Source organism: Chlorobiota bacterium (assembly GCA_016710285.1).
In the GTDB taxonomy this organism is placed as follows: Bacteria; Bacteroidota; Ignavibacteria; order OLB7; family OLB7; genus OLB7.
Genome location: JADJXR010000001.1, coordinates 2482501 through 2713186, shown reverse-complemented (window position 1 = coordinate 2713186; position 230686 = coordinate 2482501). Strand labels below are relative to the sequence as shown.

Below are 230686 nucleotides of genomic sequence, written 5' to 3'. Positions count from 1 at the left end.
GAAGCTCAGAACTTGGAACCCTCACCCGATTCCTTTGTGCTGCCGATTTCGACGATGATTCCTTTGTTGATCTTGCCCTCAGAATTGAAAAACTCAACGATTCTGCCTACAACGCCAATGGGCAATACTCCATTGCATCCCTTGTGATTTTCTGGGGGAACTCCACCCATCGCTACACCGAACAAGACACCTCACACTTAACCTGTTATTCTGATACGTGGCTTGGCATCTGTAGAGCATTATTCATTGACATCAACAACGACAATCATAAAGACCTTTTGATCTCCACCTGTGGTGGTTATGGATTCACTAACGGCAAAGTTGTCCGTCAGCCTGTTCATTTAGTGTACTTTGGCCAGCAAGGAAAACGTTGGGGAAAAGCTGGCCAATCTACTGCAGCAGATATGCTCTGGTGGACGACACCGGCCTATGAACAGACAATGGATCAAGATTGTGATGGCAGAATAGATTTGGTATCCATCCAGCAACAGAAGAGCATTCGGATACAGTATGGTGGCGAACAAGGTTTGCAAGACACAACAGCCGTTGAGACTATTGATTTATCGAATAGTGGAACACACTACGCACTCTTCCAAGACGTGACCGGTGACAACGTCCCCGATCTCATCGTTCGCGGTGGCGATTTCGAGCAAGGACGCATTCGCATCTTTGCCGGCGCACCAGGGCAACGGCTCACGGAACTCTACGGCAACGGCAACGACAGTGCCGACCGCGCTAACCACCGATTCCCACTTCGCCCCTGGGCGCAAATCCTTAGCCCCAACGCGCTCCATGAAGGATGGTTCGATTGGGATAACGAACTCTTCGATCTCGGTGATCTTAATGAAGACGGAACCAGTGAAATCGTCGCCTTCAGCAAACCCTTCATCCTCTTCTACACTACCGGCAACACCCTCGATTCCCTTATTGATATCATGCTCCAAACAAGCAATAGTCCCTGGAAAGCTACCCTCTGCCGCGTCGGTGATGTTGACGGCAGTGGCAAACCCTCAATCGCTCTTACCTTCGATGGCAGAGTACGATTCCTGAAAGCTCCACCCAAGGATGACATCCCTACCTACGGCGGCCGCATCCGCTCGCTTCCGCATCCTATTAATTTTCGCTGTGCATTGTCCTCTGGTGTGGATACTGAGGGGGGCGGGGAACAGGGGGCGGGGAGTGGGGAAATGAACCTTAGCCAACAACAGCCTTTCCCGAACTCCCACCATTCTTATCATCGCTAAGAAGATTCCTCTAAACAGAGCAGGGGAAGCGCGTTGTGTGCGATTCCCCTGCTGCTTGGTTTTGCTTGCAGTGTTGCTGGGATTTACTGCGTGATCTTGAAGGAGTTGAAGTAGTCCTGCGTTGCAGCACTTTCCACGTTGGCTTTGCTGGTGCTGATGTAGGCAACCTGGTACAGCGCTGGCTTGGAAAGGATGAAATCGAACCGTGCATAGCCTTGCTGGCCGCCCATGTTTACGTTAAAAAAGCAACGGCGCGCTGGCTTCCCGTTGAAGTCGTAATCCTCTTGCTTATCCAGCTTTGCTTCCCCGCTTTTCATTGCTCCATCGCGAATATCATCAAGCATCTTGGCGGTGGTTTTGGCCTCGAATGCGGCATCGGGATATGCGCCATACATCACCATCGCCGCGGTGTTGCCGTCGGAAGAGCTTGAGACCACTTGCACCATGTTGATGTTTCCGACCTCGGTTGCCACCGGTTGCTCGGAGCGTTGCGGCGCGCTAAGGTCCGCCGGGAACGCCACGCTAAACTTCTCCATCTGGGAAGTATACTCATGCCCTTTTGCTTTTTCAGCGGTGGCCTCTTTTTTCGGTTCTGTTTTGCCAGCGTCGGCTTTGTCCTTGCCGCCGCAAGCAGCAATCGCAACGGCAAGCAACGTGGCAAGCGCAAGGCGATTCAGGAAGTTGGGTTTCATCATGGGAAGTCCTCCAAATAAACGGTTGTTGATGTGTGCTTGATGGAGTTTGCTCCATCGGTGTGTGCGTGTGCTGGGCAATCTACTGAAAACAGCGATTCAGCAAGCATATTCATGCAAGTTTCTGCCCCGGCATTGGCTTCCTTGCAAAACCAACAAGGCCGGTGGAAGCGTTCCACTGGCCTTGCTGGTTTGAACATGGCTTTGCAGCCCTTTTTCCCGTGCCCTTACAACCGGCGTGCGGCGCGGAAGGCTTTGGTGTACAGGACCGGTTCATAGATATTGGTCCCGCTTTTCTTCACAAACTTGTCCAGCAGCGAGGACCCTTTGTAATCCCCCATTGTTGGCCCGTTGATTGATTTGCGGCTACTGATGAACCGGCGTTTGCCACCGTTATCAACCCCCATGTACATCCCCACATGGTCAATTTGTGAGCCGTCGGTGGCGGAGGTGTCGGCATCGAAGAAGACAAGGTCCCCAACGTTCAACGGTGCGTAGTTCGTCACCATGCCCCCGCTGTTGGCGATAATCATTGTCCCCACCGCCGAATCACAAATCTGGAACGACTTGCGCGGAAGCGTTGTGAACGAGGCCGTTGGGTCCAAGGACATCGGGATGGTGTCGGCAACGTTGGCCGCGCCGGTTCCGTGGTGGCGGTATCCCCACACCATCCGCATGAAGCCGGAGCAATCAAGGGAATTGATCTGGCCACTTTCGGCGGGATCGTTGGTGGAACCATAGGCCCAATCAAGGCCTAAGTAGTCGTTGAAATCGGAACCTTCTTGGCGCGTGCCGTCGTTCTGCAGCGGGCCGTAGTCGGCATCGCCAGCAATTTTTTGACTTCCTTGATAGATTGCTGCGGCCATCAACATACTCCATCGCAATGGCCAGCACGTCGCTGGTTCCGTTGGTGTTGGCGGCGATTGCATCGTTCAGCCACGCCGTATCCACCGTTCCGTTGAACGTTGCCGGAAGGGTCCGAACCCACGTTGTGTGGGTGATGGTTGCGGTGTAGGTGGTCCCTTGAACGATGTTCGTTTCCGTGAAGGTGCGGCTTGGCCCGGCAAGGGTGACGGTGTGGCTGCCGTTGGTGAAGGTGGCAATCAACTTCGCCCCATCGTACACCTCGGTGCGGGTTGGATTGCTCTTGGATTGGTAGCTGTACTGGTTGGCATATTTCGCAAATGGAGCGGCTGGGCTTTGGCTTGCCAACGGATTGCTGGTGTCGCTGCAACCAATAATAGAAAGCGCCATTAGTGCGGTCCCGCTCATGGCGCTTTTGATAGTACGTGCGATGCTGTGACGCATGGTCAATTCTCTCCTTTGCTTTCTTGTGTGATGGCTGTGTGGTTTCGGCTTGCGTTGCCCGGGGGGAATACCGTTCGGGGGCAGCCTTGCTGTTTGGGGATCGGGAACCTGATGCTCTCTCTGGGTTCTCTCTCTGGGTTCTCTCTCTTTTTCCGAACTCTCTCTTTCGGCTCTCTCTCTGCGTGGTGCTTTTGGGTCCCGAATCCCCGGCGAACGATGTTGAGGTCATCGCCGCCGGGTGTTTCTTGGTGCCTGCTTGGTGATGCAGGCTTAGCGGTTGCTCTCTCTAAGGACTATGCTCTCTCTCTCCTCTCTCCGTTGTGTGGTGCTTAACGCATTCGATTGGCGAAGAGTTAGCAGAGGCATTGATTCGGAGAAAGCATTGTTGTTCGACTGCCGGTTATGGCTTGATTTTGATGTTCGGATTCACCTTTACGGTGTTCGTTGGCTTGCAGCTTAGGGAGTAGTTCACGTGGTTCGACTCCATCTGGTTCGGGGCAATGATTTTCACGCCAACCCAGCCCGACATCGTTGGGTGGTCGTTGGTTGCGCTGAAGTAGTAGTAGTATGGCTTCGACCCCGCTTTGTCGAACTTAATGGAGGTGTAGCTGGATGCCGGTGGGTTCGGGTTCTTGTCGGTGATCCAAGCGAACTTCACGGTGCAGGGGCCATCAACGGTAATCATTGCTGAGTAGCTTACGCTCTGGGGGCAGTCCCCGTTGTTGCTGGACCCGAGGTAGGGCGCAACCTCAACTTCCGTCACCTTGAAGATTTTAATCGGGGTCTGCGTCTCAATGGACCCGCCCCGCTGGGCCAGTGCCGGGATTGCGGTTGCGGCCACCATTGCCACGGCGATGATTGCGATTTTGACCAGGTTGCTCAGTTGGTTGTTCATTGCTGTTTTCCTTTCTGTTGTTGGTTGTGTAGTGGTTGTGGTTTTGTGTGATGTTGGGCGGTTATCGCCCATGATGGTTTCGGATATTATTGGCCATGCTTCTCCGTTCCTCCATCCCGTTCCTTGCTTCGGCCAGGCGCGTTCCGCAGTGGGTGCAGTAGAAGGCCACCGCCTGCTCCACCGGCGTGCCGCAGCTGCCGCAGGTGGGTTTCAGTTGCGTCCCGCAGCAGGCGCAGTACGCGTCCCCTTCGCTCCCGAAGGAGCCACATTTGGGGCATTGTCGAAGTTCGTGATGGCCTCGCGGCATTGTTGGTCGAATGATTGAAACGGATTGCATGATTCCCCTTCTCTCTCTTGGATTCTCTGTTCGTTGTGGTGGCGTTGTTTGTTGTTCTTGCATTCAAGATATCGGAAGCGATTATCGAAAACGGCGGGAACGATTATCAGTTCAGGAAGAGTGGGTTTCCGGTGATTTTTTTTTGGATGTGGGTGGGTGTGATACCGGCAACGGTGAAGCCTACCAACCCGCCACCGCAGTAGCCCCCTCCCCGCCTCCCCTAATTCTGGGGGAGGGGCTGGCATACCCAATGATGGTAGTCGCAGGTCTTTAGCCTGCGCATTCACCATAACCCATTTCCCCCCAGCATTGGGGGGACGCTTCGCCGCTTGCGGCGGAGCAGGGGGCGCGGCGGTATCAGCCTCACCCCCCGGTTCCTACAAAACCTCACCCCTCAACCCCCTCTCCGTGACTTCCTCCCCGAACACCGCTTTAATCATTAACGGAGAGGGGGAGCAAGAAAAAGTCATGACCCCTCCGTAAAAACCCTCCCCTGCCCAGCGGGGGAGGGTTGGGTGGGGGTTCACTCCCACAAAAAAGCTGGGAAGCCTTACTGCACAAGGCTTCCCAGCGGATTGGTGAGGCACAACTTAATGGCGTGGTGTTGGGAAAAGTCTCTCTATTCTCTCTCTCTCTCCGTCGCGCTTCTCCCGTTCTCTTTGTGCTGCCGGCAGGGTGTGGTGCTGCCGCTGCTTTGGTGGTGGTTTGCGTTCAGCAAGGCCAGCGTTCTCTCTCTGTTGCTGGCCTCTTTTCCTTCCTCTCTCTTCCCTTTCGTCTTCTTGCGGCTGTGGTGAAGCCGACTTTGTGGCGGTGGTTCTTTGTGCTATTTCTTTCCGTGCGGCTTCTCTCTGTGCCGTTTCTCTCTCTGTCTGTCTCTCTGTCTGTCTCTCTCTGCTGTTTCTGGCAGCGGCATCTCTCTCCGTGTGCCGCTGCGTGCTCTCTCTCTTTCTTTCACCGGTGCCGAAGCTCCGGGGTCCTTCCGTTTGGTGTGGCTGCGGCCCGTTGGTGTGGGGGCCGTTTGTTCGTGTTGGTGGTTGTGGTTGCCCGTTGTCATCAGGCATGGAATCAAGATAGCGGAAGCGGTTATCGGTTCGCGGGGAAACGATTATCGGTTTGCGGAAAACTGCTTGTCGGAAAGATTTTTTTTGGGGGTGAAGCCCACTTGGCGGCTGGAAAACAACAGCGGACAGCAACGCTGCTGTCCGCTGGTTCGGGAATCACCCCTCTTTATCTAATCAGGTTACGGAACAATCACCACCGTGACTTTGAAGGTGTTGTTCCCCTCGTCCGTTTCGGCGCAGGAGTTCGCGTCGTCCAGCATCAGGGTGATGACGTGGGTCCCCTCGGAAAGCTGGACTTTCGAGTGGGTAACGGCTTTCGTCTGCCCGGCGTTCAGCGATTGGCCGGTTACGCCGCTTATCCCAACACCGTTGTCGGCAAGCCGATTGTTGAACAAGCCGGTTCCCGCATTGCCGTTGTTGGTCATGGTATAGACCATATTCATCGAGTACTTTTTTGTGCTGGCCACAAAATTCAGGTCGCTGGTTTTCAGCGTGATCGTCCCGCCGTAGTTCACCCCGAACGTTTGGGTTGCGCCAACAATCCGGAAATCCCCGGTTGCGGTGATGTCACGCGTTGGCTTCGGGCGCTGCGTGCCGTTCGATAGCGGGATTTGCACTGGCTGGGCAATCGCTGCGGCAGCGATCATTGCCGTCAGCACTGCCGGAATCATGCAAAAGCGAAGGATTGCGTTGATTGTCGTTTTCATCGGTCTGTTCCTTTGTTGTGTTGGTGTGTTGTTTTCGGCCCGGACCAACTTCGGTTCCGAACCATGCTAACCAAGATAGCCGCCGCACTTATCGGTTCATGGAAAACCGATTGCAGCAAACGCCAAAAGCGATTTCCGAGAAATTGATTTGTAGATTGTTGAAGAAAATAGAGATGGACAGCAGAGCCAATTCCCAACATCCGTTTCCCAACGACTGACATCCGATTCCCGACGTATGGACCGCGCACTTATCAACTTCCTGAACCACGGCCTGCTCCCTTTCACCGGAAGGAAAGCTGAACTTGAACAAGTGCTCCGATTCTGGCGCCAGACCTTCGATGCCCACGGGCTGCGAACAATGATGCTTGTGGGGGAAGCCGGCGTGGGGAAAAGCCGTTTGGCCGAAGAAGCCGCCTCGCAGATTTCCCTTGCCGGCGGCGTGGTGATGCAGGCCCGGTTCTATCCCGACGCAGCAACCCCGCTCCCGGCGTTGCTGGCGCGTGCGGTTTCCCGCAACCAAGCGGCCCAGCAACTGCTGAAATCCGATCCCGAAGAAACGTTATCGGGAGTGGTCTCGGCAATCATTCGCATCTGCGGGCTTCGGCCAACGCTGCTGGTGCTGGAGGATGCCCACGTCCTTCATGGCGATGGCGTAAGCGAACTTGCCCCGCTGCTGGAACGCCTTGCCGATGAACCCCTCTCCATCCTTCTCACCGCACGCCCCGTCACCCTTGCCGCGCGTGGCTTGATTGAGCGATTTCTTGTTGACGAACTTCACCTTACCGGAATCAGCGAATCCGACATCGCAGCGATGTGCACGGAAATTTTCGGCAGCAACTCGCTGGACCAATCGGCAATCCGAACCCTTGCCGAAAAAACATTGGGGAACGCAATGGCGGTCCGGTCCGCCTTGCGTGGTGCGGTCCGCCCGGCCCAATCGGCGGGGGGGCGCGCCGCTGCCAGCGTTGCCATTGATACCCGCGCCTTTGCCGACCAACTGGAACGGAACGTCCGGCTCCTGTCCGAGGGGATGGTTGCCCACTTAACGGAATCAGAAAAAGCCACCGCAGCAACAGTGGCTGTGTTGGGCGAGGTGTTCGCCCGCGAAACCGCCGCGAAGCTGCTGCCAACGTTTGATGCAGCAATCAACCCGCTGATCTTCAAAGGGATTCTTTCTACCCCAAACGCCTCCCCCTCTTCCCTTGCCGAACACCGCGCCGTCGGGACCCCGCTGGCATTCACCCACAACTTGATCCACCGGCACTTTGTGGAGAACCACCCCCACGACCCCACGATGATCGTGCGGCTGCTTGCCGAGAAAAGTACCCTGTACTCCATCCTCCCGTTGGAAATTTTGGGGAAGCATCTTGATTCCGTCACCGCCGATGCCGCCACCTGTTTGGAGGCAATCCAGTCCATCCTCACCATTGCCTTTGTTGTGGATGGCACCCCGATGTGGCGTTCCTCGCTGGTGATGTGGGAGATTGCCTCGCGGCTGGCAGCGCAGATCCGCCTGGGGCTGCAGGAGCTTGCCCAGCGCGAGCTTGAGGCAACGCTGATCCGCTACCGGCTGCAACTGCTGCGGCGCGAACAAGCCCCGGAGTTCACCACGCTGGTGGAGCGGATGTTGGAATTAACCGCCGAACCGATTGATGAAACGTGGGGTGAGTATCGCCTTGCCGTGCTGATCTTTCAGCGAAGAATGCTGCGCCGGAAACACCCCGAACGGCTGGCCGAGCAATGGAAAGAAGTTGAGCAAGTGGTGGAACGCTTCCCCGCGCTTCGATACCACATGCGCTACGCCGGAAACCTGATTGATCTGGGCCGTGCCGCAAGCACCCTGCGGGACCCCCAACTGATGCGGATGGTGGAACGGAAACTGCACGAACTCCAGAACGATCCCGCCACCCCAGAGGGCTTTGCCCACAGCGCGTTCGTTGGCGTCTCCCCCAATTTGTTCTGGCTGTACCAAACCGAGGCGGAGCTGCAACGGCGGCTGGATTCCATCCCCGAACTTGAAGAAAAAACACTCCCAAACCGGAAGACCGATCTGCGAATTCAGAAGATTGGCCTCTATCACGAAATCGGGCGCGTGGATGAGATACTTGCCGACGCGGACCGCTACCTTCCCCTGTTCCGCGAGCTTGGATTGCGGCCGGAGGTGATGAGCTGCCAGCTTGTGACGCTGAACGCCAACGCAATGCTTGGTGGCGACCTTGCCACCCTTGCCACGCAAGCCGAAGAAGTCTGCGCCAATTCTCCCCAGCCACTGAAAGCCCCGGGGCGCCAGCTTGCGGGATCCATCCTGATACGGACCGCGCTGCTCCGCGCCGAACACCAAGCGGCCCAGCAGCTGCGCGAACAGTTCGGGGTCAGCAACGACAGCCTTACCGTAACCCTTACCTACCTGCTGGATAACGATCCCATCAACGAAATTGAAGGAACCGCCACCAACCTGCGCGAGCCAATCGAGCTGCTTGCGCGATTGCAGCAGCAGGTGGCCGCCACCCCTGCCAACCTAGAAGCAATTCAGGAGCTTGCCGAAGCAATCGTGCGCCACCCGATACTGGCCATTGATGACTTGGTGGCAACCCATGTTCTGTTCCGGTTGATTGGCACCATGCCGCAGGAGTTCAAAGCCCTTCCCGACCGGCTGCGCCGCGCTCTTCACGACGGGCTGAAGCGTGCGGTGGACCACCTTGAGCGGCTGCGGCTTCCCGCCATGATTGCCCCGATGCTGAAGGAGTTCGGCCACGCGTTTAGCAAAGGGGAGCTTACCGCCCACCGGGCGCGGCTTGCCGCGCTGCAACGCGAGCGCGAGGCCGAGCAACTGGCCAGCAACGAGGCAGCCGAAACGCGGGTGAAAGTGATGATGTTTGGGACCATCACGGTGCAACGCCCGGGCGAAGAACCGGAGCGTATCCGTGGCGCGCAGCTTGCCACACTGCTGGGGCTGATGGCCGCAAACCAGATGCTTGCCCGCCCCCTTTCCCACCGTGAGTTTGTGGCGCTGGCAATCGGCAACGAGCGCGACCCCGACAAGGTGCGGAAGTCGCTGAACTTTGCGGTGTTCCGGCTGCGCGAGGTTGTTGGAAGCGAAGCCGTTGACACCACCGGAGAGATTCCCGAGCTGAACCGCGACGCGGTATGGATTGACATCGTGGAGGCCAACCAGCACCTGAAAGAAGCGACCCGAGCCTTGAAAGAAGGGGCGTTGCTGCGGGCGGTTCCGGCCATTGCCGCCGCGCTCCGCATTGGCAGCGGCCAGGTCCCTTTCCCCACACTCTATGATGAGTTCTTCGAGTCGGCACGGGAAGATTACGAGAACACCGTGCGGGAGACCTTAATCCGCGTGGCAACCTTGCTGGCAAAGGAAGGGGACCTGCCGAACGCCGAAGAATTATTGGAGCAAGCCTTTGGCGCGATGCCCGACGACGAAGAGATCGCCGAACTCTACCGCGACGTGCTTCTACGCCAGGGAAAACGAACCGAGGCCACGCGAGTAGAGATGAAATTAGCCGAGCAAGAAGAAGCGTAACCACGCGCCCTTCAACAACCTTTGGGAACGTTGCTCAGCACCTCCATTTCGGGGCGGCTGCGGCCATTTTTTTACTGCTAACAAAACACCAGTTGCCTGTGTTAGCAGAGTAGATGCGGGGGAACCAGCGAGCGGGGAGATGAACTTCAGCCAACAACAACCCATGCCAAGCAACTCTCTCCCGACCCCGATTTTTCCCTTGCTTGTTGGCAGCGCTCACCTTACGTTGCCCGCAACAACACTCGCTACTTCCCGCTTCGGTAGTGAGATTCCTTTCATCTATACAACTCAACATGGAGGACGATGACCATGAACCTGACTGCACAACCCACTCGCCAACGCCGTAGCCGCGCTCCGGCACCAGCAGCACGCATCCTACCGACCCCGGCCCTGCTATTGCTCTGCTTGCTGGCAGCTGCGCAAACAACGCATTCCCAAGACCGCGTGGACCCACTCCACCCAGCCGTTGCACGAATGCAAGAATGGGGCTTTATGACGGGGCTGCTACCAACGTGCATTGACCCAAGCCGAGGCGAAGAGTTCGGGCACAGGATCGTTCCTGCTCCCGACATCAATCACGACGGCATCCAGGATTTCTTCCTTGAACGCTATCGCTGCGAACGCCCCTTCGTCAACTATGCGCGGCCACAAGAACTGTTGCTGTACTATGGCAAGAAACGCCAACTCCCCAAACCCGAAGATGGGCAGCGCATTGGACCGAAAGAGCTTGACACCGAAACCCATATCACTGGCATCGGTGATTTTGATGCTGACGGATACCTTGATCTGGCATGCCGATTCCGTTTGCTGTATGATACGGCTGAAGGGAATGTTATCAGTGACTATCTGATTGGTTATGTCGCCATCTATTGGGGTAATGCTACAGGGCTGTACAGCAATGACGACACCTCACACTTAGATTGTGCATATCCACGGTGGATCATACCAAACAACACTGGATTCGGGGAGGATGTTAATCACGATGGTGTAGCGGATGTTTCGATCTATCTTGGAGCAGGCTTTGAAGCCGGGAAAGTGAAGCGATTACCGCACATTCTCACCTACTTTGGCCAAGCAGGGGAACGTTGGGGAAGGAAGGGGAAAGGCCGACAAGCTGATTGGAGTTGGTTCGCTCCACCAGATAACAACGACCACCTCTGGCGGTTCGACCATGATTGTGATGGCTACAAGGATTGGGTCTTTGTCAGCAACCACTTGCAGACCATCGCTATTGCCTATGGCTCCAACGATGCCCACGTCGTTGATACCAACAACATCCAAGCCATCTCCCTCCGACCCGTCGCCGATGGCTGGACCCTCTCGGCCACCTTCAGCGACCTGACCGGAGATGCCATCCCAGAACTCCAAGTCCTCGCTGGTAGCGAATCCAATCATCATGTCCTCATCTATGCCGGCAAGCCAGGGCAACGCCTCATTGAACAGTTCGGCCCCGGCAAAGACTCCCTTGACAAAGCCAACGGACGATTCCCCCTCAGACCCTGGGCACGCATTGCCATGCCTCACACCCTGAATTCCGCATGGAATAATGTCGCCAACCCTGCACACCTCCTCGGCGATCTTAATAAAGATGGTGCTGATGAGGTTGCGGTCTTCTGTAGCCCGTTCCTATCCATCTACACCTCGGGTCGCTCGCTCGATTCCCTCATTGATCTGGTCTATCAATACAACACCGGATTCGACAACATCACCCGGCTTGGTGATATTGATGGCTCAGGGACACCAACGTACGCTGTCACTCACAGCGGGAGAGTCCACTTCCTGAAAGCACCACCAAAGGATGACATCCCCACCTACGGAGGGAGGCTTCGCTTGCTCCCGCATCCCGTTGGCTTCCGATGCCAGCACGCCTCTTCGGTGCCTGTGGAGCGGCAGCAAGAACCAGCGAGCGGGGAGATGAATTTGAGTCGTTGGGAATCACCGAAGGATGGTTTTTTCTTTGCCCCAATCAACCCGCGCCAGGCTTCCGCAGGGCGGCCATGACGGGTGGGCTTGCCGAACCGTTTGCTTGCTTGCCGATAATGGCTGGCAGGATATGATGCCACAGAATTGACACGGGGTGTTTCTCCTCCAATTCATCATCAGATAGTGCTGCGGTGAGCACCACCACCAGGTCGTATTTCGGCACCACCGCAATCATTTGCCCACCCCAACCAAGTGCCGAGTGCACCGTGATGGTATCGCAAATGCCAACGGATAATTTTTGCTTTGTGAGCCACCATTGGTATCCATAGCCGGTTAGCAACAGGCTTTGATCGAAAAAAACAGATGGAGTGGTGGCACGCCGAACCCACTCGCGGGGAATAATTTCTTGATTATTCCATTGGCCATCGCGAGCGATTAACAGCCCGAACCTTGCCATTTCCCTTGATGTAAGAAATAAGCCATTGGCCATATTTGTTAGGGAGGGAACTTCTTGGCAAAAAGCACTGTCAATGCCAATGGGGTTGAAAATATGCTGATTGATGTATTGGCCGAATTTCTTTCCGCAGGAAGTGGTAAAAATGGAGGATAGGAGTATTGAGCAGCCACTATTGTACGTGAACCACATCCCTGGGGTGTCAACCATTGTTTTGCTTAAAACATATGATGGCATATCGGGGCTCATAAGCACGTTATAGAAATCATCCGTGATTTCCCCTTCGCGCAGATTATTTTCCACCCAATCTATGCCGGCGGTCATTGTCAATAAATCGTGGATGGTAATCCTGCTTTTTAGAGGCTCGGATTGAATAAGTGCAGAATATTGCGGTAATACTTTCTCAATTGGAGTATCCACTGGCGGAACGTCTCCGTTTTGTTCGGCAATCCCCCACGCCATTCCTAAAATGCTTTTTGTGACGGAGTACAGGGGAAGCAGCATTGAGGTGTCCGCATCGTGGAAATACCGCTCCGTAATCAGGTAGCCATCCTTTACGATCAGCAGGCTTTTGATATAGCCATATTCTTCGTTGCTTATTGCATTCACCAAGTTGTCCAGCATTGCACTGTCCATGCCACGCGCCGTTGGCGATGCCGATTCCCATTCTTTATCGGGCCAATATTGTTCGTTGGATGTTTGGCAGGATACAAAGGAGAGGGTGGATAATAGAACAAGCAATACCACCATTGGAGTATTGCTTGCACACGATGAGCATTTTCTGATAGGCATTATTCTTTTTTATTTTCCTGCGAAACCAGTCCCCAGTTATAGCTCAATTTCTGGATATTGGCATCGGGTATTTCTGCTATTTTTTTTGCTTCGGCGGCGTTTGGCCAGTATTTGGCAACGTACTTCGCCACCGATCCTTCCGCCTTCTTAAAATCATCAGGGTAGAAACTGATGAAAATTTCTGAGAGATAGAGCGTGTCGCCGCTGAAACGGTTTTCGGCGGGGTTGCTAAGATATGCCGCACGCCCTTCGGCGTACAAGCGGTCCATGTTTTCGGCGGTCCACGCTTCCCGCATCACTTTCGGGCAGCTGATGGAGGCGCAATTTATGGCAAAATGGATACGCTCATCCCCTAATTTCCGAACATAATCATCCTCGATTTGCTGCAACGTCATCGTCTTTCCTTCAATCTTGGCGACCTCTAATTCCCACGGGCTGGTTAGCGGGCTAACCGCGCCCACCAAGCCGGCGGCAAGGTCGGTAATGCTGGCAAGTTTTTTCCCATCCTTCTCCAGATTATCGCAGATCAGTTGGAAGGTGAGCGCGTTGTAGGCGTTAATCCAAAACGCTAATTGCTCCGGCTTCCCAAGCTGCGATGGCTTTGCCCCGTTCAGCATCCCCACAAATCGCCAGAACGCGCTGTCGGACCGCACCCCTTCGTAGTTGACGTAGCCGTCGTTGTCCACGTGCTGCTTCAGGACCGAATCCCAGGGTTGGTAGCTGAATGGCTCCTGGCTTGGTGGACGGATATATGATTCGCCGCCGCAGCCAACAAGTAGCAGGGCCGAGAGTAACGCGGTGCTGTTGAGAAATTGCATGATGAACGCCGCCTCCATTTCCAATGGTTTGTGGTTATTGCCCAACCCATACGCACCCAATTGCCGAATGGATTGTGGGCCGCATTTCAACGCGCCAAATCGAGGGAAGAGTTGGGCGAAACAACCAAACGCAATGGCAGCCGCCACCGCAGCAAGCCCCGACCTCCGTCGGGGTAGCCGAAGGTCTTTAGCCTTCGGCGTCATCTTCGGCCTTCGGCCTCTGGGCAGGCTAAAGACCTGCCTCTACCCAACCTCACCCCCCAACCCCCTCTCCGTGACTTCGTCCCCGAGCAACGCCAGAGCAGCTGACGGAGAGAGGGAGCAAGAGAAGGTAGCCGAAGGTCTTTAGCCTTCGGCACCATCTTCCCTCCCCTGCCCAGCGGGGGAGGGTTGGGTGGGGGTGAGATGGGAAGCGATTGTGCCTACCAATCCGCCACCGCAGCAGCCCCCTCCCCGCCTCCACCAATTCTGGGGGAGGGGGCCGACAGAGAATGACTTGGGATTCAGTGAGAAAACGATCAACAGCACCAACCCATTTCCCCCCAGCATTGGGGGGACGCGTAGCTCGTCAGGGCGAAGCAGGGGGGCGCGACGGCAAGGCCATGCCGCCTTGTCCCTACCCAACCTCACCCCCCAACCCCCTCTCCGTGACTTCGTCCCCGAGCAACGCCAGAGCAGCTGACGGAGAGGGGGAGCCAGAGAAAGAAGGCGAAGCCTTCGCCGCGAAAGCCCTCCCCTGCCCAGCGGGGGAGGGTTGGGTGGGGGTGATATGGGAAGCGATTGTGCCTACCAATCCGCCACCGCAGCAGCCCCCTCCCCGCCTCCCCCAATTCTGGGGGAGGCGCCGGCATACCCAATGACGGTAGGCGCAGGTCTTTAGCCTGCGCATTCACCATAAACCATTTCCCCCCAGCATTGGGGGGACGCGTAGCCCGTCAGGGCGAAGCAGGGGGGCGCGACGGCATCAGCGTAAAGCCGCCGTTTCCCCCCCGCTACCACAACCCCAGCAATTTCCACCACAGCACTCCGATTGTGCCCCAAATAATCAGCGCGGGGGCCGTGGCCGCAAACCCCAGCTGCCACCACTTCCGCTGGGTGACGTAGCCGGCCCCGAAGTAGATGGGGGCGGGGGTTGTGCCGTAATGGGTCAGCCCCGCGCTTAGGTTGCTTGCCGCCGCCAGCAGCAACACCGCAATCCACGGCGGCGCGCCGGCCGCCATCACCACAACGATGAACGGGATATACATGGCGGTGGCGTGGGCGGTGATGCTGGCAAATGCATAATGGGCGTAGAAGTAAATGGCCACCAACAGCAGCAACGCGGCCCACGGTTCCCAACCTCCCGTAAGGGTGGCGGTGGCTTCGGCAAATTTGCGGGTGATTCCGCTTTCGCTTAGGGCCTCGGCCATTCGCACCAGCCCTCCGTACCAGATGAAGACATCCCACGCTTCCCGCTCGGCCATCAGTTCCTCCCACTCCAACACCCGCGCCAGCAGCAGCACGGCAATGCCAAGCAGAGCCACGGCGGAATAATGGATGCTGTGGAATTCTTTGGTCATCCAAAGGGTTCCAATCAGCAGGAACACCGCAAGCATGATCCATTCCGAGCGGCCCATCTTCCCCATTTTTTTCAGCTCGCCATCGGCAAAGGTTGCTGCGTCGGGCGTTTCCTTCACTTGGGGCGGGTTGATGCGATACAGCAGGAACGGAACCACCAGCAACGCAACAATCCCCGGAACAATGGCGGCAAGAAGCCATTGGGCATATCCAAGCTCAAGCCCGGTTTCCCCTTTGGCGAATTTGGCAATCAGCGCGTTGCTTGCTTGGCCGGTCAGGAACATGGCGCAGATGATGACATCGCACTGATACAGCAGCGGCATCAGGAACGCACCAAGCCGGCCAGCGGTGGGGCCCGGGTGGGAGTCGTAGGCGTGGCAGACGCTGCGGGCGATTGGGAAGATGATACCGCCGGAGCGCGCCGTGTTGGAAGGGATCACCGAAGCAAGAAGCATATCGGTGGCGATCAACGAGTAGCCAAGCCCAATCGAGCGGCGGCCAAGCGCGCGGATGAACAGCAACGCGATCCGCCGCCCCAACCCCGTTTTCACCATCCCCGAGGAGATGAAGAAGGCGGCAAGCACCAGCCAGACAATCGGGTCCGCGTAGCCTTTCAGCGCGCTGGCAACGCGTGCGGCTTCATCCTTCCCTGGCATCACCCCGGCAATGATTGTTGCCACCACCCCAATCAGCACGATTGCACCGCTTGAGATTGGGCGGACGATTGAACCAACAATCGTGGCCGCAAAAATTGCCAGCAGATTCCACGATTGCTGACTGATCCCTTCCGGCGCGGGAATCAGCGCAATGCCAACGCCGCACGCCACAACAATCCCCCAACGGAGAAGGCGGTGGCCCGGCTGAAGAGCGTTCGATGAAGAAGGATCGGCAAAGGTAGAGTCGTCGTCCAGAGCGTGCATGAGAGAGGGAGTTGGGAAAGAATCTGACGGTTCGGAAGCGGAGGCAATATAGGGGAGTTTTTTGGGGGGATGGTGATAAGGTAGCGGCAGGTCTTTAGCCTGCCGTGTGACCTGAAATCAAGGTAGCGGCAGGTCTTTAGCCTGCCGTGTGACTAAAATCAAGGTAGCGGCAGGTCTTTAGCCTGCCGTGTGTGCATGAGGCGCCGAAGGCTAAAGACCTTCGGCTACCCCGACGAAGGTCGGGGCGGCTACCCTTGTTATTTCTTCAGCGAACAAACGTTGGTGGGACCAGTGCGGTGTAGTCGGTGGCTTGTTTGCTTAGGCGGGTGAAGATTCCGGCAGGCTGGCCGGCAATCAGATAAACACCGTAGTTCGGCACCGCGCCATCAATCAGTTCCGGTTGGAAGTAGCGTTGCGCAATCCAGCGAGCCGGAACCGATTGGCGCAACGATTGTTCCCACACGGCATCGCTAACATGGGGGCCAAGCACCACCTCATCCCCTTCGCAGCCGTAATCCGATTTCAGCACCCAATCGTTCCGGCGGGGCATTCCCAGCGGCATATCATCCAGCCGCCGCGTCTCCGGCAGATACTCCACAATCGCCCGCTGCGTGGCGGGGGTGAACCGCTCGATATGATCGTAGAAAAACGCCATTGCCAGCTTGTTCTGCGTCAGCACCGATCCGAACGGATTCACCACGGCAATGCTCCCCTCGGCATCGGCTTCCAGCAGCGGAATCAGTTGCGATGCCAGCGGGTCGGGGTCGGTGAACTCTGGCTCGTCTAACCAAATCGGGAGCCGCTCGCCCCACCAATCGGTCTTGTAATGGCGGATCATGGTGTGGATTGGAACATCGAACATGGTAATGCTTCCGTCGGCCAACCGGTGCAGGTTGTAGGGGGACCCCAGCACCACGCGATGCCCACGCCGCTGGAACCATTCCTGATAGAGCGCGATCATCGAAAGGTCTTCGGGAAGGTCCGTGGGGTACAGGATTCCGATGGTTGGCTTCCCCCCGCCAGCAACAGCAACCGACGCACCGGAAGCCAGCACCATCTCCACAAACCGTTCTTCGAACTCCGCGTTCGGGTTCTGGAGTTCGTGGTGGGATGGATGGAGCAGCTGGTTGATCAGCACGGTTTCGGCTTCGCCGCTTGGGGTGTCGCTGTTCATTTCGCAGAAGGTGACCCTGCCATCCTGCAGCACGAAGCAATCCACCCGCGCAATGCCGTGCCAGCGTCCGCCGGAAGCCAGCCACATCCCGCGCTGGAATGGCGTAAGGTGGAAATAGCTGTCAAGGAACTGCGGCTCGTTCCAGATAATCTGCGCCAGCTCATCGTGCATTCTTCCCACCGCCTGAGCCATTTGGCATATCCGCCCAAACAGATCGGAATCCAGCACCACCGGCTCCAGCCGGAACCGCTCCGCGCCATACAGCCACGGGTCGCTGATGATGTTGGTGGCCACCAGTTGTTGGGCGAATTCGGAGTAGCTAAGCATGATGGTCGGGAATCGGTTGCTGGACGAATGGCGGGCGTTGCAGCCACGCCCCTGCGCTTCCAATTTACTTTCCCCCGCCATTTTCCCGAGCCTATTCTGCAAGGCTCACTCCGCCGGTTCCTACCCAACCTCACCCCCCAACCCCCTCTCCGTGACTTCTTTCCCGAGCAACGCATCGGCAACCGACGGAGAGGGGGAGCAAGAGAAAGGTAGCCGCCCCGACCTCCGTCGGGGAGGGTAGCCGAAGGTCTTTAGCCTTCGGCGTCTATCTCACTGGGCAGGCTAAAGACCTGCCGCTACCCCGATAAAGATCGGACCCGCTACCGCAGGCGTGGCGTGCCCATATTGGTTTCGGCACTTTGGCTTAGGGTGGATTCGGCTCCATCATCATCGAACAGCACGCGGATTGCGTACTGGTGGCGGCCACCCATTTCGGTTTCGGTGTCAACAAACGTGCGCTGGTCGCCCGGGACCGCTTTGTACTGCTTCAACGGTTGACCCCCAACCGAGCGGTAGATGATGAACCGCATCTTCACCCCCGCCGCCGGTTTTGGATACTCCCACGTTACCGTTGCGGTGTGGGCGGTGGTGTCCCCTTTCACGCTCACTTTCGTTACCGGCGGGCGAACTCCATCATCGTAGGGCCGGGCGGTGAAGGAGACCGCTTCGGGCGAACGGAATCCGGTGCTGTCCTGGGCCACCACGGTGTATTCATACACCACTCGCTTCTTCACGTCACGGTCGGCGTAGGTGCTGTCGGCGCGGGCCATTGTTTTGCCGATCTGCTTCCAAGTGGTGTCGCGGCTGTCGGCAAGGCGGCGATACAGGAAATGGGATTTCACGTCGCGGCTGCTGCTGGGGGTCCACGATAGATAGACAGCGGTGTCGGTGACAAGGACATCGGTGAACATCGGCGCGACCGGGGGAAGAAGGTCGGGGCGTTCCAGCCGGAGTTGTTCGGAGAACTCGGAGTTGTTGTAGTTCCGGTCCACCGCCACCACTTTGTAGAACACCTCCGTCGTCAGCGTCCGCACCACAATCGTATCCACAAACGCCGTTGCCGCAATTGGCTCCTTTGTGATCTGGATAAACTCATACCCCTTGATGGTGGAGTTGGTCCGGTACACCCGGTATCCCAGCAGGTCCTTCTCCTTCCCTTTTGCCCAACTCAGTTTCACAACGCCGTTGGTGTCAATCGTTCCTTTCACTCCAATCGGTTTTGCGGGGGGGATCGAGTCAACCCGGTAGCCGTAGGTCGCCACCGATGATGAGAAATTCCCGGCGGTGTCCCAGGCCTGCACCATGTAGAAATTGGTGGTGTCGCCGCGTGGTGATTTGTCAACGAAGGCATTCACATTGGCGGGGAGCATTCCGTTATGGATTGGCTTGTACTGGCCATCGTAGGAATCGCTGCGAACCACCATGAAGCCCTTGAAGTCGCTTGGAATTTCCCCGGCCCGCCACGTCACCGTAATCTCCCCCGGTCCCGATTCCTGCGCCCCCAACACCACCGGCGGGGTCGGGACTTCATGGTCGCGGATCATAATGGACACATCTTTGGAAGGCCCGCTCCGTTCGCCAAATGGAGTTAGCCCGCGAACCCGGTAGCGGTACAGCTTGTACATCGGGATGCTGTCGCCAAATGCCACCTTCCCGCGCATCTCCTCGGGGATGCTGTCCTGCGCCCCTTCGTTCTGGAACCCCACAATCGGCTCGGTGCTGACCTCCCGAAACTCGTTGCTTCCTGGCTCGGCCCGCTCAACAATAAACGCGGAGTAAGGAGGGGCATCGGGGGTTGTGGCATCCCACGTAATCAGCACCCGGCCCTGTTTGTCGTGGGCGGTAGCGTTGGTTGGCGCGGGCTGCGGCGGCTCATCAATTGCCGCTGCCATCATGTAGCCGGAGGAGACGGTGTAGGTGCTGTCGAAAAACGCCTTCGTCACGCGGTACAGGTATCGCTGCCCGGGCTTCACGTTCCGGTCCACAATCCGCAGGGCCAGCCCTTCGGCGGCGATTGGGTCAACATCGGCGGCCAAGTGCGCAAAGCTCCACCGGTTGGTAAGCTCGTCGGCGCGGTTCCGAAGCGCGGAGACGGTCCCCTGCTGCGAAGGCTGGAACGATTCGCCGTAGAGCGCGTGCGCAGCCACCGCCCGCATGGTGATGGTGGCCGCCTCCCGCTTCTCCCACTCGGCCAACGGCCACGGGAAGATCGGTTCTGGGGTGAGCGGGGTGAAGCCTTTCAGGGAATCAATTCTTAGGCTGTCGTCAAGCTCGGCACGCTCAACGTAGAAACCATCCTTGTTGGCAATCACCCACCCGCCAGGCTTGGTAATCCCCCAGCGAAGGACGATGGAGTCCTTGTAGCTGCGTGTGGTCAGCACGATTGCCGCAGCGCGTGGGTTGGCGCTGTCTTCTTTCATTTTTCGGATTGACTGCACAATCGAGTCCACCCCCGGGGGCACCTCCATCGCTTTTTCATTGATGATCGGTTCGGACGGTTTTGTTGGCGGTTTGCTGGGCGGTTTCGGCGGGGTTCCCCGCTGCGCTTGTGCCGAAGCCGCCGCCAACAACGCCAGCAGTAGCGTGGCAATCAACAGCCGTGTGTGCCGTGGAAATCTCAGGATAGTGTGCATGTGCGTGCCTGCAGCCAGCAGAAAAGTTGTTCGGAATAGGAAAGGGTTTCCCCCACACCAATCAATCTACTGGCGCGATGCCAAGATTGGGGGGAAAGAATGCCAAAGTTGGATTTCCCCAAAAAAAATCTCCCCCAAAAAACACGTGGAGGGGGCGGGAGAATGCTCCGCGGGCGCAGCTCCGCATCCAGCAATGGAATCGGAACTGCGCCCGGGAATATGGCGGCTGCTGTCGGCTAGAGTCCGCCTGCGCGGCTGTAGGTGTAGGTTGTGTTGTTGTACTGCCACATCATCGAGCGCGGGTTGCGCGTCACCGACTCGAAGGTCTCGCCGCGTGACTCGAAGAAGTTCATTTGATACCACCCCTGCGGCAGCGAATAGAAGCGGCTAAGGGCCGAGCGGTCGTACTCAAGCTGACCAAGATGGAGGTACCAGTAAGGCTTCAAGAAGTCATCCCAGTACTCCGTTTTTATCAGCAACTGCTCGCTGCGCCCGCTTGCGGTGCGGAACCATTGATACTCACCCCACACCGCCATGGAGTAGGCTTGGCTTGCGGCGTTCACCATCCGCATGCCCAAGTTCCAGGCGTGTTCTTCGTAGCGGTATTGGACCCACAGCGTCCCTGGCGTGCCGTTCGGGAATCGCTCGGGGCCGCACTCCCAACACCCCCCCTGGCCGTAGGACCAGCGCGAACGTGGGTTCGGGTTCAGCGTGCCGCTTGCCAGCTCCCAATCGGCAATTGGCTCCACCGCGCAGGAGCGGTCAATGTAGGCAAGCCACGCCGGGACCTGGTAGGCCGCGTCCTGAAGGTTCTCGCCGATGTAGCGTGTCATCGGAAGGTTCTGCACGCGGTTCCATTCCACCCTTCTGCCGTTGGTGTAGTAGTAGCCCAAGTGGTAGAAGTACCCGGTGTAGGCCGGCGGCTTTGGAACGTCGTACTGCAGGATGCGGGATTGAATGTTCCGCATGAAGACGTTGTAGTTCCAATCGCCCGGGACGTTCGCTTCCACCGCAACCTCGTTGATGTCGTATCCATCGAACGGCTCGAAGCTGTCGTAATGGAACACCAGGCGGCGGTCGCTTTGGCGGTCCACCCGCTTTGCCCGCACCCCCATCATCTTCCCCTGCAGCGTGGTGTAGGCACTTGTGGCAAAGTCGTTGTACCACAGCATCTTCTCCTGCGCCCCGGTTAGCGGGTTCACACGGATGCCGCCAAGTTTCCGGTTTTCGCGTTCCAACGTTGCCCGTACCATTCGGGTTTGCGCGTCGGTTTCGGCTCCGCCACTCTCCTCCACCACTGCGGTGAACGTTGTGGTGTCAATCTTCTCCAGAAGTTGGCTGGCTTGGCCCGCTTTCCCGGCAAGGTAGCTGGTCTCGCGGAAGACGTCCATCCGGTACAGGGTGCTGGTGCTAAGCCGCGCAACGGAGAAGCTAAGGCCAGCTTTTTGGCGATAGAATGCCGGGTAGTACCGCACATCCTCCACAATGGTATCCCCCCCGGTTCCACCGCGCGGAATAAACCGCACCTTCAGTTTCTGCTGGACCACTCCGTCGCTTTTTTCGGTCAGCAAATATCCCTGGTCCCGCCGCAGCTGGATGAACCCGTTCGTCCCCAAGTTGTACGGCCCGGGATGATCGGTCCGGAAGTACCGCTGGCGCGCCCCAGGCGTGGCATACTCCACGTTGTCCCACGGGATATAATCGGGCTGCGGACCGGTTGTGAAGTAGGTCTCCTCGGTTTGGTCCGCAATCGGGTCCAGCTTGCTTGGGTCGTTCGGGTTCGGGTAGGTTGCCGGTGCCCACGTCCCGCCCAGGGTGCTGCGGTTCGGCGCGTACTCCTCGGCATAGGCAGCAATCGAGAGTTTATACTGCTGGTATCCGTTCAGCATATTCTGCGGACTGATCTGCGAAGCCCGGCTTCCTTGCGACCACGTGATGGAGGTCGGCTCGGTGATGGTTCCGCCGCCTGGCGGGGCGTAGGTCATCACCGGATCCCGATCCAGAATCCGATAGGTGTGGACGATTTTCTCATCGTTCAAATCCTTCAGCTCGAAGGGCGTTCCCAACGGGAAATTGTGGCTTACCTCGGGCGTTACCAGCACGGGGATATTGGTTGCCCCGGCTTTTGGCGAGATGTCCTCGATCATCGGAACCGATTCGGTGAACGGGTCGCCTTTGCGCGGGCGGCATTGGTCGCCAACGGAGAACTCGTAGTGGCAGGTTCCCTTAATCAGCCCAAACAGGATTTCGTACTTCGCCGCCAGGTAGCCTTCAAACCATGTTGGATTTGGCAGGCCCATCCGCAGCAGTGCCGCGCCGCTGAAGGCAATGATTGGGAACTTCCGCTCGGCCCCAAACAGCTTGATCTTGATGCCGATGCTGGCATCTATCCAAGCGTAGGCCTGGCCCTGGGCATACCACCCATCGTTGAAGCCGATTTGGCCACCACCCTCGGAGTTCCCGCACGACATTCCTTTGAACTGCTTCACTTCAACATCGAACCCAACGCCCAGGTCCAGGCTTCCGTAGAAGATCAGGAACTCGCCGCCGATGGGGCCAACCTGGAAGATTGTTCCGAACATGAACCCGCTTGCCGAACGCCCAATCATCGGCTTCGATTTGATCTTCTCCTTCTGCTCTGCCGTCAGTTTATTCAGCACCTCGTCGGGCGGGTCCGGAAGCGGCGGCAAGCTGTCGCCGGCCATGATGTACGATTTGAACTTCATCTTGATGACCGCCAAATTCACATCCAGCGTCATCCGGTTTTTCGGCTCGCCCAACTTCACTTGCCACCACTTCGGCTCAACATGAATCACCGCTGGGATGTGGGCTTTCACCACCTTGAAATCAAGGTCAATCTCGAAGGCTGCATGGAAGATTTTGTTGACGTTGTCGTACAGGATCGAGACGCTGGCTTTCAGCGCGGGGTCCTTCCGTTCGATCACGTCGCAGGCCATGTACAGGCTTCCGTCGAAACGGATCCGCTCCAACCCACCGCTGCTGGTGAAGCTGATCGAGAGTTGGACATCGGCATTCACCGGCTTTGGATCGGGAACGGTCCCGATGGTGACGGAGGCTTTGAACCCGAAGAGCGTCCCTTCGTTCGGCACGTATTCTTCGCCGCTAAGGGTTGCGCCAACTTTGCTGGGAAGCCCGTTTTTGGAGGCATCGCTGTTTTCCGGGGCCTTCATCAGCAAGGTTGGGTCCAGCTGGTTTTTCGGGGCCATGTGGTACCACGCGCCGCCGCCAAATCCGTAGATGCCAATCGCCGGGCCAAGGACGATTCCCGGGTTGAATCGCGCCATTGCGTCAACGTACCAGTAGCGGAAGTCTTCGCCCGGGTTGATTGCGCTTGGCTTGGTGCCAAACTGCACGGTTACGCCAACGTAGATGTTCTTCAGAATCCAGCATTCCACAATGCCGCGGAACCCGTCGCCGAAGGTGGCATCTTTCTTATAGAACTCAATCAACCCTTTGATCTTCACCGCCCCCATATCGGCTTCCACGGCGATCTTCGTCAGGTCAATTCCGTCGAACTCTAACTTCTGGCCCCACTCCTTTGCGTCAAGGTTCAGTTTGGCTTTCACCATCAGCCCCAGCTTGCCGCCGATGCTGGTTTTATCCCCGGCAAGGGCAAGGGTAAGGTCGAACTTCAGCCCGATGCTTGCGTCGTCGGTGGCGAACTCAATGTTCTCGATCGAAAGCGGGAAGCCCCCCATTTTCTTTGGTGGAGAGGTGAAGCTGAACGCCTTGTAGCTGAAACGCTTCTCCCCTTTTGGCGGGTTGGACTGCACCACAAGATTCTCGAACCGCAAGCCCTCCATCTTCAGTTTGTACTCTTCGTAGTCAATGCTGAAGTGGCCTGTCAAGTCGGCTTTTGCGTTGAACTTCCCTTGCCCAGCAACGTTGCCAATGGTGATGTTGCTTCCAGGTTTCAGGTGCAACGCGGCTTTCCAGAAGGTGGCCTTCAGCGGCTTGTTCTCTTCAATCTTCAACTGGAACTGCCATTGCAGCTGGCTTTTGCCGGTGGCGGCGTTTTTGCCTTGCTGAATCAGCGCGGAGTAGTACATGGATTCATCGGCAATCGGCGTTTTGAAGCTGCCGTTCAGATACCCCTTCTTGAAGCTGCTGCTGACGATCTCCACGCCGATCTTATCCAGGGTGAACCCCCATCCGGCCAGCTTGCCGTAGTTCACCACGTTCTCCACCATGAAGTTTGCGCTTAAGCCGGTTTTGTCCACCAGCAGATGCTCCACCGCAAAGCTGATTCCCTTCCCTTCCTGGTCGGTGGCGGACCATTCGGTTGGCAGCGAGATTGCGGCGCGCTTGATGTAGAAGCCGCGCCACAAGTTGCTTCTGTCCTTCGTGTAGCCGTCGGGGAATTTGATTCCTTCGGGGTTCACCACGTCGCTGTGGTCGTAGGCCATTTCCTGGACCTCAAGGCCAAAGCCGTCGTTGCTGGCGATAAAGCATTTATCCAGATTGACCTTTGCCATCCAGTTGTTCCAGTCGCGGATTTGTGCAACGAAGTTCGCCTGGACCTTCTTGGTTTCGTCGGTGTTGGCGGTTCCGTCGGCGTTGCGCGGAACAAGCCACTCACGCGGGAAGATCGCCGAAGCGTCAATCCGAAGCCCGTCGAACTTGCCGCACTTCAGTTTCACGTAGGTCCCCTTGTTGTCGTCGTCCAGCTCGCTCTCCTTTGGTGCGTTCAGTTTCAGCGCCATTCCGCCGCCAAGCTGAAGGGTGAAGTCGCCCGCCACGTAGAGTTTCATGGTGCCGTTGGAGGCCCCGAACGAGCTTGGAGTAAAGACCAAGTCGCGCGCGCCGAAGTCAATGAAATTGGTGCTTTGGCCGTTGGTCAGGTCCGGCGTTTCCAATCGGAAGGCGCAGGCCATGGTCCCTTTTTTGGGGGTGAAGCTCATCCCAATAATTCCCAGCGTGTAGTTCTTCCCTTCCACGTTTGCATCGAAGCCAATCGGCAGGCCAATCGGGTCGCTGCTGACCAGCATGGAGACCAATCGTTTCCCGCTTTGGATCGCTTGGTCAATGGCTTCGGCCTTCCCCTGGTCAAGGTCCATTTTCCGGCCCACGGCGTTCACCAGCGAGGTGATGGTGCTGTTCTGCACGTCCATCACGGCTTTCACCACGCCGTCGTACATGGCGTTGTCGCTGTTGACTTTTATGCCGCTGAACTCCACCTTGATTGGACCTTTCAGGGACTTCATCTGGATGGTTCCTTTTCCGCTTAGCCCTGCCCCGTCGCCGCTGGCTTCGGTGACGTTCATGCGGAACAGCCCAACCTTGATGCTGGTCCCAACAAAGCTGGGTGCTTTCGATGGCGTCTTGTCGCTGATGTCTGGGGCTTCGGTTCCGGTTCCGCCGTCGTCGCAGTTGTTTTTGGATGGGGCTTGATACTCGAACGCCGCCAGCTTCCCAACAATCGCATCCTCGGTGCACGTTGCCGAGCGGTCCTGCAGGATTTCCTTCCCATCAATCTTCAGGGTGAACCGCCAGACGTAGGTTGCCCCGAAGTCCTTCAGTTGGAAGGTTTTTTTCGCATCCTTTGTGTTCACGAACGCCAGTTCCAAGCCGGTGGTGTTGGCCGTGTTGGCAACGATGCGAACGTTGGTGGAGTCGTTCCCGGCAAACGATTCGTCGAAGATCGGCGCATCCTTCACCACGGAATCTATCTTCTGGAATTGCTTCAATTTCCAGACCTGCAATCGCCCGCCGGTGATCCCTTCCTTGCGGATTCCTTCCTGCACAATCACGTTGAACACCGGCTTGTCGTTCAGGTCGTGGACCCCGCCCGGTTCCGGCGTTCCGGCTTTTACGATTAGGCAGGTTTCGTCGTCGGCCGATTTTTTGTAGCCGAAGGTCGCCAACGCGGTGGCGGCCTGGCTGCCGCAGGTGTCCTCCGGTTTTGTGAACTGATCGGTGGTCAGTTTCCAGGCGTACTCCATCCCTTCTTCCGGCTTGAACCGGCTGCTGTCCTGGGTCATCCGAAGCTCCCAATCGGTGGCTTTGCCGTTGGCAAGGTTCAGCGGAGCGATAACGTAATCGCCGCTGGTGGTCACCTCAACGCCGTTCATGGTCCGTGTTTCGCCGGCGCGCGATGGCTCAACAAAAAGTTTGTTGTAGATGGCGGTTCCGGTTGCAGCATCGGCGGCACTTTGGCCCGCGCTTTTTTTCCAGATGAAAAGTTCCACCTGGCCCCAATCTTTGGGGTCCACCGCCGGTGAAATCCGCACGGTGAACTTCGGTTGCTTCTCAACATTCTCCCCTTCCTTTGGGGTCAGCGGCACGATGTAGCGGCATCCGCCGTAGATGAACGTTGTGGGGTCGCTTTCCAGAACGCTGTTTGGTCCGCCGCAGGAGCTGCCGTCGGCCAGCGCGTGCTCGCCGTTGTAGGTGATGCGGTAGAACCAGGCGTAGCGTTCCCCTTGCTTCAGTTTTTTGGCTGCCGGAAGCGCGGCGTTGTACTTGCCAACCATTCCCGCCAACAGGCTGAAGGTCTCGGGCGCTTTGCTCCGGTCAATCGGGATGTCGTAGGTGATGACCGTCCGCCCCTCCGGCTTCTGGAAGTCTATCTCCTCCACTTTCTCCCCCTCCTTCATCGCCGCAAAAACAATCTCCCGCTTGCTGACCGCCGCAGTTTTTACCGAGGCGTTCAGGGGTGCGCGGAACTCTTCGGCATCGGTCATCACCGCGCCGTCGGCGGGGTAGGCGTTCTTCATCGTCAGGCAATCGTTTCCGCCGCCGATGAACGCCATTGCTGGCGATGTCGCGTCCCGTTTGCAGGCAACCGAGTCGGGGGTGAAGATCGTCGTCTCGACCTTCCAAACGTACTCCTGCTCGGCCTCGGTGCGGAACTTGAACTTGTCGTCCCCCATCACAATGCGCCACTCGGTGGGCATCTTCTGGGTTTTATCCATCGGCTCGAAGTAGAACGCCAGCTTGGTGGCGCTCATTCCATCGCCCAGATTTTTCTGCACGCCAACGCCGTTGCCATCGCCGGCAAGGTGGTCGTAGATTGGGGTCCCTTTTGCGGCATCCTCAACGCTTTGTCCCGATTTCTTCTTCCAGATTTTCAGGGCCACGCTGGTGAAGTCGTTGGGGTCCACGACGGGCGCGGTGCGGAAGGTGAAGTTCGGCACGCCGCTAACGGTGTCGCCACTTTTTGGCGTTGTTCCGGTCACGGCAAAGCAGCCGCCATAGATGAAGGTTGTTGGGCGCGTCACCAGCTCCGCGTTTGCCCCCCCGCACGATCCGCCATCGGCAAAAATTCCGTTGCCGTCGAACTGCACGCGGATCCGCCAGGCATACCGCGCACCAATCTTCAGCGATTTCCCCTGCTTGGCAAGCTCCTTGTTCAATCGCTCAATCGGCATTGCGTAGCGGTCGCTGATGCTTCCGGCATGGAGCAGGTCGTTGATGCTGGCATCGTAGCGGAGAAGGTCGAATTCGGATTTCATCAGCAGCGTCAGCGAGTCCTCCTGGCCAACCAGCTGGCACAGTTCGTAGATGTGGCCGGCAATGTTGTTGGCTTTGACTTTTTGGGAGAACATGGCGGTAAGCTCATCGCCATCGGCGGCGGTGATTCCGCCAACGGGGGAAATGTTCCGCATGGCCAAGCAGCCGCCGTAGATGAAGCTGGTGGGGGTGCTTTCCACCACGGCATCCTTCGCGCACGACTCTCCCCCTTCGATTGCTTTATCGCCATCGAAATAGAGTTTTAGTTTCCAGGCGTAGCGTTCGCCGGTAATCAGCGGGGTTCCCTTCGGCATCTTCTGGACCACGGTTTTCAGGTAGATAGCCATCAGGTCGTTGAAGGCGTTCGGGTCCCGCTGCGTGGCGAACGGGAAATCGGATTCGTAGGTGAACCGTCCGTCGCCAAAATCCACCTTGCTGGCCTCCTCCCCGGGCTTCAGCTGGCACAGCACCAGCACGCGGCGTTTGACCGAGCCGAACCGAATTTTTTTGGAGAGCTTCACAAGGAACTCGCCGGTGCTGTCGGTGGCAATTTCACCTTCGGCGGGGCTGGTGTTGGTTGCGGCAACGCAGCCGGAGTACAGGAAGCTGGTGGGGACGCTCTGCAGCGTTATCATGCCGCCGCCGCAATCGCTGCCATCAACAAGGAACTGGTCCGCATTGGCCTTCAGGCGGATTCGCCAGCCGTAGCGTTGGCCCGGCTTCAGTGCGTTCCCTTGCTCTGCCAATTGCTGGAACAGGGTGCGGATTCTGATTGCCATCAAACTGGTGGAGGCATCGGGGGAATAGACATCGGCGGTGGCAAGCATCAGGCTGTGATGCTGGCGGCCATCGTTCGGGTCCACCATGTTGGCTTGCTCGTCGGCCTTCAAAGCAAACACTTCCCACTCACGCGAGACGGTGTTGGCAATGCGGAAGGCTTTGCTGACCCGCACTTGCAGTTCGCCATCGCGGTCGTTGATGGTTGCGCCGTCGGCAGGCAGGATATTCTTGATGGTGACGCATCCGCCATAGACGAAGCTGGTGGGGGTGCTTTCCACGGTGGCTTCCTGCTGGCCGCAGTCGCTGCCGTCGGCGAAGATTCCGGCACCGTTGTAGCTAAGCCGTATCCGCCAGCCGTAGCGTTGGCCCACCTTCAACGCCTTCCCCTGTTGCTCCAGCGCGGTGATGATCGCGGGGATTTTGTAGCCGATCAGGCTGGTGGTTGCTTCGGGGGCATACACGTCATCGGTCTGCTTCTGCAAGGTGAAGTATTCGCGGCCATCCTTCAGGACCACGCTGCGTGGGTCCTCGCCGGGGCGCAGTTCGTAAATCTCCCACGTCCGTTGGGTGGTGTTGGCAAGGCGGATTGGCTTGCTGATTTTTGCCAGCAGCTCGCTGGTGTCGGTGGCCATGTCGCCGTTGGCGGGCCAGATGTTCGTTAGGGCAATGCACCCCATGTCCTTGCGGAAGCTGAACAGTGGCGAAGCCGTTGCGGTGCGGTTGCATGGCTGGCCATCCATCCGCACCGATTGGCTGTGCTTCAGCCGTAGCTGCCACACGTAGTCCTGCTTGTCGTTGGCCACAAACTCCACCGGAACCCCTGCATCGTTCACCCGGAAATGGATCACGTCGCCAACGATGTTCAGATACGGAACCCCGTTGCCGTCGGTGTCGCGCATGGCCCCGCCGGCGGTTTTGGCCGAACGGGAAAAGTTGAGGTCCCGCACAAGGTTTGCGGGGGTGGTGTCGGCAGCGGTTTTTCCGCGCCAGATGCGAAGCTCACCCTCGGTAATCTCGGCAGGTTTCACGCTGTTGGACACCCGGACTTTGAACGTTGGGCGGCCTTCCTCAATCGCCGATTGATCTTTTGGGAACTCCGCTGCAAGGTTGAAACAGTTGGCGTTCGGGTCCACCACAAACCGCTGCACGGGGCTGCTGTTGTAAAACTTTCCGGTGGTGTCGTTGCCGTCGTTCGGGTCCACCATCCATTTCACTTGCCAGTAGTATTCCCCTGTTTTGGTCAGCTTTGGCCGGACGGTTTCCTGGCGGTAAATCTCCTTTTGCAGCAATGCTGCCGAGGTGGTTGGCGAAAGGGCATCCACCAGCGGCCCGCCAATCCGCCCGGTGTCGCGGAAGACCGGGTTTTTCATGTCGGGGGTGCGAGCGATTTCCAGCACCCACTTCTCGTTGACGGCCATCTGGTAGAACTTCGCCCCGCCCCCTTTTGGCTCGGCTGTTAGGTCGAACGGAAGGGTCAGCGCGCTTTTATCAATGGGGTTGCTGGTCAAGAACCGAAGCGTCACAGTGTCGGGAAGCACGGTCGCGCCGTTGCTGGGTTCGTTCAGCACTGGCGCGCCCATCCCCACCTGGAACCGCCCGGTAATTTTCCGCTTGGTGTCGCCGGAATCCTTCCCGGTGTTTTTGTTGATCGTGATTTCCGCGCTCCAGGTGTAGCTTTTTTCTGGGGAAAGGAATTGATCTTTTCGGTCGGCTGGTTTCTCATTCTGGTCCGGCCCCACCACCACGTACGATGCCCGGTTTTTCTCGAACATATCCGGCTTGCGGCTTGGGTTGTTGAACGGCCCGTGCTCCCATTCAATCGTCCGGTTTTGGCTTTGCACCTGAACCCCGTTGTTATCCTTCAGCACGAAGGTGGAGGTGAATTTCTTCAGGTCGCTGCAGTACGGGGCGAACTGCGCCACCGCCGGGACAAAGCGGTACGGGATGCGGATGTCATCCTTTGGATAAGCCGCCGTGATGTACGTTGGCTTCTTGCAATCGGGGTCCTCCACCTTCGGCTGGGTGCTGTCGCCGTAGGTGAAGGTGCACACCTCACTTTTGCCATCGTTGCGGAAGTTGGTGGCGGCGGTGGGGTCAATGGCTTGCACCCGCCAGGCGTACTTTTTCCCTTTCTTCAGTTGCGGGTCCGCAGCGCCGTATTGGTAGATCGGCGCGGTAAGCCCTTCTTTCTTGAAGAGCGTGGGGGAGGTGGCTGCCAGCAACGCTTCCTCGGGGTTGCGGTCGTCGGGGATCACCTCGGCCAGGGTCAGGGTGTAGGTGATTCCGCCAGCGGCCCCGGCCGGCGGGGTCCATTGCAGCAGCAGCAGTTGCGGGTCCACCGTCTGCGTGATGCTCATGTTGCAAGGGGGGGCGGTCAGCTTTGGGGCCTCCACCGTGCGGATGGTGAAGCTGGCGCAACCGGCTGCGGGGGAAAGCTCGGATTTGGTGGAGTGGTCCAGTGCCTTCAGGCAGATGGTGTAGGTCCCTTCGTTCAGCTGGCCGGAGCGTGCCACCGCCCCTTTGTCGGAACCGCTGATGGAGACGGCGTTGGCGTTGAAGATCTTCAACTCACTCCCGTTCACGGTCCGGACCCCGCCCGCCGGGACGGTAATGGCCGTAACCGGGTAATCGTCGTTTGTGGTGACCTTTATCCCCCCGATGTTATCCTGCAACGTCCCCGAAAGCCGGACGCTGTAGCTTGTGGCCGGGTCCGTGTTGGTTAGCGTGATGATGATCCGCTCCGGGTGGCGATCCCACTCAGCAAGGGTGGCCGCGTACGGTGGGACCACCGTCACATTCAGAATAATGGGCTTGCTTTGCGCCAACGCCGCTGCCGAAAGCAGAAGGAAGCTCACGAAGCTCTGCAAGAAGTACCGGAAAGTCTGCATGGTGTGCATTCGATGTCTGGAATCGCCGTAATGACTCAGTAATGGTGGGCTTCACCCCGTGGGGGGGGAACTACCCGATACCAAAGTATTCCGGCCAAGCCAAGATTTCCGGCAAATGATGCCAAGATTGGAGAAGGAGGAAAAAAAATGCCAACTTTGCGGCGGCAAGAGGGGGGCGCAGAGCGGCGCAGAGGCAACATAGGGGTAACGCCAGCCAAGAGTATGCGAAGAGTATGAACGGAAAAGAATGGCTGGGCGGCGGTAGGCCACAAAGGAGCGCAGGCGATGGAGGGAAGAACCCGGCGAAACCTTTCAGGGGATAGGCGCGAACAGCACGCGCAAAACCACGCGACAACAGAATCAAGACCGAATAGAAATGGACATTACCGAAGGGCTAAAAAAATTGCAGCAGCTTCACCTTGCCGGCGGCCTGACCGATGAGGAGTACGCGCTGGCAAAACAAGCATTGTTCACCCACGTGGAGACGCGAACGGAAAGCGAGAGCCTGATGATGATGGACATAGATGACGACATCATCACCGACCCGGAAACCCAACGCTGGGGGATGTTCTTGCACCTTTCGATGCTGACTGGGTTTGTTATCCCGTTCGCCGGCTTCATCCTCCCATTTATCATTTGGCAGACCAAGAAAAATGATCTGCCAGGAATCGAGGCCCACGGGCGGAATGCCGCAAACTGGATCATCTCGCAGGTCCTCTACTATGCCGTCTTTGGGATACTCAGTTTCATGCTGATCGGCATCCCGTTCCTTGTGGTCGTCTTTGTTCTCAGCATCATCTTCCCCATCATCGCCGGGGTGAAATCCAGCAATGGCGAAGTCTGGAAGTACCCGCTCAGTATCCGTTTTTTGAAGTAGTGCCCACGCCAAAGAAGCCAGTACAAAAAACAGCAGCGCGGCAACTGCGCAGTACGTCGGTATCCCTAAATCCTTGTACTTGCAGCTGCCGCGTGCTTCGTTGGTCGGGCTGGCAGCGCCTGGCCCTCACGGACTCTCCCTCTCTCTCCCCTTTCCTCTCGCTCCCTCTGGACTCTCTCTCTTTCCAGATTCACACACTCTCTCCACCTCTTTCTCTCTCTCTAAAAAATTCTTTCGGAAGGGAGATACGAGGCCGTGCGGCAATTGGATTTTTTGCAGGGATCAGAACAAACAGAACGCCCGTTTCCTCACCAAGAAGGAAGCGGGCGTTCGGCAATTACTTAGGAAGCAGCTTGGAAGTTGGGACCTACTTTTGGGCAATCCCTTCTTTGCCAACCAACCCTTTTTTCAGGAACCCGATAAACTCCTCCGGCGCGGGGCGGCCGTCAACACCCATGGTGGCCAACACTTTGTCGTCGGGGGTGATAAGCGCGTAGTAGGGGAGCGCGAAAGTTTTGAACCGGCCAATCAACATCTCGCGGTTCCGCTTGCTGGCCGAGTCCTTGCGGTCGGTGTAGAGTTGGACCAGGACGTAGTTGCTCATCAATGTTTTCACATCCTGGCGGGGGAACATATTCTTCTCCATCCAGCGGCAGTTGGTGCAGAAGATGCCGGTGAAATCCACGAAGATCGGTTTGCCGGTCTGGCGCGAGACCTTCACCGCTTGGTCGAAGTCATCCTCAATCCACTTGATGCCCGCAACGTCGTGGGTTTCCCCCCCAGCCGTCGCGCTGCTGCCGGAAGCTGGCAGCGTGTTGGCCATTTCCTCGGTGACGATTGCCAGCAAGGAGGTGTTCCCTTTGCCCGGATATTCCTGCGGCGGAATGAATGCATCAATATCCCCCAGCCGCCCGCCAAACAGGCCGGTGCCGAACCATAATCCAACGGTGAGGAATCCAACGGCAACCACTGCGCGCATTGGGCCAACTTTCTCCACGGGGGAATCGTGCGGAAGCTGGAACCGGCCAAGCAGGTACATGGTGGTGATGATTGCAATCGCCACCCACAACGCCAAGAAGACTTCGCGAGTAAGGATTCCGGAGCTGTAATAGAGGTCCACGTTGGAAAGGAACTTGAAGGCGAAGGCAAGCTCCAGAAAACCCATCACCACTTTCACCGAGTTCAGCCAGCCGCCCGACTTCGGCAGCGATTTCATCAACGCCGGGAACAGGGCAAGCAGGAAGAATGGGATCGAGAAGGCAAAGCTGAACGCCGCCATTCCCATCAGCGGCCACAGCCACTCCCCTTGCGTCACGCCAAACAGCACCGAGCCAACAAACGGGACGGTGCAGGTGAACGAGGTCAGCGTAAACACCAGGCCCATCAGCAGAATCCCGCCGATGCTGTTCCCTTGCTCGTTGGCGGTGCGGTTCAGGCGGTTCAGCACCGAGGTCGGGATTTGAATCTCGAACATTCCAAACAGGCTAAGGGCCAGCGCAAGGAAGATTCCGGCAATCACGATGTTCACCACCGGGTTGGTGGCGATGTCGTTCACGCCGGTGACACCAAAGATCAAGGAGACCAGGAAGCCAAGCCCGGTGAACGTCAGGATGATGCCCAACGCATACACCGTGGCATCGCGCAGGGAGCGGCGGCGGGTGGTTTGGGTTCGTTTGGTGAAGAAGGAGACGGTGATCGGGATCATCGGATAGACGCACGGAGTAAGCAGCGAGCCAAGCCCGGCAAGGAACGCACGGATCAGATACCCCAGCAGCCCTTCTTGCTCATCGGTCTCTTTGGCCGCAACGCTGCTTCCTTCTTGCGGCGTTCCGGTTGTTGCCCCGCTATCCCCGGTTGAAGGAGTTGCTTGCGCCACGGCGGCGGTATCGGTGGTTGCAGGGACCGCAGCGGTGTCGGACTTGGCGGCGGTGTCAACCGCGGCCAGTGGCGGGGTGGTGGCGGTGTCGGCGGTGTTGGTGGTGTCCTCCGCCACCTCCACGGCGAAGCTCAGTTTCACATCCGTTGGGGGGATGCAGCGGGCATCGTTGCAGGTCATGAAATTGACGTTCACCCACCCGTTGGTTTTCCCGGGCTTCGCGGATTTGGCAATCTTCACCGGCACGGTGAACGTCACCCCTTTTTCCCAGAACTCCGTGGTGTCCTCAAAGTTTTCATCATACCCACGAATCGGTTTCCGGTCGGCACGGACCCCACCGTTCAGGGCAAACGCCCCTTTCTCACCAACGGTAAACTCCGTTGGCGAAGCCCCAGCCGTCTTGGTGGAGTACAGATGTTCTTTGGGGACCAGCGTGGCTTGCAGCTTCACGTTCACCACCTCCCCGGGTTTCCCTTTCAGGGTTGGGGTAAGCATTTTCCACGTGATGCTGTTGTTGGTTTGCGCCAACGCAGCCGCCGTGGCAAACGTCAGCAATGCAAAAGCAAGCGAGAGTATGCGGAACCGTTTCATAGGCCTATCTATGTTGGGAAAGGAAGTTGCTTGTTCGGAGACAGAGGACAGTAGATAGAGGAAAATACAGGATACCGATTGCCCAACGCCAGCAATTCATTGCCGCTGCAAAAAAAAGAGACGGGAGAGGAGTGGGAAGGCAAGGGAAGCTGGCGGGATTGCGTCGCCAACAGCGCGTGGGTTTCGCGGAATCGTTTGCTTCAGCCCTCTCCACCGGTTGGTCCCTTATCAGCTTAGCATTGAGTTGAGCAATCTGGCAATGTTTGTTGGAAGTACTCAATCACCATTCGCGCATCGTTGATGGGGTTGTCCGAGGCCTGCTCCCCCCTGGCGATGTTTCGTGGGCCGCCAAGAAGACGGGCAGCGGCGGCACGGATTTCATCCGGCAGTTCGGGATGCAGCTGCACCCAGCGGAGGTTCGCCATTGCGTGCGGCCCGGGGTCCGTTGGCAACGCAGCCGCAACCGTTTGCAGAAACGCGCCAACCCCTCGCCGTGCCGAGACGCGCGCCCGCCCCATGTTCCCAATGCTCATGGCCGCAGCTGCGTCGCTCAGCTCAGTTTCGGCACGCGCCACCGCTGTGGCAAGGGAGTTCATAGTCCTGCAAACGATTGCTGGTTTTTCCGGGATTGTTGGCCGTGCTTGCGCCGCAGGTTAGGTTTGGCTGTTGACAATGCTGTTGACAATGCCGACCTCGTTAGCTTCCGGCGTGGCGTAGTGGTTTCCATTGCCGTTGTTTGCGGCGGCGTGCGGCTCCACCAAGGTTAGCCAGTTGTGGGTGTCGGGGATTTCGCCGTATTGGATTCCGGTGATTGTGTCGTACATCCGCTGGCGGATCGAGTTGGGGCGCTCGTTGATGATGAGTGCTTCCCCCTTGTAGTTCAGCTCCCCCACCGGCGAGATTGTTGCGGCGGTCCCGCTGCCGAACACCTCCTGCAAGGTTCCGGAGCGGCTGGCTTCCACAACTTCATCCATGGTGATTGGGCGTTCTTGGAAATGGAGGTGCCACTCGCGTGCAAGCTCAATCACGGAGCGGCGCGTGATCCCGTCAAGGATAGTTCCATTCAGCGGCGGGGTAATCAGAACATCATCAATCACAAAGAAGATGTTCATGGTCCCGACCTCCTCAACAAACCGATGCTCCTTTGCATCCAGCCAAAGGACTTGGTCGAACCCTTTGGCCTTCGATTCCTCGGCAGCAAGCAACGATGCGGCATAGTTCGCGGCGGTCTTGGCTTCGCCCAGTCCGCCAAGCGAGGAGCGGGAGTAGGTTTCTTCAACGTAGATTCGCGTTGGGGCGGTTCCTTTGGAGTAGTAGCTTCCCACCGGCGAGCAGATCACATACATCAGATAATGGTCCGCAGGGCGAACGCCCAGGACGTTATCGGCAGCGATCAGCGTGGGGCGGATATAGAGTGCGGTTCCCCGTTGTTTCGGGACCCAGTTCCGGTCAAGGTCCACCAGCGTTTCAATGGCTTCGGCAACGTCGCTGGGGTGGAACAGCGGCATCCCCAACCGCTCCGCCGAACGGACAAATCGGTCCATGTGATCCAGCAAACGGAAGATATGAATCGAGCCATCGGGGCGGGCGAATGCTTTCAGGCCTTCGAAGATTGATTGGCCGTAGTGAAGCGTTAAGTTGGCGGGGTCCAGAAGGAACGGGGTGTATGGGGCAATCCGCGGCGTATGCCATCCCGATTCGGGGGAATGATCCATCAGGAACATCTGGTCGGTAAAGTACTTACCGAACCCCAACGCCTGTGCGTCGGGCATGGCCTTTGGCTGAGTTGTGCGATGAACAGTGATTTGCATGATTGCTCCTGGGCAGAAACCTACTGTGAGTTACGGCGGATTGGTCAATAGAGGCGTTGTAAATATAGGCATATAGGGCGTAGTTTCCCCCGGCATTGAACAACTTCGTACGCACCGTTCCCAACCGCCGAAAACGCTAAAAATTTAGCGTTTCTTCGAATCTCAATCCTTTCATCAACAACTTTTTATATGCTCAACACTATCGCCAGAAAACTGTTTGGCACCGGCAGTAGCGACCGCCGATTGCTGAACGCACGCGCCATTATCTGCGATCTTGACGGAACGCTGCTGAACCGCGATGAGATGATCGGCGCGGAGACTTCGGCGATGATTTCCGCCTTGCGTGCGGCGGGAATCGCATTCATTCTTGCCACCCGCCGCCACCACCAAGCCGCCGAACCCTACGCCGATCTGCTCCATCTTGACACCCCCATCATCTCCTTGGATGGGGCGATGATCTCCCTGCCCCATCAGCAATCGCCCATCTTCACCGCCGATTTCGATCAAGAATTTGCCCGCGACATTTTGGAGGAGATTGAGCAAACCGGCGACGCACAGTTCTGCGCCGTCACCCCCAACCACCTATTCGTCTCCGATGTGAATATGCCGCTTCCGGTGCAGCACCACCATTGGAATATTAGTACCGTTCCGGTGCGTTCGGCGGCCCAGGTCCAGGGGGCGATTATCGAGGTGATTGCCACCGGGGGATACCACAACGTCAATGCCATCTACAGCTACGTGGAAGCGAAGATGAAGAAAGGGGAGCTGAAAATCCGATTGTACGAGTCGCGCTCGCGCCACCAATCGTGGTTTCTGGAAGCGCGGCCCAGCAATGCCAGCAAGCAGATTGCTGCCGAACACGTTGCGGCATCGGCGGGGTTTGCCATGAAGCAGGCAATCGCTATCGGCGATTACTACAACGATGTTGAGCTTTGCCGCAAAGCCGGATTCGCGGTGGCCATGCAAAACGCCGTGCCGGAACTGAAACAGCTGGCCGACTACGTCACCAAACGCTCCTGCCTTGATGATGGCATTGATGATTTCCTGAACATCCTGATGGCCGCGCGCGGGCTGCAAAGCGTGATTGGGTCCCAGCCAACGGAACCCCAGCAACGCCAGCGGTCGCGGTGACGTGACGGTGCGGGTCCTTGCCAATTTCCAACAACCGACTTCTCACAACTGCAATGTCTGAACACCAGCGCAAAGCACCATTCCAGCAACGCAAGCCGAACGACCACTCGCAGGAGCAAACCGCGGCACTGCGGTGGAACCCCTGGGTTCGCTACGGGCTGCTTGCCGCCACCACCGTGGCGATTGCCCTGATGTTCCCAGGGTCATCGCTTGTCCAGGACCGCTACGAAGTTGGCTCCATTTGGTACGGCGACACCATCCGCGCACCGTTCGCGTTCCCGTTGTACAAGGATGAGAAGGATTACAAGCGGGATACCAAGCGTGCCGCCGATAGCATCCTTCCGGTGTACGTCCCCACCGGGTTCACGGCGGTGCGGATCGAGGACACCCTGCGGAAAACGGTGGCCGCGATTGCCGCAAGCCCATCGCCACCGGGCTTCCTATCGGAACGTTCCAAAGCCTTCCTTGCGCAGCTTCCCACGGGGAACCCGCAGCTTCCTGCAAGCAACGCAAGGCTTCCCATCCTTACTCGCATTGGCGATGCGTTGGTGGCGGGGGTGAACGCTCCATACAGCGCGGGGGTAATCAGCACCAACAAAGCGGAGGTCCCGCAGGAGCGATTGCTCATCCGCCGCAGCGAAGTCTATGAGGAAGCGTTGCCGATCAATGCCCTGTACGACAGCCTAAGCGCGTTGCAAGTGGTGGAAGCAGGGCTGGCCCGGACGCTAACCCCGGAGGAAGCCGCGTTTGCGGTGGATGTCTTCATTTCCGTCTATCAACCAACATATCAGTACGACCCCAGGCTCACCGAAGAAACGCGCCGCGACGCGGTCACCAGCGTCCCAATGACGCAAGGGATTGTGGCCGAAGGGGAACTTATTGTTGCCACCGGAAGCAAGATCACCGAAGCAACCGCGCTAAAGTTGGGAAGCTATCAACGCTCGCTTCAGCTTCGCGAGGTGGATGAGAAGCCGCTGCGCCAGATTGGCGGGAACCTGCTGTATGTCATCATCCTGATTGGGATGGGCGCGCTGTTCCTGATAAGCTATCGCCCCCGAATCTTCCACGACAATCTTCAGCTTGGCATCATCTGCGCGCTGTTGCTGGTGATTGCGCTGATGGCCTTCGTCACCATGATGATCCGCAGCACGTTGCCGCTGGAGTTCCTGATCCTTCTCCCATTTTTCGCGATCATCATCTCCATTCTGTTCGACTCCCGCACGGCGTTCCGGTGGTTGGTGATTGGGGTGCTGGTGGTGGCGGGGATCCGGGGGAACGATTTCACCATCGCCATTGCTGGGCTTGCGGCCGGGGTGCTGGCAATCTTCACCGTGCGCGACATCAAAAGCCGCACGCAGCTGTTCCGCTCCATCGCCTTCTCGATGCTGGGCTACACGATTGCGATTCTGGCATTGGGCCTTGAGCGTGCCGACAGCCTTGCCGATATGTCGCTGCAGTTGGGCTTTGCGGCAATCAACGCCGTCATCTCACCAGTGCTGACGTTTGGGGTGATTCTGCTGATTGAAAACCTGTTCAACATTGCCACCGATTTGAAGCTGCTGGAGTACGACGACCTTAACCACCCACTGCTTCGGGCACTTGCCGACAAGGCCCCCGGAACCTACCAACACACCCTGACGATTGCACGGCTTGCCGAAAGCGCGTCGGTGGCAATCAACGCCAACCCGTTGCTGGCAAAAGTTGGAAGCTACTTCCACGACATCGGCAAAATTGGCCGCGCGGAATACTTTGTGGAAAACCAGATGCAGATGGGGAACAAGCACGACCGAATCAAGCCGGAGATGTCCGCACGGATGATCCGCGAACACGTGATTGCGGGGATGGAACTTGCACGCCAGTACAAGCTGCCACGGCGCATTGCCGACTTTATCCCGATGCACCACGGGACCACCCTGATCCAATACTTCTACGACAAAGCAAAGGAGACGAACCCCGGCGTTGCTGAGGAAGATTTCCGCTACCCAGGGCCGCTTCCCCACTCGCGCGAGACGGCGATTGTGATGCTGGCCGATGCGGTGGAGGCCACCACGCGTTCGCTGCCGAACCCAACGCCAAAAGCTATCGAGGAGACGATTGACCGGATCATCAAAAAGCGATTTAGCGAGGGCCAGCTTGACCACTGCGAGCTGACGTTAGCGGACCTGAACCGGATAAAAACTGCATTCCTGAAAAACCTGATTGGCATGAGCCACCCTCGGGTTCAGTATAAACCGGAGCAGCCCCAGGCCCCGCCCGCCGAAGAGGTGGCGCAGAAGGCCAAACGCGCCGCACGGCAGGAGCCGGTGATCCCCTACATTGACGACGCGTTCGGGAACTTGGACGGCGAGGAAGAACACCGCACCAGCTAATCTGGAATCGCGACGCACCCCTTGCTTACGTTCGGCTGTATCGCCCCAAATGGGCGGTTTCCCATTACACTTTGCACGAGAAATTCTTCCTGTTTAATCGGGGCTTAGGCTTATACTTCGGCAGCGATTGTATCATTATCAGAGTGAGGAACGCACATACGCATTGTTCACCGCAGTACGATGCCCGGCCATGTTGCGCTGGGCACAAAAATCCTTCCAACGGAAATTCATTCATCAAGACAGGAGGAATGGAATGAAGCATCTGAAGCGTTATCATGTTGCCATTCTGCTGGTGGCAGCAATCCTTGTGGCAACGCCCGCCCACGCGCAGCAAACCGGTCCCGACGAACGTTGGGGAAACTGGTGGTACGGGCTGTTCGGCGGGGCAAATATCAACATGGTGGGGGGCAGTGGGCTTATCGCCCGCGACGGCACCCAAAGCCTGGACAAAGGCTCGGGGTTGGGCTTGGCATTGGGGGGGCTTCTGGAATACAATCCCGGGTCGCTTCTTGGGTTCAATCTTGGGATTGGCTACGATAACCGTGCTGTGGATTTCGACCAAGTTGCGGGAACGGCGCGGCTGCTTCCCGACACCACGCTTCGCCCGTTCACGCAAAGCCTGAGCGCAAGCCCGGCGTATATCTCCATCGAGCCATCGCTGCGGGTGAACATCGTCAACCGTTTCTTCCATGCCATTGTTGGCCCCAGCTTTGGCATCAACGTGGCGAAAGGCTCGGAAGAATCCGTCACCTTCTCCAACCCCGACACAGCGTTCAGCAGCAGCCCGGAGCTTGCGAACATCCGCAGTTTTATCATTGGCGCACAGCTTGGGTTGGGATACGACATCCCGCTGAAAGGCCCGGGAACCGGAACGCAGATTTTGCTGACCCCGTTCGCACAGTTCCGGCTTGGATTGCAGAACCTTCTGGACCCCGCCGACACGGACCCCAGCGAGTTCAAACAGAACACCGTCCGCGCCGGAATCGCCCTGAAGTTCAGCAGCGTTCCGCCGTTGCCAATTGATGAGCTGAAGCCAGGCGAAGCCGACTTTGTGGTGAACGCGCCAAGCGTAATCCCGGGAACCCGCCGCATCAACGAGACGTTCCCGATGCGGAACTACGTCTTCTTCGATGCCGGCTCAACCGACATCCCTGCCCGCTACAAACGCCTTGCCGGTGTTGATGCTGGAAACTTCCGTGAGGAGCAACTGATTAAGCCCGGGGCCGAGACCGGCGGCGGGAACGATCCGTTGGTAACGCGCTCGCGCCGCCAGATGGAGGTTTATTACAACGTGCTGAACGTTTATGGGGACCGGCTGCGCCGCAATCCGTCGGCAACCGTCAAGCTGGTTGGTTCGGCCAACGGTGATGCCAACGCAGGGAAACAGATGGCCGAGAAGGTGAAGAGCTACCTAAACTCCACCTTCGAGATTGCCCCCGAACGGATCACCACCGAAGGGCGTGCAATGCCAACCATTCGCAGCGGAAGCGGGTCCACACAAGGTGAGGATAAGACGCTGGTGGATGCCGAGAACTACCGCGTGGAATTAATCGGCACGCCGGACGAGATGAACAAGCCGGTTTTCATCAACGCTGTTGAGAAAGACCCGGCGCAGGAGGTGATCCTGCGCGTTGCCTCCAGCAGCGACATCGCCATGTGGACCGCCGAAATCACGGACCGCAACGGGGCAACCAAGAAATACCAGGGGACCGGCGATCAGATTCGGATTGATCCGAAGGAGCTGCTGGGTGGGGGAACCGAGGGCCGCTACACCGCGAAGGTGACGATCTCCACAAAGAATGGCGAGACGATCACGCCGCCGGCGAAGGAGTTCCGTTTGGTGGTGGACCCAGACGAGGAAGAGGTGGCAACGCGCTACTCCATCTTGTTCGAGTTCGACCAATCGAAGACGATGGAAACCTACAAGGACTTCCTGGTGAACACGGTTGCGCCCGCGGTTCCCGATGGAGCAACGGTGATTATCCACGGCCACACCGACATCACCGGAACACCGGAGTACAACGACAAGCTGTCGCAAGGCCGCGCCGAGACCGCGCAGAAAATCCTGACCGAGGAGCTTCAGCGGCAAGGGAAGACGGTGACGTTCGACACCTACGGTTTTGGCGAGGACGAGCGGCGCGCGCCGTTCAACAACAACCTTGCCGAGCAGCGTTTCTACAACCGCACCGTGGTGATCGAGATTGTGCCACGCCGGTAATTGGCCACAAGCCCAGCAAACAAACAACAACAAGAGCGGCCCGCCAGATTGGCGGGCCGCTCTGCTATCTATCCCCGCCGAATTGGCGTATTGGAGGCCCGAAAAAAACAGGGTGAGTTGGCAAGAATGTTGCGATGGAGGGTGAGAAGTTTCCGCCCGATCAGTGTCTTTATCAAGAGCAACCATTCGCGTAAGTTCCTGCGAACTTGAAGCCTGTTTCGGAGATTACCATGAACACCAAAACCACCATCGTTCTCCTGCTCCTGCTTGCCGCAACAAGCACACTACTCCACGCCCAATCCAGTGATACCATCCTCCCCAATCCCAACGCCGTTCTCCTTCGCAAAATCTGGATGATTCGCGGCGAGACTACTGGACCCAATGCTGGTGGAATGGTCGGTGATGGAGCCGGAACTCTCGGTGATCTCAACGGAGACTCCCTGACCGACTTCGCTGTCAGATCCGCGAAAAACGGCCAGTGGCACATCTACTTTGGTGCTGATCCCGCCCCCGACACCACCTCACAATGGTCTTGTAAATCCCCAGGTGGACTCGATCAACCCGTCATAGGCGACTTCTGGGGAAATCAACAAACTCATATCGGCTTCCTCCAGTACCGTAAAGGTGATACCAACAACTCTTCCCAAGTCTTCTTTCAGTTGTACTTGTTCGCCGACTCCGGTGCCACGCTGGCAACCCAACCAACGATCATCCTTGACCCAGAAGCGACAATGGAGAAAGGGTTGCTGTTTGTTCCCCATGATATTGAAGCCCATAATCTCGATCACCAAACAGGAGATGAGTTAGTCGTTACCACGCCGGTCACGCTGCGGAACAAGCAGCGGAGCACCAACGCAGAACTCTGGTTCTTCAAGGGAGGTCCCGACTTCCAAGTCAACCAGCCCACCAAGATCATCGTTGACCCAGACGAAAACGATGACAGGGCCTACAGCACCGCCTTCGCCGACTTTGATGGCGACCACTTCCTCGACATGGCCATTGGATGTGGATACCCATCGGGACCAAAACTCAAAATCTGGTACGGACGCGATGGCTCGCCGTGGAACTGGAACTCTACTCCCGATCGTGTTATCCACCTCTCAAACAACATCGGACTCAATACCCCTCTCACCTTCGCCGACTACGACGGCGATTCCTTGCTCGACTTCGCCGGACAAGTCTGGGTCGGACCTCAAGCCGGTGTCTATCTCTATCTCTCACGATCTGACAAAGGATTCCGTAACCGTTCCTTCTCCCTTGACGATGCTGACAAAACCTTCCTCAGCACCACCTACTTCCTGCGCGGTCCACTTGGACCGATGAACGATCCCACCCACACCTTCGATATGTTCTCCGTCATCGGACAAAATCCCGCGTTATTAGCCTTCTCCGGATCACGCAATGGACCTGACCTCACCAACGAGGCTTGGTATTCCGAAGGTGTCGTCGCGAACATCTTCTACCAGCTCCACCCCTTGACCGATTGCAATGGTGACGGATGGAGTGACGTTCTGGTCAACGATCCCAAGTGGTGGGGATTCGATCAAGGCATTGCCGTCATCCTTGCTGGTGGTCCCTACATTCCACACGATGACCCTACCGTGGATGTTCAGCAACTCCCAGCAGAAGGAAAGTTCAACGCTATTTCACTCTGGCCGAACCCTGTGCGTGACCAACTCAACATCGCTTGGCATGGAGGGCTGAGTTTGCCGCCAGCTCGCATTGCCATCCACGATCTTACCGGAAGGCTTGTTGCCAGCGGAGCCACCGACCCTTCGGTTGGGGCAGCCGTCTGGCACGCCGATGCGGTGGCTGATGGGACGTACTTCCTTACGTTGTACGACCGCAATGGGGCAGTTGTGGCCAGCAGGCTGTTTAGCAAGCAAGAATGATTCCGCAGTGATGGCTATTGCCGTGACACCCCATTGCGTACGTTCAGCACGAAAGCATTACTTGGAGATTACCATGAACACCAAATCCACCATCGTTCTCTTTCTCCTGCTTGCCACAACAAGCACACTACTTCACGCCCAATCCTCCGATACCATCCTCCCCAATCCCAACGCCGTCCTCCTTCGCAAAATCTGGATGATTCGCGGCGAGACTACTGGTCCCAATGCTGGTGGAATGGTCGGTGATGGGGCCGGAACACTCGGTGATCTTAACGGAGACTCCCTGACAGACTTCGCTGTCAGATCCGCGAAAAACGGCCAGTGGCGATTCTTCTCCGGTAAGGCTCCTGCGCCTGATACCCTCCCATTCTGGGTCTTCGATCATACCAGTGCTGAACTCGGCAGGCCCATCATCGGTGACTTCTTCGGCAATGGACACCCCCTCGTCGGTATTTCTCAAGACAGTTGTCGGTTTACGACTTCCACCATCTGCTATTATCGCTTGCGATTGTTCCAGCCACAACCCAACGGTACCATTCCCGATACAGCATTGCTGAATCTCCTGACAAACGTTCAGCCATGTGTGGATGTTCAAGTCGGCAACCTTGACAGCGTACCAGGCGATGAATTGGTGTTAGCCTATTACTGCTACACGCCAGAGCTATGGATCTACAAAGGTGGTCCAGACTTTCAGGTAAGAACACCAACGTATCGCTTCAAGGAAGAGGAAGAACTGAGAGTTGGGACAAGGTACAGCGTTCAACTAGCTGATCTTGATGGAGATCGCCGAATGGACATGGTTATTGGTGGCCACTACTCAAGCGGAACCAAACTCAAAATCTGGTACGGACGCGATGGCTCGCCATGGAACTGGAACTCTACTCCCGATCGCGTTATCCATCTCGCAAACAACATCGGACTCAATACCCCTCTCACCTTCGCCGACTACGACGGCGATTCCTTGCTCGATTTCGCCGGACGAGTCTTCGAAATTCAAAACCCAGGTACCTATATCTTCCTCTCCTCCTCCGGCAAATCCTTCCGTAACCGATCCTTCGCTCTCGACGATGCTGACATCTATTTCCGCACCTCACTCTATGGACCGCTCGGCAGCGTTGGATACCTCAATGACCTTCGCCATGAAATGCTTGCGCTCTACGGACCAAAACCCAGACCCCTCTTCTTCTCGGCAACCGACAACGGCATTGACCCCTTCTTCGATGCCTACTTTGCTGGTGGACTCGAAGAAGAAATGGCCTACAAAATCCGAGTACCCCTTCGGGATTGCAACGGTGATGGTTGGGGGGACCTGCTGGTAACCGATTGGAAATGGTGGGGATTCGATCAAGGCATTGCCATGATCCTTGCTGGCGGTCCCTACATCCCCAACGATGATCCCTCTGTGGATGTTGAGCAACTCCCAGTAGAAGGAAAGTCCAACGCTATCTCACTCTGGCCTAACCCTGTGCGCGATCAACTCAACATCGCTTGGCATGGAGGGTTGAGCCTTCCGCCAGCTCGCATTGCCATCCACGATCTTACCGGAAGGCTTGTTGCCAGCGGAACCACCGACCCCTCGGTGGGGGCTGCCGTTTGGCACGCCGATGCGGTGGCTGATGGGACGTACTTCCTTACGTTGTACGACCGCAATGGGGTGGTTGTGGCCACCAAACTCTTCAATAAGCAACGATGATTTTGATGCAGCCATTGAGGATGCATGGCACAATACCAAGCCAGGGTAACGATACGGGTTCAAGAAAGGAACGATGCAGGGAGGCTGTCCATCCTCAGAAATCTTGCACAAGGCCCACCATCAGCGATTGGCGTATCTGCGTTCGTAGCGATTGCTTCACATCGTGCACCACCGTGAAGTTCCACGTTATCCCCAACAGTTTCCAGACCTTCAGCCGTAGCTCGTTCTCCGACCGCACAGTCCACACGTCCAAATCTTGGAACGAACCGAACATTCCAAAGCGGCCCGTGTAGCTTATCGAAGAATCTATCTGCGTGCTCATCTCGTTCACCCACTCAACGCCGGACTGCGCTTTGTACGCTTCCACTTCCGACGTGCGTGCGTCGTTGGTTTGTTGGGTGTGGTGGCGGGCGCGTATTTGTTGAAGTGCGACACCCAGTCGTGTGCTCCATCTACCATCTTTGCCTCCAAGAGAGTAGGTGCAGCCAAGTGCCTGCTGCGACGTTACCGGGTCCCACAGCTTGGCGGTCCGGGTTCGATGGCCACCGGCAACGGCGAACGACTCGGTGAGGGGTGTGCGGAAGTTGGCACTGAAGTAGGGGTCAACCACCCAGCCAAGGGGCAACGTGATGACACCTTCAGCAAAGGCCTCGTTATCGCCAACGCGGAGTGCGTTTTGGGGGATAGTGTCATCGCGGTAGCTGCCGCCAAGCATGGTGGTGAGGTTCCCGCTAACGATACAAGGCTCGATCTTCCATTGATACTGGCTACGGGTGGCAAACCGCGCCGATAGTACCAACTCATCCCCTTGCCCAGCATTCCATGAGGATGCTCCAACAATCGAGCAATTGAGCATTGTTCCCCTTGCCAGCTTCACCGGCGAAGCGGGGGGCTGGGCAAGAAGAGTAACGCTGGCAATTGCTATCCAAAACAGACAACTCTTACCCGTTCTTTTGCAGAATATCGAGATCATTCTCCACGGCAATTTCAACCGTAATCTTGACCATCATCTTGTTTTTGGTTGCCACAGCCCCAGCTTATCGCAATAATATCAGCGGCGCGCCCCACTCTCCGGAATTCGTACTCACCACCACCCGCTATAAGCCGTTTGCAAGATGAGTGCAGTCTGCCTTTATCATATTCTATTAAAAAACCATTATTCTAATTTCATTAAATTCCATCGAGATTTTTCCAATTTTATCAAAAAAAATAATTTTTTATTTTGTTCAGTTTCAACAGGGTGCAGATATAAGATCTTTTCAGTAAATGGCATTTTAATTTCTTGAGAAGAAACAAGTTCACCTCTAAAATTATATTTGTCAAAAATCATTTTATATTTATCGTTATCTATATCCAGATATATAGATAACGCATTATTGTTATATAATACAAAATCAATGAATTTATATGATTTTTTAAAGATTATATGTGTAGAATCATATATATAATTCAATTTATTTGAAAATATTGAAGTAAATAATTTATTTGAAAAATCAATAAATAAAATACTATCGCCATTGCATAAAATGAAATTTCGCTTGAGAGGAAACAAGGTGTCGCGTTTTTTATTTATTATATTTTTATAGTTGCAATGATCTGAAAAAAAATTATTTTGAAAATCTAATTCCATGATTGCATAGATCGAATCTTTTTTTTGGGAGTATCGAGAATTTTGAAAATATTGAGAAATATAATATTTTTGACTTATTGGATTTTTTCTTATTGCACCATAAAGAATTTTATCGATTGGGAATTTGATTACATCAAAATCGTTTTTATTTATTTTAAATAAGTAAAATGACTTTATCGCATCATAACGTGGCGGTGCACCTTCGTGTTTAGTATATCCACCAATTGAATTAGCTAAAATAATAATTGTATCTTTAATTTTAATGATATTTCTATAACTGATTAGCGAAGGATAGTATTTAAGTAAATTACCCCACACATTAATGTCATCAGGATTTGTATTGTCATATAATTTACTTGCTAATATTGAATCCTTAGGGATATCAATCAATAGAAATGATTCATTTGAAATTTTGAAAATAGAATTGATTTCATCATCAATGCCATAAATTATTCCATTACTTGCCATAGTAGGCGATATAATATTGGAAATTATTATAGAGTCTTCAGATATTGGCTGTATTGATTCTATTGAGATTTTTGACGATATCTCATTTATAATTGTTTTAATTGAATCGACAGTGATCATACCAGACTGCAAATCTTCAAACAAAAAATCTAAATTTTTATACGACATTAATAAAACAGGCATTTTTTTCGAAGCCATCGAAGAGTCTATAAATGCTTCAACAACGTTGGTTATACGATTATTGAATAATTTTCTTTTTGCTATTCCTTCACCTTTTAAAGGTGAATAAATAATTAAATTAATTTTAGAATCAGGATAATGATTTGCAATTTGATCTGATAAGTAGTTGATTGAACTTGCGCAACAACCTACACATCCTTTTGTGTGGGTAATAAAGACAAAAAAAGGATTGATGTCTTTATTTACAATAGAATCTGCGATTGGTTTATAGATATTCGCACTTTGGGGAAGTGCTAATGTCGTAGAGCATAAAAGTATGCTAACTATTGCAAATACTTTCTTTGCCATAATCTTATCTGGTTTTTTGTCTAGATTTTGAATTTTCTATGCAAAATGTATTGCCGTGTATAATTAATTATACACGGCAATACCCCTCTGGATACGATCATCTACTGACTTACTGCTGCAAGCCATACCGAGTAAGCATTATATGTTACTGTAGACGGATTCGAATATACGGTTCCTTCTTTTGTTGAAAGATTTGTACAAACGTTTGCATTCACGAACCCTGTCCCAACCTCTTCATTTGATGGGTCGTGTATAAACGCGTTATCCGAATAGGTCTGCCCTGGGCCACATGGAGTAAAGGATTCTGATGTTTGATTGGAATAAGTCTTTCCGGGGATGGTGACTACTCCAGTAGGGAAATATAGTGTTATGCACTTCCCCTCGCTTTCATCTGTACATCGAATTTCGAATGTGGTCGTCGTAGCTGAAGCGTTAGCGATAACCATGGTTATCATCGTTAACAGGCTGAGTAGTAGTTTCATTGTAGGACGTTGGTTAGTTGTTTGTTGTATTGCAGCCATCTCCATTCATTCCCTACGGTTGGGGCTATGGGAACTTCAATGCAGTAGGAATGCACTGCCGTTGCTCATGGATCCAACACAATAAATGTACTGCTGCTGATAGCGTATTCAGCGTTTTTGCGGTTGGGAGAGGAGCCATTACTGGCATTTCTTCGCGCCCGTTATTCTCCCATGTACCGCTTTATCTTCTTATATAATCGGTGCTTCCGTTGCCGCACTGTTACCACCGTTATCTCCAGTTCCTCCGCAATCTCTTCGTTGCTAAACCCTTCCATCGTTAAACGGAGTAATTCTGCTTCATCCGGCCTCAACCTCTCTTTCAGCCTTTCCAAGTCCATGTTTGCAATCAGCCGATCCTCCCAGTTTTCATCCCCACTTCCAGAGTGGATTTCTTCATCAAAATCCTCATTCCCTTTTCTGCGAGTCCCTTTGCGGCTCTCCCGCCGCCGATAGTTACTTGCCTGATGCCGCAGAATGCTCATCAACCAAGCCCCACCTTGCTCTTTTTTCTTCAGTGTATGGTATGTTTTCCAGCCTTTGACTCGAACCATCTGCAAAATTTCTTTGTGATCGTCTTGATCGAGAACATGAATCCGCAACCACTTATTCATAGTGGGATGCGTGCTTTGAAAAAGCTGTTCATATTGTTCGTACATCCCGCGATCATGCGCGTTCTGGTGAGAGGAGAAAGTCATGCAAGCACCGGTATTGGGCCAATAATTCCCGTGGAGTGACGTGGTGCGATTAGGGGAGCCAGAATAGCAGATATTACATTCGCGATCCTCGTCACCTGATAAGACACCGGGGATCAGCGATGTGTGACACCGATAAGCAAAAAAAATTCACAACTTTTCCATACCATCAACTCAATGATGCACATGAGCTTATGAATTATGGATTCCGACCCATTCTCCCCTTCCCAAAAACAACAACGCTGCCGAAGCGGAGGTTTGCACCTTCCATCTTCGGCAGCGTTGTTGTCTGTTTGTCTGGGATCTGTTCGGGAATTATTTCCCTTCTTTTAACGCCCGCCACTGCTTCAGTTGATCGGGGGTAAACAGGGCTTCAAGGTTCTGAACGAACGTTGTCAGCGCCAGCGATAATTCCACTTCTTTGTCGGCCCGCAGTTTCAGCACTGACTTCAACTGATCGGTGTTCACCTTTGCTGCCTTCTTCAGGGCTTTCTCCTCTTCCAGCAACCGGTTGATCTCCGCGCGCATCGGCTCGGTCTCCTTGCGGAATGCTTCGCGGAGCTTTTTGACTTGGTCGCGTTGTGTTTGCGTCAGCCGCAGTTTTTCGATGATGTCATCGGTGTCTTGGGCGTGAAGTGGCTGGCCCAGTAGGACCATCCCGAACAGCATCGGCATCAGCCAGCGTAGAATGTGGAGCTTCATGGCAAACGTCCTGGAAAAAGTCAAACGGTTATTGGCAAATATGGGAAGAAATCCAACGCTCTGGGCTTTCCTCTTCACTCCATTTTTGTTGGCGGGGCTATGACCGGATCACTATGCCTGAGTTTAAGAAGGCAAAATGAAGCCGCAGAGCTTATGCCGTTGCCCCGTTCCCACGGCGATTTCGCCCAGGCACCACCGCCCCCTTCGGTGCTGGTTTCTTTGCTGCTGTTCCCTTTTTGCTGGCGTTCGTGCCGGCCAACGTAACGGCCATCGAGGCGTTTCTGAACACGTGCGGGATTGCCTCCTGCAACGTCTCCACCGGCACAATTTCCAACCCCTCTTTCACGCGGTCGGGAATGTCGGCAAGGTCCTTCAGGTTTCCTGCGGGGATAATCACCGTTTGGATGTTTACCCGGCGCGCGGCCAGCAACTTCTCGGTTAATCCGCCAATCGGAAGAATCCGCCCGCGAAGGGTGATCTCCCCAGTCATGGCAACATCGGACCGAACCGGGCGTTGCGCCGCAGCGGAGATTACCGCCGTTGCCATCGTGATCCCCGCCGAAGGCCCATCCTTGGGGATTGCCCCTTCCGGCACGTGCAGGTGGATCTCCTTCCCTTTGTAGAAATCCTCCGGAACCCCCAACGCCCCTGCGTTCGCACGGATGTAGGTGACGGCGGCGGAGACCGACTCCTTCATCACATCGCCAAGCTGGCCGGTTAGGGTCAGCTTTTCGATTCCTGGAACAAGCGAGACCTCAACGGTAAGCGTGTCGCCCCCGACGCTGGTCCATGCAAGCCCGGTTGCCGCGCCAATCATGTCCTCCTTCTCTCCAACCCGATTGCGGTAGCGGGGGACTTTCAGGTACTTCTCCACCAGCTCGGGGGTGACGGTGATGCTGGGGGATGTGCGCGGTTTTTTCCGGCCCGGTTTTTTCGGGGTGGTTTCCGCTGCTTTCTCGCCGTTGCGTTCCACGATCCCCTTGGCAATCTTCCGGCAAAGGGAAGCGATCTCCCGCTCCAGATTTCGAACCCCGGCCTCGGCGGTGTACTCACGAATCACTTTCATAATGGCCGCATCGGTGAAGACGATTGCTTGATCGGCAAGGCCATGCTCCTGCAGCTGTTTTGGAATGATATGCCGCTTGGCAATCTCCACTTTGTCGTGCTCCAGATAGCCGTTCAGCTCAATGATCTCCATCCGGTCCTGAAGCGGCAGCGGGATGTTGTACAGCACGTTGGCCGTGGTGATAAACAGCACCTGCGAAAGGTCGTAATCCACCTCCAAGTAGTGGTCGTTGAATGAGGTGTTCTGTTCCGGGTCCAGCACCTCCAACATTGCCGAGGATGGGTCGCCACGGAAGTCGGCGCTCATTTTGTCAATCTCATCCAGCAGCATCACCGGGTTCACCACGCCGGCGCGCTTCATGGATTGGACGATCTTCCCCGGCATCGAGCCGATGTACGTACGGCGATGCCCACGGATTTCCGCTTCGTCGCGAACGCCACCCAGCGAGACCCGAACGTACTTCCGCCCGAGGGCGCGGGCGATAGATTTTGCCAGCGAGGTTTTCCCCACCCCGGGCGGCCCGGAAAGGCACAAGATTTGGCCACGCATATCCTTCACCAAATTCAGCACGGCGATATGCTCAAGGATTCGCTCCTTGGGGCGTTCCAGCCCGTAGTGGTCTTCGTCCAGAACGTGGCGGACGTGGCTGATGCTAAGATGATCTTCGGTTTGGTGGGACCACGGCACGGCCGTCAGCCACTCCAGATAGTTGCGATTGACGGCAAACTCTGGCGACATCATCGGGGTGCGGCGCAGTTTGTCCAGCTCCTCCCACGCACGTTCCTCCACTTCCTTCGGCATCTTGGCGGTGCGGATTGCCTCGGCCAACTTTGCAAGCTCGGGCGATCCTTCGCCATCTTCCTCCAACTCCGTCTGCAAGGCGCGGATTTGCTCCTGAATCAGGAATTGGCGTTGCGATTTGTGGATGGTGTCGGAGACCTTCGTGTCAATCTCCTGCTCCAGCTTCAGCACCTCAATCTCTTCGTGAAGCAGCCGAACCAGTTCCAGGTATTGCTCGGCAATGGAATGGATTTCCAGAATCCTCTGTTTGGATTCGACTTTGGTCATGATGTTGGCCGCCACGAAATAGAGTTGGCGGACGGTATCATCAATGTTCTCAAAGCTGATCAGAAGTTCCTGCGGCAGGCCGCGATGCAGGCGGATGTATTCTTGAAAGAGTTCGGAGGATTGGCGAAGCAACGCTTGCATCTTCCGGTCGTCTGGTGCGGTCTGTTTGATGATCTCGACTTCGGCTTCCAGGAACTCCTCCTGTTCCACAAACCGCTGGATGCTTCCCTGGTGTTCGCCTTCCACCAAAATTTTCATCAGCCCGTTTGGCAGGCGCAGCATCTGGACAATTTTGGCGACGGTTCCGTCTAGGAACACGTCCTGTTCCCCGGGTTCATCAACGCCGGAGTTCATCTGGGCAACCAGCATGATGTATTTATCACGGCTAAGCGCTTCGGCAGCGGCACGCAGCGATGACTCGCGCCCAACCAGCACAGGGAAAACCATGCTGGGGAAGACCACAACATCGCGGAGTGGCAATACCGGGAGAACGGTCGGGCTTGACTTCTCCCCTTTCTTGGCGGCTTTTTTCAGTTGTTTTATCATAAGTAAGGCAGCAAAGATAGACCCCTCCCCCTGATATGCAAGGTTACTCTGTATATCGGGGCTGCGGAAAGGGGTGCGAGCGATGATGACGAACAGCCCTAATTTTTCCGGTAACTATTGTTGTGCTGTTGTGTATGTTTCGTTCAACCAATGGGAGCAACAACGACGATACGGAAATCGGAACTGCCGGACGACGATCTGTTCATGCAGGCAAAGGAAGGGGACGTTGAAGCCTTTAATTCCCTGTTCTACCGATATGAACGGAAGGTCTATGTCTATTGCATGAAGGTGCTGATGGATGAAGACCTTGCCCATGATGCGTTCCAGGAAGCGTTCATGCGGCTGTACCAGCACCGCCAAAGCTACGACGGGCGGAACTTCATGGTATGGTTCTTCACCATCGTGCGGAACGTTTGCCTGAACATGAAGCGAAACCGAAAGGTCACTGTCCCGTTCGAGACCTCACAAGCGAACGTGGCCAACGCCGAAGTCCGCGACGTTGTTCTGTACGAACAGGTTGCCGCAGCCCTGAATAAGCTACCACACGATTACCGAGAAGCTATCGTGCTGTACGAGTATGAGGGCTATTCCTACCAGGAGATCGCGGAGATTATCAACGCTTCGATAGCAACCGTCAAGATCCGGATTTTCCGCGCACGCAAGATGCTTCGCACGATACTCTACCCAGTGGTGCACGACTATGAATTTTGAACGACTCATCAATAAATATCTGGATGGAACCATCTCCAGCAAGGAACTGCAGCAGCTTGAACACCTGCTGCAAGCTCCCGAAAATATGACGGCACTGCGTCACACATTGGAGATCCGCTCGCACATCCATGATGACCTTCTTCAGCTGGTTCCGCCATCGCCGTTAAGCGAGCGGACACGGGCGGCGGCGGCTGCGCAATTTGCCAGCTTGCAACGCCCGCAGCCGATCCCCCCAATTATCCACACCGAACCGAAACGCCGCAAGGGAATCCTTCCGTTCCGCGTTGCAGCGGGCGCGTTGGTGGCTGTCTGGCTTACCACCATGCTGGCCCTGACACCAACCATGCTGAGGGATACTCAAGGCGACCGCACGGCAGCGAACCAAACAGTGCAAACCGCGCCGCCATCCACGCCGCTTGCCAATGCTGGGCGCACCGCTCGCGGATCCTTCCGCACAGCAAAGCGGAAGAGCGCAACAGCAAACCAGCAGCTTGCGGCGGCGGTTATCGTGCCCCAGTCGGTTCCATCAACTCCCATCGTAACCGCTCCGGCGGCTACCGACAGTTCCACGCTGCAAGCGGCCGAGCAAGCACCGCCACCATTGGTGGAGATGCCGCCGTCGCTTGTGTCGTCGCTGGGGGTAATCCCTCCACAGGCATTGCACAGCAACGGGAGGGACCAGGATCAGGGGAATGGCCAAATCATCCCGCCAAATGGCATTGATGCGCCGCCCGTTGCACCGCAACATCCAACCCCAGGCAACCGCTTGTTCGCCGTTGGGGTGGCGATTGGTTCCGGCAACGTCAATAAGCTGCCCGCCGCCAACGTGCTGATGCAAAACACCTACTACTTTGCGTTCAGCCTTACGAAGGAAACCCGGGTTGGGGTGGAGATGGGAGCCTCAACATTCTACCAAAAACCGACCGTGGGACAAGGAGGCGATGGGTTTGCGAAAGGAATGGTAGGCGATCCCGGAATGGGGGCAAAAGGTCCAACAGGGCCAGGCATCGCCCCGCCGCCCATTCCCGGCGGGACTTCTACGACGGAGCAGGAGCCAGAGCGGAGCGTCACCTACGGCGCGATCTTCTACGACCGCCGCCTTTCGGTTGCCCGTTCGTTGGACCTTTGTGGGCGCGTCACCGTTGGTGCTGCCGATAACGCTTTGCTTGGCAACCTGCGGGCTTATCTGGCTTACTCCCCTTCCAACAACGTCACGCTGACGGCAGGCATTGGGGGCGCAGGATTGTACAACATCACCAACGCCGGCGGGGAAAACAGTGTGAATTATGGCGTGTACTACGGCATCGAAACCGGCTTCTAACCCACTGAATCCACAACGCTACTGACCATTGGAAGCGCCGTTCTTGCAACCAGTAAGATCGGCGCTTCTCTGATTTTCCCCCGCATATTCACATCTTTAACCTACTCATGGCATTTTCACGTACTTCATCGCTCTTCCTTGCCACAGCCGCATTGTTCTTTCTTGCGGCCTCGGTTGCCCATTCGGGTGGTTCCGGTGTGCTTCCATCGGGGCAAGGGGTTGTGCGGATTTATGGCGGGGCCGGAAGCGCCGAAGGCTACTACACCGCCGAAGGGGACCAGAACCGCTTCGACACGCTGCAAACATCGTTTGTCGCCACCATGTTTGGCTTGTCGGCCGATTACGGAGTGATGGAGGGATTGGAGCTGAACGCCGCGCTCCCAATCGCATACTTCCGCATCCACAGCAACGAACGATTCCCGGACCGGAGCATCTTCTCCCCGGTATGGCTTGGGCTTGGGGGAACCTACCAGATCACCGGCGGCAGCGTTCAGACCTCGGTCAGCACCATGCTGAAAATCCCCCCAGGGTTTCATCAAGGAATCTACGACGACCCCAACCACCCCACCTTCCTCAGCGATGGCTACTTCCAGCTGACCACCGCGGCCAACCTTGGCATTGTGATGGAAGAAACATGGCTGAAAGGGAGCGTGGGCTACAATTGGCGCGATGAAGAGCCGTTAGATGAAATCATCATCAATGCCGAAGTTGGATTCTCGCGGGTGGAAGGGACCGGAATTTTTATGGAGGTCCAAACGGTTCTAAGCACCGGGGACGTTGCCACCCCGGCCCGCCCGTTTTACGCCGGGACAGCCGGAAGCACCGAAGAACAACAACGGCTTGATGGAGGAACCGGAAAGTTCCGCACGATTGACCGCGAAAATTACCTTGCGGTCTCTGCCGGGGCTTTTGTATCTATCACCGATGCCATGTCTGTTGATGGGCGGTACAACGTCCGGTTGCTTGGTGCCAACGCGCTTGCCTTGCAAGGGGCATTCTTGGGGCTGAGCTATCGGTTCTGAACTGCCCCGCGCCCGATGTTTTGCAAACTTCTCTGCCCATGCGAACCGATGCCCGCTATCTGATGTTCCTGTTCCTGCTTGCCGCCATCTGGCTTGGCACAGCAACGCAATCAGCAGCGCAGATTTCTATCTACCCCACGGTATTCTATGCTGGCCTTAACTCACTTACCATCCGCGCCCCGCGTGGGGTGATGAAGGTGGAACGCCGCCAGTCCGGAGTTTGGGGGCCGTTTGTTACCGGGCAGGAGTCGCGCGATTTGCGGATTATCAGCAGCCCAATCTTTACCCGCTGCGCCACCAGTGCCCAGTTTATCACCCAGGTGAAAACCATCAGCCGAACGGTATCGCTCCACTTGCGGGTCACCGATTGCAGCGGGGAAACCGAAGAGTTTGTGATCTCCACCGAGTACGAATGGAGGATCAGCCGCGAAGATTTTGGGAAGGTGAAACCCGGGGAGGTTGCCTGCCATGAGTTCCACGTGATCACCGAGAACCATGCGTTTGTGGTTGACTCCATTGTTAGCCCTTCGCCGCTGTTCACCATCAAGTTTCTGCAGCGGAAGCCGCCGGTGAAGCTGCCGGAAAATTTCACCTATCGCTATCAAGTCTGCTTCCAGTCGAACCGCCCCGGGGGCCACAAGGTGCCGATGCTGGTCTATCTGCGCCGCGACCAACCGTCTGGTGGGTTTAACAATTACATCGTTGCCGACACCGCGTATGTCTCCGTTGTTGGGCCGCCTCCATCGCTCCCCACCCCGCCACGTCCACGCCCTGTTCCCCCACGTCCGCGACCGCGCCCACGGCCACGCCCGCAACCGGTTCCGGTAAAACCGCCCGACACGCCAGCAGTGCGGCTTGCCCTGGCCACGCCGGCACCGCAGCTGCAACAGCCCGCGCCGCTGGCCATTGCCGAACGCCACGACCACATTGCCGCGCCGCAACCAATGGCAGCAACCGCGCCACCGGAAATCATCATTGACCCGGCCGCGCACCGGCTGATTCTTGGCCCCACCGGGCGATCGGTTGAGGAAGGGGAAGGGTTCCTTGCCAACTACGATGGCGCAGGCTGGCTTGCCGGCTATGCCCCCGTTGACCGATTAACGCTGCTTGCCGGGGCATTGTACGTCCCCTCCTTTATCAACTACTCGCTGACCGCATCGGCGGGTGGCCGGTATGAAGTGGTGCGGGCCGGAGCCGTGCGTGCAGCCGTTGGCGTGCAGGGGCATTATTCCGAAAGTGAGATTTCCACGATTGTTGCCGCTTCCCCCTATGTATCGGTAAGCATTGGCGACGACGACAGCCGCGCAACCCTTTCGGGGGCGTACTCATGGCGGCATCACTCCCCCACCTACGAAGCCCCCTTCGACCGTTCCGCGTTTATTGTTGGCGGCGGAATGGACCGCCGCATTGGCCGCCACTGGAAAGCGATTGTGGAAGCATATTGGCTGCAAGACTCCGATTATTTACCGCTGGGATTTGCTCTCCGCTGGTTCAACAATCGTTTCGCAGTTGACCTGGGTTTGAACCTAAACCTCCCAACCGGGAATCATCCAAACGCCACCATTATCCCCGCTCCAGTTATTAGCGGGACGTGGGCCTGGTGAGTAATAATTGGGGAAGCACTGCTTCCCCCCTGCGAACTGAGCAGACTAAAAAAACAGCAGGCCGGAAATTTAAATTTCCGACCTGCTGTTTTTTTAATGCTGTTTTTTTATTGCCGGACCTCAATCCCCCAACGGAGTTCCCTTTGGCGGCTCGGTGGTGTACATCAGGGAAAGCCCAAAGCGCAGTTCGGTTTGGCTCCAGTCAATGCCCGAAACGGGGGAGGTGAAGCCAAGCATGGTGCCCGCTTCCGGGCGGAGCGCAATGCTGTTGGAGAGATTGATATCGAACCCGATGCCCGCAGTCACCCCGGCTTGGAAGCTGCTGGTTTCCTGAAGGTCGCCGCTGCTGTTGTTCCGTTCGGTTGTTCCGTCGCCGTAGCGCGCTCCGGTTGGCGAGGCGACCTCTTCGTGGTGGGTGAATGTTTTCCCCATCAAGAACCCAAGCCGCGCCCCCACAGCAAAAACCAACGGTGTCGAGCGGCTAATCTGGTAGGTGGCCGATGGCTCCACCCGAAGCTCGGAAAGGCTGGTTTCCACCACGTACTTGCTGGTTACTGGCAGCACCATCCCCATTGGGTTCATTGCCGGGCCGATAAGTTCGCTGGCCTCGAAGGTGGTGCTGGCCGATGCGAACCCAACCCGCGCCTGCCAGCTGATATGGGAAACGGCATCCCCTTGAAGAAGGGCTGGGCGCATCGCCACCATCCCCGCCACCATAAATCCATTCCCCGAACCGCCATCGAACAGCACGGTATCCCCTTTGCAATTGTTGATGCCGGGAAGACTTGCAAACGAACCCGAGCTGCTCCCGATTACCACCCCGCCATACCCGCCAAACTGCAGCAAGGGAACCGGAAGTGATTCGCGCGCGCCTTGCGGTTGGGCCACGGCGGCAACCGCGCAAAGAAGCATCAGCGCGAATAACGCCCCGCACCGATTGATGTATGTGATGTAACGTTCGTGCATATCGCTGAAAAAAGTCGGAAGACCTTGTGAAAGTTGCTGTTTATGTGTGTGAGGTCCGTTGGCAACCATGCCACGGCGCAGAATGGCCGGCAGCGCGGGGCGAACATGCAGCTGATGCTGTTTTTTTGCCCCGCAATCCGGTTTTTATTTGACCAGCACCAATGGCTGGCGAAGCACGGTTTGGCCGTAGTGAAGCTCGCAGAAATACAGCCCGGCCGGAAGGCTATTCGCCTGGAACAGGACGGAGTAATCGCCAGCCGGAAGCTGGCTGCTAACCAACGTCCTGATAGGCACGCCGCGAAGATCGGTGACAACAAGCTGGACGCTTCCCGCTTGGTCAAGGCCGAACTCAATGGTGGCGCTGCTGCTGAACGGGTTGGGATAGAGTGCCTTCAGCGAGGCCCCTTCATCCAGCAACACGTAGCGATCTCCATCTATCCGGCAGATGCCGTCGGTAAGGAAGCTGCCATTCTGCCGGTTGACCGTCACCTGGCGGTTTGGCGGCGTTGTCACCGTCACCGAGTCAATGGTGATGATGGTGGAGGAGGTATCGCCAAGCAGTGCCAGGCACTCCAAGCGCGCAATCTCACCAGTGGCTGGGAACGTTCCGCCGCTCAGGTCAATGGCCATTACCCGCTGGTCCCCAACAATGCGGCTGTCGGCGATTGTTGCGGTCATGCCAGGAAGCTGCGAGAAAGAACGCAGCGGAGCCAGCAGCGTGTAGCGATAATGGAGATAGACCCGCATCGTGTTGATTGCCGCAGCCGTTAGGTTGTCCGATCCGGTGATAGAAAGCGGAATCTGAACGTTCTCGTTCACCCTTCCAATCACGTTGTTCTGCGCCCCCACCGTCAACTGCGCAATCACGATATCCTCACCCACCGCTTCCCCAGCAATCGCAAGGCTTAGCTGCTGGCCGCATGGCGCATCCACGGTAATCGTGGCGGTTCCCGTTAGCTTCCCTTTGGCTTGCGGCGCGTAGGTGAACTCAATCTCCAGCTCACCTCCAGCAGGGATTGTTGCCGGGAACTGCGCTGGCTTGGTGATCGTCACCTCCCCTAATCCTCCAAGATCAATCGCCCCCACCGTTCGCCCCACCGTTCCGGTGTTCCGCAGCCGGATTGTTCCGGTCCCCGTGGTTTTGATGTTTACCTGCCCAAAGTCAACCCCGGTCGCGCTTAGCTGGGTTGAGGGCTGGACCCCCTGGCCCACCACGTTCACGGTGGTGGTGCGTCCGCATGGCCCCCACTCGATGTTCAGCTCGCCGTTGAAGATCCCCTGGGCCGATGGAGTAAAGGTCATCGTGAAGGTGCGGCTTGCCCCGGGGTCCAACACAATCGGGTAGTTCTCCTGCATGAAGAACGCCGGGTTCCCCGTGAAGAAGGCGCGGTTGATGGTGTCGGCAACTTGGCCGTTGTTGGTAATCGTCACCTGGGCGGTGGTGTCGCCATCGCACAGATAGACGGTGCCAAAATTGACCGTTGCGGCGGAGGTTGCCAGCGATGGCGAAATCCGCTCGCCGCTAAGGCTTACCGTTGCCCGCAGGTTGCATGGGGCCCCAACCGCAGTTAAGGTTGCGGGGAAGCTCCCATCGGCAGCGGGCGCGAACCGAACGGTGACTGTTTTGGGAATGCCAGGATAGATGATGATCGGCAATGGATCATCCACTCCGTAAGCGGTTGCGCTGCCGAAATCAATGGAGGTGATGGTGTCGGGGACGCTGCCGTCGTTGCTGAAGGTGATGGGAAGCCGGACGGTGTCGTCGCAAGCCAGAACCCGCGGGAACGGAAGCGACGCAACCGACGGGGTCAGCGTTGTGGTGTCCTTCCGTGCACGAAGGTCAATCGCCAACGTTGGCGCATTGACGGCGGTTGTCGTCAGGTCCACCTGGGCCACACGCGCCCCGATTCCTTGCGGAGCAAAGCGGACGGTGAACGAAAGGCTTCCCCCGGGCGGAATCGTCTGCCCGGCCGGCGAGGCCCCCGTGATGGTGTAATCACCGGCGTGGGTTCCGCTGATGCTGGCGGTTTTAATCTCCACCGGTTCATCCCCCACGCTTTTCAGCACGATCACCGAATCAACATAGTCCGGCCCGCTACAGAGGTAGCTGGAGTACTCCATGGACCGGCTAACGCTTAGCGAGGCCCCGGCCCCCTTGAACCCGCGAACGGTGATATCAATGGGAGTAAGGCATGGGCTGCCAACAATCCGCATGGTGCGTTCGGTAAGGCCGTCGCTGCTTGGCGTGAAGCGGACGCAGATGGTGTCGGCTTTGCCGGGCTGGATTGTTACCGGGAACTGCGTTGGATCCATCACCTGGAAGCCCGGGCCATTGAACGTAATTGCGCTCACGGTCAGCGGGCGCATCCCCTCGTTCTGGACAATCACGCAGGTGTCGCGGGTGGCCTCGGTGGATTTCAGCACCCCCAAATCGAGGGTGCTTCCCGGCACCCGCAGCTTTGCGCTGTCGCGGATTGCCGTCACCGGTATCTCCCACACCTTCTTGTTGTTGGCATCGGTGTAGATCGTGAGTTTTCCGGTATAGACCCCCGGCGTGGGGGTTTTCACCACAAGCACAATCTGGTTTTTCAGCCCCGGCAAGTAGTTGAACGGGGTTGGGTTTGGCTTCAGCACCTCGATGCCAAATCCGGTGGCCTTGATGCTATCAATCAGGAACGGGTTGTTCCCAAAATTCTCCACCGAGATTGTGGTGTCGGTCTCGTTCTGGCAGCTGATGATGTAGAGTGAGTCAATGCCAAACTTGGCGCGTGAACGGAGGGCTTCGCCCGCGTTATGGCCGTAGGCATCGTCCCACTCGAACCCGTAGGCAATCACGCTTAGCGGCTCTTCCGCCTCCACCACATGCTGCCGGGGTATCAGTTTGAGGATACCGGAAACATACTTACCATCGCTGCTTGGTTTATTGAAGATGGCGGGATGAATTTTATTTCCATCCAGCAGCACCGAGTCTTTCACTCCAACCGGGACAGTCACCAGGGCATAATGCTCCCACACATGATTTCCGACTGGGCGGTATGGCATGGTTGGGCGGCCTGGTGGGTCGGGGCTAATCCATTGCACAGCGCGGGCGTAGCGGTTCACCGGAAGGAGCTGCGTCATCATCGGCGCGCCGTAGGGGATGTCCATCGTGTCGGGGTCCGGCGGGTTGCCATTTCCGTAGAGTGTGTCGTTCTTGCAGGCCTCACCGCTGTACCCCAATTGGGTGGCGATCACCGGCAGCGACGTTTCGATTTTCATCGGTTCCCGCATCCGTAAATCCACCCATGCGCCACGGTTCAGAACGGTGTCGGTGGTGCTTCCTGGCTTTTGCAGCCGCACGCCGTTGGTGTCAATTGTGGTCCCATCTTTGGTGGCAACAATCCGCACCAGCGATGTGTCCTGGCGTGCAAACGGAGCGGAATAGAACAAGGTTCCCGCTTGGTTATCGCTCAGCTGGGCCTCCATCACCGGTTTGCCGTACCAATTCACTTCCGGGAAGGGGACGGGCTGATCGGGAGGGACCGGAGGATTGGGCGGGGGAAGTTTGGCCGAAGGGGTGTTGGTCCGCCCATAGCCAATCACGCCAATCGGTTTGTTCGATTTAATCGTGGACCCCGTTTGATCGGAAAGATACCCCTCCTGATTCGACTGCGTGCGGAAGCTGATTGCCTGATATTTATTCAGGGTGAAGGTGTAGGGAACGCCCGCCGGGTGGTTGGGCGCGCCAAGATCGGGCCGCCACGTGTCCACCCGTGGGGTGACGGTGACTTGGGTGTTATCCTGCGAAGCAACAATCGTGAAGCCTCCGCGGTCCGCATACTGGCTGTAGCCGGCGTAGGTGCTGACGGTGAAGACGGTGTCGTAGGCCACAACCGGCATCACCGCGTAGGTTTCCAGCCGGTTCAACGTGTCGAACGTTACCTGCACGGTGATCGGTTGGTCGCTGGTGATGACCAGCACCGAGTTGTTGATCGAATTATTGATCAACTGGTTGGTAGGTTGCATAAACGCCGACAGCGGAGGGAGCGGGAAATTCGGCTTAAAAACTTGCCGATCGCCCGCATTCACTGTCAACCCGTTGGGGAAGTAGCTCGTGGTGCCCCAACGTATATTCAGCGTGGTCTTGCGGGAGCACATCACCTCTACGCTGTAGGAGGCGATGTTCTTTTGGGCCTCGGTATGATGAAGAAACGGCGGAAGCACCACCAGATATTCCTTCCCCGTCGGCGTTTGCCCTGCCATATTGCTTGGAAGCACCGCCGCCAGAAGCAAAAGGATGAGAGGGGTAAGAAGATGCTGTCGAGTCATCGTTGGCTGTACGTTGGTATTGCTATCGTTTGGTCGCAAAGATACATGGAGAAGAGGAATCCAGAAGAGGGAGCAATTTGAAGGCAGGTTACAAAGCAGAACCAATAACCCGCCCGAAGGTTACAACCTGCCGAGCGGGTTGGCTTGTTACAAATGTCGTTGAGAGCGAACGATCAGCGCAGGATCATCAGCCGTGCGATTCGTTCCTGGCCGCCGGCACGCACCCGCAAGTAGTAGGTTCCGGTGGCGGCATCTCCAATCGGCAATTCCACTTGTTGCTGGCCCGCCGGAAGGTCCCCATCGAACAGGTGCACAACCTGATTGCCGACCAAGCCTATCAGCGAAACCACAACGCGCCCGTCGTTGGGGACCGTAAGTTCCAGATTGATTGCTTGGCTTGCCGGATTTGGAGCAACGCCGGCAATGCGGAACAACGGCGAAAACTCCAGCAGCCGGTTCCCAAGATTCCCGCAGAAATCAATAATCGTTAGCGAACCATCCGTTGTGCCAACCCCGCCACGAACGCTATCGCCAGTGGCAGGCAGGGTAAGGGTTGCCTTTACGTTGGTAATCTGCAACGGTGTCTGCTCGCTGCTTCCCAGCAGTGCCCGCCCAGTAAGCTCCGCAAGCACCCCTGCTTGCAATAACAAGCCAGAATAGGTAAACATCACAACCCGCTCCCCTCCGCTCACCGAATCCAACCGTGCCGTCAAGGTTCCGGGAAGTGGCGTGGTCAACGATTTCGGGAAGAAGATCCCCGCATCCCAGCGAAGCTCACCCTGCACCGTCACCACTCCATCGGAAGGCACCGAAGCGGAGTAGCGAAGCGGCAACACCCGCCAATCGCCCACCCGCGCCGTGGTGTCTGGTAAACTGAGCGATAACTGAAGCGAAAGGTCACGCCGCCATTCCCCCATCACCATAAAAGTGTCGGCAACGACGCACGGGGAGTCGGCAACGGCAATCGCGCTTGCCACAAAACTTGCCGGAGCGGAGGATAGATATTCGACCCGCACCGCAGCTTCGGCCCCGGCCTCCAATCGAATCGGAAGCGTGGGGCTGGCAATGCGCAAGCCAGGAACCGCAGGGGAGAAGGTGATGGAGCGAACAACCATCGGAACCCCACCGCTGTTGCGCAGCAGCGTGGTTCCCACCGCCAACGAATCCTTCCGCACCCGCCCGATGCTCACATCGTTTGTGGCAGTAAGGGCTTGGGGGAGCACCGAACCACGCAGATACAGGGTCCGCGACAAACCGCACGGCTCGGCACGCAAGTCAATGCTTCCAACAAATTCCCCAACGCCGCCAGGCTGGAACGTGAGGGTTATGGGTTGACTTCTTTCCCCGGGGGCCAACACCAACCGTGCCGGCAACGCCCCCATCGCAAACGCGGCTCCGTTCAGCGTCAATCCAACAATCGTGTCGTGGGTTGCCCCGGTGTTGACGATGCGGAACGTGGTGGTGGCAAGGGCTTGGCATTCGGCGATGGTGCCAAAATCCACCGTGTCGCGGCTGAAGCCGATCCCCGCGCTTTGTTGCTCGCCCCGCAGCGGAATTGTTTTCACCACACCGCACGGCCCCGAATAGATCCGCAGCGTATCCCAATGCACCCCGGGTCCCGTTGGCTGGAACGTCACGGTGATGCTGGCTGATTCCCCCACGGCAATCCCCGGCACACTGATCGCCGACAGCGTAAAATTGCCACCAGAAACCGTTGCTGAATCGAACTGAACTGGCAGCGTCCCGGCACAAAACAACGTCAGCATTCGGGAGCTTGGCGGGTCGCAGCCGCTTAAGGTTCCCAAGTTTAGCCATTGATCCGACACAGCAATCCCCACGGAATCTTTCCGCGCCGATAATGGGATCGCAAGCACCGGGCTGCCGGGGGCGGTGCTGTAAATCCGCGCCGTTGCCGAACGCTCGCCAACCCCGGTTGGAGCGAACTCCATCGGCACAAGCAGCGTGGAATCGGCAAGAATTGTGGCCGGCGCAAAAGGGTTGACCAGCGTAAAATCGCCAGCATACGCCCCCTGAATCTGCACGCTATCCACCCGCAACGTCTCCTGCCCGGTGTTGCGGATGCTGAGCGTGAAAGGCTGCACCGTTGGGGTTGGGCAGACCAACGGCGGAATATCCCCGGCGTACGCCTCGATGCGCGCCCCCCGCAGCCGCTCGCCGCGCAACTCAAGCGTTAGCGGCGCAAGGCAAGGCCCAACATGGAAGGTTCCAACCCCTTTGTACATCCCCGAGCTTCCCGGGGCAAACCGGATCGTCAGCCAAAGCGTATCCCCCGGCTCCACTGTGGCCGGAAGCGCGGGGTCCGCCAGCGTGAACGCGCTGGTGAACTCCGACTTGGTTACGGTAACCGGTCCGGTTCCGGTGTTGACCAGCATCACCTGCTCGGTTTTTGGGATCCCCGCCGCGTCCACTGTCGGGAATGATAGCGAAGCCATGGCAAGCTCGGCCCCCATGCTGTCGCGGTCAATGTGAATCGGGATTTCCAAAGGGCGGCCTGCGCTGGTTTTCGTGGTCAGCGTCAGCGTGCCGTCGTAGGGTCCGTAGTTCGGGAGGGGTATCCGCAGCCGCATCCAACGGTTGGAGAATTTCGTCATAAAGAAGGGGTAGATTCCTGGCGTTATCACCTCCCCCGTGATGCCGCTAAACTCCCCTTTTGTCACCTCCAACTCCCGCCCGCCAATGTTCCGCAGCTGGATGATGGTGTCGAAGTAATCGTTGCAGGTGCGGGCCGTCAGTTCATCGGCCCGAAGCGCGTCGCGGACTAACGTGCCGGCGGGGCTGGAGTAGGCATCGTAATGGCTGTAGCCAAATGCCTGCGCGTTGACCGGGACCGTGGAACTGACTTGGTGAACCCCTGGCTGAATCTTCACAATGGCCGTCACATTCTTCCCATCGCCATGCGGAAGCCCGTAGCCGTCGAAGTCAATCGGATTTCCATCCAGCCGCACGCTGGTGCGCCCAATTTTTGGAGCCGTCACCATCAGGTAGTGGGCAAACGGAACGAACACGGTGTCGGGATCGGGGCCCCCTTTGGGATTCGCCCGCAAGAAATAGCGGGGAAGCAGGTACGGGGTCATCCATTGGTAGTTGGTGCTGAACAGGTCCACCGAGTTCAGCAGCATCATGGAAGGATCGCTGTTGGGCTGGGCGGAGTCGGCAGTGAAATGCGTGGTGAACTGCGCGGCCATAATCGGCAAGCTCCCCTCGATAATCACCGGCTCCTCAAACATAAACGTGTGGGTCTGGCCCGCCCCAAGTGTGGCAATCGGCAGCCCGTTTCGGCGAACCACCGTCCCCGCCTGCGCGGCAACCACTTTGTAGAAGCCACGGGTTTGCCCGGGAAGCGGGCGGGCGTAGAAACGGCGCCCCCAATCCGCTACCGGAAGCATCTGCTCGATCATGGAGTTTTGCGCCCCGCCGATCCCTTCTGGCAGAAACGCCCCAGCGTGGCCGGAGAATACCACCACTGGTTTGTCGCTGGTGATCCGCGAGCCGGTGATGTCGGTTCCTTCCAAATCTTTCGGGGTCACCTGGTAGGCCTCGCCACGGTTGAGCGTTACGGCGTAGGTGAACGATGGTAGATTGCCGTTGGCAGTAACCAGCGAAGGGGTGATACGAACCTCGGTGTTATCCTCCGAAGCAATCACCGCAAACACGCCCCCCAGGTTGGTGGAACTTGGCACCGAGAGCGTGTAATACTCATGGCCGTAATCGTAAATGGGGAAGGCCATGGCGTTATCGGTGACAAAATCGCCATCGCTGGTAACGTTGACGGTGATAAGCCCGTCGCTGGTGATCTGCAACGTTTTCCTTGATTTCACCTCGCCCGGAGGGAGCATGATTCTGGTGCGGGAGATCAGGTAATCCCACACCTCCCCCGGCATCATCGTCCGCGTCTCCGATTGCCCCGTCTCGGTTTGCAGGACCGTCACGGTGCATTGCCCAACCGAAACGATGCTGGCGCGCAAGTAATGGTTGTTGGCGGGGTACATCGCCGGCAGCGTCACAAAAAAACGGCTGCCGCTGGAGGCGGTGTTGGTTTGGCTTGCCGCCGGAATCGCAATGCCAACCAGCAGCAACAGCAGCCCGCAGCAGAATCGTTGAACGAAGCCAACGGCCCCACCAGCCTGCGGTGGTGTGCTGCGTCTTCTTCCCACTGCGTGAAGAACCTCCCCGCCCCCCTCGGTAGGAATGATCGGTGCGGCGGGACCAAACACCCGTAGCCCAGCACTTGCTTGAAGGCCGGAAGAAGATGGATGCAGGGAAAAGCCGTTGGACATGAAGAGTTGACAGTATGGGATAGAGTTCCAAACCGAGGGGCGGAAACCTAACATTTTTTCAGCATCGCAGCACCGCCCAGGAAGAATCTTTTGGAGAGAAGGAAGGGACACCGTTGGCCAAGGGAACAATCCCCCCTTCCGAGGGTTATCGGCTTGGCACATTGGTTGCTGTACAATTGCAAACAATGACTCACGACAGCACCCAAAGGTTACTACAACGTCCCATACACTTCACTTTTTTCGGAGGGGTTGGATATGAACCGATTGCTTTTGTCTGCACTTCTGACGGTTGCTCTTCTCGCTACGAACACTTCGCTGGCCTGGGCGCAGGACACGGAAACAAACGATTGGCACGCTTCGCTGGGGTGTGGCGTGGTCACGCCGGTTGCGCCGCTGAAGTTCAGCGGATTCTACGTCACCGGGTTCTCGTTGAACGGCTCGGTGCTGGGCAAGGTGAACACGTGGCTTTCGGCGGGATTGTTTTTCAGCTACATGGAGTTCCCCCACACCGGCAAAGCCTTGTCGTTTAAGGATCGCTTGGTCCGCTGCGTTGATGGCGGCCAGAAAGCCTTCTTCTCGTTCGGCATGGCCTTGCGCGGCGAACTCTACGAACTGGCCCACTATCGCCTGTACGCCTTGGTTGATGCGGGGCTTACGGAGATGTCGCGCAATAAAGCCACCTACAGCATGAACGGCATGGCCGAAGGAATGGCAATGTATGCCCCGGAAGCATCGGTGACGAATGAGTACGTCGCCGGGGCTGTTGGGGTGGAGTACCGCATCAACCAGGAACTTGGCGTGGCGGTTGAGGCTGGCTACGGGCTTGGCTCGGATGGCGTTATTAGCAACCAGTTCGTGCCGGTGCGGGTCCTGGGAAGAATACGCCTGTAAGCGGCCCAATGGTTGATGAAATCATTGCTGAATAAAGCAAAGCCCAAGTGCCGATCATTCCGGCGCTTGGGCTTCTTGTTGTTGCGTGCTGCGTGGCGATCCCGGCCTCCGCTCTCGCTCCATCTCTACTTTTTCATCTCTCTATTTCATCTTTCTCTTTCGCGATCTCACTCTTCTATCTTACTCCCTATCTCACCCCTCGATCATCACCACTTCCCCCGTTGCCAACGATTCCAACGCGGCGATGGTGGCCAGCGTGGTGCTGTGCAGGCTTTGGAAACCAATCGGCATTGGCCCCCCCGATTTCATTGCCGCAAGCGTTTGCGCAACCTCCTCGTTGTGCCCCTTGTCGCCGTTGTATTTGGCCACTGTGGTTTTCCGCCCGCGTGAGGTTGCAACGGTGGAGAAGTTTTGCATGATCGCCGTCATCCCCGCGCCGAACACCTCGAAGTATTCTTTCGGAACCGATGGATCGCCGTTGGCAAGATAGAGCAACGTCCCGATGGAGCCATCGCTGAAGCGGATGGTGAGCGAGACGTTGTCGGCATTGCGGACCTGGGCGTTGCTGCTTCCGATTGCCGCCGCATAGACGCTAACCGGGCGCGCTCCGCCGGTCATAAACTCCATCGTGTCAATGAAGTGGCATCCCTCGCCAATGATCCTTCCCCCTTGCGCCGGGGCTTGGATCCAATGGTCCGGCTTGATGAACCCAGCGTTCACGCGGTAGATCATCGTTAGCGGCTCGCCACAGTTGGCGAACACCTTCCGCATATCGGCCAGCGGCTTGCTGAAACGGCGGTTGAAGCCCACCATCACCCGATCGTTCCCCGCCTCGGCAAGCTCACGAATCTTCCCAAGCTCCTCCCGATTGATCGCCAGCGGCTTCTCCACAAACACTTGCTTCCCCGCTTGCAAGGCGCGCGCAACGTAATCGCCGTGGGTGTCGTGGCGGGTGGCGATAAAGACCGCGCCAACCTCTGGATTGGCCAGCACCGCGTCAACATCGGTGGTGGCTTGCTGGAACCCGAATTTCTCGGCAACGGAGCGGGCGTTCACCGCGGTGGAGGTGGCCACCGCAAGCATCCGTGCGCCCGCTTTTTGGGTTGGGGGGATCAGGTAGCTTTGGGCAAAATTTCCCGCGCCGATGTACGCCACCCCCAACGCCCCCGCCGCCGGTTTGGCCGGGTGCACCTGCACCGTCCGCACCAGCGATTCCTTCCGCTCGGGGTAGTGCAGGATGATCCCGATATGTGGCTCCGGCGTTTTTCCGGTGATGATGTCGTACGCCTTCCCCGCCTCGGCAATGGGGAAGCGGTGGGTGATCATCGGGTTCACGTTCAGGCTTCCGGAGGCCATCAGGTCCAGAATCGCCTGCAGGTTGCGCCCTTCGGTCCAGCGTGCAAAGGCAACGGGGTAATCGTGCCCTTCTTCTTCGTAGGTGGGGTCGTAGCGCCCCGGGCCGTAGCTGCAGGAGATGGTGATCTCCAACTCCTTCTCAAAAAACCCTGCGCGTGGGATATCCATCCCGACCGCGCCCACCACCACCACACGCCCTTTTTTCCGCGCCGAAGCAATGGCAAGCTCCATCGGCGCGTTGCTGTTGGTTCCGGCGGTGATAATCACCGCATCGGCACCAATACCGCGGGTGAAACTTTCGATTGCCTGGGCCGCGCCGCCACCGCTGTGGGCAACGGCATCGGCACCGAACTGGCGTGCGGCGGCGAACAATCCTTCGTTGATGTCCAGCCCAATCACACGGCATCCGGCAGCCTTCAGCAGCTGCACCGTTAGCTGGCCAAGCAGCCCCAGCCCCACCACCGCGACCGATTCCCCCAGCGAGATTTTCGCCTGCCGAACCCCCTGCAACGCGATTGCCCCCAGCGTGGTGAACGCCGCTTGCTCGAAGCTGACTCCATCGGGGATTTTCACGGCAAGATTTTTCGGGACGGCAATCACTTCGGCATGGGAAGCGTAGCCGGCACCGGCGCAGGCCACACGGTCGCCCGGGGCAAACTCATCGCAGGCCGAAGCCACCACCACGCCAGCGGCGGAGTAGCCCAACGCTTTGTAGCTATCCAAGCGGGTGCGAATTTTCTCCACGGTGTTCATCAGCCCCTCCTTCTTCACCATATCCATCGCCTGCTTCACCAGGTCCGGGCGGGTGCGGGCTTTGGTGAGCATGGAGGCTTGCGCAGTTGCCACCGAGGTACGCTCGGTTCCGGCCGAGATCAGCGAGGCAGCGGTGCGGACCACGATCATCCCCGGTTTCAGTTCCGGGGCCGGAAGCTCTTTCACGTGCAGTTCGCCAGTTTTTTGGTATTGGATTGCTTGAAGCATGGTTGGCAGTAGGTTGTCGGGAATCAGATGGAGTTGTGGTCAATCCAAGGCGTTCCCTGTATTAGCTTGGAGCAGGTTCCCAAGTTTCCTTATGAACTATCAGCAAATTACAAGCAATGGTTGTGAGATAAGGTGCGAAGAACTATCTGCAACTAATTGAAGATGCCAAAACAATGCCGGGCAAGCAACGGAAACGCTGCTTGCCCGGCATTGTTGTTCTTAGGCTTGCGGCTAAAAGCCTCCCTCAATTACTTTGGATCGGACGCTGAGACCGGCACAACCAGTTCCGTGCGAACCTCTGCTGGTGCAGCCACAGCCTGACCGCTGCTTAACGTTACTTCCATAGCGGAAGGAGTGACCATCTTCAGGTCCACCGAAGGGGGTGCGGCTAACGGAACTGATACAGGGGCTGCACTGGCCGACGGCAATGCCGAAGGGTTAGCAACCGGAGCTGACTGCAATAAAGCTCCAGATTTTGCAGCATCGGCCGAGGGCGCACTTTGCATTGCAGGCACCGGAGTATCAGACGCAAGACCAGTTGGAGTCTGTGCTTGTGTAAGCGCAGTTCCTGCGCATAGCAACCCAGCTATAACAAGGTATTGTTTCATTGTTGTTTTCCTCACACTACTCTGTGGTTATGGCTGTACCGGAATCCAGTTGGCTCCGCTAACTGTGCTAACGAACAAAAGTTCTACGGCACGCCCTGGGTTAATGTTGAAAGCACCAGCTGTCGTATTTGTTACGGTGACAACAGCACCAGCATTGTTTACCACCCAGACATGCGCGCCATCAACAATCGGTGGGCCTGTGGGAATAGTAACGTTACCGGCAGTGGTGACAACAAGCGTGGCATCGTCAATTACAGTATTAGAAGCGTATGGGTGTTGATAGGAGAACGCCACTGTACCGTTCGCAACGGTCAACGCGTTCCCCCCCTGGCCTGCGGTTGTTGCAATGCGAACACCGCGTGAGGCACTACTGTTGTTGACGTTGGTAAAGTTACCCGCCCAACCAGTTCCGTTTGTGGCGGCTTGAAGAGCGTCGCTGCCATTTGCGGCGTTGACGTTCTCGAACCGACCACCAACGCCGGTTCCGCCGCTGATGCCCGCTTGGCCTATCACGCCGATACCGTTTTTGGTGTTGAACCCACGCACGCCGTATCCGCTGGAATCGTTGCGGCCAACCACTGCGCCAACGCCGTTTCCGCCACGGTTGCGGCCAACCACAGCTTCGCCGAAGGTGTTGTCGCCAATCACGCCAGCGGCACTGATGCTGCTGGTGATGCCCCACACCGCATTGCCGCCGGCACTGGTTGCAAACACGCCGGGTCCAACGCCCGCTTGCAGCACATCAACCCCGCGCGCGCCGTTGCTGGCGTTGGTGAGTTGCACCGTAATCCCATGTCCAATCCCGTTGGTTGTCACGTTCACGGTGCTGCTGGTGCTGGCTGGGTTGCTGATTTGGAAGAACCCTGCATTCCCGTTTCCGGTGGCTTGCCCAAACACGCCGTAACCGCCGCCGTTGGTTTCGCCACGCACTGCCGCAACAATGTTCGATGTGTTGTTAATCACGGAATAAACACCACGGCCTAACCCTGCTTGGTTTGCGCGGACGGCATCTCCCGTGCTGGCTGCGTTGGTGATTTCAAACTGGCTGGCATCTCCAATCTGGCTGGTTCCATGTACGCCAGTCCCACCACCAGCACTTTGCCCCCATACACCATAACCACCAACAACGTCATTGCGCCCTAGCACCCCAGCATTTCCGGTTGTTAGGCCAACACCCCAAACACCGTGGCTTGCAGTACTGGCTCCATAAACACCAGCTGCAGTGTTCGATGTGCCCGCAACGCCAGGACCATTAGTGTTATCACCACGGATCGCTTCAATTTGCCCAAGAGCAAGCCCGCTACCAGCACCACGCTGTCCATACAGCGCACGTCCTGAACCGCTTGTTGCGTTCACAGCGTTACCTGTTCCATTGGTCGTGGCCGTCACAGCTTGGGCGCTGCTGGCTGCATTGTTAACCACAAAACGCCCAGCATCACCAAGCTCGACCTGGCTAACTTCAAACTTTGCGGATGGGGTCGTGGTTCCAATTCCCACATTCCCCCCCGATAGCACCCGCATCCGTTCGGTTGCGTTAGTACGGAGCACCATATCTTGAGCATCCGTTGTTCCAATGTAGTTCACCGCCGGATTTGTTCCTGTGTTCCCAAGCAATGCCCATCCGAAATCACCTACGTTTGATGAATCAAGAATCGGCATCCACAACGGTGCACCGGGCGTTCCGAAGTTAAACTGGAATTCATTCGAGTCCAGAGCGAAGAAGACTAACCCTTTTGCGGGATTTGCAATTCCGTTGCGTTGAGCATCCGTTAATCGTGGCAGCAACGCGCCACGTTGTGTTGAGCTTAGATCAAGGATTGAAGAGGGGTCTGGTTGCAGAGTCCCCACCCCCATGCGACCTTGCGGGTCAACAACAGGGGCAGACGTTTGCGATTGCGCAACACCAGCGATGGGCATGGCAAACAATCCAGCGAGCAGTACGTGTTTCAGCATAATGACCGTGATATGTGGTTTTGCAGGCGGTTTCAGTGTAAAAAAGTTTTTCCATTAAGGCCTTACTAGTAAGAATATACGTTTTTCTTTACTCACCAAAGGCTATTTGTTTAGTTCCCCACCCTTTTTCCTCCATTGCCGCCGGATGAACTCCACTGCGTCGCGCCAGCGGCCAAAGGCTCCGCGGATGCTGAAGGGAACGTGCTTCTTCACGGCGCGGGTGCTGAAAAAACCCAACGCGCCATAGCTTACCACAATGGTGATCGCCATTCCATGGACCCCAAGCAGTGGGACCAGAATCAGCCCGCTCAGGAAGAATATCCCGGCCGACATCAGGATCACCCGCAGCAGCGCACGGGCTTGGCTAAGGCCGTTCAGCACGTTGATGTTCATGCTGAAAGGGATTGCCAGCCCGGCAAGGCACATCAGCTGGAAAAGGAATGCCGCTTGCTGGTACTTCCCACGGTAGATCAGATCGAACAGCTGCGGCGTTGGACCAATCCACACCGCCACCGCCACCGGCACGGCAAGCAGCGTCATAAAGCCGATCATCTTCTCCACCAGCAGGACCATCTCCCCTTCCCTCCCCTGCGATTTCAGCCGCGCAACGGCGGGATAAACAAACAGCGACCCCGCATCGCGCAAGGCCTCGAACCCGCGGAACAGTTTCTTTGCGGCATCATAGTTGCCCACCACCGAGGAGCTTACGAAGAGCTTCAGCAGAAGATAATCCCCCTGGGTCTGCAAGGCCAGCGTCCCCGCCGAAAGCATCTGGGTTCGGCCAAAACGGATCATCTGGCCAAACAGCTCGCGGTCAATCGTGCGGGCAAACCGGAGATGGCGGGCGTACAGCATCAGCCCCACCAGCGAGGAAGCCCCGGCGGATACCGCGCTAATCAGCATCATATCCTGGGCGGTGTTCATCCAGGCGTTCATCCAGCCATGGAGCACCAGCAGCACCGTGGTCCCAATCCAAGCAGCATCAATCAGGAAGGTGGCGCGGGTATCAATGTGGAGTTGTGAGACTTTCAGGAAGTAGTTCCGCAGAAGGAATCCAAGCGCGACGTAGGGGAACAATTCCAGCGTGGGGATCAGGTCCGGCTCGTTCAGCAACCCGGCCCACCAGGCCCGCCCGAAATAAATGGCAGAGGTGCAGAGGGTGATAAACCCACAATGGAGCAAGGCCGAGACGGTAAGGGCTTGGCGGCGGCGCGATTCGGTCATCCCAAAATTCACCAACGCCTGCAACGCAAACCCGTCGGAAAGCATGTAGATGATGGTTAGCCCCGCTTGCGCCAGCGTTGCCACCCCCCAATTGTGTTCGCCAATCACCTTCTGCGGCAGAATGAAGGCAAGGCCGATCAGCACGTACAAGGCTTTATCGGCGGCAGACCACGCAGCGGTCCCGATATGTTTGGAGAGTTGCAACGCCGCAAAGTTAGCAGAAGGAGCAACGGCAGAAGGGTCGTGAAAAATCTCGGTACAACCGGCAGGAAGGGCTTGTTAGAACTCCTCGTCGAACCTCCGCTCGAAGTAGTCAACAAGGTCGGCAGCGGCGGCGGCTTCGTCGGGGCCGTCGAACTCAAGTTGGAGTTCGGAGCCTTGCTCGGCGGCAAGCGTCATCACCCCGATGATGCTTTTGCCGTTGATTCGGAAGCCATCTTTCACGATGAAGAACTCGCACCGGTACTGCGATGCCTTCTTCACGATGGTGGCCGCCGGGCGCGTATGAATCCCGGCGCGATTGCGGACGGTGACGGTCTTTGCCAGCATAAACACCTGCGATTGATCCCAACGTAGCTTTGATGCAGGCAAGATAGCCGCCACCGGCCATTTCCAACACGCTCCATAAAAAAACGCCCGCCTTTCGGCGGACGTTCTCTCTGTTCAACGCATCCAAGAGGTCCGTTTGCTAACCACCGCCACGCTGCGGTTCGCGATCCTTCCACCGCTTGCCGTAGTTTAGGCGATAGCGCTCGCGTTCCCACCTGGAAGTTTCCAGATGCTGGGGGGGCTGGAGCCTTCCGTTCCCCAGCGGAGCGGCATGTAGGCAAGGCTCACATTTTCTTGAATCATTCGGCTGCTACTCGGTGAGTAACTTGCCGCAATATAGTTATAACTCACAAGCGACGGGAAGTGTCACAGCTGCACGAGATAATTTTTCGATCATCATTCGGTAGTTTTTCCAAAAAAGCAATTTTGGAGCAGTTCATCTTCAACGCAACGTCAATTTCAATGAAACCAACATTCTCTCCGGTCGCCATGTTCGCGCTGCTTGCTTGTGTCGTGGCGGGGGCGTGCCGTTCATCGGAATCCACCATTGCGCCGGTTGGCGGCAAACCGTTCGACGGCGTGCAAGCGGTGCGGACCGAACTCTACTTTGGCATGAGGAAGCGGGACAACGGAGTGGTGGGGTTGCGTGACTGGCGCAAATTTGTGGACAGCCTTATCACCCCGCGCTTCCCCAAAGGCTTGACAACGATTGATGCCAACGGCCAGTACCAAATGGCCGATGGGAAGATCAAAGTGGAGATGGCCAAAGTGGTCCTGCTGATCCACGACGACACCCCCGCGCAAAGCAACGCCATTGACTCCATCCGCAAGGAGTATTGCGCCATGTATGACCAAGAATCGGTGCTGCGCGTAAGCCAGTATGTGTGGGTCTCCTTCTGATTTTGCATCATCCTTCATGCCGATTCTTCCATCAACCTTTCGCCCTCCGTTCCTCCTTTCGGAGGGGCACCTGCAGACCATTCTTCCGACATTGCTTCGCCGCGTTGCGGGGGTGCGCTACCGCCGCCAGCGCATTGCCACGCCCGATGATGACTTCCTTGATTTGGATTGGTCCGAAGTTGGCGCTCGGCGATTGGTGATTGTTCAGCACGGGCTGGAGGGGAACTCATCCCGCCCGTACGTTTTGGGAATGGTCCGCGCCTTCAACGCCGCCGGATGGGACGCGCTGGCGTGGAATTTCCGGGGATGCAGCGGCCAGCTGAACAGCCAGCTCCGATTCTACCACAGCGGGGCAACCGATGATCTTCACACCGTTATCGCCCACGTGGTGGCCGCCGAATCCTACCACCAGATTGGCTTGGTCGGCTTCAGCTTGGGAGGGAATGTGACGTTGAAATATCTGGGAGAACAGGGGAAGAACGCGTTTGCGGAGATTGTTGGGGCGGCCACGTTCTCGGTCCCGTGCGACCTTGCCGGAAGCGCGGCACGGCTGGCCGAGCCCGCCAACCGCATCTACATGAAACGCTTCATTGACTCGCTGCGGCAGAAGGTCCTCCAGAAGATGAAGGCAATGCCCGGAAAGCTGGAAGACCACGGCCTACGCCAGATGCGGACCTTCGCCGAATTCGACGACCGCTACACCGCGCCGCTGCACGGGTTCCGCGATGCCGATGAGTACTGGAGCCGTTGCAGCAGCCGCCAGTTTATCCCGCAGATTCAGCTTCCCACACTGCTTGTCAACGCCGCCAACGATCCCTTCCTCAGCAGCTCCTGCTTCCCAATCCCCGAGGCAACGGCCAGCACCTTCGTCTCCCTAGAGGTCCCTGAATCGGGGGGGCACGTTGGGTTCATGGGGCTGGGGCGCACCTACTGGTCCGAACGCCGCGCAGTGGAGTTTTTGGGGAGCCTTGCCAGTTAGGAGAGGGTCCAATTCCCCCTTTGTAACGCCCTGCTAACTGGCGGTTCGGCGGGGGGCGTTTTGCGTAGCTTTGCCCCACATTGTTCAGCGGCAAGGTTCAAACATCATTAGGAGCAATCATGCTGGATCGGGATCACACACTGCTGGTTGTTGTTGACGTTCAGGAACGAATGATGCCGGTAATCCACCGGGGTGCCGAAATCATTCGCGAGGTGGCACGCTTGGTGAAAGGCTGCCGTGCGTTGGGGCTGCCGATCCTTGTCACCGAGCAATATCCGCAAGGATTGGGCGCAACCGTGCCGGAAGTGCGCGAAGCGTTGGGGGAATGGTATCGCCCCGTGGAGAAGCTCACGTTTTCGGCAGAAGGGAACCTGCGGTTTATGTCCCAGTTAGAAGCGGCGGCGAAATCCAAAGTGCTGGTGTGCGGCGTGGAAACCCATGTTTGCGTCTATCAAACCGCGCGCGACCTTCGGAACTTTGGGCACGATGTTGATGTTGTGGCCGATGCCGTTTCCTCCCGTCGGGAAATCAATCATGCAATCGCGCTGCAACGGCTAACGCGCCACAGCGTTGAGACAACCACGGTTGAGATGGCACTGTTCGATATGTTGGAAAGTGCCGATGCCAAGGAGTTCAAGGCGATCTCCGCGCTTGTGAAACCACTCTGAATAACCCTTTGAACTGATCGTTCTATGGTCTCTCCAAAACTTATTCTCGGGCTTATTATCCTTCTGGCAGTTGGCGGCGCAGCAATGCTTGTGGCCCAGTGGTGGATTGCGGGGGGAATTGTGCTGGCCATTGGAATTGGCCTGTTTTATTTCTGGTGGCGGATGAACCAGCTGCTGCAAGTAACCAACGCACTGCAACGCCAGGACTGGAACGACGCACGCAAACGGCTTGACGCAATCCGCGCCCCCGAAAAACTTAACCCCTACTCCAAAACCTACTACTACTTCTTCCAAGGGATAGTGGAGACGCAAGGGCAAAATTGGAAGGCCGCACGCCAGGGATTTAAGACCGCGCTGGATACCGGCTACTTCCGCTCGGTTGATGAAAAAGCAACCGCGCTGATGTACATGGCCCAGCTGGATATGCGCGGGCGCAACACCGAAGGCGCACGCCGCTACCTTCGCGAAGCCCGCGAGCTTGACCCCAGCGACCCAATCCGCGAACAGATCAACATGATCGTGAAGCAGTCAAGAATTCGGCTGTAATCGGCACGGCCGGCACACACAATTTTTTCACAAACTTCGCTTGCGCACGGGGCATTCCCCGCCGTATGTTTGCGCTCCCCCAATCAATGGGCGATTGGCACAGTTGGTTAGCGCGCTTCGTTCACATCGAAGAGGTCGTAGGTTCAAGTCCTACATCGCCCACGGAAAGCCGCAGATCGTTAAGGTCTGCGGCTTTTTCTTTTGGGGTGGGTTCTCTCAATCGGGTTCATTGCCCCACGGCTACTCCCCTTCAACCACCAACATCCTTACGAACTGCGCCAGCCGCTCGGCTTCGGCGTTGGTGAGGTCGTAGGGGATGTTGCAAAGCTCAACCACTATGCCCGGGCGTATCGGAACGCTGGTGGCGTAGCCCCCGGTTCGCTCTCCTTCCCTTTTTCTTGCTTGGATACCATCCAAAAGTGCGCTGGCTTTCTGCTCCGCTCCCTGCTCCCTCATCTGCTTTTTGGTGACTCTTGTTTTGACGGAGAAATTCGCAGGGTCTTCTTGCCAGCGGAGGAAATGCTCAACTGCCCGGCGGGTGCGCTGCCCATATTCTTTCAGCGAAGCAGGATTGAAATCGTTCCCCCGCTTGGCGTTGAACCGCTTGATGGCGCGTTCCAGATCTGCTGTTCGCAAATCATTTTTCTCCTTGGCCTCCAGAACGTCAAGGACGCTTCGTGCGGCAACGGTAAGCGCGGTGGCGGTGGCGGTTGGCATCAGCCCACGCTGGCTGGCATGATGAAGGAAACCAAGCAAGGCTTCCAGTGAGTAGGTGTTGTTCATAATTCAAAGACGTTATATTGGCTACCGACGGCCAATATAACGTCTTTACTTCCCGACAACACCATGATATTTCCTCGATCTATCCACCAATCTCTTCTTGCCGATCTTGACCTGTACCCTGTGGTTACGCTGGTGGGGGCACGCCAAGTTGGCAAAAGCACCCTTTGCCGCCACATTGCCAACCAGCGCGGGCTGGACTACCGCACCCTTGATGACCGCAACACCCGCCGCCAAGCAACGGAAGACCCCGAAGGATTGCTTGCGGAGATAGGAGAGAGCGGAGCAGTGATTGATGAAATCCAACGAGTCCCCGATCTGCTGCTGGCCGTGAAAGCCGCTGTGGACCGGAATGGCCGCCCGGGCCAATACCTGCTTACTGGCTCCAACCAGCCAAAAATGGGGCGCGAAGTTGGGGATTCGCTTCTGGGACGCACGGCCTACCGAACGCTGCGCCCCCTTACCCTAAGTGAACTCCGATTCGACGAGCAACATCCCGGATGGAGTTTTTTGTTCGGCGATGACGAGGCGAGGGTGATAGCAGAGATTGAACGCCGCGCCGCCGCAAACCAAGCCGACGATTGGCGCGAAGTTGTTGCCGCCGGAGGCTTCCCACGTGCGGTTGCCGCGTTGCAGCAGGAGCGTGCGCGCCTGCTGGGCGATTACATCACCGCCTTCGTCCAGCGTGATATTCGGGAGGTGGTTGCGATTGAGCGAATTGCCCGCTTCGAAAGCTTTTTCCGCGTTGCAGCCATACGGGTTGGCAGGGAGTTGAACGCCAACGGGTGGTCAAGTGAGATTGCAGTGCCGGTGGGGACAATTCGCCGCTGGGTGCAGGCATTGCAGGATTCCTATCTGATTGATTTGATCCCCCCGTACCTTGCCAACATCAGCCACCGAGTGATAAAAGCCCCGAAACTCTACATGGTGGATTCCGGGTTGGCCTTTGCTGCGGCGCGGGAAACCGAGCCAACGGGATTCCATCTGGAGAACCTGATTGTTGCGGATGCAGCCGTCTGGAAGGAGGGCACGCCGAACCGTGCGTGGTACCATTGGCGGCTTGCCAGCGGGCAAGAGGTTGACCTGGTGCTGGAAGAGAAGAACCGGCTGCTCCCGATAGAGATAAAAGCTGCAACCTCCGTCGGGAGCAGCGATGCACGCCACCTGCGGACGTTCTGCGACCGCCATTCCAACGCCGTGCGCGGGATAATTCTCAGCAACGACCCCGCCATCCGCCTTCTTTCGCCGAACGTCATTGCGGCTCCGTGGTGGGGGGTGGTCTGAAAAATTTCAGCGGAGAGTTTCTCTTGCTCAGATCTTCACCAGTTTGAAGCTGATCTCGTACCGGTAAAACGAGACGGATGGAGTGACGGATAGCGCTCTGCGAATTCTTTGGTCATCCTCCAAAGCAATAATCACCCCTTTCACCGCTTGGCCTTCTTCGGCCAGCACCTCGCTCACGTACCCCATATACCGAAGCGTCTGCCCGACCACCGCATCGCTGGCGCGCCCTTTTTTCAGTTCCACAACCAGCAAGGTTTTCTTGTCCTTGCTGACCGCAAGAATATCAAGTGGGCCGGTATCGGTTTGGTACTGCTGGCCTGCGATTTCGCCATCCTCTTGGTAGATATCATATTCCTTCCCAAGCTCAGTCTGCGACCAGTTTTTGATAAGGAAATCTTCAAGATGAGCCTCCATCGCAAAGGCGCTTTTATCTTCCACAAGCTCGCCATTTACAAAACCGATCTGTGGCGCGCTCTCCCCTGCGGTCAGCCGCTCAAGCTCCTCGCGATAACCGATGCGGCTGATATGGACAACTGTACCAACGGACCCAGCGGAATTCTTCAATTGCTCGCTCATATCAGTCCGCGCAATCATCCTATCCATCCAGCGGACGTTGCGGCGATGTGGCAGTGTCTGGCCCGGCGCGTAGTAGTATTCCCCCACCACCTCCCCAACATGATACCGCCCGCTGCCATCGGGGCAAAGAACAATGTCGCCATCTTGAATCCCTTTCGAGACGGTCCAGAGCGCGCCGCACGCTAATCCCGCACTGATCTTTGTCTTATCGGGGCGGGCGGCCAGATAAATAGGAATGAACTCCCGATTGAACGCTCGCCATTCCTCGGGCAGCTTCCCCGAAAGGTCTTGCTCAATCTCGAAATCAGTCCCGATAAACCCTCCCGCCAAGCATTCTTTTGCGAACACACTCTTCTGCCCCAGCATAACGCGGTAGTACTCTTTCATGGCGATTTGGAAATGAATGTTATGGCCACAGAACACACTTCGGTGGTGGAGAATTGCGCACGCGATTGGGGGAAGCCACAACCGGCGGAATGCCAGCTGGCCGTGGTTCTAACTCTCAATCAACTATCCATCAAAAACTCCATCGTCACCGATTGGGCGTTTCCTGAGCGTGGCTTGTAGGTGATCTCCCCGATGCCGTAGTAGCCTTCGGGAAGGCGGAATTCTGGCAGCTGCGCCTTCAGGGTAATCGGGATGTAGGGGATCAGCTGGCCGCCGCCGCCGCTGAATGTTCGCGGCTCGGTTGGATAGACGTGATGCTCCTGCACCTCAATCGGGACCTCCAACGGGTCCTCGTAATCTGCCGCGCCAACAACAATCTCAAGATTGAATGCGGTGCTGTCGGCATCGCGGTTGAAGTTGGGGATAAAGAGCGATTCCGCCGGGCGATTGAACGCCTCGTCGGCCTGGACGTAGCCCTCGCCGTCAACAATGCGCGCAAGGATATCGGTGGATTTCATGTAGCCCTCGGGGGTGAATCGGGGTGTCACCCACAACGCTCCATCCCCTTTCCGCATCGTAAGCGGCATTGCCAGCCGGTCCCCTTCCATCGTTAGGCGGTGGACCCGCCCGTAGCCTTTCACGGTGTATTGGAAGCTCCCTTCAATCGGGGTGGTTCCGGTGTTCATCACCTGTAGCCGCACAAACCGCTTCCCATTTTCGGCAAACACTTCCGGCGTTGCCGAAACCATCAGGCAGCTTGCCGATAGGGTGAACTCAACAGGCTCGCCCGCTCCATCCATCGGGTCGGCTTGGATCACAACCTCAATCACCCCATCCCCCAACGCCGATGCCGCAATGGTGGTTGAGGCCTCGGTCCGCTCGGTCCCTTTTGCTCGCGATAAATACCCGGCGTTGTAACCGTTGTGGTCCATCACCCACCCGGACACCGGAGTGCGGCTCCCTTTCGGAGTGCTGAGGGTGAAGGTCATGGCCATCGCCCCGGCGGGGGGGGCAAAGTAGAATCGCCGCGTCAGCCCCGCCTCGGCCTGTTGTGGGGGCGTGGTGACGGTGAAATCTTTGTCGGGAGAGAAGGTGTAGGGGACGATGATGGTGCTGACCAGCTCGAACTCAACATCTTCATCGGGGGCCTTCGCTTTTGCCGAAGCACGCCGGGCAATCACCCGCCCGGTGTAGATTCCTGGTTCGCGCAGCTTCTCACGGTCGTACTGAACATCCACCTCGGCAACGCCGCTGTTCCGCAGATAGACGGTCTTCTGGATGGTCTTCATCCAGGGAACGTTTGGCTGAAGGGTGAAGGCGCGGAAGAAATCCGTTTCGCGGGTTTGCCAGCGCGGCTCGTCGCGGGTGATGGTGAAGGTCTGCCGCCAATCCGGGCCAGGGGTGAAGGGGGTTCGGAAGAAGGCCACGGGGCCAGATTTATCGGGATAGTTTGGGGAGAAGGTCCGCACCACATACTCCTGAACATCGGCAGCGAACCCGCTTTTGCGCCAGCGGCGAAGCAGCTCCAACGCACGGCGAACATCAATCCCCCCGGCGCCTTGCTCAACCGGCAAAATCCCCGGCAACGGGCGCGCCGATTGCCGAATCGCGCGGCGGATCAGCCCCTGCGTTGGGGTCCAGAGTGAGTCCTCCTGCTTCAGCGCGCTAAGCAGCACGGCAACAACGCCGGCGGTCCAGGGGCTGGCCATGCTGGTTCCGCTTGCGCGGGCATCGTGCTCGAACGTCGGGACCGTGCTGATTGCCGTCCCCGGGGCAACAACGTCCGGCTTATCCACCTCACCCCCGCGCGAACTGAAGTCCCACAGCACATCCCGGTCCAATGCCGCGCCGTAGCTGTCGCGGCCAATCCCACGGGGGAGCATCGCCCCCACAGTGATAATCCGCCGCGAGGATGCGGGGATTCCAACGGTGGATATTCCCGGCCCCTCGTTCCCCGCCGAAGTCACAACGTACAGGTTCGGGTGGTCCGCAAGCAGTTCGTCAATGAATCGCTCAATATCGGCCTCCCCTTCGTACGCGGACCCGATGCCGAAGCTCATGTTCACCACCACTGGGGTGTGAAGATTCTGCAGGCTGTCGGCAAGGCGGGCGGCGTATTGGTAGGCCCGTTTCATGCTTCCGGTGACGGTGTTATCCTTCTCGAAATCGCCGCTGAATTTGCAGGAGATGATTTGCGCGCCCGGGGCAACGCCGTTGAATCCAGATTCGCCACTTACCCCGAACCCTGCGGTGATTCCGGCAACGTGCGTTCCGTGGCCCCCCATGTCGTAATGGAAACTGACGGCGCGGGCGGCGGTGTCAATGGATGCGGCAAAGGTGAGCGGGGCTTTCCGCTCGGGGTCGCGCTGGCGGAAGGTGAACGATTGCTGGCGGTCGCGGTAGTTGCCCACCATCTGTTCGCCGGCAAGGCTGGAGTCGGCATCGGTATCCACCACCACGCGCCAGCCATCGGGGCCGCGGTGCAACGCCACGCCAAACTGCGAAGCCGACTCGCCATCGCCATCGAAATCGCGAACGGAGGCGTTGCGGTAGCGTGCTTCGTCCATCACCCCAACAAACCATTCCCCGCCGCTTGTTCCCGCTCCGTTGATTTGCCCCACCCCCCGCAGCCGCAGCGGAAGCGGAAGGCTATCGGCCACCAACTGGTCTCCCTGCAACGTGGCGGGGACGCAGTGGATCAGGTTTGATTCGGAGAAATCAACGGCATCAATCACCTTTGGCAGGCCGGTGCTGGTTTTCTGCAATCCTGGGATTCCCATATCCACCCCGGTGTCGAAAATCAGCAGCAGGACCCCGCGACCATCGGCCGTTGGGTTGGCAAGCTGGAACGTATCCAACCCAGCCGTGGAAAGGGACATGAAGTTCCACGGGGGAAGGTACGGAGCGGTCCCTTTGGTTTGCGGCGTGCCGGGGGCCGGGCGCGTGCCGGGGGCCGGGCGCGAAGTGCTGCCATCCTGGGCGACCGCCAAACAAGGGGCAAGGATCAGCAGCGCGAGCAGAAGAGAACGGTTCAATGTGAGCGGTAAGCAATTGGATAGTAAGCGGCGCACAATCTACGCCGAGCAATGGATACGGGCAATGGAGTGATTGCGTGGCAATCGCACCGCGAACGGGAACGGGCGCAGCCCAGTATCACTCACTCCCCCGCCTCAACCGGCGCGAAGGTGACCCGTTTCATCTCGAACTTGTGGGCAAGGTCGGGGTGATATGGGATCACCCGAACCGTCAGCCCGCCAAGCCCTGGGCGGGTAAGCGGGGCAAGCCCTTCGTACAGGGCCACGCCGCTTCCCGATTCTTGCAAGGTTAGCAGCGCCCCTTCCCCGTCGGCAATCAGCCCTTCGGGATCAATGTTGCCGTAGTAGGCCTCCACCAGCAAGTCTTTTGGGGAAAGCTGGCCCAGCGCAATGGTTGCCGTCACCCGCAGCGTGTCGCCAATTTTCATGTTCCCCACCAGCTCCGCGCTGCACTGAAGGACGCTTACGCCCCCCCATTGCTCGGCAATCCAGCGTTTCCACACGATAAGCTGCCGCACGGCCTGGCCGTTGTTGGCGTGCAACCGTGCGTAGCGGTCGCTGCAGGGGAAGTAGAATCGGGTTGCGTATTCGGCCACCATCCGGTCGCTGCTGAATTGGGGGGCCATGGTTTTCAGGGCGTGCTTTTGCATCTCCACCCAGCGGTGTGGGATTCCGTCCGGGTCGCGATCGAAGAAGCAGGGGATCACCTGGTTTTCCAGAACCCGATAGAGGTGGCGCGATTCGATCTCATCTTGCGCGTCGGTGCTGTGCAGGCCGCGCACGTCCCCAATCTGGAATCCATTCTTTCCATCGTAGGCCTCGGGGAACCATCCATCCAAGATTGAGACGTTCAGCGTGCCGTTGATTGCGGCCTTCATCCCGCTGGTTCCGCTGGCTTCAAGGGGGCGGCGCGGGTTGTTCAGCCAAACGTCGCACCCCTGCACCAGCCTGCGCCCCAACGCCATGTCATAATCTTCCACAAAGATCACTTTCCCTTCCAACCCATGCTGGTGGGCAATTTGAATCAGCTGGCGGATGAACTCCTTCCCCGCAGCATCTTTTGGGTGGGCCTTGCCGGCAACCACCATCTGCACGGGGCGTTCGGGATTGTTGAACAGCCGCGCCGCACGCTCGGGGTCGCGGAACAGAAGCGTTGCCCGTTTGTAGGTGGCAAACCGCCGGGCAAACCCAATGGTGAGGGCGTTGGGGTCCAGCACCTGGTCCAGATTGCGCCCGGTTGGCGAGCCGGCGTAGAGTTCGGTGATCTGTTCATCCAGCCGCCACCGCAGATATTCAATCATCCCTTGCCGCAGCGTGTTGGTAAGCCGCCACAACTCCTGGTTGGGGATTGCATCCACCGCGGCCCAGGTTGCGGGGTCGGCAATCCGCTGGTGCCAGTCGGTGCCGAAATATCGCCCCAACAGGTCCCGCATTTCGTCGGCAATCCATGTTAGGGTGTGCACGCCGTTGGTGATGCCAACAATGGGGTTCTCATGCCGGGGGACGTTCGGCCAAACCCCTTCCCACATCTGTTGCGAGACTTCGCCGTGGAGCTGGCTTACCCCGTTATGCTGGCTGGTAAGCCGCAACGCCAGCACCGGCATATGGAACGATTCGGAGGCGTTGGCGGGGTCAATTCTTCCCAGTGCCAAAAACTGCTCGCGGGATAAGCCCAGTTGCGGCCAGTAGCCGGAAAAGTATCGCTCGATCTGCTCCACCGAAAAGACATCGTTCCCCGCCGGGACGGGGGTGTGGGTGGTGAAGGCGGAGCCGGCGGCAACAAGCTCGGCAGCTTCGGCAAAGCTCATTCCAAGCTCGGCCATAGTGGTGCGGATTCGCTCCAGCATCAAAAACGCGCTGTGCCCTTCGTTGCTGTGGGTGACGGTTGGCGTAAGGCCCATTGCGCGCAAGGCCCGCATCCCCCCAATTCCCAGCATGATCTCCTGCATGATGCGGGTTTCTTGGTCGCCGCCATATAAGTAGTCGCCGATGTCGCGGTATTCCGGGATGGTGTTCTCGCGGATGTTGGTGTCCAGAAGGTAGATCGGAACCGCGCCAACGGAGAGTTTCCAGATTTGGGCGAACACCGGCCCTTTTGGATACTCCACAGAAATTCTGATGGGGCGGTGTTTTTCGTCGGAAACCAAGCTAACCGGAAGCAAAGTCGTGTCGTTAAGGGTGTAGCTTTCCAACTGGGTGCCGTCGTTGGCAAGGCGTTGCTGGAAATATCCCAGCTGATACATCAGCCCAACGCAGACAAACGGCAGTTTCAGATCGCTGGCAGATTTGGTGTGATCGCCGGAGAGCACGCCCAAGCCGCCGGAGTAAAGCGGGATAGATTCATGCAGCCCGAACTCCGCCGATAAATACGCGATGCACTCCTTCCGTTCCCCTCTTCCTTCCGCTTGATACCAGCCCGGTTGCGACAGATACGCATCCAATTCCGCAAGGGCCGATTGATACCGCTCAAGAAATTGCGCATCGGCAGCAAGCTCCTGCAGCCGTTTGGCCGATAATGAGGAAAGGACCTTCAGCGCGTGATGGTTGGTGGAGTGCCACAGCTGCGGATCAATGGAGCGGAGGAACTCGCGGATTGTTGGGTTCCAAACCCAATAGAGGTTGTGGGCAAGCTCGTACAATCGTGAAAGGGGCGCGGGAAGGGGATGGGTTACGGTGAACGTGAGAATTGGACGCATCTACGTGATTTGATTGCTGTTTGCTGAAAATGGCAATGTTCCGCAGGGCACTGTTCGGCAGAACAACCCTGCATCCTACGGGAAGCAAACCCCTTGCAACACTGCTTGCTGTTCGGATCATCCGGCGGCAGTAATCGCACCATACTTGGTTTTGCGGGGGGGCCGAAGATACGAAGAGCGCGCAGACACACACGCCCGAACGCCGGGCACCGGAACAACGGTCTCTGAATCAATCTATGCCAATATTACCGACACCATGCACAGCACAAAGGCCACAACATCCCCGCTGGGTGGATACTCCTCGATCCCAGCCGCACCAAGCCCAACGCCAAACACCACGCCGAACCACGACAACGAGCAAGAGCGGTTCGAGCGCGAAGCAATGCCGCACCGCAACTACCTGTACCGCGTGGCCCTGCGATTAACCTGGAACAGCGATGAAGCCGAAGATTTGGTGCAAGACACCTTCCTGAAGGCTTGGCGGTTTTTCGACAAATTCCAACCCGGGACCAACTGCCGCGCATGGCTGTTCCGAATCCTGCGGAACAGCTACGCCACCAGCATGGTCCGCACCTGCCGCAATCCACAAGGAAGGCTCCCGGAGTGTTTTGAGGAACGGAGGGCATCGCCGCAGGACAACCCGGAATACCAATGCTGCCAACGCCATTTCGATGATGAAGTCACCCGGGCGTTGGAGTCGCTTCCCCCCGCATTCCGCCGCATGGTTCTTCTGTGCGACGTTGAAGGTTTCCACTACGAAGAGATTGCCCACATGGAGGGCTGCCCCATCGGAACCGTCCGCTCAAGAATCCACCGCGGCAGAAAGATTTTGCGGGAAGCATTGCAGGTCTATGCCGGGCAATATGGATATCACCCTGTGCATTTTAACGGACCTGTCGCGTAGCCACGCGGTGGGTTCGTTGGCGGCGTTCTTCACCGTTCATAGTTTGCGATAGGCCGATTTCTCCCCTACATTGCGGCCAAACCGGGGGCAGCGAAGCCACGGTTTGGCAAGAATTCTTCGAACTACCTATCGCTCCAGATGGACCTTTGGTTTGGTGCCGTCGCGCTTGGGCTTGCGTATGCCTTCCTGGGAATGGGGGTGTTCATCACCATGCGCATCTACAACTTCCCCGACATCACCGCCGACGGCTCGCTGACGGTTGGCGCGGCAATCACCGCCGCGCTGCTGACGCACGGCTGGGACCCGTTTGCGGTGGTGGCGGTGGCAACCGCTGGCGGATTCCTTGCCGGAACCCTAACCGGGCTGATCCACACCAAGCTGAAAGTGAACGGTCTGCTTGCCGGCATTTTGGTGATGACCGCCCTCTACTCCATCAACCTTCGGATTATGGGGCGGGCAACAATGCCGCTGTTGGATATCCCCACCGTCATCACCCCGTTTGCGGCCTTGCTCCCTTCCGATTCCCCCGCCTACCTTCCGCCGATTATCCTTTTCTCCCTTCTTGCCGCCGCTGCCTTGCTCTTCCTCTCCTTCCTGTTCCGCACCGATTTCGGTTTGGCAATGCGTGCCACCGGCGATAACGAAACCATGATTGCCGCGCAAGGCGTAAGCACCGACCGGATGAAGATTGTGGGGATTGGATTATCCAACGCGCTGATTGCCGCCAGCGGCAGCTTGGTGGCCCAGTACCAGAGCTTTGCCGACATCGGGATGGGAATTGGGATTGTGGTGTTTGGGTTGGCAAGCGTTATCATCGGCGAGACGATAGCCGGGGCGTTTCCCAAAGGGCAACGCATGGGGCTGCGGCTGCTTTGCGTTCTGCTGGGGACCATCCTGTTCCGCGAGCTTGTGGCGGTGGTGCTGAAATTGGGCCTTGCGCCAAGCGACCTGAAGATTGCCACGGCGTTCTTTGTGCTGCTGGCAATCATCCTTCCACAAAGCAAATTTTTGACCAGGAGGAAGGGATGATAGAGTTGGTGAACTGCTCCAAAACATTCGGCGCGGGAACCCCGAACTTGGTGCGCGCGCTTGATGCCCTGGACCTTGCTATTCCCCACCAACAATTTCTTGTGGTGATTGGGGCGAACGGGTCGGGGAAATCCACACTGCTGAACGCCATTGCCGGAACCTTTGCGCCCGACAGCGGAAGCATCCGCATCAACGGGATAGCCGTTGAACAGCAGCCGGCACACCAGCGTGCGCAGTTTATTGGGCGGGTGTTCCAAAACCCATTTGCCGGAACCGCGCCAACAATGACCGTTGCCGAGAACCTTCGGCTTGCCGCGCTGCGGGGGCTTCCCAAACGCCCGCTGGTTGGGTTGAACCGCGCATTCCGCAACCAACTGCGGGACCGCGTGGCCGCGCTGGGGATGCAGTTGGAGGACCGGATGGAAACCCCAATCGGCCTGCTTTCCGGTGGGCAACGCCAAGCCTTGACGCTCCTGATGGCCACCTTCCGCCCGCCCAGCATCCTGCTGCTTGATGAACACACCGCCGCGCTGGACCCAGCCAGCGCCGAAAAAGTGATGGAGCTAACCGCACGAATCGTCAGCGAAGGAAGCCTAACCACCCTGATGGTGACTCACGACATGGACCACGCCACCCGCGTTGGCCAGCGGCTGGTGATGATGGAGTGGGGAAGAATTGCCCTGGATATCGCCGGGGCGGAAAAAGCAACCACCACCCCCACAATGCTGCTGGAACAATTCGCCCGCAGGAAATAGACGCACGTTGTTTCCGCCACCGTAAGGGTAGCCGCCCCGACATCTGTCGGGATTGATAAAAGGTCTTTAGCCTTCGGCACCTATTACTTGGCAGGCTAAAGACCTGCCGCTACCTCCACCATAAGGGTAGCCGCCCCGACATCCGTCGGGATTGATAAAAGGTCTTTAGCCTTCGGCACCTATTACTTGGCAGGCTAAAGACCTGCCGCTACCTCCCCCCCTCCAAACCATAAAAATTTTAGGGGTTTGGGGCTTTAACCGCTCGCCTCCATTTTTTTAACCACCCCCCTGTACCTTGTTCCCCATCATTAACGACGGGCGGCCAACGCACCGTCCGAACAGGGAACAACCAGCAACCAATAACCAACACAACGACATGAAGACGACCATGAAACGGACACGATTCCACCACCTGACGATTGCATTATCCGGCCTGTTCATCGCGGGCTTGGGGCTGGCAACCACAACAACAGCACAGCCGGTTGTGAAACGAACAGCCCTGGTGCAGAAAAAGAACATCCGAAAGATCAGCGGATTGCAGAACTACCAGCAGATCATAACCAAAATTGTGAGCCGCACCGGAAGCAGCGGATCCGCGCCCCGCGTGATGGCATCGGCAACCAACAGCAGCGGGAAGATTGAACTGATTACCGGCGGGGTGTTCGACCGCAAAGCCACGGCATCGGGGAACCAACGGCAGGAGAGCGGGTCCTCGGTGATTTGCCAGGCGCGCCCGTTCCGGCTTGACTTCACCACCGTCGGCAGCTTCGACATCTTCCGGGGAATGAACCTTACGAACATCTTCCCGGGGAACATCGTCACGCCGCAAGGGGTCCTGAACGGGACGTTCGTTACGAAGTCTGGGTTGCCGTCGCGCAAGCCAATCACCCTTTCCACCAATCTGCTGCAAACCAACACCAACCTTGCGCCCGTTACCGTTTCGGGACCAATCAACGCCACAACCGTGGACCAGGCGGTGGATGCGTTAATCAACCAGCACCGCGGCGCAACCATTCCAACGCAATCTTCGGCCCAGGCACAGTTCCTTTCTTCATCGCTGGAAACCGCTGCCGAGCTGCAAGTCTCCGCCGGGGCATTGCTTCCGCTGGAGGAATTGGGGATACCAGGAACCGCCGGGATCCAACGCGAGTTCGGCGCAAGCGGATCCACCCAAACCAAAATTGAACGCTACACGGTCTCCTTGTTCGAGCCAATGTACACCGTCACGATTGGGGAATCGGGGCCAACGTTGTTCCAGGACCCGAACGCCGCCGCCAACGTTGATGCAGCGGTCATCAGCTCCGTCACCTACGGGCGCGTTCTGCTCCTTTCCATTGAAGGGATTGGCGGTTCAGCAAAGCTGCAAGCCTTCTTCCGCGACCGGCTGAGCTTGGGCCTAGAGATTGAGGGAAGCTCCGTTGGGGTGAATTCCGAAACGGACGCCAACGCAAGCATCAGCGGCGAATTCCAGATGCTGAGTTTGAAGGCAACGATTATCGGCGGAAATTCACGCGAGGGGAACGCGCTAACAGCCGCCATTTTAACCGGCGACGACGCAAAAGCAAAGCTGCGTGCCTACATCACCGCACGTTCTTCCACGGTCCTAAGCGCGGCAACCGCTGCGGTGCCAATCGCCTACACGATGGAGCACGCAAAGGGGAACCAAGCAATCGGCGTTCGGTTCACCACCGAAGGGGACATCTTGTTCGGCTGCGAGCTTGTGAAAAAATTGCGCATTGAGCTGCTAAGCATGAAGGTGACACACGTGGTGGATAACCCGCTGACCGGAAACAACGAAGACCTGTACGGAACAATGACCGCCCGCGTAACCCAGGGGACGTTGAGCGGCGAACCAACAACCAAAAAACTGTGGGATTACAACAGCAGTGCGCCGCTGCAGCTTGGCCAAGGAAGGTCCGAGACGTACAACAACAAGGTGTTCGAGACGACGATTGCCCCGGACCGCATTGACAACTTCAAAGTGCAGTTCGACGAGGCAGTGCAGGATCATTTCGACGGCGGGGAATCGGCCGCAAACCTTGGCAGAACCTCTGCAAGCTATGAGTTCACCGGCGAAAGCAACAAGTTCACCGCGCAAGACCTTCGCCTGCAGAATGGCTCCGCAACACGCACCATGAAGCTGCAAGAATCGAATGGAGATTCCAAGCTGGAGGTGGTGGTCCGGTTCACGCTGGTGAATTAAGGCCAAAAGCCCATTGGAGAAAGAGAGAGGGCGATGAGAGAAAAAGCGGAGACGCAGTTGCGCCTCCGCTTTTTTTTATCTGGCACTGAGTTTTCTTCCCCGCAATTCTTCTTCACTCACCCCTGATAGAAATTGCACCCCGCGCCAATCCACGTCATGTTCCGGTTGAAATCCACCCCCATCATTTTTCCGCGGCCCATCCGCACAAGGCCCATGATTGGGCGCGGGCGTTCCTCCCCTGGCATCCAGACCAGCATGATTCGGTACTCCGCTTTTGTTCCCCCTTCCGGCGTTGTAATCGCTTCGGCGTAGGTGATGCGCTCCTGCAAAATGTACTTGTCCCGTTGCTCGGCTGGGACCCCGTTCACCTCGGCTTCGGTGGGGCCAACAATCACCCCAGCGCCGGCAAAGGAGTACAGGGGTTTCAGGACAAAGGCATCAAGGTTTTGGGGAAGCTCGGCCATCCTGTCCAGAAAAATTGCTTGCGGAACCAGCGGGTGATTCAGATAGGGAAGGGTGAATTTGCTGATGCGGAAATACCAGTTGGGGTGCCCCGCCCACTCCACATCAATCTCATCGCCCCAACCAAACGGAAGCTCCACCCCCTTCTTCTGAATCTCATCAACGATTGCGCGGTTGAAGATTCGATGAATCGGGACCAAGCGGCCATCCTTCTCATAATGGAGCTTCCCCCCCACCTTCTTCACAAAACGGATGTCGGCAACGTGCAGGCCCAGCAGCTCGCGCATGATCTGGAAATCGCAGCAGGTTTTCTGGTTCCAGGGGTCAAGCTCCAGCAGCACAACATTTTCCGGGTCGTGCTGGGCAACGATTGCGCGGTGAAGCAATCCCAGAACTTCCTGGCGAGTGTGGCCGCCGTTGATGTAGCCCAAATTGTCGGGAAGCCCCCAATGCTCCTGCGTCAGCTCAGCAAACGCAATCTGGAATCCCATCAGCGACGGGAACCCCTGCATCTCGATCAGCCGCGGAACAACCTCCCCGTTCTCCCCTTCGGCCATCGCGAAATCCACCACAAGAAACATCGAGCGATCGGTCTGGTTCGGCACGGCATACTCGGGCTGCAGCGTGGCATCGCTGAGCTTCAGATACTCTGGGTCGTGGGCCAGCATCGCAAGCTCCACCGCCCCTTGCTCGCACGCTTGTTGGATATGGCGCGGAACAAAAAATGGAGTCTCGCTGATGCGGAACCCAATCTCCGCACGGCAACGCTCCGTCAGCCGTTGCTTGAACAGCTCATACTTCCGTGCGGTAAATCGCTCGTTAAATTCCTTCCGAAGCTCAGGGATCATCGCAGGTCCAAATGTTGAATGTTGGCAAGGGATCGGGTGGCAACGCGCAACGCCCCAGCAGAGGAATCACCGCGTTGGAATTTGGTTAGGATTACATCACCCCCATGTTGTAGCCGCCATCCACCGGAATGGTGGCCCCGGTGATGTAGCTGGCACGGGCCGAAGCAAGGAAGGCGATCACGTCGGCAATCTCCTCCGGGCGCGCCATTCGGTTCAGCGGGATGTCCTCATGGTATCGCGCTAAAATTTCCTCGTGGGAGATTCCCAGCTCGCGCGCTTCCTCAATCGCCAGGTCGTACACACGGTTGGTCAGGGCGTAGCCGGCGGCGACGTTGTTCACCAAAATGCCGAACGGCGCAAGCTCGGTGGAAAGGGTTTTGGCCAACCCGACCACCCCGCTTCGCAAGGAGTTGGAGAGCATCAGATGCTCGATTGGCTGCTTCACCGAGATCGAAACCACGTTCACAATCCGCCCGCCGCCGGAGGTCCGCATGTACGGGATTGCGGCGCGGATTAAGCGGACCGCGCTCATCAGCACCAGGTCCGTGGCCTCGCGCCAATCCTTGTCATCAAGGGCCATGAAGCTCCCCCGTTTTGGTCCGCCGCAGTTGGTCACCAGAATATCCACGCTGCCGAAAGCGATGCGCGTGGCATCCATCAGCATCTCGATGTCATCGGCTTTTGTCAGGTCCGCCTGGACCCATTCCACGCGCCGTCCGGTTGCGGCGCTGATCTCCTCGGCGGTTTTCATCAACGCTTCTTTTCCGCGTGCGCAAATCACCACGTTGGCACCTTCGCGGGCAAGGCGTGCGGCGGTTGCTTTGCCCAGCCCGTGGCTGCTTGCGGCAATCACCGCAGTTTTATCGTTAAGCTCAAGGTTCATTCGGATGCAGGTCTATGCTGTTGTTTTTTTGAAGCAGAAGGAAGTGGTGGCAAGATACACAGCCAACCCAAATGGGAAGCCAGGGCCATCACGGTAGCGGCCCTGACTAAGCCGGACCATCACGGTAGCGACCCCGACATCCGTCGGGATTGATAACAGGTCTTTAGCCTGCCCAGGATCGAAGATGACGCCGAAGGCTAAAGACCTTCGGCTACCCCTTTTTATCAATCCCGACGAAGGTCGGGACGGCTACCCTTTTTTATCAACCCCGACGGAGGTCGGGGCAGTTACCCAGTCGTCCAAGGGTAGCGGCAGGTCTTTAGCCTGCCCAGGATCGAAGATGACGCCGAAGGCTAAAGACCTTCGGCTACCCCTTTTATCAACCCCGACGGAGGTCGGGACGGCCACCCCTTTTTTATCAACCCCGACGAAGGTCGGGGCAGTTACCCAGTCGTCCAAGGGTAGCGGCAGGTCTTTAGCCTGCCCAGGATCGAAGATGACGCCGAAGGCTAAAGACCTTCGGCTACCCCTTTTTTACTAATCCCAACTCAGTCGGGGCGGCTACCTTGCCACGGTCACCCGCTGCTCGGCACGCCAGGTGCCGCTGGTGATGCGGATGATATAGATGCCGGCGGGGATTCCGCCAGATTGCCAGCGGTGGCGGTGCTGGCCGGCGGATAATTGCTGGTTGGCCACCACCGCAACGCGCTTCCCGGAAAGATCGAACACCTCAATCTGCGTCTGCCCGCTCCGGCCAAGATTGAACCAGATTTCCGTTGCCTCGCTGAACGGGTTCGGGGTGTTCGGGAAAAGCTTGTAGCCGGCAAGCTCCGCCGGGTCCGGCGCGGCGCTTGCGGTGTCGGAAATCACCCGCGCCACCCAGATCAGCGTGTCGCTGCAATCCCCCGCGTTCGACTGGAACCGGACCCAGGCATCGTACTGCGCAATCTCCGTTGGCGTAAACGTCACCGCCAGCGTGATGCACTCGCGGGGGATCAGCCGCGCAGCTTTCAAACGATCCAAATCGGATTTGGCGACGGTGAAATTATCCACTAGCCAACTCATCACCCCGCTTCCGCTGTCGTCGTTGAAGGTCAGCGTTCCGGTTCCCTTGTTGCAGATTTTCAGCGTCAGCGTAACCGGCTCGTCGGACTGGCGCAGCGTCCCGAAATCAAGCGTGTCAACCTCGATACACGGGGTGGCGCTTAGCCCAGCAAGCGGAAGCGTATCGCTGCCGCAAGGGTAGCCGAACAGCAGGCTGTCGCGGAACAACGTGCTGTCGCGGTCCGGGCGCAGGCAGACTTTCACCTTCAGCAATTCCCCTGGCTTCAGCACCGCTGGGACCGGCGGCGTTACCGAGACGATGCGGAACCCCACGGTGTCGGCAAGCAACCGCACCGACTCCACCGGAAGGTCCTGCTGCAACGGGTTAATGGCCGTCACCTCCGCTTCGATGCAAGCGGTATCGGGGGGGACCTGCCCGATGTCAATCCCTTTCGATGGAGAAAGCGAAAGGCTATCGGGGGCGCAACGGAACGGGACGCGGGTAACGCGCCCGGTGCGGTCGGTGAAAACCAGGGTGGCACGCGCCGGCAACGCGCCGTTGGTTGGTTGCAACCGGACGGTGGCGGCGGGGCTTCGCAAAACTTCGCCCGGCGTGGCCGGGTTCACCAACGTCAGGGTGGTGTTTACCGCTCCGCTCTCCAGGGCAATCGCTTCCAATCCCACTGGGCTTTGGTTTATCGCTTGCGCATTCACCAGCAACCCGCAGCAACCGGATGGCGTTGCGGCAATGCTGAGCGAGTCCCCAGGACCCACCACACGGCGGCGCGGCGCAAGCGGGTACCCGTACGCCAGCGCAACCTCTTCCTCGTACTCCGGAATCGCTTGGTTCGGCCTCCATTCCTCCCTCCCTTTTTTGAACCCATAGACGATCCCGCCAAACCGCGCCGTTGGGCCGTCGCCGCGAACCCAGCATTCCTTCCCGGCATCAACTTTTACCGCGCCCCATGTGATGCCGCTTCCGGCAACGTCGGTCGGCTGGAAGGGGAAGGGTTGCTCGGGGCCGTCGCCAACTTTGTAGAAGATGTTGCTGCGGCGGGCATCGTCGGTGACAACGCTTAGGTAATGCTCCATCCCCGACGGCTCAGCAGGGGTGATAAATGGCGCAAAGGTCCCCCACTGGTTGCGCGGCGTGATCTCCGCCATGAACCCGCCCCACGTCTCGTAGCTGGATGCCGTTTTGCCGTTGGAGAGTTTGGTGGAACTGAGCAATCGGGAGAACCCAGGGACGGTCAGCATCACCTGGACCGGGGCTTGCGGCTTGTAGTATCGGGCTTTTCCGGCCCGGTTGGTGTCCTCGAAAAATCCGCGATTGACCACGCCGAACGTGCGGCTGTTTCCGGCATCATCAATCGTGTAATATCCATCTTTGAAATCGGCGCTGGTCCCGTAGATGCGGACGAAGTTTGCCGCGCGCTGCAATGGGTCCGCAGTGGGGGTGAACAGGAAGTCATCGCCATGCTGCTCGGCGGGGGCAAGCCACTCCACGGCCATGTTTTTCAGGGAGTTGCGGGTGACGCCGCCCAGGGTGTCAATGCCCATTGCGCGGGTGTTTCCGGTCAGCACGCCAATCGGTTTGTTGGCGGTGATGAACGATCCCCCCAAATCGGCACGGACTCCGGTGGCGGTGTCGGCCAGCCCTTGAACCATGAAGGCCTCCCCCGCCATCAGCACCAGATTGCTGGTGTTGACAAACCCCGCAAGCTGCCCGTTCGGGAAGATTTTCAGGCGGGTGCTGTCCTGCTGTGCAATCACCACAATTTGATTTCCCCCCTGGACCCGCCGCCCGGCTGGGCCGTCGTTGCCGCTGGGTGCGTAGTCGGTCAGCAGCTCGCTTTGGCGCGCGGCGGTGTAGTAATCGTTCCCCCACGCCTCCACCGGAAGCGGTGTCCAGGCCTCGGCCCCGAACGGCGTTACCATGTAGCAATAGACGATGACCGGGTCCTGGGCAATCACCTCAATCGTGTTGGCGACCGGCGTTCCCATTTGGGTGATTACCGGGCTGTTGGAAATGGCAAACTGCGTGAACTTCCCCGCGCCAACCATCTGGCTGGTGGTCCCGGCAGCGCCGGTAACGGCCACGGCATTGCTATCGGTGGCGGAGAAGACGTAGATCAGGAACTGCGAGCCTTGCTGCGGCGGATGCTTCGGGTCGGTGACGGTTGCCGTGGTGTCGGGGAAGGCAAGAAGGTAGTGGCGGCCGGCGGTGTATGGATCCAGCGGTGGCGTTTGTGCGGCCACCAATCGCGGCAGCAGGGCCACCAGAAGAAGAATGAACGGGAATATCCAACGAAGCCGGGGAACAGCGTAGCAAGGAGCAAACATCATGCGCGCAATGGTATTGAGAGGGAATCGGCGGGCCGCCAGCAGGCGGCCAAGCGTGACTGCAACGGCGGTTGCAATTATGACTGCAACGGTGGTTGCAACTGTGAGAAACGTTCATGCAGGAGCACCAGCACAACACGGCTGCAAAGTTAGTGGTTACGGCGGAACGGCCATAGCCCCCCATCACCCCGCTTCGGCCCGCATTTTCACCCGCTCGGCTTCGGCGCGGCGGCCCAGGGCGATAAGGGCGTTTTGCAGCAGTGTGCCAGCCTCCTCATCTTCCGGCATGATGTCGTACAGGCGGGTTAGCAATGCTTCCGCGCTGGTGATGTCCCCCTCGCGAAGCAGCCCGCGCGCAACCCGCAAGGTGGTGGAGCGGAGCAGGTCCTCGAAATCTTCGCGGGTGGCCTCAAAAAAATCGTCGTAGAGTGTCGGGAAGGGGACCTCGCCGCGTGAAATCTCCAACGCTCGCATCGCCGCCGGGAACGCCCGTATCCAAGCCGAGGCACGGGCGGCGGAATCGGCCTGGCGCAGGGCCTGCAACGCTTCCAGCAGGTCCACCTGCACGGCATCGAAATTCAGTGTTGGGGTTTCGCCGTCGGTCTGGACGGCTTCGCGGGTGATTGCTTCGCGCAGGCGGAGTATTCCCTGGTTCATCGCTTTGCGGCTGTGCTCAAGGTCATCGCCGCCGCCGCCGGCAATCCGCCAAAACTCTTCGCGCCCAAGCCGCCGCCGCTGCATCTGGTCCGCCACCATCAGCCCAAGCAAAGTTCGGGAGCGCGCGCCGCTGATTGGCTGGGCCGCCCCCCCGGGCCGTGCCACGGTAATGGCCCCCAGCATGGTGATCCGCAACTGCTGCGGGGGAAGGGCTTGCTGTAGTTCAGGGATTGGTGCCAGGGCCTGCTCAACTTCCGCAATCCGTTGGCCCCAGGCGCGCGCCGCCGGTTTTGCCAGCACCGGGCGGTAGCGTTCCAGCAACGGCCGCGCCCACCCGTGAAGGCGTTGCGCCACCATCCATTCCAGCACGGCATCCACCTTTTCTTGCAGCTGCGGTTTCCCTTCCAGCCCCAGGTTTTTCCGCTCGGCATACCACAAAAGCTCAATGGCCGTAAGGTAGTGGAGCACCACTTTCACGGAGTAGATCGGCTCGGTGTTGATTTCCTTCACCGCCTGGCGTGCTTGGTCCCGAAGCTCCGTTTGGTTGTTCATCACGAACGAAGCCAATGCCGTCATGGCATCGCTGGCGAACAGGGGGTCCTGAAAAAACTGATGGGAGGCTGCGGGGAATGGAGCATCGGCCATCAACGCCGTCAGCAGCATCATCGGGAAGGTGCTTGGCCGGCCCGGGAACACACGGTCCAGCAAGGCCGCACCCTCGGCAGCGCGATTGTTGAAGAATGCGGTGATGATTGCCAAGAAGGAGAGCTGGCCGTCCAGACGGATAATGTGGCTTTCGGGAATTTCGGCGAACATCTTCTCCCACTCCTGCATCACCATTGGGAACGGAAGCCCCAGGGCGTTCTGGGCGCAAAGGCTTCGCATCCGCACGTCGAAGTAGTTCATCAGCATCCCCCGATGCTCCATCTCGGCCACGTAGGCGCGTGCGGGTTCGATGATCTGCTCCATAAAACCCCCTTCAAACAGCAGCAGCAGTTTGAACTGGCGGAGCAGGTAATCGTTCAGCCCTTCATCCTCAAGCTGCTGAAGCTGTTGCAACCGCAGCCGGTACTGTTCAGCATTACCGTAGTACTGCATCAGGAAGCGGAGGATGGAATCGTGGATTTGGCGGCGGAGTTGGGGGGTGCATTGCTCGGAGTCCAGAATCTGCTGGGCACGTTCCTCCATTGCCTGGCAGGCCTGATTATCCACCCGCTGCGCAGCCACGCTGGCGGGGTAGCTGAGGAAGGTGACGTACTCCCGCGAGTAAAGGAATTCGGGATTGCTGGCAACAATCGCTTCGACTTCTTCATAAATATCGTTGCGGGGGACGTGATCCCGTTCCCAACAAAGGCGATACAGGAACCGCAACGCCATCAGCCGCTGCCGGCGAAGCAACGGGGTTGCGGCGTTTTCCGTCAGCCGAAGGAAGCCATCAACGGCGGGTTCGGAGGCTTGGGGGCGGTCGCGGCGGAGCAACATCAGCCGGTAGTAGTACAGGTCGGCAAGCAAGGGTATCCATTCTTCCTCCGGCCAATCGGCAATGCAGGAACAGGCCATTGCGGCAACGGCACGGAACGGGATGATGGAGTTCCGCCACTGGGCACTTTGCTCAATATGCCGCGCGGTGTCGAACGCCCGATGCATTGCCTGCTGCAACACGTGGCGGTCCACCGCGCCGGATGCCGGAAGCCGCTCGCCAAGCAAACGATATGGGAGAATGGAGTAGAGCGGAAGGTTGTTGGCAACAACATCAATCAAGGAAGAAAGGTCCGGCGGAAGAAGCTCCGCAAGCTGGCGATGGAGCAAGGTGTGGGCGAAGGCAATCAGCGGGTGGGTGCTTTCGCCGCCGGGAAGCGGGCGCGGCGCGCTGGAGATGGTGGTCAGGATTCCCTTGAACAGCAGCTGGTTCAGCAGGCGTGCGTTTGGGCCAAGCAGTGCCTCGGCAGTTTCGCGTGCGAACACTTCGCCCAGCGATGCCAGCACCTGCACCGTGGCGCGTTCCTCCTCGCGAAGGTGCGCGGTCATCCCCACCGCCAGCATATCCACACTCCGTTCCACCACCGACGCAAACGCAGGGGCAAACACTTTCCACTGGCCGCTTCCCCGCTCCACCGCTCCGGTGCTCAGTGCCCGGCGAAGTGCCGAGCGGACCGCCAGCGCGTTCCCCCGGGTTCCTTCCTGCAAAAGGTCCACCACGTGGGGCAACGGAAGTGCGTTGAACAGGGCCCTCCACAATCCCTTAATCCCCTCCTGGCCGATGCCGTGCAGCTCCAATTCTTCCACAAGGTAGGGGGCCAAGATTCCGGCGGCAGGGATTGGGGTTGGGCGGGTGGTTCCAACCACCGAAAGGGGTTCGTCGGAAAGGGCGGCAAGGATTGCGGCAAAGTCGCGCACCGCATCGCCAGCAAGCAGATGGAGGTCCTCCACCACCAGCACCGTTGGCCGCAACCGGACCACCCGCCGCAACGCAGCAATGCCGCTGGGAAGGTCCTGGGGGGAATGGTCCCGCAGGACCTCGCGCGCGCCGGCGGAACCAAGCAACGCATCGGCAAGAAGATGCCCGGGGTGGATTGCCGATTCGGGGTAGAAACGGATGTGAACCACGGCCCCCCCTTCCCGCATGATCTGGGGCATCAGTTCCTCCATCAACCTGCTTTTTCCGATCCCGGCTTCCCCCACTATCAGCGCGGCACGCACGCCGTGGGATTCGGGCGTTCCGCGCCAAAACTCTATCAGCTTCTGGAACTCCTTCTCCCTTCCCACAAACGGCATCAGCCCGTGGTTCAGGAACCCGGTAAGCTGTTCGGCGTTGGGGATAAGGGATTCGGAAGGGGTCTGTTCAGAGAAGGGCTTCATGGTATCGCCAACAAATGTGCAATCGGCCTTGCGGTGTCACCATCAATCCGTAAAACCGTGACCGTGCGAAGATACAATGAAGAAGGAGCCGTTGGCGAAGGCCACACGAAGATCACAGGAAAGATCAAGCAACTTCCGCGCATTCCCTTCCAGCAACCGATCCCCAATAACCGACTTCCATGCTGAACACCTATCCGCCTTCTTCGCCCGATGGTTCGCGGGTTTGCGAATCGTGCGGGGTGATCTGCTTCTTGAGCGACCACTACTGCCCCTGCTGCGGCAGCCCGCTTGAGCGGATGTGTGGCCATTGCCACGCGGTGATCCGGCACCAGTACGCCAATTTCTGCACAGAGTGCGGGCGCAGTTTGCGGGGTTCGGGGTTGCACGCTACAATGGCAATTCCTCCATCCCCCCCACCACCACAAAACGGGTGAACATTTCTTCGCTGTACCAGCCTTCGCTGCGGGTTCGCTGGATGGCGTTCCGGTGCTCCGGCCTTCCGTACGCGAACGCCTTCATTGCCGCAGCGTTCTCCCAAATCGAAAATGTGGCTTGCCGGATGAAGGGGAGTTCGCCAACGCCAATCGAGGCAATCAGGCCTGGGGTTTCCGCAATCTCCCGATTCACGCGCGGGACCTGGCCCCAGAACGCACGGGAGCGGAGCGGGCGGATTGAGGCGCGGGTCAGCACGGCAATTGGTTCGTCCGGTTCCGGATTGCGGCGAAGGGTGGGAAGGAACGGGTTCCCCCCGTCCCAGTTGCCATGCGTGGCGATTGGCCGCAGCACCAGCGTGGAAAGCCTGCTGGCGGCGCGGCGGTAGCGGCGGATGAACAGGGAGCTGGCAAAAAAATCCTTTGAAGATTCCTGATCCTTCCAAACGGAGAGAAGCGCGTACCGCCCCCAATCGGGGCGCAGGGTGAAGCCCAGCCCGCCGCCGGCCCCCATCATTTTCCAGAACTGCAACCCGGGGACGTTCCGCAGCAGCGGGCGCGCCAGCCCCATCTGCGCAAACGCCCATCCCCGCCGCCACCCAGCAACGTGGAAAACGGTGAGGGTGACAACGGGGGGAGCGGTCATTGCGTTCACGAGGATGCAAGGAAATAGGTGCGCATCGCCCCCTTCCCCTTCACCTCCATCATCCCGCGTTCCAGCAAGGTCATTGAGGAAGAATCGCCTCCCTTTCGCCGAAGCTCCTCGGCAAACTCCTCGCTCACGTGAATCTTCCCTGCCTCCCCGTGGCTCTCCATTCGGCTGGCCGTGTTTACTGCGTCGCCGTAAATATCATAGGCCAGCTTCCCCGTGCCGATTACTCCGCCGGTGATGCTGCCGGTGTGTAGGCCGATTCGTATCTCGAACTCTGTGTTTGGTGGCAGATGCTCCGTGATGCTGGTTGGCAGTGCCACATCTTCCAGCATTTCCATCGCCATCCTGGCAATTCTCTCCGCGTGATCCGCGCATTCAATCGGTGCGCCGCACGCCGCCATGTAGCCGTCGCCGATTGTCTTGATTCGCTCGCAGCCGTGCTTCGCGGCAATGGAATCGAAGTGGGCGAAGACGAAGTTCATGAACTCCAGAACAGCGCTTGCTGGCATCTGCGCGGTCATTGGCGTGAAGCCGACGACATCGGCGAACAGGATGCTGGCGGAGTCGAAGCGGTCCGCGATTTGGCGTTCGCCGGAGATCATCCGATCGGCAATACTTGGCGGGAGGGTTTTGTGGAGAAGCTCCTCGGTGGCTTTTGCACGCGCACGCTCGGCAGCCGTGCGTTTCTCCATCTCCGCAATCTGCCGTTGTTGTTCTACTTGGATGGCTTTCTTCTGGGCCTCCTCGCTCTGGACTTCTTGATAGAGTTCTTGGAATTTCTTGAAGTGAGTGAGGGCTTCTTGGAAGCGGCCTTCTTGTTCGTAGAGTTCGGCTAAAGATTGGTGGGCTGAGTAGAGTTGGTCTTTGGTTCCCAGTTCCTCGTTAAAGGTGATTGCCTGCTGGAGAAGCTCTTCGGCTTTGGTGGGGTTGTACTCGGCGAATGCTTTTCGAGTGTAGAGTGAGCCGATGTTCCCGGTGACATGGGCAGCACCGGAGCGCTCGCCAAGCTCTTCATGCAAGGCAAGCGCACGGCTGTAATACTCCAACGCTTTCGGGTAATCCGAGAGATTCCAGTACACACTCCCGATGTTTCCGGTGGCCATGGCAACACCCGAACGATTGCCAAGCTCTTCATGCAGGGCAATCGCACGGCTGAAATACTCCAACGCTTTCGGGTACTCCGAAAGGGATTCGTACACAACCCCGATGTTTCCGGTGCCACTGGCAACACCGGAACGATCCCCAAGCTCTTCATGCACGGCAAGCGAACGGCTGTAATACTCCAACGCTTTTGCGTACTCCGAGAGGTAGTAGTACACATTCCCGATGTTCCCGGTGGCACTGGCAACACCAGAACGATTCCCAAGCTCTTCACACAGGGCAAGCGAACGGCTGTAATACTCCAACGCTTTCGGGTATTCCGAAAGGGATGCGTACACAACCCCGATGTTCCCGGTGACACGGGCAACACCAGAACGCTCCCCAAGCTCTTCATGCAGGGCAAGCGAGCGGCTGTAATACTCCAACGCTTTCGCGTACTCCGAAAGAGAGTTGTACACATTCCCCATGCCGATGGTGGCACTGGCAACACCGGAACGATTCCCAAGCTCTTCAAACAGGGCAAGCGCACGGCTGTAATACTCCAACGCTTTCGGGTAATCCGAGAGGTTCCAATACACAAGCCCGGTGTTTCCGGTGGCACCAGCAACACCGGAACGATCCTCAAGCTCTTCACACAGGGCAAGCGAACGGCTGTAATACTCCAACGCTTTTGGGTACTCCGAGAGGTTCCGGTACACATTCCCGATGTTGTTGGTAGCACGAGCAACACCGGAACGATCCCCAAGCTCTTCAAACATGGCAAGCGCACGGCTGTAATACTCCAACGCTTTCGGGTAATCCGAAAGGTTCCGGTACACATTCCCGATGCTGTTGAGGGTGCGAGCCGTGCCGGAGCTATCTCCAAGATGTTCCGACAGCTGCAATGACTCCTCCAGTAATGGCAACGCCGTGCTGTACTCACCCTTCTGCAAACAGACCACACCTTGCAGGTGCAACGCTTCTGCCTCAGCCAACTCATCTCCAGCCTCTTTGGCAAGCTCGTAGGCTTCTTCGGCGGCGGCAAGGCTCTCGGCATATTGACTTTGCTGGGCTAACTGTTGCGCAAGTTGGTTCAGCGCATTGGCACGCTCGGCGGGTGTGGTTGCTGCGGCTACGGCGGCGCGGAGGTCTGTCAGGGTTGTTTCTGGATTCATTTCGTTGATGGGTTTAGAAAATAGGTCCGAAGAGTTCCTTTCCCTTTGATGGTTAGTTCGCCACGCTCTTCCAGCATGATGGGGAGTTCGCCCTTGCTGATTGCCGAAGAAAGTGCGGCGGCAAATTCTTCACTCACGTGAATCTTCCCCGCCTCCCCGTGGCTCTCCATTCGGCTCGCGGTGTTTACTGCGTCGCCCCACAGGTCGTATGCGAACTTCTTCTTTCCGATGATTCCCGCCACTACCTCTCCACTGTGCAAGCCAATCCGTACTTGGAGTTGAATCCCATCCCCAAGCCCATCGAACCCTGCAATTACTTCCACCAACTCTATCGCCATTCGCGCCGCTGATTCTGCGTGGTTCTCACGGCTTTCTGGCAGACCCGATACTGCCATGTACGCGTCCCCAATCGTCTTGATCTTCTCCAACCCGTACTTCTCCGCCAACTCATCGAACTGGCTGAACAGCACGTCCAACCCCGCAACCAACTCCCGTGGAGTGATCCCTTGCGAAAGCACCGTGAACCCAACAATGTCGGCAAACAACACCGTCACCGACTCGAACGATTCAGCGATATGTTCCTCGCCGCGAACAACACGCTGGGCAATGGTTGGTGGAAGGATGTTGTGAAGGACCCGTTTGGTGGCTTCAGCATCGGCACGTTCGGCAGCCGTGCGTTTTTCCATCTCCGCAATCTGCCGTTGCTGTTCTACTTGGATGGCTTTCTTCTTTGCTTCCTCACTCTGGACTTCCTCTTTCACTTCGTGGAATTTTTTGAAGTGGGTGAGGGCTTCCTCAAAGCGGGATTCTTGTTCGTAGAGGTTAGCTAAGGATTTGTGGGCTGAATAGAGTTGGTCTTTGGTTCCCAGTTCTTCATTGAGAGCAATTGCTTGCTGGAGAAGCTCTTCGGCTTTGGCGGGGTTGTACTCGGCGAAGTCTTTTTGAGCATAGAGTGAACCAATGTTCCTAGTGATACTGGCAACACCGGAACGCTCGCCAAGTTCTTCACGCATGGCAAGAGCACGGCTGAAATACTCCAACGCTTTCGGGTAATCCGAAAGGTTCTGGTACACAATCCCGATGTTCCCAGTAGTAATAGCAACACCAGAACGATTCCCAAGCTCTTCATGCATGGCAAGCGCACGGCTGTAATACTCCAACGCCTTCGGGTAATCCGAGAGGGACTTGTACACAATCCCGATGTTGTTGGTGGCCATGGCAACACCGGAACGCTCACCAAGCTCTTCATGCATGGCAAGCGCACGGCTGAGATACTCCAATGCTTTTGGGTAATCCGAAAGGTCCCCGTACACAGTCCCGATGTTGCTGGTGACACTGGCAACACCGGAACGATTGCCAAGCTCTTCATGCATGGCAAGAGCACGGCTGTAATACTCCAACACTTTTGGATAATCCGAGAGGTTCAAGTACACATTCCCGATGTTCCCGGTAACACCGGCAACACCAGAACGTTTGCCAAGCTCTTCAAACAGGGCAAGAGCACGGCTGTAATACTCCAACGCCTTCGGGTAATCCGAAAGGGATGCGTACACATTCCCGATGCCCACGGTGACACGAGCAACATCGGAACGATCCTCACGTTCTTCATACAGCTTCAGCGATTGCTCCAGCAATGGCAACGCCGTGGGGTAATTACCCCTCCGCCAATGCACAGAACCTTGCACCCGCAAGGCTTCTGCTTCGGCAGCAGCATCACCTGCTTCTTTGGCTGCGGCATGAGCTTCCTCCGCGGCAGCAAGGCTTTCAGCATATTCTCCTTGCCGCTCCAACTCCCCGGCAAGTTGGTTCAGCGCATTGGCACGCTCGGCGGGTGTGGCGGCTGCGGCTACGGCGGAGCGCAGGTCGGTCAGGGTTGTTTCTGGATTCATGGAATTACTTGATTGAGAAAATAGGTCCGAAGGGTTCCTTTCCCTTTGATGTTTAGTTCGCCACGTTCTTCCAACGTGATGGGGAGTTCGCCGGTATTGATTGCCGAAGAAAGTGCGGCGGCAAACTCCTCACTCACGTGAATCTTCCCAGCCTCCCCGTGGCTTTCCATTCGGCTCGCCGTGTTCACTGTGTCCCCGTAGATGTCGTAGGCCAGTTTGCCTGTGCCGATTACTCCGCCGGTGATGCTGCCGGTGTGCAGGCCGATCCTGATTTCAAACTCTGTGTTTGGCGGTAAGTGCTCGGTGATGCTTTCCGGCAGTGCCACATCTTCCAGCATCTCCATCGCCATTCTTGCGATTCTCTCCGCGTGGTCCGGGCATTCAATTGGTGCGCCACACGCCGCCATGTAGCCGTCGCCGATTGTCTTGATTCGCTCGCAGCCGTGCTTCGCGGCAATGGAATCGAAGTGCGCGAAGACGAAGTTCATGAACTCCAGCACCGCACTTGCTGGCATCTGCGCGGTCATCGGAGTGAAGCCGACGACATCGGCAAACAGGATGCTGGCGGAGTCGAAGCGGTCGGCGATTTGGCGTTCGCCGGAGATCATTCGATCGGCAATGCTTGGCGGGAGAGTTTTGTGGAGAAGCTCCTCAGTGGCCTTGGCCCGCGCACGCTCAGCAGCAGTGCGTTTTTCCATCTCCGCAATCTGCCGTTGTTGTTCTACTTGGATGGCTTTCTTTTTGGCTTCCTCGCTCTGAACTTCCTCTTTCACCTCGTGGAATTTTTTGAAGTGAGTGAGGGCTTCCTCAAAGCGGGATTCTTGTTCGTAGAGAGTGGCTAAGGATTGGTGGGCTACATAGAGTTGGTCTTTGGTTCCCAGTTCTTCATTGAGAGTAATTGCTTGCTGGAGAAGCTCTTCGGCTTTGGCGGGGTTGTACTCGGCGAAGTCTTTTTGGGCATAGAGTGAACCAAGGTTTCCAGTGATAATGGCAACACCGGAACGATCACCAAGCTCTTCATGCAGAGCAAGTGCACAGGTGAAGTGCTCCAACGCTTTCGGGTATTCTGAGAGGGAACCGTACACACCCCCGATGTTCCCAGTGGCACGGGCAACACCGGAACGCTGGCCAAGCTCTTCATGCAAGGCAAGCGCACGGCTGAAATACTCCAATGCGTTCGGGTACTCCGAGAGGGACTTGTACACAATCCCGATGTTGTTGGTGGCCATGGCAACACCGGAACGATTACCAAGCTCTTCATATAAGGCAAGCGCACGACTGAGATACTCCAACGCTTTCGGGTAATCCGAAAGGTACACGTACACATTCCCGATGTTTCCGGTGGTAGCGGCAACACCAGAACGATCACCAAGCTCTTCATGCAACGCAAGAGCGCGGCTGCCATACTCCAACGCTTTCGCGTACTCCGAGAGGCTATCGTACACAATCCCGATGTTCCCAGTGACACGGGCAACACCAGAGCGATCACCAAGCTCTTCATGCACGGCAAGAGCATGGGTGTAATACTCCAACGCTTTTGCGTACTCCGAGAGGCTATTAGACCTCTTTCAAAAGTAGTTTTCAAGGGAGTTCAAAATTATGGATGGCGGCGATGAGGTTGAATCTCACATCAAATCGCTTGCGACGATTTCGATACTTCTCCGCTATGATCTTGAACACCTTTAACCGACCAAACACATGCTCAATCACGATCCGCTTCCGCGAATGCTCACGATTCTCCTCCTTCTCCCAATCCCCTAATGCTACCCCTTCCGCCGCTTGTGCGGCAACCATACGTTGCTCTGGGATCTTCGATAACCCCAGATATCCCAAATCCGCCATCCAACAACTCCCACTCCCCAACAATCGCTTATACCCCCGACCCACACACTGCTTCAATAACGAGAAATCATGCTGGCTTCCAACCCCAAACTCTGTCTTGAGGATCCGACGACTTCCCAACGCCATGGCTACCTGCGTCTTGATTGTGTGGCATCCACGCTTCCCGCTGTAGTACTCCCTTTGCTTTTTTTTGGCCGTTCAATCGGGCTTTCTGTCGCATCGATCACGATCACGGCAAATTCTATGTCCCCGCCTCGCGGCTGCGGACGCTGCGGCAATTGAAACTCTTTGCTCTGGGTGAGTTCATCCTCCACTCGCCGAATGATCCGGCTGCAGGTCGGTTCGCTGATCCCAAAATCCGCTGCAAGGTGATATTGCGCTCGATACTCACGCCAATACAGCAGCGTCAACAACAGCTGATCGGCCAACACCAGTTTCGGTGGGCGACCAAACTCTCGCCGTGCTGCACGAATGACCTTGAGCATTGCCTCGAAGGTTGTCGGCAACACACCCGTTAAGCGTCGAAATTGTTCCGGTGAACGATCACAAATCTCTGCGTAGCGCATCCTTCTTCCTTATATTGGTTGACCCCAAACATAACCCGTAATCTAGACTTTTGAAAGAGGTCTATTGTACACAATCCCGATGTTCCCAGTGGCAATGGCAACACTGGAACGATTGCCAAGCTCTTCATACATGGCAAGCGAACGACTGTAATGCTCCAACGCTTTTGAGTGCTCCGAAAGTCTCCCGTACACATTCCCGATGTGGTTGGTGGCTTCAGCAATCCCCGCACGATTGCCAAGCTCTTCAGAAATGGCAAGCGCACGGCTGAAATGCTCCAACGCTTTCGAGTACTCCGAAAGATGAGCGTACACAATCCCGATGGTCCCAGTGACACGGGCAACATCAGAACGTTCGCCAAGCTCTTCATGCAGGGCAAGCGCACGGCTGAAATGCTCCAACGCTTTTGGGTACTCCGAGAGGCTCCGGTACACAATCCCGATGTTGTTGGTAGCACGAGCAACACCGGAACGGTTCCCAAGCTCTTCAAACAGTTTCAGCGAATTCGCCAACAACGCCAATGCCGTCGGGTATTCACTCCGCCTTTGATGAACGATACCTTGCAACCGCAACGCCTCTGCCTCGGCAGCACCATCACCTGCTTCTTTGGCTGCGGCATGAGCTTCCTCCGCAGCAGCAAGACTCTCGGCATATTGGCTTTGCTGTTCTAATTTCTTGGCAAGCTGGTTCAGCGCACCGGCACGTTCGGCAGGCGTGGTGGCTGCGGCAACGGCGGCACGCAGGTCGGTGAGGGTTGTCTCTGGATTCATGGAATTACTTGATTGAGAAAATAGGTCCGGTGCTGGATGTTGATGGAGGGGGGAAGGGAGCGAGAGGAATCTTCCTTCCTGGTGGGGTGGTTTGCTGCGGGGCGTTGCTTCCAAACAAACGGGGGGCATGACGCGCCATGCCCCCGTTGTGGAGAACTACAAAGGTTGCAGCCGCGCCTTAATCGCGCCGCAAAATGCCCAGCAGCCGAAGCAGCGCGATAAACAGCACCGCACCGCCAATCCCGATAAAAAATCCTGGCCAGGAGAAGCCTTCCATCACTTTGTATTTGAACAGCTCCGCCGCAAGCCACGCCCCCAATGCCGAGCCGATCACCCCAACAATCATGTTGGCAAGGCAGCCCAGTTGGTTGTTCGCTTTGGTGATGATGCTGGCAAGCCAGCCGATGATTGCGCCGACGATGATCGTCCCAAAAAATCCTGTTGGCATGGTAGATATTCTGTTGGTTTTGTCCCTGTGTGGCCCTTGTGTTGGATGCGCAGCCCGGGCGGCGGGCGCCCCTGCGTTGTGCATCGCTTCAAAAACTAACGAAAGATTCCGAGAGATTGGCTTATCGAACAGCATGGTTGTGACGTAGCTTTGCGCCTGGTGCATGAATATCCTTGTTATCAACTGGCAGGACTGGACGAACCCCCTAAGCGGCGGCGCGGAGGTCCATTTGTACGAAACATTCCGCCGCGTGGTGGCGATGGGCCACAGCGTGACCTTGTTCTGCTGCGCCTACCCCAATGCCGCCCCCGAGGAAACGATTGAGGGAATACGCATCATCCGCCGTGGCGGGCGGAACGTCTTCAATTTTGTGGTCCCTTTTCACTACCTGTTCAAGCTCCGCAAGCTCAATTTTGATGTTGTTGTGGATGACGTGAACAAGATTCCGTTCTACACCCCGCTCTACGTCCGCCGCCCGCTGGTGGGGATCAGCCACCATTTTTTTGGGAAATCAATTTTTGCCGAGGCTGGGCCGGTTTTTGGCAGCTACGTCTATTTGGCCGAGAAGCTGGTGGATCTGTTGTACCGGAAGGTTCCGTTCCTTGTGGTGTCGCAATCAACCCTGGATGAGTTTGTGGGGCGCGGGTTCCGCCGCGAACATTTCCGGCTGGCGATGAACGCAATAGACCACCAACGGCTGAAGCCAACCGGCATCCCCAAATCGCCCCACCCAACCATTGGATACTTTGGGCGGCTGAAGAAATACAAATGCGTGGACCACGTGGTGCGGGCCTTCGCGAAGGTCCGCCAGCAGCTACCGAACGCCGAGCTGGTGATTATTGGGCGCGGAGATTTCCAGCCGGAGCTTGAGGCGCTTGCCCAACAGCTTGGCGTTGCCGATGCCACGCGGTTCACGGGGTTTGTCACCGAGCAGGAGAAGCTGCGGCTGCTGCAGGAACTGTGGGTGGTGGTGAACCCATCGCAAAAAGAAGGCTGGGGGATTGTGAACGTGGAGGCCAACGCCTGCGGAACGCCCGCGGTGGCCGCCAACACCCTGGCCTGCGCGACTCGGTCCGCGACGGCATCACGGGGCTGCTCTACCCCTGCCGACATTGACGCAATGGCCGAACGAATTGCAGAGGTGCTGAACAACCCCGAGCTACGCCAGGAACTGCGAACCAACGCGCTGGCGTTTGCGCAATCGCTCACGTGGGAAAAAACAGCCGAAGCCACGATAGAGATGCTGGCGGAAGTGGTGAAGAGATAGGTGGTGGGGGTGAATGGAAGAAGGCGGAGCGTTGATTCGGGCAGATGCTGCCAGCCGACTTGATTTTTTCCTCCATAACCAACAACCAAACGCAGTGATGCACACCGAACAGATTGCCGCAATCAACGCGCTTCCCTCCCAGCTTCGCGACGCGGTTGCTGGGTTGAACGACCAGCAGCTGGACACCCCCTACCGCGACGGAGGCTGGACCGTTCGGCAGGTGGTCCACCACGTGGCCGATTCCCACTTGAACGCCTTCATCCGCACCAAGCTGATGCTGGCCGAGGACCACCCGACGCTGAAACCGTACAACCAAGACGACTGGGCAACCCTACCCGACAACCAGGCCCCGGTTGAGGCCTCGTTGCAGCTGATAGATGGCTTGCACCAGCGGTGGGGAATGCTGATGGAGTCGCTGAGTGATGCGGAGTGGGACCGCACAGCCTTCCACCCAGAAAATGGAGTGATGACCCTGCACGACATCGCCCGAACCTACGGGGCGCATGGGCAAAACCACGTTGCGCAAATCACCGGCCTACGCGAACGAATGGGATGGTGATGGCCGGACCCGCCCACGATCCCGCCGCCAAACGAAGCGGGGATGGAGGAATCGACCTCCATCCCCGCTTTGCTTTGTTGATGGGGGGGGAAAGAGCCTTGTCACCTCACCACCTGAATCATTGCCCGGTCCATTTGCTGGCCGGCTTGGCACAGCAGGAAATATCCCCCTTGCGGAAGTTGGCGCACGTCAAGCGTCGCGCTTTGGGTTCCTGCCGGAAGCTGTTGCTCGGGAAGCTGTTGGACTACGCGGCCCAACGCATCCATCACGGTTAGGGTCACGCTGGCGGGATGGGGAAGCTGAAGGGTGATTGTTGTTTGGTTGGCGGCAACGTTCGGCGCGGCACGCAGCCCCAGCGAACCCGGGGCAAGCAATGACGGCTCAACCCCCAACGCTTGCTCGCGCCACAGGCCGATGTACACCGCTGGCTTGTGTCCCGCCTCGGTAAACGTCCCCCCCACGTACAGGCGATTTTCCTCCACCGCCAGCGCGTAGGCGTTGCTGTTCAGCCCGCTTCCCAGCGCGTTCCATTCGCTTCCGTCCCAGCGGGCGATGTTGTGGACGCTATCGCCGCCGGCAAGGGTGAAGGAGCCGGTAACGAACAGGTGGCGACCCACCACTGCCATTGCGGTGATCTCCGGCGCAAAATGCCCTTCAATCCCCCTACCCATCGGATGCCAGTCGTTGGTTCTGGTGTCCCAGCGGGCAATGTGGTTCATGGGGCGGCCATCCACGGTGTCGAAATCCCCGGCCACGTAGATGTTCGTGCCGTTGACGGCAATGGCGCGAACGGTGGCATCCACCCCGCCAAGCATTGGGTTCCACCGCTGGCCATCCCACCGTGCAACCCGGCGAAGCGTGTCGCCGCCGCTGGTGAGGAATTCTCCGCCAGCAAAGACATCTCCATTTGGGGCAACGGCAATGGCCCGCACCGCGCCGTTCAGCCCTTTCCCCAATGCCGACCACGCGCCGGTGCTTGATTCCCACCGTGCGACGTTCAACGCCGGAAGGGTATCGGCCACCGTGAACTCCCCCCCCAGATAGAGCGTGCCAGCCTGTTCGGCAATCGCCCTGACGTAGCTGATGTCGCCGCCGGCCACGCCGCTTCCGCGGGTAAGCGGGTGCCACGATCCATCCAGAAGGCTAAGCCGTGCAACGTTCACCGCCACCTGTTCGCCAGCGTTCACAAACGCGCCGCCAACAATGGCATCATCCCCAAGCCGTTGGATTGCAAAAATCTGACCGGCAATGGGGCCTCCAAAAAATATCCAGCCTGGGTTGTTCCATTTCACCACGCGCCCCATTGGCTCGCTGCTTCCAATTGCTTTCGGGTTCCAGACGGCGAAAACTTTCTCCTGGCGAACGGCAAGCCCCGTCACAACGTTCCCGATCTGGGCACCAAGCGTGAACCACGCGGTTCCGTCCCAACGGGCAACGTAGTTTGCGGTAAGCCCGCCCGCTTGGATGAACTGCCCGCCAACGTACAGGTTCTCCTTGTCGGCAGCCAGCGCGTTGATATATCCATCGGTTCCCCTCCCCAGCTGGTAGTAGTGGCTGCGCCCGGCAATGAAGTGGTGATATCGGGTGATGTTCGCAACGTTGGTGTATTGGAACGTCTGCCCCCCGGGGAAGGCTCGGGTGATATTTCCGGCAACAAACATCGTCCGGTCCTGGAACGCAACGGCCCGAACCTCGCCATCAATCCATCCTTGATAGACCCCGGTGTTTCCGCTAAGCACCTGATCGGGGTTGCCGGATAGGTCGCCGTCGCGAATGGAAGTATTTGCCCAATCGGAGCCGTCCCACATCGCCAAATTCTTCACAACATCGGGCCCTGCGGTGATGAACTTTCCGCCCACCATCAAGGTGTTGAATGGGGAGACCACAAGGGTGTTCACGTAGCCATCAACGCCGCCGCCAACATCGCTCCAGATGCCGCTCCACCGTGCAAGGCTGTTCACGGCGCGGTTTCCGGCGCGGGTGAAATTGCCGCCGACGTAGAGTTGGTCCTTCAATATTGCCAGCGCGTTCACCGTTCCGCCAACGCCGTTTTGGTTCCCCGTTCCCAGCGATTTCCATTCCCCGTTCATCAGCACAGCAACGTTGTTGGCGGGTGTGGTCCCGGCGGTAGTGAATTGGCCACCAACAAAGATGGTATCGCCACGGTTGACAATTGAGGAGACGTAGGCATTGGCTCCGCCAAACACCCCTTCTTCCAGCGGGAACCAGCGGTTGATGCTCCGTTTCCAAACGGCAATATTGTTTACCGGAACGCCACCAGCGGTGGTGAACTGCCCGCCAACAATCACGCTATCCCCTTTCACCAAAATGCTGAACACCGAACCATCCACCCCTTGCAAGCCTGGCTCCCCTAACTGCTTCCACGTGACCCCGTCCCACTGCGCAATGCGCGAAACCGGAATCCCACTGGCAGCGGTGAACGCCCCGCCGACATACAAAGCATCATGGCCCAGAGCAAGGGAATAGATGTCCCCTTCGGTTCCCGCATTTTGCCCGCTTATTCCAAACACCTCATCCCAATTCACATCATCAGGATTTTGGGCAGCGGCGCGGCTTGCGGCAAGCAGCAGCAAAGAAGCAATCCAGAATCGGAGCAGGCGGTGTGATGCAATCATTGATGTTCTGCGCATTTGTTGAAGTCAGGAGAGAGAGAGATAGAGATGGAAGGAAATCCGTTATCGAAGAATCACCCATGTTCCGCTGCCATGGCGTTCCCCTTGCTGCAGGCGGTAGAAGTAGGTTCCTGCGGGAAGGTCATCGCCGTGGAAGGTGATGGTGTGAACCCCAGGCTGGGCATTCGGTTCGGTGAGGGTCGCCACTTGGCGGCCATCGGAAGCAACGATTGCAACGGTGAGGTCCCCCGGGGTTGATAGCGGAACCGTGAAGCTGATCTGGCCGGTGGAGGGATTGGGATAGCACCCAACGGCAAGCGTGGCAAGGCCTGCGCCGGTGGTGGTGGCCGGTTGCACGGGCGCGCTAAACCCCGTGGTGAAACGGGTCCAGCGGCCAATGTAGTAGGCACTGGTTCCGCCGGTGCGAACAAAGTTTCCGCCAACGTACAAGTCATCCCCAACCGGAAGCAACGCGTTGACCGATGAGGTGAGGTTATCGCCCAGCACCCCCCGGGCAACATCGTACCAACGCTCACCGCTCCATCGCGCAAGGTTATCCATCACCCGCCCATCAACATCATAGAAGGAGCCGCCAAAGAAGATCGAGCCATTCTGGACCGCCACCGCGTTCACCGGGCCGGAAATCCCTTCCCCAAGCTGATCCCACTGCTGCGTGGTTGTTCGCCACACCGCTACGTTCATGCGGGGGCTGCCGCCAGCGGTGTTGAACTGGCCACCAATGTAAAGTTCATCTCCGTTCAGGGCCATTCCGTTCACAGCGCCGTTGGTGCCGCTTCCCAGCGTGCTCCATTGCCCCGTTGCCCCGTTCCACATGGCGACGTTCGCCGCGTTCATCCCCCCGGCTTTGCTGAACGATCCCGCCACATAGACCTCATCCCCCCGAACAGCAATCGCCCGCACCGCTCCGTTGACGTTCCCCCCCAGCGGGGTCCACGCCGCGCCATCCCAAACGAATATCCCGTTGGGGCCCCCCAGATAGAGTTTTTGCTGGCTGGCAGCAATCGCGAACCCGCCCCCTGCGGCAAGGGGTGAGTTTCCGACCGCGGACCAGGTGTTGGTGGCGCGGGACCAGCGGGCAAGGTGGTTCACGGGCTGGCCATCAATCGTGGGGAAGGTTCCGGTGGCATATAGGTCGTTCCCCAAAACGGCCATGCTCCGGACCGTGCCGCTAATCCCTTCATTCAGTTTGAACCACTTTCCGGTGGAGATATTCCAGCGGGCAATTCCTTTTGTTTTGATGCCGCCAGCGGTCGCAAAATTTCCGCCAACGATCAGCTCGCCAGCGGCGGGGTCGTAAGCCAGCGCGAACAGCGGGCTTCCCATTCCGTTGCCAAGAATGGACCACGTGGTGTCGCCATCGAACAGGCAGATATTGCTGGGATAGACGTTCTCCGGAGTGCGTGCCAAACCGACGTTGATCCCGCCATATTTTTCCTGGAGCGGGCCGGCGTAGTTGAACTCGCCACCAATCACTAATCTTCCGCTCGGATCAAGTTTCATCGCGACCACCGAAGCAACCTCAAGGTTCCGAAGGACGGAGCCGGTTGAGGTAAGAACCAATCCGCTGCTGTTGGCGGCAACGGTTGGGCGGCGCATCACATCCCACTGTTGCCCATCCCAGCGGGCAATGTTGTAGCTGCGGTTGCAGGTTCCGTTGCGGCCACCAATGCCACGTTCATCGGGGCAGCCGTTGTTTAGCGTGTCGGTTTTGTCGAACATCCCGCCAACGTACAGGTACTTTCCCGCAGCAAGGATTGCATAAATCCGCACGGATCCAAAGAAGGAGGAAACGGCGTTGCCAACCGGCCTCCAGCGGTCGGCCCCGGCATCGTAGCGGGCAAGCTGTTTCAGGGAGTCGGTATCGTTCATGCTGGTGAAGAAGGCTCCGCCAACATACAGCGCGCCGTCGCGGGGGTCCTTGTAGATGGTGGAGACAAAATCGGGAAGGCCGCCGCCAAGCTCGGTCCATTCGTAGGTGGCAGGGTTCACGCGGGCGATGCGGCGGATCGGTTTTTCGTCGGCAAGGGTGAACCGCCCGCCAACGTACAGGCTGGTTCCGTCGGTCTCCATCGCGAAGACGTAGCCGTTAGCCCCGGTTCCAACCCTTCCCCAGCGTGTTCCATCCCAGCGGGCAATGTTCACCGCAACGATGGACCCCGCCGTCAGAAATCGCCCGCCAACAAACAGCTGGTTGCCAACAAAGCAAAGCGCGCTGACGTAGCTGAACTGATGCCCGCCAATCCCCTCCCCCAGCGTTCCCCACTCCCCTGTCTTCCGGTTGAAGACCGCGATGTTCCGCGCCAAGCGGCGGCCGGCGCGGCTGAACGCCCCTGCCACATAGACCAAATCGCCACGGAGGGCAATGGCATAGACCGATCCATCCACCCCGCCGCCAACTTCCTGCCAGGAGCTTCCGTTCCACATCGCCACGTGGTTCACGTACTTGCCGCCGGCATAAACGAACTTGCCGGCAACAAAGACGTTCGGGCCATCGGTGGCCATTGCCGTAACCGGGCCATCCAGCCCCGGAAGCCCGAAGCGGTCATCCCACACTCCATACGTTGTGGTATCCACTGGCGCAGCGGAAGGGTTGGGAAGGGAGTCGGTGCTTAGGGGAAGAAAGTGAGGTTGCTCGGCAGCGTTTTCCGGCAACACGCCAAGCGCGGCTTCGGTTGGGGAATCGGCCAATGCCCCTTGCGCCACCGCAGAAGCATAGCCCCCAACCACCAAGCAGACGATAAGAACAATGCACCGCACATTCATAAGCAATCCAGGAAAAGGGTTTGCAAGAGTTGAGAGTTAGGAGAGGAAAGGGGTCCAGAAACGGACAGACGGACGGACGCAATAGCATCGGGAACAATGGGGAGAAGACCCCGCGCCTGCGGCAGATGTCGCAGCGCGGAAGCAACGGGGCGCACGGCAGCCACGATCCGCTACGGCAGAATCAGAACCCGAACATTCCGCTGCTCCGCGCCGATGCGATACCGCAGGAAGTACGGCCCGGGCAGGAAGCCCGAGAGCGATACGTGGCTGGTGGCATGGCTTCCCCCCACCCGCTGGCCTTGCACGTTGTACAGCCCCCACTGGGATGGAGTGATGCCAGCAAGTTCCGGCAACTCCTCCCCCTGGCGCATCACCGCCGTTGCGATTGCTGGCGGGGTTGGTGGGATCCACGTCTCCACCGCGCTTGCCCTGCCAGCCCGGTAGAGCGTGACGCTGCTTGGGAACGCCGCGCCCCCCCACAGTGTGTCGAAGCTGTTGGCTTGCGGCGGGAAGGAGATTTGCCCGAACTCATCCCCCGGCAAGTTAGCCGGAAGCGAAGGGAAGCCGAACTTCACCCGAACCTCCAACTGGTTTCCGGCGCGGATGGTGAACAGCTGTGGGCTAAGATCGAACCGATACCGCCCAGCCTTGCTGGTCCGCGACTCCCACGCTCCTCGGGTAATCGGTTTTCGGGTCTGCGTTCCCGGGTTGAACTCCCACAACTGCACAACCATTTGATAGGGGGTCCCGCTTGCACTGGTGTGCAGATCGGCACTGGCTCCGGTGCATTGCCAATCTTCTAAAAACGGCTGGCTTCGGAAGGTCAACACCTCGTTGCTTAACCCTTGCAGGTAGAACGTTGGGAAGGCAAGCGTGCCACCGCTTGGCGCGGTGCTCATTGTGCCAGCGGCATCGAAATAGAGTTGATAGCCCTGCCCGTTGGCGGGATGGAATTTTGCGGAATCGCGTTCGGCAAACCAATGGAGCGTTCCGGTGGCGGCATCGGTCACGGCAACAGCGGAATCGGGGGACATGATGGTTTCGGCAAGGTCATCACGAAGGAATCGGCGGTAAAAACGGAGCGTCTGCCGGAACCGAAGCTCGGCAAGATCATTGCCAGGAAGGTTATGCTGCCCGTTCCACACCATAAGTTTTTTTGGAGAACGGAGGGCGTGGAAGACGGGAAAAAACTCGCTTCCGCTGAAAAGGTCATCCTGCCACGCAAGCTGCATAAACACCGGGACGGTAACGTTGCCAACGCGAGCGTCCAAATCTTGCGCAGCAATCAGCGCGGTTGTTTGGGCGTAGTTGCCGTTGGCGATGGCGTTATAGAGGGTGTCGCGCAGGACTGGCGCAAGCTCAATCAGGTTAAGGGATTTGGCGGTCCACAACGCCCGCGCAAAGAAGTAGTTCACCGTGCCATTTTTGACAAACGACTGCGAGTAGGTTGGCGAAGCCATGATCGGCACGGCACAGCGGATGTTCATATTGGAGATTGCGGCCCCCCAAGCGGTCAGTCCCCCCTGGGAAACACCTTCAATCCCCACACGATCGGGGTTCACATCGCCGCGTGCGCGCAGCCACTCGATGATTGCTTGACAATCCTGAAGCTCGCGCGGGCCGGTGAACCAGCTAAACGAACCTCCGCTCATGGTGGCCGGGTCCGGCCGCCCCTGTCCGCGAACCGTGTAGGCCACCGAGAAGTAACCGCTATCGGCATAGATAGGAGCCGCGCTGTTGGCGTAATCCCGTTTGGAGCCACCGAACCCATGGATCAGCACCAACCCCGGGAACCCACCCTGCGGCGGCGGCCCGGCGGGGCGGATATAGGTAGCAGTAATCTGGACCCCATCGCTCATGGTAAACACCGTATCAACCCGAGTTTGGGAGAAGGTGGAGAGGGGGAGGAGGAAGAGTAGGGAAAGGATGTAGTTCGTTTTTTTCATCAGGTCTGCTAGTTTTTGACCTATATCATGGAAGTCGTACAATTTCGTTTTCAGCATATAGGTCTTTCAAGCTACGCGATTTAACTCGGAACTGGCTTCGGCGTTTAATTTTAGGCGAATTTGAAGCAGATTCCATTTTGATACCAGGATCATACCAGATTTCACCACGGCTCATTAGATTTAGGAATCGTAAGAAATCTGTTCCTATTCCTAAAATTAGAGTGTGGCCATACTGATATTGTCTGTAGGGTTTATCAATAGATTTACAAGGCACATAGCAGGCTTGATGATGTTTGCGGTTCCAATGTTGAAGAAGATTTGAGAAGTGCCAGCAGGCAGCTTCGTTTCCTTGACTATCAATTAAGGCAATCCTTCCATCCGTGCTAACAATTTTGCCCGTTGAAACATCAAAACCAACAAGGCACATCGTAAGGTTTGTCAGGGATTGGTACTGGTTGATTTTATGAATACCTCCAAAATTCATCCTATCTACCCTTCCCAGCTTATCGGGGTATCCATACTGCCGAATAAAATACTCTACTCCTTTTTCTGTGTAAATTCCTCCTGTCGGCTCTGGTGTCATCAGCGTAATAATCTGAGTTTCTATTTTTTCATAATCCTTTACTCCAAACTGCTTAACTTCCCAGCCATGGAAATCTGGTTCAGAAAAGCCGTTAGGAGTTATGCCTAATTCCGCTTCCAGAGTATATCCACCACAATTAGGTGCATTGCATGGCAGTTGATTTCCAAAACGGTCTAGGCGTTTTGATAGTATCCAGCCTTTATTGTGAATACGGGTCATCGCATCAACTAATATTGAACGACTATCTTCGGTAGTATCTATATTGATGATAGATAATAGACCATGTTTTAGCAAGCCATCTAATTGGCGATAATAGTTATTGAGAGTTGATTCTTTGTGAACAACATGACCAAGTACTTTTCCTTGATTAGTAACCGCAAAGAACAGCACTCTTCCTAATTCACGAGAAGTCATCAACGCAGATGGTGCTTCTATGCATTTAGATAAAAAACCAGAAAAACGAACTTCAGGGTATTTAGGATAAAGAATCAGTTGAGCATTTGGAGCAGGAAATATATTGCCATCATTGTTGATCCATGCAAAATCAATTCTTGCTTTAAACGTATCCCTTGAGCGATTACCTGAATTATCAGCGTTGATCTCAGTGATAGGGAATATGTTTAGAACCTCGAAACTCCCTCCTAAGTAAACTTGATTTTTTGAATTGTCATTCGGAGATAGCTCTTTTATAGTGCGGGACATAACATTCCATAAAAGTTGGATGGATTATTTCGTGAAAGAAATTACATCCTCAATGATACCTTGAAAATCGGTTCGTAAAATTTCTCTATCCATGATTTTGCATAACTCCGAAACTTTACACACTCCTCAAATGCCGACTTGATTCGCAATACCATCTCCTCCGACTCCGTATAATCCCACTCTCCGCTATCCGACGACGTACCCCTTTCCAAACATATTCGATAGGATTTAAATCCGGTGAGTACACCGGCAAATTCACTAACTCTATCCCTATCATCTTCGCATGCTCCCGTACCTCTTCCGTCTTGTGCGACGATACATTATCCCACACCACAATCACTCGCTTGTATCCCACATTCGCTTCCCGAATCTCTGTCAATTGCTCCACCATATCCTTGCTCCGCGATGACACTAAGCCCCGCACCGCTCTTCCCACGAATCGCGTAAAACCCAAACGTGTTGCACCGCCACTTCTGATGATAATCCCGCACTCGGCAATCCCCATAACTCCAATACCGTACACGATTACACCGCGTCTGAGGCGACGATTCATCGGCATATCCGATCGCCACATCCGATGCCGCAATCCCTTTATTGGCAAGACCATTCACCACCTTCCGCAGCACTCGCTTCAATTGCAATTCTGCATCCTCCGGACGGCGTTCGTCCAACACATACGGCTTCCGATACCCAAGTCCACAACGCCGAGCAATCCGACGGACTTGACGCAGACTGTACCTCACGCCCCATCGCTCCTGCAAATACTCCTGAAGCTCTCTGGTTGTCCACAATCGCTGCTCCGAACGCAGTTTCCGGCACAACTCCTCGAACTGTTCTGCCGTCAATCGTCCCCGTGCTCCGCCCCCTTCCCCTTGACGCGACCGAAGTGATGCCGTTTTTTTATTCCATTCCGCGATCCACTCACAGCGTCGGGTGCTGGAACACCGGTGATGCTCGAAACACGGCTCACATCCTGCAATTCATGCACAAGCCGAAGGACTAACACCTTGAATGATTCCAGTGCACCCTATATTCCTTAAGAAATTCCGACAACAGTTCCGGTTCCTCAATCTGTTTATTCAGTGCCATGGTTATTCCCCGATAGTAGTTGTTGAATGTACGTGGTATACCTCTCCACATATCCCCCCCAATATCTCTTATCTTCTCTTATAATAAACCCTATTTCTTTTCTCAAAAGTTATGTCCTATACTATACGTATATCTTCTTGCATCCATGCAAGAGAAAAACCTGTTTGATCTGATCAAATGTCATTGCTTTTCAACGCTTTAATTATTTTATTTCCCACGGATTTCATTAAAGGAACAACAACTGAATTTCCGAATTGGCGATATGCTTGATTGTCAGAAACGGGTATAATGAATTTGTCCGGATAACCTTGTAAGCGAGCGCATTCTCTAGGAGTAAGTCGCCGCGGATTTTTTCCAATTTGGGGAATCAAAATTTCAGATCCATCCTTGTAGTATCTAGCACTTAATGTTCTAGTTACTCCATTTAAATCAACTAACCCGAAACCAAAACCGTTCCCTTTTTCTTTATGCTTTTGAGCATAATTCTGCAAGTATTGCCATAATTTATTTGTGAGAGTGTACTTATCATCAACACAATCTTCCAGTATATCCTGAATTTTTAAATTCACATTTGGTAGTGTGGGAAATTTAAAAGTAGAAATTGCTTTCTTATTGCTTTTCTGGAAACCTACAATAACAATGCGCTCGCGATGCTGAGGAACATAATGCTGACCATCGAGTATTTTATATTCTATATTATAGCCTACTTCATCCAAGGCGTTGGATATTACCTTAAACGTGTTTCCTTTATCATGAGAAATAAGATTTTTGACATTCTCAAGCAAGAACGCTGCTGGCTGTTTTTCTGCAATTATCCTTGCAATATCAAAAAACAGAGTTCCTTGTGTTTCATCTTTGAAGCCGTGATGTTTTCCCAAAGCGTTTTTTTTCGAAACGCCAGCAATTGAGAATGGTTGACAAGGAAATCCAGCAACCAAGATATCATGGTCTGGTATCATATTCGTAGAGATTTCTCTAATATCGCCGAATGGTACCTCACCATAATTCATTTCATATGTTTTACGTGCAAAGAAATCCCATTCACTTGAGAAAACGCATTTCCCCCCAAGTTCTTGAAAAGCAAGGCGAAAGCCACCAATACCTGCGAATAGATCAATAAATCGAAATTTGTGATTTTTAGGTGGTGCAAATGGAATGTCCCATTCAATTGGCAAACGTGGTTGAAACAAATGATCTGCTATCAAATTGTTTTCTTCAAGTATGGAAAGCACATACTCTATCGAAGGTTCCTTAAAAAGATAAGAATCACCATTACCCCCGGAATGGAAATAATGCGTGAGATACGCATGGTCAGACAAGGCTGCCTTATCTGAAGCAATGCCTAATTGGCTGCGGAGTGTTGTGTATTTAAGCATCTGTCCAACTGTAAGTACTTAGCATGATGTTTATTGGCTTACAAGTTTATCTGTGAGATAATGCCGATGATAGGCCGCACGAATATACAAAACCCTTATTCTACTGTATCCCCCCCACTCAAGCTCTCATTCGAACATCCAGAAAGCCTCCTGTTCTGCTTTCGTTTCTTATCCCCCTTTTTCTCCCATCCCCCTTCCATCTCCTCCCCCACCACCCTATTTTTGCGCCCTATGAATCAACCGGAGATTAGCCGCCCGCTGCAGATGCTGCTGGAACGGTACGAGGAATTCTTGCTGCTGGAGAAAGGCGCGGCGGAGAACACCCAAGCCGCCTACAAACTTGACTTGCGGCGATACCTTCAACAGCTGACCGCCCTGGGGACCCGAAAACTTGCCGAGGCACGCAGCGAGCATCTGCGCCAGCACATTGCGCAGCTGGCCGAGGCAGGGCTTGCGCCCACATCGGTGGCGCGGGCAATTTCGGCGATTCGGGGGCTGCATAAATTTGCGATGGTGGAAGGGGAGATTACCAACGATGCCTCGGAGATGATCGCACCGCCGAAGCAGCGGCGCGGGCTGCCCGATGTGCTTTCGGTGGCGCAAGTTGAGGCAATCCTGAACGCCCCCGATGTCAGCGAATCGGGCATCCCCTACGGCATTCGCGACCGTGCAATTTTGGAGACGCTGTACGCCACCGGGATGCGGGTCAGCGAGCTTCGCACTTTGACGATTTCGCAGCTGATGTTCGAGCATTCGCTGGTGCGGGTGATTGGCAAAGGGAACAAGGAGCGGCTGGCACCGATAGGCCGCCCCGCACAGCAGTGGATTAACCGCTACCGCGCCGTTGCCCGCACCCCCCTGATGAAACCCGGGCGCAGCACCAACGATGTCCTGTTCCTGAACTCACGCGGGGGGCCGCTTAGCCGGAATGCGATTTGGGTGATGGCAAAAAAATATGCCGCGATGGCACACGTGGAAACGGAGGTCCACCCCCACACGTTCCGGCACTCCTTTGCCACCCATTTGTTGGAAGGAGGGGCCGATTTGCGCGCCGTGCAGGAGATGCTTGGGCACCAGCATATCACCACCACCCAGATTTACACCCATGTTGATCGTGAGTATCTGCGCGAGGTCCACCGGACGTTCCACCCGCGTGGCTGAACGATTCCGAACCCACCCACCGTTAAGGCTCTACCGCTCTCCTGCCCAATCCCCCCCCCCTCTCTGCTCCTCTTTACGTGGCTTCCATCTGTAGCAAGGTCGCTGCAGTTGGCGTGGAGGTCTGTAAAAAATCTCCACCTGGTTGCGGATCAGCATTTGCACACCGTATTTTTGGCGCAAGATTTGGGTCACCAATTACAATTCCAACTGCACCATGGCACGCCACTACGTATCAAACAAGGACGAGAGCGTCCGAATGTTCAAGAGTGATTTCATGGAGTGGTTCTCCCACATCCATCCGGCCACCCCCATTGTTCTCTTTGTTCCAGTTATCGTTTGGATGCTGTATGTGGCATCGGCGGACCGCGGGCTTTCTTGGGGGACGATTCTGGGGCTGTTCTTGGTCGGGATCATTTATTGGACGTTGGTGGAGTATCTGCTTCACCGCTTTGTTTTCCACTACGAACCCAAAAGCGAATGGGGGAAGCGGCTTCACTTCACCATGCACGGCGTTCACCACGATTACCCGAACGACTCCACCCGGTTGGTGATGGCCCCGGCCATTAGCATTCCGTTGGCCTTCTTTTTTTACTTCGCTACCCAAGCCGTAGCGGGAAGCACCCACACCCCAGCGATTATGGCTGGATTGGTCTTCGGTTACGTCTGCTACGACACGCTCCACTACGCCACCCATCACCTCTCCATGAAACGGGGTGTGCTTGCCTATCTAAAAAAGCAGCATCTGCGCCACCACTACGGCGACGACAGCACCGGCTACGGCGTGACCTCGCCGCTGTGGGATATTGTGTTTGGAACAAGAGATCGGCGGTAAGGAAGCGAAGGCTGCGCCCCCGGGAAGCACCTTGCTGCTGGGGGCGGCTTCCACTAACCACTTCTCACCACATCCCGAATTGCTCCATCGTAAGTTTGCGCCTGATTCGTAAGCACTTCATCGTTCACAGTCCGTTTTTGGACGTTTTTCCACAAGGAGCGTAAGAACAGGCATGGCAATCCGCATTGCTATTAACGGTTTTGGCCGCATCGGGCGGCTGGTGTTTCGGCACGCAATGGCAAACAAAGGGGCGTTTGACGTGGTGGGCATTAACGATTTGACCGACGCAGCAACCCTTGCCCATTTGTTGAAATATGACTCGGTCCATGGCCGCTACAACGGTTCCATCCAAGTTGATGGGAACGACCTGATTGTTGACGGCGACCGCATCACCATCAGTGCCGAAAAACAGATCGAGAATCTGAAATGGGGCCAGATTGATGTGGCCATTGAATCCACCGGAAAATTCACCGACCGCGCCGCGCTGCAACAGCACCTTGCCAACGGAGCCAACCGCGTGGTGCTGACCGCCCCGGCAAAAGACACCATGGACGCAACCGTGGTGCTTGGCGTGAACGAGCATCTGCTTACCCCCGATGCCAAAATCCTTTCGAACGCAAGCTGCACCACCAACTGCCTTGCCCCAATGGTGAAAGTCCTGATGGATAACTTCGGTATCCAAAGCGGATTTATGACCACGGTCCACTCCTACACGAACGACCAAAACATCCTGGACCTTCCCCACAAGGACCTGCGCCGCGCCCGCGCCGCTGCGGTTAATATCATCCCCACCAGCACCGGCGCGGCAAAAGCGTTGGGATTGGTGATCCCAGAAGTGAAAGGGAAATTGGACGGCTTTGCCTTCCGCGTCCCAACGCCGGATGGCTCCGTAACGGACTTCACCGCAATCGTTGAGAAGCCAGCAACGAAGCAGGAGATCAACGACGCGTTCAAGGCCGCCGCAGCCGCCGGTCCGCTGGCCGGAATCTTGGAGTACAGTGCGGACCCGCTGGTAAGCAGCGACATTGTTGGCAACACTCACTCCTGCATCTTCGACTCACTCTCCACCATGGTGATCGGCAACATGGTGAAGATCGTCGGCTGGTACGATAACGAGTACGGATACTCCAAACGGATTGTGGACCTGGTCCAGAAAGTGGCCGCCCTGTAACAACAGCCGGTAAAAAAACCTGCAAGAAAAAAGATGCGCCCTGCCGCTGCCGGAACCAACACGGCCAGCAGGCAACCATGAAGCATCCTTCCCCCCTTTCCGCTCATACTGGTTCCCCCAAAAGGGGCGGTATGGGCGGAAGGGGGATTTCAAAACCTGCAAACCAGTTCTTGCCCGGCAGGCAGAACGCCGCTCTTCGGAAACTCTTTCCCACGAACGATTCTCTCTCTCTCTCCTAATTCCTCATGGCCAACTCCATTGACTCCCTGAATCTTTCCGGCAAGCGTGTGCTTGTTCGTGTTGATTTCAACGTGCCGCTGGACGACAGCGGCGCAATCACCGACGACAAACGGATTGTGGAATCGCTCCCAACCATCCGCAAAATCATTGCTGACGGCGGGCGGGCAATCCTGATGTCGCACTTGGGCCGCCCAAAAGGGGAACGGAAGATGAAATACTCCCTTCGCCCCGTTGCCCAGCGGCTTTCTGAACTGCTTGGGAAACCGGTGGAGCTTGCCCCCGATTGCATCGGGCCGGAGTCGGCAGCAATGGCCGAGGGGATGGGCAACGGCGACGTGCTGCTGCTGGAGAACCTCCGTTTCCACAACGAGGAGGAGGCCAACGACGAAGCCTTTGCAAAGCAGCTTGCAGCATTCGGCGATGTGTACATCAACGATGCGTTCGGAACCGCACACCGCGCCCATGCAAGCACCGAAGGGGTTGCGCGGTTCGTGCCGGAAAAAGCCGCCGGCTACTTGCTGATGAAAGAACTCCAATTTTTGGGGGATGCCGTGGCAAACCCGGCCCGGCCATTCACGGCAATCCTGGGCGGGTCCAAAATTTCTGGAAAGATTGATGTGATTGATGCCCTGCTTGCCAAGTGCGACACCATCATTGTTGGCGGCGGGATGATGTTCACCTTCTTCAAAGCCCAGGGGAAGGAGGTTGGCGCATCGTTGGTGGAGGAAGATAAAATTGAGGTGGCGCGGCGCGTGCTGAACGATGCCGCCGCGCGCGGGGTGCAACTGCTTCTGCCAACGGATGTTGTGCTGGCCGACCGGTTCGCCGCCGACGCAGCCACCCAGCAAGCCTCGGTTGATGCAATCCCCGCCGGTTGGATGGGCCTAGATATTGGCCCCGCGACCCAGGCAACATTTGCCGCAGCAATCACTGCATCGAAGACCGTCGTCTGGAACGGCCCGATGGGGGTGTTTGAGATGGAGGCGTTCGCCGCCGGAACCCGCGCCGTTGCCGAAGCACTGGTTGCGGCAACCCAGCACGGGGCAACCACCATCATCGGCGGTGGAGATTCCGCGGCGGCCATTGCGCAATTTGGGCTGGAAGAACAAGTGTCGCACGTCTCCACCGGCGGCGGTGCTTCGCTGGAGTTTCTGGAAGGGAAGGAGCTTCCCGGGGTGGCCGCGTTGGCACAGTGACAGGCCAGCGGCCACGCATCAGCAATTACAAGAACTTCCCTTACCAATGCGTCAAACTGGTTCGATCTTCTACTAACACAACCACCGAATGGCATCGTACGGCAATCCTTATGGCTCGCGGCCTTTTTCGATGTTCCCGCCAGTAATCAAATGGCTGTTGGGAATCAACGTGGTGATCTTCATCATCGGGCTTCTGCCGGCGGGCATCCAGGATGGGTTCCAGCTTGCGGTTGATGATTACTTCACCAGCTACGGCGCGCTGTGGCCGTTAAATCATCCTGCGTTTGGGGCATGGCAGTATTTCACCTACATGTTCCTGCATGGCGGGGTGATGCACCTGTTCTTCAATATGCTGATCCTGTGGATGTTCGGCATGGAGCTTGAGCAAGCCTGGGGGTCGCGGCGGTTCCTGCTGTACTATCTGCTGTGCGGGCTTGGCGCGGGCATTCTCCACTCGGTGGTGACGCTGGCAATGGGCACCGGCGCGCCCACGGTTGGCGCGTCGGGGGCAATCATGGGGGTGATGATCGCCTTCGGGATGATGTTCCCCGACCGCATCATCATGGTGTATTTCTTCTTCCCGATGCGCGCCAAATATGCCGTGTTCATGTTTGCCGGATTGGACCTTGTGCTGGGGATCACCAACAGCAGCGACGGCATTGCCCACTTTGCCCACTTGGGGGGCGCGCTGATTGGGTTGCTTCTGCTGAAAACCAGCGGCATCTATCTCCGTGGCGGGCTGTTCCAACTGGCCGACCGCGGCCGCCCAGCCAGCAGTGCCCCATTCCGCACCCCCGCCGAACGCACCGCGCCAACGCCGTCGCGTGGGAATGTGATTGAAGCAAACTTCCGCGAAGCACCACGGCAAAACCCCACCCCCCCGCCAAGCCACAACCACGACCAGCAAGGCATTGATGCTATCCTGGATAAAATCAGCCGCCACGGCTACCAAAACCTCACCCCCGAAGAAAAAGCCGCATTGCTGGAAGCAAGCAAACGGATGCAGCGAGGGTGAGATGAGATTGAGATACGATTGAGTTAATGCTGAGAGATACCAATGGCGACGGCAGGGCATTCCCCCACCAACCGCCGCCGCCGCAGAACGAGCGACTTCTTTTACAACCGAATGAATATGACAATCCCTGAACTTCCAATCGTTGGCCAAAACGGCGGTGCGAACGGCGACGCTGCGGCGCACCAGCAGCCGATTGCCACCGCTCCATTCCGCCGCCGGCAATCGCGGCGGGTGATGCTGGCTGGCGTGCCGGTTGGTGGCAACGCCCCGATCAGCGTGCAAACGATGACGAAAACAAAAACCGGGGACGCGGCGGCCACCATCGCCCAGATTAAGCGATGCGAGGAAGCCGGCGTTGACATCGTCCGCGTCACCGTCAACGACTGGGACGCGGCCAATGCCATTGGCGAGATTGTCCGCGGCGTGAACGTCCCCATTGTTTCCGACATCCACTTCAACCACGTCTTCGCGCTGAAGGCAATCGAGGCCGGGGTGGCGAAGGTCCGCATCAACCCGGGAAACATTGGCGCACGCGAGCGAATCCACCAGGTGCTGAAGGCCGCGCAAGAGCGGGGCATCCCGATCCGAATCGGCGTGAACAGCGGATCGTTGGAGAACGACATCCTGGAAAAACATGGCTACCCCACCGCCGAAGCGTTGTTCGAAAGCGCGATGCGCCACGCGGGAATCTGCGAGGAGTTCGGGTTCCAGGACGTTATCATCTCGGTAAAATCCACCGATGTTCGGCTGATGATCGAGGCCTACCGCCTGATTGCCGAGCGGACCGACTACCCGCTTCACCTGGGCGTTACCGAGGCCGGAACAACCCGCGTCGGGACCATCAAATCTGCCGTGGGAATCGGGACGCTGCTGGCCGAAGGAATCGGCGACACCATCCGCGTCTCCCTAACCGACGAGCCGGAGAAAGAGGTGGAGACCGGGAAGGAAATCCTTCGCTCACTTGGACTTGCTTCGCGCGCGGTGGAGATTATCGCCTGCCCAACCTGTGGCCGGTTGGAGATTGACCTGTTCAAAGTCACCCGCCAGTTGGAGGAGGCATTGAAAGGGGTGAAGAAGCCGGTGAAGATTGCACTGCTTGGCTGCGTGGTGAACGGCCCCGGCGAGGCATCGGAGGCGGACATCGGGATTGCTGCGGGGAAAGGGGTTGGGATACTCTATCGCAAGGGTGAGGTGGTGCGGCGGATCAAAGAAGAGGATATCGTCAGCACCGTGTTGGAGGAAGTGGAGAAGTTCCAGCCAGAAGGGTAATCGCCACAAGGAATAGTTGGACAACACAACAACCGCCAACGGGAACATTCCATTGGCGGTTTTCTTATGTTCGCTGCGTCCTTCATCTATCCTGCGTGATTCTTCGTACTGCCAAGCAATGATTGATGCCAACTACACCAATCTTCTGGATGCTGGGAACCGTGCCCTTGCCGAAGGGAAATGGGAGGTTGCCGCCGATTGCTTTGCGGCAGCAATCGCCAGCAAGGAAACCACCGAAGCGTTGGAAGGGCTTGCCGCCGCCAGCTACTTTTTGAACGACGAAACCGCCACGCTTGCGGCCCGCGAACGGGCCTACCTTTTGCACCGCGAAGCCAACAACCACCAGGGAATGGCGCGATTGGCCGGAATGCTGGCCAACGATTATGGTGAGTTCCGCGGGGACTTCGCCATTGCCAGCGGATGGCTATCGCGCGGACTGCGGGCGATTGAAGAATGTGGCCCCTGCCGCGAAGCCGGATTCCTGACAACGCTGCAAGCCCACGTGGCCTTGCTAATCCAGAAAAACCCGGCCGAGGCGATGCTCCACGCCGACAGCGCGCTGCGCCACGGGCGCGAATTCAATGCGCCAGATATTGAGATGATGGCGCTGGCACTGCGCGGGCTGGCATTGGTTAGCCAGGGGGACCCGATTGAAGGGATGCGATTGCTGGACGAAGCCACCACCGCTGCAATCGCAGGGGAAACCGAGGACATCAGCGCGATTGGGAACACCTGCTGCTACCTGATTGCCGCCTGCGAACGGGTGCGCGATTACGACCGCGCCGCGCAGTGGTGCATCCGAATTTCGGAGTTCAGCAGCCGCTGGCGGATGGCCTCCCTTTTTGGATCGTGCCGAACCCAGTACGCCAGCATCCTGATGACCCAGGGGAGATGGGAGGAAGCCGAGCAAGAACTGCTGAACGCTGCGGCAATCCTGCGCGAACGCCGCCCCGGGCAGGTGGCCGCCTGCACCGTTCGGCTGGGCGAACTGCGGCGGCGGCAAGGAAGATTTGCCGAGGCCGAAGCACTGTTTGCCGAAACCCACTCGCACCCGCTTGCGATGCTGGGGCGCGCAGCCATCATGCTGGAGAACGCGGACCCCAGCAATGCGCTTGGGCTGGTGGAACGCCACCTTCGCCGCATCCCCGCCAACGACCGGACCGAGCGTGTGCTAGGGTTGGAACTGCTGCTTCGCGTGCAGCTTGCCCTTGCGCTGCAGCAGGAAGCCAAGCAGACGCTGGAAGAGATTCGCGAGATTGCCAACCGCGTGAACACCTCGCCATTGCACGCAGCAATCCACGCGGCCGATGGCGCGTTTGCCGCCGCCAACGGGGACCTTCGCAAAGCACAGTTCCACCTTGAAGACGCGATTGATTTATACGACCGCACCCCCATGCCGTTCGAGGCCGGATGCACCAGGCTTGAGCTTGCTTCGCTGCTGCGCCAGCTTGGCGACGCTGCCCGCGCTGCCGAGGAAGCCAGCATCGCCCAGCAATCCTTCCAACGGCTTGGCGCGGCTTGCCAGGCCAAGCGGGCAGCAGCAATCATGGATGGCTCCACCTCCACCAACTCCACTTTCACCAGCACCACCTCACCTTCGGATGATCTTACGCGCCGCGAGACCGAGATATTGATGCTGATCGCCGCCGGAAAAAGCAATGAAGAGATTGCCACCACGCTGTTCCTCAGCATTCGCACGGTGGAGCGGCACGTCTCGAATATTTATCTGAAGATTGGAGCCACCGGGCGCACCGCCCGCGCCATTGCCACCGCATGGGCCTGGGAGCGGAAGAAGGGATAAGCCCGCTGCGATTCCCGTTGAAATTTCCATCGGCGCAGCCTTCCCTTCCCCCCATTTTTTATCTGGCTACTCCCCCCCCCCCCACACACACCGCCACCACCGCCAAAAATTACGTGTTCCCGAATGCTGCAATTACGTGCTGGCACGGATTCCCCCGCGGCGCTGGCGGGGTAGTTTTGCATCCATGATTTCGGCAAAGAAGCCGGCATCATCAACAGCAACAACAACGTTCATCAGCCAAAGGGATCACAATGTTTGCAACAGCATCAATCTGGAAAAAAGCGGCCGTCATCGCTGCCGCCACCATGCTTCACCTGGGGGCATTGGCCAACGCCAACGCGCAGCAGGAGCCGCCAAAAATCTCCGAACAGATCCAACGCTTGATTAGGATTGGGTCCGGCGAATGGGCCGGGAAAGCAACGCTTACCCTGGGGGAGCAAACGCTGGATTTCCAGCTAACGATGAGCAACAAGGCAACATCAGGCGGGTGGGGATTGCTCTCGACCGTGCGCGGGACCATCCCCGGAATGGGGCCGTACAACGAGACCGATCTGTTCGGCTACGATGCCGGGCGCGACCAACTTCACCTGTTCAGCGTCACCTGTTTTGGCGAAACCCACGACCACAGCGGGCGGTGGACCAGCAGCACCCAGATGGAGTTCCGATACGAAGGAGTGATGGATGGCCAGCCGATGGTGGAGGAGATTACTGCGGAGTTCACCACCCCGCGCGAGCTTCGGATCAGCAGCAGCGTCAGCATTGGGGGGAAGCCGGCATCGCTGTTCAAGGTTGTGCTCAAGAAGAAGGGCTAACCAACGCGCGAAGTATCCAACAAGCAAGCGAACCAACCGATGCAGTTACGCCCGATTCACGATGGATGGAACAACCACAACCGGCATCTCCACAAGGGAGGTGTGCGCCCTTGAAATGGGCGAAGCAGAAGCATGGGCCGACCTTCAGCGGTCGGCCCATGGAGGGGGCCCCGGTGCCCCGAAGATCCATGTTGAGCGCGTTGGCGGAAGCGTTCTGCTGATTGCCCCGGGGACGCGCCTTGCACTGTTCAACAGGGTGATTGGGTTGGGAATTGCCGAACCGGTAACGCCCCGGCTGGTGCAGGAAGTGATTGGTTGCTACCGCCAGCACGGTGCCCAGCAATTTCTGATTCACAGCAACCCGCTGGCCGACCAAATGGGATTGCCGCAACTGCTGGCTGACCAGGGATTTGTTCCGCTTGATGCCTGGGCAAAACTGCTACGCCCACCGGCACCCCTTCCCCCTTTGGCCAGCACCACGCTCACAGTTCGGCAAATCCAACTGAACCGGGCAAGGCTGTTTGGGAGGATCGTGTGCGAAGGGTTCGGAATGTCGGAAGGCATGGCCGATGGTATCTGTTTGGCGGTGGGCCGCGCCGGATGGTTCCACTATCTGGCGTTCGATGATGAAGCCCCTATCGGCGCAGCCGCAATGTTTGTGCGCGACGGGATCGCTTGGTTCGGGATTGCTGCCACACTCCCCAGCTGCCGGGGGCGCGGAGGGCAATCGGCACTGGTTGCCCAGCGAATCAACGATGCGGTGGCGTTGGGCTGCCGCCACCTTGTTGCCGAAACAAGTGGGGAGCTTCATCCCCCCAATCCTTCCTTCCGCAACATGACCCGCGCGGGGTTTCGGCTGGCGTATTTGCGGCGTAATTATCTGCTTGCCGTTCCGCGCTAACCATCGGCCATGCGGAATGCCGCCAGCCGCAACCGCTCGGCCTCGGCACGCTGGTTCTGCTTCAGCAACACGCTCGAGAGGAGGTCCGACAACTCTGGGTCACCAGGCATGGTTTGCATTGCCCGCCGCAGCAGTTCTTCGGCATACTGAAGGTCATCCTCCTCCAACAGAAGCTCCACAACATGAAGCAATGCCGAGCGCAGCCGGTGCTCGAAGTCATCGCGGGCGGCCTCGAAGAACCGTTCGTACTGTGTTGGGAAGGGGACCTCGCCCCGCACAATTTCCAGCGCGGCAATCATCAGGGACCAGGCACGGAACAGGGCCATTTCGCTTGCTGCTGCCAGCGCGTTGTCAATGTGCTGCTGGGCCTGCAGCAGATCCACCTGAACGATGTCGGGGTTCAGCCTCGGGGCTCCGGTTTTGGTGAGAACCGCGTTGCGCCCAATCAGCCCGCGCAGCCGTGAGATTGCCATGCGGGTTAGGCGTTGGGCGTAGTCGTCATCATTCTCCACCCCGGTTGCAACCTCGCAGAACTCCGCATAGGTAAGCGGTCGGCGAAGCATTTGGTTGGCCACCATCAACGCCAGCAGCGTGCGGTTGCGCGCGCCGCGAACCGGCTGGGGTCCGCGGTTTGGCTGCTGCACCGAAATCTCCCCAACCATGCTGATTTGGATAATCGCTTGGCCGCGATTGCCATGCTGCAACTGATACCCCTCTTCCAACTCTTGGATGCGCTGGTCCCATGCCGCAGCGGCAGGTTCGGCCATCAGGTGGCGGTAGCGTGTGGCCATTGGCTTCATAAAAGCAAACAGCCCCCGTTCGTGCATCCACCACATCACTCCAACGATGGTTTGCTCCATTGCTTCTTGGATGGCGGCGATGATTGCTTGGTCGCGCAGTCGGGGAAGGATGCGAACCTCGATTAGCTGAAGCGCGGCATGAACAACCAGCAGCTCGCCAGCGTGCAAAAACGCGGGGGTCAGCACCTGCTGAACAAGCCGCAGCATCTCCGGTTCCGTGGCCGGGTGGCGAAGCAACGCCGCCCGCACAAACAGTTCGAACTCACGATAAGCCCGCACCGGAAGCTGTTCGGGAAGTTCGTCCAGGTTGCCGTGGTGGATTCGTATCAGCACCCCCATTTCCAACGGCTCCGGCGCGCCGTGGCTGTAGCGGCGGAACACTTGCTCGGCCCACTCCACTTGCCCCACCATCAGCCCAACAAACGCAAGCCGGTCGCTTAGCTGGTAGCGGACGCTGGTGGGCATCATGCCGAAATGATCGGCAAACATCTCCTCCACTTGCTCCAAAATCAGTTGGGGGTCCATCCCAAATGCCGCTTGGCTGATAAGGCTGCGGAACCGCCAGCTCAGCTCCGATTTCATCTGCCCCAACCGCCGCGCCCAGGGGGATCGTTTCTCGATTTCGGCGTTCATCTGGTGGTACAATCCGGCGGCATCGTACAGGCGGACAAGGCCGCTGACAATCGTCAGCCAGTTTTCATCGGCAATCTGCTCCAGCTCCTTTGCCAACGCCAGCCGCTGCTGAAGTTGTTCATTGGTGTCGTACAGGGTCAGCAGATAGGGGGCGATTCCAATTAACAGCTGCCGGCGCACGGCCTGGGGGGTGTCGGGAAGTTGGCGCAGTTCCTCCAGCCGTGGCTCCAACTCCCGCAGCAGTGTGTAATCGTTCAGGACCAACATCACCACGCCAAGGATGTTCGTCAGGTTCTGGACGTACTCTGGGGTTGTTTCGATTTCGGGGAATGCCGCTTGCAGCCCTTGCAATTCACCCCAGACTTCTTCTGGGAATTGGCTTGTTCGGTAAATCTCCGTCGTCATCAACATGGAGAGTCCGTGGAAGCGTTGCAAGGCAACCGTGGGGGTGTCGGTTGGCTCGGTTAGCCGCAGGTACTGGCCAATCTCGGCATGGACGCTGTCGTAATCGCTGGCGGCATAATAGACCGAAAGCTGAAGCCCTTGCAGCAGTATCCGCCACTTCCGTTGTTCGGCATCCTCCATGCCATGTTCCCGCGATCTGAACAAGCTGTTTGCGGCGCGAAGCACCGGGGTGGCAAACCTCCAAGCCGTTCCTTCGGCCAAGGGAATTACCATGGATGTCAGCTGCTCCAACGCCTGGGTCACGGTGGCGATGGAAGCCGTGCCGGTCCCATGCTCGGCCAATAATTCCAGCGGAAGGATGGAGTACAAGGGAAGGCGTGCCGCCACAACTGCCGCAAGCCTCGCCCCATCAATGTTCTTGGTTGCCGCAGCGGTTGCCACCAAGTGGCGGTGAAGCAAGGTGTGGGTGAAGGTGTAGATGGCCGTCCCATCGCTGGTGCCTGGAAGCGGTGCCGGGGCCGAGGTCGCGGTAAGAATTCCTTTGTGGAGAAGGATCGGCAGAACTTGCGGCGCGCTTGGCATCAGCGCGGTGGCGGTCTCGCGGGCGAATGCTTCGCCAAGCGTTGCCAGCTGCTTGGCGGCGTGAAGTTCCTCCGGCTCCAGATGCGCGCCCATCCCTTCCGATAGCGTCCCCACGTAGCGTTCCATCTGTGCTGCAAACTGCTCAATCCCGATTGCCGGCCCCCAACGTAACCCCGACGAATCCAGCAGCAGCAACCGCGACTGCAACACCCCCCGCAATGCCGAGCGAACCGCCAGCGGATTCCCCATTGTCACCGCCGCCAACGCCTCAATCACCCCGGGCCCCGGCTTGGAAAGGAAGAGCCGTTCCCACAGCACCGATAGCTCCTCGATGTTCATTCCGCGCAGTTGCAGTTCTTGGGTAAGGTAGGGTTCCAGCAGTCCGCGAGCCTCGAACGCAACGGGGCGTGCAAGCAGGATAATCTTGATAAACTCCCCCGACAACCCATCCAGCAGCTGCCGCAGGTCCTCGATAGATTCGCGGGAGAGGAGGTGGATATCCTCGATCACCAGCAACGTGGGGCGCAGCCGCGCAAGCCGGTGCAGTGCCGCCACGGTCTCCCCCTGCGATTCGGCGATTGGTTCCTTCAGCAACCGGCGGGCGGTGGGGTTGGCGCGGATTGCGCGGGCAATCAAGCTGGCAAAGGAGATGGTTGCGCCCGGGATCAGTTTCAGCCGGATCAGCATCCCTTCGTTGTGGGCCACTTGGGGGCCAAGTTCATCTATCAACCGGCTTTTCCCAACGCCAGCTTCGCCAAGAACAAGGGTGGTTTGCATGGCATAGAGGTCGGGGGTGGAACGCCAGAAGGCAAGCAATTGCTCAATCTGATCGCCACGCCCAGTGAAGGGGAGCGTTCCGTGGTTTAGGAAACTGGAGAGTGCATCCATTGGGAAAACAGGAGGGAACAACGTGAGCAAGAACCGTTGAAGGATCCGACAGGTGTGCAAGGCGCGAACGAGGGGATGCCGGAAAAGATTCGCTTCCGGCAAACAACCCGCATGCCCTGCGGAAAGTTGCTAACAGGGGATGCCTTTCCCCTGTTCGTTTATTTCAGGGAGTTGCCTGTTTTGGGGGACCCGTAGTTTATCCGTAGTGACTTCGGTGGGCAGGCTCCGTATGGTTGCATCAGAAGAAATCAACAAAGCAACCTGGCACAACAACCGAAGCAAGCAATGAACGGAATACTTAGCCCAATCGCCACATCACCAAACGCCCTGCACAACTGGGTTTCGGGGCGGATCGCAGACTTTGTTGTTGGCACAACACCAGCGCAGTTGGCTAGCTACATGGTTGGCAGGGTGTGCGGCACTGGCCTACGCTGCTTGATTGTGGGGATTGCAATCCCTTCGGCAGCATACTGGGGATCTGCGCTGACGGCGGCAATGCTTGTTGGGTTGACGGTTGCCACGCGGCGGCGCGGCGGGGTTTTGGCCCAGGAGCGGGCGGCCTTGCGGGAACGCCCCAGCATCATTTCGGCAATGGGCGCACGCATCCCAAGCCACGCGGTCCGGCAGTGGTTTGCCACCGCAACTGGCCGCCGATTCGGCCGCCAGCTGCAGGGGTGGATTGTGAAAATTGGGATGGTGGCAGCAATCGCCCTTCTAAGTGGAGCAGGCATTGAGATGAAGCACGGCATCATGTTGGCCGCCGCGACAATCGGTGCCTATGTCTCAGCAAAATCATAATCAAGCAGAAAAAAGCAGCGGGAGAGCAAGGGGAGGAATCGGCGAGCGATGAACATTGCAACGATTTTTCCCATAACTTTGCCGACGCAATAACCGAACAGCAACAATCGAACAGCAAAATTGCAAGGCCAGCCCTCAGGTCGGTGATGAACAGGGCCACAGGAGAAACTGAACCAGAAAAACTGAACCAGAAAAACCTGCGGAACGGAACAACGATACGGGAACTTTGGGCCAACATCAATACAACACAACTCTCATACCAACAAACAGGAAGGCAAGACCATGAACAAGAAAGGGCTTCTAACAATCCTTGGCTCGGTGCTGATTATCGGCGCAATCGGGTTTGGGCTGTACAAATCGGGGATGTTTGGCGCGGGCACAACGCCAGCAGCGGGCGACAATCTTTCCGGCAACATGAAAGACGCAAAAGCCACCATGCAGGCCCTGTTCACCAGCCTGCAAAACGAATGCAACGCTTCGGGGGGATGGAAAGCGGAAATGCGTGGCGATAAAATCGCGCTGGTTGATGCCGGGTCGGGAAAAGAAGTGGCGTTTGTCAGCCACGTGAGCGACCAAGAAGTGGACATCAATGGCGTGGTGACGAACGTTGAGGCAATGCCCGCCGACGCAAAGCAAAAAGTGGAGAGCCAAATCTCCGAGTTCAACACCAGCTCCCCGGTCGGGACGATGCGGATGGACGGCAGCAACCTGATGATGATGCACCGCCTGAACCCGCAGATGAATTCGGCAGAGCAAATGGCCAAAACCATCGTGAAGTTTGGCGATGTTGCAAAGGAGCAAGCGCAGAAAGTCTCCGTTGCTTCCTAACCCCGCGATTGATTCTCCGCAAAACAAACGGGCGGCCTACCAAGTTGGTGGGTCGCCCGTTCCATTATTGCTGCTCCATCAGTTGCTCCATCAATCATACTCTATCATGCCGCCCGCTTTTTTTACTCCATGTTTTATTCCACCAACCGATACCCTCCGGTTGCTCTTCCGGTGACATACAGGGACCAGCCTGGCACCACCTCGTAGCGTGTTCCGTACCACGACCGCCCGGCAATCACCAACGTGTCGCGGTTGGCGTGGTAGGAATGGACCGAACGGGTTGCAAGATTTTCGGCGCAATCGGAAATGGCCACGCTATCGGCGGAAAACACCAAACGGAGGCATCCGCCAAGAAGCGCGGTGTCGGCAGGTTCGTTGCTCCAGACCCCTTGCAGCCCCGGGTTCCCCCCCGCAAACCGCATCCCGACGTAGTGGAACAGGGAGTCGCCACGGCGGAACAGATACCAATAACTCAGCGTGGTGTCGGCAGGTGCCCCGGCAGGATGCCAGATTTCCAGGGTCCGCTGGTAGCCATCGGCAACGCCCTGGAATTGGAGATCCGCCACCGTGAGCGAGTCGAACATCCAATCGCTTCCTTGCCGGGTGAAGAGTGAGTCGGTCCGCGTTGCAGAGGTTTGGGAGCGGATATCCAACCGGGTGCGGAGCATGCGGTGGGCGCCAAGCGTGAACTGTTGATCGCTGATCCAGCTTCCCACCGGAATTGCTGGGGCGATTGGGGCAACGGTATCATCGCCGCAACCAGGAAGAAGCATGGGAACGGCAATCAACGCAGCAAGCATTGCCCCAACGATGAACCACCGGGGCGTTTGCTTGCGAACAGGACTTTCGGAATCAATTGTGAGAGGCATCTTCCAAGTAGCTTTTTTCGGCTTTTTCTTTTCGGCTTCTTTAGCTGTTTTCTTCGCTTGAGCCTGCGGCTGCGTTTGGGGTTGCTGCGGCAACCATTGCTTCGGCGCGTTGCAGCTGTTCCGGCTTCCCGATATCTATCCAAAGGCTTCCGCTGCTATCGTATGGGAGCAACCGGTGGCCGTCGGCGGCAAGCCGAAGATAGAGGTCCACGATGGAGAATTTCCCCCGCTCGGTAATCAGCTCAAAAATACGGGGAGCGATGACGTGAATGCCACAAAAACTCATGGCCCGTAGCTGGCCGATGGGTTCCCGGGCGTGGCGCACAACTCCGGTTGCATCGTTTCCATGCCCGCAAAGGCCGTCGTCATCGAACAGGAAGTAGCGGGTTGCCGGGCGGTTATTCACCACCAGCGTGGCCAACGCCCCCCCCTGCTGTTCCTGGTGGAAGCGGTACACGCCCCGCAGGTCGCAATCGCTTAAAACGTCGGCAGTATGCAGGAAGAATGGAGCGTCGCGCCGGAAGAATGGGGCAGCATGAAGAAGCCCGCCTCCGGTTTCCAGCACCCCATCCGATTCGTCCGAGATTGACACATGAACCCCAAAACCATGACGTTCCCGCAGGAACGTTTCAATCTGGCCAGCATGGTGGTGGACGTTCACAACCAGCCGTGTGGCCCCGGCAGCAATCAGCCGCCGCGCAACCCGCTCCAGCATCGGCACGCCGCCAACGGGGATCAAGGCTTTGGGGATGGTGTCGGTAATCGGGCGAAGGCGGGTTCCAAGCCCCGCCGCAAGGATCATGGCATCCAAAGCGGAAAAAGAAATGATGGATGGATAGAACGAAGAATTGAGATGGAGAGAGAGAGAGCAGAAACGGGGAGAATCGCCATTGCCGGCGTTCCTCCCCGGTAGCTTGTGGCTGCGGCCGTTGTGCTACGGCCTTCCGAACACTTGCAGGGCAAATCGGCGGTTCAGCTGTTCCCCTTGAACAGTCCGAATCAGCACCACAATCACGTTGGTCTCAACCCCTGTCCCCCCTGATTTTGGCTTGAACGACCAGGAGGCAACCATCGGCTGTGTCTCCCCCTGCTGCGCCTCGATAGAAATGGCAACGGACATCGCCGGAACAACCCCACCTTTTACCGGAACGGTGCTGACGGAGTTGTTGAGCGTCACCTCGTAAATCCCTGTCCCGGCAGCGTTGACGCGAAGTATCCCAAAATCGCTGAGGATTGCCCCGTCGGCATCCACCAAGCCCCAGGCGATTGGGGCGTTGTCGCGGTAGTATCCGCCAGCGGCTGGCGTGCCAGTTGCGCCGGCACTGCCGCCGGCAACGTAATGTTCGCGGGTGCTGTCCACCCCGCTGCTGATAATCGCGTAGCGGTCGCCGCCGGCAACAAGGCCAACGCCGGTTTTTGCTTCCAAGCTGACAACGGTTAGCACCGGTTCGCTATCCTTTGGGGTGGCGGAGATGGTGGCTGGGGCGCGCAGATCGTTGGCGATTGTGGCTTCCCGGGCAACCCTGGCACTATCGGCAGTTGTTGCAACAGCAGCTTTGTTGGCGGAATCGGCTTGGGTGGCAAAATCGGCGGTGGCGGACTTCGCTGCTTGCTGGGCGTTGACTGCGTTGGCAGCGCGGTTTGCTGTGTCGGCAACGATTGCGCGGATGCTGGAAGCTGCCGAATGGAATTGCAGCCGTGGCGTGATCTCTTGGCCGTTGTTGAAGCCCTCAATCGCCACCCCCAACCAGTAGGGTTTGCCGAAATCCACCGTGGCGGGAATTCCGCCCGGGGTTGCGCCGCCAATCACCACCGTGTAAATCCCGTTGGAGAAATTGACCGATTGCGTTTCGGTGAACAATGCCCCCCCGCCGGACGCTTCCCCGTAAATTTTCAGGGTGATTGCCTTTGTGCCGTTCAAGTAGCCAGCTTGGTCCTTGGCCCGCCCCTGATAGTTGATGGTTCGCGGGGTCTGCGCCTGCGTTGCCACCGTAATCGCCAGCAGCAGAAAAGTGCAGCATCCCAAAAGTCGTTGCGTGTTCATATGGATAATTGGGTTAATCATTTGTCGGTTGTTGTGCGTGCATCGGGGGGATTGCCCCATTCGAATTTCGCGGCGAAACTGCGGCGTTGCGGTGTTTAGTTCTCCGTTTTCTGCACTTGCTGAACTCCCACCTGGACCCCATCAAGCTCCAATCGGATGAAGTATGTTCCGGCACTGACGCGCTCAGGGTCCCAAAGCGCACGCAAGGTTCCGGCGGCGCGGCGGCCGGAAGCCAACTGCTCCACCATGCTGCCGTTCTCATCGTACACAACAAGGCGGATGGTGGCCGCACGCTTCAGCGTCACGGTGACGTTCAGTTGGGAGCGGAACGGAATCGGATAGGCGGCGATTGGCGCGGCAGCACCGCCCACCCCGCCAACGGTGAACTCCTCCCGAACGCCCGCCGTGCCGCCATCAACGCTGATATGCCAGAAGCCGGTCCATGCGGTTTCGTCCGGCGTTACGCCAACGCTGTCGCCGGAGAGTGGCTCGCCGATTGAGGATTGAAGTTGCCCGAACGTTCCCGACTGCTCCCCCCCGCCGTTGTTGACGGTCTCCCCCTGAAGCCCCTGCCCGTGGCAAATAGCCCCACCCGCCACAAACAGGATCACCCCCACAATCCCCCATTGAAGGAAGATTTTCTGCTGAAATAGTCTATGATTCTTGCTGGTCATGCTTGTTTCCCTTTTGGACAGATTGATGAACAGGCATCATGCTATCGCTTATTCTTAGAAGATGCTTAAAACCGCCACATCGGGCAAAAAAACGGCACTCGGCTTTCCTGATTTCAAGAGTCTCCGGCGCGGACTTTATTCATCAGTTCGGTGATTCGGCGGGTGGGGCCGGCTCCGTAGGTGTCCAACGCGGCTTCGTAGCGTTGGAAATAACTGAAGGCCTCGCGGCGTGCACCACGCGCCGCCGCCGAGCGGATCAACGCCTCGTAGGCTCCGTCGTGAAGATCATCAAGCGTCAGCAGGCGTTCGGCCAAGGCAGGGACCGCCACGAAATTTTCCCGATCAAGCTCGATGGCAATCAGCCGCTCAAGAGCCGTTGCCAGCTCGCCGCGCAGGGTCTCGCGCATGGTGTCAATCCATTCGGCGTACATCCCCTCCAGAAAATCTGCCGAAGCGAAATCAATCGCCCGGCGGTAGGCCACGGCTGCCCCAAAGTACACCCCTTCGGCATACAATCGGTTCCCTTTCACGATGCACTCCCGAAACTCGACGGCATCAATCAGCACATCGTCGCCAAGCAGATAAACTCCATCCTGCTGCAAAATTGTGGAAGCCCCACCCAAAAATCGCCGAGCATAGCTAAGGGTGACGTGAAGGTTGTTCACCGCCCGTTCCAGCGACATATCGGGCCAGAGAAGATCGGCCAGGCGGTCGCGGGTAAGCTCGCCGATTGAGCGGGTCCCCCCCATTCGGGCCGTCACCAGGACCGCCACCATCGTCCGGGTTTTGGATTCAATTTTTGCGGAGGTCTCCCCCGCCCCCTCGATTCGCAGCGCCCCGAAGGTTCGCAAAATCGGACCGGCAACCAGCCCGGCTGCTGGCGGGGCCGCCTCGCTTCCCCGCTCCGGCTCTTCCTGCTGCGCGGTGGACCGGGGATCGGGGCCAATCAACTGGCGGAATTTTGCCAACCGGGTTTTTGGAAGCAGCTCGGATAGGCGATCCAACTGGTAATGGGCCAGCCCAGTTGCTTGTTCGGTTTTTGCACGCGCGGCGGCAAGCTCAATGGCATGGTATCCGGCTTCGTTAAACTCCCGCTTCCGTTCCGGCACTTGCTCGGCAGCGCGCAGCACTATCTGCGCCGCCCGGAAGGCATCTCCATCTTCAATCTGCTGGGCCTCCATCTCCATAATCATTCCGCGCAATCGCTCTGGCTCCTTCTGGCCAATCCCTTCGGCCAGCACCCGAAGCGTCAGCAGGCGTTGCCATGAGATGGTGTTGGGGGTGGAGTAATCGCCGCCAACTTGCTCGGCCAAATCGTTCAACGCCTGCACGGCTTGGCTTGCCGCCGGAGCGTTGCCGGCATCAATGTGGGCGCGGACCACCTTCTCGGTCACCTGCAGCTGCTGCAACGGCGAAAGCAACGAAAGCTGAAGTTTCCCCGCCGTGGCCAATGCTCGGCTGGCCATTCCCAGAAGGCTCCAAGCATCCAGAAATTTAATCTGGGCAATGGCGGTTTGCACCACCGATGAACGGGCCGGCGGGGGCGTGGCCGTGAACGCGGTTTCCAGCCGCTCAAGCTCCTCCACCTCCCCGTTTGCAGCGGCAACGTAGGGAAGGTGGAAGTAGTTGGTGCTAAGATTCCGGTAGGCCGGGAACCGGTCCACAAGGGCGCGCAGCTCGGTGGCGTGCTGGCGCACTTTCTGAAGCTGGCCCACCCGCTGCCAGTAGTTGGCCGCGTGCAACAGCAACTCATACTCGGTGAACAAATCCGCCTCGCGACGGAGCCGCAGCCCGGCCTCCACCATCTGCCACGCTTCTTCCATTCGCCGCGCTCCCATCATGGCGTACAGCAGGACCTTCATCAGGGCGTTCAGGGTTTCGGGGCGGACGCGGTCCAGCTCGGCGATGTAGGGTGCGGTCATGGCGGACATTTCCGCGAACTCACCACGAGCAAAGGAGTAGCTGGCCAGCAGCCGAATCGCCTCGGCAGCGCCACGAAGCTCGCGGTCGGTTTGTTGGGACGGGGGGGGAAGCACCGTCAGCAGTTCATCCAAGAATCCTTTGGCGCGGCTGGGGTCCCCGGCCAACATGGCATCGCGCCAAACGACCACGGCAGCATCCAACCGAACAACCCGTTCGGGGGCGGTGGCGGGGGGATTCGATTTCATCCGGTCCAGCATCCCCGCAATCTGGGCGGCAACCTCCTGCAGCGGCTCGCGCGCGCCGGTGACGTACAGCCGCTCGCCGTAGGCCGAAAGCGCGGCCAGATATTCTTCCGCCATCCGCTGTTCGGCCCGGCTGGCCACCTCTGGAATCCGACACGGTTCCAGCACGGCCCGGCAAAGCGCGACGTAGGTTTCGGCATAGATTGGGGAGAGCTTCCGCCCTACCGCCACCAGCCAATGGAACAACCGCCGAAGCTCTTCTTCGCCAAATCCCCCAACGTGCGCCCCCTCCAACGGCAGCACGCCGTACAATTCTCCGGCTCCGGTGGTCAGGATGGAAAGCGTTGCAGTTGCAATGTCCCCCGGGGATGGAAGCCCTGGGGGATTGAGCGCGGCAGCGGCTTTCCAAAGAAGGGTGTGCTGGAAGGCGTAGCAGACGCGCCCCTCAGTTTCCTGCGCGCCGATACGGATGGAGGGGGTGGCCACGGCAATGAATCCCCCCAGAATCAGCCGCTCGAAATCATGGTCATCCCAACCAACGGTGCGTTCGGCAAGCTGGCGCAGCAGTTCGCGGTTGAACTGCTCGCCCAACGAGGCCGCCAGCACCAGCATCGCCCGCTCGTGCGGGGGAAGCGAAGCAAGCCTGCCAGAAAAACCGTGGACGCGATCGCCAATTTGGCGGAGTTCTTCATCGGGGAGGAAAGGGGTCTGCCAGCCCCAAGCGTCGCCGTTGGGGGATTGGGCGATGTGGTCGGCAGCCATCAGCTCCCGAAAAACCTCACGCAAGGCAAGGGGCAATCCTCCGGAAAGATCCGCCAGCTGGCCAAGCATTTCGGCGGGTGGGGCCTGGCCAAACAGCGCGACGGAGGCCTCGGCAATCGCGGCCCCATCAAGGGAGCCAAGCTCTAACTCCATCGGCGGCAGCGACCCCACCAACGCCGAACGGAACGCCCGAAGCGCAGGGTTTTCCACCGGGCGTGTTGTCACCACCAGCAGCAGTGGGATTTCCTCCAACGCCCCCACAAAGCGGATCAATTCGGACGATCCGCTCAGATAGTGAAGATCATCCAGAATCATCACCACGGGATACCGGCGCGAGGCAATCTGCACCGCTTCCACGGCAGCGTCAACGGTGGCGATTGCTCCATCGCGGTAGATGCGGGCAGCAAGGGGGGCAGCAATCGCGGGGCGAAGAACCTCAAGCGCGTTGCTAAGCGGGCCAAGCTCCACGGCCTCCCCTTCGTACCATTTTGCATGAACCACAAGGGCGCGCGCGGCGTGGTCGCGGGCGTGGTGTTTCAGTTCATCCAGCAATCGGCTTTTGCCAACGCCGGCAATTCCTGTCATCCAGATTGCGCGCGGTTCCCCCTCCAGCAACATGGCAAATGCATCCAGCAGGGTGCGCTGCTCGCGCTCGCGCCCCACCAGCGGCATAATGCCCCGGTTGATAAACTCTCGAATTTTAGGCGACATCATCACGCCGGAAAGAAACGAGAAAAAAATGGATTGAGGAAGGGAAGGAATCGTGGGAGAATCGGTCGTTCGGAAAGGTGGCGGCCCGTGGACTGGGCGATCGGAAATGGCGGACCGCCCATTGCCACGATTCCCTTGCTACCCTTGCGATGAAGTTCCTGGAAGATTGTGTGGCCGACGCAAGCAAATGGAGCGGGCATAGGCCATGCCGCAGGATGGGCAGATGGTGTGCAATGGGTTGTCCAAAGGGGCATCGCACAGCGGGCAGGTTGTTAGCAGCGAGGTGCTTCCGCAAAGGTAACAGAGGGGGGAATTGGCATCGTTGACGGCTCCGCAGCCAACACAGCGGGAGAAGCGTTTCATCGTGGTCATCGGTTCGTGGACGGTTAGCATAGTTTGGCAGGAATCGGCTGCAACATCAAAGCATCAGCATTGGGCGATAGTTGGTAACGGGTTGCTGGTTCCATCCGTTAGCAGGATTCCAGCCGGAAGAGGATTTTCTTCCCGAGCCGCCCAACTTCACCCATGCTGGCAGGCTTCGTTCAAGCGCCGATTTTCAGCTTGGATCCAACATCATCCATGTTCCTAAAAGGTTCTTAAATGGGGGGGAGAGATAGAGGAAGCCAACTTGCCCCCTCCGCCCGCCCCTACTCAACCTCACCCTCCAACCCCCTCTCCGTGACTTCCTCCACAAGCAACGCCAGAGCAGCTGACGGAGAGGTAGCCGCCCCGACATCCGTCGGGATTGATAAAAGGTCTTTAGCCTTCGGCGGCATCTGACTCGGCCCCGATAAAGATCGGGGCCGCTACCCCGCCTTCCTCGGGATGGCCGGGGAATGCTTCGGGAGAATTTTTTGAGAAGCCGTGCGTGGCTTGAGGGCACATCTACACCCCTCCCCTCTTCTCCTCATGCCGCCGTTGGAGTGCCATTCCCGTTGCCGTCGTAACCCCCAGCAGCAGGACAGAAAGTTTGGTGGAGAGATCGGGCAGGAACTCAAGGATGCCAAGCACGATGCCAGCCCCAAGCAGTGCCGGGATCAGCACCCAAAACAGCAGCCCGTGACGTTTTCGCCAGCGGCGTTCGGGAAGCGTCTCCCCTTTGCGGGCAAAGCCGAGCATCAGGATAAACCCAAGGACAGGAAGCACCGCAGCGATGCAAAGCAAGATGATGGTAAGAATGGGCACTGGTTCTGTGAGCAAGGTGGTGGTTATGGAGTGTCCGCTTCTGCCGCATCTTCTCTCCCCTCGCTTCGCTGGTATAACTCCGCGATTTTCTGCTTCAGCCGCGCCTTGCCGACCACTCGTTGGGTTTGGGTTCCGGTGGCCAGCAGTTGGTCCCCGTTGGCCACGGCAAACCGGCAAAGGATGGTGCGCCCCTCAACCTGGGCAACGGTTGCGGTGACGGTCACCACGTCGCCAACAATTGCCGGGGCGGAATGCTCCACCGTCACCGCCGCGCCAACGGCATCATCTTCCGGATCGAGGAACGGGAGGATTGCTTGGCGCGAGGCATACTCGGCGTGCTCAATCAAGGCAAAGGTGGCATAGACCCGGTGGATTGTGGAACCAAAGAACGTGGCGGTCATTGCGCCGGTGACACGCACCCGCATGGTAAACTGGTATCCCAAAGGAATTTCACGCATGGCGGCGAATATACGGGGAGAGGGAGATACGGGTGGAAGTGCCAAACAACACCCGCAAACTCCATGCAACATCAGCCCGGATTTCTCCGGGCTGATGCTTCGTTGATCTATCGGGCAATCACCAGTGGCCGAATAATCTTCTGGCTCCCAAGAAGCAGTTGGCAATAATACACCCCAGCCGGCAACTCCGCAACCGAAGCGGAAATTGTGTGCCTGCCTGCGCTACCATAGTGGGGTTGGGCAATCGTGCAGACTTTCTGCCCTATCACGTCATACAATGCAGCCTCCATCAATGTTTCCTGCGGCAATTCTACGCTAACAGTCAGTTGGTTGCAGGCAGGGTTCGGTGAGAGTTGCACCGACGAGGATACCCGATATTCTTCTTCGGCAGAAGCAACCCCTGGCTGCCACTCCAGAATAATCCCGGTCCATGTGGCGGTTAAGGCTTTATTCGGCGATTTAAAATGAACACCAACAAGGCTGGGGAATTGAGCTATTGGTATTGGAATTGTTTCTTGCACCCATTCTTCTCCGCCATTGGTGGTGCGCAGAATTTTTCCACCGGCTCCAACGGCTATCCCATTTTCTTCGTCAAGAAAATCGAAGTCATAGATTCCATAATTCGGCTGTATCCTTTTTCTCAGCTGCTCTTTCCATGTTTTACCACCATCCGTGGTGCCATAGATCACATCTTCCCCCTGAATACTGGTGGCAGAATCAAGCTGAATACCACAAGCCCACCCTTTCAGCTCATTGTAGAAATAAAATCTTCCTGCATCTAAGGTCCCAGGATATACTTGCCAAGTTTGCCCAGAGTCGTAACTAATTACCGTAAGAATTATTTGAGGTGCATTACTGTATTTAGCGATAATTATGCCCGGCTTAGGCGAAGCAACATCACTGATAACTAAATCATCAACAGTATCTGGCATAACAAGTTTTTTCCACGTCAGCCCTTGATCTACTGTTAGGAATATGCTTCGTGGCAATTGAGCTATCACTCCAAATTCTTCCGTAGGCATATCTATTTCAACAAATTTCCTTGTAGAATCTGCCATGTTGATTCTATCCCACGTTTTCCCTGCATCATCCGACCGCATAATTGCTCCGCTGTCGGCAGCAACAATACAAAGGTTTGTGGTTGGATGGGCAATAAAGTGGTACTCCAGTGGTAGATGAGGGTTCGGCGGCCATTGTACAGAATCCCGCAAAACAATCTGCCAACTTTTTCCACCATCGGTTGTGTGGTGAACTATTGAGCGAAAATTATAGTTTGCAAAATCATCTTGTATAGAACCGACAAACATACAATCGTCATTTGATGCACATGATAAATCGGAGTAGTTTCTACCAAATACAGAATCAACAATTTTCCAATCGGTTTGAGCATACGCTGGAAGCACGCAGAGAAAAGCCACCGCTATTAATTGGCCGATAGAGAAGGAAGGGTGTTTCATGGTTTTGTGGTCTAGTTATTGAGATTATGATTGAAAAGACACATTCCAAAGTGTCGGGAATTGGGGCAAGGTGCTCAATTACTCAATATCAGCCTCGATCTTTATCAGGATTGGTCACAGGTTTTTAATCTGTGGATTTTGCAGCGCAATCAAGCGTTTTGGCATTTTGCAATTCACTTCACATGAGCACTGCCGATTACTTACATCGCTTATTTCTGCAAAATCCTATCCATTATTTCATTGATCTTTTCTTCTGTTTCGTCGCCGAACCCTATTTCTTTATGTATAATTTTTCCCTCAGCATCTATGATATATGTGGTCGGGTAAGAATCCACGCCGAATGCGCTGGCGACGCTGTCAGCTTGGAGGGCGAGTGTGTAGGTGTAGTTGTTTTTGTTCATAAAATTAACAGCATTAGCAGCTTTCTTTTCTTTGCTATTCATACCAACAACTACAACTCCATTGTTTTTATACTTCTCATGAATTCTTTGTATTACTGGCATGGATTTTACACAAGGTCCACAGGTGCTATACCAAAAATCTAATAAAACCACTTTGCCCCGTAAACTCTTGCTGGAAACCTCTTCTCCTTGTTCATTAAACAAGTGCCACTCAGGAGCAGGGCTTCCAATTGGTAGTGATTCGTCTTTAGAGGCTGGTCTTGTAATCGCTTGCGCTGCATAGCCATCAGGTTTTTCTAACGTAAATGCATCAGCGGGTAAGGGCTTGTTTATCTCTATTCTAGAAAAAGACAACGTGTCGAGTAATTCAACATCATTAGACCTCTTTCAAAAGTAGCTTTCAAGGGAGTTCGAAATTATGGATGGCGGCGATGAGGTTGAATCTCATATCAAATCGCTTGCGACGATTTCGATATTTCTCCGCTATGATCTTGAACACCTTTAACCGACCAAACACATGCTCAATCACGATCCGCTTCCGCGAGTGCTCACGATTCTCTCCCTTCTCCCAATCTCCTAATTCCACCCCCTTCCGCCGCTTGTGCGGCAACCACACGTTGCTCTGAATCTTCGATAAGCCCAGATATCCCAAATCCGCTATCCAACGATTCCCACTCCCCAACAATCGCCCATACCCACGACCCACACACTGCTTCAATAACGCGAAATCATGCTGGCTACCAACCCCAAACTCTGTCTTGAGTATCCGACGACTCCCCAACGCCATGGCTACCTGCGTCTTGATCGTGTGGCATCCACGCTTGCCGCTGTAGTACTCCCTTTGCTTTTTTTGGGCCGTTCAATCGGGCTTTCTGTCGCATCTATCACGATCACGGCAAATTCTATGTCCCCGCCTCGCGGTTGCGGACGCTTCGGCAATTGAAACTCTTTGCTCTGGCTGAGTTCATCCTCCACTCGCCGAATGATCCGGCTGCAGGTCGGTTCGCTGATCCCAAAATCCGCTGCAAGGTGATATTGCGCTCGATACTCCCGCCAATACAGCAGCGTCAACAACAGCTGATCGGCCAACACCAGTTTCGGTGGGCGACCAAACTCTCGCCGTGCTGCACGAATGACCTTGAGCATTGCCTCGAAGGTTGTCGGCAACACACCCGTTAAGCGTCGAAATTGTTCCGGTGAACGATCACGAATCTCTGCGTATTGCATCCTTCTTCCTTATGTTGGTTGACCCCAAACATAACCCGTAATCTAGACTTTTGAAAGAGGTCTATTATATACTGAATGATTGATTTTCTTGTGTACAAGAAAGCTATTTGGGTCTATACATAGTCGAGTTGTTAATTGGCTAAATAGTTCTGTATCAGGAAAACTGACTTTTATCACTTTACACAAAATGCTTTCCATCTTCTGGTCTTCCTCTAAGGAAACATCATTCGATAGATGAATGATATTCTCCCACATAGCAGTATCGGTTAGCACGTTAAAGATCAACCCCGAAATCACACCTCCCTTAATCATCTTATCTGCTCCTTGCGCAGCATCTACGGTGATAAACCTTTTAGACTTTGGATCTAAAACTTTTACCTCTTCTCCTGTATAACAGTATATGATACCGTTATCCGCTTCAAAGCGAACTTTCCAACCTAATGGATTGTTTGTGCTATCTCGGTATAGCAGCACATTACCACTATGAATAGCTGGCTTGCCGTCTGGGTTGCTTCTATAAGAATGCACGTAATACTTAGCGGTGCGCACGCTTAAACATGAATTGCGTGCATGATACAGCAGATCCTTTGCGCTATCTTTTTCCATAGCAGTATTGGATTGTGGATAAGCGGTATTAGAAGCAAGAAAAATAGCTGTAGCGATGACAGCAATCATCCTCGTTTTTTTATATAGCCAGCAATCTTTTAGCATTGCATTCCTCCGTAAAAAATGTTGTGTGCCAGAGAACTGTTCCTGTTTGCCCTAGGGAGCATTTCAAAGTATCGGAAATTACCGTAAGGTGCTCGGGTTGTCGGTAGTCGAAGGCCTTCACCTTTCGGTCTGATTTTCGCAAACCACTGTGTATTGAGTATATCCCCCCCCCGGTCACTTGCTAAGTGCTTGTTGCAGGGTTGTTATGATTTCTTCGTTGATTGCTACTGCTTGTTGTTGCGGAAGTGGCCACCCCAAACGCATTGTATGTCCGGCGGAATCTATTGAGTGGATCGTAATTGTTGGATTGACTTTTATTAATGCTTCACGTAATAATTTCTGATCTTCAGTTGTCACTACTTCGTCCTTGCCTCCCCATTGTGCCAGCAATGGAATTGCTGCATTGAGGCGAGGAATAGAGCGTTTTGGAGAGAGGCTATCAACAAAAGCCTCACGCCCCTGTAAGACATACTCAACAATTGCAAGCTCGCGACCGCTTAGCGCACGGGAAGCTGCCTGCTGTAAATCCCAGGGAAGTCCCTCCAAAGCAATTCCAACAATATGGGGATCCTCAGCATGAGAATCCTCAGCAGCCGCATTAACCGCAACAACACCTCCCAGAGAAACGCCAAATATTGCGACTTTCAAACGAGGCTGCATCGTACGCTGTAATGCTCTAATTGCATCCACTACGTCTTCGTGTTCTTGTAATCCAAATGTAGGATTATGGCGAGCATTGAGACCAGACCCTCGAAGGGTGACAATGCCAGTAACGATATTCCTTCGAGTAGATGCGAGACCCATTGGGAACATTGTTAAACTGCTGGCACCATACCCAGGGATGAAAAGCATTAATTGTTGTGGATCATATTGCCCCTCCGGTGGATACCACAACCTCAGTTGTAGCGAGTCCCCATTTCGGCCAACGTACTTGAATATGGATTCTCGAAGTCGGCTTTGACCAAAAACAATGGAATCATTGTTCAAGTGTGTGGTGACGGCGATTATTTCTGTTCCATCATCATACTGCTGAATGGAATGGAAACTTATTAATGGTTCTACAGTTGTTGAGCTACAGCCATAAAGGAGTGCACAGGCCATTCCTATAAAAAAGGAGGCTAAATTTTTGCAGTAGCGTAAGGTTGTCATCGTACGGTAAGGATTAGGTTGTAGATAACATCCACAGGGTTATTGAATAACCCGGCGCAAATCAACAATTCAGAAAATGCAAGATGTCTTGGCGTTCCCGTTATACAAGGGGTAGGCTTCCATATGCTGCTTCTACACTCAGTTCTGCCTTGAGAGGCACATTCCCATTAGCTACTAATCATAGAGGAACAAAATTCACACCACTTGCCTTGTACCTCCTACAGCAAAGATACATGGCCGATATAGCGATCGCAATAGAATTTCATGGCCATTTTTCCACCCTAAACTCTGCTGTCAATCGCCGGAAAAAATCGTGTACTTTTGCCGTTGCCGTAATTTCAACAAGCCGTTGCCATGCATCCAAACGTTCATCTTCTTGACCACAGCATTATTGCCCGCGCCATGACGGTGCTGCGCGATAGGCACACTTCGGCGGTGGAGTTCCGCGCCCATGTTCGCACCATTGCTCGCGGGCTTGCATTCCAAGCAACGCAACGCCTTCCGCTGGTTCCGGTAAGCGTGGAAACGCCGCTGGCAACCACCGCCGGTGCGCAGCTGCGCGATTCGGTGATTGCCGCGCCGATCCTTCGCGCAGGGTTGGGGATGTTGGATGGATTCCTGGACGTTGTTCCCGATGCCGTCACCGGATTTATTGGGATGAAACGGGACGAAGAAACCCTTGAGCCATACGAATACTACCGCAACGTCAGCGACATCACCAACGCCCACCTGTTCCTGCTGGACCCGATGCTGGCCACCGGAGGAAGCGCCCGTGCGGCAATGCGCACCCTTCCGATTGAGCGGGCCGGCTCCTGCTCCCTTCTTTCCATTATCGCCGCGCCGGAGGGGATTGAAGCCACCCTCTCAGAATTCCCGAACCTCCAAATTCACGTTGCCGCAGTGGATGAGCGATTGAACGAGATCGGCTACATCGTCCCCGGGCTTGGCGACGCGGGGGACCGGTTGTGCGGCACGCTGTGATTGCCGAAGCGTTGGTCCGCACGCTGGCCGCACGGCTGGCGTTGCCGCCCGGGGAAATGGAGCAACTTTTCCGGGGCATCCCCCTGGATTTCCCGGTCATCTTCCGCCCCACCCTTCCCTTTGGCGTGCACCGGCAAGGGATGGTGGGGATTACCCTGTTCAAGAAGGTCTATCTGATGGAAGGAATGGCAGCCGCCAACCCGCAATCGCTGTTGCTGCTGGTGTTGCACGAAGCGGTTCACGTGCGCCAGCAACGCGCCCAGGTTCTGTTTTACCCTTGCTACGGGCTGGCGTATCTGTGGGGAATGCTCCGGTTCGGCTTCCGGCGCGGCGGCGGAACGATCGGCCAGCGGATGCACAAGGCGTATCGGCAGATCCCAGCCGAGCGCGCAGCCTACGCCACCGAAGGGCGGGCGCGGCTGCGGTTGCGGCGGATTCTGGAAGCCAGCGGGCAATCGTAAATCCCCTATCTCTCTTTCTTTTCCCTTTCTTCTGAGTTTGCCTCCGATTGCGGTGCGCATGCGCCCACCTGAAGATCATGCTGCGGGTGGCAAGGCTGTTTTGCCGCAGAAATTTGGCGTTCATCCGCTCACTTTCGGTGCCAGAATGCACAAAAGTTGTGCAAAAGGAATTCCCTGCTTGGAAAGCCCTTTTGGATTGGCCATATTTGCGGCGCTTTCGGCAGCGATTCCCACGTTCAACGGGAATCGCTTGCTTCTTTTCCCAACTCCTGATTGAATCCTCTTCCGTGTTTGGCGTTTTATCCAACGACATTGCAATAGACTTAGGCACAGCCAATACCCTTATCTGGATGAAGGGGAAAGGCATCGTCCTAAATGAACCTTCCATTGTTGCGTTCGACCGTACCACCAAGAAAATCGTGGCCATTGGCCGCGAGGCACAGGCGATGATCGGCAAGACGCACAAGGATATCAAGACCATCCGTCCGCTGAAGGATGGGGTGATTGCCGACTTTGAAATTGCCGAGGGGATGCTGCGCGCATTCATCCGCAAAATTTCGCCGTCGTGGCAGCCCGCTCGCCGGATTGTGGTTTGCGTTCCATCGGGAATTACCGAGGTGGAGAAGCGCGCCGTCCGCGACAGCGCCGAACACGCCGGCGCGAAAGAGGTCCACCTGATTGCCGAGCCAATGGCCGCAGCAATCGGCATTGGGCTGGACGTTGAGGCCCCGGTTGGAAACATGATTATTGACATCGGCGGCGGCACCACCGAGATTGCGGTGATTGCCCTTAGCGGCATCGTCAACGATGAATCCATCCGCATTGCCGGCGATGAAATGACCAACGCCATCGTCCAGTTCTTCAAGAAAAACCACAACATCTTGATTGGCGAACGCACTGCCGAGGCAATCAAGCATGAGGTTGGGACAGCAATGCCGATGGAGGAAGAAATCCAGATTGAGGTGAAAGGGCGCGACCTTGTGGCCGGCGTTCCCCGGATGACCACCGTCACCAGTGCCGAAATCCGCGAAGCCTTGAGCGAGCCGATTATGGCGATTGTGGATGCCGTCAAACTCTCGCTGGAGCATACCCCGCCGGAGCTTTCTGCCGACATTCTGGACCGCGGGATTATGCTGACCGGCGGCGGCGCGCTGCTTCGCGGCCTTGACGAACGCCTTCGCCGCGAAACATCCCTTCCGGTGTTCGTTGCCGACGACCCTTTAACCGCCGTTGTTCGCGGCACGGGGAAGGTGCTGGAGAATTTGAATCACTACTCGCAAGTGTTAATCAAAAGCCGCCGTTATTGATCTGCAGAGTTTGCCCCCTGCCCCCAAGCAAAGCGTCCGGCCTTCGATTGTTCAAGCTGTTTGATTGCTCCCTGCTTTCTCTTTGGGCATTGCTTGTTTTTCGTCTCATCGTCACGCGCACACACACACAATCACGTCATCGTTGAACAGCACTCATGCGGCGTTTGGCTGACCTACTTCTTCGCTACAAGGAACACGCGCTGACGCTGCTGCTTATCACCATTTCCCTGATCCTGATCTCCGCCAGCAGTAACCAGCAGCTCCGTTCTTTCCGCACCATTTCGGTGGGGATTGTGGCTTCGGTGCAAGAAGCCTTCAGCTGGGTTCCCAACCCCTTTGCGTTGGAAAGCGAAAACCACGCGCTGCGCCAACTGAACAAGGACCTTTCCGCGCAAGCAATGCAGCTTCGCGAGGAAGCGGTGAAGGCCGAGAAGTTCAAGGCGATGCTGGAATTCAAAGAGAAATCCCCCATGAAACTGCTGGCAGCCGAAGTGGTGGGGAAAACCATCATCCAACTTCGCAACACCGCAACGCTGAACGTTGGGACCCGCGACGGGGTGAAAGAAGGAATGCCGGTGATGACCGAGCGGGGATTGGTGGGAAGAATTGTTGGCCTGAACGACCGCTACTCCATCGTCCAATTGCTGGTGAATGTGGACACCCAAGTCCCCGGGCGAATGCTGGGAAGCCGCAACGAAGGGATTGTGACGTGGGAGCCGAACGGGGTGATGGTGATGAAATACGTCCCCACCGCGCTGAAGCAAAAAAAGGGGGACACCGTTGTCACCTCCAGCCAATCCATCTACTTCCCGGAGAACATCTCCATTGGCGTAATCACCGATGTTCAGGAGGAGCAAGGGACGCTGTTCGACCGCATTATCATTGAGCCAGCCGCCAACTTCGCAACGCTGGAGGAAGCGTTTGTGGTGCTCCACAGCCCCGACGAAGCACGGCTGAAATTGGAGCAATCGTTTCTTGAGGGGGAGCAACAGCGGACCGAGGGAGGAAAGGACTGACAACAATGCCCACCACCTACTCAAATCTGATCTGGTACACCATCAGCGGGTTGCTGTTGTTGTTGGTGCAGCTTAATCTGGGCTACATCACCGTGCAGGGGGTTGCCCCCGATCTTCTGGTGATCCTGATTGCCGTGATTGCCCTGCGCGAAGGGCAGTTTATTGGGATCATTGCCGCGTTCATGCTTGGCTTGGCGTTCGATGTCATCAGCAGCAACATCACCGGAACGAACGCGCTGGCAAAGGTGGTGGCGGGGTTTGTGATTGGCCACTTCTACAACGAACAGCTAAGCCTGCAGCAATCCATTGGGACCTTCCGGTTCCTTCTGATTGTTGCGTTCGGCGCAGCCATCCATAACCTCATCTTCGATTTCTTTTACGTTCAGCCAACCGACCTTTCGCTCTGGTCCTTCTTCCTTCGCAGCGGCGTTGCCGGAACCATGTACACCGTTGTGGTGGCAAGCCTTGTGATGCTTGTGGCCGCACGGAAAAAAGCATGGTAGCGGCTCCGCGACGAAGTCGGGGTAGCGGCAGGTCTTTAGCCTGCCAATACTACGGTGGCGGCCACCCTTGCATTCCGTTGTTTTGCTTGTAGCCGAAGGCTAAAGACCTTCGGCTACCCCTTCTATCAATCCCGACGGAGGTCGGGGCGGCTCCCCCTTCTATCAATCCCGACGAAGTCGGGGTAGCGGCAGGTCTTTAGCCTGCCAATACTACGGTGGCGACCACCCTTGCGTTCCGTTGCTTCACACCGAAGGCTAAAGACCTTTTATCAATCCCGACGGAGGTCGGGGGGCTACCTTTGCAGTGGCTGTCCCGACGAAGTCGGGGTAGCGGCAGGTCTTTAGCCTGCCAATACCACGGTGGCGGCCACCCTTGCATTCCGTTGTTTTGCTTGTAGCCGAAAGCTAAAGACCTTTTATCAATCCCGACGGAGGTCGGGACGGCTACCTATCAATCCCGACGAAGTCGGGGTAGCGGCAGGTCTTTAGCCTGCCAATACTACGGTGGCGACCACCCTTGCGTTCCGTTGCTTCACACCGAAGGCTAAAGACCTTTTATCAATCCCGACGGAGGTCGGGGGGCTACCTTTGCAGTGGCTGTCCCGACGAAGTCAGGGTAGCGGCAGGTCTTTAGCCTGCCAATACTACGGTGGCGGCCACCCTTGCATTCCGTTGTTTTGCTTGTAGCCGAAGGCTAAAGACCTTCGGCTACCCCTTCTATCAATCCCGACGGAGGTCGGGACGGCTACCCCTTCTATCAATCCCGACGAAGTCGGGGTAACGGCTCCGATCTTTATCGGAGCCCAGTAACCAAACACCGAAGATCACACCGAAGGCTAAAGACCTTTTATCAATCCCGACGGAGGTCGGGACGGCTACCCTTACGGTAGCCAGCCCGACGAAGTCGGGGTGGCGGCCACCCTTGCATTCCGTTGCTTTGCTTCACGCACCGAAAAAACAACAGGCGCAGAGTTCCGTGTTGAACTCTGCGCCTGTTCTGTTTTGCTTTTGTGGGAAGCACCCTTTCTAACCCTTACTCCACCTCATCAAAAAATGGAGTAAGCCCCACTTGTTTGGCGTAGAACTCGTGCGAGATATCGAGCGTGAGTTTCTCCCCATTCACGTTGGCGGTTGCGGTTCCGGTCGCGCCAATCCACGCGCCCAACACCACTCCATCTTGCTCCAACTTCAGCTCGCCAGTAAGGTTCCCTTTCATCCCGGTAATGGCTATCGGTTTTGGGAAGAGCGAGAGGGTTCCGGTTTGTTTGGCGGAACTGGCAATCGGCGCGGTGAACCGCAGCCGCTGGCCCAGGCTATCGTTCAGCAACGTTGTGGTTGCGGTGGATTGGAACGTCAGGCGGTCCAGCACTCCGCTGAATTTCTGCTGCATCGGCGTGTTCATCGCCACGGTTTGGCCCAGCGGAAGCAGCCCGCGCCACGGCAGCAGCATCCATGCCAAGTATTCGGGATTGCACACCTGCGCGATGCGTCTGCGCGAGAATTCGGCATCGGGAATGCCGGGCGTTTTGGCTTGCTCCTTCACGTCGTCCAGGGCCGGGCTGGTGGTTTTTACGATCTGGCCGTACGGGGTAATCTGGAAGGAGACCATCCGGTTGATCAGCACCGACGGCGCAAAGACTTCGCGGTGCCGAATCACCGACTGCGACGGCATTTGCTGGGTGTTGAAGTAGATATAATCGCCACTCAGCTTGTTGCTGAAATCAATTACCATCGAGTCAACGTTCGTCTCGATCTTCATCAGCTTCTGTTTTTTGTCCAGCAGGACCTGGCGCATCGTCACGTAGTAGCGGACGTTCCGTTCGGTGCTGTCCTGTATCTCCCCTTTGGTGTCGCGCGCCACCATCTTCACCCGCTCGCTGAACTCGTAGGCAAACACCGCATTCCCCCGCAACGGAGGTCCAAAACTGAACTTCTCCGGCTTGGCGTCCGGCTTGGCGGTTCCGGCTTCTTGCGCAGCTGCTGGCTGGGCGAACATCTGGGCGAACATTGCTGCGGCAACCAGCAGAAGCAGCAGCGGAAGGTTGCGGCGGGTCATCGTTGCGGTCGTCATCATACTGGTCAGGGAAAATCGGGAGTCGGTTATATCAGTTAAAGAAAAGCGATTGGTGGGAAAGGGGAACTCCGTTGCGGCTTGCTGGTTCACACGCTGGGGAACCCACGATCAACGAAGTTCCGCTTCCCCATCGGCTTACACCAATTCGCGCTCGGCAAAGAAGAAGCCGATTTCACGCAGGCCGTTTTCCACCGAATCGGAGCCATGCACGGCGTTCTCCCCTTTGCTTGACGCGTGGACTTTGCGGATTGTTCCTTCGGCAGCTTCGGCGGGGTCCGTTGCGCCAATCAGTGCGCGGTAGTCGGCAACGGCGTTCTCCTTCTGAAGGGCGACAACCACCACCGGTCCGCCCGACATGAACTCGACAAGGCTTGCATAAAATGGGCGTTCGCGGTGAACTTCGTAGAAGCGTCCGGCATCGTTGCCCGACATCTGGATCATCTTCAATCCCAGGATGTTGAACCCTGCGTCAGTAATCATGGCGATGATCTGGCCAATCACGTTCTTGCGGACTGCGTCCGGCTTGATAATGCAAAGTGTGCGTTCCACAGTGGTCTGTTCGGTTATCTGGTTTGTGTTGGATATTGTTTGATTTGTTCGGACTGTTGCGGGGCCTACTCCACCGGATAGTTCCGTGTGGTCCAGCCGCGCCACCCTTCGCTCATGGAGCGGACGTTGGTGTAGCCCATCCGCTGCAACGCATCGGCAGCAAGGGCCGAGCGGAAACCGCCGCCGCAGTAAAGCACCATTGGCGTTTCGGCATCGGGGGCGGCCTTCTCGATGTCCCGCTCAATCACCCCTTTTCCAAGATGAATGGCCCCGGCGATATGCCCCGCCTCCCACTCTTTATCCTCACGGGTATCAATCAACAAGAATGCTTCCCCCCGCTGCTGCATCGCCAACGTTTCTTCTGGGGTGATCTCCACCACGCGCTCTTTTGTCTCTTCTACAATTTTCAGGAATCGCTGGGAATGGAGCATCGGCGGCTTGGTTGAATGCGTGATTGAATTGGGCTGATGATTATGCGGAGCAAAAGCGCGTACGATCCGGCTGGTTACGAAACCGGGGCGCTCCGTCGGACGTTGATCTTCCGGAGCGACCCCGAGCTTCTCTGCGCTACTATGCTAACACAGGAATTGGCCGTTTTGTTAGCAGATTTATTTTTTCGAAGAATTTTTCTTCTTCGCGGGGATCGCCTTCTTTGCCGAAGCAACCGCTGGGGCAGCCTTCACTGGGGCGGCCTTTGCTGCGGCATCAATCTTTGATTCCGGCTTGGCTGCGGCTGGCGCGGCGGCGGCGGGCTTCGTTGCAGCGGGTTTGGCTGGTGCAGCGGGTTTGGCCTCGGCTTTGGGGGCCGCTGGTGCGGCGGGCTTGGCGTTGTTCCCTTTTTTGGCTTGCAGCTGCTTCAGCACCGTTGCGCCCATTGTGGCCGGGGAGTCCACCGTGGTGATGCCTGCGGCCTGCATGGCTTCATACTTGGCATCGGCGGTCCCTTTTCCGCCGGAGATGATGGCCCCGGCATGGCCCATCCGGCGGCCCGGAGGCGCGGTGCGTCCGGCGATGAACCCAACCACCGGCTTCTTCACGTGCTTGCCGATATACTCCGCCGCTTCCTCTTCGGCCGATCCGCCAATCTCCCCAATCATGATAATCGCCTCGGTCTCTGGGTCTTCGTTGAAGAGCTTGATGGCATCAAGGAAGGAGGTCCCGTTGACCGGGTCGCCGCCGATGCCGATGCAGGTGGTTTGGCCCAAGCCAACATCGGTTAGCTGCTTGACGGCTTCGTAGGTAAGGGTTCCGGAGCGGGAGACCAGGCCGACGTTTCCTTTCTTGTGGATGAAGCCTGGCATGATCCCAATTTTGCACTCATCGGGGGTGATGATGCCCGGGCAGTTTGGCCCAATCAGCCGTGTGTTGCTCCCTTTCAGGTACGATTTCACCATCACCATATCTTGCACCGGAATGCCTTCGGTGATGCAGATGACAAGGGGAATCCCGGCGTCGGCGGCTTCCTTGATTGCATCGGCAGCAAACGGAGCCGGAACAAAGATCACCGAGGCATTGGCACCGGTGGCGGCAACGGCCTCGCTAACGGTGTTGAACACCGGAACCGCACGGATAAATTCCGCTGGGTGATACTCCGTTCCCCCTTTGCCCGGCGTAACACCGGCAACCACGTTGGTGCCGTACTCCAGCATCTGCGATGCATGGAAGGTCCCCTCGCTTCCGGTGATCCCTTGCACCAGAACTTTCGTGCTTTTGTTGACTAAAACGCTCATGTTGAAAGGTACTGTATGTGTTGTTGCTGAAGTGCTATTTCAGGAAGAACAAACATACGAAAAGGGGATCGGCAGGCTTGCCGCCCAACTGTTCCAAACCGAAAAGCAGGAGGGGAAAACGGGGGAAATCGCAGAGGTTTACCGATCGTTAAAGGGCCATCGGCGCGGGGAAATGGATGGAGCTTTTAGCGTGACAGGCACGCACCCGCACGGCGCGGAAAAGCCCTTGCGTGGCAGTTCTTTCTAATCCAACTCCATCCCCTGGTACATCGCCTCGATCTGCTGGGCGTAGGCCTTCTCCACCTCCTTCCGCTTGACTTTCAGCGTTGGGGTCAGCAGGTGGTTCTCCACGGTGAACGGCTCGGCAAGAAGATCAAAACGGCGCACCCGCTCGAATGCCGACAGGTCCCGCTGCAGCCGCTTGATGTCGGCCTCCACCGCCAGCACCGCCGCGTCGTAATCAAGCACCTGCTTGCGGACGGCCATGTCGTGGATATCTCCAACGTTGATCCCTTGCGATTGCAGCACCTCCTTCAACACGTCGAAGTCGGGAACGATCAGTGCGGTTAGGTAGGGGCGGTCGTCGCCAATCAGCATGATCTGGTCAATCAAGGGGCTGTGGAGCAGCGTGGACTCAATCGGCCCCGGCGCAATGTTCTTGCCGCCACTGCTTACCAGAAGGTGCTTTTTGCGGTCGGTGATTTTCAGGTAGCCCTCGGCATCCATCACCCCAATGTCGCCGGTGTGCAGCCAGCCTTGCGGGTCAATCGCTTCGGCGGTGGCTTCGGGGTTGTTGTAGTAGCCTTGCATCACGTGGGGACCGCGGGTTAAGATTTCGCCATCGCTGGCAATCATCACCTCAACATTCGGCAGCGGCTTCCCGACGGTTCCCAGCCGTGGCCGGGTGTACGGGTTGGCACTGATCACCGGGGAGGCTTCCGTCATCCCGTAGCCCTCGACAACCGGAAGCCCTGCGGCAAAAAAGAACTCACCCACGCTGTGGGGAAGCGCGGCCCCGCCGCTGACAAAGAACCGAATCCTTCCCCCCATCTTCTCCCGAATTTTTGCAAACACCAGTTTATCGGCCAGCGCGTACTTGCCGGCCAGCACCACTCCCGGCTTCTTCCCCGCTTGCTCCAATCGGAACTTCTCAATCCCCACGCCCAACGCCCATTGGAACACCTTGCGGTTTTTCTCCGGTCCTTCGGCCACCTGCTTTTCCACCCCGGCTTTAATCCGCTCGAACAGGCGCGGCACGCTGGTCATCAAGGTTGGGCGGGCTTCGGTAAGGTTGGTGCGGACCGTGTCAATCGAGTCGGCAAAGGCGATGGTGGCCCCGCACGCCATGCAGGTGTAGTAGCCGCCAAGCCGCTCGTAGGAATGGCAAAGGGGCAAGTAACTCAGCACCACGTCCGATTCGGTAATGGCCGGGAATGCCGCCGCTGCCCCCTGGATATTCGCCACCAAATTCCCGTGCGACAGCACCACCCCTTTCGGGTGGCCGGTGGTTCCGCTGGTGTAGATCAGCGTCAGCATATCGGAGGGTTCAATCTCCGCAATCAGATTGTTCAGCTGGCCCGGCAACGCGGCGGAAAGCCGTTGGCCATCCTCAAGCATTTGTTGGAAGGAGATGATCTTCCGCCCGGCGGCCTCCGGCTGGCGTGCGGCAAGCTCCGGCTGCATCACAATGATGTGGTGGAGCGTTGGGATGTTCGCCACCACTTTCAGCAGCTTGTTCAGTTGCAGCTGGTTGCTGCAAACCACCGCTTTCACCCGCGCATCGTTGAAGATATACTCCACTTGGGCGGGGGTAAGGATTGGGAAGATGGGGACATCGGCAATGCCGCTGCAGGCGCAGGCCAGATCCGTGACAACCCACTCAAGCCGATTTTCCGACATCAGCCCGATATGGTCCCCACGGGAAACCCCCAGCGAGCGGAGCGCCAGCGCAAACGCTTCCACTTGTTGGTGAAGCTGCGGGTAGGTGATGTCGGCATACTTGCCGGCAACCTTCCGTTGGAACGCTGGCTTGGTGCTGGTGCCGAAGTGTGCAACCACCCCGGCAAACATCCCAGCAATGGTGTTGAAGCTCGTCAGCAGAGGCATGGCATCCTCCCCACCCGAAAAAATAGTTGATGGATTTGTTGCGCTACTCGCCGTCGCTGCGAGAGTTGGAGACCTTCAGATGCCTGGCCCGGCCAATCACGGCAAACTGTGTTCGGTCAATCATCGCGCCGATCTCAGCCGCGGTCTTTTTCCCGTAGAATTTCTTCACCACCGCATCTTCTTCCTTCACCCAGGGGCGTGGCTGCACGCGCGGGGTGGTTAGCTCTAACTTCTCCAGCCGCATCCGCACCGCCGGAAGGGTCCGTTCCAGCAGTTCGCCCAGCTCGCGGGCGGTGGTGGTGGGATAGAGTTGGCGAAGTTGCTCATCTTCCTGCGGGGTCCATGGGCGGTTGTTGGGGCGGGGGTGATAGCCGAATTCGCGCGCAACCCTCAGCACCTGCGAGTGCGCAACCTTTAGCTGGATGGACATATTCAGCATGCTGATCTCCCCCAAATTCTTTTTGATCCATCTCCGTTCCTGCGCGGTCATTTTTCGGTGGGCTTTGCTGAGGCCAATTCTGCCGGCTTTGATCTCCACCGCGTCAATCGTGCGGTCAAGTTCGGCGGCAAGTTCGGCGGAGGTGGCGGTTCCGTAGTGCTTCCGCAGCCACTCAATCTCCTGCTTGGTCCACGGGCGCGATGTGGCGTTGGTGAGTTTCAGGGTAATCAGCCGCTGGCGCACCGACATTTCGGACCGCCCTAATTTTTCGGCGATATATCCGGCCGTTCGCTTGGCGTAGTTGTGCTTCACGAAGACATCTTCGCGGTAGGTCCAGCGTTTCCCGGGCCCGTTCACTTTCAGCCGAAGCGCGCGTTGTTGGATGCTGGCACGGGGCCGCCCCAGAAGCTCCATCAAGTAGGTGGAGCCTTTGGTGGGATACCATTTTTTCAGTTGCGCATCTTCTTCTGCGGTCCACTCGCGGCGTTGGCGGGGTGGAACCGGTTTGCGCGAACGGGAGCTTTCCCACGTGTTCGGTTTCAGCGTCCGTGGTTGGGCGTTGTTGGAGGATCGTTGGCGTTGCACTTGCGTTTGTGTGATTGCTAAAAAATGGATTCTGCGGGGAATGTTCGTTGCGCAGGATGGGGATCCCAAAGTGGGAAGCCTGGCTACGGCATCCGCACCACCTTAACTTTCTGAACCATTGGGATGTTGGAGAGTTCGGCGAGCGTTTCTGCTGGAAGGTCGCCATCAATTCGGATGACGGTAAGGGCATCGTCGGACCCATCGCGGCGGCCAAGCGAGACATCGCTGATGTTGATGCTCCGTTCGGCAAAGGTTCCACCAATCGCCGCAAGCACGCCGGGGCGGTCGGCACCGCGCAGCATCACCATCACCCCGGAAGGGACGATATCTAACCAAAGGCCATCCACCATCACCAACCGAACATCGTTGCGCCCAAACAGCGTCACCGCAGCATGGTGTGGCGGCTGGCCGTTCAGCCCCTCAACCGTCCCGGAAATCAACATCTGGTAGCGTGGATGCTCCCCTTCCCCCACCGCCTGAAGGGTGATTCCGGCATCAGCCGCAAGCCGTGCCGCATTGATCTCATTCACCACCCCGCTCAGGCGTTGGCGCAATATTCCCGCCAGCAGGGCAGCCTCCAACCCTTGCATAATCTGGGTGGCATCGGTTCCGTGAACGGTCAGGTTGAAGGTGTGCGAATCGGGACCCCCAAGCTGGGAGAGCAATTCGCCAAGCAGCCGTGCGGCGTGCATCATCGGGCGGGCCGCGCTCATCAGGCTGTCCTCCATTCCATTGGCGTTCACCACGCCGCGCGCGCCGCGCCCTTCAAAGAACTCCGCCATCTGCACGGCGATGTCCACCGCAACCCGCTCTTGTGCTTCGTGGGTGCTGGCGGCAACGTGCGGGGTGGCCACCACGTTGGAGTGGTCAATCAGTGCCGAGGGGAAGGCCACCGGCTCGCTGCTGAAAACATCCAACGCCGCGCCGGCAATCTGGCCGGTGTTCAACGCACCAAGCAGTGCGGCTTCGTCAACGATACCGCCGCGAGCGCAGTTGATGATGAACGATCCGTGCGGCATTCGGGCAAGCTCGGCTTCGCCAATAAGCCCGCGTGTGGAGGCCGTCAGGGGGATGTGGATGGTGATGATCTGGCACGATTCCACCATCTCCTGGAAAGTGGTTGGCTCAAGCCCCAACGCCCGGACAGCATCGGGGGAAAGGACGGGATCGTAGCCCACAACGTGCGCCTGGAACGAAGCGATCCGGGCGGCAACTTCGCGCCCAATCCGCCCCAATCCCAACACCCCAACCCGCTTGCCAAACAGCTCGGTTCCCACAAATGTTTTCCGGTCCCACTCCCCACGGCGCAGGCTTGCGTTGGCCGCGGGGACCTTCCGCAGCAGCGACATCAGCATGGCAAGGGTGTGTTCGGCGGCGGAGATGGTGTTCCCCCCCGGAGTGTTCATCACAACGATTCCACGCTCGGTTGCGGCAACCACATCAATGTTGTCAACGCCGGCACCGGCGCGGCCAATGGCCAGCATTCTGGGCATTGCTTCAATCATCCCGCGGTCCACCGTCACGGCACTGCGGACGATCATTCCTTCGTAGTTGGGGAGCATCTCCAGCAACTCCTCGCGGGGGATTCCAACGGCCCGAACCGTTTGGATTCCGTGGGCATTCAGCACCGCATCGCACTTGCGGCTGACGTTATCGGCAATAAGCACTTGCATCCGTTACGCCCCCTCCTGCCGTTTCCGTGCCGCTTGGTTAAAGACCCCTTGCGCCGCAGCCAGTCCAGCCCCTTCTGGATGTTGATGCCCGATATCACTTAAGGCGCTTTCCATGGCGAACAGGATGCTGAGCATATCGGCTTCGTCGTAGTATCCCAGATGCGAGACGCGGAAGATTTTCCCTTTCAAACTCTCCTGCCCTGCGGCCACCGTCACGTTGTATCGCTCCTTCAGCAGCTTCATAAACGCTCCTCCATTTTCTGGCAGTGTGATGGAGGTGACGGCGTTCGAAGAAGGGGAGGCGAACAGCCGCAGCCCCACCGCTATTGCCCCGGCGCGCAACGCCGAAGCCAAGCGGTCGTGGCGTGCCCAGACGTTTTCCACCCCTTCGTTGCGGATCATCTGAAGGGCTTCGTCCAATCCCAGCATCAGCGTGATTGCTGGGGTCCAGGGGGTGTCGTCGGCCTTCAACGCGGTGCGGGCTTGGGCAAGGTTGAAGTAAAATTTGGGAAGGGTTGAGGTGCGGTTGAACTCCCAAGCGCGCTGGCTTAGGGCGATGAACGCAAGCCCCGGAGGAATCATCAGTCCTTTTTGCGAGCCGGTGACGACAACATCCAACCCCCAATCGTCGAAACGCATTTCGTGGGCACCAACGGCGGTGATGCCATCCACCATCACCAGCCCTTCATACCCCTGCTGGCGAAGCTGGGCCGCGATTGCGCGAACATCGGTGAACACGCCGGTGGAGGTCTCGCTGTGGGTTAGGCAAACGGCCCGCGTTGCCGGATGCTGAGCCACCATTTGTAGAACCTGTTCGGCGGTTGCGGCGGTTCCCCACGGGACGGCAAGCTGGTGGGCGGTTACGCCGTAGGCGCGGGCAATCTCACCCCAGCGTTCGCCAAACTTTCCTCCATTGATAAACAGCAGTTCCTCCCCCGCCGACAAGGTGTTGACGATTGCGGCTTCCATTGCGCCGGTTCCGCTACTGGTCAGGGTCAGCACCGGCTGGGTTGTGCAGAACAGATATTGCAGGTTATCGCTGACGCGGCGGAGGACGTTGCGGAATTCATCGGTGCGATGGTGGATAATCGGCTGCGCCATCCGTAGCATCACGTGCTCCGGCACAGGTGTGGGGCCTGGCGTGAAAAGTCGGGTTTTCATGGAACTCTCCTGGTGGTTGATTACTTGCGCCGCAAGCAATGATTGGCTTCCCTTTCCCCTCGGTTGTTCTTTACTTTTTCATCCTTCCCCTTTTCCTTTCAGCCATGCTTCCAACGTGGCAAGCAGCGCGGGAAGGTTATGTTTGGTTTGGCTGGAGAAGGGGAGGACATCCACGCAGAAGCGGTAATCGGCAAGAAGCGTTTTCACTTCCTGGCGGCGAAGCTCGGCCTGCGTTGCGGAGATTTTGTCGTGTTTGGTTAGCACCACCACAAAGTGGCGGCCAATGGATTCAAGATACTGGAACAGTTCGCGATCCAGTGCGGTTGGTTCGTGGCGAATATCCACCAGCGAAGCGATCAGCCGAAGCTGCTGGCGATTGCGGACGTAGGTGTCAATCAGCTTTCCCCATTCTTCGCGCTCGGTTTTGGCAACTTTGGCGTACCCATATCCCGGAAGGTCCACGAAATGGAACCGGCTGTTGACGCGGAAGAAATTGATCTGCCGAGTTTTTCCCGGGGTGGCACTGACTTTTGCCAGCTTATTCCGCCCGGCTATCGTGTTCAGCAGCGATGACTTCCCGACGTTCGAGCGCCCGGCAAAAGCAACTTCGGCAAAACTGGTGTTGGGGAATTGGCTGGGGGAAGCGGCACCGATAATAAACTCGGATGTAGTGATACGAAGCATTCGGTACGTCCGTAAGCAAACGCTGCCGCGCCATAGCGACACGGCAGCATGAGAATGATTTCAAAGGGAGATGGGAGGGGAGACAAAGCCAAGCCGTGGCCAAGTGCTGGCTATTCGTCGTCGTCGTTGTCCCATCCGCCGCGCCGGCTTTCGGAGCGGTCGTAGCGGTCACCACCGCGCCCGCCACGGTCGCGGTCACGATCGCGATCACGGCCACGATCGCCACCGCGGCCACCGTAATCGCCGCCACCGCCGTAACCACCACCACGATTACCGTCACGATTACCATCGCTTCTTCCTTCACCACCACGATACCCGCCGCCGCCGTAGCGGGGCCGTTCCTCGCGTGGGCGTGCCTCGTTGACGGTTAGGGAGCGGCCACGCCACTCCTTGCCATTCATTTCTTGGATTGCACGCTGGCCATCTTCGTTCTGCTCCATTTCAACAAATCCGAACCCACGCGAACGCCCGGTTTCGCGATCCATAACAATGCTTGCCGACACTACCGTGCCGTACGGCTCGAACGCTTCGCGCAGTTCCTGGTCGGTGACCGCAAAAGCGAGGTTTCCAACATAGATGTTCATTACTGCCACGGGAATATGAAGGTTGATTGAGGAGAGGGTTGCTGGGCTGACTGGTAACACAGTAGTCTGGTAACGGCGAAGCACTTGAACCGGCAGCACACGAACGGACCACCAATGATTAGGAAACCCTGCAAACGACCAAGCCTTCCATACTATCGGGTAGGAAGGCTTGGCGGCAAAAATTGGAATGTTTTACAACTTGGCCAAGCATTTTTTTTGCTAAGCCATAATTCCCAGTGCGGTTATTCTTTTGTTGGCTCCCCTTCGGCTGGAGCTTCGCCGGTTTCGGCGGCCGGAGCTTCGGTAGCAGGGGTTTCAACCGTTGGAGCTTCGGCAGCGGATTGTTCCATTTCAGGAGCTGCTTCGGCGGTTGCTTCGGTCTCCGCAGCGGCTTCGGCAACTGGCGCGGCGGCTTGGGCTTGCTTGGCTTCAAGCTCGGCCTGTTTTGCGCGGCTGCGGGCAACCCGTTCGGCGCGGGAGAGCATCCGTTTTGCACGGCTGCGGACGGCGTTGTCGTCGCGCTCGGTGTTGTAATCCACCAGCTCAAGGATTGCCACCCGTGCACCGTCGCCGATACGCTGGCCCAGCTTTACCACGCGGGTATAACCGCCCGGACGCTCGGCAACTTTTTGGGCAATCTCGCTGAAGAGTTCTTTCAGCACCGCAGCGTCGTTGATGTCGCGGGCAACCACGCGGCGGGCATGGATGTTGGTGGCGCTGCCAGCCTTCTCGGCCAAATATGCGTTCTTGGCGCGAGTGATGATCGCCTCGGCAAAGCGGCGGGCTTCCTTCGCTTTTGCTTCGGTGGTGCGGATGCGCTTATGGCGCAACAGCGAGACCGTCAGGGCACGCAACAACGCACGGCGGTGGCTTGCTGTCCGCTTTAATTTTCTGCCTTCTACGTTATGTCTCATGGGTATGTTCTCTCTCGGAAAAAAAATGCGTTAGCTGGCCGCAGAGCTTTGCAACGCAGTTGCGTCGGTTACTTGCTTTCTTTCTCTTCTTTCAGGTAGCGGTCAATATCCATGCCGAATGTTAGCCCGAACTCCTGGATGATCTCGGTCAATTCCGCCAGCGACTTGCGCCCGAAGTTGCGGAACTTCAGCATCTCGCTTTCTTGGCGGCCAACAAGGTCGGCAATGGAATTGATATTGGCGGCCTTCAGGCAGTTGTGCGAGCGCACCGAAAGCTCCAGCTCGTCCACCGTGGTCAGAAGAATCCGGCGAATGCGGCTGATCTCTGCTTCCTTCGATTCCTCTTCTTCGGCAATCTGTGCTTCCTGGGCATCGAAGTTTAGGAACAGCTGGATATGGTCGCGCAAGATTTTTGCAGCGGTTGCCAGCGACTCCTCCGGCGAGATTGATCCGTCGGTCGTGATGTCAAGGGTCAGCTTCTCGTAGTCGGTTTTTTGGCCAACACGGGTTGGCTCAACCAAGTACCGAACGTTCAGGACTGGCGTAAAGATGGAGTCAATGGGGATCATCCCCACAGGCATATCCGGCTGGCGATTTTCCTCGCTTGGGACGTAGCCTTTTCCACGCCCAATCCGAAGCTCGATGCTCATGGTTACGCCACTGCTCAGCGTTGCGATGTGATGTTCGGGGTTCAGAACCTCGAACGCATCGGTGGCTGCTTGGATATTGGCTCCGGTAAAATCACCAGCACCGCGAACGTCGAACGCGATTTTATTGACCTTTTTGTCAATCTGCTTCAGCCGAATCTCCTTTAGGTTCAGGATGATTTCGGCCATATCCTCGGTGACACCGGTGATGGTCTGGAACTCGTGAAGCACGCCATCAATTTTAATGGCGGCAATGGCGCATCCCGGAATCGAAGCCAACAACACGCGGCGGAAGGCGTTCCCAATCGTGGTCCCGTATCCCTCTTCCAGCGGTTGCAGAACGAACCGTCCGAAGGTCTGGCTCCGTGTAGCTTCATCAAGCTGAACCCGTTCGGGCATCTGCATCAGCGCACTGATTGGCGCAGTCATTTGATCTGTCAAGGCTAACCTCTGCGTTCAGGTTCGTGGGGAAGTGTCAGCGGCTGCGAATTTCTCTTCTGTCCGTTCATTTGCCGATCGGCGAGCCAATCGGCATGGCATCACGCTATTACTTGGAGTACAACTCGACGACCAACTGTTCGTTGGCGTTCATCGGGATGTCGGCCCGCTCCGGCGTGTTCAGGTAGGTCCCTTTCAGCATAGTTTTGTCCAGCTGCAACCAAGCCGGGATTTGGCGTTCGGAAACGCGCTTCAGCGACTCGGTGATAACCTCAAGTTTGCGGCTTTTTGGACGAACGGTGACAACGTCGCCCGGCTTCAAGATATAGCTGGGGATATTGACCAACACGCCATTGACCATCAGGTGGCGATGCAGCACAAGCTGGCGCGCAGCCGAACGTGAGCTGGCAAACCCCAAGCGATAAACAATGTTGTCCAAGCGGCTTTCCAGACGCTTCACAAGGTTTTCGCCGGTGACACCACGCTGGCGCGAGGCCTTCTCGAAGGTCAGGCGGAACTGGCTTTCCAGCAGGTTGTACATCCGCTTGATTTTCTGCTTCTCGCGAAGCTGCGTGCCGTATTCGGTCACCTTGGCGCGGCGTGCGTTGCCGCTTCCATGCTGACCTGGCGGATAGTTGCGGCGCTCAATCGGACATTTCTCCGTGTAGCACTTCGCCCCCTTTAGAAACAGCTTCTGGCGCTCACGGCGGCAAAGCTTGCAGACTGCATCGGTATATCGAGCCATTGAGAAAAACTATGATGGAAGGACTTCGTTCTACTGTTCGTGTGCGATGTTAGACGCGACGGCGTTTTGGCGGACGGCAGCCGTTGTGCGGCAACGGCGTTGTGTCGGTGACGGTCAGCACCTCCAGCCCGGCCTGCTGCATGGCACGCACGGCGGCCTCGCGGCCCGACCCCGGCCCCTTGACGAAGACATCGAGCTTGCGAAGCCCCATGTCGTAGGCCTCCTTGCAAGCATTCTCGGCACAGACCTGTGCGGCATACGGGGTGTTCTTGCGCGAGCCACGGAAGCCGTTGCGCCCGGCAGAACTCCAGCTTAATGCGTTGCCATAAATGTCCGTCACCGTTACGATGACGTTGTTGAAGGTTGCCTTGACGTAGGCCTTGCCATGGACGTCGGCAACAACTTTCTTTTTCCGTTTCTGCTGCGTTGACTTTGCCATTCGTGTATCGTCTCGGAAAGAGGATCGTAAAAACGTTTGCTATTGGCGGAACATTGCTTGCAGCGTTGGGGTGCTTCGGCAGTGCGAAGCACCCTTGCTGCATGATTTTATCGCTTATTTTTTGCCGGCTTTCTTCTTGCCAGCAACCGTCTTGCGGCGGCCCTTACGGGTGCGCGAGTTGGTGCGGGTGCGTTGGCCACGCACGGGCAGCCCACGGCGGTGGCGCAGTCCGCGATAGCAGCCAATGTCCATCAATCGTTTGATGTTCAGCTGCACTTCGCTGCGGGCAGCACCTTCCACCTTGTAATCGTTCTGGATCAGCAGGCGGATACGGTTGACTTCCTCATCGCTTAATTCCCCAATCTTTTTGGAAGGGTCAACCTCAACGCTCTGCAAAATCTTCATTGCCGTTGTTGGGCCAATGCCGTAGATGTACGTCAGCCCAATACGTGCGTGCTTGTTACGCGGCAGATCAACTCCAGCAATACGTGCCATGAAATTCGGACAGTAGTTATGTAGTTCTCAGATTCTTGTTCAATTGCGTTCCCCCAGTAGCCAAAAACTTCTGGGCGAACCTTCAGGGCTAATTACCCTTGGCGTTGCTTGTGCTTGGGGTTCTTCTTGCAGATAACGCGCACCACCCCTTTGCGCTTGACGATCTTGCAGTTGTCGCAGATCTTCTTGACCGAGGCTCGGACTTTCATGGTCTGGTCTATCGTGTAGAATGAATGGTTCGATTACGTTCCCACCTACGCCGCTTTTCCCAAGCTACTTGTAGCGGTAGGTGATGCGCCCCTTTGTTAGATCATACGGCGACAACTCTACCGACACCTTATCCCCTTGGAGAATCTTGATGTAATTCATCCGCATTTTGCCGGAGATGTGCGCCAGTACTTCATGGCCGTTTTCCAGACGAACCCGGAACATGACATTCGGAAGGACTTCCGTCACAACTCCATCAACTTTGATTGCGGACTGCTTCCCCATAGGCAGATACTGCTTCCTGTTCTGGTTGGTTTTATGCGTGCGCTGTTAGCTCTTCAATTCGTGTGTGCCGTGTCAGCACCTCCGCTTCGCCGTGGCGCACCACAACGGTGTGTTCGTAGTGGGCCGATGGCTGGCCGTCGGCGGTCACGATGGTCCACTGATCCGCTTCGGTCTCCACCTTGTAGGTGCCGGCATTGACCATTGGCTCGATGCAGATCACCATCCCTTCTTGCAGCGGTGTGTTCCGATAGCTGTGCCGTTGGAACGGCCCCGGGACAAAGTTCGGAATTGCTGGCTCTTCGTGAACTGTCGTTCCAATCCCGTGCCCCACCAAATCCCGAACCACCGTGAACCCGTTGCTTTGAACGTGCTGCTGGACTGCTTTCGAGATGTCGAACACCCGGTTGCCAACAACCGCTTGCTTGATGCCCAACCACAATGCCTCGTGTGTAACGTTCATCAGCTTCTGCTGAAGCGGGCTTGGCTGGCCGATCATGTAGGTGACAGCACTGTCGCCATAATATCCAGCTTTCTTTACCCCAACATCCAGCGAAACCAAGTCGCCATCGCGCAGTTCGCGGTTGTTTGGCAAGCCATGAACCACCGCATCGTTCACCGAAACGCAGAGGGTGTTCGGGTAGGTCAGCCCATGGACAACGTGCCCTTTGAATGCCGGTTCGGCTCCGCGTGAATGGATATACTCCTCGGCAATTTCATCTAATCGCAGGGAGGTCATCCCCGGCACCATAAAGTCTTTCAGCAGAGCCAGCACCTCCGAGACAATCGCACTTGCTTCGGCGATCAGTGCGATCTCCTCGGCAGTCTTTATCATCCCTGTGGTAATGGATCCCATGGTTTGACTTTTACAATCTTATTGGATCTGCCCACTTGCTTGGCGACCCCGCAGTTTCCCACTCTTCATAAAGCCATCGTAATGGCGCATCAGCAAGTAGGATTCAATCTGCTTCAAGGTGTCCAGGGCAACGCCAACAATAATCAGCAAGCTGGTCCCGCCGAAGAACGCAGCGAACTCGCCACTAACGTTCAAGCTGAGCACAAACGCTGGCAGAATAGCCACCAGTGCAAGGAAGAGCGAGCCGGGGACGGTCACCTTCGTCAGGATATTGTCAATGTATTCTTCCGTTGGCTTTCCGGGACGAATGCCCGGGATATACCCACCATTCTTCCGCAAGCGTTCAGCCACATCTTTGGGGCTGAAGACAATCGCCGTGTAGAAGAAGGTGAAGAAGATGATCATCAAGGCAAGCACCACCGAATAGACCAGTCCCTGGTGTTGGAAGTGCGTGTTGATATAATCGCCCACGCTGGTTCCGGGGAACGCTTGCCCAATCAGTTGGGGCAAGAACATCAGCGTTTGCGCAAAGATGATCGGCATCACGTTGGCCGTTACCAGCGAGATTGGGAGGTACTGCGTTGGGGTGCTGTACGACTTGTTCCCCACCTGCCGCTTTGCATACTGAACCGGGATCTTCCGCATGGCTTGGGTGAACAACACCACCGCAGCGATAACGGCCAACAACAACGCGATAATCACAATTTCAATAACAACCCGCGCAGGGCTGGTGGAGGCTATTGCGAACTCCTGCTGAATAGCAATCGGCAAGCGTGCGATGATGCCGATGAAAATGATCAGCGACGTTCCATTGCCAATTCCCCGCTCGGTAATCTGCTCGCCGATCCACATCAGGAAGATGGTTCCGGCGGTCATAATGAACGCTGCGGCCAAAATGAACAGCGGACCTTGCAAGGAGACCGGAACAACCGGAGCCCCACCCCCAGCATCAATGTTTTGGATGCTGATAGCAATGGCAATTCCCTGGGCAAAGGCCAATGCTACGGTGATGTAGCGGGTAATCGTGTTAATCTGAACGCGCCCTTGTTCCCCTTCCTGCTGCAATTTCTGGAAGAACGGAACCACCGCCGTCATCAACTGGATGATGATCGAAGCGGAGATGTAGGGCATGATCCCCAGCGAGAAGATTGAGGCGTTGGAGTACGCCCCCCCCACAAATTGGTTGAAGAAGCCAAACAGGGTGTTGGCATCCCCAGCAACGTTTGCTCTATCAATTGCGGCAACGTCAATGCCGGGAACAGCAATAAACGAGCCAACGCGAACAACAAGAAGCATCAGCCCAGTGAAAATGAGCCGCTGCTTCAGTTCTTCAATCTTGAACGCGTTGCGAACAGTATCTATGAACCTAGCCATTGATGGTTACCGTTCCGCCGGCTTGCTCAATTTTTGCTTGAGCCGATGCCGAGATTTTGTGGGCAGTGACGGAGAGTTTTGCGGTGATGTCGCCATTGCCAAGGATTTTGATTGGCTGGCTCCGTTTGGAAATTGCACCGATAGCGAACAACGCTTCTGGGGTGACAACTCCGTCGGCCAGTTGGCCGGCATCGGCAAGCTCTTGCAGCCGGGCAACGTTCACCACTTGGTATTCAACACGGAACGGGCTTTTGAAGCCGAACTTTGGAACGCGGCGTGCAAACGGCATCTGGCCGCCCTCAAAGTTCATTTTCCCCTCGTAGCCAGAACGTGACTGGTGGCCTTTATGGCCGCGCGTGGAGGTTCCCCCACGGCCCGAACCCTGGCCGCGTCCGACACGTTTTTTGGTCTTGGTGGCTCCGTCCGGGGAGCGAAGCATTCCTAAATGATTCGACATCGTAGCTATCCGTATTGAAGCGGGTTGGAAAATTCTTCGGTTGAATCAGCCGTTGCAGCGGCTTAGCCGTTGACTGGCTCGACTTTCACAAGGTGGCGCACCACCGTCAACATTCCGCGAAGCTGCGGAGTGTCGTTGTGAACACGGGAATAATTTGGGCGACCAAGCCCAAGCGCAGCAATCGTCCGTTTTTGTTTTTCTGGGCGATCAATGATGCTGCGTATCTGCGTGATCTTTACTTGTGCCATGACTGCGTTACTGGATGGACGTTGTCGGTTGGGAATTATCCTTTCAGCACTTTGCTGACCGGGATGCCGCGACGCATACTGACCGATTGAGCATCGTCCAGGCCCATCAACGCATGCAGCGTGGCCTTGACGGCATTGTGAGGATTGGAAGAACCCTGGCTTTTGGTCAGAACATCCTGGACCCCAGCGGCTTCCAACACCGCACGCACACCGCCGCCAGCAATCAAGCCGGTTCCCGGGGTGGCTGGTTTCAGAAGCACCTTGCCGGCACCATACTTTCCGAAGACCTCGTGGGGAATCGTATGCCCCAGAAGGTTCACGGCCACCACATTCTTTTTGGCGGCTTCGGTTGCTTTGGTGACGGCTTGCGCCACTTCGCGGGCTTTGCCCAGCCCGACACCAACGTGCCCGGCTCCGTCGCCCACCACCACGATTGCACTGAAGCCGAATCGGCGGCCACCTTTCACAACTTTTGCCGTGCGGTTGACTTTTACAACCCGGTCCTTCAGTTCCAGTTCAGATGTTTTTGGTTTTACCACTGCCTGTGTGCTGTTAAATGTCCTGCAAAAAAAGTTGTTCGGCACTGCGCCCTATGTGCTTCTTACCGAAGCATTGCTTGCGAAAGCGGGGGGCGAAGATACGGGGATTCGGCTGAAATTCATCCTTACCCGCCGTTGCCAGCGATCATCGTTACAGTTGAAGCCCAGCTTCGCGTGCGCCGTCGGCCAGGGCTTTTACGCGCCCGTGATACAGGTAGCCGTTGCGGTCGAACACGGCACGCTCAACATTTTGCTCCTTCAGCCGCATGGCAATGGCCTTGCCAACTGCCACGCTTACCGCTTTCTTCCCCCCTTCGCCGCTGACCGTCCCCTTGACAACCTCGTCGTTCAAACTGCAAGCCGAAGCAAGGGTTCGCCCGTTTAGGTCGTCAATGGCCTGAACATAAATGTGTTTCAGGCTGCGGAAGACGCTCAGGCGCGGACGCTCAGGCGTGCCACGCAATTTCTTGCGGATGTGAACTTTGCGTCGCGAGTGACGCTGTTGTTTGCTCTGTGCGCTCATGGTCTCTATCTACTGTCTTCTGCTGTTGACTGAATTCTCTGCGTCGGCGTATGGAAGCAAGGCTGGGAAAGAACGATAGATTATTTACCAGCCGATTTGCCTGCCTTGCGGCGGATTTGCTCGTTCTCGTACTTAATCCCCTTCCCTTTGTATGGCTCCGGCGGACGGAAGGAGCGGAGCTTTGCCGCCACTTGGCCCACCAACTGCTTATCAATGCCTTTGATAACAATTGCCGTTGGCTGCGGAACCTCGATCGTGATGTCGGATGGAGGGAAGAAGAAGATCGGATGGGAGTATCCGATGTTCATCTGCACCGCTTGTCCTTTTAGTTCGGCACGATACCCCACGCCGACGATATCCAAGCGGCGGGAGTAGCCTTCGGTAACGCCCTGAACCATGTTAAAGATCAAGGTACGCATCAGCCCGTGCGCCGCACGGCTGATGGCAAGATCATTGGGGCGGGTTACCACCACTTCGTTGTTTTCGATAGCCACATTCACCGCTGGATGCAGCGGGGTGGACAGCTCCCCTTTTGGTCCTTTGACCATGATAGCGCCGTCGGTGAGTTTCACCGTAACGCCGTTGGGGATTGCGACTGGTTTTTTGCCAATACGTGACACAGCTTCTACCCTTTACTATCTACAAGGTTCAGGAAAAATTCGTGCGCATACGCGCCCCTCTCTCTCTGGTTATTCTGCAAGCATCGGTTCCGGTGGGGTTGCCACACGAAGGGTGCTTACCAGACGTAGCAGAGGACTTCGCCACCGATGTTGCGGCGGCGGGCTTCTTTGTCGGTCATCAGCCCTTGCGAGGTGCTGATGATGGCGATACCCAGACCATTCTGCACGCGCGGCAACTCTTCTGCCGAAGTGTATCGGCGCAGGCCCGGGCGGCTAACGCGGCGAAGCCCCAACACGGATGGTTTGCCATTGACATAGCGAAGCGTTAGGCGTAGCCAGCCTTGTGGCCCTTCGTCTAGCTTCTCAACGCCGGCAATAAATCCTTGATCCTTCAGGATTTCTGCCAGACCCGCCTTCATCTTCGAGGCTGGAATCTCCACCACCTTATGGCGCGAGTCGGCTGCGTTGCGGATACGCGTAAGGAAGTCTGCAATCGGATCGGTCATTGTTCTCGGAAAACTTTCTGTTGATGATCGCGAACAAGATGCGTCTGCGATCCCCCGGCATGATTGGGGGATACCCACCTTTTGTAGCGGGAATGGTTACCAGCTTGCTTTACGGATTCCTGGGATTTTGCCATCCAGTGCAAGCAACCGAAGCTGGTTACGGCACAACCCGAATTTGCGATAGTAAGCGCGTGCACGCCCAGTAAGGGAGCAACGGTTGTGCAGGCGAACCGCCGAGCTGTTCCGTGGCAACTTTGCAAGTGCCTCGTAGTCTCCTTCGGCTTTGTATTTGGCGCGGAGCTCGGCGTATTTCTCCACCATTTGCTTCCGCTTTACTTCCCGTGCGATAAGGCTTTTACGTGCCATAACTGTGTGCGATCTCTATCGGTAATGCCGTGAAGGTTCTCTATCTCTATTTGCCTAATGCTGGTTGCTTAGGCCTCGGCTCCTTCGCGCTTGCGGAAGGGGAATCCCATCTCCTTCAGCAGTGCGTAGGCTTCTTCGTCGGTGGTGGCGGTGGTGACGAACGAGATGTCCATCCCATCAATGCGAAGCACTTTGTCCACATCAATTTCTGGGAAGATGATCTGTTCCTTCACCCCCATCGAGTAGTTGCCACGGCCATCGAACGAACGGTCCGGAAATCCACGGAAGTCGCGGATACGTGGCGCAGCAATCGAGACAAAGCGGTCGAAGAATTCGTACATCCGTGCCCCACGCAGCGTGACGCGGGCACCAATGGCCACCCCTTCGCGTAGCTTGAAGTTCGAGATGCTGTTCTTGGCTTTGGTGACCGCTGGGCGTTGTCCCGCAATCAGCTGAAGCTCATCCACCGCGGTTTGCAGCAGTTTCTGGTCGCCGGTTGCATCCCCAACGCCACGGTTCAGCGTGATCTTTACCAAGCGCGGAACCTGCATGATGTTGGCGTAGCCAAACTGCTTCATCATCGCGGGGACAACCTGCTCGCGGTATTTCTGGACCATCCGTGGGGCAACGGCCTCAACGGTTGCCACAACGTCTGGACGCGAACCGCCCCCTTGTGATTCCTGCTTCTGTTTTTTCTCTTTTGCCATTGCTCTCTATCTATCAATCAATGGGTTGGCAGCGTTCAGTTTTTGAAATCGGTACCGGATGCCTTTGCGTAGCGTGTGCGGATGGTCTTGCCATCTTTCTGCTCCACACGCACGCCAACGCGGGTTGCTCCACCATCTTTGGGATCGGCCAACATGACGTTGCTGATATGAATCGGCATGGTCTTGTCGTGGATGCCCCCTTGTGGGTAGGTGGAGTCAGCGTTTTTGCGATACGCCCGGCGGGCAACGTTGATTCCTTCCACCAACACCCGCCCAGTTTTTGGATAGACCGCAATCACGCGGCGTGGGCGTTCGGGATCGGCATCGGCACCAGAGATGACGATGACTTCATCCCCTTTTTTGATCCGCGTGGTTACTGCTTTTGTGTTCTTCATGGCTTACAACACCTCCGGCGCAAGGGAGATAATCTTCATGTAGTTGCGGTCGCGAAGCTCGCGGGCAACCGGGCCAAAGATGCGGGTTCCGCGTGGCTCGCCCTGGTTGTTCAGCAGCACCGCAGCGTTTTCGTCGAAGCGGATGTAGCTGCCATCGCGGCGGCGGGTTTCCTTTTTGGTCCGCACGATCACTGCCTTCGAGACATCCCCTTTCTTGACGTTGCCCCCGGGGATCGCGCTTTTTACTGCCACGACGATGACATCGCCAATGCCAGCATAGCGGCGGTCGTGGCCGCCCAGCACGCGGATGCATCGGACTTTGCGTGCGCCGGAGTTATCGGCGACGACGAGATTGGTTTCTTCCTGAATCATTGTTGCCTCACAAAGTCTGCTGTCGTTTGGCCCTAGGGCATCCCGTGTACTGCTGTGATGCGTACGGGGAAACTCACCATCGTTGCCGCCCTGACGTTCCAACCATTGCGTTTGCCGCGCTGCTTGGATGATGATGTGATGTTAAAATCGTTTTGCTTGGAGCGTTGCTCCGTTCGTTTTGCTGGCATCGTTTGCCGTTGGCTGCGTGCCTGCGCAGCCCGCATTGCCAGGGGTCAGCGCGCCGTGGTATTACTTGGCGCGTTCAACGATCGTGTCCACTGCCCAACGTTTGCGGGCGCTTAGCGGACGGGTCTCGATAATGCGGACGGTATCGCCGACTTTGCAGTCGTTGGTCTCGTCGTGCGCCATGTACTTCTTGGTTTTGTTGAAGTACTTTTTGTACAGCGGATGACGAACGCGACGCACCACCGCGACCACAATGCTCTTCTGCATTTTATTGGAAACCACGGTGCCAATGCGGGTCTTGCGGCGGCCTTGTTGTGGAGCCGCGGCGGTGGCCACTGCGGTTGCGGTTTCCTCTCCCATCAAATTCAATGGGTCGTGGGTTGCTGTTTCGGTTGTCGGCTGATCCATTTCTTCGGACATAGCGTCAATTCGGAAAACGTGATAATGCTCTTCTGACTCTCGAATCAATGCTTTCAGCCTTTTGCTGCAAGCTGGCGTTGGCGCTGAATGGTTTTCAGCCGGGCAATGTCGCGGCGGACGATGCGGATGGTGGAAGGTTCTTCCAATTGGCCCACCGCTTTGCGGAATCGCATATTGGTTAGCGATTCTTCGCTTCGCCGGATCTGGTCCTCGAGTTCGTTATCAGTCAGTTGCCGCAAGTCGGCTGGTTTCGTCGGCTTCATGGTTGTTCAGTCGGTCTCTTCAGTGTTGATCGGTGCGTCGCTGTGGCCGCAGCGTGGCGGCCATTTCCCATGAATCACTCGGCCTGGTAATCAGGGCGCGTGACGATTTTGGTTTTGCATGGCAGCTTGAAGCTGGCAAGGCGAAGCGCTTCCAGCGCGATGTCGTTGGCGACACCGCCAACTTCAAACATCACCCGCCCTGGTTTCACCACTGCCACCCAGAACTCTGGGCTACCTTTACCGGAACCTTGACGGGTTTCGGCTGGCTTCTTGGTGACCGGCTTATCCGGGAAAATGCGGATCCAGATTTTTCCGTCGCGGCGCATCCGGCGGCTAAGCGCGATACGGGCCGATTCGATCTGGCGGCTGGTGATCCACGCTGGCTCCATTGCCTTCAGGCCATGCGTTCCAAAGTCAATGCTGGAACCGCGATAAGCCTTGCCGGTCATACGCCCGCGCTGGGTCTTGCGATATTTGACTCGTTTCGGCAGTAGCATGATAAATATCCGTAGTCGGTAATTCGCTGAATAATCTTACACGTTGATCGGCTGCTGGCCAACAACATGCCCTTTGCAAATCCAAACCTTCACCCCAATCGCCCCTTGCTTGGTTTGGGCCGTGGCCTGTGCGTAGTCAATGTCCGCACGCAAGGTGTGCAGCGGCACGCTCCCTTCTTTGTACTGTTCGGTGCGGGACATATCCGCGCCACCAAGCCGGCCAGAGAGAAGGATACGAACCCCTTCGGCACCCATCCGCATTGCCGAGGCAAGCGACTGGCGCATTGCGCGGCGGAATGCCACACGCCCTTCAAGCTGCTGGGCGATGTTCTCGGCCACCAAGTAAGCATCAAGTTCCGGACGCTTGATCTCATGGATCAAAATTTTCACGTCCATTTTTGCTACCTGGCGGACTTCTTCCTCAAGCTGAGCGATCTCCTTGCCGCTGCGGCCAATCACCACGCCGGGGCGGGATGTGTGGATCGTCAGGCGCATCAGTTTTGCCGTGCGCTCGATCACGATGCGGCTGACACCGGCCCGCTTCAGACGGTTGCGGAGGTATTTCCGCACCATCATGTCGTCGGTCAGTTTCTGTGCAAAGTTCTTCTCATCATACCAGTTGGCATCCCATGAACGGATGATGCCAAGCCGGAGTCCAATTGGATTCGTTTTCTGTCCCAAGACGGTTCTCTGCTGGTTTCGCGTTGAACGAAGGTTCCTTGTGATCTTTCTATTTCCCGGGGTTTGCCGCTTGCGCGCCGCCCTGGGAGTTGTGCGCCAGTTACTTTGTTCCCACCACAATGGTTAAGTGGTTGGAGCGTTTCCGCATCCGGTAGGCGCGCCCTTGCGGGGCCGGAAGCATCCGTTTCATGGTGACGCCTTGGTCCACGAAGACTGCTTTCACGAAGATCGCATCTTCATCAAGGCTTCCACGGTCGTCTTTATTCATCAGGTTGGCAACCGCTGAACGGAGCGTTTGCTCGGCAGCAAGGGAAGCGCGGTTTGGCATAAAGCGCAGGATGTTCAGCGCTTCGTTGGCGTTCTTGCCACGAATCAGGTCAATCACCAATCGCATTTTGCGGGGTGAAGAACGGATGTTGCGTCGTTTTGCGCGTGCTTCAAGCATGATTCTATCCTTTCAGAACGCCAGCCGTTGCTGGCCAAATGGTCTCTGGTTCGTGCTTCGTGGATTCTTGCTTACTTCTTCTTGTCGCCAGAGTGTCCGCGGAAGTTCCGCGTTGGCGAGAACTCGCCCAACTTGTGCCCCACCATGTTTTCGGTAACGTACACCGGGATAAATTTTTGCCCGTTGTGCACCGCGAACGTATGGCCCACAAAATCGGGGGCAATCGTTGAAGCACGCGCCCACGTTTTCACAACGCGCTTCTGGTTCTGGTTGTTCAACGCCTCGACCTTCTTGATCAGATTGGCATCAACATAGGGGCCTTTCTTAAGCGAACGTGCCATTGATGATTCGGTAATTACTGGTTCAGAGATTACTTCGTTCTGCGGCGGACGATGTACTGGTTGCTCGCCTTTTTCTTCTTGCGGGTCTTCAAGCCCTTGGCATACTTACCCCACGGCGACTCGGGATGCTGGCGGCCACCACCCGATTTCGAGCGGCCTTCGCCACCACCGTTCGGGTGGTCAATCGGGTTCATGGCCATTCCGCGCGTTTGCGGGCGGATGCCGAACCAACGCATGCGGCCTGCTTTCCCGTAGCTGATGTTCTCGTGCTCCGAGTTCCCCACCACACCCAGTGTTGCGTAGCAGTCGTTGCGGACCAAACGCATTTCCCCGGAAGGAAGCCGAAGCGTGCTGAATTTCCCTTCGCGAGCAACCAACTGGGCTGCGGTTCCTGCCGAGCGGCCAAGCTGGCCACCTTTGCCGGGCTTCAGCTCGATGTTGTGGATGAACGAACCAAGTGGCACGCGCCCAATCGGGACTGCGTTTCCGTCGCGGATTTCGGCATCGGGGCCGGCCATTAACTTATCGCCAACTTTCACTCCGTTCGGAGCAAGGATGTAGCGTTTTTCGCCGTCGGAATACTCCAGCAGGCAGATGCGAGCCGAGCGGTTTGGATCGTACTCAACAGTTACAACGGTTGCTTCAATCCCGATTTTATTCCGCTTGAAGTCAATGATGCGGTACATTCGCTTGTGCCCACCGCCACGGTGGCGCGAAGTAACGCGCCCGGTGTTGTTCCGCCCGCCGCTTTTTTTCAGCGGAGCAAGCAGCGACTTTTCCGGAGTCGTTGATGTTATCTCGTCGAACGTCGGCGTCGAGTAGAAGCGACGTGAACTGGTGATCGGTTTGCTAAGACGGATACCCATGGAGCGTTATTCCTCGGTCGGCAGATCGCCAACAATATCTATTGTCTGTCCCTGCTTCAATGATACAATGGCTTTTTTGCGCCATTTGGTCTTGCCCTGGATCCAGCCTCGGCGGGTCATCTGGACGCGGGCTTGCGGGCGAACGGTGATGGTACGGACGCTGGTGACATCCACCCGATAGCGGTTTTCCACCGCTTTGCGGATTTCAATCTTGTTTGCGTTTACATCAACCTCAAAAACATATTGGGCGTTGTTGCTCAGCGAGGTGCTTTTCTCGGTGAGAATTGGCCGCTTCAAAATCTGTCTCATGCTTGGCCCTCCTCGGTTGCGCGTGCTGCGCCATTGTTGCCAAGTTGGCTCATCAGTGCCGCCACCGAGCTACGTTCCAGCACCAGCACCTGGTTGTTCAGCAGGTCGTAGGTGGAAGCGTCGGTTGCTTGCAGCACCTGGCAGCGGGCGATGTTCCGGGCCGAACGGAGAACATTCTCGTTTGGCGAACCCACCAACACCACGGCTTTGCGGCCACTTGCATTGATTGCCTTCAGCATCTGGGCAAACGGCTTGGTTTTAATCTCGCCGAATCCCAAATCCTCCACCACAACTAATTCGTTCGATTGCGCTTTCAGCGAAAGGGCCGAGCGGCGCGCAAGCTGGCGCATTTTTTTGGGCATTGCCTGCGAGTAATCGCGGGGGATTGGGCCATGGATATTGCCACCGCCAACCCAAACACCGGTCCGTGTCGAGCCGGCGCGGGCGGTTCCGCGTCCTTTTTGCTTCCACGGCTTACGGCCACCGCCACGGACTTCCGCGCGCGTCTTCGTCTTGTGGGTTCCCTGGCGTTGGTTGGCCAGGTACATCTTGACGGCTTGGTGCATGACGGCAACGTTCGGCTCGATACCGAAGACTTCATCCGGCAGCTCGATGCTGCCAGCCGAAGAGCCGTCTATTTTGAGAACGTTGAGATTCATCGTTAGTCTCTCTTGATCGAAAAATCCTGCGTCGTTGGTCGCGCGTGCGGGTCTGGATTAAAAAAAGCGAGTGTGATTGATACCCGCGATTAGGCTTTGGGCATCCGTACAACTTCCACGATGCTGTTTGGTGCGCCGGGGATCGAGCCTTTCACGATCAGCACGTTCTTTTCCGGCAGAACCCCAACAATCTGAAGGTTGCGGACTGTGGTTTGCTTCCCCCCCATTCGGCCAGCCATCCGGGTCCCGGGGAACACGCGTGATGGGTAGCTTGATCCGCCAATCGAGCCTGGTGCACGCTGGCGGTCCGACTGTCCGTGGGTCTGCATTCCAACGCCGCCGAAGTGGTGGCGTTTCATAACGCCCTGAAATCCGCGCCCCTTACTGGTGGCAACCACTTTCACTGTATCGCCAACGGCAAAGACATCGCCCACGCTGATAACATCGCCCACTTTGTAGTTGGCGGCTTCGAAGGTGCGGACTTCGCGAAGCAGTTTCGGTGTTCCCACCCCTGCTTTGGCCAGATGCCCCCCCAATGCCTTGTTGACGTTTCTATCTTTACCGCTGCCGTACCCCAGTTGAAGGGCGGCGTAGCCGTCGGAGTCATCTGTTTTCACCTGCACAACGGTGCAGGGGCCGGTCTCGATCAACGTGCAAGGGACGTACACCCCTTGTTCGTTGAACATTCCCGTCATGCCAATTTTTCTTCCGATGAGCGTGGACATGGTTGCGTAAGGGAAAATCTCGTTTCTGTCAAGAAAATTCAGTGTCGCGTGCGATTGCCAAGCGGTGGATTAGGCATCCACCTTGATTTCCACATCAACGCCAGCCGGAAGTTCCAGCCGCATCAACGAATCAACGGTTTTGGGCGTTGAATTCAGGATGTCAATCAGCCGCTTGTGGGAGCGGTGCTCGAATTGCTCGCGCGATTTTTTGTCAACGTGCGGCGAACGGTTCACGGTATACACCGTGCGTTCGGTTGGAAGCGGAACCGGCCCGGAGACGATCGCACCGGTCTGCTTGACCGTGCGGATGATCTTCTCCGCCGATTTGTCGATCAGGTTGTGATCGTATGACTTCAGTTTGATTCGGATAACTTGTGCTGCCACGATTCTTATCTGCTCCCTTCTTCTGAAGCGTTGACAAAAGACAATCTATCGGCACCGGTGCTGCTGGGGATTCCCCCCATTGCTGTGCAGCATGGTGCTGGATAACGTGTTCGGTTGTTGTGAAATCCCAGTAATTCGGTTCTACATCCGGCTGGCACGTGCGCTCCAGATGCTGGGCGCCCCGACGGTGCGGTGTGTCGAGTTTGTTGTGCGCTGCCTTGTGCAAAGGCTCACGATGCGGAAACTGGCTTCAAGAAGGCCCCCGGTTGGGAACACCCGCCGGGCATTGTGCCCGAACTGTCGCCCGAAGTCCTGATGTTTCCGTGGAGTCCCCGCCACTTTCTCCGCAATGATGTGAGCAGAGAGTTTGCTGGGCGCGACCTGTGCGTTTCGCAGAACTGTTGGTTTCAGAGCCTGCAAATATAGGCTCCCCCCAATGCCGATTCCAAACGTGGGAGGGCCAAAAACAGGGGGTATTCTTTCGCGAAATGTAAGCGGGGAAGAAAATATCTGCCCTGCATCACCCCTGAATGTGGGCCGATGATGCAGGGCAGAACGATGCTGCTGCTGGCTACTCCGCAGCGGAAGTTCCCGATGCTGCTGCCGATGTTCCGCCGCTTCCCCCTTTCCCCGTGCTTCCGCCCGACTCCCCTTTTCCTGCCTCACTTTTCCCCCCACCTTTCTGCTCTTTGCGGGCGTAATCGGTCAGGTAGAATCCTTCCCCCTTGAACACCAGCCCCGCCCCGCCGCTCACCAATCGGCGAAGCTCACCCTCCCCTTTTGCCCCGCCGTCGTCGCGAACGCAGGTTTCGGCGGTGCAACGGGTTAGCGGGCTGGAGGTGATGGACTGAAAGTACTCGAATCGCTTGCCGCACGTAGCGCATTGGTAGTCGTATGTTGGCATGGCTTTGAACTATGGTTAGGTTAGCAACAATGGAGAATGGAGAGTGGTTGCGCTCAGGTTCCCCCAATCGTGGAATGGCTGGTTAGAACGCATGGCCAATTGCAAGATGCCAGGAAACATCGCCCAGGGTTAGCGGGCGGTTCCAGAACCAGCGGGTTGGGCCGATGCGGTCCACGGGGTCGTAGAATTTGTAGCCGAACCCCACCCGAATCGGGCCAAATGGGGTGGAGTACCCAAGCCCCATACCCACCGACCCCGCCAAATTTTCCACGATGCTCCCCAAATTTACCAGTGAGCTATCGGTGGTGTAATCCCGAAAGTAGGCGTTCCCAATATCCAAATACCCCATGAACTGAAGCTGGTTCAGCTGCTGGTTCAGCGTGGAGGATGTTGGCAGATCGAACAGCCAGCTGCGGTACTCGGCACTGAGTTCAATCACCCCCAATCCCCCCTGAAGCCTGCGGCTTTCCTGGTCAATCTCCCGTAAAATCGGGACCGCGCACTCCCCAACAATGCTATCAAGGAAGCTGGCCAGCTGGGCCGGAGCCGTCACCAGAAGGTCCCGCACCCCCCAGCCCCGGATGCTGTTGGCCCCGCCAGCGGTAAATCGGCTGTTGACAGGAGTCAGCGGGAACTCACCGAACTGCACAATCCACCCCGCATGACCCCGGAACGCCCAGCTGGAGCGGAAGCCGGAGGGGGTGTGGTAGCGGTAATCGAACTCTAGTTTTCCGAACCCGCCGTTGAACGCTCCGGTCAGGCCAAGCTCAAGCCGTGTGTTCAAAAAATCGCCACTGTTGGGCTGGAAGAAGTTGTTCCGGGTGTCGTGCAGCAGCGTTACGCCGCCGATATACGTGCGCTTTAAGTCGTTGAATTGCTGGCGTGCAACGGTGTCGCGCCCCACCAGCAGGTTGATGTCGTCCCCCTGCAACACCTGAAGGCGATAGATGGAGCTTCGCATGGCGTTCTCGATGGCCCCATACAGTTGCTCCAGCCGGTCCGGTTCCAGAACCTCGAACGCACAATCGTAGTTCACCAGCCCCGCCCCGGTTTTGTTGACGGTGGCATCGCTGATATAGCCGCCCACGCCGGAGTATTGGTTGTACTGAAAGTTCAGGAAGAACTGGGCGTTGCTGAAAAAAGTATACACAGGGAAGCGATACACCGCCTCGCCCACCACGCGCACACGGCGGTCGCGAAGCACCCCTTCAACGTCGTTGCGGTCCACCCATTTTGCTTCCACAAGATCGCTGTAGCTAACCGAGGCGGAAAGCCCGATTCGGGAGGAGCCGAACGATGGGATATGCCCCCCCAAATTCCCTTCCCACTCTAATCTCCCCCCTTCGGCGGGCCGCCACGCAACGCGCCCTCCCAGCGAGAAGCGTTCGGCGCGACCCAGCCAGTTAGTTTTGGCAAGGCTTCCGCTAAGACCCAGCAATATCCGCCAACCTTGCACCCGTTTTTCAGCAGCCACCTCCACCGCGCCCTCGGTGTTCCATTGTGGGCGGAGCTGGGTGGCAAAGGTGATATCTACCAAGTCGGAGCTGTCGCCGTGGGTAACGCGGTCAATGCGGACGCGGTCGAACACGCCAAGCGCGTTCAGGTTGGCTCGGGTTTGTTCCAGGGCACGGTCGCTGTACCAGTCCCCCGGTTTATACTCCACTTGCCCCAGCACCAGGCTGCGATCCACGGGTGTCCCATCGTGCGAGGAGTCGGAGCGGTGGCTGGTGGTTCCAAAACGGTATCGCCGTCCGCAATAGACTTGCAGCAGCAGCGAGTCGGTAAAACGCCCGGCAGCGGTGTCGCGGCGGGTGATAACCGTCACCCCCTGGCCCAGCGCAAACGGGAAGCCATGATCGCGAAGGATACGGACAGCGCGGTCGCGCTCGGCATTGACAAGCTCGACGGCAAACGGCTCGCCATCTTTAGCAAACTGCCGATCAAGCAGCTGCTGGCGCACCTCGCTGGGAAGCGTGTCCAGGTTCATTCCAAGCCACCCAACCCCCTGGATAGCGTAGCGTTTCCCTTCATCAATCAGGTATCGAATCGCCACTTTGGTGTTGCCGCTATCGGTTCGGATTCCCCATGTGACGCGGGCATCGTGGAATCCGCGATTCTGATAGACCCGCAAGATTACGGCGGTGTCCGATGCCGCACGGGCGGAGTTGTAGTAGCGGATGTTCCCGCGCAAGCTATCCACCAACTGCTCCAGCATCACCCGATACCGAGGGGCAAACCGGCGGTTGGCCTTCATCAACTTTGCATAAGCGTCGAAAAACCGCTGCAGGCTGGAGTTGCTGGTGGGCTTGGATTCCATGTTGTACAGCAGCTCGGCGGGGGTGATCGAGGCATTGCCAACGAACTCAATCGCAACAACAACAGGGCGAACTGCGCTGGCAACCGGGCTGCGCGGCGGCGTGCCTGGGGTTTGGGCCATGCCCCCGCTTCTGCTGAACAGCAGCAGCGCAACAATCAGGGCGCAATGGCGGATGGTCATGGGTATCTTCAACAGCTGCAATCGAAAGGAGCAGGCATCATTGAATCGTGGGCAACAGGGGGACGCAGAAATGGCACCGATCCCCCCCCAAAAAAAAAGAACGCCGCCAACAGAACGGGGAAGCGGCGTGGCCGGCAGGCACAGACACAGCTTCCCCGAGAGATGATCTTCAAACCGAAACGATTCACCAAGCCACCGCCGCTGCCAATGGGGCGTTCAAGCCTCCATCAACTTCGCCGGAGCGTCGGCAAACCGCGACAGAGTTAATACTCCTCGTTGTCTTCATCAAAGAACATCGTGTCATGGTTGGCAGCTTCCGGCCAGATGTCCTCGATGCTGTCGAACACTTCCTCTTCGTCATCGCTCAGTTCTTGAAGATTTTCAATCACCTGGAACGGAGCTCCGGTGCGGTTTGCGTAGTCCAGCAGTTCTTCCTTGGTTGCTGGCCACGGCGCGTCTTCCAGCCACGCGGCAAGTTCAGGGGTCCAAAGCATGGATCGTCCTCCAAATATGGGTAGTAGGTTCGATGATTCTATCAACGAAGGCAGCGGTCGCGCTGCGGAATTTGCCGTTGTGGGCTGCGCAGATTCGTGCGTGGATTCCGTGCTGCCAACAATGTTCCTTGTTTCCGCCGCCGTTTGGGGCGCGAATATAATCGGCCACCGCGTTTACGCAAGAACTTTTTTCGCCCCGATTCCTTCGGGAATTTTTTCGGCTACTGATACCGCTTGGCGATGTTCGGAATTAGATACTCGCTGAAGGAACGTTCGGCATCGTAGGCGGGTGCCCATCCCCAATCGCGGCGGGCCAACGTGTCGTCAACATCGGCGGGCCATGTGTCCAGAATTCCTTGCCGCTTGTGGTCGGCTGCGTATCCAATCTGGGCGTTGGGGAACGCTTGCAGCGTCATGGTCCGCACCTCGTCGGCCGATGGCGCAAAGCTCCCCACGTTGTAAACATTGGTGGAAAGCGATTCCGCCGGGGCGTTGAACAGCTGCATCAGCGCGTCAATCGCGTCCGGCATGGCCATAAACGGGATGCGGGTATCGGGGCGGGCAAAGCAGTGGTAGGCCTCCCCTTTTGCCGCAGCGTGCAGCATCTCCGGCGCATAATCGCTGGTTCCGCCGGAAGGGACGGTGAACGCGCTAATCAACCCTGGGAACCGCAGCGAACGGAAGTCAACATGGAAATGGTCACGGTCGGCAGCAAGCTGGCGGTAATGGAAGTTGTAGTAACGGCCCAGATGCTCGCACGCTAATTTGTTCACGCCGTACATCGTGGTTGGCGTAAGGAATTCTCCTTCGTTGATCTTCCCCGCCGCATCCTTGGTTGCCACATCCGGCAAGCCATACACGGCAATGGAGCTTGGGAACAGGAACTTCACATTCGCCCCGGCATTGCGCGACTCGCCAACAGCAAATTTCAGCAGGTTCAGGGTCCCCTGCACGTTCACTTCGTGGGCCACTTCCGGGATAAACTCTCCCCGCGTTGAAAGCATCGCCGCAAGGTGGAAGATTCCGGCAACCTCATACTTGCTGGCGATCTGCTCCAGCAGGTTGGTGTCAAGGATGTTGCCAACGATCATATCCTCGCACATCGCCGCCAACTCCGGCTCGATGGGGCGAAGGTCCAGCGCAAGGATACCGTAGGTTCCTTCGGCAGCGATACGTTGGATAAGCCCGTGGCCAATTTCGCCACCGGCCCCGGTGATAAGAAGAACAGGTTTGCGGATCATCTGAGCTGTGATTCTGAACTGTGTGATTTGGGAAAAAGGAGAAGAGAGGGAGCCACTACGGAGCACGCCCCGCTGGTTAGCGGATCACCCGAAAATCGCCAAACCGCCGAAGTTCTATCGGCTGGATAGCAACCCGATCAACCCGCGCGGAAGCCGGGCCAATCTCCACTTGCTCACGGAATGATTGGTGCTGGTCCTGGGCCCCGGTGGCAATAATTTCCACGCTTCCATCGGGCAGGTTCTGCACGGTGCCGGTGATGCCAAAGGCATCGGCAACGCTGCGAACAAACCAGCGGAACCCCACCCCCTGCACCACCCCCGAAACAACGTAGCGGCGTGTTGTCATGGCCGCAAATATGGAAGGGAACCGTGCCGAACGCCAAATAACAATTCGTGGTGCGCACCCGGCATCAATCCATCCAGCACCTGCCAACCCAGCGAACGCTACCAGCCCCACCCAATCGAAAGCCGCGCCGCAGCGTCCACCCGCTCGTTGCCGAACAGCCCTTCGAACTCGCTGCTTCCGGCCTCGAACGTCAGCCACTCGGTAGGGCGGACGGTTGCGCCAATCCCCCACCCGAACCCGTTGATCCCAAACCCGCTAAACCCCGTGCGAACCGTCAGCCAATCATTGATCCCATACTCCCCACCAACGGCAAACCGCCCGCGGTCCGCGCTTCCTGGGGGATCGTTCAATGGAGCTTCCCCCTCGATGTTCAGGATCATCCGATTATCCATTTCTGGGATGAACGCCTGCATATCCACCCCAACACCTGCGCGGAAAACGGTCGGGAAGGAAGTGGAGTAGGCAGGGACCGCCGCCAACTTCCCCTCGTAGCGGCGGAACTGATTGTTGTCAAGATTTCCGCTCCCCAGCGTGTCGTTGATCCCAACTGCCGACCGCACCAACGTCTCGGTGTTCCAGTTGACGGATCCAACATCTTGCAGGGTCATTCCAAAAAAAACGGCATCGCGGCGTTCCTTTGATTGCCCCGTTCCGGCAACGGAGTAGAGCGTGCCGCCAACGCCAAGATCGAACCCAAAACCGGTTCCGGCGGTGGCGGGGAATAATCCCGTGAAGAGTGTGGTGATCGCTTCGGCGGGGTTGAATCCATTGGGGCTTGCTGAGCGGAACTGATATCCCCCCTTGATGTTGTACCCACCGGCACCACCGATTACCACTTGCTGGATGGTGATAATGCTGTTCTCGGCCACCTCAAAATGCGCCACTCCTTGAATCAGCTTTGCGGTTGCGCCAATGCCCACCCGTGGGAACCACGCGCCGTTTCCTTCCAACATCTTGCCGTAGGAAAGCCCAAACTCCGTAAGCCAATCGCCACCGATTCCACGATTGATAAAGGTGTAATCGCGCCCGGTGATGTTGCTGGTTGCCACGATTTCGGAGAACGATTCTGGGAAATTCATCCGCGCAAACACCCTGTGCCCGTGGTGGAACGCCCAGGTCCCCCCGCTCTCGGTGCGGTAGCGAATGGCAATCAGGTTGATGGCGGCGTTTGCGTACAGGCGTTCGTCCTGCAGAAGCTGCCCAACCCGCTCGCGATCCTCCTTGGTGTAGCCTTCCGGTTTTTGGGCGAAGATGGTTCGGAACTCATCGCCGCTCAGGTAGGTTGCCCCAATCGTTCCGCCGCCGGTGTAGATGGAGAACGTCAGCGGCTGATTCAGTTGGGTGGGAAGCAGCGGGGGGGCATCCAGCAATCCTGGGTTGGAGTAAATGCTGTTCAGCCCGCGGGTGATGGAAACGGAGGCGCGCCCCATCCCCATGCCAGGAACATCCAAGCGATCCTGCGGCATGGCAGCCGGCACGCAGCAGAAGAACATTGCCAATGCCGTTGCACCGCAGTGCAGAACTCTTTGAGGGATTTTCATGCCAGATAGCAAAATTCGTTTGTGTGCCACCAAATCCGCAGACACCACCTTCCCCTTCTGCCGAACAACCCGGGTTGGACAGAGCAGCATGGAAGCCTATCACGCCCCAGATGATACAAGCGGCGGCGAAGATAGCCACAGATAGAAAAACAACGACCGCCCGGGCAAGAATGGCCGGGCGGTCGCGGGAAAAAAAACGGGGCGGCAGCAAACGATGCCGCGTGGATTACTCCACTTCCACCAGTGTGGTGTATCGTGGCGACTGTTTGCCCATGCTGATGATCTCGGCAAACAGCTCGTTGGCGGCATCGTCGTCGCGGTCGTCGAAGGCTTCGTACTCCACGTAGGAGGGGAAGGTGAAGGTCTCCGTGAACGAATCGCTGTCGCGGCTTTCGTTCTCGTACACGGTGTACGTCAAGGAATCCACCGTTTTGAAATGCTCGCGCAAGCGGCTGGTGGCAGCAAGATAGGACTCGCGCTTGCCAGGCTTCAGCTCAACGTTCACCAACAGAATGACTTTCGGCATAGTTGTTTATGAATCTGATATTCGGGTTTCTGTGCTGTTTTTCAAGGGAGCAAAGGTAAACAAGGGGATCGCTTCGGCCAAGCAAACGGAACGATTCTTTTGTAAAAGGTGATTGAGAAGGGGTTGGGGAGCTGGGATCGGTCCCGCAGGGTAGTGGTCGGCAATGATTGCGATAATGATTGCGATGGATGCATCCCCCGCATTTCTGCGTTCCTTGCCTTTTTCTGTGCCCTCTCCACGTTGCTCACTCATGCGCCACCAGCATTGCTCGGATGCGGTCGGTGGGGAATTCGGAGTGGGTTAGAAGTTCGTAGGCTTGGGCAACTTGGCGGATCAGCACCTCGGCCCCGCTGATAATCGTGGATCCGCTGGCGGCGGCTTCGGCCAGCATACGGGTGATGGCCGGGCCAAAATTCACATCCATCACCACTTGGCGATTGTGGAAAATATCCGGGACGGTGATCGGCGATTGGTCAAGGCTGGCCACGGTGCCGATTGGGGTGGTGTTGACGATCAAGCGAGCCTCGGCAAGAAGCTGCGCGATGTCGGGGGGGAACAGCTCGTGCGCCTCGATTCGTGCGCTGGGGCTTGCCATTTCGCTGAAAGTCTGGCGCAGCAACTGCGCCTGCTGCAACGTCCGATCCGCAATAGCGATGTTCTTCATCCGGAAATGCCGCACCAGGGCGTACATCACCGAACGGGCCATTGCCCCCCCACCCAGAACCACCGCGCTTCCGCGAGCAAACGTCTGGTGGTATGGTTCCAGCACGGAGATAATCGCCTGCGCTTCCGTGTTGTGCCCGGTGGTGCGGTCGTTCTCGAAGGTGATGACGTTCGTCACCCCGGTCCCGTGCGCTTCGTCGGAAAGGTAATCGGCAATCCCTGTGGCCGAGGTCCGCAGCCGTCCGGTTAGATACACCCCCGTGGCTTTCAGCGCGTGAAGCCCGGCGATTACCGCACGCATATCCTTTGCCTGGGCATCGAACTGCAAGCAGGCAGCGTCCGCATCGGTGATCTCGGCCCCCCACGAGAACATCTCATGGATCAGCTCTTCCCCGATTGGATGGCACAGAAATCCAAATAGTCGTGTGTTGTGTGTTGTTCGCATGAGCAGAGCGTGTGTGTGTGACGCTGGGCAGTGGACGGCAGCCGGACCTTCTTTCCTTTCTTCTTTGCGTATTCATCCGCCGGCCAGCCCGGTACAGGATAAGAATGGCTGCAAAAGTACATAGGTTTATCGTTTGGCCAGTGGGCAAGGGGGCGTAGATTGCCGATGAATTTTTTCCCCGAAGAACCAACCATTGAACAACCCGAATATGGAGATCGTTGCCGACGAAAATATCCCTTTTGCCCGCGAAGCCTTTGGCCAGTTCGGCACGGTGCGGCTGGTTCCGGGTCGCCAGATCTGCCGCCGCGATTTGGAACGGGCCGGCGCGCTGGTGGTCCGCTCGGTAACGCACGTCAACAGCCAGTTGCTGGATGGAACCCCGGTCCGGTTTGTTGGGACCGCCACCATCGGCACCGAGCATCTGGCCCACGGTTGGCTGCGCCAGCAAGGGATTGCCGTTGCCGATGCCGCCGGCTGCAACTCCCGCTCGGTTGCCGAATATCTGGTTGCCACGCTGATGGAACTGCGGCGGTTAGGAACCCTTGCAATCCCCGGCGGAACGATTGGCGTTATCGGCGTGGGAAGGATTGGCAGCCTTGTGGCCAGCATGGCAACCGCGCTGGGGCTGCGCGTGGTGCCACACGATCCCCCACGAAGCCAGCACGATGGCTTCCCCGCAACCACGTTGCAGCAGGCGTTGGATTGCGATGCCGCCACCCTTCACGTCCCGCTGGTGACGCAGGGGGCCCACCCCACGGCGCACTTGTTGAATGCCGCCCGGCTACGAATGCTAAAACCTAGAAGCACGCTTATCAACACCTCGCGCGGGGGAGTGGTGGAGTTACCGGAATTGATTGCCGGACTACGGAACGGAGTCTTCAAGGCGATTGTTGATGTTTGGGAAGGGGAGCCGGAAATCCCGATTGACTTGGCAACGAACGCAACCCTTATCACCCCCCACATTGCCGGATACTCACTTGAGGGGAAGCTGCGGGGAACGGAGATGATGGCCAACGCGTTGGGAGCATTTGTGGGGAAGGAAAATCGCTGGAGAATGGAGGAACACCTGCCGCCGGTGGCCGAAGCAATCGCGATTCCCGAAGGGCTTGTTGGGCTGGATGCGGTGGAGCACTGCGTGCGGAAGGCCTTCAACATCCGCACCGACGACGCGAACATCCGCGCTTTGCTGAACCTTGATGCCGACCAACGCCGCAGCGGGTTCGACGCGCTTCGCAAAGGCTACCGCGCCAGAAGGGAGTTCCCCGCGTTCACCGTTGCCCCTCCCGCCGACGCAGCCACCGCCGCGCTGCTTGCCGCGCTGGGGTTTACGGTGCTTGGGTTGCCGGTGGGCTGAGAGCATTCCCCACGGCAGCATTCATCAATGGTGATGTGGCAGTGCTGGCATTGGCCATGCCCATGCACCCACACCAGCACCGTTGGGCGCGAACAGAACGGGCAGATTTGGGCCGAAGCAGTCTCCATGAAATAGCAGAGAAAACGTGGCTTAGATATGCTGCAACGCGTTGGCTTTGCGGCGGCGGAAATCGGCATAGCTTTCGATTTCCGAGCGGACCAGATTCCAGAGCGTGGTAAGGATCAAGGCATCATCAAGATAGCCAATGCCGGGAAGGAAATCCGGGACGATGTCCGACGGGAGAACAAAGTAGAGAAGCCCCGCGCCAACCAACGCTTTGGTCCTTGTGCTGACGTTGAACTCGCGGTCGCGGATCATTTCGTACAACAACGCCACCCGCTCCAGCATCGCGCCAATCCATTTCGATGCCCCTTGGAGTTCGCGAAGGTCCGGGGAGTTCATTTTTTCCGGAAGCGTGTGGCGGAGTCGCTCGTAATCCTGCTCGGTGATTCGCTCGGCATCCTTCATCAATCGTTCTTTCATGTAGCCAGCAGAATGCAATCCGTTGTTAGCCATGGTGTCGGTCGCGTCGGTTGTGTGTGCATGGGGCACGGGGTAGCCGCAGGTCTTTAGCCTGCGGTTACTTCATGCGTGTGTGTGTGAATAAGGGGTGATGATAAGACCTATCAAGGCAGCGGGCTGTTCCATCATCAATCCATCACCAATCATTCCCATCGGCCCTGAAGCGGGCAACATAGCTGATATAATTGCCGGCCCCTTTCGCCACGTAGGCGCGTTCTTGGTCGCTCAATTCCCTGATAATTTTTGCCGGAACGCCCGCCGCCAGCGTCCCCTGCGGGACCCGGAAGCCTTCGCGCACCACCGCTCCTGCGGCAATTAACGCGTCGCTTTCCACGACGGAGTTATCCAGCACCTTTGCCCCCATCCCAATTAACACGCGGTCGCCGATTGTGGTTCCATGAAGCACCGCACTGTGGCCAACGGTTACGTCGTTGCCAACCACCAGGGGGAATCGCTGGTTGGTGACGTGGCACATCGTCAAGTCCTGGATATTGGTTCGCTGGCCAATGCGGATAAAATGAACATCCCCCCGAATCACCACATTGAACCAAACGGAGGAATCCTCCCCAATCTCCACATCCCCCACAATCCGCGCCCCGGGGGCAATGAACACCGTTGGATGGATCTTCGGGGCAACCCCCTCGAACGGAATAACCGTGATGTCAGAACGGTTGGGCATAGCTGGAACTTGGTGTTGGTTGCCGGTCGCGTGATAACAATGCTGGAGCTGGCTGGCCGCTGCCGTAACGCACCAGCCGCTTGCAACGGCAGCGTGTTGCAAGCGGCTGGCAATCTATCCAAAAAACGTTTCTGCCCTTCGTTCTTACCGGATCACCACAAATTTTTCGGTGGCGGAAAACCCATCGGAGGTTTGGATGCGGCACAGATACTGGCCCGGCGGCAGCTCCCCGACCGGAACCACCGCGGTGTGGGCCCCTGCTTCTTGCACTTCCTCCACCGGCATCATCACTTTCTCCCCCGCAACGGTCCAGATGCTGATGGCCACACGCGCCGGCGAAGCAAGCCCGTAGCGGATGGTTGCCGCGCCGTTGGCGATAACCACTGCGGCCATGTACGCCCCCGTTTCCTGTTCGCCTGGGGCGGCGGCTATCCCCTCAATCTCTAGATGCACGGTTGCTGTTGCAGCGTCGAACGTCACCGGGTAGCTGTCCAACGCCCGCGGCGCGGGGCCGCGAAGCACGCTGCCGTCGGCGGCAAAACGGGAGCCATGGCAAGGGCACTGGAATCGTTTGTTCTTCACATCATAATCGCCAACGGCACAGCCGGAATGGGTGCAAACTTCCGACACAGCGGTGAACTCCGTTTCGGAGATTCGGGTCACCAGCACTTTATGGTTCAGCCCGGTGATCGCAATCCGTACCGAGCCATCCACCTGCTGCAATGCCGTGAACTCCTCAAGACTAACAGCGAACAACCCGCTGGTGGCGTTGTGGTTCAGCTTGGGGACGATTCTTCCCAATACTTCGTTTCCGCCAACCGTGGCAAACACCGTTGCGGCCATTGCGCGGGCAAGGAATCCCCGGCGAGATAGTGTCTTCTGTTGCTCCATTGGTATGGTTGCTGAAAAATCGTGAGTATGTTGAAATGGTTGGATTAGGTAGCTGAGTAAGGGGCTGCCCCCTCCCCTTGGCAAAACTACCGTGGTTGTTCTGTTAGCAGGTAGCACGGATCATGGGATCGGTAGCAGTACCGCGTTTTCATGAAGCCGTGTGCACCGGACAATAACACAGATTTCGGTTTCTTGTTTCAACAGCTATTGACAACACCCCATGCTTGGGGGGGGGCTGGCTTCTTGCTGGCTTTCCATCTGGTTTGTTGATTGATCTATCAATCATAAACAGCGTAACGGGGGATCGGGGCGGGGTTGGCGTAACTGGTTGGGTAATCCGTGCGGCTTAGTGGCGCGGCGCGGGGTCTGGTTCCCCGGGGCCGTGTGCAACTTGGCGGGAATCACCCGTAAGGGATCAATTGATGTTGCCGTTGTATAATTGCACGTCATTGCTACGTTCCTCTCTGCGTTCCGCAGATTGTTCATACTCACAACTCCCTCATTTGCCATGCCGATTCGTTCCGCTGTTACCTCGGTTCTGCTGTTTGCTTGCTTGTTGCTTGCCGCGGCGGTGCCCACCCTGTACGCCCAACCCGCTCCGCCAGCCACCCCGGAGCAACTCACCAACCGCCGCTACGCCCTGGCAAACGATGCCACCGCCGTCGGCTGGAACCCGGCAATGCTGGGGGTTGTCACCAGCTTCCGCTCCTACGATTTCCTTGCTGGGTTTGGGCTGGATAGGAAGTTCGAGCTTTCCAAAATCCCTTTTGGGATCTACGGTAAGGTTGGTCCAATCGCCCTGGGAACAAGTGGCACGATTGGTGGCGACACCACCGACCACCAATCGTACTACGTCGGCTTTGGCCTGCCGATAGATGACGAAATCAATCTGGGCATTTCCGCACGGATGCAGGATATTCCCGGCAGTGAGCTGCTGAAAGATGCCGAATACACCCTGTCGGGAACCTGGCTTGCTGCGGAGGATTTTATCGTTGGTGCCTCGCTCTACAACCTTGCAGCTGCCGGCGGGCGAAGCGTCCGGCTGGGGCTTGATGGAATGTTTGTTGGCGAAGTTGGGCACTTTGGTATGCTTGCGCTGAACAACCCTGACGACACCGTTGGCGGGAAATCCTCATGGAACACACAGCTCTCCGCCGGTCTGAATTTCTCCGATGGAGGCGTAGCCCTTAGCGCCACCTACAGCCTTAGCAACAAGGACCTGCGGATTGGCGTGGAGCTAATCCCCAACCGCCTTGCCGTGGGCGCGCTGACCGATTGGGACATTGACGGAACCGACGCATACACCGGGGCCAACCTGTTTGCACGCTACTCCAACACCTCGCGCACAAGCAGCAGCGGCTACGATGGCCCAGTGGCCAACCGTTGGGAGCCAGAAAATCCTTACTCCCCGGCAGGGCTGGAGTACCTCACCGCCACCACCGATGCCGGACCATCGGCCGATGCCCTTGTGAAATCGTGCGTTGCCGGCGGCGACCCCCGGTTTGCCACCCCCGCTGCCATTATGAACGAGCTGCGCCGCTCCAGCAACGATTACCTGCGGCTTGCGCAGAAATTGGAGCAGATATCCCCCAACGAAAACCAGATGTTCAGCGCGATTGCCAACCAGTACTACCTGCGCCAGCAAACCGGCAGCCGCGAACTGAAAAGTGGCGACTCGCTGGCGATTGTCTCCAAGCAAGGGTACTCCATCGGCGTGCAAAGCGTGGACAACAGCGCGTTCCCGATGGTCTCGGTAATCATGCAAGTGGCCGATGCCAACGGGCGGAACGTCCCCGGGTTGGGGATCAACGATTTCCGATTCCGCGACAGCTCCATCCGCATCGTCTCGGTCCAGCCAACCGATGCCACGCTCAGCGTTCCGGTGGATATTGTGCTGATGATTGATTGCTCCGGAAGCATGGGGGATGAGATTGATGCGGTGCGGAACAACGTCCAAAGTTTCGTGAAGACGATGGAGGCTCGCGGGGCCGATTACCGGATTGGCGGCGTGCTGTACGGCTCGAAAATCTACGACACGCTTCACCCCACCAGCAACCTTAACCGCTTCCGCGAGTTTGCCGACCAAGCCGACGCAATCGGGGGGGATGAGATCAGCTCCCTTGCCATTCGCGAAGCCGCCAGCATGCGGTTCCGCCCCGATGCCCAGCGGGTGCTGGTGATGATTACCGACGACTGGGTGATGCAGGACAACTCACGGCTGACGGAGTCGGACCTGACGGAGATGCTGTGGGACAAAGGGGCGCGGCTATACTCCATCCAGAACGCCTGCCGCAATAACAACGCCATCACCACCCGGCTAACCCTGGGGCGTGAGTACGACATCCAAAGCCCCTTCAACTCCATCCTTGATGAGATCGGGACCGACATCACCACCACTTACAAGCTGGTGTATGAATCAAAGCTGAAGCAGGAGGAGGTTGCGCCAGCGGTTCCGGCAGTGCTTCGCGGACGCATCACCGAAGCAAAAACCGGGCGGCCCGTTGCTGCCGAGCTTCTGCTGACCGATGCCACCGGACGTCGCTACGCCGATGTCAACGCCGCGCAAAACGATGGCAGCTACCAGCTTACCATTGATGAACCGGTGAAGCTATCGGCCCGCCTAAACGCCGACCGATTCCGTCCGGCAAGTGGCGATATTGACCTAAGCAAGATCAAGCCCGGCGACACCGTGGTGCGGGATTTTGTGATGGAGCGATTGGCCACCCTGCTATCGGGAAGAATTTTTGACGAGAACGGGAAAGTTGTGGCGGGAAGCGTGAAGGTTGAAGATGCAGCAATCGGGAAGGAGATTGCCACGCTGCGGACCGATGCCGGAGGATACTACGAGACCGAGATCACCCCGGGAATGAACTACCGGCTTACGCCATTGGCCACCGGCTACGACGGATTCACCGAAGCGTTCGACGCACGCGACGTTGAAGCGGGGTCGAAGGTGGTGAAGAATCTTCGCGTCACCCGCGCCTTCAGCGCCACCGACACCACGCCGTTTGTGCTGCGGAACGTGCTGTTCGACTACGACAAAGCCGACCTGAAACCGGAAAGCATGACCGAGCTTGACAGGCTTGTGAAGTTCCTGCGCGAGAACCTGACGGTGCGGATTGAGATTGGCGCGCACACCGACGCGCAAGGGAACGATGCCTACAACCTGAACCTTTCGGACCGCCGCGCAAAATCGGTGGTGGATTACCTGGCAACGCAAGGCATTGACCGCCGCCGGCTAAGCTCGCGAGGGTACGGCGAAACCGAGCCAATCGCCAGCAACGACAGCGAAGAAGGGCGCGCCTTGAACCGAAGGGTGGAGTTTAGGATTGTGAGGTAGAAGATCTGGACGCTTCTGACCAGAACAGAACGGCCCGCCAGATTGGCGGGCCGCTCTTTATCTGCTCCTTCTCTTCGCTGTTGGCTTACTCCACCAGGCCTTTCACTGCGTTGCGTTCTTCCACCAGCTCTTGTATTGATGCCATGAATTTCCCTTGCGCCCAATCGTTGTGCTGCACCCCTTCCACCACTTGCCACGTTCCATCGGCGTTAGTGCGGATTGGGAATCCAACCATCAGCCCTTCCGGCGTGCCATACTGGCCGGTGCTGGCAACGGCCACCGAGTGCCAGTTCCCCGCAGGGGTTGGGTTGATAAGCGAGACCACCGTGTCAATCGCGGCATTGGCGGCCGATGCTGCCGAGCTAAGCCCGCGTGCCTCGATGATTGCCGCGCCCCGCTTCTGCACCGTGCTGATGAACTCACCCTGCAGCCACTCATGGTCGGTGATTGCCTCCGTTGCCGGCGCGCCGCCGATGGTGGCGTTATAGAAATCGGGGTACTGTGTCGAGCTATGGTTCCCCCAGATTGCAAGGTTCGCCACCTCACTTACCGGGCGGCCTGATTTCTGCGCAAGCTGTGTCATGGCGCGGTTTTGGTCCAGGCGGGTCATGGCAAAAAAGCGATCCTGCGGCATATCGGGGGCGCTCTTCATGGCAATCCAGGCGTTGGTGTTGCAGGGGTTGCCAACAACCAGCACGCGGGCATCGCTTGCGGCGTTGTCGTTAATTGCGCGGCCCTGGCCGGTGAAGATTCCGCCGTTGATGTTCAGCAGGTCGTTCCGTTCCATTCCGGCTTTGCGCGGGACCGCACCAACCAGCAACGCCCAGTTAATATCCTTGAACCCGGCGTTCAGGTCGCTGGTTTGCACAACGTCGCGCAGCAGCGGGAAGGCGCAGTCGTCAAGCTCCATCACCACCCCTTTCAGGGCGTTCATGGCTTGCGGAAGCTCGATAAGATTCAGCGAAACTTCGGTATCTGGGCCGAACACTGCGCCGGAGGCAATGCGGAACAACAAGGCGTAGCCAATCTGGCCGGCGGCACCGGTGACGGCAACTCGAACGTGCTTCTTCATGTGTGGATTGTCCAATGTGAGATTGATTGATAGGTTGCTTGCAGAAGTGCACAAAGATACCGCCCACGCAGCGTAGGGGTCCGGCCTTTTCTGTTGACGGTGTGTTGCAGGAAGGTTCCCCGCGGGGCACGCACTGGCAATGCCGCAGCCCCGTTAGGCCGTATCTTCGCGGCGGCGTTCTGATGATTCTAACCAAAGGAGAATCCAATGGGGAAACAGGTTGAGCATATTGTTGAGCTTCATGGTAGCAGCTGCCACGGAAAATTGGTGGAGCCCCATGTTGCAGGGGCGGTGCTAAGCCGCATTGAGCCTTTAGTGCGCGACACTATCCGCATGGGCGTGCTTCGCGCAAGCCGCAAACGTGGCCGCCCGTTCAAGGAGCTGCAAGATGCTTGGAAGATATTCTACAGCGGGCAAAGCGCAGGGAAGGGGAACTCCACACGGCTGCATTTCACAGCAAAGCGGTTATTGGACTCTGCGCCAACACTCTTTGCGCAACAGAGCTTATTCGAAGAAGTTGCGGCACCCGAAGAAACCGGGTTTGACCTTGTATGCCGCATGATTGCAGACGTAGCAGCGGAGGCAACCCGAAGCGAACGATTTGATTTTGACCTTCTTCAGCGGGTCGCAAATTTTAAGACGGTAGTGGGGAAAGGGTTGGAAGCCATTCATCTATCAGGGGAGGCCATTGCGCCAACAAGCCCCACCAAGATTACTACGGAGGTCATCTTGGCAGCAACACAACTGCAGCACTCCACCCCCCAGCCCCGTCGCGTAAAAATTGCTGGCGTGTTCGATATGATCCGCGTTAGCGATCGAGTGTTTGAACTGCTACTTCCCGACGGTCAGCGTGTGCGCTCCGTTTGGGCAAGCGATGAGGTGATTCGCTTGCGCGAATTCCTTTCTTGCCAAGTGGTTATTGAAGGGATTGCTGTCTATCGCCCTTCCGGCACCTTGCTACGGGTGGACACCACGGCCATTGCCCAAGCCACAAAGCAGGACCAACTGTTTGCACAGCTGCCACTACCAACCACCCCAGGAAGCATTATCGCCGCGCAAAAGCGGCAAACTCCAACAACAGGAATCAATGCTCTGTGGGGAATATGGCCAGGGGATGAAAGCGATGAAGAACTGCTTGCAATGGCCCAGGAGGTTGAATAAGTGAAACGAGCATACCTCCTTGACACCAGCATCGTGATAGCAATTATGCGCGGCGGCGAACTGGCTAATCGTATTGAAGCTAAGTACCAGATCAGCGGAGCGGGCTTCCGCCCTTATATCTGCGTAGTCACGCTTGGCGAGCTTTACAGCATGGCCTTGCGGAACAAGTGGGGGGAGAAAAAGCAAGCACTGTTAAGAAAGATTGAGCAAGAATTGATTGTGCTTGATATCCACCGCGATGACGTGCTGAATGCTTATGCTTCCTTGCAGCATTATGCGCAGCAAAACGGAGCAGCGATCTCACATAATGATCTTTGGATTGCTGCCACCACCTCCGTATTCGGTGCACATTTATTGACCACAGATAAAGATTTCCTCTGTTTTACCCCTCATCATTTTCATTACACGTGCATTGATCCGAAGCAATCATCATAACCCCGCCCCCCCACCAAATCCCGTATCTTGGCGCAGGAGTTTTGTGGCGGGGAGAAATCATGCGCAAACCACTTGACCGGAGATGACCCGATGACCATGCCTCCCTTATTCCCGAAACGTCCGCACGCCACCGCATTTTTTGGCGGGTTCTTGGCCGTTGCCATGCTGCTGCTGCTGATTGCCCCCTCCCCGCCGCCGGACCACGCTTCGGCCAGAAGGTTCCGGCCCAACATCACCTCCTACGACATCCCCACAACACTCAGTTTCTGCGGCGAGCCGGTGCCGATGGATAACCCGGAGGTTCGCAAACGGTTCGAGCGTGAGTTCTATCTGAACTTGCAATGGGATGGGCAGGTGATGCTCTATCTGAAGCGCTCCGGCGAGTACTTCCCGATGTTCGAAAAAATGCTGGCCGAAGCCGGCGCGCCCGACGACCTGAAATACCTTGCCGTTGCCGAAAGCGCCTTGCAGATGCCGCAATCAAGCAAGGATGCCGTTGGGTTGTGGCAGTTCATCGCGGAAACCGGGCGGCGCTACGGCCTGCAGATTGATGACTACGTTGACGAACGCCGCCACCCGGAAAAATCCACCGCCGCAGCCATTCGATACCTGAAAGATGGATACGCACGGTTCAACAGCTGGACCCTTTCGGCAGCGGCCTACAACATGGGGGAAGCGGCCACCAGCGATGACCTGGAATTCCAACGGCGCGGAAGCTACTACGACCTGTACGTGAACGAGGAAACCAGCCGCTACCTGTTCCGCATCGTGGCCATTAAGGAGATTATGAGCAACCCTGACAAGTACGGCTTCTACCTTGACTCCACCGACTTTTACACGCCGCCAACCACAACCGAGGTTGCCGTCGCCACCGACATCCCCAACCTTGCCGCCTGGGCCGATCAACAAGGAAGCAGCTACAAGGATGTGAAGTTGCTGAACCCCTGGATAAAAAAACGAACCTTGCTGAAGCCCGCCGCAGGCCGGCCATACGTTATCCAACTACCACTTCCGGCAACTGCGAAATAAGGAGAACTCACCACCCGTGCTCACACGATTTCTTGCCGCGTTTGGCCGCGGCGTTACGCGATTCTTTGCCGAGCTTGGGCGCATTGTGCTTCTGCTGCAAAGCGTCTTCCGGTTTCTTCCGCAAGCCTTCCGCTCGCGCCGATTAATCATTGAACAGATGGCGGTGATTGGGGTGAACTCCCTTCCGCTGGTGCTTCTTGTTGGGTCCTTCACCGGGGCGATTGCCGCGCTGCAAGCCACGAACCTGTTCGCAAAATTCAATCTGGTTGCGCTGGCGCGTCCGTTCATTGGCGGCTCGATTGCCACGGTGGTCTTCACGGAGCTTTCCCCGGTGCTGACCGCGCTGGTGATTGCCGGGCGGATTGGCGGGGCAATCGCTGCGCAGCTTGGGACGATGCGCGTCTCGGAGCAGATAGATGCTCTGGAGATGATGGCAATCCACCCCCACCGCTACCTTGCCATGCCCCGCGTGGTGGCCGGCATGACGATGATGCCGGTGCTGATCGTCTTCAGCAACCTTGTGGCCATTGTTGGCGCGTACAGCCTGATGGTCCTGAAATTCGATTTCTCTTCGTTCGATTTCTTTAGCTCCGTGCAGCAGTTTTTCAGCGCGTACGAGATCATCATCGGCCTGATAAAATCGCTCACCTTCGGCGCGGTGACGGCTTTGATTGGATGCTACGTTGGCATGAGGACAACCGGCGGGGCCGAAGGGGTCGGGACCTCCACCGTTCGCTCGTTCACCCTTTCCTCGGCAATGATTTTAATTTTAGATGCGCTGTTCGGATATGTGCTGTGACCAGCGGCAGGAAGCACGAACGGCGCAGCTTCCCGCAGCAAACCCGCAGCGACTTTCTGAGCAAATTCCCGTGACAGCAGCCGGTAGATTGTTGCCAGCATTTCATGCAATCCATCATCCAGCAATCAACAACCAGAAGCCATGACAGCAACCGACGACACCACCACCGCAGCAATGCACCAGGCGCTCCGCCGCTATTTTGGCTACCAGCAGTTCCGCCCGTTGCAGCATGAGATTATCGGGGACATTCTTGGCGGCAACGACACGTTTGTGCTGATGCCGACCGGCGGGGGGAAATCGCTCTGCTACCAGATTCCGGCATTGCTGCTGCCGGGCGTCACCGTGGTGGTTAGCCCGCTGATTGCGTTGATGAAGGACCAGGTTGATGGGCTTACTACCGCCGGCGTTCCGGCAACGTTTATCAACAGCACGCTGGACGTTGCCGAGGCCAACCGCCGCAAAGATGACGTGCTTTCCGGCAGGGTGAAGCTGCTGTACGTTGCGCCGGAACGGCTTGTGCTCCCCGATTTTCTTAGCCTGCTGAACCGTGCGAACGTCGCGCTGGTGGCGATTGATGAGGCGCATTGCATCAGCGAGTGGGGCCACGATTTCCGGGTGGAATATCGGCGGCTGACGCTGCTTCGCCAGAAGTTCCCCACCGTCCCGATTGTTGCGCTGACGGCCACCGCCAACCAGCGCGTTCAGCAGGACATCATCGAGCAACTTCAGCTTCGGGACCCGAAGCTGCACCGTGCCGGGTTCAATCGCCCAAATCTTAGCTACGCCGTGCTGAACAAAACCACCACGCTTGGGGCGTTATTCCAGATTGTTGAACGGCATCGGGGGGAATCGGGGATCATCTACTGCGGCAGCCGCGACCGCACCGAGAAGCTGACCGACCACTTGCGCCAGCGGGGCTACCGCGCGCTTCCCTACCACGCCGGACTGGACCGCGAAACCCGCACCCGCAACCAGGAGGCCTTTGACCGTGACGATGTTGAAATCATCTGCGCAACGATTGCTTTTGGGATGGGGATTGATAAATCAAACGTCCGCTACATCATCCACTACGACCTCCCAAAAAACATCATGGGCTACTACCAAGAAACGGGGCGTGCCGGGCGCGACGGGCTGCCGTCGGAATGCGTGCTGTTTTACGGGCAAGGGGACCGGGCAAAGCAGATGCGATTTATTGAGGAGAAACCGGACCCGAACGACCGCGCCATGGCAATCCAGCAGCTGGACCAGATGGTGGCCTATGCCGAAACCACGCAATGCCGCCGCGCAATGCTGCTCCACCACTTCTCCGACGACTACACCGCCACCAACTGCGGCAACTGCGACAACTGCACCAACCCCGCCGAAATGGAAACGGTGGACATCACGCGCCAAGCGCAGATGCTGATGTCGTGCGTGATCCGCTTGCAGGAACGGTTCGGCGCGGCCTACGTTGTGGAGGTGTTGCGCGGGTCCAACGGGGCAAAGATTTTGAACTATCGCCACAACCTTCTTCCCACGTATGGGATCGGTGCCGGGACCTCCAAATCGGAATGGATGTGGATTGCCAGGAAGCTGGTGGCGGACGGATACCTTCGCCAAGATGCCGAGGCATTCAACGCGCTGCAGATGACCGAGCGTGGCCGCCAAGCGATTCGGGAACGGCAGACGATAACGGTGCAACGCCGCCGCGAGGAACCGACGCAACGGCAGGAGCGGGAACGGAGCACGAACCGGAGAATGGAGAACGTGCCGGACCACAACGTTGAGTTGTTCCAACGCCTGCGCGAGCTTCGCAAGCGGATTGCCGACAAGGAGCGGGTCCCGGCCTACATCGTCTTTGGCGACAACACGTTGATTGCAATGGCCACGCGGCTGCCGCGAACCCTGGAGGAGATGCGGATGGTGTCGGGCGTTGGCGAGATGAAAACGAAGCGGTACGGCGCAGCGTTCTTGCAGGCAATTGCCGAGTTTTTGGACCAGCAGCCAAGCGTCCAGAAAGTGGAGTATGAGATACCCGATTTTGTGCCGCCGGAAATTTCCGACGCGGTTCTTGCAACGCTTCACGCCTACCGCCCGGGGATGAGCCTGTGGGACCTTGCCGCCGCGCGCCAACTTGCCAAATCCACCGTGCTGGGGCATCTGGAGTCGCTGGTGTCGAATGGGGAGATTGACGACATCACCGGAATGATTGCGCCGGAGAAGATCGCGCCGATACGTGCTGCGTTCCGCCGCAACGGGCTTTCCGCGCTCCGCCCGGTGATGGACGAACTTCCGGCTGACTTTGCCACGTGGGACGAGCTTCGCCTGGTCCGCGCCGACGAGTACCGCCAGAAATCAACGCCAGCAACGGAGGCCGCGGGCAAGCTCTATTGAGCTTCAAGAAAATAGGTGCGCATCGTCCCCTTCCCTTTCACCTCCATCACCCCGCGCTCGGTCAGGATCATCGAGGAAGCATCGGCTCCGCGCCGCCGAAGCTCCTCGGCAAACTCCTCGCTCACGTGAATCTTCCCAGCTTCCCCGTGGCTCTCCATTCGGCTGGCGGTGTTTACTGCGTCGCCCCACAGGTCGTACGCGAACTTCTTCTTTCCGATGATTCCCGCCACTACCTCGCCACTGTGCAAGCCAATCCGTACTTGGAGTTGAATCCCATCCCCAAGCCCATCGAACCCTGCTACCACTTCCACCAACTCTATTGCCATTCGCGCCGCCGATTCTGCGTGGTCCTCGCGGCTCTCTGGCAATCCCGACACCGCCATGTACGCGTCCCCAATCGTCTTGATCTTCTCCAACCCGTACTTCTCCGCCAACTCATCGAACTGGCTGAACAGCACGTCCAACCCCGTCACCAACTCCTGTGGCGTGATCCGTTGCGAAAGCACCGTGAACCCAACAATGTCGGCAAACAACACCGTCACCGACTCGAATGATTCAGCGATATGTTCCTCGCCGCGAACAACACGCTGGGCAATGGTTGGTGGAAGGATGTTGTGAAGGACCCGCTTGGTGGCTTCGGCATCGGCACGCTCGGCGGCGGTGCGTTTCTCCATCTCGGCAATCTGCCGTTGTTGCTCTACTTGGATGGCTTTCTTCTTCGCTTCCTCACTTTGGACTTCCTGGTATATCTCTTGGAATCTTTTGAAGTGGGTGAGTGCTTCTTCGAAGCGGCCTTCTTGTTCGTAGAGTTCGGCTAAGGATTCGTAGGCTGAGTAGAGTTGATCTTTAGTTCCTAGCCCTTCATTGAGAGCAATTGCTTGCTGGAGAAGTTCCTCGGCTTTGGTGGGGTTGTACTCGGCGAAGTCTTTTTGGGCATAGAGTGAGCCAATGTTCCCAGTGATACTGGCAACACCAGAACGATCACCAAGCTCTTCACGCATGGCAAGAGCACGGCTGTAATACTCCAACGCTTTCGGGTATTCCGAAAGGTTCAAGTACACAAGCCCGATGTTCCCAGTAACGAGGGCAACACCGGAACGCTCACCAAGCTCTTCACGCATGGCAAGAGCACGGCTGTAATACTCCAACGCTTTCGGGTATTCCGAAAGGTTCAAGTACACAAGCCCGATGCCGATGGTGGCACTGGCAACACCGGAACGATTACCAAGCTCTTCACACAGGGCAATCGCACGGCTGTAATACTCCAACGCTTTCGGGTATTCCGAAAGGTTCAAGTACACATTCCCGATGTTCCCAGTGACAAGGGCAACACCAGAACGCTCGCCAAGCTCTTCATCCAGGGCAAGCGAACGGCTGTAATACTCCAACGCTTTCGGGTAATCCGAGAGGTTCCGGTACACATTCCCGATGTTGTTGGTGGCACTGGCAACACCAGAACGATTACCAAGCTCTTCATACAGGGCAAGAGCACGGAAGTGATACTCCAACGCCTTCGGGTAATCCGAAAGGTTCACGTACACATTCCCGATGTTGTTGGTGGCACTGGCAACACCGGAACGCTCGCCAAGCTCTTCATGCACGGCAAGAGCACGGAAGTGATGCTCCAACGCTTTCGGGTAATCCGAAAGGTTCAAGTACACAAGCCCGATGTTCCCAGTGACAAGGGCAACACCAGAACGTTCGCCAAGCTCTTCACGCATGGCAAGCGAACTGTTGTAATACTCCAACGCTTTCGGGTAATCCGAAAGGTTCACGTACACATTCCCGATGCCGTTGGTGGCACTGGCCACACCGGAACGATTACCAAGTTCTTCATGCAAGGCAATGGCGCGGCTGTAGTACTCCAACGCTTTCGAGTACTCCGAAAGGATCGCGTACACATTTCCGATGTTCCCAGTGGCACTGGCAACACCAGAACGATTACCAAGCTCTTCATACAGCTGCAACAACTCCTCCAGCAATGGCAACGCCGTGCTGTGCTCACCCTTCTGCAAACACGCCACCCCTTGCAAGCGCAACGCATCCGCCTCGGCAGCAACATCCCCCGCTTGCTTGGCTGCGGCCTCGGCTTCCTCCGCAACAGCAAGGCTTTCAGCATATTCTCCTTGCCGCTCCAACTCCCTGGCAAGCTGGTTCAGCGCACCGGCGCGCTCGGCGGGGGTGGCTGCTGCGGCCACGGCGGCACGAAGGTCTGTCAGGGTTGTTTCTGGATTCATTTCGTTGATGGGTTTAGAAAATAGGTCCGAAGCGTTCCTTTCCCTTTGATGGTTAGCTCGCCACGTTCTTCCAGCGTGATCGAGAGTTCGCCCCCGCTCCGCCGAAGCTCCTCCGCAAACTCCTCGCTCACGTGAATCTTCCCAGCCTCCCCGTGGCTCTCCATTCGGCTGGCCGTGTTCACTGCGTCGCCGTAGATGTCGTAGGCCAGTTTGCCCGTGCCGATTACTCCGCCGGTGATGCTTCCCGTGTGCAGGCCGATTCGTATCTCGAACTCTGTGTTTGGTGGTAGATGCTCCGTGATGCTGGCTGGCAGCGCAACATCTTCCAGCATCTCCATTGCCATCCTGGCAATTCTCTCCGCGTGGTCCGCGTACTCAATCGGTGCGCCGCACGCCGCCATGTAGCCATCGCCGATTGTTTTGATTCGCTCGCAGCCATGCTTCGCAGCAATGGAATCGAAGTGCGCGAAGACGAAGTTCATGAACTCCAGCACCGCGCTGGCTGGCATCTGCGCGGTCATGGGGGTAAAGCCGACGACATCGGCGAAGAGGATGCTGGCGGAATCGAATCGGTCGGCAATCTGGCGTTCGCCGGAGATCATCCGATCAGCAATGCTCGGCGGAAGAGTTTTATGGAGAAGCTCCTCGGTAGCTTTGGCGCGAGCACGCTCAGCAGCCGTGCGTTTCTCCATCTCAGCAATCTGCCGTTGCTGCTCTACTTGGATGGCCTTCTTCTTCGCTTCCTCACTCTGGACTTCCTCTTGCACTTCGTGGAATTTCTTGAAGTACGTGAGTGCTTCCTCGAAACGGCCTTCTTGCTCGTAGAGTTCGGCTAATGCTTGGTGGGTTACATAGAGGTTCTGCTTTGTTCCCAGTTCTTCGTTGAGGGCGATTGCCTGCTGGAGAAGCTCTTCGGCCTTGGTGGGGTTGTACTCAGCGAACGCTTGTTGGGAGTAGAGTAAGCCGATGTTCCCGGTGACACGGGCAACACCGGTACGATCACCAAGCTCTTCATGCAAGGCAAGCGCACGGGTGTAATACTCCAACGCTTTCGGGTACTCCGAAAGATCCGCGTACACAGCCCCGATGCTCCCGGTGGCACGGGCAACACCGGTACGATTCCCAAGCTCTTCATGTAGGGCAAGCGCACGGCTGAGATACTCCAACGCTTTCGCGTAATCCGAAAGCACAGTCCCGATGTTTCCGGTAACAATGGCAACACCGGAACGCTCACCAAGCTCTTCATGCAAGGCAAGTGCACGGGTGTAATACTCCAACGCCTTCGGGTACTCCGAGAGGTAGGTGTACACATTCCCGATGTTACTGACGACACGGGCAACACCGGAACGATCACCAAGCTCTTCATGCATGGCAAGCGCGTGCATGTAAGACTCCAACGCCTTCGGGTACTCCGAAAGGTGCAAGTACACATTCCCGATGTTCCCGGTGACAAGGGCAATACCGGAACGTTCCCCAAGCTCTTCATAGATGGCAAGCGCATTGCTGAGATACTCCAACGCTTTTGGGTACTCCGAAAGGTTCTGGTACACAGTCCCGATGTTCCCCATGACACGGGCAACACCGGAACGCTCACCAAGCTCTTCATACAAGAGAAGCGCACGACTGAAACATTCCAAGGTCTTCGGGTACTCCGAGAGGCGCATGTACACATTCCCGATGTTACTGACGACACGGGCAACGCTAGCACGCCCCCCAAGCTCTTCATGCAACTGCAATTCCTCCTCAAACAGCAATAATGCTGTGGAGTACTCCTCTCTTTGAGCATGAATGATACCTTGCAACCGCAACGCCTCTGCCTCGGCAGCTCCATCACCCACTTCTTTGGCAAGGCTTTGAGCTTCTTCGGCAGCAGCAAGGCTCTCGGCATATTCTCCTTGCCGCTCCAACTCCTCGGCAAGTTGGTTCAACGCACCGGCACGCTCGGCGGGTGTGGCTGCTGCGGCTACGGCGGCGCGGAGATTCGTTAGAGTTTCGTCTGAGTTCATGGAATTACTTGATTGAGAAAATAGGTCCGAAGAGTTCCTTTCCCTTTGATGTTCAGTTCGCCACGCTCTTCCAGCGTGATCGGGAGTTCGCCTCCTCTCCGCCGAAGCTCCTCGGCAAACTCCTCGCTCACGTGAATCTTCCCTGCCTCCCCGTGGCTCTCCATTCGGCTGGCGGTGTTTACCGTGTCCCCGTAGATGTCGTACGCCAGTTTCCCCGTCCCGATGACTCCGCCGGTGATGCTTCCACTGTGCAGGCCGATTCGTATCTCGAATTCATTCCCCGGCGGTAGATGCTCGGTGATGCTTGCTGGCAGTGCCACATCTTCCAGCATCTCCATTGCCATTCTGGCAATTCTCTCCGCGTGGTCCGCGCACTCAATCGGCGCGCCGCACGCCGCCATGTAGCCATCGCCAATCGTTTTGATTCGCTCGCAACCGTGCTTGGCCGCAATGGCATCGAAGTGGGCGAAGACGAAGTTCATGAACTCCAGCACCGCACTGGCTGGCATCCGTGCCGTCATTGGGGTGAAGCCGACGACATCGGCGAAGAGGATGCTGGCGGAGTCGAAGCGGTCGGCGATTTGGCGTTCGCCGGAGATCATCCGATCGGCAATGCTTGGCGGGAGAGTTTTGTGGAGAAGCTCCTCAGTGGCTTTGGCACGCGCACGTTCGGCAGCCGTGCGTTTCTCCATCTCCGCAATCTGCCGTTGCTGCTCTACTTGAATTGCTTTCTTCTTGGCTTCCTCACTGTGGACTTCTTGGTAGAGTTCTTGGAATTTTTTGAAGTGGGTAAGTGCTTCCTCAAAGCGGCCTTCTTGTTCGTAGAGATTGGCTAAAGACTGATAGTTCCCATAGAGGTTCTGCTTGATTCCAAGCTCTTCGTTGATGGCGGTTGCTTGCAACAGAAGTTCTTCCGCTTTGGTGGGGTTGTACTCGGCAAATGCTTTTTGGGCGTAGAGTGAGCCGATGCTTCCGGTGACAATAGCAGTACCAGCACGCTCGCCAAGCTTTTCATGCAGGGCAAGTGCACGGCTGAGATACTCCAAGGCCTTCGAGTACTCTGAGAGGTTCTGGTACACACTCCCGATGTTCCCGGTGACAGTGGCCACACCGGAACGGTCACCAAGCTCTTCATGCATGGCAAGCGCGTGCATGTAAAACTCCAACGCTTTCGAGTATTCCGAAAGGGATGCATACACAGCCCCGATGTTGATGGTGACACTAGCAACACTCAAACGATCGCCAAGCTCTTCACACAGGGCAAGCGCACGGGTGTAATACTCCAACGCTTTCGAGTAATCCGAAAGGTGCGCGTACACATTCCCAATGTTCCCGGTAACGCCGGCAACGCCGGAGCGATCACCAAGCTCTTCATGCATGGCAAGCGCACGGCTGTAATGCTCCAACGCTTTCGAGTACTCCGAGAGAGAAGCGTACACAACCCCGATGTTCCCGGTAGCATGGGCAGCACCGGAGCGATCGCCAAGCTCTTCCTTCAAGGCAAGAGCACGGGTGAAATACTCCAACGCTTTCGGGTACTCCGAGAGAGAAGCGTACACAACCCCGATGCTCACGGTGACAGTGGCAACAAGGGAACGATTACCAAGCTCTTCATGCATGGTAAGTGCACGACTGAAATACTCCAATGCTTTTGGATACTCCGAAAGGCGGGTATACACATTCCCGATGCCCATGTTGACACTGGCAACACCGGAACGATTACCAAGCTCTTCATGCATGGTAAGTGCACGACTGAAATACTCCAATGCTTTCGCGTAATCCGAAAGGTTCTGGTACACAAGCCCGATGTTCCCAGTGACACTGGCAACACCGGAACGCTCACCAAGCTCTTCATACATGGTAAGTGCACGACAGCAATACTCCAATGCTTTCGCGTAATCCGAGAGCCTCTGGTACACAAGCCCGATGTTCCCGGTAACGCGGGCAACACCGGAGCGCTCACCAAGCTCTTCATACATGGTAAGTGCACGACAGCAATACTCCAATGCTTTCGCGTAATCCGAAAGGTCTGCGTACACACTCCCGATGTTCCCGGTAACGCGGGCAACACCGGAGCGATCACCAAGCTCTTCATGCAAGGCAAGAGCACGGCTGTAATACTCCAATGCTTTCGCGTAATCCGAAAGGTCTGCGTACACACTCCCGATGTTCCCGGTGACAGTGGCAACACCGGAACGTTCACCAAGCTCTTCATGCACAGCAAGAGCATGGCTGAAACACTCCAACGCCTTCGGGTACTCCGAAAGGTACATGTACACATTCCCGATGTTGTTGAGGGTGCGAGCCGTGCCGGAGCCATCTCCAAGATGTTCCCACAGCTTCAGCGACTCCTCCAGCAATGGCAACGCCGTGCTGTACTCACCCTTCCGCTGATGAACGAAGCCTTGCAACCGCAACGCCTCTGCTTCCGCAGCACCATCACCTGCTTCTTTGGCTGCGGCATGGGCTTCCTGAGAAGCTACAAGGCTCTCGGCATATTGGCTTTGCTGCGCTAATTCTTCGGCAAGCTGGTTCAGCGCACCGGCACGCTCGGCGGGTGTGGTTGCTGCGGCCACAGCGGCGCGGAGATTCGTTAGAGTTTCGTCTGAGTTCATGGAATTACTTGATTGAGAAAATAGGTCCGAAGGGTTCCTTTCCCTTTGATGTTCAGTTCGCCACGCTCTTCCAGTGTGATCGGGAGTTCGCCGGTCTTGATTGCTGAAGAAAGGGCGGCGGCGAACTCCTCACTCACGTGAATCTTCCCCGCCTCCCCGTGGCTCTCCATTCGGCTCGCGGTGTTTACTGTGTCCCCGTAGATGTCGTACGCCAACTTCCCCGTGCCGATTACTCCGCCGGTGATGCTGCCTGTGTGCAGGCCGATCCTGATTTCAAACTCTGTGTTCGGCGGCAGGTGTTCGGTGATGCTTGCTGGAAGTGCCACATCTTCCAGCATCTCCATTGCCATTCTCGCTATCCGCTCCGCGTGGTCCGCGCACTCAATCGGTGCGCCGCACGCCGCCATGTAGCCGTCGCCGATTGTCTTGATTCGCTCGCACCCGTGCTTTGCGGCTATGGCATCGAAGTGGGCGAAGACGAAGTTCATGAACTCCAGAACAGCACTGGCTGGCATCCGTGCCGTCATCGGGGTGAAGCCGACGACATCGGCGAAGAGGATGCTGGCGGAGTCGAAGCGGTCAGCGATTTGGCGTTCGCCGGAGATCATCCGATCAGCAATGCTTGGCGGGAGAGTTTTGTGGAGAAGTTCCTCGGTGGCTTTTGCGCGAGCACGCTCAGCAGCCGTGCGTTTTTCCATCTCCGCAATCTGCCGTTGTTGCTCTACTTGAATTGCCTTCTTCTTGGCTTCCTCACTGTGGACTTCCTCTTTCACTTCTTGGAATTTTTTGAAGTGGGTGAGTGCTTCCTCGAAGCGGCCTTCTTGTTCGTAGAGGGTGGCTAAGGATTTGTGGGCTGAATAGAGTTGGTCTTTGGTTCCAAGCTCTTCGTTGATGGCAATTGCTTGCAGCAGGAGTTCTTCGGCTTTGGCGGGATTGTACTCGGAGAAGTCTTTTTTGGCGTAGAGTAAACCAATGCTTTTGGTGAAAGCCACAACACCCAAACGCACGCCAAGCTCTTCAAACAACGCAAGCGCACGGCTGAGATACTCCAACGCCTTCGGGTACTCCGCAAGATTCTTGTACACCTCCCCGATGTTCCCCGTGACACGGGCAATACCGGAACGATCGCCAAGCTCTTCATGCAAGGCCAGTGCACGAGTGTAATACTCCAATGCTTTCGGGTATTCCGCCAGGTTCTTGTACACATTTCCGATGTTCCCCGTGACAATCGCAGCACTGGAACGATCACCAAGTTCTTCATGCAAGGCAAGCGCACGGCTGTAATACTCCAACGCTTTCGCGTATTCTGAGAGAGAACTGTACACAATCCCCATGTTCCCAGTGACGGCGGCGGCACCGGTGCGATCGCCAATCTTTTCGTGTAGGGCAAGTGCACGGCTGTAATACTCCAATGCCTTCGGGTACTCTGCAAGGAAGTTGTATGCCGTTCCAATGCTACCTGTGACATGAGCAATACCAGACTGCTCACCAAGCTCTTCATGCAAGGCAAGCGCACGAGTGTAATACTCCAATGCCTTCGGGTACTCCGTAAGACTCTTGTACACACTCCCGATGTTCCCCGTGACATTGGCCACACCAGAACGTTCGCCAAGCTCTTCATGCAAGGCAAGCGCACGGAGGTAATATTCCAACGCCTTCGGGTATTCCGAGAGGCTCCGATACACAATCCCGATGTTTCCGGTGACACTGGCAATGCCAGAATGCTCGCCAAGCTCTTCATACAGGGCAAGCGCATGGCTGAAATACTCCAACGATTTTGCGTATTCCGAGAGGGAACCGTACACAGTCCCGATATTGTTGGTGGCAGTGGCAACGCCGGAACGATCACCAAGCTCTTCATAGAGGGCAAGCCCATGGCTGAAATACTCCAACGATTTTGCGTATTCCGAGAGGTTCCGATACACAAGCCCGGTGTTGTTGAGAACACGGGCAACGCCGGAACGATCGCCAATCTTTTCGTACAGATTCAATGATTCCTCCAGCAATGGCAATGCCGTGTGATCATCCCCTCTTCCATGATGGGCAATGCCTTGCAGGCATAAAGCCTTTGCCATAGCAGGCAACTCGCCTGTTTGCTTGGCAAGACTTTTGGCTTCTTCGGCAGCGGCAAGGCTCTCGGCGTATTGGTTTTGCCGCTCCAACTCCTCGGCAAGTTGGTTCAATGCACTGGCGCGTTCGGCGGGTGTGGTTGCTGCGGCCACGGCGGCGCGGAGCGATTCTAACGTTGGTTGAGGTTCTTTCATCTATCAGTCCTTCTTGATCTATCGGTGTGACGATTCCCCCTTGCTGGTTGCGCCGAAGCCCGGCCTGCCAGAATCTGCGGGGGCTTACTTCCCTATCTCCTCCACTTTTTTCTCACCGCTGTACAGATCCCCCGTGGCGGTTGCGGAGGGGAGCAGAAGCATCTGGGAGCTTTGCGAAAGGTAGCCGCTTCCCCAGTACCATTCTTGCCGGCGGGTGCGGCCATCGCCAAGGTCCAGAATGGCGTGGGTGCAGCGTTTGGCCGGGTCAATCCGCAGCGGGCGTTGGCGCAGCGTGACGCTGGTTGCGGCGGCGTTGCAGTTGGCGGCAACAATCGTCACGCCATCCTTCCCCGCAACGCAGGCAAGCCCGCGCCCTTCCCCGGGGACACTGAACCCCGCCCCCGTTGCCGATTTCTGCAGGAAGTTCCCCTTGCCATCGCCGTTCAGATAGAGGCCGTAGCCGGAGTTGTACCGGACCGCCAATGGGTCGGCCCCGTCGAAATTTCCGACGCACAGCAAGTCCAAATTTCCGTCGCTGTCGAAATCCTCCAGCAGCGTGCCGAACATCGGCGTTGACTGCGCAACCAGAGGAAGGGGGCGAAGCTGGAAATGCCCGTTGCCCAGATTTTCCAACACGCTGCTGACAAAGGTCCGCGCACGCCAACACTGCGCCGAATCTAAGTTGGCCCGCCCGTAGATCTGGTCCACGGTTGCGGTGGCGTAGCTGGTGTAGGTGGGATACTTCCGGCGGATGAAGGCGGGAAGCTGGCTGGCGGTTTCGGTCCGGCCACGCACGGGATACTCGTGCGCTCTATCTACAGAACGCGCAGGCCAACCTTTCGGTCCGGCCACGCACGGGATACTCACTTCCACGGAAGAAGTAGGAAAGCAGAAGATCGCGGCTTCCGTTGCCGTCGAAATCAGCGGCATAGAGTTGCAGCGGAAGCTCCGTGCTTGGGCGCAACGGCGAATAGACGTTCAACCCCCAATTCCCCAACACGTAATCAACATCGCCGTCGTTATCAACATCGCCGCCGTTGATGCTGTTCCACCAGCCTTCGCTGGAGTCAACCCCGGCGGTGGAGGTTGCTTCCGTCAGCTTCCCGTGGGCGTTGCGGAAGAACCGAATCGGCATCCATTCGCCCACCAACATCAGATCGGTCCAGTTGTCGTTGTCGAAATCGGTCCAGAGTGCTGAGGTCACCATTCCCGGGTGAGCAAGCGCGGGGGCAACGGCGGCGGTGGCATCGGTGAAATGCCCGCGGTCGTTCCGCAGAAGGTAGCTGCGGGGCGCGGTTGGATACTTCCCGGGAACGGATCGCCCAGCAACGAACAGATCAAGATCGCCATCGCGATCGTAGTCGGCAGCAACCACACTGCTGGTGCTTGTTGGCATTGCCGGAAGCTGGTTGGTGGCGTTGCTGAATTGCCCGCTTCCATTGTTGAGATAGAGCCGATCTTGCAGCAGCGCGAACTCCGAAGTATCGAACTCGTTGCCGCCGCTGGCAACGTACAAATCAAGGTCTCCATCGCCATCGGCATCGAACAGCAGCGCGCCCGTGTCCTCGCTGGCGGAATCGGCAACAAACGCCGCGCTATCCGCCGAACGGACGAACCGCCCCGACTCCTTCTGCAGGAACAACGCGCCCGCGTAGCTGCGTGCTCCGCCAATCCAAAGGTCATCAAGGCCGTTGCCATCAACGTCGCCAACGGCAACGCCCGGCCCGCTGCGCGAAAGGCGATTGGGAAGAAGCCGCTCCCGCAAGAAATCATCGAAGCGGTTCTCGCGGTGGCGATACTCCGGCCCGGCGGAGGCTGGCCAAAAGAGCGTATCGCCCAGCGACCCCGCGCCAGCGGATGCCGGCGGTGCCGAAGCCTTCTGCCGAATATCCACCGTTTGGTTTGCCGATACGTTGGCCACACTCTGCACCGTTCCGTTGGGCCAGCGGATAGTGATGGTGTCCACCGTTTTGGCATCCCCCAACCCAAAATGGAGCGGGAGATTGATGGAGGACATATAGCCGCGAACGGGGGTGCATTCCAGCATCTGCGAACGCCCGCCCGCTTTGATCGTCACCCGCGCGCCCACGCCAGCAGTGTTCTTGTCGGTTCCGTGCAAGGATAATTGAAGGTAGTTCCCCCGCTTCTGTTCGGCGGCAAGGTTTTGGTAGATGAAGGCAACGCTGTCAATGTTGTTCATCACCAAGTCAAGATCGCCGTCGCGGTCCAAGTCGGCAACGGCCGCGCCGTTGGTGTTCACCATTTGGATAAGCCCCCACGGGTTGCTCATCTTCGTAAACGTCAGGTTTCCATCGTTGCGGAAGCAGTAGTTCTGCAGCTTCACCGATGGAACTTTGCGGATGACGTTCAGCGGCGCAAAGCTGCGGCTGTTCAGGTTGTGGATCACGTCAAGGTTTTGCACGTCCCGCTTGTAGCCGTTGCTGATGAACAGGTCGTTATCGCCATCGTTGTCGAAATCGGCAAACAGCGGAGCCCAGCTCCAATCGGTTTCGGCAATCCCGGCAAGCTGCCCAACTTCAAGGAAGGTCCCATCCCCACGGTTCACTTGCAGCATATTCCGCATCAGCTGTGCTGAGTCGAATTTTGGATCATAGACGGAGCCTTGCCCCATGTGCGACATCTTCCGCCAATGGTCCTCCGGCATCATATCCACCGTGAACAGGTCAAGATTGCCGTCGTTGTTGAAGTCCGCAGCATCGGACCCCATGGAGAAGATGCTGGTGTGCTTCATCCATTGGCGCACCTGGTTGGTGAACGTGCCGTCGCGGTTGTTGATGTACAGCAGGTCCGGGGCCTCGAAGTCGTTGGCAACGTACACGTCCGCCCAGCCATCGTTGTTGTAATCGCCCACCATCACGCTAAGGGCGTACCCCTTGTCGGCAATTCCCGCTTCGGTGCTGACATCGGTAAAGGTTCCGTTGCCGTTGTTGCGGAACAGCCGGTCGGGGTTGCCGTCGCGCTTGAACGCCTCCCCTTTTGCGTCACCGTTGCGGGCAAGGTACATATCCAGATCGCCGTCGCGGTCGTAGTCAAGGAAGGTTGCTTGCTGGCTGGTGCAGCAGAAATCCAACCCGAACTGCTTGGCCCGCTCGCTAAACGTTCCGTTGCCGTTGTTGATGAACAGGGTGTTCGGCGCGTCGTGCTTTGCAACGTAGATATCCAAATCGCCATCCGCGTCAATGTCGGCCAGCGCCACCCCGTAGCGAACGCCGATTGAGTCATCCACCCCCGCCATGCGCGATGCTTCGCGGAAGCGCAATCCCCCTTGATTCAGGAACAAGCGGTTCGGGGAGTTGGCGCGGGTTCCGGTGAAGTAAAGGTCGGGGAGTGTGTCGCCGTTCAGGTCCCCGACGGCCACCCCGCCGCCGTTGTAGGCATAGATGAAAAGGGTGACGTTGAAACTGTCATCCTCCATCACCATGTTCGTGAAATCCACCCCGGTTTCCGTTGGCGGAAGCCACCGAAACAGCGGTGATTCCTGTGCGCGAAGCAGCAAGCAAGTTGGAAGGAGGAGGAGGAGCAGTGTCGGAAGGAAGCGTCGGTAGTTTTTCATAGCGGCTGCGAAGTTACTGACTGGAACTGGCAGGTCTCATAGCGGTTATGAAGTTACTGACTGGCAATGGAATTTTGGGAGAGAATTTCTGGAGCCAGCCCGATCATTGCTTTCAAGGTGAGGTGCCGAAACGCCTACTTCCCCACCCCTTGCAACAACAAACTTGCCGGCGATGCACCCGCGCTTGCGGCCCAGTTCCTATCTTGCAGACATCAGCAGCGGCTCCCCTTTTCCATTAGCTTTTCCATTAGCGAACGTGCAAGCCAAACCGAACAAAACCGACCATCCGCAATGATTGCTCGCTTGATCTTCCCAACCGCAGTTCTGCTCCTTCTGCTGGGTGTTTCTGCCACTGCGCAGCCAGCATCGCAGCCAACGGATTCGGCAGCAATGGCAAGCAAGCTGTTTGCCGCATTCCGCAACGCCGATTGGAAAGAGCTGCGGGCGTTGCTCCCTTCGGTGGCGGTGGTCCGTGCGGTTGCGCCAAAGGAGACGAAGAAGCTGAAGAACAAACAGATTATCCGCCAGATGGAGGGGCGCATCCGCCCTTCCTTCAACCAGATTATTGCCGAAGCCAAAAAGAAAGGGATTGAGTTGGGGAAGTTGGAGTTCCTTCGGTTCCAGACATCGCGCCCCTGGGAAGGGGCCAACAAGCCGCTGGCCGTTGAGGTTTCCTACCGCTGGGAAGGGCGCGAAGGAACCCTTAGCTTTTCGGTGATGGAGTACCAGGGGCGGTGGTATCTGCTGGAGATTCTCCGAAGCGTCAACGTCTTCGACGACGTGATGGCGAAGTAAGCGCAACGCCAGCGACGCTGCAACCGCATCCTTAACCAGCATTTTTTTCCGACCACTTTTCTGACCAATCATACAGCATGGAAGACACGATCCAACACCAACCCGTTGCCTACTTGGCCGACCGCGATTTTGCTTTGCAGATGGACCGCGACGACCCGCTTGCTGAGCTTCGCGGGGAGTATCACATCCCCAAAACTGTTGAGGGGGAAGAGTTCATCTACCTGTGCGGGAACTCACTGGGATTGCAGCCGAAGGGGACCCGCGCAGCAATCGAGCAGGAGCTGAAGGATTGGGCCGAGTTGGGGGTTGATGGCCACTTTGAGTCCAAGCATCCGTGGTACAGTTACCACGAAGCATTCCGCGAGCCGGCGGCGCGGCTGGTTGGCGCGCTCCCCGGGGAAGTGGTGGTGATGAACACGCTGACCACGAACCTCCATCTGATGATGGTCAGTTTCTACCGCCCCACCCGCGAACGCTACCGGGTGTTGATTGAGGAGAACGCGTTCCCTTCGGACCTGTACGCCGTCCGCAGCCAAGCGGCTTTCCACGGCTACGATCCCGACGACGCGGTGATGCTGCTGCGCCCACGCCACGGCGAAGATGCGGTCCGGACCGAGGACATCGAGGAGCTTCTGCAACGCGACGGCCACACCATTGCGCTGGTGATGCTTGGCGGGGTGAACTACTACACCGGCCAAGCCTTCAACATGGCGCGGATTACGCAGGCGGCCCACCAGCAGGGTTGCGTTGTTGGGTTCGACCTTGCGCACGCCGCAGGGAACTTGCAAATGCAGCTTCACGATTGGGATGTTGATTTTGCGGTGTGGTGCACGTACAAGTATCTGAACAGCGGCCCGGGCGGGACCTCCGGCTGCTTTGTTCACCAACGCCATGCCTTTGCGCCGGAGCTTCCCCGCTTTGCCGGCTGGTGGGGCGTTGAGCCCAAAACCCGATTCGACATGAGTCCCAACTTCATCCCGCAACGGGGCGCGGCTGGCTGGCAACTCAGCAACGCGCAAGTTCTGCCAATGGCTGCCCACAAAGTTGCGCTGGAGTTGTTCGACAAAGTGGGGATGGAACGCCTGACGGCGAAGTCGCGGTTGCTCACCGGATATCTGGAATTTTTGGTTGACCAGATTGGGGAAGATCGCTACACGGTCATCACGCCCCGCACCGTTGCCGACCGCGGTTGCCAAATCTCCATCCGCGCCCGTGGCGATGCGCGCCGCATCACCGAGGCGTTGAAATGGCAAGGGGTGATCGCCGATTTCCGCACCCCCGACGTTGTGCGCGTTGCGCCGGTCCCGATGTACAACACCTTCGACGAAGTCTGGCGATTTGTGGAAGCCTTAGCACGGGTGAAAGAATAGAGTACAGAAAGAATAGAGCGAAAAAAAAAGAGTGAACGAGAGCGGAAAAAAGAGCGATCAGACACTCACGTTTGGCCTTCATTACGGCAACCGTCGGTTTGCTTCGGTGGCGGCCAAGCAGTGGCTGGGGGATGCCGACTCCATTGAGCATATCAGCGATTCCGGGAACTCCGTCTATCGCTTCCGCCGCAGCGGGCTTCCCCTAATTCTGCGGCTGACCGATCCTGGGTATCGCTCCGCAGCCGAAAATTTGGCGGAGCTTCGGTTTATCCGCCACCTTGCGGAATCGGGGGTCCGGGTTGCCACGCCGGTGCTTTCGGCCAACAACAATTGGATTGAGGAAGCATGGTGTGGCGAAGGGATGTTGCTGGCCTCGGCGTTCACCGTGGCGCAGGGCCAGCGGGTCGGGCCAGATTCGCCACACTGGGGGACGGAGTTTTTCCGCGATTGGGGAAGGACGATGGGCGCGATCCACCACGCCGCAACAACCTTCCCAACCACGGAAGCCGAAGGCCGCTGGCGTTGGCACGATGAAGTTTTTTTGCGAGAAGCCGAGCGACTGATCCCAGCAGACGACACCGAATCGTTGCGGGAATTGGAGGCCGTGCTTCACCGCCTGCACACGCTGCCAACCACTCCCGATCTGTTCGGGATGACCCACGCCGATTTTGGCCCGCAGAATTTCCATTTCAGCATCCCCCACGGTATCACCGCCTTCGACTTTGGGAACTGCTGCCGCCACTGGTTCATCTCCGACTTGGCGATTGCAGCAACGTTGTTCCGCAACCATCCCAGCCGGAAAGAAGTGCGGGACACCCTGGTTGCCGGATACCGCGAAGCCTTCCCAATCGCCGAAGAAATGCTGCAAGAATTTGGGTGGTTTATCCGGCTGCGGGCACTTTACGTGTACCTTTCACGGCTGATGAAATTTGGCCCAAATCCCAGCCCGCAGGAGGAAGAAATCTTGCACAATTTTCGCGCTTGGGTCCACCAGCGCGACGGCTGGTAGCAATCGGAGATGGGGGGGGTAGGAATCCGCACGGGAAGCCCCGGTGCTGGCGGCTCCCAAAAGAATCCGATATTCGCAGCAACCGCACCGTTCATCAACCAATGATCTAACCTGATAGGAGGCCCATGCAATGGCACTTACCGCATTCAACCTGAAGCAATGGATTGACGAAAATCGCCACAAACTGAAGCCACCCGTTGGCAACGAACAGATATGGAAGGAGGTCCACCCGGAGTTCATGGTGATGGTGGTTGGCGGACCGAACGCACGGAAAGATTTCCACGTTGAGGATGGGGAAGAGCTGTTCTACCAGTTGGAAGGGGACATCGTTGTGCGGGTGGTGGAAGATGGAGTGATTCGCGACATCGAGATAAAAGAAGGAGATATTTTCTTGCTGCCGCCGCGGGTTCCGCACTCGCCGCAACGCAAAGCCAACACCGTTGGGCTGGTGGTTGAGCGCCGCCGCCGCGAAGGGGAGCAGGATGGTTTGCAATGGTACTGCGAGCAGTGCAACGCCAAGCTCCACGAAGCATTCTTCCCCCTAACCGATATCACCACACAACTGAAACCGGTGATGGAAGCCTTTTGGGCAAACGAGGAGTTGCGCACGTGCAAACACTGCGGAACCGTCATGCAGCCGCCGGTGATGCCGGCGTAACGTGCGCCCGCCCGGGGTGAGGCTTGCTGCTTCTTACGCGTCTCCATTGTTCCACTTCCCAACAACCAACTTCCCGATGAAAATAGATATCCACACCCACATCCTTCCCGAACGTTGGCCCGACCTTCGCGAGCGGTACGGCTACGGAGGATGGGTGCGAATGGAGCACCACAAACCATGCTGCGGAACAATGATGATTGATGACCGTTTCTTCCGCGAGGTGGAGCAAAATTGTTGGGACCCGAGCACGCGAATGGCAGAATGCGATGGCGACCACGTGGACGTTCAGGTTCTTTCCACCGTGCCGGTGATGTTCAGTTATTGGGCGCGCCCGGAACACGCGCTGGACCTTTCCATGCTGCTGAACGACCACATTGCGGGAATCGTGGCCCAGCACCCGCAGCGGTTTGTGGGGCTGGGAACAATTCCGATGCAATCGCCAGAGTTGGCGGTGAAGGAGCTTGAGCGGTGCGTGAAAGAATTAGGGATGCGGGGGGTGCAAATCGGCTCGCACGTGAACGAATGGAACCTTGATGAACCAGCACTGTTTGCCATCTACGAGGCAGCGCAAGATTTGGACGCGGCAATTTTTGTGCACCCGTGGGACATGATGGCAAAAGAGAAAATGCCCCGTTACTGGCTCCCCTGGTTGGTGGGAATGCCGGCGGAGACATCGCTGGCAATTTGCTCGATCATGTTCGGCGGCGTGCTGGACCGTTTCCCCGCACTCCGTTTTTGTTTTGCGCACGGCGGGGGATCGTTTCCGGCAACAATTGGGCGGATTGAGCATGGGTTCCACGTCCGCCCGGACCTTGTGCAGGTGAACACGCAAACGGAGCCACGCGAATATCTCCGCCGCCTTTATTTCGATTCGCTGGTGCACGATCCGGCAGTGCTGCGGTATATGCTGGGATTATTCACCGCCGACCGAATTATGCTTGGCTCCGATTATCCCTTCCCCCTTGGCGAGCATCACCCGGGGGAATTAATTGAATCCATGACGGATTTAACGCCAGAAATTCGGGAGCGTTTATTAAGCGGAACGGCGTTGGAGTTTTTGGGCTTGGAGCGCGAGGCGTTTCTTCGCGCGGAAATTGCAAGCCAGTAAAAAAATGGCTGGAATACTTCACGGATTCATCCCACCTTCAGAGTGTTGAGAACGGGAAAAAAGGCATAGTAAGATTATCGGTAAACTTTGTTTTGGGTGTGGAGTCACTGGCGGCACTCAATGAGAGCAACTGCAAAAAACTCTAAAAAAAAGACTATGGAAACGCTATTGCTACTGATTTTCTGCATCACGAATGTGATGGGCACGGCCGCCACGATGCCTACATCTTCCTTGAAGGGAGATGCCACGGCGAAGGATGAATCGGCTATCCTGAAAATCATCACCGCCGACAAAGAAGCCGACGAAAAACGCAACGACAGAACGATTTATTTAGGGGATATCATAGTGGTATGGGGCGATCTGGACAAGGATGGAGATGACGATGCGGCAGCATTAGTCAACTGGGAATATGGAGGAAGCGGGTACGAACAGCGGCTATACGTGGCGGTTAATAGGAGCAATGGGAAATTCAAGCAATCACTCTCAGAGCGGATTGCACTCAAAGGGGAGGACTCACAATGGGGAGCGTGGGCCACGATAAATAGGGATGGAATACAGGTTCATCGGAAAGATTCTAGCGTGTCACGGTGGGTATTTCAGCGGGGTAAAATCACCAAAGCAAGGCCGTGACGGTAGCCTTATGGTAGTCAAGCCCACAAGAAAACGTCATTTTTTATTTCTCCAAAAAACATGGCCATGTTTTACGATTATCTCAGTGAATCGCTGCAAGAGTTCATCGCCGAGCAGCACATTTTTTTTGTTGCCACCGCACCAACCACTGGGCGCGTAAGCCTTTCGCCAAAAGGGATAAACACGTTTCGTTGCCTTGATGCCACAACGGTGATGTGGCTGGATTTAACCGGCAGCGGGAACGAAACAGCAGCGCACGTTCGCCAAAACGGGCGCGTGACGGTGATGTTTTGCAGCTTCACAAAAATTCCACGGATACTGCGGTTGTACGGCAATGCAAGGGTTATCCAACCAACCGATGCTGAATGGGGAACGCATAGTTCGCAGTTTCCTTCCCTTCCTGGAATTCGCCAGATTTTTTTGTTGAATATCCAACAAGTTCAGACCTCATGCGGGTTTGGCGTTCCGTTGATGGAGTTTCGGCAGGAGCGGGAGATGTTAGCGGAGTGGGCAAAGAAAAAAGGGGAAGAGGGGTTAATCGAATATCGTCAACTGAAAAACAGTTTCAGCATTGACGGGATTCCGGCAGATGGCGGCATTATCCCGGGAAACAATTCGATTCAGTGGCATCGCCGCCGTTTCGATGATATAACGGCTCGCGAACTCTATGATGTTATGAATTTACGGCAGCGGGTTTTCACCATCGAGCAAAACTGCATCTATCTGGATGCCGATTATCTGGATATTCATGCAGATCATCTGTTAGGAAAGAACGGGACAGGAGAATTAATCGCCTATTTACGAATTGTACACCCTGGAAAAAAGTATGCGGAGCCATCAATCGGTCGGGTAATCACCGCACCGGAAGCACGCAGGATAGGGTTAGGGAAAGAATTGATGGAGCAAGGAATGGCATGGATTGCGGAAAAACATCCAAATCAAGGAGTAAGAATTTCTGCACAGCATCATTTAGAAAGATTTTACATGGGATTTGGATTCAGAGTGATTGGCGAGCCGTATGATGAGGATGGGATTCCGCATGTGGAGATGGTAAGTCATGCATTGACTACCTAGTAGTATAGATGGAGTTTGAAGCTCAAGATGAGATCAATCAACAACTTAATCCACCACAAGTGAATCAAAGCTAGCTTGTACTGTTTCCATCGGACGGACTTTTAGGTAAGACTAAATGATAATTTGTTGACGTGTTTTCGGTTACTTGATAAGTATAACCTCCTGTATTGATTCCCAAGCTAGATAATGCGCTATTTGCATTTGACAGTAATGATGACTTAAATGTTGGGTTAAACCAAGCCTCAATTAAGACAACTGCCGGTATCACGTCACAAAGGCTCATATCTGCCTCTGATTCATACATTGCGGTATCCATTAATTGCTCTCTTGTCCACGAAGCAAATTGAGCTTTTTTGTGCGGCAGTATTAGATGGCGCGTTGATTCTTGGTCTTCTAAGATGGTAAAGCTAATACCACTTGGCCAACGATTTATGTTTTTAGATAAAATCATATTAGGATTAGCAAGCAGTGCTGCTTTAAAGGTTGCATCTGTCCATGCACGAGCAGCAATAGTCCTTGGCAGAATTGTCCAATCATAGATCGTAGGGATCGTTAAGGCTGACATACAATACCTCCTTAGGCTGAGTGTGAATTAGGTGTCCCGATTGTTATACGTCAAGTTACACCGGCTCTATGCTTACTTGCAATAGTTACAACAAAAAAGCCTCTTGAAAAATTCAAGAGGCTTTTAGATAAAATCTTGGCGGCGACCTACTCTCCCATACCGTTACCAGTATAGTACCATCGGCGCAGCAGGGCTTAACTTCTCTGTTCGGAATGGGAAGAGGTGTTTCCCCTGCGCAATCACCACCAAAAATTGTCAAGGAATCAAAGGGAGTTGGTAAGAAGTATTCTGCGATCAATTACCATGTTGGTCGGCATCACCGAGTCATGCTGACGCTCTGATCAGCGTCCGCGACTCCATGTGAACCTGCGGTCAATAAAAAATAAATTCAGGAAAGTCTCACGGCTTATTAGTACTCCTTGGCTCAACATGTTACCATGCTTCCACCGAGAGCCTATCAACCTGGTCATCTCCCAGGAGCCTTCAGATCTGCTTGCGCAGATAGGGAAACCTTATCTTGGGGTAGGCTTCGTGCTTAGATGCGTTCAGCGCTTATCCTTTCTGGACATAGCTACCCAGCCGTGCCACTGGCGTGACAACTGGTGCACTATAGGTCCAGTCACTCCGGTCCTCTCGTACTAAGAGCGACACCCCTCAAGTTTCCTTCGCCCGCATAGGATAGGGACCGAACTGTCTCACGACGTTCTGAACCCAGCTCACGTACCGCTTTAATTGGCGAACAGCCAAACCCTTGGGACCTTCTCCAGCCCCAGGATGCGATGAGCCGACATCGAGGTGCCAAACCTTCCCGTCGATGTGAACTCTTGGGGAAGATCAGCCTGTTATCCCTAGCGTACCTTTTATCCTTTGAGCGACGGCCCTTCCACTCGGAACCGTCGGATCACTAACCCCTGCTTTCGCATCTGCTCGACCCGTCAGTCTCGCAGTTAAGCTCTCTTATGCGTTTGCACTCGACGCACGATTACCGACCGTGCTGAGAGAACCTTTGGGAGCCTCCGTTACTTTTTGGGAGGCGACCGCCCCAGTCAAACTACCCGCCTGACACTGTCCCCCGCGATCCACTCGCGTTGGTTAGACTCCAAGTACATCAAGGGTGGTATTTCACCATTGGCTCCACGACTACTAGCGTAGCCGCTTCACAGCCTCCCACCTATCCTACACATGAGATACCCGAAGCCAATGTCAGGTTGCAGTAAAGGTGCATAGGGTCTTTCCGTCCATATGCGGGTAACCGGCGTCTTCACCATGCTCACAATTTCACCGAGCCCGTGGTCGAGACAGTGCCCAAATCGTTACACCATTCGTGCAGGTCGGAACTTACCCGACAAGGAATTTCGCTCGATTGCTCCTATACTGTTTCCAGTAAGGTCGGACTTTATCTTAATGCGCCTCGATTCATTTGTGCAGCAATTTGGCGTATTTCTTCAACGCCTTCTGCTGTTAGATGAACCCCCGCTTCCATTTTTAGAAGGATTGAGCGAAATTTTTGAAAATCTGCTCGCTTCTTGGATTTAAGCGGATGCTTAAGGAAAAATGGAACGATATGCTGGAGCAAGTGCTCCTTGCTACGAACCCGATACGCCATTCGGTCACCATTGTTCGTGCGAACAACACCACAACCGAAGTATGCTTTCAGTGCATAGAGTAATTGCACATCGCGTTTGTGCTGTACGACAGTGAATTCAGGGAGTATTTGAAACCCTGTGGTCATTTCTGAATGGGGATTAATTCCCACGTGAAAACAACCTTCACCATCCACAAAACCTGTTATCCATTGAGCCTCAAGATTCATTAGCGCATCCTAAACGTGAAGTCTCTGAGGGTTCCCGATACAGTATCGGGCCTTCCCTGCGGATTGTCCCCATGTCTGTCGGATTTTTACTGTTTCAGTGCTACTGAAACGAGTACCGAACAGCTGTTCGAGGAGTTTCCCGCATATAGTTCAGTTTTACTAAGGCTAGCGTTATTAACCTTAGGACCGTTATAGTTACGGCCGCCGTTTACCGGGGCTTCGGTCGGAAGCTTTGGATTGCTCCGGACCCCCTTCCTTAACCTTCCGGCACCGGGCAGGTGTCACACAATATACTGCGTCTTACGACTTTGCATTGTGCTGTGTTTTTGTTAAACAGTCGCTTGGGCCATTTCTCTGCGGCCCCGATCTCACGATCGAGGCGCCTCTTATCCCGAAGTTACGAGGCCAATTTGCCGAGTTCCTTAACCACGGCTCACTCGCGCGCCTGAGTATATTCAACCCATCTACCTGTGTCGGTTTACGGTACGGTCACCGAAGAAATACCCAAAGCTTTTCTTGGCAGTTGCTTCGCCCATCCGAATAGCCAATAATCGGATGAACCACGCCCCTGCGTCCCTTTGGTTAACTCTTTTGGTGGTTCCGGAATATTCGGCCTTGCGGCCTTGAACCGGATTCCCATCAGCTACGCTTTTCAGCCTCGCCTTAGGGGCCGACTAACCCTGCGTCGACGAACGTTGCGCAGGAACCCTTAGATTTTCGGCGCGGAAGATTCTCACTTCCGTTATCGTTACTTATGCCAACATTTGCGTTTCTGTAAACTCCACGGCCAGTCACCTGTACCGCTTCGCAGTCGACAGAATGCTCCCCTACCGCTCAATAAAATTGAACCCGCGTCTTCGGCGCGATGCTTAGTCCCGTGTATTATCGACGCTGTGTCACTTGACCAGTGAGCTATTACGCACTCTTTAAATGAATGGCTGCTTCTAAGCCAACATCCTGGTTGTCTCAGTAACGCAACATCCTTTCTCTGTGAGCATCGACTTGGGGGCCTTAGACGGCGATCTGGGTTGTTCCCCTCTCGGCAATGAAGCTTATCCCTCACTGCCTCACTCCCGACGAACATCAAGCAGCCATTCGGAGTTTGTCTGGGTTTGGTACCCTTGTGAGGGCCCTAGCCCAATCAGTGCTCTACCTGCTGCTGACTACATCGAGGCTGTTCCTAAAAACATTTCGGGGAGTACGAGCTATCTCCGAGTTTGATTGGTCTTTCGCTCCTATTCTCAGCTCATCCGAACGGTTTTCAACCCATACCGGTTCGGGCCTCCAGTTGGTGTTACCCAACCTTCACCCTGGCCAAGAATAGATCACCCGGTTTCGCGTCTGCCGCCCGCGACTGAACGCCCTGTTCAGACTCGCTTTCGCTACGGCTCCGGTGCTGAACACCTTAGCCTTGCCACGGACGAGCAACTCGTTGGCTCATTAAGCAAAAGGCACGCGGTCACTTGCCAACATCCGCAGATGCTGGTTTGCTCCCACCGTTTGTAAGCATACGGTTTCAGGTCTATTTCACTCCCATATACTGGGTGCTTTTCACCTTTCCCTCACGGTACTAGTTCGCTATCGATCACGAGCGAGTATTTAGCCTTACCGGATGGTTCCGGCAGATTCCCACAGAATTTCCCTTACTCCGTGGTACTCAGGGTTCCCCACACGCTGTTTGAGATTTCGCTTACAGGACTGTCACCTTCTATGGTCAAACTTTCCAGAATGTTCTGCTATCTCGCGCAGTCGCTACATGGGCCCTACAACCCCAGTGAACATACGCGCACTGGTTTGGGCTCTTCCCGTTTCGCTCGCCGCTACTCAGGGAATCACTATTGTTTTCTCTTCCTCCGGGTACTTAGATGTTTCAGTTCCCCGGGTTAGCTTCCCGATTAGATCGGGATGACTGGACATGACTCCAGCCGGGTTGCCCCATTCGGAAATCCACGGATTAACGCTGTTTTCGGCTACCCGTGGCTTATCGCAGATTACTACGTCCTTCATCGCCTGCTCGTGTCAAGGCATCCACCGTATGCCCTTGGTAACTTACCGAAATTCTTTATTGATCA

General features: G+C 57.0%; 182 protein-coding genes, 1 tRNA gene, 2 rRNA genes and 1 pseudogene (1 of these 186 cut by a window edge). 59 read left to right on the top strand and 127 right to left on the bottom strand.

All coding sequences use genetic code 11. The features are described 5' to 3' along the window. Positions 1-1244: the 3' portion of a hypothetical protein gene (locus tag IPM61_09855; GenBank protein MBK8911618.1), read on the top strand. It extends 370 nt beyond the left edge of the window; only the last 1244 of its 1614 coding nucleotides appear in the window; the start codon falls outside the window, past its left edge; it ends in the stop codon at positions 1242-1244. 83 nt (positions 1245-1327) lie between these two features. Here IPM61_09855 and IPM61_09850 read toward each other — a convergent pair whose 3' ends face one another. The 5 genes from IPM61_09850 to IPM61_09830 all read right to left on the bottom strand — a co-directional run bounded on the left by IPM61_09850 (position 1328) and on the right by IPM61_09830 (position 4446). After that, positions 1328-1939 carry a hypothetical protein gene (locus IPM61_09850; GenBank protein ID MBK8911617.1) on the bottom strand — a complete coding sequence of 204 codons (612 nt, stop codon included), beginning with the start codon at positions 1937-1939 and terminating at the stop codon, positions 1328-1330. Between the two features lie 224 nt (positions 1940-2163). Further along, on the bottom strand, positions 2164-2802 hold the full coding sequence (locus tag IPM61_09845) for a C40 family peptidase (GenBank protein MBK8911616.1): 639 nt from the start codon (positions 2800-2802) through the stop codon (positions 2164-2166). Further along, positions 2684-3244, bottom strand: coding sequence for a hypothetical protein (locus IPM61_09840; GenBank protein ID MBK8911615.1), 561 nt, complete (start codon positions 3242-3244; stop codon positions 2684-2686). The genes IPM61_09845 and IPM61_09840 overlap by 119 nt, the downstream gene beginning before the upstream one ends. A 400-nt stretch (positions 3245-3644) precedes the next feature. Then, on the bottom strand, positions 3645-4139 hold the full coding sequence (locus IPM61_09835) for a hypothetical protein (GenBank protein MBK8911614.1): 495 nt from the start codon (positions 4137-4139) through the stop codon (positions 3645-3647). Between the two features lie 61 nt (positions 4140-4200). Next, a complete protein-coding gene (locus IPM61_09830; protein MBK8911613.1) occupies positions 4201-4446 on the bottom strand; it encodes a hypothetical protein in 246 nt (81 codons plus the stop codon). A 47-nt stretch (positions 4447-4493) separates the two neighbouring features. Between IPM61_09830 and IPM61_09825 the strand changes: the two genes are divergently transcribed. Beyond that, complete coding sequence (locus IPM61_09825) at positions 4494-4679, top strand: hypothetical protein (GenBank protein ID MBK8911612.1); 186 nt, start codon at positions 4494-4496, stop codon at positions 4677-4679. Between the two features lie 1037 nt (positions 4680-5716). Here IPM61_09825 and IPM61_09820 read toward each other — a convergent pair. Further along, positions 5717-6244 (bottom strand): hypothetical protein, encoded by a 528-nt coding sequence (locus IPM61_09820; GenBank protein MBK8911611.1) that lies wholly within the window; start codon positions 6242-6244, stop codon positions 5717-5719. Between the two features lie 235 nt (positions 6245-6479). On the opposite strand from IPM61_09820, the gene IPM61_09815 reads away from it, so the two are divergent. Together IPM61_09815 and IPM61_09810 are read left to right on the top strand one after the other, a co-directional pair. Beyond that, complete coding sequence (locus IPM61_09815; GenBank protein ID MBK8911610.1) at positions 6480-9782, top strand: AAA family ATPase; 3303 nt, start codon at positions 6480-6482, stop codon at positions 9780-9782. 474 nt (positions 9783-10256) lie between these two features. After that, a complete protein-coding gene (locus IPM61_09810; protein MBK8911609.1) occupies positions 10257-11783 on the top strand; it encodes a hypothetical protein in 1527 nt (508 codons plus the stop codon). Here IPM61_09810 and IPM61_09805 read toward each other — a convergent pair. The 6 genes from IPM61_09805 to IPM61_09780 all read right to left on the bottom strand — a co-directional run bounded on the left by IPM61_09805 (position 11749) and on the right by IPM61_09780 (position 31521). Next, entirely contained in the window at positions 11749-12909 is a 1161-nt protein-coding gene (locus tag IPM61_09805) for a serine hydrolase (GenBank protein MBK8911608.1), read from the bottom strand. The two genes, IPM61_09810 and IPM61_09805, sit on opposite strands and share 35 nt — an antisense overlap. 41 nt (positions 12910-12950) lie before the next feature. Then, on the bottom strand, positions 12951-13769 hold the full coding sequence (locus tag IPM61_09800; protein ID MBK8911607.1) for a DUF547 domain-containing protein: 819 nt from the start codon (positions 13767-13769) through the stop codon (positions 12951-12953). 992 nt (positions 13770-14761) lie between these two features. Continuing rightward, on the bottom strand, positions 14762-16246 hold the full coding sequence (locus tag IPM61_09795; GenBank protein MBK8911606.1) for a DASS family sodium-coupled anion symporter: 1485 nt from the start codon (positions 16244-16246) through the stop codon (positions 14762-14764). A 265-nt stretch (positions 16247-16511) separates the two neighbouring features. Continuing rightward, a complete protein-coding gene (locus IPM61_09790) occupies positions 16512-17747 on the bottom strand; it encodes a glutathionylspermidine synthase family protein (protein ID MBK8911605.1) in 1236 nt (411 codons plus the stop codon). A 320-nt stretch (positions 17748-18067) separates the two neighbouring features. Then, positions 18068-20380, bottom strand: coding sequence for a hypothetical protein (locus IPM61_09785; protein MBK8911604.1), 2313 nt, complete (start codon positions 20378-20380; stop codon positions 18068-18070). A 236-nt stretch (positions 20381-20616) separates the two neighbouring features. Next, a complete protein-coding gene (locus IPM61_09780; GenBank protein ID MBK8911603.1) occupies positions 20617-31521 on the bottom strand; it encodes a hypothetical protein in 10905 nt (3634 codons plus the stop codon). Positions 31522-31897: 376 nt separating this feature from the next. Here IPM61_09780 and IPM61_09775 point away from each other — a divergent pair, with 376 nt between their 5' ends. Continuing rightward, on the top strand, positions 31898-32398 hold the full coding sequence (locus IPM61_09775; GenBank protein ID MBK8911602.1) for a DUF4870 domain-containing protein: 501 nt from the start codon (positions 31898-31900) through the stop codon (positions 32396-32398). 367 nt (positions 32399-32765) lie between these two features. Here IPM61_09775 and IPM61_09770 read toward each other — a convergent pair whose 3' ends face one another. From IPM61_09770 to IPM61_09760, 3 genes are all read right to left on the bottom strand, one after another. Continuing rightward, entirely contained in the window at positions 32766-34865 is a 2100-nt protein-coding gene (locus IPM61_09770) for a thioredoxin family protein (GenBank protein ID MBK8911601.1), read from the bottom strand. Between the two features lie 233 nt (positions 34866-35098). After that, on the bottom strand, positions 35099-35461 hold the full coding sequence (locus IPM61_09765) for a hypothetical protein (protein ID MBK8911600.1): 363 nt from the start codon (positions 35459-35461) through the stop codon (positions 35099-35101). Positions 35462-35518: 57 nt separating this feature from the next. Continuing rightward, positions 35519-36676, bottom strand: a complete 1158-nt coding sequence (locus IPM61_09760) for a branched-chain amino acid aminotransferase (GenBank protein ID MBK8911599.1) — start codon at positions 36674-36676, stop codon at positions 35519-35521. A gap of 189 nt (positions 36677-36865) precedes the next feature. Between IPM61_09760 and IPM61_09755 the strand changes: the two genes are divergently transcribed. The 5 genes from IPM61_09755 (at position 36866) to IPM61_09735 (ending at position 45979) form a co-directional block, all read left to right on the top strand. After that, entirely contained in the window at positions 36866-37807 is a 942-nt protein-coding gene (locus tag IPM61_09755; GenBank protein ID MBK8911598.1) for a Cof-type HAD-IIB family hydrolase, read from the top strand. Between the two features lie 53 nt (positions 37808-37860). Beyond that, a complete protein-coding gene (locus IPM61_09750) occupies positions 37861-40176 on the top strand; it encodes an HDIG domain-containing protein (protein MBK8911597.1) in 2316 nt (771 codons plus the stop codon). A gap of 253 nt (positions 40177-40429) precedes the next feature. Next, on the top strand, positions 40430-42394 hold the full coding sequence (locus IPM61_09745; GenBank protein MBK8911596.1) for an outer membrane beta-barrel protein: 1965 nt from the start codon (positions 40430-40432) through the stop codon (positions 42392-42394). A gap of 230 nt (positions 42395-42624) precedes the next feature. Continuing rightward, on the top strand, positions 42625-44286 hold the full coding sequence (locus IPM61_09740) for a T9SS type A sorting domain-containing protein (protein ID MBK8911595.1): 1662 nt from the start codon (positions 42625-42627) through the stop codon (positions 44284-44286). Positions 44287-44359: 73 nt separating this feature from the next. Further along, positions 44360-45979 carry a T9SS type A sorting domain-containing protein gene (locus tag IPM61_09735; GenBank protein MBK8911594.1) on the top strand — a complete coding sequence of 540 codons (1620 nt, stop codon included), beginning with the start codon at positions 44360-44362 and terminating at the stop codon, positions 45977-45979. 94 nt (positions 45980-46073) lie between these two features. On the opposite strand, the gene IPM61_09730 is transcribed toward IPM61_09735, so the two are convergent. Then, on the bottom strand, positions 46074-46835 hold the full coding sequence (locus IPM61_09730; GenBank protein MBK8911593.1) for a hypothetical protein: 762 nt from the start codon (positions 46833-46835) through the stop codon (positions 46074-46076). On the opposite strand from IPM61_09730, the gene IPM61_09725 reads away from it, so the two are divergent. Beyond that, a complete protein-coding gene (locus tag IPM61_09725) occupies positions 46828-47028 on the top strand; it encodes a hypothetical protein (protein MBK8911592.1) in 201 nt (66 codons plus the stop codon). The two genes, IPM61_09730 and IPM61_09725, sit on opposite strands and share 8 nt — an antisense overlap. A 107-nt stretch (positions 47029-47135) precedes the next feature. On the opposite strand, the gene IPM61_09720 is transcribed toward IPM61_09725, so the two are convergent. The 5 genes from IPM61_09720 to lon all read right to left on the bottom strand — a co-directional run bounded on the left by IPM61_09720 (position 47136) and on the right by lon (position 53200). Next, entirely contained in the window at positions 47136-48605 is a 1470-nt protein-coding gene (locus IPM61_09720) for a hypothetical protein (protein ID MBK8911591.1), read from the bottom strand. Between the two features lie 101 nt (positions 48606-48706). Further along, entirely contained in the window at positions 48707-49087 is a 381-nt protein-coding gene (locus tag IPM61_09715; GenBank protein MBK8911590.1) for a hypothetical protein, read from the bottom strand. A 200-nt stretch (positions 49088-49287) separates the two neighbouring features. Further along, positions 49288-49821 (bottom strand): sigma-70 family RNA polymerase sigma factor, encoded by a 534-nt coding sequence (locus tag IPM61_09710; GenBank protein ID MBK8911589.1) that lies wholly within the window; start codon positions 49819-49821, stop codon positions 49288-49290. Between the two features lie 312 nt (positions 49822-50133). Then, complete coding sequence (locus tag IPM61_09705; GenBank protein MBK8911588.1) at positions 50134-50520, bottom strand: Spy/CpxP family protein refolding chaperone; 387 nt, start codon at positions 50518-50520, stop codon at positions 50134-50136. Positions 50521-50671: 151 nt separating this feature from the next. Then, complete coding sequence (gene lon, locus IPM61_09700) at positions 50672-53200, bottom strand: endopeptidase La (protein MBK8911587.1); 2529 nt, start codon at positions 53198-53200, stop codon at positions 50672-50674. A gap of 150 nt (positions 53201-53350) precedes the next feature. Between lon and IPM61_09695 the strand changes: the two genes are divergently transcribed. The 4 genes from IPM61_09695 (at position 53351) to IPM61_09680 (ending at position 57858) form a co-directional block, all read left to right on the top strand. After that, positions 53351-53911 carry an RNA polymerase sigma factor gene (locus tag IPM61_09695; GenBank protein ID MBK8911586.1) on the top strand — a complete coding sequence of 187 codons (561 nt, stop codon included), beginning with the start codon at positions 53351-53353 and terminating at the stop codon, positions 53909-53911. After that, positions 53901-55232, top strand: a complete 1332-nt coding sequence (locus tag IPM61_09690; protein ID MBK8911585.1) for a hypothetical protein — start codon at positions 53901-53903, stop codon at positions 55230-55232. The genes IPM61_09695 and IPM61_09690 overlap by 11 nt, the downstream gene beginning before the upstream one ends. A gap of 107 nt (positions 55233-55339) precedes the next feature. After that, positions 55340-56254: a hypothetical protein gene (locus IPM61_09685; GenBank protein ID MBK8911584.1), complete on the top strand. Its 915-nt coding sequence runs from the start codon at positions 55340-55342 to the stop codon at positions 56252-56254. 38 nt (positions 56255-56292) lie between these two features. Continuing rightward, positions 56293-57858: a hypothetical protein gene (locus tag IPM61_09680; protein ID MBK8911583.1), complete on the top strand. Its 1566-nt coding sequence runs from the start codon at positions 56293-56295 to the stop codon at positions 57856-57858. Positions 57859-57978: 120 nt separating this feature from the next. Here the strand turns inward: IPM61_09680 and IPM61_09675 are convergent, their stop codons facing one another. The 3 genes from IPM61_09675 to IPM61_09665 form a co-directional block, all read right to left on the bottom strand. Then, positions 57979-58824, bottom strand: coding sequence for an outer membrane beta-barrel protein (locus IPM61_09675; GenBank protein ID MBK8911582.1), 846 nt, complete (start codon positions 58822-58824; stop codon positions 57979-57981). Positions 58825-58968: 144 nt separating this feature from the next. Next, complete coding sequence (locus IPM61_09670) at positions 58969-63132, bottom strand: choice-of-anchor D domain-containing protein (protein MBK8911581.1); 4164 nt, start codon at positions 63130-63132, stop codon at positions 58969-58971. 173 nt (positions 63133-63305) lie between these two features. Next, complete coding sequence (locus IPM61_09665) at positions 63306-67430, bottom strand: choice-of-anchor D domain-containing protein (GenBank protein ID MBK8911580.1); 4125 nt, start codon at positions 67428-67430, stop codon at positions 63306-63308. Between the two features lie 255 nt (positions 67431-67685). On the opposite strand from IPM61_09665, the gene IPM61_09660 reads away from it, so the two are divergent. After that, a complete protein-coding gene (locus IPM61_09660; protein MBK8911579.1) occupies positions 67686-68321 on the top strand; it encodes an outer membrane beta-barrel protein in 636 nt (211 codons plus the stop codon). A gap of 192 nt (positions 68322-68513) precedes the next feature. Here IPM61_09660 and IPM61_09655 read toward each other — a convergent pair whose 3' ends face one another. The 4 genes from IPM61_09655 to IPM61_09640 all read right to left on the bottom strand — a co-directional run bounded on the left by IPM61_09655 (position 68514) and on the right by IPM61_09640 (position 74992). Continuing rightward, positions 68514-70658 (bottom strand): bi-domain-containing oxidoreductase, encoded by a 2145-nt coding sequence (locus tag IPM61_09655; protein MBK8911578.1) that lies wholly within the window; start codon positions 70656-70658, stop codon positions 68514-68516. Between the two features lie 635 nt (positions 70659-71293). Beyond that, positions 71294-73219, bottom strand: a complete 1926-nt coding sequence (locus IPM61_09650; protein MBK8911577.1) for a hypothetical protein — start codon at positions 73217-73219, stop codon at positions 71294-71296. A gap of 102 nt (positions 73220-73321) precedes the next feature. Further along, a complete protein-coding gene (locus IPM61_09645; protein MBK8911576.1) occupies positions 73322-74647 on the bottom strand; it encodes a lipopolysaccharide biosynthesis protein in 1326 nt (441 codons plus the stop codon). A 75-nt stretch (positions 74648-74722) separates the two neighbouring features. Further along, positions 74723-74992 carry an HPr family phosphocarrier protein gene (locus IPM61_09640; protein MBK8911575.1) on the bottom strand — a complete coding sequence of 90 codons (270 nt, stop codon included), beginning with the start codon at positions 74990-74992 and terminating at the stop codon, positions 74723-74725. A 462-nt stretch (positions 74993-75454) separates the two neighbouring features. Here IPM61_09640 and IPM61_09635 point away from each other — a divergent pair, with 462 nt between their 5' ends. The 5 genes from IPM61_09635 (at position 75455) to IPM61_09615 (ending at position 78247) form a co-directional block, all read left to right on the top strand. Next, positions 75455-75892, top strand: coding sequence for a DUF3574 domain-containing protein (locus IPM61_09635; protein ID MBK8911574.1), 438 nt, complete (start codon positions 75455-75457; stop codon positions 75890-75892). Positions 75893-75908: 16 nt separating this feature from the next. Further along, complete coding sequence (locus tag IPM61_09630; GenBank protein ID MBK8911573.1) at positions 75909-76871, top strand: alpha/beta fold hydrolase; 963 nt, start codon at positions 75909-75911, stop codon at positions 76869-76871. Positions 76872-76990: 119 nt separating this feature from the next. Further along, a complete protein-coding gene (locus IPM61_09625) occupies positions 76991-77539 on the top strand; it encodes an isochorismatase family protein (GenBank protein MBK8911572.1) in 549 nt (182 codons plus the stop codon). Positions 77540-77563: 24 nt separating this feature from the next. Then, positions 77564-78085, top strand: coding sequence for a hypothetical protein (locus tag IPM61_09620; protein ID MBK8911571.1), 522 nt, complete (start codon positions 77564-77566; stop codon positions 78083-78085). A gap of 88 nt (positions 78086-78173) precedes the next feature. Next, positions 78174-78247: transfer RNA gene (locus IPM61_09615), tRNA-Val, on the top strand. A gap of 78 nt (positions 78248-78325) precedes the next feature. On the opposite strand, the gene IPM61_09610 is transcribed toward IPM61_09615, so the two are convergent. Continuing rightward, complete coding sequence (locus IPM61_09610) at positions 78326-78868, bottom strand: hypothetical protein (protein ID MBK8911570.1); 543 nt, start codon at positions 78866-78868, stop codon at positions 78326-78328. Between the two features lie 63 nt (positions 78869-78931). Between IPM61_09610 and IPM61_09605 the strand changes: the two genes are divergently transcribed. Further along, positions 78932-80149, top strand: coding sequence for an ATP-binding protein (locus tag IPM61_09605; GenBank protein ID MBK8911569.1), 1218 nt, complete (start codon positions 78932-78934; stop codon positions 80147-80149). Between the two features lie 27 nt (positions 80150-80176). Here IPM61_09605 and IPM61_09600 read toward each other — a convergent pair whose 3' ends face one another. From IPM61_09600 to glgP, 3 genes are all read right to left on the bottom strand, one after another. Then, positions 80177-81112 (bottom strand): DUF91 domain-containing protein, encoded by a 936-nt coding sequence (locus IPM61_09600; protein ID MBK8911568.1) that lies wholly within the window; start codon positions 81110-81112, stop codon positions 80177-80179. A 119-nt stretch (positions 81113-81231) separates the two neighbouring features. After that, on the bottom strand, positions 81232-84147 hold the full coding sequence (locus IPM61_09595) for a S8 family serine peptidase (GenBank protein ID MBK8911567.1): 2916 nt from the start codon (positions 84145-84147) through the stop codon (positions 81232-81234). A 122-nt stretch (positions 84148-84269) separates the two neighbouring features. Continuing rightward, positions 84270-86843: an alpha-glucan family phosphorylase gene (gene glgP / locus IPM61_09590; protein ID MBK8911566.1), complete on the bottom strand. Its 2574-nt coding sequence runs from the start codon at positions 86841-86843 to the stop codon at positions 84270-84272. A 256-nt stretch (positions 86844-87099) separates the two neighbouring features. On the opposite strand from glgP, the gene IPM61_09585 reads away from it, so the two are divergent. The 4 genes from IPM61_09585 to IPM61_09570 all read left to right on the top strand — a co-directional run bounded on the left by IPM61_09585 (position 87100) and on the right by IPM61_09570 (position 91734). Then, positions 87100-87747, top strand: coding sequence for a sigma-70 family RNA polymerase sigma factor (locus tag IPM61_09585; GenBank protein MBK8911565.1), 648 nt, complete (start codon positions 87100-87102; stop codon positions 87745-87747). A gap of 138 nt (positions 87748-87885) precedes the next feature. Continuing rightward, positions 87886-88776, top strand: a complete 891-nt coding sequence (locus tag IPM61_09580; GenBank protein ID MBK8911564.1) for an ABC transporter permease — start codon at positions 87886-87888, stop codon at positions 88774-88776. Beyond that, positions 88773-89531 carry an ATP-binding cassette domain-containing protein gene (locus tag IPM61_09575; GenBank protein MBK8911563.1) on the top strand — a complete coding sequence of 253 codons (759 nt, stop codon included), beginning with the start codon at positions 88773-88775 and terminating at the stop codon, positions 89529-89531. Before IPM61_09580 ends, IPM61_09575 begins: the two co-directional genes overlap by 4 nt. 376 nt (positions 89532-89907) lie before the next feature. Continuing rightward, positions 89908-91734 (top strand): thiol-activated cytolysin family protein, encoded by a 1827-nt coding sequence (locus IPM61_09570; protein MBK8911562.1) that lies wholly within the window; start codon positions 89908-89910, stop codon positions 91732-91734. 116 nt (positions 91735-91850) lie between these two features. Here the strand turns inward: IPM61_09570 and IPM61_09565 are convergent, their stop codons facing one another. The 12 genes from IPM61_09565 to IPM61_09510 all read right to left on the bottom strand — a co-directional run bounded on the left by IPM61_09565 (position 91851) and on the right by IPM61_09510 (position 109681). Next, positions 91851-93044: a hypothetical protein gene (locus IPM61_09565; protein MBK8911561.1), complete on the bottom strand. Its 1194-nt coding sequence runs from the start codon at positions 93042-93044 to the stop codon at positions 91851-91853. Positions 93045-93135: 91 nt separating this feature from the next. Beyond that, entirely contained in the window at positions 93136-93927 is a 792-nt protein-coding gene (locus IPM61_09560; GenBank protein ID MBK8911560.1) for an SDR family oxidoreductase, read from the bottom strand. 561 nt (positions 93928-94488) lie between these two features. Further along, positions 94489-97317, bottom strand: coding sequence for a T9SS type A sorting domain-containing protein (locus IPM61_09555; GenBank protein ID MBK8911559.1), 2829 nt, complete (start codon positions 97315-97317; stop codon positions 94489-94491). Positions 97318-97497: 180 nt separating this feature from the next. Further along, positions 97498-100830 (bottom strand): AAA family ATPase, encoded by a 3333-nt coding sequence (locus IPM61_09550; protein MBK8911558.1) that lies wholly within the window; start codon positions 100828-100830, stop codon positions 97498-97500. Positions 100831-101217: 387 nt separating this feature from the next. Beyond that, positions 101218-101916, bottom strand: a complete 699-nt coding sequence (locus IPM61_09545; GenBank protein ID MBK8911557.1) for a spheroidene monooxygenase — start codon at positions 101914-101916, stop codon at positions 101218-101220. Beyond that, on the bottom strand, positions 101913-104168 hold the full coding sequence (locus tag IPM61_09540; protein ID MBK8911556.1) for a tetratricopeptide repeat protein: 2256 nt from the start codon (positions 104166-104168) through the stop codon (positions 101913-101915). The genes IPM61_09545 and IPM61_09540 overlap by 4 nt, the downstream gene beginning before the upstream one ends. Next, positions 104165-106057, bottom strand: a complete 1893-nt coding sequence (locus IPM61_09535; protein ID MBK8911555.1) for a tetratricopeptide repeat protein — start codon at positions 106055-106057, stop codon at positions 104165-104167. Before IPM61_09535 ends, IPM61_09540 begins: the two co-directional genes overlap by 4 nt. Continuing rightward, positions 106054-107589 carry a tetratricopeptide repeat protein gene (locus IPM61_09530; GenBank protein MBK8911554.1) on the bottom strand — a complete coding sequence of 512 codons (1536 nt, stop codon included), beginning with the start codon at positions 107587-107589 and terminating at the stop codon, positions 106054-106056. The genes IPM61_09535 and IPM61_09530 overlap by 4 nt, the downstream gene beginning before the upstream one ends. Before the next feature lie 49 nt (positions 107590-107638). After that, positions 107639-108043 (bottom strand): transposase, encoded by a 405-nt coding sequence (locus tag IPM61_09525; protein MBK8911553.1) that lies wholly within the window; start codon positions 108041-108043, stop codon positions 107639-107641. Further along, entirely contained in the window at positions 108028-108465 is a 438-nt protein-coding gene (locus tag IPM61_09520; GenBank protein ID MBK8911552.1) for a transposase family protein, read from the bottom strand. Before IPM61_09520 ends, IPM61_09525 begins: the two co-directional genes overlap by 16 nt. Positions 108466-108507: 42 nt before the next feature. Continuing rightward, a complete protein-coding gene (locus tag IPM61_09515; GenBank protein MBK8911551.1) occupies positions 108508-109233 on the bottom strand; it encodes a tetratricopeptide repeat protein in 726 nt (241 codons plus the stop codon). Positions 109234-109411: 178 nt separating this feature from the next. Continuing rightward, positions 109412-109681 carry a GlsB/YeaQ/YmgE family stress response membrane protein gene (locus IPM61_09510; GenBank protein ID MBK8911550.1) on the bottom strand — a complete coding sequence of 90 codons (270 nt, stop codon included), beginning with the start codon at positions 109679-109681 and terminating at the stop codon, positions 109412-109414. A gap of 163 nt (positions 109682-109844) precedes the next feature. On the opposite strand from IPM61_09510, the gene IPM61_09505 reads away from it, so the two are divergent. After that, complete coding sequence (locus IPM61_09505; GenBank protein MBK8911549.1) at positions 109845-110948, top strand: glycosyltransferase family 4 protein; 1104 nt, start codon at positions 109845-109847, stop codon at positions 110946-110948. Between the two features lie 97 nt (positions 110949-111045). Next, complete coding sequence (locus tag IPM61_09500) at positions 111046-111507, top strand: putative metal-dependent hydrolase (protein ID MBK8911548.1); 462 nt, start codon at positions 111046-111048, stop codon at positions 111505-111507. A gap of 101 nt (positions 111508-111608) precedes the next feature. Here IPM61_09500 and IPM61_09495 read toward each other — a convergent pair whose 3' ends face one another. The 6 genes from IPM61_09495 to dcm form a co-directional block, all read right to left on the bottom strand. Then, entirely contained in the window at positions 111609-114143 is a 2535-nt protein-coding gene (locus IPM61_09495; GenBank protein MBK8911547.1) for a T9SS type A sorting domain-containing protein, read from the bottom strand. Positions 114144-114203: 60 nt separating this feature from the next. After that, positions 114204-116924, bottom strand: coding sequence for a T9SS type A sorting domain-containing protein (locus IPM61_09490; protein MBK8911546.1), 2721 nt, complete (start codon positions 116922-116924; stop codon positions 114204-114206). 170 nt (positions 116925-117094) lie between these two features. After that, the gene (locus tag IPM61_09485; GenBank protein ID MBK8911545.1) at positions 117095-118870 is read right to left on the bottom strand and encodes an alpha/beta fold hydrolase; all 1776 of its coding nucleotides are present in this window, start codon (positions 118868-118870) and stop codon (positions 117095-117097) included. A 25-nt stretch (positions 118871-118895) separates the two neighbouring features. Further along, positions 118896-120155, bottom strand: coding sequence for an MvaI/BcnI restriction endonuclease family protein (locus tag IPM61_09480; protein MBK8911544.1), 1260 nt, complete (start codon positions 120153-120155; stop codon positions 118896-118898). Between the two features lie 320 nt (positions 120156-120475). Continuing rightward, the gene (locus tag IPM61_09475) at positions 120476-121135 is read right to left on the bottom strand and encodes a transposase (GenBank protein ID MBK8911543.1); all 660 of its coding nucleotides are present in this window, start codon (positions 121133-121135) and stop codon (positions 120476-120478) included. Between the two features lie 282 nt (positions 121136-121417). Beyond that, positions 121418-122620, bottom strand: coding sequence for a DNA (cytosine-5-)-methyltransferase (gene dcm, locus IPM61_09470; protein MBK8911542.1), 1203 nt, complete (start codon positions 122618-122620; stop codon positions 121418-121420). A 264-nt stretch (positions 122621-122884) separates the two neighbouring features. Between dcm and xerD the strand changes: the two genes are divergently transcribed. From xerD to IPM61_09425, 9 genes are all read left to right on the top strand, one after another. Then, the gene (xerD, locus tag IPM61_09465; GenBank protein MBK8911541.1) at positions 122885-123781 is read left to right on the top strand and encodes a site-specific tyrosine recombinase XerD; all 897 of its coding nucleotides are present in this window, start codon (positions 122885-122887) and stop codon (positions 123779-123781) included. A 214-nt stretch (positions 123782-123995) separates the two neighbouring features. Beyond that, positions 123996-124613 (top strand): sterol desaturase family protein, encoded by a 618-nt coding sequence (locus IPM61_09460; GenBank protein MBK8911540.1) that lies wholly within the window; start codon positions 123996-123998, stop codon positions 124611-124613. Positions 124614-124785: 172 nt separating this feature from the next. Continuing rightward, complete coding sequence (gene gap, locus IPM61_09455; protein ID MBK8911539.1) at positions 124786-125784, top strand: type I glyceraldehyde-3-phosphate dehydrogenase; 999 nt, start codon at positions 124786-124788, stop codon at positions 125782-125784. A gap of 245 nt (positions 125785-126029) precedes the next feature. Next, positions 126030-127220 carry a phosphoglycerate kinase gene (locus IPM61_09450; protein MBK8911538.1) on the top strand — a complete coding sequence of 397 codons (1191 nt, stop codon included), beginning with the start codon at positions 126030-126032 and terminating at the stop codon, positions 127218-127220. Positions 127221-127308: 88 nt separating this feature from the next. Further along, a complete protein-coding gene (locus tag IPM61_09445) occupies positions 127309-128235 on the top strand; it encodes a rhomboid family intramembrane serine protease (GenBank protein ID MBK8911537.1) in 927 nt (308 codons plus the stop codon). Positions 128236-128352: 117 nt separating this feature from the next. Beyond that, positions 128353-129504, top strand: a complete 1152-nt coding sequence (gene ispG, locus IPM61_09440) for a flavodoxin-dependent (E)-4-hydroxy-3-methylbut-2-enyl-diphosphate synthase (protein ID MBK8911536.1) — start codon at positions 128353-128355, stop codon at positions 129502-129504. A gap of 118 nt (positions 129505-129622) precedes the next feature. Then, the gene (locus tag IPM61_09435) at positions 129623-131305 is read left to right on the top strand and encodes a LuxR family transcriptional regulator (protein ID MBK8911535.1); all 1683 of its coding nucleotides are present in this window, start codon (positions 129623-129625) and stop codon (positions 131303-131305) included. 251 nt (positions 131306-131556) lie between these two features. Next, positions 131557-132117: a hypothetical protein gene (locus IPM61_09430; GenBank protein ID MBK8911534.1), complete on the top strand. Its 561-nt coding sequence runs from the start codon at positions 131557-131559 to the stop codon at positions 132115-132117. A gap of 61 nt (positions 132118-132178) precedes the next feature. Further along, on the top strand, positions 132179-133018 hold the full coding sequence (locus IPM61_09425; protein MBK8911533.1) for a GNAT family N-acetyltransferase: 840 nt from the start codon (positions 132179-132181) through the stop codon (positions 133016-133018). Here the strand turns inward: IPM61_09425 and IPM61_09420 are convergent. Further along, positions 133015-136326 carry an AAA family ATPase gene (locus IPM61_09420; protein ID MBK8911532.1) on the bottom strand — a complete coding sequence of 1104 codons (3312 nt, stop codon included), beginning with the start codon at positions 136324-136326 and terminating at the stop codon, positions 133015-133017. The two genes, IPM61_09425 and IPM61_09420, sit on opposite strands and share 4 nt — an antisense overlap. A gap of 285 nt (positions 136327-136611) precedes the next feature. Here IPM61_09420 and IPM61_09415 point away from each other — a divergent pair, with 285 nt between their 5' ends. Continuing rightward, on the top strand, positions 136612-137124 hold the full coding sequence (locus IPM61_09415; GenBank protein MBK8911531.1) for a hypothetical protein: 513 nt from the start codon (positions 136612-136614) through the stop codon (positions 137122-137124). 282 nt (positions 137125-137406) lie between these two features. Next, positions 137407-137952, top strand: coding sequence for a hypothetical protein (locus IPM61_09410; protein ID MBK8911530.1), 546 nt, complete (start codon positions 137407-137409; stop codon positions 137950-137952). Positions 137953-138086: 134 nt separating this feature from the next. On the opposite strand, the gene IPM61_09405 is transcribed toward IPM61_09410, so the two are convergent. From IPM61_09405 to IPM61_09340, 14 genes and pseudogenes are all read right to left on the bottom strand, one after another. Further along, positions 138087-138821 carry a hypothetical protein gene (locus tag IPM61_09405; protein ID MBK8911529.1) on the bottom strand — a complete coding sequence of 245 codons (735 nt, stop codon included), beginning with the start codon at positions 138819-138821 and terminating at the stop codon, positions 138087-138089. A 40-nt stretch (positions 138822-138861) separates the two neighbouring features. Then, entirely contained in the window at positions 138862-139623 is a 762-nt protein-coding gene (locus IPM61_09400; protein MBK8911528.1) for a nucleotidyltransferase family protein, read from the bottom strand. Between the two features lie 132 nt (positions 139624-139755). Beyond that, the gene (locus tag IPM61_09395; protein MBK8911527.1) at positions 139756-140865 is read right to left on the bottom strand and encodes a hypothetical protein; all 1110 of its coding nucleotides are present in this window, start codon (positions 140863-140865) and stop codon (positions 139756-139758) included. A gap of 95 nt (positions 140866-140960) precedes the next feature. Next, complete coding sequence (locus tag IPM61_09390) at positions 140961-141539, bottom strand: hypothetical protein (GenBank protein ID MBK8911526.1); 579 nt, start codon at positions 141537-141539, stop codon at positions 140961-140963. A 113-nt stretch (positions 141540-141652) separates the two neighbouring features. Then, on the bottom strand, positions 141653-145177 hold the full coding sequence (locus IPM61_09385) for an AAA family ATPase (GenBank protein MBK8911525.1): 3525 nt from the start codon (positions 145175-145177) through the stop codon (positions 141653-141655). A gap of 138 nt (positions 145178-145315) precedes the next feature. Continuing rightward, positions 145316-145540, bottom strand: a complete 225-nt coding sequence (locus IPM61_09380; GenBank protein ID MBK8911524.1) for a hypothetical protein — start codon at positions 145538-145540, stop codon at positions 145316-145318. 522 nt (positions 145541-146062) lie between these two features. Then, positions 146063-146377: a hypothetical protein gene (locus tag IPM61_09375; protein MBK8911523.1), complete on the bottom strand. Its 315-nt coding sequence runs from the start codon at positions 146375-146377 to the stop codon at positions 146063-146065. A gap of 8 nt (positions 146378-146385) precedes the next feature. Next, positions 146386-146820, bottom strand: coding sequence for a thioesterase (locus IPM61_09370; protein ID MBK8911522.1), 435 nt, complete (start codon positions 146818-146820; stop codon positions 146386-146388). 107 nt (positions 146821-146927) lie between these two features. Continuing rightward, on the bottom strand, positions 146928-148277 hold the full coding sequence (locus IPM61_09365; protein ID MBK8911521.1) for a T9SS type A sorting domain-containing protein: 1350 nt from the start codon (positions 148275-148277) through the stop codon (positions 146928-146930). A gap of 209 nt (positions 148278-148486) precedes the next feature. Beyond that, positions 148487-149032, bottom strand: a complete 546-nt coding sequence (locus IPM61_09360; GenBank protein MBK8911520.1) for a redoxin family protein — start codon at positions 149030-149032, stop codon at positions 148487-148489. 46 nt (positions 149033-149078) lie between these two features. Then, positions 149079-149531: pseudogene (locus tag IPM61_09355) on the bottom strand (transposase). After that, positions 149468-149905, bottom strand: coding sequence for a transposase family protein (locus tag IPM61_09350; GenBank protein ID MBK8911519.1), 438 nt, complete (start codon positions 149903-149905; stop codon positions 149468-149470). Before IPM61_09350 ends, IPM61_09355 begins: the two are co-directional and overlap by 64 nt. A 42-nt stretch (positions 149906-149947) precedes the next feature. Further along, positions 149948-150616, bottom strand: coding sequence for a hypothetical protein (locus tag IPM61_09345; protein ID MBK8911518.1), 669 nt, complete (start codon positions 150614-150616; stop codon positions 149948-149950). A 174-nt stretch (positions 150617-150790) separates the two neighbouring features. Continuing rightward, a complete protein-coding gene (locus IPM61_09340) occupies positions 150791-151765 on the bottom strand; it encodes an alpha/beta hydrolase (protein MBK8911517.1) in 975 nt (324 codons plus the stop codon). Positions 151766-152119: 354 nt separating this feature from the next. Here IPM61_09340 and upp point away from each other — a divergent pair, with 354 nt between their 5' ends. The 5 genes from upp (at position 152120) to mreD (ending at position 156033) form a co-directional block, all read left to right on the top strand. Then, positions 152120-152746: a uracil phosphoribosyltransferase gene (gene upp / locus IPM61_09335; protein MBK8911516.1), complete on the top strand. Its 627-nt coding sequence runs from the start codon at positions 152120-152122 to the stop codon at positions 152744-152746. Continuing rightward, entirely contained in the window at positions 152731-153207 is a 477-nt protein-coding gene (locus tag IPM61_09330) for a hypothetical protein (GenBank protein ID MBK8911515.1), read from the top strand. Before upp ends, IPM61_09330 begins: the two co-directional genes overlap by 16 nt. Positions 153208-153284: 77 nt before the next feature. After that, the gene (locus tag IPM61_09325; GenBank protein MBK8911514.1) at positions 153285-154514 is read left to right on the top strand and encodes a rod shape-determining protein; all 1230 of its coding nucleotides are present in this window, start codon (positions 153285-153287) and stop codon (positions 154512-154514) included. A 164-nt stretch (positions 154515-154678) separates the two neighbouring features. Then, positions 154679-155530, top strand: a complete 852-nt coding sequence (gene mreC, locus IPM61_09320; protein MBK8911513.1) for a rod shape-determining protein MreC — start codon at positions 154679-154681, stop codon at positions 155528-155530. Positions 155531-155535: 5 nt separating this feature from the next. Further along, the gene (gene mreD / locus IPM61_09315; GenBank protein ID MBK8911512.1) at positions 155536-156033 is read left to right on the top strand and encodes a rod shape-determining protein MreD; all 498 of its coding nucleotides are present in this window, start codon (positions 155536-155538) and stop codon (positions 156031-156033) included. Between the two features lie 1033 nt (positions 156034-157066). On the opposite strand, the gene IPM61_09310 is transcribed toward mreD, so the two are convergent. The 4 genes from IPM61_09310 to sucD all read right to left on the bottom strand — a co-directional run bounded on the left by IPM61_09310 (position 157067) and on the right by sucD (position 160386). Next, positions 157067-158107 carry a hypothetical protein gene (locus IPM61_09310; GenBank protein MBK8911511.1) on the bottom strand — a complete coding sequence of 347 codons (1041 nt, stop codon included), beginning with the start codon at positions 158105-158107 and terminating at the stop codon, positions 157067-157069. Between the two features lie 135 nt (positions 158108-158242). After that, a complete protein-coding gene (ndk, locus tag IPM61_09305; protein ID MBK8911510.1) occupies positions 158243-158656 on the bottom strand; it encodes a nucleoside-diphosphate kinase in 414 nt (137 codons plus the stop codon). Positions 158657-158721: 65 nt separating this feature from the next. Next, positions 158722-159087: a sulfurtransferase gene (locus IPM61_09300; GenBank protein MBK8911509.1), complete on the bottom strand. Its 366-nt coding sequence runs from the start codon at positions 159085-159087 to the stop codon at positions 158722-158724. Positions 159088-159264: 177 nt separating this feature from the next. After that, on the bottom strand, positions 159265-160386 hold the full coding sequence (sucD, locus tag IPM61_09295; GenBank protein MBK8911508.1) for a succinate--CoA ligase subunit alpha: 1122 nt from the start codon (positions 160384-160386) through the stop codon (positions 159265-159267). On the opposite strand from sucD, the gene IPM61_09290 reads away from it, so the two are divergent. Then, entirely contained in the window at positions 160370-160633 is a 264-nt protein-coding gene (locus IPM61_09290; protein MBK8911507.1) for a hypothetical protein, read from the top strand. The two genes, sucD and IPM61_09290, sit on opposite strands and share 17 nt — an antisense overlap. On the opposite strand, the gene IPM61_09285 is transcribed toward IPM61_09290, so the two are convergent. From IPM61_09285 to IPM61_09065, 45 genes are all read right to left on the bottom strand, one after another. After that, complete coding sequence (locus tag IPM61_09285; protein ID MBK8911506.1) at positions 160630-162492, bottom strand: long-chain fatty acid--CoA ligase; 1863 nt, start codon at positions 162490-162492, stop codon at positions 160630-160632. The two genes, IPM61_09290 and IPM61_09285, sit on opposite strands and share 4 nt — an antisense overlap. A 43-nt stretch (positions 162493-162535) precedes the next feature. Further along, positions 162536-163516, bottom strand: a complete 981-nt coding sequence (locus tag IPM61_09280; protein MBK8911505.1) for a hypothetical protein — start codon at positions 163514-163516, stop codon at positions 162536-162538. A gap of 83 nt (positions 163517-163599) precedes the next feature. Further along, on the bottom strand, positions 163600-165189 hold the full coding sequence (locus tag IPM61_09275; GenBank protein MBK8911504.1) for a phosphoglycerate dehydrogenase: 1590 nt from the start codon (positions 165187-165189) through the stop codon (positions 163600-163602). Between the two features lie 3 nt (positions 165190-165192). Further along, positions 165193-166350 (bottom strand): alanine--glyoxylate aminotransferase family protein, encoded by a 1158-nt coding sequence (locus IPM61_09270; protein MBK8911503.1) that lies wholly within the window; start codon positions 166348-166350, stop codon positions 165193-165195. 78 nt (positions 166351-166428) lie between these two features. Further along, positions 166429-167034 (bottom strand): YihA family ribosome biogenesis GTP-binding protein, encoded by a 606-nt coding sequence (locus IPM61_09265; protein MBK8911502.1) that lies wholly within the window; start codon positions 167032-167034, stop codon positions 166429-166431. Positions 167035-167144: 110 nt separating this feature from the next. Continuing rightward, complete coding sequence (locus IPM61_09260; GenBank protein MBK8911501.1) at positions 167145-167618, bottom strand: RNA-binding protein; 474 nt, start codon at positions 167616-167618, stop codon at positions 167145-167147. A 242-nt stretch (positions 167619-167860) separates the two neighbouring features. After that, positions 167861-168532 (bottom strand): 50S ribosomal protein L17, encoded by a 672-nt coding sequence (rplQ, locus tag IPM61_09255; GenBank protein MBK8911500.1) that lies wholly within the window; start codon positions 168530-168532, stop codon positions 167861-167863. A gap of 68 nt (positions 168533-168600) precedes the next feature. Then, positions 168601-169608: a DNA-directed RNA polymerase subunit alpha gene (locus tag IPM61_09250; GenBank protein ID MBK8911499.1), complete on the bottom strand. Its 1008-nt coding sequence runs from the start codon at positions 169606-169608 to the stop codon at positions 168601-168603. A 118-nt stretch (positions 169609-169726) separates the two neighbouring features. Further along, positions 169727-170362, bottom strand: coding sequence for a 30S ribosomal protein S4 (gene rpsD / locus IPM61_09245; GenBank protein ID MBK8911498.1), 636 nt, complete (start codon positions 170360-170362; stop codon positions 169727-169729). A 49-nt stretch (positions 170363-170411) separates the two neighbouring features. Then, positions 170412-170801: a 30S ribosomal protein S11 gene (rpsK, locus tag IPM61_09240; GenBank protein ID MBK8911497.1), complete on the bottom strand. Its 390-nt coding sequence runs from the start codon at positions 170799-170801 to the stop codon at positions 170412-170414. 114 nt (positions 170802-170915) lie between these two features. Continuing rightward, entirely contained in the window at positions 170916-171296 is a 381-nt protein-coding gene (gene rpsM, locus IPM61_09235) for a 30S ribosomal protein S13 (protein MBK8911496.1), read from the bottom strand. A gap of 92 nt (positions 171297-171388) precedes the next feature. Continuing rightward, positions 171389-171505: a 50S ribosomal protein L36 gene (rpmJ, locus tag IPM61_09230; GenBank protein ID MBK8911495.1), complete on the bottom strand. Its 117-nt coding sequence runs from the start codon at positions 171503-171505 to the stop codon at positions 171389-171391. Positions 171506-171569: 64 nt separating this feature from the next. Next, on the bottom strand, positions 171570-171788 hold the full coding sequence (gene infA / locus IPM61_09225) for a translation initiation factor IF-1 (GenBank protein MBK8911494.1): 219 nt from the start codon (positions 171786-171788) through the stop codon (positions 171570-171572). A 31-nt stretch (positions 171789-171819) separates the two neighbouring features. Further along, positions 171820-172620: a type I methionyl aminopeptidase gene (map, locus tag IPM61_09220; protein MBK8911493.1), complete on the bottom strand. Its 801-nt coding sequence runs from the start codon at positions 172618-172620 to the stop codon at positions 171820-171822. Positions 172621-172659: 39 nt separating this feature from the next. Then, positions 172660-174015, bottom strand: coding sequence for a preprotein translocase subunit SecY (gene secY, locus IPM61_09215; GenBank protein ID MBK8911492.1), 1356 nt, complete (start codon positions 174013-174015; stop codon positions 172660-172662). Then, positions 174008-174472 carry a 50S ribosomal protein L15 gene (gene rplO / locus IPM61_09210; protein ID MBK8911491.1) on the bottom strand — a complete coding sequence of 155 codons (465 nt, stop codon included), beginning with the start codon at positions 174470-174472 and terminating at the stop codon, positions 174008-174010. The genes secY and rplO overlap by 8 nt, the downstream gene beginning before the upstream one ends. A 62-nt stretch (positions 174473-174534) precedes the next feature. After that, complete coding sequence (gene rpmD, locus IPM61_09205; GenBank protein MBK8911490.1) at positions 174535-174720, bottom strand: 50S ribosomal protein L30; 186 nt, start codon at positions 174718-174720, stop codon at positions 174535-174537. 35 nt (positions 174721-174755) lie between these two features. Then, a complete protein-coding gene (gene rpsE, locus IPM61_09200) occupies positions 174756-175259 on the bottom strand; it encodes a 30S ribosomal protein S5 (protein ID MBK8911489.1) in 504 nt (167 codons plus the stop codon). 151 nt (positions 175260-175410) lie between these two features. Then, positions 175411-175782 (bottom strand): 50S ribosomal protein L18, encoded by a 372-nt coding sequence (locus IPM61_09195; protein MBK8911488.1) that lies wholly within the window; start codon positions 175780-175782, stop codon positions 175411-175413. An 80-nt stretch (positions 175783-175862) separates the two neighbouring features. Beyond that, the gene (rplF, locus tag IPM61_09190; GenBank protein MBK8911487.1) at positions 175863-176402 is read right to left on the bottom strand and encodes a 50S ribosomal protein L6; all 540 of its coding nucleotides are present in this window, start codon (positions 176400-176402) and stop codon (positions 175863-175865) included. A gap of 116 nt (positions 176403-176518) precedes the next feature. Continuing rightward, complete coding sequence (gene rpsH / locus IPM61_09185) at positions 176519-176908, bottom strand: 30S ribosomal protein S8 (protein MBK8911486.1); 390 nt, start codon at positions 176906-176908, stop codon at positions 176519-176521. A 96-nt stretch (positions 176909-177004) separates the two neighbouring features. Next, entirely contained in the window at positions 177005-177274 is a 270-nt protein-coding gene (gene rpsN, locus IPM61_09180; GenBank protein MBK8911485.1) for a 30S ribosomal protein S14, read from the bottom strand. A 68-nt stretch (positions 177275-177342) separates the two neighbouring features. Then, a complete protein-coding gene (gene rplE, locus IPM61_09175; GenBank protein ID MBK8911484.1) occupies positions 177343-177981 on the bottom strand; it encodes a 50S ribosomal protein L5 in 639 nt (212 codons plus the stop codon). Between the two features lie 35 nt (positions 177982-178016). Continuing rightward, positions 178017-178376 carry a 50S ribosomal protein L24 gene (gene rplX / locus IPM61_09170; GenBank protein ID MBK8911483.1) on the bottom strand — a complete coding sequence of 120 codons (360 nt, stop codon included), beginning with the start codon at positions 178374-178376 and terminating at the stop codon, positions 178017-178019. Between the two features lie 3 nt (positions 178377-178379). Beyond that, positions 178380-178748 (bottom strand): 50S ribosomal protein L14, encoded by a 369-nt coding sequence (gene rplN / locus IPM61_09165; GenBank protein MBK8911482.1) that lies wholly within the window; start codon positions 178746-178748, stop codon positions 178380-178382. A 249-nt stretch (positions 178749-178997) separates the two neighbouring features. Beyond that, complete coding sequence (rpsQ, locus tag IPM61_09160) at positions 178998-179294, bottom strand: 30S ribosomal protein S17 (protein ID MBK8911481.1); 297 nt, start codon at positions 179292-179294, stop codon at positions 178998-179000. A gap of 113 nt (positions 179295-179407) precedes the next feature. After that, complete coding sequence (rpmC, locus tag IPM61_09155) at positions 179408-179617, bottom strand: 50S ribosomal protein L29 (GenBank protein ID MBK8911480.1); 210 nt, start codon at positions 179615-179617, stop codon at positions 179408-179410. A 74-nt stretch (positions 179618-179691) separates the two neighbouring features. Continuing rightward, positions 179692-180114 (bottom strand): 50S ribosomal protein L16, encoded by a 423-nt coding sequence (gene rplP, locus IPM61_09150; protein ID MBK8911479.1) that lies wholly within the window; start codon positions 180112-180114, stop codon positions 179692-179694. A gap of 36 nt (positions 180115-180150) precedes the next feature. Then, on the bottom strand, positions 180151-180795 hold the full coding sequence (gene rpsC / locus IPM61_09145) for a 30S ribosomal protein S3 (GenBank protein ID MBK8911478.1): 645 nt from the start codon (positions 180793-180795) through the stop codon (positions 180151-180153). 100 nt (positions 180796-180895) lie between these two features. Then, entirely contained in the window at positions 180896-181240 is a 345-nt protein-coding gene (gene rplV, locus IPM61_09140; protein ID MBK8911477.1) for a 50S ribosomal protein L22, read from the bottom strand. 71 nt (positions 181241-181311) lie between these two features. Continuing rightward, positions 181312-181581 carry a 30S ribosomal protein S19 gene (rpsS, locus tag IPM61_09135; protein MBK8911476.1) on the bottom strand — a complete coding sequence of 90 codons (270 nt, stop codon included), beginning with the start codon at positions 181579-181581 and terminating at the stop codon, positions 181312-181314. Positions 181582-181610: 29 nt separating this feature from the next. Further along, positions 181611-182447 carry a 50S ribosomal protein L2 gene (rplB, locus tag IPM61_09130; GenBank protein MBK8911475.1) on the bottom strand — a complete coding sequence of 279 codons (837 nt, stop codon included), beginning with the start codon at positions 182445-182447 and terminating at the stop codon, positions 181611-181613. A gap of 6 nt (positions 182448-182453) precedes the next feature. Then, positions 182454-182756, bottom strand: coding sequence for a 50S ribosomal protein L23 (gene rplW / locus IPM61_09125; GenBank protein ID MBK8911474.1), 303 nt, complete (start codon positions 182754-182756; stop codon positions 182454-182456). Beyond that, entirely contained in the window at positions 182753-183415 is a 663-nt protein-coding gene (rplD, locus tag IPM61_09120; GenBank protein MBK8911473.1) for a 50S ribosomal protein L4, read from the bottom strand. Before rplD ends, rplW begins: the two co-directional genes overlap by 4 nt. 89 nt (positions 183416-183504) lie before the next feature. Continuing rightward, positions 183505-184140, bottom strand: a complete 636-nt coding sequence (gene rplC / locus IPM61_09115; protein ID MBK8911472.1) for a 50S ribosomal protein L3 — start codon at positions 184138-184140, stop codon at positions 183505-183507. Positions 184141-184209: 69 nt separating this feature from the next. Then, positions 184210-184524, bottom strand: coding sequence for a 30S ribosomal protein S10 (gene rpsJ / locus IPM61_09110; protein ID MBK8911471.1), 315 nt, complete (start codon positions 184522-184524; stop codon positions 184210-184212). 571 nt (positions 184525-185095) lie between these two features. Then, a complete protein-coding gene (locus IPM61_09105; protein ID MBK8911470.1) occupies positions 185096-185428 on the bottom strand; it encodes a zinc ribbon domain-containing protein in 333 nt (110 codons plus the stop codon). Between the two features lie 82 nt (positions 185429-185510). Beyond that, positions 185511-187925 carry a BamA/TamA family outer membrane protein gene (locus tag IPM61_09100; GenBank protein ID MBK8911469.1) on the bottom strand — a complete coding sequence of 805 codons (2415 nt, stop codon included), beginning with the start codon at positions 187923-187925 and terminating at the stop codon, positions 185511-185513. 263 nt (positions 187926-188188) lie between these two features. After that, positions 188189-188419, bottom strand: coding sequence for a DUF2795 domain-containing protein (locus IPM61_09095; GenBank protein ID MBK8911468.1), 231 nt, complete (start codon positions 188417-188419; stop codon positions 188189-188191). 221 nt (positions 188420-188640) lie between these two features. Further along, positions 188641-189660 (bottom strand): NAD-dependent epimerase/dehydratase family protein, encoded by a 1020-nt coding sequence (locus IPM61_09090; GenBank protein ID MBK8911467.1) that lies wholly within the window; start codon positions 189658-189660, stop codon positions 188641-188643. A gap of 76 nt (positions 189661-189736) precedes the next feature. Continuing rightward, the gene (locus IPM61_09085; GenBank protein MBK8911466.1) at positions 189737-190006 is read right to left on the bottom strand and encodes an acylphosphatase; all 270 of its coding nucleotides are present in this window, start codon (positions 190004-190006) and stop codon (positions 189737-189739) included. Between the two features lie 98 nt (positions 190007-190104). Next, positions 190105-191547, bottom strand: coding sequence for a hypothetical protein (locus IPM61_09080; protein ID MBK8911465.1), 1443 nt, complete (start codon positions 191545-191547; stop codon positions 190105-190107). 226 nt (positions 191548-191773) lie between these two features. Next, a complete protein-coding gene (locus IPM61_09075; GenBank protein ID MBK8911464.1) occupies positions 191774-192073 on the bottom strand; it encodes a hypothetical protein in 300 nt (99 codons plus the stop codon). 6 nt (positions 192074-192079) lie between these two features. Then, entirely contained in the window at positions 192080-192325 is a 246-nt protein-coding gene (locus IPM61_09070; GenBank protein MBK8911463.1) for a hypothetical protein, read from the bottom strand. Continuing rightward, positions 192318-193181, bottom strand: coding sequence for a saccharopine dehydrogenase NADP-binding domain-containing protein (locus IPM61_09065; GenBank protein ID MBK8911462.1), 864 nt, complete (start codon positions 193179-193181; stop codon positions 192318-192320). Before IPM61_09065 ends, IPM61_09070 begins: the two co-directional genes overlap by 8 nt. Positions 193182-193374: 193 nt before the next feature. On the opposite strand from IPM61_09065, the gene IPM61_09060 reads away from it, so the two are divergent. Further along, positions 193375-194535 carry a 4-phosphoerythronate dehydrogenase gene (locus IPM61_09060; GenBank protein ID MBK8911461.1) on the top strand — a complete coding sequence of 387 codons (1161 nt, stop codon included), beginning with the start codon at positions 193375-193377 and terminating at the stop codon, positions 194533-194535. Between the two features lie 150 nt (positions 194536-194685). On the opposite strand, the gene IPM61_09055 is transcribed toward IPM61_09060, so the two are convergent. The 3 genes from IPM61_09055 to IPM61_09045 form a co-directional block, all read right to left on the bottom strand. Beyond that, a complete protein-coding gene (locus IPM61_09055) occupies positions 194686-195111 on the bottom strand; it encodes a DUF1232 domain-containing protein (protein MBK8911460.1) in 426 nt (141 codons plus the stop codon). Positions 195112-195253: 142 nt separating this feature from the next. Next, a complete protein-coding gene (locus tag IPM61_09050; GenBank protein ID MBK8911459.1) occupies positions 195254-195796 on the bottom strand; it encodes a gamma carbonic anhydrase family protein in 543 nt (180 codons plus the stop codon). Positions 195797-195940: 144 nt separating this feature from the next. Next, a complete protein-coding gene (locus IPM61_09045; protein ID MBK8911458.1) occupies positions 195941-196687 on the bottom strand; it encodes a Rieske 2Fe-2S domain-containing protein in 747 nt (248 codons plus the stop codon). A 508-nt stretch (positions 196688-197195) separates the two neighbouring features. Between IPM61_09045 and IPM61_09040 the strand changes: the two genes are divergently transcribed. After that, the gene (locus tag IPM61_09040; GenBank protein ID MBK8911457.1) at positions 197196-200027 is read left to right on the top strand and encodes an OmpA family protein; all 2832 of its coding nucleotides are present in this window, start codon (positions 197196-197198) and stop codon (positions 200025-200027) included. Between the two features lie 85 nt (positions 200028-200112). Here IPM61_09040 and IPM61_09035 read toward each other — a convergent pair whose 3' ends face one another. Beyond that, the gene (locus tag IPM61_09035; GenBank protein MBK8911456.1) at positions 200113-201099 is read right to left on the bottom strand and encodes a malate dehydrogenase; all 987 of its coding nucleotides are present in this window, start codon (positions 201097-201099) and stop codon (positions 200113-200115) included. A 207-nt stretch (positions 201100-201306) separates the two neighbouring features. On the opposite strand from IPM61_09035, the gene IPM61_09030 reads away from it, so the two are divergent. From IPM61_09030 to recQ, 5 genes are all read left to right on the top strand, one after another. After that, positions 201307-202260 carry a hypothetical protein gene (locus tag IPM61_09030; GenBank protein ID MBK8911455.1) on the top strand — a complete coding sequence of 318 codons (954 nt, stop codon included), beginning with the start codon at positions 201307-201309 and terminating at the stop codon, positions 202258-202260. After that, complete coding sequence (locus tag IPM61_09025; protein ID MBK8911454.1) at positions 202261-202695, top strand: type II toxin-antitoxin system VapC family toxin; 435 nt, start codon at positions 202261-202263, stop codon at positions 202693-202695. 90 nt (positions 202696-202785) lie between these two features. Continuing rightward, on the top strand, positions 202786-203724 hold the full coding sequence (locus tag IPM61_09020; GenBank protein MBK8911453.1) for a transglycosylase SLT domain-containing protein: 939 nt from the start codon (positions 202786-202788) through the stop codon (positions 203722-203724). Between the two features lie 16 nt (positions 203725-203740). Next, positions 203741-204523 carry an ABC transporter permease gene (locus tag IPM61_09015; protein MBK8911452.1) on the top strand — a complete coding sequence of 261 codons (783 nt, stop codon included), beginning with the start codon at positions 203741-203743 and terminating at the stop codon, positions 204521-204523. Between the two features lie 141 nt (positions 204524-204664). Further along, a complete protein-coding gene (gene recQ, locus IPM61_09010) occupies positions 204665-206896 on the top strand; it encodes a DNA helicase RecQ (protein ID MBK8911451.1) in 2232 nt (743 codons plus the stop codon). Here the strand turns inward: recQ and IPM61_09005 are convergent. The 6 genes from IPM61_09005 to IPM61_08980 all read right to left on the bottom strand — a co-directional run bounded on the left by IPM61_09005 (position 206890) and on the right by IPM61_08980 (position 219592). Then, positions 206890-209133, bottom strand: a complete 2244-nt coding sequence (locus IPM61_09005) for a tetratricopeptide repeat protein (protein MBK8911450.1) — start codon at positions 209131-209133, stop codon at positions 206890-206892. The two genes, recQ and IPM61_09005, sit on opposite strands and share 7 nt — an antisense overlap. After that, positions 209130-211139, bottom strand: coding sequence for a tetratricopeptide repeat protein (locus IPM61_09000; GenBank protein MBK8911449.1), 2010 nt, complete (start codon positions 211137-211139; stop codon positions 209130-209132). The genes IPM61_09005 and IPM61_09000 overlap by 4 nt, the downstream gene beginning before the upstream one ends. Then, entirely contained in the window at positions 211136-213754 is a 2619-nt protein-coding gene (locus IPM61_08995) for a tetratricopeptide repeat protein (protein MBK8911448.1), read from the bottom strand. Before IPM61_08995 ends, IPM61_09000 begins: the two co-directional genes overlap by 4 nt. Next, positions 213751-216018 (bottom strand): tetratricopeptide repeat protein, encoded by a 2268-nt coding sequence (locus IPM61_08990; protein ID MBK8911447.1) that lies wholly within the window; start codon positions 216016-216018, stop codon positions 213751-213753. The genes IPM61_08995 and IPM61_08990 overlap by 4 nt, the downstream gene beginning before the upstream one ends. 84 nt (positions 216019-216102) lie before the next feature. Further along, positions 216103-216813 (bottom strand): VCBS repeat-containing protein, encoded by a 711-nt coding sequence (locus tag IPM61_08985; protein ID MBK8911446.1) that lies wholly within the window; start codon positions 216811-216813, stop codon positions 216103-216105. Between the two features lie 16 nt (positions 216814-216829). Further along, entirely contained in the window at positions 216830-219592 is a 2763-nt protein-coding gene (locus IPM61_08980) for a VCBS repeat-containing protein (protein ID MBK8911445.1), read from the bottom strand. Between the two features lie 291 nt (positions 219593-219883). Between IPM61_08980 and IPM61_08975 the strand changes: the two genes are divergently transcribed. From IPM61_08975 to IPM61_08945, 7 genes are all read left to right on the top strand, one after another. Then, positions 219884-220387, top strand: a complete 504-nt coding sequence (locus IPM61_08975; protein MBK8911444.1) for a hypothetical protein — start codon at positions 219884-219886, stop codon at positions 220385-220387. Positions 220388-220464: 77 nt separating this feature from the next. Continuing rightward, on the top strand, positions 220465-221757 hold the full coding sequence (gene kynU, locus IPM61_08970) for a kynureninase (protein ID MBK8911443.1): 1293 nt from the start codon (positions 220465-220467) through the stop codon (positions 221755-221757). 31 nt (positions 221758-221788) lie between these two features. Continuing rightward, the gene (locus tag IPM61_08965; GenBank protein ID MBK8911442.1) at positions 221789-222766 is read left to right on the top strand and encodes a phosphotransferase; all 978 of its coding nucleotides are present in this window, start codon (positions 221789-221791) and stop codon (positions 222764-222766) included. A gap of 130 nt (positions 222767-222896) precedes the next feature. Further along, the gene (locus IPM61_08960) at positions 222897-223424 is read left to right on the top strand and encodes a 3-hydroxyanthranilate 3,4-dioxygenase (protein ID MBK8911441.1); all 528 of its coding nucleotides are present in this window, start codon (positions 222897-222899) and stop codon (positions 223422-223424) included. 76 nt (positions 223425-223500) lie between these two features. Then, the gene (locus IPM61_08955; GenBank protein ID MBK8911440.1) at positions 223501-224532 is read left to right on the top strand and encodes an amidohydrolase; all 1032 of its coding nucleotides are present in this window, start codon (positions 223501-223503) and stop codon (positions 224530-224532) included. 120 nt (positions 224533-224652) lie between these two features. Then, positions 224653-225162 (top strand): hypothetical protein, encoded by a 510-nt coding sequence (locus IPM61_08950; GenBank protein ID MBK8911439.1) that lies wholly within the window; start codon positions 224653-224655, stop codon positions 225160-225162. 60 nt (positions 225163-225222) lie between these two features. Further along, positions 225223-226236, top strand: coding sequence for a GNAT family N-acetyltransferase (locus tag IPM61_08945; GenBank protein ID MBK8911438.1), 1014 nt, complete (start codon positions 225223-225225; stop codon positions 226234-226236). 70 nt (positions 226237-226306) lie between these two features. Here the strand turns inward: IPM61_08945 and IPM61_08940 are convergent, their stop codons facing one another. From IPM61_08940 to IPM61_08930, 3 genes are all read right to left on the bottom strand, one after another. After that, complete coding sequence (locus IPM61_08940) at positions 226307-226801, bottom strand: nitrile hydratase subunit alpha (GenBank protein ID MBK8911437.1); 495 nt, start codon at positions 226799-226801, stop codon at positions 226307-226309. Between the two features lie 133 nt (positions 226802-226934). After that, positions 226935-227051 (bottom strand): 5S ribosomal RNA (rrf, locus tag IPM61_08935). Positions 227052-227189: 138 nt separating this feature from the next. Further along, a 23S ribosomal RNA gene (locus IPM61_08930) occupies positions 227190-230669 on the bottom strand. Positions 230670-230686: the final 17 nt, after the last annotated feature.

What these genes read in the sequence shown, in the direction of transcription:
- IPM61_09460 (MBK8911540.1), top strand. Translation starts at nt 123,996, where the DNA reads ATGGCACGCCACTACGTATCAAACAAGGACGAGAGCGTCCGAATGTTC.
- IPM61_09710 (MBK8911589.1), bottom strand. Translation starts at nt 49,821, where the DNA reads ATGACTTTCTCCTCTCACCAGAACGCGCATGATCGCGGGATGTACGAA.
- IPM61_09610 (MBK8911570.1), bottom strand. Translation starts at nt 78,868, where the DNA reads ATGAACAACACCTACTCACTGGAAGCCTTGCTTGGTTTCCTTCATCAT.
- IPM61_09370 (MBK8911522.1), bottom strand. Translation starts at nt 146,820, where the DNA reads ATGCGTGAAATTCCTTTGGGATACCAGTTTACCATGCGGGTGCGTGTC.
- IPM61_09265 (MBK8911502.1), bottom strand. Translation starts at nt 167,034, where the DNA reads ATGCTTCGTATCACTACATCCGAGTTTATTATCGGTGCCGCTTCCCCC.
- map (MBK8911493.1), bottom strand. Translation starts at nt 172,620, where the DNA reads ATGATAAAGACTGCCGAGGAGATCGCACTGATCGCCGAAGCAAGTGCG.
- IPM61_09275 (MBK8911504.1), bottom strand. Translation starts at nt 165,189, where the DNA reads ATGCAAGTGCTTATTGCCGATAACGTCAGCCGCAAGTGCGATGCGGTG.
- kynU (MBK8911443.1), top strand. Translation starts at nt 220,465, where the DNA reads ATGGAAGACACGATCCAACACCAACCCGTTGCCTACTTGGCCGACCGC.
- IPM61_09705 (MBK8911588.1), bottom strand. Translation starts at nt 50,520, where the DNA reads ATGAAGCTCCACATTCTACGCTGGCTGATGCCGATGCTGTTCGGGATG.
- IPM61_09745 (MBK8911596.1), top strand. Translation starts at nt 40,430, where the DNA reads ATGAAGCATCTGAAGCGTTATCATGTTGCCATTCTGCTGGTGGCAGCA.
- rplC (MBK8911472.1), bottom strand. Translation starts at nt 184,140, where the DNA reads ATGTCCACGCTCATCGGAAGAAAAATTGGCATGACGGGAATGTTCAAC.
- IPM61_09680 (MBK8911583.1), top strand. Translation starts at nt 56,293, where the DNA reads ATGCGAACCGATGCCCGCTATCTGATGTTCCTGTTCCTGCTTGCCGCC.
- IPM61_09105 (MBK8911470.1), bottom strand. Translation starts at nt 185,428, where the DNA reads ATGCCAACATACGACTACCAATGCGCTACGTGCGGCAAGCGATTCGAG.
- rpsD (MBK8911498.1), bottom strand. Translation starts at nt 170,362, where the DNA reads ATGGCTCGATATACCGATGCAGTCTGCAAGCTTTGCCGCCGTGAGCGC.
- dcm (MBK8911542.1), bottom strand. Translation starts at nt 122,620, where the DNA reads ATGCTTAAATACACAACACTCCGCAGCCAATTAGGCATTGCTTCAGAT.
- rpsS (MBK8911476.1), bottom strand. Translation starts at nt 181,581, where the DNA reads ATGGCACGTTCGCTTAAGAAAGGCCCCTATGTTGATGCCAATCTGATC.
- IPM61_09765 (MBK8911600.1), bottom strand. Translation starts at nt 35,461, where the DNA reads ATGAACTCCCTTGCCACAGCGGTGGCGCGTGCCGAAACTGAGCTGAGC.
- IPM61_09540 (MBK8911556.1), bottom strand. Translation starts at nt 104,168, where the DNA reads ATGAATCCAGAAACAACCCTGACAGACCTCCGCGCCGCCGTAGCCGCA.
- lon (MBK8911587.1), bottom strand. Translation starts at nt 53,200, where the DNA reads ATGATAAAACAACTGAAAAAAGCCGCCAAGAAAGGGGAGAAGTCAAGC.
- rplQ (MBK8911500.1), bottom strand. Translation starts at nt 168,532, where the DNA reads ATGAGACATAACGTAGAAGGCAGAAAATTAAAGCGGACAGCAAGCCAC.
- glgP (MBK8911566.1), bottom strand. Translation starts at nt 86,843, where the DNA reads ATGCGTCCAATTCTCACGTTCACCGTAACCCATCCCCTTCCCGCGCCC.
- IPM61_09760 (MBK8911599.1), bottom strand. Translation starts at nt 36,676, where the DNA reads ATGCAAATCACTGTTCATCGCACAACTCAGCCAAAGGCCATGCCCGAC.
- IPM61_09675 (MBK8911582.1), bottom strand. Translation starts at nt 58,824, where the DNA reads ATGCACGAACGTTACATCACATACATCAATCGGTGCGGGGCGTTATTC.
- IPM61_09510 (MBK8911550.1), bottom strand. Translation starts at nt 109,681, where the DNA reads ATGCCAACAGGATTTTTTGGGACGATCATCGTCGGCGCAATCATCGGC.
- IPM61_09550 (MBK8911558.1), bottom strand. Translation starts at nt 100,830, where the DNA reads ATGAAGCCCTTCTCTGAACAGACCCCTTCCGAATCCCTTATCCCCAAC.
- IPM61_08955 (MBK8911440.1), top strand. Translation starts at nt 223,501, where the DNA reads ATGAAAATAGATATCCACACCCACATCCTTCCCGAACGTTGGCCCGAC.
- IPM61_09030 (MBK8911455.1), top strand. Translation starts at nt 201,307, where the DNA reads ATGGGGAAACAGGTTGAGCATATTGTTGAGCTTCATGGTAGCAGCTGC.
- IPM61_09390 (MBK8911526.1), bottom strand. Translation starts at nt 141,539, where the DNA reads ATGACCAGCAAGAATCATAGACTATTTCAGCAGAAAATCTTCCTTCAA.
- IPM61_09035 (MBK8911456.1), bottom strand. Translation starts at nt 201,099, where the DNA reads ATGAAGAAGCACGTTCGAGTTGCCGTCACCGGTGCCGCCGGCCAGATT.
- IPM61_09045 (MBK8911458.1), bottom strand. Translation starts at nt 196,687, where the DNA reads ATGGAGCAACAGAAGACACTATCTCGCCGGGGATTCCTTGCCCGCGCA.
- IPM61_09670 (MBK8911581.1), bottom strand. Translation starts at nt 63,132, where the DNA reads ATGACTCGACAGCATCTTCTTACCCCTCTCATCCTTTTGCTTCTGGCG.
- IPM61_09445 (MBK8911537.1), top strand. Translation starts at nt 127,309, where the DNA reads ATGGCATCGTACGGCAATCCTTATGGCTCGCGGCCTTTTTCGATGTTC.
- rplE (MBK8911484.1), bottom strand. Translation starts at nt 177,981, where the DNA reads ATGGCAAAAGAGAAAAAACAGAAGCAGGAATCACAAGGGGGCGGTTCG.
- IPM61_09720 (MBK8911591.1), bottom strand. Translation starts at nt 48,605, where the DNA reads ATGGCAAAGAAAGTATTTGCAATAGTTAGCATACTTTTATGCTCTACG.
- IPM61_08950 (MBK8911439.1), top strand. Translation starts at nt 224,653, where the DNA reads ATGAGAGCAACTGCAAAAAACTCTAAAAAAAAGACTATGGAAACGCTA.
- xerD (MBK8911541.1), top strand. Translation starts at nt 122,885, where the DNA reads ATGCTGCTGGAACGGTACGAGGAATTCTTGCTGCTGGAGAAAGGCGCG.
- rplO (MBK8911491.1), bottom strand. Translation starts at nt 174,472, where the DNA reads ATGTCGAATCATTTAGGAATGCTTCGCTCCCCGGACGGAGCCACCAAG.
- rpsN (MBK8911485.1), bottom strand. Translation starts at nt 177,274, where the DNA reads ATGGCACGTAAAAGCCTTATCGCACGGGAAGTAAAGCGGAAGCAAATG.
- IPM61_09270 (MBK8911503.1), bottom strand. Translation starts at nt 166,350, where the DNA reads ATGAAAACCCGACTTTTCACGCCAGGCCCCACACCTGTGCCGGAGCAC.
- rplD (MBK8911473.1), bottom strand. Translation starts at nt 183,415, where the DNA reads ATGAATCTCAACGTTCTCAAAATAGACGGCTCTTCGGCTGGCAGCATC.
- IPM61_09400 (MBK8911528.1), bottom strand. Translation starts at nt 139,623, where the DNA reads ATGATCCTTGCGGCGGGGCTTGGAACCCGCCTTCGCCCGATTACCGAC.
- IPM61_09500 (MBK8911548.1), top strand. Translation starts at nt 111,046, where the DNA reads ATGCACACCGAACAGATTGCCGCAATCAACGCGCTTCCCTCCCAGCTT.
- IPM61_09260 (MBK8911501.1), bottom strand. Translation starts at nt 167,618, where the DNA reads ATGAACATCTATGTTGGAAACCTCGCTTTTGCGGTCACCGACCAGGAA.
- IPM61_09430 (MBK8911534.1), top strand. Translation starts at nt 131,557, where the DNA reads ATGTTTGCAACAGCATCAATCTGGAAAAAAGCGGCCGTCATCGCTGCC.
- IPM61_09450 (MBK8911538.1), top strand. Translation starts at nt 126,030, where the DNA reads ATGGCCAACTCCATTGACTCCCTGAATCTTTCCGGCAAGCGTGTGCTT.
- IPM61_08975 (MBK8911444.1), top strand. Translation starts at nt 219,884, where the DNA reads ATGATTGCTCGCTTGATCTTCCCAACCGCAGTTCTGCTCCTTCTGCTG.
- IPM61_09665 (MBK8911580.1), bottom strand. Translation starts at nt 67,430, where the DNA reads ATGTCCAACGGCTTTTCCCTGCATCCATCTTCTTCCGGCCTTCAAGCA.
- rpmJ (MBK8911495.1), bottom strand. Translation starts at nt 171,505, where the DNA reads ATGAAAGTCCGAGCCTCGGTCAAGAAGATCTGCGACAACTGCAAGATC.
- rpsM (MBK8911496.1), bottom strand. Translation starts at nt 171,296, where the DNA reads ATGGCACGTATTGCTGGAGTTGATCTGCCGCGTAACAAGCACGCACGT.
- IPM61_09505 (MBK8911549.1), top strand. Translation starts at nt 109,845, where the DNA reads ATGAATATCCTTGTTATCAACTGGCAGGACTGGACGAACCCCCTAAGC.
- IPM61_09405 (MBK8911529.1), bottom strand. Translation starts at nt 138,821, where the DNA reads ATGCCTCTCACAATTGATTCCGAAAGTCCTGTTCGCAAGCAAACGCCC.
- IPM61_09365 (MBK8911521.1), bottom strand. Translation starts at nt 148,277, where the DNA reads ATGAAACACCCTTCCTTCTCTATCGGCCAATTAATAGCGGTGGCTTTT.
- mreD (MBK8911512.1), top strand. Translation starts at nt 155,536, where the DNA reads ATGCCCACCACCTACTCAAATCTGATCTGGTACACCATCAGCGGGTTG.
- rplX (MBK8911483.1), bottom strand. Translation starts at nt 178,376, where the DNA reads ATGAAGAACACAAAAGCAGTAACCACGCGGATCAAAAAAGGGGATGAA.
- IPM61_09325 (MBK8911514.1), top strand. Translation starts at nt 153,285, where the DNA reads ATGCTGCGGGTGGCAAGGCTGTTTTGCCGCAGAAATTTGGCGTTCATC.
- recQ (MBK8911451.1), top strand. Translation starts at nt 204,665, where the DNA reads ATGACAGCAACCGACGACACCACCACCGCAGCAATGCACCAGGCGCTC.
- IPM61_09695 (MBK8911586.1), top strand. Translation starts at nt 53,351, where the DNA reads ATGGGAGCAACAACGACGATACGGAAATCGGAACTGCCGGACGACGAT.
- IPM61_09395 (MBK8911527.1), bottom strand. Translation starts at nt 140,865, where the DNA reads ATGAACACGCAACGACTTTTGGGATGCTGCACTTTTCTGCTGCTGGCG.
- IPM61_09420 (MBK8911532.1), bottom strand. Translation starts at nt 136,326, where the DNA reads ATGGATGCACTCTCCAGTTTCCTAAACCACGGAACGCTCCCCTTCACT.
- rpmC (MBK8911480.1), bottom strand. Translation starts at nt 179,617, where the DNA reads ATGAAGCCGACGAAACCAGCCGACTTGCGGCAACTGACTGATAACGAA.
- IPM61_09625 (MBK8911572.1), top strand. Translation starts at nt 76,991, where the DNA reads ATGCTGGATCGGGATCACACACTGCTGGTTGTTGTTGACGTTCAGGAA.
- IPM61_09605 (MBK8911569.1), top strand. Translation starts at nt 78,932, where the DNA reads ATGATATTTCCTCGATCTATCCACCAATCTCTTCTTGCCGATCTTGAC.
- IPM61_09250 (MBK8911499.1), bottom strand. Translation starts at nt 169,608, where the DNA reads ATGACTGCGCCAATCAGTGCGCTGATGCAGATGCCCGAACGGGTTCAG.
- IPM61_09100 (MBK8911469.1), bottom strand. Translation starts at nt 187,925, where the DNA reads ATGACCATCCGCCATTGCGCCCTGATTGTTGCGCTGCTGCTGTTCAGC.
- IPM61_09345 (MBK8911518.1), bottom strand. Translation starts at nt 150,616, where the DNA reads ATGCTAAAAGATTGCTGGCTATATAAAAAAACGAGGATGATTGCTGTC.
- IPM61_09800 (MBK8911607.1), bottom strand. Translation starts at nt 13,769, where the DNA reads ATGCAATTTCTCAACAGCACCGCGTTACTCTCGGCCCTGCTACTTGTT.
- IPM61_09785 (MBK8911604.1), bottom strand. Translation starts at nt 20,380, where the DNA reads ATGCACACTATCCTGAGATTTCCACGGCACACACGGCTGTTGATTGCC.
- IPM61_08960 (MBK8911441.1), top strand. Translation starts at nt 222,897, where the DNA reads ATGGCACTTACCGCATTCAACCTGAAGCAATGGATTGACGAAAATCGC.
- IPM61_08990 (MBK8911447.1), bottom strand. Translation starts at nt 216,018, where the DNA reads ATGAAAGAACCTCAACCAACGTTAGAATCGCTCCGCGCCGCCGTGGCC.
- IPM61_09580 (MBK8911564.1), top strand. Translation starts at nt 87,886, where the DNA reads ATGGACCTTTGGTTTGGTGCCGTCGCGCTTGGGCTTGCGTATGCCTTC.
- IPM61_09415 (MBK8911531.1), top strand. Translation starts at nt 136,612, where the DNA reads ATGAACGGAATACTTAGCCCAATCGCCACATCACCAAACGCCCTGCAC.
- IPM61_09075 (MBK8911464.1), bottom strand. Translation starts at nt 192,073, where the DNA reads ATGCCGAAAGTCATTCTGTTGGTGAACGTTGAGCTGAAGCCTGGCAAG.
- IPM61_09845 (MBK8911616.1), bottom strand. Translation starts at nt 2,802, where the DNA reads ATGGCCGCAGCAATCTATCAAGGAAGTCAAAAAATTGCTGGCGATGCC.
- IPM61_08945 (MBK8911438.1), top strand. Translation starts at nt 225,223, where the DNA reads ATGGCCATGTTTTACGATTATCTCAGTGAATCGCTGCAAGAGTTCATC.
- IPM61_09000 (MBK8911449.1), bottom strand. Translation starts at nt 211,139, where the DNA reads ATGAACTCAGACGAAACTCTAACGAATCTCCGCGCCGCCGTAGCCGCA.
- IPM61_08940 (MBK8911437.1), bottom strand. Translation starts at nt 226,801, where the DNA reads ATGTCAGCCTTAACGATCCCTACGATCTATGATTGGACAATTCTGCCA.
- IPM61_09535 (MBK8911555.1), bottom strand. Translation starts at nt 106,057, where the DNA reads ATGAATCCAGAAACAACCCTGACCGACCTGCGCTCCGCCGTAGCCGCA.
- IPM61_09775 (MBK8911602.1), top strand. Translation starts at nt 31,898, where the DNA reads ATGGACATTACCGAAGGGCTAAAAAAATTGCAGCAGCTTCACCTTGCC.
- rpsK (MBK8911497.1), bottom strand. Translation starts at nt 170,801, where the DNA reads ATGGCAAAGTCAACGCAGCAGAAACGGAAAAAGAAAGTTGTTGCCGAC.
- IPM61_09740 (MBK8911595.1), top strand. Translation starts at nt 42,625, where the DNA reads ATGAACACCAAAACCACCATCGTTCTCCTGCTCCTGCTTGCCGCAACA.
- rpsH (MBK8911486.1), bottom strand. Translation starts at nt 176,908, where the DNA reads ATGACCGATCCGATTGCAGACTTCCTTACGCGTATCCGCAACGCAGCC.
- IPM61_09560 (MBK8911560.1), bottom strand. Translation starts at nt 93,927, where the DNA reads ATGAACCTTGAGCTTAACGATAAAACTGCGGTGATTGCCGCAAGCAGC.
- IPM61_09830 (MBK8911613.1), bottom strand. Translation starts at nt 4,446, where the DNA reads ATGCCGCGAGGCCATCACGAACTTCGACAATGCCCCAAATGTGGCTCC.
- IPM61_09040 (MBK8911457.1), top strand. Translation starts at nt 197,196, where the DNA reads ATGCCGATTCGTTCCGCTGTTACCTCGGTTCTGCTGTTTGCTTGCTTG.
- IPM61_09795 (MBK8911606.1), bottom strand. Translation starts at nt 16,246, where the DNA reads ATGCACGCTCTGGACGACGACTCTACCTTTGCCGATCCTTCTTCATCG.
- IPM61_09650 (MBK8911577.1), bottom strand. Translation starts at nt 73,219, where the DNA reads ATGCTGAAACACGTACTGCTCGCTGGATTGTTTGCCATGCCCATCGCT.
- IPM61_09310 (MBK8911511.1), bottom strand. Translation starts at nt 158,107, where the DNA reads ATGATGACGACCGCAACGATGACCCGCCGCAACCTTCCGCTGCTGCTT.
- IPM61_09055 (MBK8911460.1), bottom strand. Translation starts at nt 195,111, where the DNA reads ATGGCTAACAACGGATTGCATTCTGCTGGCTACATGAAAGAACGATTG.
- IPM61_09585 (MBK8911565.1), top strand. Translation starts at nt 87,100, where the DNA reads ATGCACAGCACAAAGGCCACAACATCCCCGCTGGGTGGATACTCCTCG.
- IPM61_09425 (MBK8911533.1), top strand. Translation starts at nt 132,179, where the DNA reads ATGGATGGAACAACCACAACCGGCATCTCCACAAGGGAGGTGTGCGCC.
- infA (MBK8911494.1), bottom strand. Translation starts at nt 171,788, where the DNA reads ATGGGGAAGCAGTCCGCAATCAAAGTTGATGGAGTTGTGACGGAAGTC.
- IPM61_09815 (MBK8911610.1), top strand. Translation starts at nt 6,480, where the DNA reads ATGGACCGCGCACTTATCAACTTCCTGAACCACGGCCTGCTCCCTTTC.
- rplW (MBK8911474.1), bottom strand. Translation starts at nt 182,756, where the DNA reads ATGAGACAGATTTTGAAGCGGCCAATTCTCACCGAGAAAAGCACCTCG.
- IPM61_09515 (MBK8911551.1), bottom strand. Translation starts at nt 109,233, where the DNA reads ATGAATCCAGAGACAACCCTCACCGACCTGCGTGCCGCCGTTGCCGCA.
- IPM61_09520 (MBK8911552.1), bottom strand. Translation starts at nt 108,465, where the DNA reads ATGCGCTACGCAGAGATTTGTGATCGTTCACCGGAACAATTTCGACGC.
- IPM61_09755 (MBK8911598.1), top strand. Translation starts at nt 36,866, where the DNA reads ATGCTCAACACTATCGCCAGAAAACTGTTTGGCACCGGCAGTAGCGAC.
- IPM61_09660 (MBK8911579.1), top strand. Translation starts at nt 67,686, where the DNA reads ATGAACCGATTGCTTTTGTCTGCACTTCTGACGGTTGCTCTTCTCGCT.
- IPM61_08995 (MBK8911448.1), bottom strand. Translation starts at nt 213,754, where the DNA reads ATGAACTCAGACGAAACTCTAACGAATCTCCGCGCCGCTGTGGCCGCA.
- IPM61_09285 (MBK8911506.1), bottom strand. Translation starts at nt 162,492, where the DNA reads ATGCCTCTGCTGACGAGCTTCAACACCATTGCTGGGATGTTTGCCGGG.
- IPM61_09790 (MBK8911605.1), bottom strand. Translation starts at nt 17,747, where the DNA reads ATGCTTAGCTACTCCGAATTCGCCCAACAACTGGTGGCCACCAACATC.
- IPM61_09070 (MBK8911463.1), bottom strand. Translation starts at nt 192,325, where the DNA reads ATGAGTGAGCAACGTGGAGAGGGCACAGAAAAAGGCAAGGAACGCAGA.
- IPM61_09730 (MBK8911593.1), bottom strand. Translation starts at nt 46,835, where the DNA reads ATGCTCAATTGCTCGATTGTTGGAGCATCCTCATGGAATGCTGGGCAA.
- IPM61_09195 (MBK8911488.1), bottom strand. Translation starts at nt 175,782, where the DNA reads ATGAGCGCACAGAGCAAACAACAGCGTCACTCGCGACGCAAAGTTCAC.
- IPM61_09300 (MBK8911509.1), bottom strand. Translation starts at nt 159,087, where the DNA reads ATGCTCCATTCCCAGCGATTCCTGAAAATTGTAGAAGAGACAAAAGAG.
- IPM61_09850 (MBK8911617.1), bottom strand. Translation starts at nt 1,939, where the DNA reads ATGATGAAACCCAACTTCCTGAATCGCCTTGCGCTTGCCACGTTGCTT.
- secY (MBK8911492.1), bottom strand. Translation starts at nt 174,015, where the DNA reads ATGGCTAGGTTCATAGATACTGTTCGCAACGCGTTCAAGATTGAAGAA.
- IPM61_09840 (MBK8911615.1), bottom strand. Translation starts at nt 3,244, where the DNA reads ATGCGTCACAGCATCGCACGTACTATCAAAAGCGCCATGAGCGGGACC.
- IPM61_09385 (MBK8911525.1), bottom strand. Translation starts at nt 145,177, where the DNA reads ATGTCGCCTAAAATTCGAGAGTTTATCAACCGGGGCATTATGCCGCTG.
- IPM61_09810 (MBK8911609.1), top strand. Translation starts at nt 10,257, where the DNA reads ATGCAAGAATGGGGCTTTATGACGGGGCTGCTACCAACGTGCATTGAC.
- IPM61_09780 (MBK8911603.1), bottom strand. Translation starts at nt 31,521, where the DNA reads ATGCAGACTTTCCGGTACTTCTTGCAGAGCTTCGTGAGCTTCCTTCTG.
- IPM61_09640 (MBK8911575.1), bottom strand. Translation starts at nt 74,992, where the DNA reads ATGCTGGCAAAGACCGTCACCGTCCGCAATCGCGCCGGGATTCATACG.
- IPM61_09565 (MBK8911561.1), bottom strand. Translation starts at nt 93,044, where the DNA reads ATGATCCCTGAGCTTCGGAAGGAATTTAACGAGCGATTTACCGCACGG.
- IPM61_09635 (MBK8911574.1), top strand. Translation starts at nt 75,455, where the DNA reads ATGAAACCAACATTCTCTCCGGTCGCCATGTTCGCGCTGCTTGCTTGT.
- IPM61_09080 (MBK8911465.1), bottom strand. Translation starts at nt 191,547, where the DNA reads ATGAAAATCCCTCAAAGAGTTCTGCACTGCGGTGCAACGGCATTGGCA.
- rplB (MBK8911475.1), bottom strand. Translation starts at nt 182,447, where the DNA reads ATGGGTATCCGTCTTAGCAAACCGATCACCAGTTCACGTCGCTTCTAC.
- IPM61_09835 (MBK8911614.1), bottom strand. Translation starts at nt 4,139, where the DNA reads ATGAACAACCAACTGAGCAACCTGGTCAAAATCGCAATCATCGCCGTG.
- IPM61_09770 (MBK8911601.1), bottom strand. Translation starts at nt 34,865, where the DNA reads ATGAAACGGTTCCGCATACTCTCGCTTGCTTTTGCATTGCTGACGTTT.
- rplP (MBK8911479.1), bottom strand. Translation starts at nt 180,114, where the DNA reads ATGCTACTGCCGAAACGAGTCAAATATCGCAAGACCCAGCGCGGGCGT.
- IPM61_09340 (MBK8911517.1), bottom strand. Translation starts at nt 151,765, where the DNA reads ATGACAACCTTACGCTACTGCAAAAATTTAGCCTCCTTTTTTATAGGA.
- rpmD (MBK8911490.1), bottom strand. Translation starts at nt 174,720, where the DNA reads ATGGCACAAGTAAAGATCACGCAGATACGCAGCATCATTGATCGCCCA.
- IPM61_09750 (MBK8911597.1), top strand. Translation starts at nt 37,861, where the DNA reads ATGTCTGAACACCAGCGCAAAGCACCATTCCAGCAACGCAAGCCGAAC.
- IPM61_09575 (MBK8911563.1), top strand. Translation starts at nt 88,773, where the DNA reads ATGATAGAGTTGGTGAACTGCTCCAAAACATTCGGCGCGGGAACCCCG.
- IPM61_09480 (MBK8911544.1), bottom strand. Translation starts at nt 120,155, where the DNA reads ATGTCCCGCACTATAAAAGAGCTATCTCCGAATGACAATTCAAAAAAT.
- IPM61_09020 (MBK8911453.1), top strand. Translation starts at nt 202,786, where the DNA reads ATGACCATGCCTCCCTTATTCCCGAAACGTCCGCACGCCACCGCATTT.
- IPM61_09095 (MBK8911468.1), bottom strand. Translation starts at nt 188,419, where the DNA reads ATGCTTTGGACCCCTGAACTTGCCGCGTGGCTGGAAGACGCGCCGTGG.
- rplV (MBK8911477.1), bottom strand. Translation starts at nt 181,240, where the DNA reads ATGCTTGAAGCACGCGCAAAACGACGCAACATCCGTTCTTCACCCCGC.
- IPM61_09630 (MBK8911573.1), top strand. Translation starts at nt 75,909, where the DNA reads ATGCCGATTCTTCCATCAACCTTTCGCCCTCCGTTCCTCCTTTCGGAG.
- IPM61_09085 (MBK8911466.1), bottom strand. Translation starts at nt 190,006, where the DNA reads ATGACAACACGCCGCTACGTTGTTTCGGGGGTGGTGCAGGGGGTGGGG.
- IPM61_09690 (MBK8911585.1), top strand. Translation starts at nt 53,901, where the DNA reads ATGAATTTTGAACGACTCATCAATAAATATCTGGATGGAACCATCTCC.
- IPM61_09485 (MBK8911545.1), bottom strand. Translation starts at nt 118,870, where the DNA reads ATGAAAAAAACGAACTACATCCTTTCCCTACTCTTCCTCCTCCCCCTC.
- IPM61_09490 (MBK8911546.1), bottom strand. Translation starts at nt 116,924, where the DNA reads ATGAATGTGCGGTGCATTGTTCTTATCGTCTGCTTGGTGGTTGGGGGC.
- IPM61_09715 (MBK8911590.1), bottom strand. Translation starts at nt 49,087, where the DNA reads ATGAAACTACTACTCAGCCTGTTAACGATGATAACCATGGTTATCGCT.
- IPM61_09410 (MBK8911530.1), top strand. Translation starts at nt 137,407, where the DNA reads ATGAACAAGAAAGGGCTTCTAACAATCCTTGGCTCGGTGCTGATTATC.
- rpsQ (MBK8911481.1), bottom strand. Translation starts at nt 179,294, where the DNA reads ATGGGAGAGGAAACCGCAACCGCAGTGGCCACCGCCGCGGCTCCACAA.
- IPM61_09555 (MBK8911559.1), bottom strand. Translation starts at nt 97,317, where the DNA reads ATGATGTTTGCTCCTTGCTACGCTGTTCCCCGGCTTCGTTGGATATTC.
- IPM61_09435 (MBK8911535.1), top strand. Translation starts at nt 129,623, where the DNA reads ATGATTGATGCCAACTACACCAATCTTCTGGATGCTGGGAACCGTGCC.
- IPM61_09620 (MBK8911571.1), top strand. Translation starts at nt 77,564, where the DNA reads ATGGTCTCTCCAAAACTTATTCTCGGGCTTATTATCCTTCTGGCAGTT.
- IPM61_08980 (MBK8911445.1), bottom strand. Translation starts at nt 219,592, where the DNA reads ATGAAAAACTACCGACGCTTCCTTCCGACACTGCTCCTCCTCCTCCTT.
- upp (MBK8911516.1), top strand. Translation starts at nt 152,120, where the DNA reads ATGCATCCAAACGTTCATCTTCTTGACCACAGCATTATTGCCCGCGCC.
- IPM61_09655 (MBK8911578.1), bottom strand. Translation starts at nt 70,658, where the DNA reads ATGCTTCAAGCAATCCAATACCAAAAAACTGGCGAACTGCACGTGAAA.
- IPM61_09050 (MBK8911459.1), bottom strand. Translation starts at nt 195,796, where the DNA reads ATGCCCAACCGTTCTGACATCACGGTTATTCCGTTCGAGGGGGTTGCC.
- gap (MBK8911539.1), top strand. Translation starts at nt 124,786, where the DNA reads ATGGCAATCCGCATTGCTATTAACGGTTTTGGCCGCATCGGGCGGCTG.
- IPM61_09600 (MBK8911568.1), bottom strand. Translation starts at nt 81,112, where the DNA reads ATGAAAGAGTACTACCGCGTTATGCTGGGGCAGAAGAGTGTGTTCGCA.
- IPM61_09065 (MBK8911462.1), bottom strand. Translation starts at nt 193,181, where the DNA reads ATGCGAACAACACACAACACACGACTATTTGGATTTCTGTGCCATCCA.
- IPM61_09005 (MBK8911450.1), bottom strand. Translation starts at nt 209,133, where the DNA reads ATGAATCCAGAAACAACCCTGACAGACCTTCGTGCCGCCGTGGCCGCA.
- IPM61_09350 (MBK8911519.1), bottom strand. Translation starts at nt 149,905, where the DNA reads ATGCAATACGCAGAGATTCGTGATCGTTCACCGGAACAATTTCGACGC.
- IPM61_09380 (MBK8911524.1), bottom strand. Translation starts at nt 145,540, where the DNA reads ATGAAACGCTTCTCCCGCTGTGTTGGCTGCGGAGCCGTCAACGATGCC.
- IPM61_09805 (MBK8911608.1), bottom strand. Translation starts at nt 12,909, where the DNA reads ATGGTGGTATTGCTTGTTCTATTATCCACCCTCTCCTTTGTATCCTGC.
- rplN (MBK8911482.1), bottom strand. Translation starts at nt 178,748, where the DNA reads ATGATTCAGGAAGAAACCAATCTCGTCGTCGCCGATAACTCCGGCGCA.
- sucD (MBK8911508.1), bottom strand. Translation starts at nt 160,386, where the DNA reads ATGAGCGTTTTAGTCAACAAAAGCACGAAAGTTCTGGTGCAAGGGATC.
- IPM61_09570 (MBK8911562.1), top strand. Translation starts at nt 89,908, where the DNA reads ATGAAGACGACCATGAAACGGACACGATTCCACCACCTGACGATTGCA.
- ispG (MBK8911536.1), top strand. Translation starts at nt 128,353, where the DNA reads ATGACAATCCCTGAACTTCCAATCGTTGGCCAAAACGGCGGTGCGAAC.
- IPM61_09685 (MBK8911584.1), top strand. Translation starts at nt 55,340, where the DNA reads ATGGCATTTTCACGTACTTCATCGCTCTTCCTTGCCACAGCCGCATTG.
- IPM61_09090 (MBK8911467.1), bottom strand. Translation starts at nt 189,660, where the DNA reads ATGATCCGCAAACCTGTTCTTCTTATCACCGGGGCCGGTGGCGAAATT.
- IPM61_09495 (MBK8911547.1), bottom strand. Translation starts at nt 114,143, where the DNA reads ATGATTGCATCACACCGCCTGCTCCGATTCTGGATTGCTTCTTTGCTG.
- IPM61_09735 (MBK8911594.1), top strand. Translation starts at nt 44,360, where the DNA reads ATGAACACCAAATCCACCATCGTTCTCTTTCTCCTGCTTGCCACAACA.
- IPM61_09820 (MBK8911611.1), bottom strand. Translation starts at nt 6,244, where the DNA reads ATGAAAACGACAATCAACGCAATCCTTCGCTTTTGCATGATTCCGGCA.